We start from the raw sequence: 230686 nt of genomic DNA, 5'->3' as shown, positions 1-230686 counted from the left end.
GTACTGCCGCCGCTCTCCCAGGTCGCGGTCGGGGACAGCGGGGTGGCGCTGTAGTCGCTGCCGCCGCCGCTGCCCGAGCCGTCAGTGGCCGCCGCGAGCAGCATCGCGGTGCGGGGGGCGACGGTGCCCGTGACGGTCTGGGACGCGGCGTCGTTGCGCGCGCCCGGCACCGGGGTCCGGGTGCGGCAGGACGCCTTCTGCGGGGTGGTCAGCGCGCACGCCGGGAGGGTGACCAGGCGCAGCCGGGGGCCGAAGTCGCCGCCGGAGGCGTCCTTGAAGGAGGCGTAGCTCAGGGAGACCCGGAGCTTGTCGGTGTCGCCGGCGGACGCGGGGGCGACGCTGAGCAGGACGCCGTTGACGCCCGCCTTCTTCGCGGCCGCCTGGGAGTGGACGTCCAGCGTGACCTTGTCGGCCGGGCCGGAGACCTTGGTCCTGCTCTTCAGCGCTGCGGCGGGCACCTGGGCGAGCTTCACGCCGAGGCCGCCGACGGTGACCGAGGCACCGCCGGCCGCCGGGACGTCGGCGGTCGCCTTCGCGGGCGTCGGCCAGGCGGCCTTCCTCAGCCGCTCACGGGTCCGCTGCGCGGCCGGGGCCGCCTTGTCCTGGGGGGCCTTGGACGTGCCGGGCTTGAGCACGCCCACCTTGTCGATCTTCGCGTGGGGCCGGTCCTCCAGCGGCTTGCGGGCCGCGGAGGTCTGGGCCTGCGCGGCGAAGCCGGAGAGCGAGGGGACGACGACCTGCGGCAGCAGGGCGAGGGAGACGACGAGTCCGCCGCGGCCGAGCCAGCGGCGTACGGCCGCCCCTGGCGGGCGTGGGCGGAACAGTGGTGAGGACACGGTGATTTCCCCGTTCTCGTTGAGGGGGCTGATGGCGCTCGGGCGCGTTCGATGCCCGCCGCGCCGGGTCACGGCGGCGCCTCGGCAAAGACCGGCCGGTGCCGCGAACAGCGCGGGGCGGGACAGGACGGGCGCATCGGCCCGCCCCGTCCCGCCCCGCCGCTCCTACTGCTCGGCGTTGCGCCGGTCGGCGATCGTGGCGGTGGAGGTGGCTCCGGCCCACACACGGACGCTGTCGATCATTCCGGGGAAGTAGCGCGCGGCCGCGCCGTTGATCTTCGCCCGCCCGATCTCGAACGCCCCGCCGCCCTGCCACGGGGCCGAGTACGGCACGCCCTCCTCGTCGCCCATCAGTGCGCTGTCGACGTAGAGCTTCAGCCCGCCGAGCTTGGAGGTGTCGTCGGGGTCGGCGGCCGACTGGGCGTCGTAGACGACCGTCAGCATCACCGGGACGCCCAGCTGGGCCGTGGTGGCCGCGGCGGACGTGCTCGTGGTCCACGCCGCGCCGGTGCCGTCCTTGTCGGGACGGCCGAACGTCCAGCGGCCCTGGGTGCTGCCGGCCGGCTGCTCGTACCAGACGCCCCAGGCGGACTGGCTCGTCCCGGACTGGCCGAACACCTGCACCGCGTACGACTTGGTGGTGTCGGCGAGCTTGGCCGGGTCCAGCGTGACCCAGGCGGTCGCGGTGAACGAACCGGTGTCGTCGACGACCGGGCCGGTGGCGGTGGCGTAGGCGCTGGTGCCGTTCAGGGTCATCGTCTGCGAGGTGGTGACCTCTTCGCCGATGTCCGGGTCACCGGTGGTGATGGTGGTGAGCGCGGCCCCGTTGAGGGTGAGGGTGCGGCCGAAGCCGCTGGTGTCCTTCACCGTGGTGCCGGTCGCGTTGACGGTGTCCTTGGCGTCCCACTTGGCCACGAGGGCGGGGACCGGGTCACCGGCGGTGCCGTCGCTGAGGTCCTCGTCCTCCAGCCACGCCTCGTGGGCGACCTCGGTGTCCGCGAGGGCGCGGGACCAGACCTTCACCTCGTCGATGGTCCCGGAGAAGTTCTCCTTGCCGCCGCCGTCGTACCACAGGCGTCCGATCTGGAGGTTGCCGGACGCCTTCCACGGGGTGGTGAACGCCACCGGCGCGCCCTGCGGGACGCCGTTGACGTAGAGCTGGATGTTCTGGTTCGCCGCGTCGTAGACGCCGGTGAGGTGGGTCCAGGCGTTCAGGACCGGCGGCTTGGTGCTGATCGAGCGGGTGATGCCGGGGTTGACGATGTCCGACTGGTGACGGTTGAAGATCCAGGCCTTGTAGGAGCTGGAGTAGTACAGCTGGAACCCGGAGGCGTTGGTGCCCGCCTGGGACAGGACGGTGTAGTTGACGTCGTTCTTCGTCAGCCGCGCCCAGGCCGAGACGGTGAAGGACTTCGTGGTGTCCAGGACCGCGCCGGTGGTGGAGAGGTAGGCGGTGGTGCCGTTCAGCTTCGCCGCGCCGGAGCCGCTGCGGGCCAGGGTGTCCCAGGTGGCGCCGGAGTTGGTCAGCGGGTGCTGGGTGGCGGTGGTGGCGTCGGTGAGGGCGTTGTCCAGGTGCCAGATGCCGGAGGGCTGTTCGGCTCCCTTCACCAGGAAGCTGTAGTAGCCGGTGAGCGAGCTGTGGCCGGCGGCGTCGTAGCCCCAGACCTGGATGGTGTTCTCACCCGCCTGGTTGGGGGTGATCGTCTGGGTGGTGGCCGTGCCGGTGGGGACCGGGATCGGGTTGGAGAGCGAGCCGCTGTTCAGCTTCCACCGGTAGCTGACGACGTCCGACTGAATGCCGGGGGTGGTGGGGTTGGTGTCCCCGGGGGTGAAGGTGAACTTGCCCGCCGTGCCGACACCGCCGGCGGCCGGGTCGGTCGCGGCCGGCTTGTACACGCCGTCCGCGCTGCTGATGACCGGGGGCGGCGGCGAGTCGGTGTCGACGCGGAAGTAGCACCACGACGACCAGGCGGAGTCCAGGACGCCGGAGTCGCCCCGGTCCGTCATGTAGTACGCCTGTGTCTTGACGCGCATCCGGTAGTTCGTCTGCGCCGTCAGGGTGCTGGTCGACGCGTCGCGTACGGCGTTGTCGGCGACCCAGGCGCTGCTCGGCGAGGCCGCGTACCAGACGCGGCTGGAGCCGTCGGCCTTCCACACCTCGAACAGGGCGCGCAGCTGGGCGTTGGCGCCGTCGACCGACTGCACGGTACCCAGCATCTTCGGCGAGGTGTCACTGGTGGCGAAGGGCAGCGTGGAGGCGTTGCAGGCCCGTCCGGTGGTGCCCTGCTGGACGCCGTACGAGGTGGGCTTGTCCGGGTAGGAGATGTAGGTCACCGACAGCTTCGCGTCGTTGCGGAAGCGCGCCCAGGCGGCCGCGTCGGACTCGTCGTGCGCGGTGAGGGAGAAGGTGATCTGCGGCGACTTGTTCGCGGCGTGGGTGGCGAGGGTCGGGGTGAGGTTCTCGTTGGTCTCCCCGCCGGAGACGTTGTCGCTGAAGCGCACCCAGTTCGCCGGCTGGGAGGGGTCGCACAGGCTGCCCCGCCCGTAGGACACGAAGCGGTCGCCCATCAGGTCGTCCGCGGAGGGGCGGCTGGACCAGGTGGTGCTGTCGGAGATGCCCTTGGTGACGTGGCTGAGGTCGTACCAGTGCCCGTCGCAGGTGAACGACCACACCATGTACACCTCGAACGTCGCGTCCAGGATCTTCTTCCCGTGGATCGACGACAGCGGGTACTCGAAGTACATGCGCTGGGTGTAGGGGCTGTTGGAGCAGAGGTAGCCGGCGTAGTTGGAGCAGTGCCCCACGCCCTTGTCCCCGCTGAACTTCCAGTACTTCGTGCCGTTGGAGGCGAGGGCCGTCCAGTCGCCGAGGGAGATGCCCTTGGTCGGCGGGTCGATGTACAGCGGGAAGACGGTGTCCTTGCCGTGCAGCAGGGCCGGGTCGGGCGTGATCTCCAGGGCGGTGCCGCTGACCTTGAGCGGGAGGTCGGCCGCCGCGTCACCACTGCTGGGAGCCTCCGCCGGGGCGGGCTCGCCCTTGGCGGCGGGCAGCGGGACCGCCGGTGCCGGAGCCGGCGTGCCGTCGGCACCGGTCAGCGGTGCGGTGCGGGCGAGCTGCGGGGTGACGCCCGCGGAGCCGGACTGCGCGCTGTCGCCGGCCGAGTCCCACATCCGCCCGGCCGGGCTCTCGAAGACGGGGGTGCCGTCGCCGTCGCGCGCGACGAAGCCGCCGCCGGACGTCGGGGCGATGTCGAGGTCGCCGCCGACGCTCATCCTGATCCTCGTGAGCGCCGGGTTCTTGGCCGCCTGCGCGGTCTTGACCACGAGGACCGAGGTGTAGCCGGTGCTGAGCGCCGTCAGTTTCAGGTCGACGCCGGGGAGGACGTCGGGGTAGGTGGCGTCGGCGCCGCTGAGCCGGGGCGCGGGGAGCGCGGTGGGCCAGCCGAGCGTCAGCCGGTGGCCCTTGTCCTCCAGCCGGATCAGGTTCTTGCCGTTGCCGCCGCCGGAGAGGACGAGGTCGGCCGTCGTGTTCCTCGACCGCACCGAGCCGTCGGCCGCGCGCACGAGGGTGGTGTCGATGGGGGCCCAGGCTCCGTCGTCCTTCTGGGCGCGGACCGGGGCGGCGTTCATCTCCTGGGTGAACGTGCCGTCCGGGTTGGCGAAAACCTGCGTCGATTCGGTGGTCTCCGCGGCGACCGCCACGCGCTTACCGGTCTTCGCCGCGAGGGCGCTCGCCTCCGATTCCGGTGTGCGGTCGGGCGCCGCCTCGGCGGCCCCGTCCCGCGCGGCCGCGGGCGCGGCGGCCCCCACGGCTGGTATCAGTCCGCCCAGGAGCGCGGCGGCTATCGCCCCGCTCCGCACCGCATGGCGCCAACGGCGCCCTCGTCGCTGGATCAACACGCCCCACCCGTTTCCCAGTTGTTCCTTTGAACTTCCTCGGACCAAGCTGTGATGATCATGTGTAGGGGACATGTCAGTCAAGGGCTTGAGGGGGGTCCTCTCGACCGATCTGATCCGGCCAACCTCCGGACGGGGAAGAGCAGTTGGGAGAAAGCAGGGAAAAGCGGCGGAAGTGACCCCCGGCTCTCCCTGCGCAGTGGCCCGCAACGTGAAGGGGCCCGCGCTCGGATGGTGAGCGCGGGCCCCGGGCGGGACTGACCGTCAGACGTCCAGGGACGTCATCACGTGCTTGATGCGGGTGTAGTCCTCGAAGCCGTAGCCGGAGAGGTCCTTGCCGTAGCCGGACTTCTTGAAGCCACCGTGGGGCATCTCCGCGACCAGCGGGATGTGGGTGTTGATCCACACGCAGCCGAAGTCCAGCTTCTTGGACATCCGCATCGCGCGGCCGTGGTCCTTGGTCCACACCGAGGAGGCGAGGGCGTACTCGACGCCGTTGGCCCACTCGACCGCCTGGTCCTCGTCCGTGAAGGACTGGACGGTGATGACCGGGCCGAAGACCTCGCGCTGGATGATCTCGTCGTCCTGCTGCAGACCCGAGACGACGGTCGGGGCGTAGAAGTAGCCCTTGTCGCCGACCTGGTGACCGCCCGCCTCGACCTTGGCGTGGGCGGGGAGGCGCTCGATGAACCCGGCGACCTGCTTGAGCTGGTTGGGGTTGTTCAGCGGGCCGAAGAGGACGTCCTCGTCGTCCGGCTGCCCGGTCTTGGTCTCGGCCGCGGCCTTGGCGAGGGCGGCGACGAACTCGTCGTGGATGGACTCCTGGACGAGGACGCGGGTGGCGGCCGTACAGTCCTGGCCGGCGTTGAAGAAGCCCGCGACGGAGATGTCCTCGACGGCCTTGGCGATGTCCGTGTCCTCGAAGACGACCACGGGGGCCTTGCCGCCCAGCTCCAGGTGGACCCGCTTGAGGTCCTTGGAGGCCGACTCGGCGACCGACATGCCGGCCCGCACCGAGCCCGTGATGGAGGCCATCGCCGGGGTCGGGTGCTCGACCATCAGCCGGCCGGTGTCCCGGTCGCCGGTGACGACGTTGAAGACGCCCTTGGGCAGGATCGAGCCGATGATGTCGGCGATCAGCACGGTCGAGGCGGGGGTGGTGTCCGAGGGCTTGAGGACCACGGTGTTGCCGGCCGCGATCGCGGGGGCGAACTTCCACACGGCCATCATCATCGGGTAGTTCCACGGCGCGACCTGCGCGCAGACGCCGACCGGCTCACGGCGGATGATCGAGGTCATGCCGTCCATGTACTCGCCGGCCGACCGTCCCTCCAGCATCCGGGCCGCACCCGCGAAGAAGCGGATCTGGTCGACCATCGGCGGGATCTCCTCGGACCGCGTGAGCCCGATCGGCTTGCCCGTGTTCTCCACCTCGGCGGCGATGAGCTCCTCGGCGCGCTCCTCGAAGGCGTCCGCGATCTTGAGCAGGGCCTTCTGACGCTCGGCCGGGGTGGTGTCGCGCCAGCCCGGGAAGGCCTCGGCGGCGGCCGCCATGGCGGCGTCCACGTCCGCCTGGCCGGACAGCGGCGCTGTCGCGTACGCCTCGCCCGTCGCGGGGTTGACCACCTCGGTGGTCCGTCCGTCGGCGGCGTCCCGGAACTCACCGCCGATGTAATTGCGCAGACGACGCAGCTCGGTGCTCACTGCCGGCCTCCTGTCAGGTTCAAACTGTCCGATTGCTGAGACACCCACCCTAGTCTGCGCGCCCACGTTTTCAACACCCCCGATCCGGCAACGGCTGCGAAATCCGCAGGTCTCAGTCCCGTAAACAACGAATTTCATCGATCCGGCCTTGCGGAACTGTCGAGACGTCGTGCACAGTGAGGTCGTGGCCAGTCGAAGCGCAGAGCACAGGGACTCCCGGGACCCCCGCGAGTCCAGGAACGGCACCCCTCACCTGGATGCCGTCAGCCTCGCCATCATCGAACAGCTCCAGCAGGACGGGCGCAGGCCGTACGCCGCCATCGGCAAGGCCGTGGGCCTGTCGGAGGCGGCCGTGCGCCAGCGCGTCCAGAAGCTGCTCGATCAGGGCGTGATGCAGATCGTCGCCGTCACGGACCCGCTCACCGTGGGTTTCCGTCGGCAGGCGATGGTCGGTGTCCACGCCGAGGGCGATGTCGAGTCCATCGCCGACGCGCTCACCGACATGGCGGAGGTCGAGTACGTCGTGATGACCGCGGGCTCGTTCGACATCCTCGCCGAGATCGTCTGCGAGGACGACGACCACCTGCTGGACGTCATCAACAAGCGCATCCGGTCCCTGCCCGGCGTGCGCTCCACCGAGAGCTTCGTCTATCTGAAGCTCAAGAAGCAGACCTACATGTGGGGAACCCGATAACCCGTGAGGACCCGATAACCGTGAGCTCCAAGGACCTCAGCCGCACCGCGTACGACCACCTGTGGATGCACTTCACCCGCATGTCCTCGTACGAGAACGCCCCCGTTCCGACCATCGTCCGGGGTGAAGGCACCTACATCTACGACGACAAGGGCAAGCGCTACCTCGACGGTCTCGCGGGTCTGTTCGTGGTCCAGGCCGGTCACGGCCGCACGGAACTCGCGGAGACCGCCTTCAAGCAGGCGCAGGAGCTGGCGTTCTTCCCCGTGTGGTCGTACGCCCACCCGAAGGCCGTGGAGCTCGCCGAGCGCCTGGCCGACTACGCTCCGGGCGACCTGAACAAGGTCTTCTTCACCACCGGCGGCGGCGAGGCCGTCGAGACCGCCTGGAAGCTCGCCAAGCAGTACTTCAAGCTGGTCGGCAAGCCCACCAAGTACAAGGTCATCTCGCGTGCGGTCGCCTACCACGGCACCCCGCAGGGCGCCCTGTCCATCACCGGTCTGCCGGGCCTGAAGGCCCCCTTCGAGCCGCTCGTCCCGGGCGCCCACAAGGTCCCGAACACCAACATCTACCGCGCGCCGATCTTCGGCGACGACCCGGAGGCCTTCGGCCGCTGGGCCGCCGACCAGATCGAGCAGCAGATCCTCTTCGAGGGCCCCGACACGGTCGCCGCGGTCTTCCTGGAGCCGGTCCAGAACGCGGGCGGCTGCTTCCCGCCCCCGCCCGGCTACTTCCAGCGCGTGCGCGAGATCTGCGACCAGTACGACGTGCTGCTCGTCTCCGACGAGGTCATCTGCGCCTTCGGCCGCCTCGGCACGATGTTCGCCTGCGACAAGTTCGGCTACGTCCCGGACATGATCACCTGCGCCAAGGGCATGACCTCGGGCTACTCCCCGATCGGCGCCTGCATCATCTCCGACCGCCTCGCCGAGCCGTTCTACAAGGGCGACAACACCTTCCTGCACGGCTACACCTTCGGCGGCCACCCGGTCTCCGCGGCCGTCGGCCTCGCCAACCTCGACCTGTTCGAGCGCGAGGGCATCAACCAGCACGTCCTCGACAACGAGCCGGCGTTCCTCGCCACGCTCCAGAAGCTGCACGACCTGCCGATCGTCGGCGACGTCCGCGGCAACGGCTTCTTCTACGGCATCGAACTGGTCAAGGACAAGGCGACGAAGGAGTCCTTCAACGCCGAGGAGACCGAGCGCGTCCTCTACGGCTTCCTCAGCAAGGCCCTCTTCGAGAACGGCCTGTACTGCCGTGCCGACGACCGCGGCGACCCGGTGATCCAGCTCGCCCCGCCGCTGATCTCCAACCAGGAGACCTTCGACGAGATCGAGCAGATCCTGCGCGCCACCCTGACGGAGGCGTGGACCAAGCTCTAGCCTCCGGCGGTTCAGCAGCAGTCGTTGGGCCCGGGGTGCACCCGTACGAGTGAGAAGGGTGCGCCCCGGGCCGCGTGCTGTCCGGCGTCGCCGTCCCGGCTCCTTAGCGTGCCTGGTAACCGATCGGCCCTGCCATCGTTCCGCCGCATGGGGGAAAAGGCACGGGAACTACGGATCTGAACCGAGGTGTACGCCCATGGAGGCCCCGCCGGACAACGACGTGCTGTGGGCACGGTCCCTGCACTACACGCACCGCGACGGCAGCCCCGGTCTGGGCGGCGTCTCGCTCGGGGTGCGCGAGGGCGAGATCCTCGCCGTCAGCGGACCGCGCGGCAGCGGCAAGACGACCCTGCTGCACTGCCTCTCCGGACTGGTGCCCGCCCAGCGCGGCGAGGTCTGGTTCAACAGCGTCCCCGTCCACACCATGGGCACGATGGCCCGCGAACGGCTGCGCCGCGACCGCTTCGGCTGGATCGACCCCGCCCCGGTCCTCGTCCCGGAACTCACCGTCTGGGAGAACGCCGCCCTGCCCCTCATGATGCGCGGCACCGGCCGCAGCCGCGCCAAGGCGGCGGCACTGGAGTGGCTGGAGCGCCTCGACGTCGGCGGCACCTCGCGCAAGCGCCCGCACGAACTGACCCAGGCGGAACGCCAGCGCGTCTGCATCACCCGGGCCCTGGCCCCGGCACCGTCCGTCCTCTTCGCGGACGAACCGACGGCACCCCTGCACCGGGCCGACCGCGCCCACGTCCTGCGCACGCTCACCACGGCGGCCCGCTCCCACGGCATCACGGTGGTGCTGGCCACGCACGACGCGGAGACCGCCGCGCTGGCCGACCGCACGGTGTCGCTGCTGGACGGGCGCCGCGTGAAGACGGTCCACCTCCCGCCGGCCACGGAGACGGAAGGCCGGGCCGCGTGCTCGCTCTCCGTCTGAGCCGCGGCGCCCACCCGGCCGTCCAGCTGCGCCGCCTGCTGGTGGCCGCGGCCTCGGGCGGCACGGGCTTCCTCCTGCTGTGCACCCTGGGCCACGCCCTGAGCCACCCCGACGCGCCGGGCGGCTCCGTGCAGCGCCTGGCCTGGTGCGCGCTCCCGCTCGCCGCGACGGTGTACTTCGCCATGGCGGTGGCCCGTACGGACCCCGGCACCCGCCCCCGCCCCGGCCTCGCGGCGATCGGCCTGGGTCCCACCCGTCTGATGGCCGTCTCGGCGACGACGACAGCCCTCTCGACGCTGGTCGGCTCGATGCTGGCCCTGCTGGTCTTCCTCCATCTGCGCGGCGATCTGACGGGCATGCCCTTCGACGGGGCGGCGGCGGACTTCCTCGCGGCGGACCAGGACCTCCCCCTCCCGGCGGCCCTGACCCTCCTCTCCCTGGTCCCGCTGACGGCGTCCCTGTCGGTGGCGTTGATGCTCCGCCCGAGAGACCTCCAGGTGGCCACGCGCTCAACCGCGAGCACCGCCTTCGGCCGCTTCGGGGCGCGCGCCGGCACGACAAGAAGAGAGACCTTCGGCACCTACGGCAGATTCGGCGCCCGGCGCGGCCGGAACTCCGCTGAGCCTGCGGGCAGTCGTGCCGCTGGGGCGGCACGGGTGGGCGCTGGGGGTCCCCCCTCTGGGGGAGGCACCCCGCCGGCGCGGGCGAGCGAACCCCACCCCCGCCCACCCGCACCCGCACCCGCACCCGACAGCCACCGCACCACCCCCTCCCCCACGGCCCTCCCCTGGGGTGCGGCCCTCCTCGCCGCCGGCCTGGCCGTGGAGGCGTACGCCGGCCGGACCACCCCGCTCACCGATCTCACCACCCCCGGCGGCCTCCCCACCGCTCCCCTCACCGTCCTCCTCGGCTGGGCCCTCACCGCTCTCGGCCTGGCCCTCGCAGGACCCGGCCTCACCCACCTCTGCGGCCGCCTCCTCCAGTCCGCCCGCCCCGGCGCCCTCCGCCTCCTCGCGGGCCGCGGCCTGATGGAGGAGTCCGCCCGCATCGGCCGCCCCCTGGGCGTGGTCTGCGCGGTCGCCTCCGGTGCGTGCACGATGCTCGCGCTGCACGACCCCGCCGCCTCCCCGGACCGCGCCTTCGGCCCCCTCACCGCCCTCGGCGCCCTGGTGGTCACCGGCTGCGCCCTCGCCACGCTCCTCACCGCCGCCGTGGAGGCCCGCCAGTCCCGCGCCGACACCACCGCCGCGCTGCTCCGCCTGGGCGCCCCCGCGACGATGCTCCGCAGCGCGGCCGCCCTGCGCGCCGGCGCCCTGGTGGCCCTGTTCACCCCGCTCACCCTGCTCGTCGCCGAGCTCGCCGCACTCCCCCTGACCGGCTGACGGACCCGCCGGAGAACTCGTACGAGAAAAATCGGCGGCGGCCGATGAGTTCCGCCGCGCCCCCGGGTCTACCCCACCGAACAGCAAGAACACGGCCGCACCAGTGACCGCACGACCGACCGGGAGACCCTGATGACGAACACCGCCTACCAGCAGATGATCTTCGTGAACCTGCCCGTGAGCGACCTCGACGCCTCGAAGAAGTTCTTCACGGAGCTGGGCTACACGATCAACCCGCAGTTCACCGACGAGAACGCGGCCTCCGTCGTGATCAGCGACACCATCGTGGCGATGCTGCTCACCAAGCCGTTCTACTCGACCTTCACCGACAAGGAGATCGCGGACGCCACGAAGACCAGCGAGGTGCTGATCTGTCTGAGCGCCGAGAGCCGCGCGAAGGTCGACGAGCTGGTCGAGAAGGCCGTGGCCGCCGGCGGCACCGCCTCCGCCAAGGTGCAGGACATGGGCTTCATGTACGGCCGCGGCTTCGACGACCTCGACGGCCACACCTGGGAGGTCGTCTGGATGGACCCGGCCGCGATCCAGGGCTGAACCAGGGGCCGGACGACCGCCGGAGAGGCCGTGTCTAGCATGGGCGGGTGCAGACGATGCCCGCCCATGCGGCCCACCACGACGACCGTGAGATCGAATCCCTCGACGAGTTCGACGCGACCGTCTCGGCACGCGGCTCGCTCGCCGGATACCGCGTCCAGGCCGTCGATCTGACCGACCGGACAAGGGAGTTGCTCGGCACGGACACCACGGGTGCCGTCTTCCTCGGCTGTCCGATGCGCGAGAACGCGGCCGCCAAGGTCCGCGCGGACGGCGCGCTGGTCTTCCCACCCGTCCCCGACCTGCCCTTCGACCCGTACCGGGGCCTGGTCTACTCGCCCGACGAGCTGTTCACCGGACTCGACGGGGGCTATGAGCGGACCCCCGACGCCCTCGCGTACGCCTGGTTCCGGCGGACCAGGGCCGACGGCGACATCTTCGCCTCGATGCTGCGCTCCATCCACGACGACGCCGTCTCCGACGCGCTCGACGAACTCCTGCGCGGGACGCGGGTGGTGGGCGTGATGGGCGGTCACGCCATGGCCCGCGGCACGGACGCCTACGCCGGTGCCGCGCGGCTCGGCCGGGAACTGACCCGGTCCGGCCTCACGGTCGCCACCGGTGGCGGCCCCGGCGCGATGGAGGCGGCGAACCTGGGCGCGTACGCCGCCCCGTTCGACGACGCGATGCTCGACGACTCCCTCGAACTCCTCGCCAAGGCGCCGACGTTCACCCCGTCGATCACCGACTGGGCACGGCTCGCCTTCGAGGTGCGCACCCACTGGCCGAGGGGCGGCACGTCCGTCGGCATCCCCACCTGGTTCTACGGCCACGAGCCGCCGAACCCCTTCGCGTCGCACATCGCCAAGTACTTCGCCAACGCCACGCGCGAGGACGGCCTGCTGGCCCGCTCCAGCGCGGGCGTGGTGTTCCTGCCGGGCGCCGCAGGGACCGTACAGGAGATATTCGACAACGCGACGCCCAACTACTACGAGTCGCGCGGGGAGCCGACCCCGATGGTCCTGGTCGACCGGGAGCACTGGACGGAGCGGCTGCCGGCCTGGCCCCTTCTGCGGTCGCTTGCGAAGGACCGGCCGATGGAGGCCAGAATCGCCCTCGTTGACCGGATCGAGGACGCTCCGGCGGCGCTGAAACGTCTCGGCGGTTAATAAGCGGGCAAAGCCAAGCGCCGGGTAGAGTCCGTGCATTGACACTTCTTATGAGGCGCTTATAGACCTGTGAGCCTCAACCCCCCACCGATTGCACTTCCGTAAAGGACAAACGTGTCCATGAACCGCCGCACCACCGTCCGTTCGGCACGCATACTCGGTGTCTCCGCCGCCTCCGCGGCCCTCGTGCTGGGAGTGGCCGGCGGCGCCCTCGCCTGTGACATCAGCGAGTTCTCCGCCGCAGCCGTCTGCGACGGCGGGCAGGGCGTCATCACCGTCACCGACAAGGACCCGACCGGCACCCCCGCCGTCATCACCGTGTACCTGGAGAACAACGGCGGCGATCTCCGTCAGGTCGGCAAGCCCACCAAGGTCAAGGGCTCCAAGGAAGGGGTCACGGTCCGCTTCGCCGAGAACTGGGCGCCCGGCGCCGAGTACCGCGTCCACGTCAAGGCCGGCAACCAGGTCGACAAGGACATCTCGCCGAACGTGACCGCCCCGTCCAAGGCCTGCGCGGCCGAGGAGACCTCCACCCCGACCGCTTCCCCGTCCACCTCCGCGTCGCCCTCGGACTCCACGTCCACGCCGGCGGCCCCGACCCCCTCCGCCTCGACGAGCGAGAGCACGGCGCCGGCGGGCACCGTGAGCAACGCCCCGTCGCCGAACATCGGCGAGTCCAACCTCGCGGAGACCGGCGCCAGCTCCAACACCGGGCTGATCGCCGGCATCGCGGCCGTCCTGGTCGTCCTGGGCGGCGCGGCCGTCTTCTTCGGCATGAAGCGCCGCGGCACCGGCAACGGCCGTTAGAGAACGGTCAGTTCCTCGCGCTCCGAAGGGGGCGCGAGGAACTGCGCGACCGGCCACGGACGGGCCGCACCCGCCGACGGTCCCGCCCGGTCCTCAGCCGAACGTCGCCCGCTCCAGCCAGAACTCCAACAACTCCCGCTCGCCCAGGATCTCCAACCCCGCGCTGTCCAGCGGCAGTCGGCGGTAGAAGGCGAGCAGCACGTCGGTGAGGGGCCCGCGCAGGGCGACCGTCGCCTTCTCGTGGCCGTGCCGCCAGGTCACGCCGTCCTCGGAGAGCTCGATCAGCCACTCGGCGTGCAGCTCGGGAGCCGCGTCCGTGGCGTGCAGATGGATGCTGCGGCTCGGACCGCGCAGTTCCTTCGCCGCCTCGTGCGGGATGGTCCGCTGCACCCATTCGACGATCTCCAGCCACTCGTCGAGCGCGTCCACGGCGATCTCCGGCGCGACCTCGTAGCGCAGTCCCGCGGCGAGGGTCGCGTCCGCGCGGTGGATCGTGATCTCGTGCGCCATGCGGCGGGCCCAGAAGCCCGACGTGTGGACCCCGGCCCACGCCCACACCTTGGCGTCGGGACCGGCCTCGCGCAGCGCCTCGACGACGATCCGGCCCGTCTCGGCGAGCCAGGCGTCCAGCGCCGCCGCGTCGCCCCGCTCCTCCGGCCCGTCGCCGAGCGGGACGTCCTCGTCCCGGACGTTCTCCTCGGCGCGGGTCCGCACCAGCGTCTCCACCCAGCGCAGGGCGCCGCCCGTGTGCCGGACAAGCTGCTCCAGCGTCCAGTCCGGGCACGTCGGCACGGTCGCGCCCAGATCGGCCCCGGACCGCACCACGCCCCTCAACCGCTCGACCTGATCCGCGATTTCGGCGCAGTACCTCTCATGTGCGAGTAGCGTCATGCGCCTCACCCTAAGACGCATGCGATCACCCGAGGACGACGATTTCGGCCGGGTCGAACTCCACCCCGACCGTGTCCCCGACCTCCGGTGCCTCCCGCAGCGCGCACGCCGCTTCCAGGCGCGGGCCGTCCTCCGGGGCGAGGTGCACGGCGACATGCGTGCCGCGGAAGGTGCGGGCGGTCACCGTGCAGCGCAGGCCCTGATGGGCGTCCACCAGACGCACCCCGGCCGGGCGGACGAGCAGAGCGTGCTCGCCCTGCGCCGAGCCGGCCGGCACCGGCACCTTGCCCCACGGGGTGTCGGCGGCCTCGCCGGCGACGGTCGCGTCGATCACATTGTCGAAGCCGAGGAAGCGGGCCACGAAGGCGTCCGCCGGCCGCTGCCACACCTCCAGGGGCGTCCCGGACTGGGCGATGCGCCCGTCCCGCATCACCACGACCCGGTCGGCCAGTGCGAACGCCTCGCCCTGGTCGTGGGTGACCGCGAGCACGGTCGTGCCCAACCGGCCGAACAGCTCCCGCAGTTCGACGACCAGCCGCTCCCGCAGCGACCGGTCGAGCTGCCCCAGCGGCTCGTCGAGCATCAGCAGCCGGGGGCTCGGCGCCAGCGCCCGGGCCAGCGCGACGCGCTGCTGCTCACCGCCGGACAGCGCGGCCACGGCCCGACGAGCCGCCCCGGGCAGTCCGACCAGGTCCAGCAACTCCCCCACCCGCGCGGCCTGTTCGGCACGGGAGGCGCCGCGCATGCGCAGCCCGAACGCCACATTGCCGCCGACGTCGCGCTGCGGGAACAGCTGATGGTCCTGGAACATGAGGCCGATCCCCCGGCGGTGGGCGGGCACGCCGTTCTGCTCCCGCCCGTCGAGCACCACCCGTCCGGAGTCCAGCGGCTGCAGCCCGGCCACCACCCGCAGCAGCGTCGACTTGCCGCTGCCGCTGGGCCCGAGCACACACACCACCTCGTGCTCGGCTACCGCCAGGTCGACCGAGTCGAGCACGGCCCGCCCGCCGAACCGCACGGTCGCGCCCTCCAGGCTCAGCAGCATCAGAACTCCCCCGTCCGATCGGCCACCCGCAGCGACTCAAGAACCAGCAGGGCCACCGCGCACACCACCATCAGAATCGTCGAAAGGGCCATCGCCTGCCCGTAGTTGAGTTCCCCGGCCCGGCCCAGCAGCCGCGCCACGGCGACCGGCAGCGTCGGGTTGTCGGGCCGTGCGATGAACACCGTCGCCCCGAACTCGCCCAGCGACACCGCGAAGGCGAACCCGGCCGCCACCAGCAGCGCCCGTCGCACCATCGGCAGATCGACCTCCCGCCACACCCGCCACGGCGACGCCCCGAGCACGGCCGCGGCCTCCCGCAGCCGCTCGTCGACCGCCCGCAGCACGGGCAGCATGGTCCGTACGACGAAGGGCACGCCGACCAGCGCCTGCGCGAGCGGCACCAGGATCCAGCTGGCCCGCAGATCCAGCGGGGGCTCGTCCAGCGCGATCAGGAAGCCGAAGCCCACGGTCACCGCGGAGACGCCGAGCGGCAGCATCAGCAGCGCGTCGAAGCCCCGGACCAGCCGTCCCGCGTCCCTGCGGGTGAGCGCGGCGGCGGCGAGAGCACCGATCACCAGGGCGATCGCGGTGGCGGCGAGGGCGTACTCCAGTGAATTGCCGATCGCGTCGATCGGCGGGACCAGGAAGACGGTGCCCTCGTCGGAGGTCAGCGCCCGGTAGTAGGCGAAGTCGGGGGCGTCAAAGGAGCGTTGCACGAGCACGGCGAGCGGCAGCACCAGCAGGAGGGCGATCGTGGCGAGCACCCCGGCCAGCAGCGCCCACTGCCCGGCGCCGCGCGGGCGCCGTGCCGTCACCGACGCGTCCACCAGCCTGAGCGCGCTCTCCCGCCGTCGTACGGTCCAGGCGTGCACGGCGAGGATCGCGCCGACCGCGGCGAACTGGACGAGGGTCAGCACGGCCGCCGTGGACAGGTCGAAGATCTCGGAGGTCTGCCGGTAGATCTCCACTTCGAGGGTGGAGAAGGTCGGCCCGCCGAGGATCTGCACCACACCGAAGGAGGTGAAGGTGAACAGGAAGACCATCAGCGCGGCCGCCGCGACGGCGGGCCCGAGGGCGGGCAGGGTGACCTTGCGCCAGGCCCGGAAGGGCGACGCGCCGAGCATCCGCGCCGCCTCCTCCTGCCGGGGGTCGAGTTGCGCCCACAGCCCGCCCACGGTCCGTACGACGACGGCGTAGTTGAAGAAGACGTGCGCGAGCAGGATCGCCCACACGGTGGTGTCCAGCCGTACGCCCCACAGCTCGTCGAGGAGTCCGCCGCGGCCGACGAGCGCCAGGAACGCCGTGCCGACGACGACGGTCGGCAGCACGAACGGGACGGTCACCACCGCCCGCAGCACCTGCTTGCCGGGGAAGTCCAGCCGCGCGAAGACGTACGCGCCGGGCAGCGCGACCAGCAGGGTGAGCGCGGTGGAGGCGAGCGCCTGCCAGGTGGTGAACCACAGGACGTGCCGGATGTCGGACTGCGCGAGGACGTCCGCCACGCGCCCGAGCTTCCAGCTCCCGTCGACCTTCAGTCCGCGCGCGACGATCGCGGCGACGGGGTAGGCGAAGAACACGCCGAAGAAGGCGACGGGCAGGACCATGAGCCCCAGCCGCGCCGCACTCCGCCGGCGACCGGCCTCTACTTCAGTACGAGCGAGGTCCACGACTTGACCCAGTCGTCACGGTGGGCGGCGATCTTCGCCGGGCTCATCGTCTCGGGGTTCTCGGCGGCGGGGCCGTACTGAGTGAACTCAGCGGGTACGTCCGCGCCCTGGAGCACCGGGTAGACGAACATGTTGAGCGGCATGTCCTCCTGGAACTCCTTGCCGATCAGGAAGTCGATCAGCGCCTTGCCGCCCTCGGTGTTCCTGGCGTTGCTCAGCAGCCCCGCGAACTCGATCTGGCGGAAGCAGGTGCCGGTCGCCACGCCGGTCGGCGCCGACGTCGGCTTCGGCTCGCCGTAGATCACCTCGGCGGGCGGGGAAGAGGCGTAGGAGACGACGAGCGGCCGGTCCGCGCCCGCCTTCTTGCCGCCGGCCGAGCCGGAGAACTCCTCGTTGTACGCCTGCTCCCAGCCGTCGACCACCTTCACGCCGTTGGCCTTGAGCTTCTTCCAGTAGCCCTGCCACCCGTCGTCCCCGTACTCCGCGGCGGAGCCGAGCAGGAAGCCGAGACCCGGCGAGGACGTGGAGGCGTTCTCGGTGACGAGGAGGTCCTTGTACGCGGGCTTGATCAGATCGTCGTACGAGGTCGGCGGGGTCAGATGGTGGTCGGCGAAGTACTTCTTGTCGTAGTTGACGCAGATGTCGCCGAAGTCGATCGGTGTGACGCGGTGCTTGCCGGCGTCGAGCTGGTACTCGGTGCCGACCTGGGCGAGCCCCTCGGCCTTGTACGGCTGGAAGAGGCCGTTGTCGAGGGCGCGGGAGAGCAGGGTGTTGTCGACGCCGTAGAAGACGTCGCCCTGCGGGTTGTCCTTGGTCAGGATCGCCTTGTTGACGGCCTGGCCCGCGTCCCCGGCGGTGAGGACCTTGACCTTGTAGCCGGAGAGCTTCTCGAAGTCGGCGATCACCGTCTTGGAGACGGCCCATGAGTCGTGGCTGACGAGGGTGACGGTCTTCGAACCGGCGCTGTCGTGGCCGCCGGAATCGGACGATCCGCAGGCGGACAGCGTGACGAGACCGAGGCCGACGGCCGCGGCCACGAACGTCTTGGTGTGCACTGGATTCCTCCTGGAGGTGACCAGGAAGAGACGCGGCCCTGCCCGGGACCCGTGGAGGGGTGCCCGGGCAGGGCGCAACAGCTCGAGTGATGACCGAACTTCCTACCCAGAATGACCTGGGCGAGGTTCAGAGGGTCTGCGGCCGGTTGCCGCACTCTCAGCGCTGTGGCGCTCCCCTGTCGGAATATGCAGATGTATGGCTGATATGAAGTTGTCCTGGCGGGATCAGATTACCGCTCGGTGGCCGCGAGCTGACCACAGGCTCCGTCGATCTCCTGGCCCCGGGTGTCCCGGATGGTGACCGGTACACCATGGGCGGCGATGGCCTCGACGAACGCCTTCTCGTCCTCGGGCCGGGAGGCGGTCCACTTCGACCCGGGCGTCGGGTTCAGCGGAATCAGATTCACATGCACGGGCTTGCCCTTGAGCAGCCGCCCGAGCCGGTCACCGCGCCAGGCCTGGTCGTTGATGTCCCGGATGAGCGCGTACTCGATGGACAGCCGGCGGCCCGACTTCTCGACGTACTCGAACCCGGCGTCCAGTACCTCGCGCACCTTCCAGCGCGTGTTGACGGGCACGAGGGTGTCGCGCAGCTCGTCGTCGGGGGCGTGCAGGGAGATGGCGAGCCGGCACTTGAAGCCCTCGTCGGCGAACCGGTGGATGGCCGGCACCAGCCCCACGGTCGACACGGTGATCCCGCGCTGCGACAGGCCGAGCCCGTCCGGGGCGGGGTCGGTCAGCGCACGGATCGCCGTCACGACCCGGTTGTAGTTGGCGAGGGGCTCGCCCATGCCCATGAAGACGATGTTGGACAGCCGCGCCGGCCCGCCGGGAACCTCACCGTCCCTGAGCGCCCGCATCCCGTCGACGATCTGGTGCACGATCTCGGCGCTGGACAGATTCCGGTCCAGGCCCGCCTGCCCGGTGGCGCAGAAGGGACAGTTCATCCCGCAGCCCGCCTGGGAGCTGATGCACATGGTCACCCGGTCCGGGTAGCGCATGAGCACCGACTCGACGAGGGTCCCGTCGAACAGCCGCCACAGCGTCTTGCGGGTGGTCCCCTCGTCCGTCGACAGATGCCGTACGACGGTCATCAGCTCGGGGAACAGCGCCTCCCGCAGCTTCTCGCGCGCACCGGCGGGGATGTCGGTCCACTCGGCCGGGTCGTGCGCGTACCGCGCGAAGTAGTGCTGCGAGAGCTGCTTGGCACGAAACGGCTTCTCACCGATCTCGGCAACAGCCGCCTTCCGCTCCGCAGGCGAAAGATCAGCGAGATGCCGCGGCGGCTTCTTGGCTCCGCGCGGCGCGACAAACGTAAGTTCTCCGGGTGCAGGCATAACACGTCCAGTGTGGCAGATCATCACCGGGACCCCGGTCCGGAGCGGGGTGGGGGTGGTCACCCGCGGGCCCCGACTGCCGGCACCGACTGCCGGCGTCGTTCCCGGAGCCCGTTGACAACTGCCGTCACCCCCTCCCATCATCATTCCACTAATCAAGTAGTGAAATAGTGTTGTGAGGGGGATGAGGACGTGGCCGCCCTGGTCGCGTCGGCACTGGAGAAGCAGTACACCCCCGGGACCACGCCGGTCACGGGGGCCACGACAACGAGGAGCACGGGTGAGTGACGTCATGTACGCCGGGGAGCCGGCGCTCGAAGCGCACGGACTGGGGATGCGCCACCGGCGGGGCTGGGCCTTGCGGGACTGCACCTTCCGGCTTCCGGCAGGCCGGATCTGCGGGTTGGTCGGCCCCAACGGCGCGGGCAAGACCACGCTGCTGAACATGGCGGCCAACGTCCTGAAGCCGACACAGGGCTCGCTCCGTCTGTTCGGCGCGGCGCCGGGCTCGGCGGAGTCCGTCCGGCGTACGGCCTTCCTCGCACAGGAGAAGCCGCTGTTCCGTCGCTTCACCGTGGCGGAGACCCTGCGGCTGGGGCGGGAGCTGAACCCCGGCTGGGACCAGCGCGCCGCCGAGGACATCGTCCGCGCGGGCAACGTGCCCTTCGACGCGAGGATCGGCACCCTCTCCGGCGGCCAGCGCACCCGCGTCGCCGTCGCCCTCGCCTTCGGCAAGCGCCCCGACCTGCTGCTGCTCGACGAGCCCATGTCGGACCTCGACCCGGTTGTGCGCCACGAGATCATGGGCACCCTCCTCGCCGAGGCCGGCGAGCGCGGCACCACCGTGGTGATGTCCACCCATGTCCTCGCGGAACTGGACGACGTGTGCGACTTCCTCGTCGTCGTCTCCGGCGGCGGAGTGCTGCTCGCCGGTGATGTGGACGAGCTGATGGCCGTGCACACCGTGGTCACGGGGGCCAGGGAGGGCGAGGGCCTGCCCGCCGATCTCGGACACCACACCGTCGTCGAGGCCCGGACCAGGGGACGGCAGTTCACCGCGCTCATCCGCCCGGCGGGCCCGGTCACCGGCCCCTGGGAGGTGGCCGCCCCGAGCATGGAGGAACTCCTGCTCGCCCATCTCCGCTCCCCCGACGCCCCGCCGCTGATCACCCACACCGCCCAGGTCCAGGGTCTGGCCTTCGGCACCGGGACGGTGGCGGCATGAGCACCTTCACCGGAACCAGGAACGGACCCCGGCACGGGGCCGGCGACGCGATTGTCACGGAGGCCACCCGGCGCCCCCGCCTCAGCGGTGTGACCTGGCTGGTCTGGCGCCAGCACCGGGCCGCGTTCTGGACGATGATCGCCGCCACCGTGCTCTGCGCGGCCTGGATGGTCTACCAACGCGCCCAGTTGATGGACTTCCTGAACGCCTACGGCTTTCCCGCCAAGAACCTCGACAAGGCGCAGGAGCAGCTCAAGCCGTACATCGGCGCGTTCGATTTCGTCACCACCGGTCTCACGGCGGTCCCCGTCATGCTCGGCGTCCTCCTCGGCGCCCCCCTGCTCGCGGGTGACCTGGAGAGCGGCACGGCCAAGCTGATCGCCGCCCAGTCCGTGAGCCGCGACCGCTGGCTCGCCACGAAGCTGGCGCTGACCGGGCTGGTGGTCGTGGTGACCACGGTCACGCTGTCGGCCGTGTTCGCCTGGTGGTGGAGCCCCATCAAGTCCCAGGACACGGGCCTCGACTGGACCTCCGGCGAGTTCTTCGACACCACGGGGCCGGCGCCCGTCGCCCTCGGCCTTCTGAGCGTGTTCGGCGGGGTGCTGATCGGTGTGGTCCTGCGCCGCACGCTGGTGGCCATGGCCGTGACCCTCGGTTTCACCGTCGCCCTCCAGGCCGTCTGGGGCCACTTCACGCTGTCACTTGGCAACGTTGTCACGGCCACCAGCAAGCCCGTCAGCCCCGGCGGCATCATCCTCTTTCCCAAGGTGCCCCGCACCGCGGCCGAGCTCGACATCTCGTATGTCACCGGCAGCGGGAAACTGCTCGACGCGACCACGTGTACGGAATGGCCGACGGACGAGGCGACTCGGCTGTGCATGAAGAAGGCGGACATCGTCGGTATCTCGATTGATTACATCCCGATGTCGCAGATGAGCGGGATGCAATGGTTCGGGGCGTCGATTCTGTTGGCCCTGACCGCCGGCGTCGTGGCGTTCCTCTTCGTCTGGGGCCGCAAGCGGCTCGTCTGAGCAGCCTCCCCGGTCACTGTTCCAGGCGCTGCTTCAGTCGCCGTTCGTTGACCGGGAGTTCCTTGCGGACCTGGGGGCGGATGACGAGGGGGAGGAGGACCTTGCCGATGCCGTGGCCGTCGAAGTAGAGGTCCATCGTGACGCGGGAGCGGCGTCCCTCGTCGAGCGGGATGATCTCGCCGCGGAAATGACCCCGGACCGGGCCGTCGATGCCGGTCAGGCTCCAGCTGTGCGGCGGGTTGTACTCGGTGAACTCCATGGTCATCGGCATGTCCCGGCGGCCGACGTGCCGCATGACCCGCACCCGCGAGCCCACATGCAGCGGCCCCTCGTCGAGCTGCTCCGCCGACACCGCGCTCGCCTGCCACTCCGGCAGATGCGCCGGGTCGACGACGTACGTCCAGACATCTTCGGGAGTGCGGTCGACCTCGATCGACTCATGGAAGCTGGACATGGCGCCCGCCCCCTTCCGGACATTCCGATGCGGACTTTTCGGACCTTTCCCCAGAATCGTCCCACCGGTACGCCCCCGAGGCCATCCGTACCCCGCCGCTACGCCGAAGAGCCCCCGCCCTGCTGACAGGACGGGGGCTCACGCGCACAGCCAGAGGCGCCGACGGATCAGCCGGACCCGACGAACAGCACCAGCAACAGCCACACCACCGGCGCCGTCGGCAGCAGCGAGTCCAGTCGGTCCATGATGCCGCCGTGGCCCGGGAGCAAGGTGCCCATGTCCTTGATGCCCAGGTCCCGCTTGATCATGGACTCGCCGAGGTCGCCGAGCGTGGCGCTGGCCGCGACCGCGAGGCCGAGCAGCAGACCCTGCCACCACACCCCGTCGTCGATCAGGAACTGCATGCACAGCGCGCCCGCGACCATCGCGAAGGACACCGCGCCGAACAGCCCCTCACGGGTCTTCCCGGGGCTGATGCGCGGCGCGAGCTTGTGCGTACCGAAGCGCCAGCCGACCGCGTACGCCCCCGTGTCGCTGACCACGGTCAGCAGCAGGAAGGTCAGCACCCGCCAGGGCCCGTCGTCGGCCGCGAGCAGCAGGGCGACGAAGGTGGCCAGGAACGGGACGTAGAACGCGGCGAAGACGCCGGCCGTGACGTCCTTCAGATAGCCCTCGGGCGGTTCCGTCATCCGCCACACCAGCACCGCCAGCGCGGTGAGGGCCATGGCGACCCACGCGCCCTCGGCCCCCCGGACGTACCCGGCGACGACCATCGCCGCACCGCCCACCGCGAGCGGCACGAGCGGCGCCTTGATCTGCTTGCGCTCCTGAAGCCTGCTGGTCAGCTCCCACAGCCCGACGACCACGGCGACCGCGACCACACCGACGAACACGGCCTTGTAGACGAACAGGGACGCGACGATCACCGCGCCGAGCCCGACGCCGACCCCTATGGCCGCGCCCAGGTCGCGCCCCGCGCTCTTCTTCTGCGGCGCGGATGCCGGCTGCTGGGAGTCGGGCATGGGCTCCGGATTCTCCGGCACCACCGGGAGGGGCTGTGCCGACGGGGTCTGGGGCTGGCTGGCGTGGGTCTCGTCGCGGAACAAGGGGCCACTCAGCCGAGCGGCCCCCTGGTCGTCATCCTGGTCTCCGCCATACGAGGGCATGTCGGGCACGATGGGCATGGGGCGAGTCTGCTGGGCCTCAGGCGCATCGTACGCGGGACCCGCTGGAGCAGCCCCCTGAACAGGCCCGCCGTCGATGGGACCCCAGTACCCGGCCTGCCCGGCCGGTGGCGGCGCCCCCCAGGAAGAGTCGTTCATCAGACCTCGAGCAGCTCAGCTTCCTTGTGCTTGAGAAGCTCGTCCACCTGGGCGACGTACTTCGCCGTCAGGTCGTCGAGGTCCTTCTCCGCACGGCGGCCCTCGTCCTCACCGATGTCGCCGTCCTTGATCGCCTTGTCGATGGCGTCCTTGGCCTTGCGACGGACGGAGCGGATGGACACCTTGGCGTCCTCGGCCTTGGCCTTGGCGACCTTGATGTACTCGCGGCGGCGCTCCTCGGTGAGCTCGGGGAAGACCACCCGGATGATGTTGCCGTCGTTGCTGGGGTTGACGCCCAGGTCGGAGTCGCGGATCGCCTGCTCGATGTTGCGCAGCGCGGTCTTGTCGAACGGGGTCACCACGGCCATGCGCGGCTCCGGCACGGAGAACGAGGCCAGCTGGTTGATCGGCGTCAGAGCGCCGTAGTAGTCGGCCACGATCTTGTTGAACATCGCCGGGTGCGCACGGCCGGTGCGGATCGCGGCGAAGTCGTCCTTGGCGACGACGACGGCCTTCTCCATCTTCTCCTCGGCCTCAAGGAGGGTCTCTTCGATCACCACTTGCTCCTGCGTGTCTTGAGTAGGCCCGGCTGCGGTTCCTTGCGGGGGGCGGCGGCCGGCTGCGTCGCGTCTTCTTCCTGCACGGTTCCCGACCGGCAGGACATTGTCCATCCCCCGGCGGGGGTCATCAGCCCTGGCTGGCTTGGTCACCCACAAGCGTGCCGATCTTCTCACCCTTGACCGCGCGGGCGATATTGCCCTCGGCCAGAAGCTCGAAGACGAGGATCGGGAGCTTGTTGTCGCGGCACAGCGTGATGGCCGTGGCGTCGGCGACCTTCAGGTCGCGGGTGATGACCTCGCCGTAGCCGAGGGCGTCGAACTTGACCGCGTCCGGGTTGGTCTTCGGGTCGGAGTCGTAGACCCCGTCCACCCCGTTCTTGCCCATGAGGAGCGCCTCGGCGTCGATCTCCAGGGCGCGCTGGGCGGCGGTGGTGTCGGTGGAGAAGTACGGCATGCCCATACCGGCGCCGAAGATGACCACGCGGCCCTTCTCCAGGTGCCGCACGGCGCGCAGCGGGATGTACGGCTCGGCGACCTGGCCCATGGTGATGGCGGTCTGGACCCGGCTGTCGATGCCCTCCTTCTCCAGGAAGTCCTGGAGGGCGAGGCAGTTCATCACGGTGCCGAGCATGCCCATGTAGTCCGAGCGGGCGCGGTCCATGCCGCGGACCTGGAGCTCGGCGCCGCGGAAGAAGTTGCCGCCGCCGATGACGACCGCGATCTGCGCTCCGTCGCGTACGACGGCCGCGATCTCGCGGGCGATCTTGTGCACCACGTCCGGATCCACGCCCAGGCCGCCGCCACCGGAGAATGCCTCTCCGGACAGCTTCAGCAGAAACCGGCCGCGCACTTTGCCGTCGTCGCTCTTCTGGGCCTTGGTGGTCATGGAGATCCCGCCTCTTTCACGTGGTGCACATACGAAGAAGGCCATTGCCGGTGGGGTGTCGTTCGCAACCCATGCGCGGCAATGGCCTCCTCGTCAGATCTGCTGTCGTCCGTCACGCACGCGTGGGTGACGGCGTACCCGGACGACTGCTGTCGACCCTACCGGGGTCGGACGTCCGTCGCGGGACGGACTCAGATGCCGACCTTGATGCGCGCGAAGCGCTTCAGGGTGACACCCGCCTCGTCCAGGACCTTCTGCACGGACTTCTTGTTGTCCAGGGCGTACGGCTGACCGAGCAGCGTGGCGTCCTTGAAGAAGCCGCCCAGACGACCCTCGACGATCTTGGCGATCGCGGCCTCGGGCTTGCCCTCGGCGCGGGTGGTCTCCTCGGCGATGCGGCGCTCGGACTCGATGACCTCGGCCGGGACGTCCTCCTTGGAGAGGTACTTCGGCGCGAAGGCGGCGATGTGCTGGGCGACGCCCTTGGCGACCTCGGCGTTCGGCTTGTCGAGCTCGACGAGGACACCGATCTGCGGGGGCAGGTCGGGCATCGTGCGGTGCATGTAGGCGAGCACGAAACCGCCGGAGAACTGCGCGAAGCGGTCCAGGACGATCTTCTCGCCGAGGTTGGCGTTGGCCTCGTCCACGAACGCCTGGACGGTCTTGCCGGGCTCGATCTCGGAGGCGAGCAGGGCCTCCAGGTCGGCCGGGGAGGTCGCGGCGACGTGCTCGGCGATCTTGTTGGCGACGCTCTGGAACTTCTCGCCCTTGGCGACGAAGTCCGTCTCGCACTTCAGCTCGACGATGACACCGGAGGAGTTGTCGTCGGCGATGAGCGAGACCACGGCGCCGTTCTCGGCGGAGCGGCCCTCGCGCTTGGCGACGCCCTTCTGGCCCTTGATGCGCAGCGCCTCGACAGCCTTGTCGACGTTGCCCTCGGCCTCGTCCAGCGCCTTCTTGCAGTCCATCATGCCGGCGCCGGTGAGCTCGCGGAGCTTCTTGACGTCGGCGGCGGTGTAGTTCGCCATGAGTCTGTGAGTCTTTCTCGAAGTCGGAAGATCTACCCGATCCACGATCTACACGGAGATGTAGATCCCGAACCTATGGGTGAACGGCGGGGGCGACACGGATGTCGCCGCCCCCGCCGTCAACGCTGGCGGGTCAGGCCTGCTCGCCCTCGGCGGCCGGGGCCTCGGCGGCGGGCGCCTCGGCAGCGGGGGCCTCGGCAGCGGGGGCCTCGGCGGCGGCCGGGGCCTCGTCGGCCTTCTTCTCACCCTCGAGCAGGTCGCGCTCCCACTCGGCGAGCGGCTCGCCCGCGGCCTTCTCGCCCTTCTCACCGGTGGCGACGCCGGAACGGGCGATGAGGCCCTCGGCGACGGCGTCGGCGATCACACGGGTGAGCAGGGTGACGGAGCGGATCGCGTCGTCGTTGCCCGGGATCTTGTAGTCGACCTCGTCGGGGTCGCAGTTGGTGTCGAGGATGGCGACGACCGGGATGTTGAGCTTCCGGGCCTCGCCGACCGCGATGTGCTCCTTCTTGGTGTCCACGATCCAGACGGCGCTGGGCACCTTCTGCATCTCGCGGATACCGCCGAGGGTCTTCTCCAGCTTGGCCTTCTCGCGGGAGAGGACCAGGAGCTCCTTCTTGGTCAGACCGGAGGCCGCGACGTCCTCGAAGTCGATCTGCTCGAGCTCCTTGAGGCGCTGCAGACGCTTGTAGACGGTCGAGAAGTTGGTGAGCATGCCGCCCAGCCAGCGCTGGTTGACGAAGGGCATGCCGACGCGGGTGGCCTGCTCGGCGATGGCCTCCTGCGCCTGCTTCTTCGTGCCGACGAACATGACCGTGCCGCCGTGGGCGACGGTCTCCTTGACGAACTCGTAGGCGCGGTCGATGTACGACAGCGACTGGAGCAGGTCGATGATGTAGATGCCGTTGCGCTCGGTGAAGATGAAGCGCTTCATCTTCGGGTTCCAGCGACGGGTCTGGTGACCGAAGTGGACGCCGCTCTCCAGCAGCTCCCGCATCGTGACGACGGCCATGGCCGTTTCTCCTTGGTTTCTCGGTTGTGCCGCGTCCGCCGGACGGCGGTCGCGCCTGACGCCCGCGATGCGCCGTTGCCACAGAGGACCGAGGGGCGCTGACACCGGTCGGATACCGGCCCGGTGTCGGGGCGTGCGAAGTCGACCCGGTGACCCGGATCGCCATGAGAAGTGTACGGGACCGACGGAGTCCCGGGTGACGCCGCTCTCCACAACGGCCGAGTTGTCCACAGACCCGGGCCGGGATCGGCGGGGTGCGGGACGGTCTCCCCATGCACCCGGTTCCGTATCTCCTCGCCCTGCTGCTCCCCGTCGCCCTCAGCGCCCCGGCCCCGCCGATCGCCCGGACCTGGCCGGTGGCACCACGCCCCGCCGTACTCCGGAGCTATGAACCCCCGCCGACGCCGTACGCCCGGGGCCACCGCGGAGTCGACCTCGCGGCCGCCCCCGGCACCCCGGTCCGGGCGGTGGCCGCCGGACGGGTGTCCTTCGCCGGCCGGGTGGCCGGAAAGGGCGTCATCGCGGTCGAACTGACCGGGACGGGCACCCCGCCCCTTCGCACGACCTACGAGCCCGTACGACCGCTGGTGCCGGCGGGAGCGGAGGTGACCGCGGGCGAGGTGATCGCCGCGACGGAGGCGACGGGCTCCCACTGCCCGAGCTCCTGCCTCCACTGGGGCCTGCGCCGGGCCGAGACCTATCTGAACCCCTTGTCCCTGCTCCCGCCCGCCCTGCTCAGGCGCCCCCCGTCGAGACTGCTTCCGGTGACGGGGGTGCCGCTGCCGCGGACGCGATAGCCCTGCCGTGACGGCGAAGCCGGCCGGAAACCCTCAGCCGCGAACGCCCCGCAACGCCATCCCCACGGCCGCCTCGGTGATCACGCCGGGCTCCTCCGCGGCCCCCAGTTCGATCCTCCGCACCGCCGCGTCCACGACCCCCTGCACCAGCATCGCCGCCAGCCGCGGCTCCTCGTGCCCCATCTCCGCCAGCGCCTCGACGACCATCGCCACCAAGGTGCCGTGCGCGGCCCGGATCTTCTCCCGCGCCCCCGCGTCCAGCTCGCTCGCCGAGATCGCCACCACGGCCCGGTGCCGCCGGTCCCCCACCAGCTCCAGTTGCTTGCGCACGTACACCTCGACCTTGGCCTCGGCCCCGTCCACCGCCGCCATCGCCGTCTCGACCTCCGCCGCCCATACGGGGAAGTCGACCGCGCACAGCTCCTCCACCACCGCGGCCCGTGACCGGAAGTACTCGTACACGGACGACCGCGCGAGGCCCGTCCGCTCGGCGAGGGCCGGGAAGGTCAGCGCCTCCGTACCCCCCTCGGACAACAGGGACCGCGCCGCGTCCAGCAGGGCGGCTCGCTGCATCGACCGGTGCTCGGCCACGGAGGCCGCTCGAATCCTTGGCACGTCAACCACTTTACGGACGCGTCACCCGGGACGGGAGTCACCCGCACTCACCGCCCGAAGCTCGCCAGCTTCGCCCTCAACTGCAGCACGGACTTGGTGTGGATCTGGCTGACCCGGCTCTCGGTCACCCCGAGCACATGGCCGATCTCGGCGAGCGTGAGCCCCTCGTAGTAGTACAGCGTGACGACGGTCTTCTCCCGGTCCGGCAGCGTGTTGATCGCCCGCGCCAGGAATCTCCGCAGCTCACGGTCCTCGGCCACCTCCACGGGGTCGTCCGCGGCCGTGTCCTCCAGCGTGTCCATGAAGCTGAGCCCGTCGCCGCCCTCACCCCCGACGTGCAGCAGCTCCTCCAGCGCCACCACGTTCGCCAGCGACAACTGGCTGAACACGGCGTGCAGTTCGTCGACCGCGATGCCCAGCTCGGCGGCCACCTCGGCCTCGCTCGGGGTCCGCCGCAGCCGTGCTTCGAGCGTCGCGTACGCCCGCTCCACATTGCGCGCCTTCTGCCGCACGGACCGCGGGATCCAGTCCAGCGCCCGCAGTTCGTCGATCATCGCGCCCCGGATCCGGGTGATCGCGTACGTCTCGAACTTGATCTCCCGGTCGATGTCGAACTTCTCGATCGCGTCGATCAGCCCGAAGACCCCCGAGGACACGAAGTCGGCCTGCTCCACATTGGGCGGCAGACCGACGCTCACCCGCCCCGCCACGTACTTCACGAGCGGCGAGTAGTGGAGGATCAGCTGCTCCCGCAGCCGCTCGTCCCCCGTCGCCTTGTACGACCGCCACAGCTCGTCGAGCGTCGAGGGAGCGGGCGGCCGCGCGCCGCCGCCGTCGCGGGCGGCCGGTGTGATCGCCGCCCGGTCGGACCCGGAGGTGTGCTGGGGCATTCGTCGCCTTGTGCCGTTCTGCCGTGAAGTACGTGGAGTACGTGAGGTCGGGGTGCCTGCGGCCGGTCTGTGCCGGAATTCACGTGAGCGTAGCGTGACTGACGTGTCGCGGTGCGCGAACAGCGTGGCTCGAACCATGCGCAGATACGTTCCGCTGGGCGTCCTCCCGGGGGCGCGGGTCACTTGCGGCGACCCGGCCCCGGCGTCAACTGCGGGAATTCCCAAGGGGTTCCGCGTCCCCCGGACGGCCGAACGGGCGAGGTCAGCACTGACGGCGACCCCCTCGAACGGAGACCATCGCCTGGCGTGTCAACTTCCAGCCGTCGCCGTGTCGTTCGACATAGCCGAGCGCTCCGAGTTCGTACAGCCTCGCGATCGCGTCGTCCTCGGTGGTCTGCGCGCCGCGGGCGATCTCGTCGAGCGAACCGGCCCGGCGTGCGGGCAGCGCGGCCAGGACGTGCCGGGCGGCGGGCTCCAGCAGGTCGCGCGGCAGGACGGGGCCGCGCCGGTCGGGGGCCAGCTCGCCCATGGCGCCGACCAGCTCGATCACGTCCGCGGCGTCGGTGACCAGCACGGCCTCGCCGCGCAGCAGTTCGTGCACGCCGGCGGAGAGGGCGCTGGTGGCCGGCCCCGGCACGCCCATCGTGTGCCGGCCCAGCCGCTGTGCCGCCCGGGCGGTGACGAGCGAGCCGCTGCGGTGGGCGGCCTCGACGACGACGGTGCCCCGGGTGAGGGCGGCGATCACCCGGTTGCGCAGCACGAAACGGCTGGGCGTCGGATGGTCGCCGGGCGCCAACTCGCCGATCACCAGGCCCTGTTCGGCGATCCGGTTGATCAACTCGGTGTGGCCGCGCGGATAGGGCCGGTCGACACCGCAGGCGAGGACGGCGACGGTGGCACCGCCGGCGGCGAGCGCGCCGCGGTGGGCGGCGCCGTCGATGCCGTAGGCGCCGCCGGAGACGACGACCCAGCCCCGTTCGGCGAGGCCGGCGGAGAGGGTGGCGGCGACGTGGGCGCCGTACTCGGTGCAGGCGCGGGCGCCGACGACGGCGACCGACCGGAGCGCCCACATCCGCAGGCTGGGGCGGCCGCGCACCCACAGGCCGAGCGGACGCGCGTCCCCGAGGTCGTCCAAGGGGCCGGGCCAATCGGGGTCGCCGGGGCACAGGAACCGTACGCCGGCGGCGTGGGCGAGCTCCAGGTCCCGCCGGGGCGCGGCGCGTGCGGCGCGCGCCACCAGACCACCCCACCGTGTCTCGCTGACGCCCGGCAGGGCGGGTCCGTCCCCCGTCAGCCGCCGCACCACTTCCCGAGCCCCCACCTCCCGCACCCACCGCCCCCCGACGTCGTCCCCGGGCTCGACGACCCGCGAGAGAAACACCCGGGCGAGGCGTTCGTCGTCCGGCTCACCGGTGCGGTTCACCCCAGGGCCCCGATGGCCATCGGCACGCCCCGCGGCACTCCGGTGCGCAGTTGCAGGGCCAGGGCGACGTCCGTGGCGTCGGGCCGGTCATGGCCCACGAGGTCGGCGATGGTCCAGGCGACACGCAGGACCCGGTCGAGACCGCGCACGGTGAGCACGCCGCGCTCCAGATTCCGCTCCGCCTCGTCCATCGCGCCGCTCATGGCGTGCCAGCGGGAGCGCAGCTCCCGTCCGGGCACCTCGCTGTTGGTGCGCCACGGGGTGCCCGCGAGCCTCGCCGCCGCCCGCTCCCTGGCGGCCAGCACCCGAGCGGCGACCGTCGCGGTGGACTCGCCGCCCGGGCCCCGGTGCGTGAGTTCGGACCGGCTCACCGGATCCACCTCGACCCGCAGGTCGACGCGGTCGAGCAGGGGCCCGGAGAGCCGTGCCTGGTACCGGCGGATCGTCGAGGGCGGGCATTCGCACAGGGTGTCCCGCTGGGAGAACCGCCCGCAGGGACAGGGGTTGGCGGCGAGCACCATGAGGAAGCGGGCGGGGAAGCGCACCACCCCCGCGCTGCGGGCGATCACGACGTGCCCCGACTCCAGCGGTTGGCGGAGGGCGTCGAGCGTCTGGCTGTTGAATTCCGGGCTCTCGTCCAGAAAGAGCACGCCTCGATGTGCCAGGGACACGGCACCGGGGCGGGCGATGCCGGGGCCGCCGCCGACCAGGGCCTGCATGGTGGCCGAGTGGTGCGGGGCGCAGTAGGGGGCGACGTCGATCAGCGGCTTGCCCGGGGGCAGGAGTCCGGCGACCGAGTGCACGGCCGTGACCTCCAGCGACTCCTCCCGGGTCAGCCGCGGGAGCACGGCCGGCAGGCGCTCCGCGAGCATGGTCTTGCCCGCTCCGGGTGGCCCTTCCAGGAAGAGATGGTGTCCCCCGGCCGCGGACACCTCCACCGCTGTCCGCGCCGAGATCTGGCCCACGACGTCGGCCAGGTCGTGCCCCGGGTCCTGCTGGGCCGCGCCGAGGCTGTGCATGCCGGTGGCCGCGCCGGTGCCGGGCACGCGCAGGCCGGCCAGCAGCGGGTCGGGGCGCCCCTGCTCCCGGGGTTCTTCCTCGGGCACGGGCTCGTCGGCGAGGACGGCGATCAGCTGGCGGAGGCTGCGCACCCCGAGGACGGACACGCCGGGGACCAGTGAGGCCTCGGCGGCCGCGCACTCCGGGACGACGACCTGTTCGTATCCGGCGTCGGCGGCGGCCAGCACCGCGGGCAGGATGCCCCGGACCGGGCGCACCCGTCCGTCGAGCCCCAGTTCGCCGATCATCACGATGTCGGCGAGCACCCTCGGGTCGATCCGCTCGGCGGCGCCGAGGACGGCGCAGGCGACGGCGAGATCGAAGCCGGAGCCGGCCTTGGGCACGGATGCCGGGCTGAGTCCCACGGTGAGTTTCTTCTGCGGCCACTCGCCGCCCGAGTTCACCACCGCCGCCCGAACCCGGTCCCTGCTCTCCGTCAGGCTCTTGTCGGGGAGGCCCACCAGGGTGAACGCCGCGACTCCGGGCTCCAGGTCCGCCTGGACCTCGACGACCACGCCCTCCACGCCGACCAGTGCCACCGAGCACGTACGCGCGAAGCCCATGTCAGGCCACCCCCCGTACATGCTCGACGACGGGTGCGCCGCGGGACGGGAGCAGGACGCCCACGAGGTCGATGCGGACGCCGCCGGGCGGGGCGCCGCCGTGGGACTGGATCCAGCGTTCGGCGAGGCCGCGCAGCCGCTGGGCCTTCTCCTCGGTCACCGCCGCCATCGGGTGCTGGAAGCATCCGTCCCGGCGGGTCTTCACCTCGCAGACCACGAGGACGTCCCCGTCCCGCGCCACGATGTCGATCTCACCGGTCCTGCCGCAGCGCCAGTTGCGCTCCAGGACCGTCATCCCGGCCACAGCCAGCCGCCGCGCGGCCAGCTCCTCGCCGTACCTGCCGAGTGCACTGCGTGCCTGATGGGTGTTCATGTCGGCACCACCTCCGGCACCGACGATCACGCATCCGCCACCATTGAAATGATCTTGGTGGACGACTCAGCGGTTGTGGACAACCCCGTCACCCGCCCGGGTGATCATCACCCGCCCGGCAGCTCCAGATCGCTCTTGTTCAGCTCCTCGATGTTCACGTCCTTGAAGGTGAGCACCCGGACCTGCTTCACGAACCGCGCCGGCCGGTACATGTCCCACACCCAGGCGTCCGCCATGGACACCTCGAAGAACACCTCACCCTGGACCGAGTGCACCTGCATCTCGTAGTCGTTGGTCAGATAGAAGCGCCGCTCGGTCTCGATCACGTACTTGAACAGACCGACGACATCGCGGTACTCCCGATAGAGCTTCAGCTCCATCTCGGTCTCGTACTTCTCGAGGTCCTCGGCGCTCATGGCATGTTCCCCTTCAGCCGTGCGGTCCACCCATTGTGCGCCAGTCCCGTGCGCCGCTAGACGATTTCCGTGTCAAGGACCACGGGCCTGGCCGGGGGACCATCGTCGAGCAGTGCCCGGAGCAGCTCGGCGAGTCTGGTCGGATACACCGTCTCATGCGACCCGGTCAGTTCCGCACAGGTCCACCACCTCGCTCCGGCGACACTGCGCCGCTCCAGCTCGGTGAGGCCCGTGGCGCGGGTCGCGGTGGTCGCCGTACGGGCCAGGTAGTACCACTCGTCCTGGTCCCAGCGGCGGCCCGCGAACGGGAACGAGCAGCGCCGCCGCCACAGCACCGGGCCCAGTTCGACGTCGGTGATGCCCGTCTCCTCGACGAGTTCCCGCAGCGCGGCCTCCTCACGACTCTCCGCGCCCTCCACCCCGCCGCCGGGGGTGAACCACCAGTCGTCGGATGGATCGTCCGGCTCGTGGCCGTGCAGCAGCAGGATGCGGTCCTCGGGATCGAGCAGCACCACGCGGGCGACCTTGCGCGGATCGCCACCGAGCCCGCCCGGGATCCGGCCCGGGTCGCCACCGAGCCCGCCCGGGACCGCGCCCGGATCGGCGCCCGCGCCCCTGGTCTCAGCGGGCACCGGCGGTCTCCGTCCGCCGGCCCCGGCCGGACAGCAGCTTCGCGACCGGCCCGTACGCGGCTCCGCCGAGGATCAGCAGCGTTCCCCCGACGATCATCGCGACGATCGTGCGCAGCGGGCCGGGATCGGACAGGGCGCCGAGTTCCGCGAAGCCGGTGGGGCGCTTGAGCATGCCGTTCAGGGGCCAGACGACGGCGTCGACGCGGGCGCTGACGGCCCCGCGCGCGATCGTGCCGCTGGCCGCGTCGGTGATGTGGGCGGTGGAGTCCAGGGAGCCGGAGCGCTCGTCACCGAGCAGGAAGAGCCGGCCCTCGGGGACCGTCACGGTCGGGAAGCCGGTGAGCTCGGCCGTGCTGCCCGCCGGCAGATACGGTTCGTCGATCGCCTTGCCGTTGACGGTCAGCTTGCCGTTCGTGCAGCACGAGACGGTGTCCCCGCCGACCGCGACGACCCGCTTGACCACGGGGGCGTTGTCCACCCAGGTCTTGTCGGTGAAGACGACGACGTCACCGCGGCGCACCTGGTCGCCGTCGATGCGCTGGGCGAGGACCCGGTCGCCGCCGTTGATCGTCGGGTTCATCGAGTTGGTGGGCACGGTGTACGGCCGGTAGACGACCGCTCCCCAGGCGAAACCGCCGAGGAACAGCACAAGGCCCAGTGCGACCGCCAGACCGGACAGGCGCTGTCCGATCCGGCCGCCCACCGGGCCGTTCCTGGTGCCGCCGCTGCGCGGGGCCGTACGCGTCGTGCTCTCGCCACCCATGGGTCCGCACCCTACCCGGCGGTACCGAGCCGGGGCAGCCCCTCTCCCGCGGCCTGGGTCACACACCGGGAGGCAGGGTCCGCGCCGCACTCGGGCGGCCGGTCCCGGGGGCGGACCCGGCGACCGGCGGCCCGGCCGGAGCGGCTGACCGCGCCGATCGACCCGGTCAGCGGGTCTCGGCGGCCTCCCGGCGCCGACGGCGCCACAGGACCACCGGGACGGCGCCGACGAGCGCGAGACCCTCCGGTGCGACGGTGAGCGCGGTGGACGCCGCGGACTGCGTGTCCAGGCCGTCCTGCCCGAAGGTGTCCGGCACGGGCAGCGTGCCCCAGCGGGTGAGGGGCCAGGCCTTGAACACGGCGCGCCCGACGACCTCGTCGACCGGGACCATGCCGTGGTGCCGGTCGGACTGGTTGTAGCGGGAGTCGCGCGAGTTCTGGCGGTGGTCGCCCATGACCCAGATGGAGCCCTTGGGCACGGTCACCTTGAACTGGCCGCCCGTGTCGTCGACGCTGCACGGCGTGTTGCCCGGGTAGATGTACGACGACTCGTCCAGCGGCTTGCCGTTGACCTTCAGCGGGCCGGTGCCCTTGCACTCGATGGTGTCGCCGCCGACGCCGATGACCCGCTTGATCAGGTCCTTCTCCTCCGCGGACGGCATCAGGCCGATCCAGCTGAGGAAGGTCTGCAGGGCGTTCGGGTCGTTGGTGGGCTCGCCGGCGAGCCAGTTGTCCGGGTCGTGGAAGACGACGACCTCGCCGCGCTCGGGCTCGGAGCCGAACCACGGCGTCAGCTTGTCGACGAGGACGCGGTCACCCTTCTGCAGGGTGTTCTGCATCGACTCCGAGGGGATCGAGAACGCCTGCACCAGGAACGTCTTGATCAGCAGCGCCAGCACCAGAGCGATGCCGATCAGGATCGGCAGCTCCTTCCAGAAGGAGCGCGGCTTCCTCGCCTGGGGCGCCGACCCGCCCGAGCCCACCACGTCCGCGCCCGGACCGCTCGGGCCGCCCGGGCCACCCGGCCCGTCCGGACCCTGTCCCGCGGACCCGCCCGGCCCGTCCGCCGTCGTCCCGTCCTCGGTCGCCCCGGGGTCGTTCCCTGATGTCACGGCGCTGTCCGCAGCCCGGTCGGCCGCTTCCACGGGGCGTCCGCGGTGCTCCTCGCCGTCGTGTCCGGACCGTGCGCCAACCGCCACATCCCCCACGCCAACTCCTAACTCTGTGCCGCTGCCTGCCCCATCCACGACGCAGGCCCACCACTCCCATAACGAGCGGGAGTTCCGCAGGGCTCGGGAGTCGGATCGTTCCGTTCGGATCGTCGGAGGCAACCCTATGCGACGGCTGGGGAGCGGCGGCCGCTCCGGACGCCGAGTCGGTCACCGAGGAAAAGGTTTGCGGTTCCTTGAGACTGTTCCAGTGGCCGAGCGGCCAGGCGATGACCATGGCGCGGCCCACCACCTCGTCCTCGGAGACGGTGCCGCCGTAGTCGGTGTTCTGGTGGGAGCGGGAGTCCGCGGAGTTGGCGCGGTGGTCGCCCATCACCCACAGCCGGCCCTGCGGCACGGTGATGTCGAAGGGCGTGCTGGAGGGGGCGTTCCCGGGGTACAGATAATCACTCTCGCTGAGGGGAACGCCGTTGACGGTGACCCGTCCCTGGGGGTCACAGCACTTGACGTGGTCGCCGCCGACGCCGACGACCCGCTTGATGAGGTCCTTCTCGTTGTCGGACGGCAGCAGGCCGATGAAGGTGAGGGCCTCCTTGACCTGCTTGACGACGACGGGGTCGCTCTTCTTGGCGGTGGTCTGTTCGTCCTGGAGCCAGCCGCCGGGGTCCTTGAACACGACGACGTCCCCGCGCTCGGGCTTGGAGCCGAACCACGGGGTGAACTTGTCGACCAGGACGCGGTCGCCGATCCGGATCGTCTGCTCCATGGAGCCGGACGGAATGACGAACGCCTGCACGAGGAAGGTCTTCAGCACGAGCGCTATGAGGACGGCGACGCCGACCAGGAGCGGTATCTCCCGGACGGCCGAGCGCCTGCGCTTGCGCTTGACCTTGCGCTGGAGCTTGCGCCGCTCCGCGCGCGTGCGCCCGCCGGCCGGACTGGCGGCGCGCCGGGCGCCGGTGGGCAGGAGGTTGTCCGCGGCGCTGCTGGACACGCCGCGGGGTTTGCCGCGGTTACCCATGCGCACCACCCGCGGCGGGCACCCGCGCGTAGGCGCCCGGACGGTCCAGACGGGTGAGGTGACCGAACGGCCATACGATCAAGTCGGCGCGGCCGATCACATCGGTCACCGGGATCATGCCGCCGCCGGGCGAGCCCAGGTGGTCGCGGGAGTCGCTGGAGCGGGCGCGGTGGTCGCCGAGGACGAACAGGGTGCCCTCGGGAACGACCACGTCGAAGGGCACCGAGGACGGGCTGTCGCCGGGGTACAGGAAGGTCGACTCGTCGACCGACCGGCCGTTCACCTGGATCCTCCCCTCCTTGTCGCAGCAGACCACACGGTCGCCGCCGACCCCCACCACGCGCTTGATGTAGTCGGCGTTCCCGAAATACCCGGTTCCGTCGAACACGACCACATCGCCCCGCCGCGGCTCGGCACCGAAACGGTACGCCAACTTATTTACGAGAACGCGGTCCCCGATCCTCAAACTGTTTTCCATGGATCCGCTGGGAATCTGGAAGGGCTGCGCCACAAAGGTGTTGAGGAGCAGCAGGAGGGCCAGGCAGATCAGTAGGGCGAGGCTGATCCGGCCGCCGGGGAGCCAGTTGGTGATCCTCGCCACCAACGCGAAACGCGACCGTCCCTCCGCACCCGGGGAAGGGCGGGAGGAGCGATCGCGCTCCGTGGGCTGTGCTTCGGTGTCCATCGGGGCCAGATGCTATCCGGCCCCGCTGTGACCCCGGGAAAGCGCTCAGCTCTCGCGCTTCTCCTTGATCTTCGCGGCCTTGCCGCGCAGCTCGCGCAGGTAGTACAGCTTGGCGCGACGGACGTCACCGCGGGTGACGAGCTCGATCTTCTCGACGATCGGGGTGTGCACCGGGAAGGTGCGCTCGACGCCGACGGAGAACGAGACCTTGCGGACCGTGAAGGTCTCACGGACACCGGAGCCCTGGCGACGGATCACAACGCCCTTGAACTGCTGCACACGGGAGCGGTTGCCCTCGATGACGCGGACGTGGACGTTGACGGTGTCACCCGGGCGGAAGGCCGGGATGTCGCTGCGCAGCGACGCGGAGTCGACGGAGTCGAGCAGGTGAGACATTTCGTCTGCTTTCTTCGCCGATGCCACAGGTCATCAGCGGTAGCTAGGTGTGGGTGCTGAGCCGTGTGCGGGTCGGGGCGGGCGTCGTGTCCCCCTGCGGCAGGGGCGCACGCCGGACGGCGCACAACAGCGGCCTATTCTTCCACGCCCTCGACCCTGCGCCAAAATCGGCCGTAGGGCTCGCCCTCGGGGTCGGGGGCCCAGCCCAGGATGGAGAGCATCTCGCGGTCCTTCTTGTCGAAGGCCTTGGGCTCGCAGCGCTCGATGAGGTCGGGCCGGTGGGTGGTGGTCCGGCGCAGGGCCTCGTCGCGACGCCAGCGGGCGATCTTCCCGTGGTGGCCGCTGAGCAGCACCTCGGGGATGTCCCGGCCACGCCACTCGGGCGGCTTGGTGTACACGGGGCCCTCCAGCAGGCCGGCCATCGCGCCGGGTGCGAAGGAGTCGTCCCGGTGGGACTCGGCGTTGCCCAGGACCCCGGGCAGCAGCCGGGCCACGGCCTCGGTGACGACCAGCACGGCCGCCTCGCCGCCGGCGAGGACGTAGTCGCCGATGGAGACCTCGTACACGGGCATCCGGGTGGCGTACTCGTCGACGACCCGCCGGTCGATGCCCTCGTAACGGGCGGGCGTGAAGACCAGCCAGGGGCGCTCCGAGAGCTCCACGGCGAGTTCCTGGGTGAAGGGGCGGCCGCTGGGCGTCGGGACGATGAGGGCGGGCGTGTGGGCGCCGGTCTCGTAGCCGTCGGCGAGCACGGAGTCCAGGGCGTCGCCCCAGGGGTCGGTCTTCATGACCATGCCGGGGCCGCCGCCGTACGGGGTGTCGTCGACGGTGTTGTGGCGGTCGTACGTCCACGAGCGCAGGTCGTGGACGTGCACGTTCAGCTGTCCACGCGCGCGTGCCTTGCCGACCAGGGAGACGTTCAGCGGCTCCAGGTACTCGGGGAAGATGGTGACGACGTCGAGCCTCATGCGCTGTCGTCCCTCGTGGAGTCGATCTCCGCCCGGTCGTCGATCAGGCCCGGGGGCGGCGCGATGACGGCTTTCTGCTCCGCCAGGTCGATCTCGGTGACGATCTCCTCGACGAACGGGATCATCACCTCGGTGCCGTCGGGCCGCTCCACGATGAACAGGTCCTGCGAGGGCAGATGCGAGATCTCGGTGATCCGGCCGACCTCCGCACCGTCCTCGGTCACCACGTCGAGGTCGATCAGCTGGTGGTCGTAGTACTCGTCCTCTTCCTCGGGCAGCTCGTCGGGGTCGATGTCGGCGATCAGGAGGGTGTTGCGCAGCGCCTCGGCGCCGTTGCGGTCGCGTACGCCCTCGAAGCGCAGCAGGAGGCGGCCGCTGTGGACGCGACCGGTCTCGATGGTGAGCGGGCCCGCGGAGGCGGGATCGGTGGTGAGGATGGCGCCGGGGGCGAGCCTGAGTTCCGGCTCGTCCGTGCGGACCTCCACGGTGACCTCGCCCTTGATGCCATGGGCGCGACCGATCCGGGCGACTACCAGCTGCACTTTCGAAGATCTCCTGTCGTCACGACTGGTCCCGACGACTACGGGCCGGGGACGGCCCTGAGGCCCTCCCCGGCCCGAGCCGGTACTGCGATGCGAAGCGTCAGCGGACGTGGTCCACGTCGACGAGGTCGACACGGACACCGCGGCCGCCGATGGCGCCCACGACGGTACGCAGAGCGCGCGCGGTGCGGCCGTTGCGGCCGATCACCTTGCCGAGGTCGTCGGGGTGGACCCGGACCTCCAGCACGCGCCCGCGGCGCAGGTTGCGCGAGGCGACCTGCACATCGTCAGGGTTGTCGACGATGCCCTTCACGAGGTGCTCAAGCGCCTCTTCGAGCATGCTGCTCAGGCCTCGGTCGACTCGGACTCGGCAGCGGCCTCGTCCTTCTTCTCAGCCTTCTTCTTCTGGGTGATCGCCTCACCCTTGCCCTCGTCGTCGCCACCGAGGGCCTCGAACGACGGGCGCGCCTTCTTCGGCTCGGCGACGAGCAGCGGAGCCGGGGCGGGCTCGCCCTTGAACTTCTGCCAGTCGCCGGTCTTCTTCAGGATGGCGAGGACGGGCTCGGTCGGCTGCGCGCCGACACCCAGCCAGTACGCCACGCGCTCGGCGTCCACCTCGATGACCGACGGGTGGTAGGTCGGGTGGTACTTGCCGATCTCCTCGATCGCACGGCCGTCACGGCGGGTGCGGGAGTCGGCGACGACGATGCGGTAGTGAGGCGAACGGATCTTGCCCAGACGCTTCAGCTTGATCTTGACTGCCACGGGAGTGGATTCTCCTGGATTGACGTGGTTGGGCACGGCGAGATTGCCGCGTGGGGTTGCGGTACCCGAGTGCCCGATGGACGCGTCAGCCGGAGGAGAGAGGGGTCCTGTGCGGCTGTCGAGTACAGCTAGCCATTCTGCCACACCCTGCGGGTCGCTTTCGGCCGAGGGTCGGGGGGAGCGGCTCGGGGAGGTGTTCGGGGAGTGGTCGCGGTGGTGTTCGGGGCGCGCTTGAGCATGGGGTGCCGCTGCGCCGGCGGCGCAGGAGCACCCCATGTCGTCCGTCTCGCTCGACGGCACCGGCAGCCACGAGATGCCGGTACCCGACGGTCCGGTACTACGCCGCGCCCGCGATCTCCGGAATGCGGAACGGCTTCCCGCAGCCGCCGCAGACGATCGGGGCCTGGGCCAGGACCGACGGGACCACGCGCACATTGCGGCCGCAGTCGCAGACGGCCTTGACGCGGACGCCACCGCCCGAGGACCCGTGCCGGGCGGCCGGGCCGCGGAAGGCGCGGGTGGTCTCGGCGGAGGTGGCGGCCGTATGGGCCTTGAGGGCCCGCTGAAGGCGCTCGATCGTCGGGCGGTAGCGCCGCTTGGCCTCGGGGCTGAGCGTGACCAGGGAGAAACCGCTGCTGGGGTGCGGCTCCTCGGGGTGGTCCAGGCCCAGCTCCTCGGCGATCGCGAGGAATCTCCGGTTGTGGTACCGGCCGGCGCGGGACGTGTCACGCACGCCGCGCGCGGCGGCGATGCCATGGACTGCCTCATGGAGCAGTCGCTCGAAGGAGAGTTCGTGACCGCACGCGGACGACGACTCCCCGATCAGGGACTCTGGCGCGGCAAGGTCCGGCAGCTCGGGGTGGTACCGCTGAATGTCGGCCCACGCCTGCGCCAGCTCTGCGGCGAGAACAGGTGGTGTCTGTGTCGTGCTCACGTAATGACAACGAGCGGGGGTGCCGCTGTGTTCCTATTCCGGGGCATCCCAAATAATTTGCACGTACCCGTCAGTTGCCGCTGATGCCCCCTGACGAGGGCGGGTGCGCTGATCTGCGGAGAAGCCGCACAGCTCATCCCAAGCTGGTGCGTAGTCCTCATACGCACCGGCGCGTACGCGATCTGCGCGCGCCGGGGTATGAGTCTTCCTCAGGGGCGCAAGAGGCGTTTCGGCCGCTCTCCCGTCACCCGGGCGCCGTCTCAGTAAGCGCGTGCCACGAGGGCGACGTTACCGGGTGCGTCACCGTCGTCCGGCACCGACCCGTCCTCCGCGACCAGACACCGTACGGTCACCGAGTGCTCGGCCAGCCGGGCCTCGCCGTCCGGGCCGAGCTTCGACCACGGAATCCGCGCCCAGCCGTCACTGGCGGCCTCCACGGCCTCCTCGATCGTCGACACCTCGGCCGTACGGGACTCACGGCGCTCACGGGACTGCCGCAGCAGCAGCGCCTGGTCCTCCTCCAGGATCCCCGGCAGCAGCGCGGCCAGGGCGTCCAGGGCCACCGGCTCCTTGCCTCCCGGGATACGGCGGACCAGCATCGCCGTGCCGTTCTCCAGGTCGCGCGGTCCGATCTCGACGCGCACCGGCACGCCCTTGAGCTCCCAGTCGACCGCGCGGCGCCCGAACGGCACGTCCGTGCGGTCGTCCACCCGCACCCGGACGCCGGCCGCCCGCAACCGCTCACCGACCTCGCGGACCTTGGCCAGAACCGCGTCGTCGCCCTTGATCGCCAGAACCACGGCCTGGGTCTGCGCCAGCCTCGGCGGGACCCGCAGTCCGGCGTCGTCGCCGTGCATCATCACCAGCGCGCCGATCATGCGGGTCGTCGAACCCCACGAGGTCTGCCAGACCAGCTCCTGCGTGCCGTCCTTCGACAGGTACGAGGTGTTGAACGCCCGGGCGAAGTTCTGGCCCAGCTCATGGCTGGTGGCCATCTGGAGGGCCTTGCCGTCGCCCATCATCCCTTCCAGGGTCAGGGTGTTGACGGCCCCCGCGAACCGCTCCCTGACCGTCTTGCGGCCCGGTACGACGTCCATCGCGAGGACGTTCACCATGAAGTCCTCGTACACCTCGCGATGGATGTGCGCGGCGAAGTCACGCGCGTCCTCGTACGTCGCGTGCGCCGTGTGTCCCTCCTGCCACAGGAACTCCGTCGTGCGCAGGAAGAGACGCGGCCGCAGCTCCCAACGCACCACGTTCGCCCACTGGTTGATCAGCAGCGGCAGATCGCGGTAGCTCTGCACCCACTTCGCGAAGTAGTCGTTGACGATCATCTCCGAGGTGGGCCGGACCACCGCCGGCTCCTCCAGCTCCTTGCCGCCGCCATGCGTCACGACCGCCAGTTCGGGCGCGAAACCCTCGACGTGATCCGCCTCGCGCGTCAGATACGACTGCGGGATCAGCAGCGGGAAGTAGGCGTTCTGGGTGCCGGTCGCCTTGATGCGGGCGTCCATCTCCGCCTGCATCCGCTCCCACAGCCCGTACCCGTACGGTCGGATCACCATGGTGCCGCGCACCGGGCCGTTGTCGGCCAGCTCCGCCTTGGCGATCAGATCCTGGTACCAGCGCGGGAAATCCTCCGCGCGGGGCGTGAGAATGGGTGCCTTTGCCATGGCGCGATGGTACGGGCCCGTGTTGCCGGGAGGTGAATTCTCGCCACCAGCGCCCGGACACCCCAAGCTGGGCCCCGCGACCTCTGGACGCCACCGCGACCGGGGAGTTACCTGGCATAGGGGGAGCGCGAGCGGACCGCACGGGGGCCGGCACCTCCGCTGGCGAACTCTCTCCCTCTCTCGGCGGATTGGGGCGCTTATCCATGACACCTACGCTCGTGCGTCAGCATCCGGCACACGCGGGACCGCATCCCCGCGTGGACCACGGTGCACGCGCGCGTGACTGGTCCGAGATCCAGGAGCGGATGCTGGTCCCGCTCTACGAGGCCGTCTACGAGCGACTGGAAGTGGGCCGCGGCACCCGGCTGCTCGGCCTCGGCTGCGGTTCCGGGCTCGCTCTGCTCCTGGCGGCCACCAGAGGCGCGGCGGCCCTCACCGGCGTCGAGCCCGCCCACCCGGCGCGGCTCGCCCTCGCCCGTGAGCGGCTGCTGCCCGAACCGCACGATCCTCACACGGGGACGCGGACCCGGCTCCTGGGCGGCCCGCCCGAGGACACGGCCGACGCCGACCGTCCCCCGTACAACCTGGTGACCGCCTTCGAACCCGTCGGCTGCCGTGCCGGGGACGCGGACCGGCTGGCCGAGCAGCTCACGGCCGTCGGCCCGCGCGCCGAGCGCGGCTCGCCCGTCGTCCTCGTCGGCTGGGGGCCGCCGGAGCGCTGCGCCACCGTGTCCGTGCTGCGCGTGGCCACGAGGCTCGCCGACCCCCTGCGCACCCCGGGCTCCTGGCGGCCGGCCCTGCGCGACGACCTGGAGGACGTCGCCCAGCGGGCCGGGCTGCGGCCGGACGGCTCCGGACGGGTCGCCTGTCCCTTCGGCTACGTCGGCACCGACAGCGCGGTACGCGGGCTGCTGTCGACCGGACTGTTCGACGCGGCCGCCGCCGCGACCGACCAGGCCCAGGTGGACAAGGAACTCACCGAGGCGCTCCACCCCTACCAACGGCCCGACGGCACGGTGTGGATGCCCAATGTGTTCCGCTACCTCATCGCGCGCGTGCCGTAGCCTCCGTCAGCCGTCAGCCGTCCGTGTCCTTGGCCGGTCGGTGGACTCCCGCGATCCGGTACGCCTCCGCCTCCTCCAGCGTCTCGTTCTCCAGCAACGCGTGGGCGAGGGCGTCCAGTTGGTCGCGGTGGTCGCGCAGCTTGCGGCACGCCTCCTCGTAGCACTCGTCGACGATCCGCCGCATCTCGCCGTCGATCACGTCGAGCGTCTGCGGGGCGGCCGCGAGCCCGTACGCCTGCTGGGCGTCGGTGGGCAGCGCGGAGAGCCGGCCGACGCGCTCGCTCATGCCCCACCGGGCCACCATCCCGCGCGCGATGCCGGTGACCTGCTCCAGGTCGTTCTCCGCGCCGGTCGTGACCACGCCGTAGACGACCTGCTCCGCCGCCATCCCGCCGAGCGCGCCGATGATCCGGCCCCGCAGGTACTCCTCGGTGTACGCGTACCGATCCGACTCGGGCGTCGACAGCGTCACGCCGAGCGCCCGTCCGCGCGGCACGATGGTGATCTTGCGGACCGGGTCGGCGCCCGGCTGGAGCATCCCCAGCAGGGCGTGCCCGCTCTCGTGGTACGCCGTCCTGCGCCGCTCCTCCCGCGGCATCACCAGCGGCCGTTCCGCACCCAGCTGGACCTTCTCCAACGCCTCCGACAGATCCGACTGCGTGACCCGCTCCTGGCCGCGCTTCACCGCGAGCAGGGCCGCCTCGTTCGCGAGATTGGCCAGTTCCGCACCCGTCATCCCCGGGGTCGTCCGCGCCACCTGGGCCAGGTCGACGCCCGCGGCGAGCGGGATGTCGCGGGTGTGGATCGCCAGGATCGCCTCCCGGCCGCCACGGTCGGGCGGCGAGACGTTCACCACCCGGTCGAAGCGGCCGGGACGGGTCAGCGCCGGGTCGAGGATGTCCGCGCGGTTGGTCGCGGCCAGCACGATCACGCCCTCCGCGCCGGAGAAGCCGTCCATCTCGGTCAGGATCTGGTTGAGCGTCTGCTCGCGCTCGTCGTGGCCGCCCACGCCCGAGCCGCCGGCCCGCGCCCGGCCGATGGTGTCGATCTCGTCGATGAAGATGATCGACGGAGCCACCTTGCGGGCCTCCGCGAACAGCTCACGCACGCGTGACGCGCCGACCCCGACGATCATCTCGATGAACTCCGACGCGGACGCCGAGAAGAACGGCACCCCCGCCTCCCCCGCCACCGCCCGCGCGAGCAGCGTCTTCCCGGTGCCGGGCGGGCCCGCCAGCAGCACGCCCCGGGGCATCTTGGCGCCCATCCTGCGATAGGCGTCCGGGTTCTTCAGGAAGTCGACCACGTCGTTCAGCTCGCCCTCGACCTCGTCGATGCCGGCGACGTCCTCGAACGTGGTGCGCTTCTCCCCCGGCACCAGCTCGACCGGCTTCGGCGGCTCCTTGCGGCCGAGCATCCCACCGGCGCCGCCCATCCCCGCCCGCATCCGGCGCGCGATGAACACCCAGACCGCGATCAGCAGCAGCATCGGCGCCAGGGAGATCAGCAGATTGGCGAGAAAACTGCGGTGCTGGACGACCGGCTCCGCCGTCACGGTGACGTCGTGCCTGGTCAGATCCGCCCACAGCTGGTCGTCCGCGAAGGCCGGGCGCTGCGTCTTGAACTTCGTGTAGGTGCCGTCGCCCCCGGGCTTGTCCTGCTTCTTCTTCAGCTCGCCCTGGATCGCGTCGCCCTTGGAGTAGATCTTCGTGACGTTGCCGGCGTCGACCTGCTTGCTGAACTCCGTGTACGAGATCGTCGGCTCGTCGCCCTCGTTGAAGAACGACAGCACCAGATTGGCGATCAGGAACACGATCAGCGCGGTCAGGATCAGGCTCCACCAGCCACCGCGCATCCGCCGTCCGCCGGGTGGCGGCTTGGGCGGTTCCTCGGGCGTGCCCTCGGTGCGCCAGGGCTGGTCCGGCGACTTGCGCGGCGGCGCGGGGTTGGTCATATCGGGACGTTACGACACGGACCAGTCACCGGCACCCGCACCGACGCCAAGGGCGCCCCTCCAGAGCGGAAGGGCGCCCTCACCGACGTCTTCAGGAACGTGCCGCGGCACGCGGCCCATGAACTTTCTTGGACTCAGCCCATGAACTTCTTGAACTCGTCCGGCAGCTCGAAGTCCTGGCCGCCCTGCTGCGGCAGACCCAGGGCACCGCCCTGAGCGGCCGCCTCGCGGCGCCGCGCCTCCTCCAGCTCCTGCTGCTTGCGCTTCATCGGGTTGCCGGAGCGCTGCTTGCCCTTGGCCTGCTTGGGCTGCTTCTTCTGCCGGCCGGGGCCGCCGCCCATGCCCGGGATCCCCGGCATGCCGGGCATACCGCCGCCCTGGGCCATGCGCGACATCATCTTGCGGGCCTCGAAGAACCGCTCGACCAGGCCCTTGACCGCGCTGACCTCGACACCGGAACCTCGGGCGATACGGGCGCGGCGCGAGCCGTTGATGATCGTCGGGTCCTGGCGCTCGGCCGGGGTCATCGACTTGATGATCGCGGCGGTGCGGTCGACGTCCCGCTCGTCGAGGTTGTTGATCTGGTCCTTGATCTGCCCCATGCCGGGCAGCATGCCGAGCAGCTTGCTGATGCTGCCCATCTTCCTGACCTGTTCCATCTGGGACAGGAAGTCGTCCAGGGTGAAGTCCTGGCCCTTCTTCGACGCCAGCTTGGAGGCCATCTTCTGGGCCTCTTCCTGGCTGAACGTCTTCTCCGCCTGCTCGATCAGGGTGAGCAGGTCACCCATGTCGAGGATGCGGGAGGCCATCCGGTCCGGGTGGAACGCGTCGAAGTCGTCGAGCTTCTCGCCGTTCGACGCGAACATGATCGGCTTGCCGGTGATCTGCCGGATCGACAGGGCGGCACCACCGCGCGCGTCGCCGTCGAGCTTGGACAGCACCACGCCGTCGAAGCCGACGCCGTCACGGAAGGCCTCGGCCGTGTTGACGGCGTCCTGGCCGATCATGGCGTCGACGACGAAGAGGATCTCGTCGGGGCGGACCGCGTCCCTGATGTCCGCGGCCTGCTGCATCATCTCCTGGTCGATGCCGAGGCGGCCGGCGGTGTCGACGATGACGATGTCGTGGACCTTGGACTTCGCGAAGTCGATGGAGTCCTTGGCGACCTGGACGGGGTCACCGACGCCGTTGCCCGGCTGCGGCGCGAAGACGGCCACGCCGGCGCGCTCGGCGACGACGCTCAGCTGGTTGACGGCGTTGGGGCGCTGGAGGTCGGCGGCGACGAGCAGCGGCGAGTGGCCCTGCTCCTTCAGCCAGCGGCCCAGCTTGCCCGCGAGGGTGGTCTTACCGGCACCCTGGAGACCGGCCAGCATGATCACGGTGGGCGGCTGCTTGGCGAAGCGCAGGCGCCGCGTCTCACCGCCGAGGATGGTGACCAGCTCGTCGTTGACGATCTTGAGCACCTGCTGGGCGGGGTTCAGCGCCTTGGACACGTCGGCACCGAGGGCACGCTCCTTGACGTTCTTGATGAACGTCCGGACGACGGGCAGCGCCACGTCGGCTTCGAGGAGTGCGATACGGATCTCGCGCGCCGTGGCGTCGATGTCCGCCTCGGACAACCTGCCCTTGCCGCGGAGGTTTTTGAATGTCGCGCTGAGGCGGTCGGAGAGGGTATCGAACACGGTGGCGTCGGTCCTCGGAGTCGGGGTCGTTTTGGGCTGCCCTCCAGGGTATCCGGCCGCGCAAGCAAATCGTCCCCGCCCGCTGCAGTCAGCGGACGGGGACGAACACCCGCAGACACGACCGCGCGGTCACGCCCGCAGGGTCTCCTCCAGTTTGCGGGCCACGGTCGTCGCCTCGTCGCTCGCCAGAGGGGTGCCCTGGGGCTGGGTCACGTAGAAGGCGTCGACCGCGTTGGCGCCGAGGGTGCTGACATGGGCGCTGCGCACCCGTACCCCCGCGTCCTCCAGCGCCCGGCCGATGCGGAAGAGCAGCCCGGGGGCGTCCTGGGCGCGTACCTCGATCACCGTCGCGTGCCGGGAGGCCGCCGGGGCCACCGTCACCCGTGCGGGAGGGGCGACCCAGCCGCGCCGTCGCGGGTACGCCGCGTCCCGCTCCGCCAGGCGGCTCGCGATGTCCAGCGAGCCGTCGAGGGCCCGTACGAGGTCGGCGCGCAGGCGGGTCGCCTGGGGCAGGGAGCCGTACTCCGCCGCGACCCGCCACTCCAGCAGCAGCACGGAGCCCTGGTCGACGTCGTGGGGCAGGCGCAGGGCGCGCAGCTCCGCCGTACGGACGGTGAGGCGGTGCATGGCGAGGACACCGGCCACGGCGGGCAGCACCCCGGGCTGGTCGGGGACGGCGATGAGCAGTTCCACGCCGAGCGGCTCGGGTTCCCCGGCGGGCTCGCCCTCCGCCCCGGCGGGCGGTTCGGTCTGGGCGCGCAGCGCGAGCACCGGCCCGCCCGTGCGGAACGCCTCGATGGCGAGCCGCTCCTGTTCGGCGGTGGGTGCGGTGTCCTCGGGTGCGTCGAGGCCGTCGCCGGCGAGGACCGCGGCGACGCGGCGGACGAGGTCGGCCACGAGGGAGCCGCGCCACGACGACCAGGCGGCCGGGCCGGTGGCCAGCGCGTCCGCCTCGGTCAGCGCGTGCAGCAGTTCCAGTGTGCTCTGGGTGCCGACCGCCTCGGCGACCGACCGCACGGTGGCGGGGTCCTCCAGGTCGCGCCGGGTGGCGGTGTCGACGAGGAGCAGGTGGTGCCGTACGAGGGTGGACAGCACGGCCACGTCCGCGCGGTCGAAGCCGATGCGGGCGGCCACGTCCTTGGCGATGATCTCGCCGGCCACGGAGTGGTCGCCGGGCCAGCCCTTGCCGATGTCGTGCAGGAGGGCGGCGACCAGCAGCAGGTCGGGGCGGCTGACGCGGCGGGTGAACTCGGAGGCCCGCACGGCGGTCTCGATGAGGTGCCGGTCGACGGTCCAGACGTGCACGGCGTTGCGCTGGGGGCGGCAGCGGACCCGCTCCCAGTCGGGCAGCAGACGGGTGATCAGGCCCTCGGCCTCCAGCGCCTCCCAGACCTCGATGGTGGGCCGGCCGGAGCCGAGCAGGGTGACGAGCTGTTCGCGGGCCTCGGCGGGCCAGGGCGCGGGCAGGGGGCGCGCGGTGGCGGCGAGGTGCCGTACGGCGTGCAGGGAGAGCGGGAGGCCGGCCTGTGCTGCGGCAGCCGCGGCGCGCAGGGGGAGTACGGGGTCGCGGTCGGGGCGTGCGGCGCGGGCGAGCACCACCTCGCCGTCCATCTCGACGACGCCTTCGGCCAGCGGGGACCGTTCCGCGACGGGCTTGCCGCCGCCCAGCATGGCGCGCAGACGTGGCCGCACGGCGCGCGAACGCAGCACGCGCCCCACTTCGCGCCAAGTGACATCGCTGGCGTACGAGATGACCCGCGCGGCCTCGTAGACCTGCCGCAGGAGCGTGTCGGCGTCCAGCAGGCCCAGCTCGGCGGCGACCTGGTCCTGTTCCTGGAGCGCGAGCCGGTCGGTGGCCCGCCCCGTCGCCAGGTGCAGGGCGTCACGGACGTCGAGGAGGCGGCGGCGGGCGTCGGCGAGGCCCTCGCGGGGCGCGTCGGCCAGCCAGGAGGCGGCGACGGCGCGCAGTGCGGTGGCGTCCCTGAGTCCGCCCCGGGCCTCCTTGAGGTCCGGTTCCAGCAGGTACTGCAATTCGCCCTGGCGCTCGGCGCGTTCGGCGCAGAGCTCCTGGAGTTCGGGCAGGCGTTTGGGGGCCTGGTTGCGCCAGTCGGCGAGGACGGCGGTGCGCAGGCCGGCCGTCAGTCCCAGGTCGCCGGCCAGATGGCGGGCGTCCAGCAGGCCGAGGTGGACCTTGAGGTCCTCCCCCGCCGTCCGGCGGGCCTCCGCCGGGGTGCGCACGGAGTGGTCGAGGGCCAGGCCCAGGTCCCAGACGGGGTACCAGAGGCGGTCGGCGAGGGCGGCGACGGCCTTGGGGTCGCTGCCGTCGTGCAGCAGCAGGAGGTCGAGGTCGCTGCGCGGGGACAGTTCGCCGCGGCCGTAGCCGCCGACGGCGACGAGTGAGACGCCCCGCAGTTCCTCGCTGCCCGCGGTGAACAGGCCCGCGAGCCAGTCGTCGGTGAGCTCGGAGAGGGCGGTACGGCGCGGCGGCCCGGACCGCGCCCCCTCGGTGAGGAGGCGCAGCCGGGCCGCCGCGTAGCCGCTGGGTCCCGAGTCCTCTGCTTCGTTCCGCACGTCCGTACTCGTCACCCAGCGACTCCTGTTCTTCTGTGCCGTCAGAGCGCGTCCGGGCCGCGCTCGCCGGTGCGGACCCGTACGGCCGTCTCGACCGGGAGGGACCAGACCTTGCCGTCACCGATCTTGCCGGTTCGGGCCGCCTTGACGATGACGTCGATCAGCTGCTCGGCGTCGTCGTCCTCGGCCAGTACCTCTATGCGGATCTTGGGGACGAGGTCGACGGTGTACTCGGCGCCGCGGTAGACCTCGGTGTGTCCCCGCTGACGACCGTAACCGCTGGCCTCGGTGACCGTCAGGCCGTGGACGCCGAAGGCCTGAAGGGCTTCCTTGATCTCGTCCAGGCGGTGGGGCTTGACCACTGCGGTGATGAGCTTCATGCGTCCACCTTCTTGGCTGCGGTGTCGGCCACCGGGGCCGGGACGGCGGTCGTACGGGCGGCGCCGCCGCCGGCACCGCTGAAGTCGTAGGCGGTCTCGGCGTGCTCGGCCTGGTCGATGCCGGAGATCTCCTCGTCCTCGGTGACGCGCATACCGATGGTCTTGTCGAGGAGGAAGGCGAGGACCGCGGAGGCGACCAGGGAGTAGCCGAGGACCGCGCCGACACCGGCGAACTGCTTCCACAGCTGGGTCCACGAGTGGTCGCCGTAGAAGACGCCCGTCGCGGTCGACTGGCCCTTGCCGGTGGCGAAGAAGCCGATGAGCAGGGAGCCGATGATGCCGCCGACCATGTGGACGCCGACGACGTCGAGGGAGTCGTCGTAGCCGAACTTGTACTTCAGGCCCACGGCCGCGGCGCAGGCGACACCGGCGATGGCGCCGACGGCGATCGCGCCGAGCGGGGAGACCGCGCCGCCGGACGGGGTGATCGCGACCAGACCGGCGACCGCGCCGGAGGCGGCGCCCAGCGTGGTGAACGCGCCGTGGCGGATCTTCTCGTAGGCGAGCCAGGCCAGCATGGCGGCGGCGGTGGCGACCTGCGTGTTGACGAACATCAGCGCGCCGACGCCGTCGTCGTTGCCGAGCCACGAGCCGGCGTTGAAGCCGAACCAGCCGAACCACAGCAGACCGGCGCCGAGCATGACCAGCGGGAGGCTGTGCGGGCGCATCGGGTCCTTCTTGAAGCCGACGCGCTTGCCGATGACCAGGATCACGCCGAGGGCGCCGGCACCGGCGTTGATGTGGACCGCGGTACCACCGGCGAAGTCGATCACACCGAGCTTGAAGGCCCAGCCGTCGGCGCCCCAGACCCAGTGGGCGACCGGGACGTAGACGATCGTCAGCCACAGGGCGACGAAGAGCGCCCACGCCGAGAACTTGACGCGGTCGGCGATGGCACCGCTTATCAGGGCCGGGGTGATGATGGCGAACATCATCTGGAAGACCATGAAGACGAAGATCGGGATGGTGTAACCGTCCCAGAGCTCCGTCAGCCCGACGTTGCTGAGGCCGAACCAGTCGGAGTTCCAGCCGATGAGGCTGTTTTTCGTACCGAAGGCGAGGGAGAAGCCGTAGAGCACCCAGAGAATGGTGACGATGCCCATGCTGATGAAGCTCATCATCAGCATGTTGAGAGTGCTCTTGACCCGGACCATGCCTCCGTAGAAGAAGGCCAGACCCGGGGTCATGATCAGCACCAGGGCGGAACAGATGAGCATGAAGCCTGTGTTGGCGGCAGACAGCTTGGGTGCCTCCGCGGCAAGCGTGATGGCTGGTGCCATCGGCGTCTCCTCGTCGTTGGTACGGCCCCGTGCGGGCAGAGCCTGAGCGGTGTTTGAGGGGTGGGCCGGTTATGCGCCATGAGATTGACGCAGCGCGGTTTCGATGGAAGCCCCTCGTTGTTTCGCGGCGGTGACGAAGGCGCCTTGCGTGTTACGCGTCGGTGAATCGCCGGATCTGCGGCGGCACGATCGTTATCGTGGCGCAACCTTCGATGAAGGGAAAAAACCGGCCGCGGGCGGCCTTCCGATGACCTGGCATGGGGGAGCCGAGTCGGGCAGTTCGGGAGGGCCGGCCGCGGCCGGGGCTGTGTGCTTTCGCCGGGCCGTCAGACCGCTTCGGCGGTCTCGGGCAGTTCCACGGCGAGCCGGTCGGTGAGGTCGACGATCTCGGTGAGGTCGCCGAAATCGCGTACGGCGGTGTCGACGGTCTTTCGGATACGAGTGTTGACGCGTTCGGAACGGACCTTCTTGGCCGCGCGCATGGCCTCGGTGGCGAGCAGGGCGCCCTGTTCGGGTTCGCGGCGCAGCAGGTGGACGGTGGCCATGCCGATCAGATTGAGGGCGTAGGACCGCTGGTAGTCGCCGCCCTCCTGGGCGAACAGCTGGACGGCCTTGCGCATGAGGGGTTCGGCGAGGGACGCGTAGGTGGGGCTGCGGCCGGCGACATAGGCGAGGTCGCGGTAGGAGTGGGAGTTCTCACCGTAGAGCTCGGCCTCGGAGAAGAAGCGGATCCAGTCGGGGTCCGGCTCGTCCCAGTCCTCGGCGTCGGCGAAGGTGTCCTCGGCCATCCGCACGGCTCGCTTGCAGCGGCTGGGCTGGCCCATGTTGGCGTAGGCGCGGGCCTCCATCGCATACAGCATGGACTGGGTGCGCGGGCTCGCGCAGTCCCGGCTGCCGTACTGCGCGAGGTGGATCAGCTCCAGGGCGTCCTCGGGCCGCCCGAGGTGGATCATCTGGCGGCTCATGTTGGAGAGGATGTACGAGCCGAGCGGGCGGTCGCCTGCCTCCTTGGCGGCGTGCAGGGCGAGGACGAAGTACTTCTGGGCGGTGGGCTGGAGTCCCACGTCGTACGACATCCAGCCGGCCAGTTCGGCGAGCTCGGCGGCGACCTTGAAGAGCCTCCTGGCGGTGGCCTCGGGCTGGGGCTCCTGGAGGAGGTCGGTGACCTCGTGCAGCTGGCCGACGACGGCCTTGCGGCGCAGGCCGCCGCCGCACTGGGCGTCCCACTGCCGGAACATCACGGTGGTGGACTCCAGCAGGTCCAGCTCGGGCCGGGAGAGGCGGCCGCGGGCGCGGCTGGTGGGCAGCGGGCGCTCGGGCTCCTGGTGCGGGTTGGGCGGGGTGGGGACGAGCCAGCGCTGCATGGGCTCGATCAGGGCCGGGCCCGCGGACAGGGCCAGCGAGCTCCCGAGGAAGCCGCGCCGCGCCAGCATGAGGTCACTGCGCGAGAACTCGCTGAGCAGGGCCACCGTCTGGGGGCCCGTCCAGGGCAGGTCGACACCGGTGGCGGAGGGCGACTGCCGTGCGGTGCGCAGACCGAGGTCCTCGACGGAGACGACACAGCCGAACCGCTCGGAGAACAGCTCGGACAGGATCCTGGGGATGGGTTCTCGGGGGTTCTCGCCGTCCAGCCAGCGGCGGACGCGGGAGGTGTCGGTGGAGATGTGGTTGGCGCCCAGCTGGCGGGCGCGGCGGTTGACCTGGCGGGCCAGTTCGCCCTTCGACCAGCCGCTGCGCACGAACCACGACGTGAGGAGTTCGTTGAGGCGCTTGTCGGCGCTCGCAGCGTTCGTCCCGCTACCGTCGTTGCCGCTCACTGGAACGCCCCCATCCCTGAGACCACTCGACGCTGAGTGCGCCGAGTCTTGAGTGGGCCAAGCCTTACCAGAATGCCGCTGACGGCCGCTTCCCGTCCCGCGGTTCTCACCCTTCGAACGGGAAGCCGAGTTGCCTCCGGCATACCCACGAGCGGCATGTGCACTCAGGACTCGTGCACCCAAAGTAATCCCACGATCACGGGTCCAGCCATGGCGATCCCGGAAACGCCACCATTCGCCACCCCTTCGAATGAACTCACGACGGCCTTCACGCGATTCACTTGACATTGACCGGCCGGGAATGGATGGAGCGATGCACCCAGGGGCGCGCATCGCGGACCGCACCACCCGGAGCGCTTCAGGGCGCCGTCCTTCTGGGACGCCCCCCGAGGCATAAATACAGAGAGTCACGTTCCGCGTCCGCTACGTAACCACCGGTGCGTCGGACCCGTTGGAGGGGGCATGGGCTTCACGATCGGCGGCATTCGCGAGATCCGCTCCGGCGCGCGCAGGCGTGGCCGTCCGTCCGAGTGCACGGTCGTAGCGGAGTGCACCGCGCTGTGGGGGTGGGACGTCGTGCCGGGCGCCCGCGCCGCGGCGGGCGCCTGCTCCTGCGGCCGTTCCGACTGCCGGGCGCCCGGGGCGCATCCGCTCGACTTCGCGCCGCAGCTGTCGGCGGGCGCCACGCTCGACGAGGTGACCAAGGTGTGGGGGGACTTCCCCGGCGCGTCGGTGATGCTGCCCGTGGGGCGCGCCTTCGACGTCATCGAGGTCGCCGAGTCCGCCGGGCGCCGCGCCCTGGTCCGGCTGGAGCGGATGGGGCTGCCCCTCGGACCGGTCTCGGCGACCCCGGAGGGCCGCGCCCAGTTCTTCGTGGCGCACGGCGCCGCCGCCGAGCTGACCGACCTGCTCTACCGCATGGGCTGGGACGATCCCGCCGCCCTCGACCTGCGCGGCCTCGGCCCCGGTGGGTACGTCACCGCCCCGCCGTCCGACCGGGGCGGGCTCGGCCCCGTGCGCTGGCTGAGGCCGCCCGAGCTGGACACGGCGACGCGACCGCCGGCGGCCCGCCTGCTGCTGGGGACGCTGGCGTACGTGGCGCACCGGTCGCGGGCCTAGCGCCGCCCCTCCCCGGGCGCCGGCGTCGTCACGGCGTCGGCGCCGCGCACAGCGAAGCGCCCGCTCCCCGACTGCACCTCGGGGGGCGGGCGCTTCTTCGCTGTCACTTCCGGATTCTCGGAGGTGGTGCTACTCGCCGATAAGGGCGTCAACGAACGCCTCCGGCTCGAACGGCGCCAGGTCGTCCGCGCCCTCGCCGAGCCCGACGAGCTTGACGGGAACACCCAGCTCCCGCTGCACGGCGATGACGATGCCGCCCTTGGCGGTGCCGTCCAGCTTGGTCAGCACGATGCCGGTGATGTCGACGACCTCGGCGAAGACCCGGGCCTGGACGAGGCCGTTCTGGCCGGTGGTGGCGTCGAGGACGAGCAGCACCTCGTCGAGCGGGGCGTGCTTCTCGACGACGCGCTTGACCTTGCCGAGTTCGTCCATGAGGCCGGTCTTGGTGTGCAGACGCCCGGCGGTGTCGATGAGCACCACGTCGACGCCCATCTCCTTGCCCTCCTTCACCGCGTCGAAGGCGACGGAGGCGGGGTCCCCGGCCTCCGGCCCGCGCACGGTGTGGGCGCCCACGCGCTCGCCCCAGGTCTGGAGCTGGTCGGCGGCGGCGGCGCGGAAGGTGTCGGCGGCGCCGAGGACGACCGTACGGCCGTCGGCCACGAGGACGCGCGCGAGCTTGCCGGTGGTGGTGGTCTTGCCGGTGCCGTTGACGCCGACGACCATCACGATGCCGGGCTTGCGGTCCTCGGGCTCGGTCCGCACCGTGCGGTCGACATCGGTGCCGACGAGCTTGAGCAGCTCCTCGCGCAGCAGCCCGCGCAGTTCGTCGGGGGTGCGGGTGCCGAGCACCTTGACGCGCTCGCGCAGCCCGTCGACCAGCTCCTGGGTGGGCTGCACGCCGACGTCGGCGGTGAGCAGGGTGTCCTCGATCTCCTCCCAGGTCTCCTCGTCGAGGTGCTCGCGCGACAGCAGGGTGAGCAGGCCCTTGCCGAGGGCGTTCTGGGAGCGGGAGAGGCGGGCGCGCAGGCGGACCAGGCGGCCGGCGGAGGGCTCCGGGATCTCGATCGGGGGCGCCTCGACCAGGTCGGCGGGCGGCTCCTCGACCTCGACCGGGGCGGAGCCCGGGAGATCCACTTCCTCGATCGTGCGGCGTGGTTCGTCGCGGGGTGTCTCGGCCTCGTCGCCGACGTGCGGCTCGGCCGGAGGGGCGGTGATGTCGGGCGCGGCGGGCGGCGGCGGGGGCAGCGACTTCTTCCGTCGGCTGCCGATCACGAGCCCGCCGAGCGCGCCGAGCACGACCACGGCGATGACTACAGCAAGGATGACGGTTTCCATAACCTGTCCAGTATCAGTCATGGAGTGCCGCGACACCGCTCTGGATGTCTGACACACCGTCAGCTAACGTCCCCCTCCACACCCGCCCGGTGAAGGGGGCCCCATGCCCGTCTCGGTCGTCCGTTTCAACCTCGTCGAACCCGGCGCCACCCCGTCCTCGCTCTCCGCCCGCTACCGGGCGGCGCTGGAGATGGCCGCGTACGCCGACCGGCACGGGATCACCACCGTCCAGACGGAGGAGCACCACGGGGCCGCCAACAACTGGCTGCCCTCCCCGTTCGCCTTCGCCGGCGCGGTGTTCGGGGCGACGAGGAACATCGCGGTCACCGTCTCGGCGGTGATCGGCCCGCTGCACGACCCGCTGCGGCTGGCGGAGGACATCGCCGTACTGGATCTGCTGAGCGGCGGGCGTCTGGTGACGGTCGCCGGGATCGGATACCGGCCGGAGGAGTACGCGCTGTTCGGCGTGGACTGGAAGCGGCGCGGCAGGCTCCAGGACGAGCTGCTGGAGACGGTGCTCAGGGCGTGGACCGGCGAGGAGTTCACCTACCGGGGCCGTACGGTACGGGTCACCCCGCGCCCGTACACCCGGCCGCACCCCCTGCTCCTGGTCGGCGGCTCCTCCCGGGCCGCCGCGCGCCGGGCCGCCCGCCTCGGCCTCCCCTTCTTCCCGAGCGCCCACCTCCCGGAGCTGGAGGCGTACTACAAGGAACAGCTGACCGCGTACGGCACGGAGGGCTGGACGATGATGCCCACCGCCGAGACCCCGCTCCTGCACATCGCCGAGGACCCGGACCGGGCCTGGGCCGAGTACGGCGCCCACTTCCTCCACGAGGCCCGCACCTACGCCTCCTGGCAGTCCGGGGACATACGGTCGGCGGTGAAGTCGGCGGCCACGACGGTGGAGGAACTGCGCACGGAGGGCGTGTACCGGATCCTGACCCCGCAGGAGTGCGTGGACCAGGGCCTCGACAACCTCGTCCTGCACCCTCTGGCCGGCGGAATGCCGGTGGACGAGGGATGGCGGAGCCTGCGGTTGTTCGCGGAGCGGGTCCTTCCGGCGCTGGGGGCTGAGCCGGGGCGATAACCGGTGGTCGTCTCGACGAGTGAGCCGCCGCACCCGCCCGGGCGGGTGCCGGGCGGGGGCGGCGGACGGTACGAGGAGAGGGGCAGCGGGGACTTGGCCCTTCTCCCCGAGTGCGCGGGGCTGCTCAGCCCATCTCCTCCAGCGCCTTGCCCTTCGTCTCCTTGACGAACTTCAGGACGAACGGGATGGAGAGTGCCGCGAAGACCGTGTAGATCACGTAGGTGAAGGAGAGGTTCCAGTCGGCCAGCGACGGGAAGCTCGCGGTGATCGCCCAGTTGGCGATCCACTGTGCGGCGGCGGCCACGCCCAGCGCGGCCGCGCGGATCTTGTTCGGGAACATCTCGCCGAGCATGACCCAGACGACCACACCCCAGGACAGGGCGAAGAAGAGGACGAAGATGTGGGCCGCGATCAGGGCGGTCCAGCCCTGGGCGCTGGGCAGCTTGCCGTCGACGAGGTCGTAGGAGAAGGCCCAGGCCTCCAGGGCGAGGCCGATCACCATGCCGACCGAGCCGATGATGGAGAGCGGGCGGCGGCCGACGCGGTCCACGAAGATCATGGCGATCACGGTGCCGACGATGTTGATGATCGACGTCGTGAAGGAGTAGAAGAACGAGTCCGTCGGGTCGACGCCGACCGACTGCCACAGCGTCGAGGAGTAGTAGAACGCGACGTTGATGCCGACGAACTGCTGGAAGACGGACAGACCGATGCCGATCCAGACGATCGGCTTGAAGAAGAAGCCGCCGCCCAGCAGATCGCGGAAGGTGGACTTGTGCTCGCTCTTCATCGCGTGCTCGATCTCGGTGACGCGGGCGTCCAGGTCGATGCGCTCGCCCTCGACCTCGGCGAGGATCTCGCGGGCGCGCTCGCGCTTGCCGACGGAGATCAGGAAGCGGGGGGACTCGGGGATGGCGAAGGAGAGCAGGCCGTAGAGGACGGCCGGGACCACCATGACGCCGAGCATGACCTGCCAGGCCTCCAGGCCCATCAGGGTGCCGCGCTGGTCGCCGCCGGCGGCGTTCAGCAGACCCCAGTTGACCAGCTGGGAGATGGCGATGCCGATGACGATGGCGGCCTGCTGGAAGGAGCCGAGCCGGCCGCGGTAGGCGGGCGGGGCGACCTCGGCGATGTAGGCGGGGCCGATGACGGACGCCATGCCGATGGCGAAGCCGCCGACGACGCGCCAGAGGGCGAAGTCCCACAGGGAGAAGGGCAGCGCCGAGCCGACGGCGCTGACCGTGAACAGCACGGCGGCGATCTGCATGACCCGGATGCGGCCGATGCGGTCGGCGATCCGGCCGGCGGTCGCGGCGCCGATGGCGCAGCCGATCAGGGCGATGGCGATGACCTGCGCGAGGGCGGCGGAGCCGATGTCGTAGCGGTCGCGGATGGCCTCGACGGCGCCGTTGATCACGGAGCTGTCGTAGCCGAAGAGGAAGCCGCCCATCGCGGCCGCCGCCGCGATGAAGATGACGTGCCCGAGATGATCGGGGTGAGCCGTCCCGGCTCCTGACTGCTGTGCCTGCGCTGTGCTGGTCACGTTCAACTCCTAAGGCCACCGGCAACGCTGCCTGAAGGCAAAAACAACAATGGAGACCCTATGCCTTCAAGTTTCGAAACCACTAGACAGAGTGGTGTGAGAAAACAGGCACGCCTCAGGAGGTTGTGTTCAAAGGTTGAAGGACGTGAAGCCGAGGTGCTGAGCTAGCGCAGCCGCTGGCTGATGACCTTCGACACCCCGTCGCCCTGCATCGAGACGCCGTACAGCGCGTCGGCGACCTCCATCGTGCGCTTCTGATGCGTGATCACGATCAGCTGCGAGGACTCCTGGAGCTCCTGCATGATGCGGATGAGCCGCTGGAGATTGGTGTCGTCGAGGGCGGCCTCGACCTCGTCCATGACGTAGAAGGGGCTCGGCCGGGCCTTGAAGATCGACACCAGCAACGCCACGGCGGTGAGCGAGCGCTCGCCACCGGAGAGCAGGCTCAGCCGCTTGACCTTCTTGCCCGGCGGACGGGCCTCGACGTCGACACCCGTGGTGAGCATGTTGTCGGGGTCGGTCAGCACGAGCCGGCCCTCACCGCCCGGGAACAGCCTGCTGAACACGCCCTCGAACTCCCGGGCGGTGTCCCGGTACGCCTCGGTGAAGACCTGCTCGACGCGCTCGTCGACCTCCTTCACCACCTGAAGCAGGTCGGCGCGGGTCTTCCTCAGGTCCTCCAGCTGCTCACTGAGGAACTTGTGGCGCTCCTCCAGCGCGGCGAACTCCTCCAGGGCGAGCGGATTCACCTTGCCGAGCTGCTGGTACGCCCGTTCGGCGGCCTTGAGGCGCCGCTCCTGCTCGGCCCGGTGGAACTGCTTCGGCTGGTTGCGGGGGTGCTCCGGGTCCTCGGGCAGCTCCTCGCCCTCGGCGGGCGGGGACGGCGGTACGAGCTGATGCGGGCCGTACTCGGAGACGAGCCCGGCCGGCTCCACGCCCAGCTCCTCCAGCGCCTTGGTCTCCAGCTGCTCGATCCGCAGCCGCTTCTCGGCGCCGAGCACCTCGCCGCGGTGCACCGAGTCGGTGAGCTTGTCGAGTTCGGCCTTGAGGTCCCGGCCGGTGGTGCGGGCGGCGGCCAGCTCCTGCTCCCGCCGGGCCTTCGCCGCGTCGGCGGCGACCCGCTCCGCCTCGGCGCGGCCGAGGGACACCTCGACGTGCGCCAGCAGCTGCCGGGCGCCGGCCGCGACGGCCTCGGCGACGGCGGCCTCGTGGCGCAGCCGTGCCCGACGCTGCTCGGCACGCGCGCGTGCCTCGCGCTCGGCGCGGGCGGCCCGGTCGAGGGAGTCAGCCCGGCCGGCGAGGCCCTTGACGCGCTCCTCGTGCGTACGGACCTGGAGGCGGGCCTCCATCTCGGTCTGCCGCGCGTTGGCGCCGTCGGCGGCGAGCCGGTCCCGCACGGAGGTGTCGGGCTCCTCCTCGACCGGCATCTCCTCGGCGACGGCGAGGCGTTCGGCGAGCTCCTCGACGTCCTGGAGCGCCTTGTCGAGCGCCTCCTGTGCGCGGGCGGCCGCGGCGACGGAGCGCTCGGCCTCTCCTGCCGCGCCTCGTGCCTGCCCTGCGAGGCGGCCGAGCTGCTGGGCCACGGCCGACTTCTCGCGGTCGGCGGCGCGGCGGCGCTCCGCCAGTTCCTCGACGAGGGCGGCACATTCCTTGCGGCGCTCCCCCGCCGCCTGCTGCGCCGCGGTGAGTTCCTCGCACCGGACGGCCAGCTCCTCCAGCTCCGCGGCCGCCTCGTCCACGGAGGCCTGTACTTCCAGCAGGCTCGGGGCGCCCGCGGAGCCGCCGTGGGCGAAGTGGGCGCCCAGGAGGTCGCCTTCGGCGGTGACCGCGGTGAGGTGGGGGTGGGCGTAGACGAGCTCTTCGGCGGCCTCAAGGGTGTCGACCACGACGATGCCGTGCAGGAGGCGGCGGATGGAGGGCATGAGGTGGGAGGGGGCGCGGACGAAAGACGCGGCGTGAGGCTGTTGGGCGTCCGCGGGTTCGTCGTGGCTTGTCGCGCGGTTCCCCGCGCCCCTTTCAGGTGCGTCGTCTCCCGCTACCAGGAGAGATGCTCGGCCCCCGTCCTGCTTGCGCAGCCATCGGATCGCTTCCGCTGCCGCCGTCGGTGACGTGACCGCCAGCGCGTCCGCCGCCGCGCCGAACGCTGCCGCCAAGGGGATCTCGTATCCCGGCGTCACCGTGAGCAGTTCCGCCGCCGGGCCCAGCAGGCCGGTCAAGCGGTCCTTCGCGGCGAGCAGTGCGCCGCTGCCGTCCTTGCGGCGCAGGCCCAGGGCCAGGGCCTCGTGGCGGGCCTGGGTCGCCGCGCGGGTGCGTTCCGCGGCTGTGGCCGCGTCTCGGGCAGCCGAGAGCGCCGCCTCCGCCTCGGTCAGCTCGCGCCTCGCCGCCTCGTGCTGTTCGGCCAGGTCCTCGTCGCCCGCGTCCAGGGCGTCCACCTCGGCCTTCAGGGCCTCGTACTCCTCCTGGGCCGCGACGGCACGTTCCTGCGCCTCGTCGCGGGCCGCCGCCAGGCGGTCGATCTCGGCCTGGGCGGAGGCGGCACGGGAACGGGCCGCGTTCACCTGGCCGTTGAGGCGGGCCAGGCCCTCGCGGCGGTCGGCGATGGCGCGGGCCACGTCCTTGAGGCGGCGTTCCTCCTGGGCGAGCTCGCGCTCCAGCTCGGCCCGGTGCGCGACCGTGTCCTCCAGGGCGTGCTGGGCCGCGTCGAGGGCGGCCTCCAGCTCGGCCTCCTGTTCGCGGATGCGGGCGGCCTCGCGTTCCATGTCCTCGGGGTCGCGGCCCCGGCGTTCCTCCGGCGGCGCCGAGGTCGCGCTCTTCACGCGCGCGTCGGCGAGGGAGATCGTGCCGCGGACCCGTTCGGCGAGCTGGGAGAGCTCGTACCAGGTCTGCTGGGCGCGCTGGAGGCGCGGGGTGAGCCGGCGTACCTCGTCCTCCAGGAGCGACTCCCGCTGGAGAGCCTTGCGCAGCTCCTGCTCGGCCGCCTCCTTGCGCTCCTTCAGGGCGGCCTCGTCGGCGACCTCGGCGCGCAGCGCCTCCCGCAGCCGTACGAGATCGTCGGCGAGCAGGCGCAGGCGCGCGTCGCGCAGGTCGGCCTGGATGACGGCGGCCCGGCGGGCGACGGCGGCCTGGCGGCCCAGGGGCTTGAGCTGGCGGCGCAGTTCGTCGGTCAGGTCCTGCACGCGCGCGAGGTTGGCCTGCATCGCGTCCAGCTTGCGCAGGGCCTTCTCCTTGCGCTTGCGGTGCTTGAGGACGCCGGCGGCCTCCTCGATGAAGGCGCGGCGGCCCATGGGGTCGGCGTGCAGCACGGAGTCCAGCTGGCCCTGGCCGACGATGACGTGCATCTCACGGCCGATGCCGGAGTCGGAGAGGAGCTCCTGGATGTCGAGGAGACGGCAGGTGTCGCCGTTGATCTGGTACTCGCTGCCGCCGTTGCGGAACATGATCCGCGTGATGGTGACCTCGGCGTACTCGATGGGCAGGGCGCCGTCGGAGTTGTCGATGGTGAGGGACACCTCGGCGCGGCCGAGCGGGGGGCGCCCGGTGGTGCCGGCGAAGATGACGTCCTCCATCTTGCCGCCGCGCAGCGACTTGGCGCTGTGCTCGCCCATGACCCAGGTGAGCGCGTCCACGACGTTGGACTTGCCCGAGCCGTTCGGGCCGACGACGCACGTGATCCCCGGTTCGAACCGGAGCGTGGTCGCCGAGGCGAACGACTTGAACCCACGGAGGGTCAGGGCCTTGAGGTGCACGCCGCCGGACTCTACCTTCCGGGGGTGTCTCACTGCATGAACCGGCGGTTTCACCCATGAACGTCCAGGGCACACCATTCGTTAAAGAGACTGAAAGGTGCGCGGGGCAACGACCGGGGCCGGCGGACGGGGGAGGCAAGAAAGAAGGGACGCCGAAGCGTCCCTTGCAACTCTGTACAACATTGCGGTTCGACGCGGTTGAACGGACAACCCAACCGCTGCGAGGGTTGTTGTGGAGCGGTGCAGCGATCAGGTGAGCGCAGGCTCCGCCTGGTGTGCGTCGATGCTCTCCATGATCTCGTGAGAAGCGGCAGCCTGCAGTGCGTCGTTCTCCGCCTGGATCCGTACGAGCTCGGATTCCAGGTCCTGGACACGCTGCTGGAGCCGTCGCATCTCGGCGAGGAGTCGCGGGTCGGAGCCGCCGACGTAACCGAGAAGCGCCTTTGCCATGATGGATGGTCCTCCACACTGAGTGACCGACCGAAGCGGTGTGGGTCGTGAGGGATTCGCACCCGCGGTGCTTGGCAGGATCGAGTTCGTGCTGCCGTTCATCCATGCCAAACAGCTAAGGTGCGCGGGGCTTTCAGCGTCTCACCAAAAAGTTTGACGGTCAACACGATCACGCCCCGTATCGGTGGGCATCCCGGTGCGCTCGGCCGGAAACGGCGGCGCGGCATGGTCCTCGGGGCCCTCGGGGCGTGGCGATCATCCTTGCGTGCGGAGCCTGCCATCGCAAGCCCTTCTTGGCAACCACCTGGCCCTTTCCCCGGGCGGCGGATGCCGGGGGCATGCTCCCGGGGTCTCGCGGGGGCCGTCGGCGCGGGTGGATCAGCGGATCGCGAAGCCGTCGTAGCCGCCGCGGGGTGTGTCCCAGATCTCGGTGACGCCGTCCACCCGCCCGGGCGTGTCGTCGCCCTGGAGCCAGTCGAGCAGCCCCTCGCAGCCCGCGCGGGGGCCTTCCGCGACGACCTGGACCCGCCCGTCGGCCAAATTGAGAGCAAAACCACTCAGGCCGCCGATCTCAAGCGCTTTCGCCCGCGTGAACCAGCGGAAACCCACGCCTTGGACCCGTCCGCGCACCCAGGCGACCAGCCGTACATCCTCGCTCATGGGTGCAACCTAACTGGCCAATGTCACTCGGGACACTTGCTCCCCCAGTGGCATGGGGTACCGTCCCCACCCAATGAATCTCATATGAAACTCACCCGATCGGGTGAGTCTGGTTGACCATGAGGAGTCATTGACCACAGGTCACGGGTCGACCACAGGGACGCCGAAGGACGAGGAAGGCCAGGACATGGGACGCCACCGACGCTCCGCCGCCGGCCGCGCCGCCACGGGCCGCGCCACGGGGGTCACGCAGCCGGACGGTTCGCACACGCGGAGCCACGCCCCCGGGGACTCGTACCGGGACGGGGGCGAGCCCACGCTGGGGATCGCGCCCTATCTGAACCCGGAGGCGTACGCCGACGCCTACGCCAAGAGCCACGAGTATCTGTACTCGACGGACGACGAGTACGCCCCCGGTGACCGCACGGCGGTCTTCACCGCCGACGGCTTCTCCCCCGACGGCGGTCCGCGCCGTCCGGGCGGGCGGCGCCGCCGCAGGAAGGCCGTGACGCCGGTCAAGACCGGTCTGCTCGGGGTCTCCGCCGCGATGGCCCTCGGCACGGTCGCCGTGGCCACCGGCGTGGTGCCCGGCCTCGACAGCTACAAGCTCGGCGGCACCAGCAGCACCGGGGACAAGGTGCGGGCCGCCGACTCACCGACGAACTCGGCCTCCGAGCAGGGCGGCACGTCCGGCTCCGCCGAGAGCCGCGGCTCCACGTCGACCAGCCGCCACGCCGGCCGTACGACGACCCCGCCGGCCTCGACGTCCCCGTCGGCGTCCCCCTCGGTGTCGGCGTCGCCGACCGAGACGGCCACGAAGACGCCGTCGGCGACCCCGACGAAGAAGAGGACGCCGCAGAGCACGCCCTCGAAGCGGGCCTCCAAGGCGCCCCAGCGAAGCAGCGCGCCGATCACCGTCTCGGCCGAGGCCCAGGCGGCGGCCGAGGTGCTCAGGCTCGTCAACGAGGAGCGGGCGAAGGTCGGCTGCAGCGCGGTCGCCGCGAACAGTTCGCTGGCCCAGCTGGCGGAGGCCTTCAGCGACGACATGGCCGCGCGCGGCTTCTTCGACCACACCGACCCCGACGGCAAGACCCCGTGGGACCGCGCGGCGAAGGCCGGCATCTCCGGCCTGGGCGGCGAGAACATCGCCCGGGGCCAGGCGGACGCGGCCGCGGTGATGGACGCCTGGATGAACAGCCCCGGCCACCGGGCCAACATCCTGAACTGCGACTTCAAGACCCTCGGCGTCGGCGTCCACTTCGGTCCGGGCGGCCCTTGGTGGACGCAGGACTTCGGCTACTGAGCCGTCCGCCCGGAAGGTCGGGCGGTCAGGCGGCCACGCGACCCTGGGCGAAGACGCGGGCCGTCTGCGTCACCCGGCGGCCCAGGTGCTCGGCCGTGGCGATGTCCGCCTTGTGGACGGCGTCCGGGCCCTCGTCGACGTTGGTCTGGGCGGCCGCGCCGGCGAAGACGCCGAGGCGGTTGAGGTCGTGCTCGGAGCCCTCGCTGTTGTTCCAGCCGGGGTGCAGGCCGAGGTTGACCCAGTGCATGCCGTGCTGTCCGGCGAGGATCTGGAAGAACTGCAGGGTGTGCAGCTTGTCGCCGCTCTTGGAGCCGGAGTTGGTGAAGCCGGCCGCCAGCTTGTCCTTCCAGTCCTGGCCGAACCAGCGCTTGGAGGACGCCTCGGCGAAGACATGGAAGGCGCCGGACGCGGTGCCCATGTAGGTCGGCGAGCCGAAGACGATCGCGTCCGAGCGGTCCAGGGTCTGCCACTGCTCGTCGGTGATCTCGTCGACCTTGATCAGGTGCACTTCGGCACCCGCTTCGACGGCACCGGCGCGGACGGCTTCGGCGAGCACGGCGGTGTGGCCGTAACCGGAGTGGTAGGCGATGGAAACGACAGGGGTGGTCATGGGTGTCTCCTCGAATGGGGCAGCTCGGAAGCAGTAACCACAGGAAAGCACTAACTTCTGGTTAGTGCAATCTCGCGGTTAGCGCTGCCCTGGAGTAGGCTTGCCGTATGGACAGCACCCGGCAGCGCACCCCCGAGGACGACCTCGCGTACAACGTGTTCGCCAAGGCCTGCCCGTCGCGGGGCACGCTGGAGCACGTCACGGGCCGCTGGGGCGGACTGACGCTCGGCGCGCTGTACGAGGGCTCGCTGCGCTTCAACGAGCTGCGCCGCCGCGTCGACGGCGTGAGCGAGAAGATGCTGTCCCAGACCCTGCACGCGCTGGAGCGCGACGGCCTGGTGCATCGCGAGGCACAGCCGACCAACCCTCCCCGCGTGGACTACGAACTGACGCCCCTGGGCCGCCGGGTCGCCGAGCGGCTGCTCGCCCTCATCGACTGCGTGGAGGGCGCGATGGACGACGTCCTCGCGTCCCGCGCGCGCTACGACGAGACGCGCGGCGCCCTCTGACACCTCGGGCAGAAGTAGCTGGACCGGTTCATCCAGGGGCGGCGGCCCATGGGTGTGCCGCAGCGCTTGCAGGGCAGGCCCTCCCGTCCGTACGCGTCGAGCGAGCGGTCGAAATAGCCCGACTCGCCGTTCACATTGACGTAGAGGCTGTCGAAGCTGGTGCCGCCGACCGCGAGGGCCGCGTTCATCACATCCCGTATGTGGCCGAGGAGTTCGGCCGTGCGGGGGCGGGTGAAGGTGGCGGTGGGGCGGTCGTAGTGCAGACGGGAGCGCCACAGGGCCTCGTCCGCGTAGATGTTGCCGACGCCGCTGATCAGCGACTGGTCCAACAATGACCGTTTGATGGTGGTGCGTCTGCGGCGCAGTGCCTGATGGAACGCCTCGTCGTCGAACAGGGGGTCGAGGGGGTCACGCGCGATGTGGGCGATGACGTCGGGCAGCCCGTCGAGGGTGGTGTCGTGCAACGACAGTCCGCCGAAGGTGCGCTGGTCGACGAAGCGCAGTTCGGTGCCGAGGGCGTCGGTGAAGCGCACCCGGATGCGCAGATGCCTCTCGTCGGGCGCCTCGTGCGGCTGCACCAGCAGCTGGCCGCTCATGCCGAGGTGGGCCAGCACCGACTGGCCGGTGTCCTCCAGCGGCAGCCACAGATATTTGCCGCGCCGGCTGGGCGTACCCACGCGATGGCCCTTGAGCCGGTGCGCGAAGTCGTCCGCGCCGGCCGTGTGCCGCCGTACCGCGCGCGGGTGCAGCACCTCGGCGTCGGCGACCGTGCGATGGGCGACCCACCGCTCCAGACCGCGCCGGACGACCTCGACCTCGGGCAATTCGGGCATGCGCTCCCCCGTGACTACGGTGGTGCACGAGCCGAGCGCCCGCCCCGAGTCTGTCGTCAGGGGGCGGGCGCTCGGTCGCGCTGTACTGCTGTGGGTGATGTGGTCAGGCGGAGGCCGGAGCCGCGTCCGCGTCGCCCTCGGCGGCGTGGGCGGCCGCCGTCCTGGCGCGCTCGTCGGCGGCGGCCCGGATGGCCCGCCAGGCGGACTCGGCGGCCTGCTGCTCCGCCTCCTTCTTGCTGCGGCCGGTGCCGGTGCCGTACGAGACGCCTCCGACGCGGGCGGCAGCAGTGAAGGTCTTCTCGTGGTCGGGGCCGGTCTCCGTGACCTGGTACTCGGGCACGCCGAGCCCCTCGGTCGCAGTGAGCTCCTGGAGGGAGGTCTTCCAGTCCAGGCCGGCACCGAGGTTCGAGGACTTCTCGATCAGCGGGTCGAACAGGCGGTGCACCAGTTCGGAGGCCGCGTCGAGGCCCTGGTCGAGATAGACCGCGCCGATCACCGCTTCGAGGGTGTCGGCGAGGATGGATGCCTTGTCCCGGCCGCCCGTGCCCTCTTCACCGCGGCCGAGCCGGATGAAGGAACCCAGGTCGAGGCCGCGACCGACCTCCGCCAGCGCACGCGAGTTGACCACCGCGGCCCGCAGCTTGGCCAGCTGGCCCTCGGGCAGGTCGGGGTGGGTGCGATACAGCGTGTCCGTGACCACGAGGCCCAGCACGGAGTCCCCGAGGAACTCCAGGCGCTCATTGGTCGGCAGACCGCCGTTCTCGTACGCGTAGGACCGGTGGGTCAGCGCACGCACCAGAAGGGCGGACTCGAGCTTGTACCCGAGCCGCCCTTCCAACAGCGTGTGGGACGAGGCCTGATTGTCGCCCGAGTTCTTCTTCGGCGTGGACACAGTGCCTCTCACCAGCCGCTCAGACCTCGAGGACCTGGCGCTTGTTGTAGGTGCCGCAAGACGGGCACGCGATGTGCTGCTGCTTGGGCTCGTGGCAGCGCTCGCACGCAACCAGGGTGGGGACCGCAGCCTTCCACTGCGACCGGCGGTGGCGCGTGTTGCTGCGCGACATCTTCCGCTTCGGAACAGCCACGGCTACTTCTCCTGCTTCTCGTCGACGCCAGCTTCGGCGCCGCTCATCTCGTCCTTCTCGCCGGGTTCGATCGAACCGGCGAGTCCCTGCAATGCCGCCCAACGGATGTCGACGGCGTCGTGGTGGTGGTCCGGGTCGTCCACGAGCCGCGCTCCGCACTCGGAGCACAGGCCCGGGCAGTCTTCCTGGCACACCGGCTGCATCGGCAGTGCGAGCACCACCGCATCGCGCAGCAGAGGTTCGAGGTCGAAGAGTCCGTCCTCGAGGAAGTACCTGTCCTCGTCGTCCTCGGCGTCGTCGCCGGGTTCCGCGATCACACGGCCCCGGTCGTCGGCGTCAGGGTACGAGAACAGTTCCTGGAAGTCCGCTTCGACGTCGAGCTGAAGCGGCTCCAGACACATTACGCACTCCCCCTCGGCCTGTGCACGGGCGGTGCCTGTGACAAGCACCCCTTCCATGACCGACTCAAGGCGGAGTTCGAGCTCCACCGGGGCGCCTTCCGGCACTCCGATGACGTCCTTGATCCCGAGATCCTTCGGAGCGTCGACCGCGCGGGTCAGGCGCTGGAGCGCACCAGGACGCCGTCCCAGCTCGTGCGTGTCGAACACGAGGGGGTTGCGGTGGTCGAGGCGGGCGTTCAGGGCCATTCCTGCTTTCGGTCTTCCGAGTGGAGGGGACGCCGCCCAGCGGTGTGCGGGGGCAGCGCTGATCGCGGACGTACACGCGACCGAAGAGCCAGGATACTGGAGCTTTCGCTCACAGCCCAATCCGGTCTCCCGGGCCGGCGGTGACGGGCGAGGGGGGGCCGTCGGCTACAGGCCGCGTTCCTGCTCGTAGGCGCGCAACTGCTCGGCGCTGATCATGCTGGTGTCGAAGAGACTGGTCTCGTCGAGCGCGTTCGCCTGGTGCTGCTGCGGCTGCTGGTAGCCCTGGTTCGGGTCGTACGCGGCCTGCTGGGCGTCGTAGCCCTGATAGGCGTACGGGTCGGCCTGCTGGTAGCCGTAGGCGTCCTGCTGGCCGGCGTAGGTCTGCTGCTGGTAGCCGCCGGCGTACGGATCCGGCTGCTGCTGATAGCCGTAGGCCGGCTGCGGCTCGTACTGCGGGGGCTGCGGCTGCTCGGCCGGGGCGTCCTGTTCCGCGAGGGCGGCGAGGTCGGCGAGGTAGTCCGCGTCGGAGGAGTGCTGGAAGGTCGTGGTGTCGTCGGCGAGGGCGCCGAGGTCGTCGGTGGCGATCCGGCCGTGCAGCTTCTGCCGGCCGCGGCCGACGGCCTCCAGGGTCTTGGCGAGCACCGCCTCGAAGGCGCCCAGCTTGGCGTCCACGTACGCGTCGGCGTCGCGGCGCAGGGTCTCCGGGTCGTGGCTGCGCTCGGGGGCGTCCTCGTCCTCGTAGCCGTTCTCGTCGGTGCCGGGGCCGGTGCCGAGGAGCTTCTCGCGGCCGCGGCCGACGGAGCCGAGGGTCTTGGTGAGGACGACCTCGAAGTTGGCGAGCTTGGAGTCGACGTAGTCGTCGGCCTCGGCGCGGATGTCCTCGGCCTCCTTGCGGGCCTCGGCGAGGATGCGGTCGCCCTCGGCCTGGGAGCGGCGGGCGACCTCGGTGTCGGAGATCAGGGAGCCGCGTTCGGCGTGCGCGTGGGAGATGATCCGGTCGGCTTCCTGGCGGGCCTGCTCGACCATCTGCTCGCGGTCGCCGATCAGCTCCTGCGCCTGGGCGAGGGAGTCGGGCAGGGCGGCCCGTACCTCCTCCAGCATCGCGAGCAGTTCGGCGCGGTTGACCATCACCGAGGCCGACATGGGCATCGACCGGGCGTTGGAGACCGCGGTGACGATCTCGTCGAGCTTCTTCTGCACGTCCACCGTGTGCTCGCCACTCTCTACAGCTGTGATGGAGACGGACGGGACGACTGTAGCCCCATCAGCCCTCGCGCAGGCGCTTGTTCAGGGCCTGGAGAACCACCGGCGGGACCAGGTGGGAGACGTCGCCGCCCCAGGTCGCGACCTCCTTGACGAGCGAGGAGGACAGGAAGCTGTAGGTGGGGTTGGTGGGCACGAACAGGGTCTCCACACCGGAGAGCCCGTTGTTCATCTGGGCCATCTGCAGCTCGTAGTCGAAGTCGCTGACGGCGCGCAGGCCCTTGACGATCGCGGGGATGTCGCGCTGCTTGCAGAAGTCGACGAGGAGGCCGTGGAAGGCCTCGACGCGGACGTTGCCGTACTCGGCGGTGACCTGGCGGATCAGGTCGAGCCGCTCGTCGACGTCGAACAGGCCCTTCTTGGACTTGTTGATCATGACCGCGACATAGACCTCGTCGTACAGCCTGGAGGCGCGGGAAATGATGTCGAGATGTCCGTTGGTGATCGGGTCGAACGACCCGGGACAGACGGCGCGGCGCACTAGTGATCCCTCGCTCTCCGGTCCGGTCATCGTGCGTCTTCGCACGTAGAGGCGGCGCGACCGTACCAAAACGTTCCCTCGCCGTAGCGACGGGACCGGAGTGCTTCAAAACCCTCCGGCCACCCGAATTCACCGCCTCTGGTGCTGCGCTCCACGGTGACGAGCGCGTCCGTCGCGAGCCAGCCCCCCGAGCGGAGTGTGAGGAGAATCTCCCGAAGATCGTGATCTGTGACTCGGTACGGCGGGTCCAGGAAGACGATGTCGTACGGCTCGGTCGGCGCCGGTTGCTGGATGATCTGCTCCGCTTTGCCCGCCCGGACCTCGGCGCCGGGGAGGCCGAGGCTCTTGACGTTCTCGCGGATGGTGCGGGCGGCGCGGGCGTCGGCCTCGACGAGGAGGGTGTGGCTCGCGCCGCGGGAGAGGGCTTCGAGGCCTACGGCGCCGGAGCCGGCGTAGAGGTCGAGGACGCGTTCGCCGTCCAGGGGGCCGCCCAGGAGGGACTGCCAGGTGGAGAGGAGACCTTCGCGTGCGCGGTCGGAGGTGGGGCGAGTGCCGGTCCCTGGCGGGACGGCGAGGCGGCGACCGCCGGCTGCGCCGGCGATTACGCGGGTCATTTTTCGTCCTCGGTCAGGGGTGGTTACGGATTCAGTGTGGCAGCAGGTCCGTGGTGGTTGCTCGCGCAGTTCCCCGCGCCCCTTACGGGACGCTCTCCCTCAGCCCTTTTCCAAGTACTGCTCCCTCTCCTCGTCCAAGAGGGCGTCCAAGGCCGTCCGTAGGCCGGGAAGTCCGGTCAGCTCCGGGTCTGCCGCCACCACAGCGGCCGCCTCCTCGCGCGCCTCCGCGATGACCTCCTCGTCCTCGATGACGGCGAGGACCTTCAGGGAGGTGCGGGCGCCTGACTGGGCCTGGCCGAGGACGTCGCCCTCCCGGCGTTGTTCCAGGTCGATGCGGGAGAGCTCGAAGCCGTCCAGGGTCGACGCCACCGCGTTCAGACGCTGGCGGGCGGGGCTGGCCTCGGGCATCTCGGTGACCAGGAGGCACAGGCCCGGCGCCGAGCCCCGGCCGACGCGGCCGCGCAGCTGGTGGAGCTGGGAGACGCCGAAGCGGTCGGCGTCCATGATGACCATCGCGGTGGCGTTCGGGACGTTGACGCCGACCTCGATGACCGTGGTGGCGACCAGGACATGGGTCTCGCCGGCGGCGAAGCGGCGCATGACCGCGTCCTTGTCGTCGGGGTGCATCCTGCCGTGCAGGACCTCGACGCGCAGGCCCTGGAGGGGGCCCTTGGCGAGCTGGTCGGCGACGTCCAGGACGGCGAGGGGCGGGCGCTTCTCGGCCTCGTCCTCGGCGGACTTCTTCTGCGGGGCCACCTCCTCGTCGCCGATGCGGGGGCAGACGACGTAGGCCTGGTGGCCCTTCTCGACCTCCTCGCGGACCCGCTCCCAGGCGCGGGCCAGGAAGTGCGGCTTGTCGGCGGCCGGGACGACATGGCTGGCGATGGGCGAGCGGCCGGCCGGGAGCTGGTCGAGGACGGAGGTCTCCAGGTCGCCGAAGACGGTCATGGCGACGGTGCGCGGGATGGGCGTGGCCGTCATGACGAGCAGATGGGGCGGCTTCTTGCCCTTGCCGCGCAGGGCGTCGCGCTGCTCGACGCCGAAGCGGTGCTGTTCGTCGACGACGACCAGACCGAGGTCGTGGAACTGCACCTTGTCCTCGATCAGCGCGTGCGTGCCGATGACGATGCCGGCCTCGCCGGTGACCAGGTCGAGCAGCGCCTGACGGCGGGCGGCCGCTCCCATCGACCCGGTGAGCAGCACGACCTTGGTGCCGTGCTCGGCCCCGCCCAGCATGCCGCCCTCGGCGAGCTCGCCCATCATCTCGACGACGGACCGGTGATGCTGCTGGGCGAGGACCTCGGTGGGCGCGAGCATGGCGGCCTGCCCGCCGGCGTCGACCACGGCGAGCATGGCGCGCAGGGCCACCATGGTCTTGCCGCTTCCGACCTCGCCCTGGAGCAGCCGGTGCATCGGGTGTTCGGTGGCGAGGTCGTCGAAGATCTCCTTGGAGACCTTCTGCTGGCCCTCGGTGAGGGTGAAGGGGAGGCGGTCGTCGAAGGCCGCGAGGAGGCCGTCGGGGCGGGGCCTGCGGGCGACGGCGGGGAGCTGGGCGTCGGTGTGGCGGCGGCGGGCGAGGGCGACCTGGAGGACGAAGGCCTCGTCCCACTTGAGGCGGGCGCGGGCGTCCTCGATGTCGGCCTTGGTGTGCGGGCGGTGGATCTTGAGGAGGGCTTCCGGGAGGGTGACGAGCCCTCGGCCGGCCCGCAGGGTCTCCGGGAGGGGGTCCACGGCCTCCTGGGCGCTCGGCAGGACCGTCTGGACGGCCTTGCCGATCTTCCAGGACTCCAGCTTGGCCGTGGCGGGGTAGATCGGGATGAGGGCGCCGGCCCAGGTCTCGACCGTCTCGTCCGCGTCACCGCGGAGCAATTCGTAGGCCGGATGGGCCAGTTGGAGTCGGCGGTTGAAGACGGAGACCTTGCCCGCGAACATCGCGCGTGTGCCCGGCAGGAGCTCCTTGTGGGGCTTGTGGACGCCGTTGCCGAAGAAGACCAGCTGGAGGCGGCCGCTGCCGTCGGTGATCGTGACCTCCAGGCGCTGGCCCTTGCCGCGGGGCGCCTTGGCGGAGGCGAAGGCGTGCAGGCGGGCGTCGGCGACCATGGCGACCACCGTGACGTGCTCGTCCATGGGGAGGTCGGCGAGGTGGGTGAGCTGTCCGCGCTCCTCGTATCTGCGCGGGTAGTGGTGGAGGAGGTCGCCGATGGTGTGCAGGCCGAGGTGCTCGGCCATCACCTTCGCGGTGGGGGCACCGAGCACGTTCTTCAGGGGTTGTTCCAGTGCGGGCACGAGATCCATTGCACACCACGGCACTGACAATGCCGTATACGTCTGTCGAAACCCCTGGTCAGGCGCGTCGTTTGGGACTTAGGATGACGCGCTCCGGCCATCCTTCGCGGTCACTGCCTCACGTGGGACCGCCCGACCCCGCGCCGCGCGCAGTCCCCCCACCGGCGCAGCCACGATGGACTCCCAGACCTCACAGTCATCCCAGGCAACACCGTCACCTCATACGTTCCAGGTCGACCTGCGTGGTCTGGTGGACCTGCTGTCCCATCACCTCTATTCGAGCCCCAAGGTCTATCTGCGCGAGCTGCTGCAGAACGCCGTGGACGCGATCACCGCCCGGCGGGCCGCGGAGCCCGACGCTCCGGCGCGGGTGCGGCTGTACGCCGGAGGGGGCGCCCTGCGGATCGAGGACTCCGGCGTCGGACTCACCGAGTCGGACGTGCACGACCTCCTCGCGACGATCGGCCGCAGCTCCAAGCGGGCGGAGGGGCTCCAGGAGGCCCGCTCCGACTTCCTCGGGCAGTTCGGCATCGGGCTGCTGGCCTGCTTCGTGGTGGCCGAGCGGATCCGGGTGGTCAGCCGCAGCGCCCGTACGCCGGACGCGCCGCCCGTGGAGTGGACGGCGTGCGACGACGGGTCGTACACCGTGCGGACCCTGCCGCGGGACGCCCGCCCCGAACCCGGCACGACCGTGCACCTGACGGCGCGGGCGGGCGCCGGGGAGTGGCTCGCGCCCGCGCGCGTACTGACGCTGGCGCGGGACTTCGGCTCGCTCCTGCCGTACGACGTGCGGGTGGACGGGGAGGCGGTCACCGATCTGCCGGCGCCCTGGGACCGCCCCTACCCCTCCCCGGCCAACCGCCGGGTCGCGCTGGCCCGGCACTGCCACGAGCTGTTCGGCTTCACACCGTTGGACACGATCGACCTGTCGGTGCCGCTGGCGGGGATCCGCGGGGTGGCCCATGTGCTGCCGTCGGCGGTGAGCCCGGCGCAGCGGGCGGGGCACCGGGTGCATCTCAAGGGCATGCTGCTGACCGACCGGGCCGAACAGCTGCTGCCGGACTGGGCGTTCTTCGTGCGCTGCGTCCTGGACACCGACAGCCTGCGGCCCACCGCGTCGCGCGAGTCGCTGTACGAGGACGAGACGCTGGCCGCCGTACGGGAGGCGCTGGGCGAGCGGATCAGGTCCTGGCTGACCGGGCTCGCCGCGGGTGATCCGGAGCGGCTGGCGGCCTTCCTGTCGGTGCACTACCTGGGCGTGAAGTCGCTGGCGCGGCACGACGCGGAGATGCTGCGCACGATGCTGCCGTGGCTGCCGTTCGAGACGACCGACGGGCGGCTGTCGCTGGAGGAGTTCGCGCAGCGGCACCCGGTGGTGCACTTCACGCGCACGGTGGAGGAGTACCGGCAGGTCGCGCCCATCGCGTCCGCGCAGGGCATCGGTGTCGTCAACGGCGGTTACACCTACGACAGCGAGCTGGTCGAAGCCCTGCCGTCGGTGCGCCCGGGGACGGTGGTCGCCGAGCTCGACGCGGACACCGTGACCGCGCATCTGGACGCCGTCGATCCGGCGGAGGAGCTGGCCCTGTCGGGCTTTCTGGCGGCCGCGCGGGCGAAGCTGGACGCGCTGGGCTGCGATGTGGTGCTGCGCGCCTTCCATCCGCTGTCGGTGCCCGCGCTGCACCTGGACGACCGGTCGGCCCGGCACGAGCAGGCGCGGGCGGAGGCCGAGGCGCGGGCGGACGACCTGTGGGCGGGCATCCTCGGCTCGCTGCGCGGCGGCGCGCCCCGCGCGCGTCTGGTGCTCAACCATCTCAACCCGCTGATCCGGCGCATCAGTTCGCTGAAGGACCCGGAGCTGATCGGCACCGCGACGGAGTCGCTGTACGGGCAGGCGCTGCTGATGGCGCAGCGGCCGCTCCGGCCGGCGGACTCGGCGCTGCTGAACCGCGCGTTCATCGGCCTGCTGGAGTGGGCCACCCACGGTGAGGAGGGGCAGTGATGGGTGAGATCGCCGACTTCGACTCCCTGCGCCGGGCGATGGCGGAGAACTCCGAGCAGCCGGAGGGTCCGGCCCGCAACGCGCGCGCGGAGCAGCTGCTGGCGGCGGCCGAGAAGCTGAACGTCCCGCTCGCGGTGATCGAGGCGCTCGGGCACCAGCTGAAGGTCTACAACTACAGCTCCGAGAAGGACAAGATGTTCGTCCCGTTCGCGCGGCTGTTGCGCATGTGGGACGAACGACCGGAGGACTTCGACGAGTTCGAGACGCACTCGCTGCACTGGGTGTTCAAGTGGATGTCGGCCGGGATGCTCGACCAGCCGCATGTGCCGCTGGCGTCCATCGAGAAGTGGCTCGGCGAGATGGAGCACCGCTACCGGCTGGCCGGGCACTCCGAACGGGCGGTGCGGAGCGCCGAGTTGAGTGTGGCCGCGCATGTGGGCGATGTGGCGCGGGCCGAGCGGGCGTTCGCGGCCTGGCTGGCGGCGGACCGGGACAGCATGGCCGACTGCCACGCGTGCGAGCTGCACGGGCAGGGCTGGTGGCGTGCCGAGCGCGGACAGGACGAGGAGGCGCTGGCGCTGTGGCGGCCGGTGCTGGAGGGCGCGTACACGTGCGCGCACGAGCCGCACACGGTGCTCGCGTCGTCGCTGCTGCCGCTGCTGCGGCTGGGCCGCACGGAGGAGGCCCGCGCGAACCATCTGCGCGGCTTCCGGCTGGTACGGGCCATGGAGAGCATGCGCGGCGCGTACGCCGACCACGTGGAGTTCTGCGCGCTGTCCGGCAATGAGGCGCGCGGTCTCGAACTGCTGGCGGAGCGGCCGGCGTACTTCACGGACGACGGGCATCCGCGCAGCAAGCTGGAGTTCCTGTGCGTGGTGACGCTGCTCATGGACCGGCTGTGCGAGCTGGGACTGGACGGGCAGCGGGTGCCGGGTCCGGCCGGGCGGGCGTGGACGGCGGCCGAGCTCTCCGCGCACGCGCGCGCGGAGGCCCTGGCGCTGGCGGCCCGCTTCGACGCGCGCAACGGCACGGCGTACGTCAGCGAGCAGGCACGCGCGCGGATGGCGCAGCGTCCGCTGGTGGAGCGGCTGCCCCTGGGGGTGCGCGCGGCGCGCCCGCCGGCCGCCGCGCCGGTGCGGCCGGCTCCGGCCGCGGAGCCCGCCGGGGAACGGGATCTGGCCGCGCTGCTCGCCGAGGCCCGGGAGCTGTCCGACTCCCTGCGGCCGAACGCCATGGAGGCGTGGGCGGCCGTGGCCCGGGCCGCCGAGGGCGTCGACCTGGACGCGCGGGACCGGGCCGAGATCGCCGACCACGAGGCGATGGGGAGGGGCCCGGAGGGTGCCGAAACGTTCGAGCGGGCCGCCGGGCTGTACGAGGAGGCCGGCGACCCCGGGGAGGCCCTCGCGGCACGCGCGCGTGCGGCGTACGTGCGCGCTCTGGCGGGCGACGTCGAGGGCGCCCTCGACGCGATCGCCGGGCCGTACGACGCGGTCCTCGCCCTGTACGCCGAGGACGGCACCGGGGTGCGGCAGGCGGCGGGCGTGCTGATCGGGCGGGCGCGGATCCTGATGCGCCGGGTCAACGAGGCCGACGGGCCCGTCGGGGACGACGCCCTGACGGACGCCGAGTCGGCCGTACGGGAACTGCTCGCGCTCGTCGAGGGGCGGGCCGGGGACGACGTGCGGCTGGCCGCGCGGGTCGCCGAGGGGCACGCCATGCTGGCGGAGCTCGCGGCGCACGCCGGGGACGTGGAGCGGGGCGCGCGGCTGTTCGCGCGCGCGGCGGCGGAGTTCGTCGGGGCCGGGCTGCCCTGGTTCGCGGTCGAGTACGAGGCCCGGCTGGCGGCTCTTGCGCACCATCTCGGCGATGTCGTCGAGGCGGAGCGGGCGCTGCGGGCGGCGCTGGAGCACGGCGGGCCGTATCTGGAGCCGGTCGGACGGGCCCAGCTGAACCTTCAGCTCGCCGAGGTCGTCGGTGGCCTGGGCCGGACCGCGGAGGCCGCCGAGCACGCCCTGGAGGCGGCGCACTGGGCCGACGAGGCCGGCGAGGGCCCCACGTTCGGCGCGTGGGCCCGCCACCAGCTCGGCGGGTTCCTGGTCCGGCAGGGCCGGTGGGCGGAGGCCGCGGAGGTCCTGGAGTCGGCGCTGGCCGACGTGAGCGCCGAGACCCACGGCGACGGGGCCGTCGTACAGACGCAGTGGTGGCTGGCGGACTGTCTGAGCGAGCTCGGGGAGCACCGGGCCAGCGCCGAACGCCGGCTTCAGGCCGCGGAGATCGCCCGGCACTGGCCCGAGCAGCACGACCACGCCACGCTCGCGCATCTGGCCGCCGAGTCCCTGGGCCAGGCGGGACTGCACGCCGAGGCGGACCAGGCGTACGAGCGCGCGGGTGAGCTGTGGCGCTCCCTCGGCAACCCGCACGGCCTGGTGCGCTCCCTGCGCGCCCGCGCGTGGCTGGCGCTGCGCTCCCCCGACGGGGCGCGGGGCGCACGGGAGCTGATGGCGAGCGCGATCGGTGCGTGCGCGGACGCGCTGGGCGAGATGGAGGACGCTGACGAGGAGGCCCGGGTGCGGCTCGTCGTCGAACTCGGGCACACCCACCGCCAGTTCGGCGACCTGCTGGCCCGCTCCGCGTCGGAGGACGCCGACGACGAGTCCATCCAGGCCGGCCTGGAGGAGGCGCTGACGCAGATGGCCGAGGCGGTCGCCGTGTTCGCGCCGCTGGGCGAGGAGGCGCTGCACGCGCGCACGGGCGCGGAGCTGGCCGCCGGGTGGCTGGAGACCGACCTCGGCCGGCCCGCGCGGGCCGCGGCACGCGCGCGTGCGGTGCTGGCGGCGTACGGCGGCGAGGACGACGGAGCGGCCGAGGACGGCGAGGACGCCGACGACGACACGGTCCAGGCGCGCCGGGCGGAGGCGGAACAGCTGTTGCAGACGGCGAGGGAGCAGGAGGGGCAGGGGGCGCAGTAGGGGCGGGCAGGACGGGTCCCTGTCGGCTCGCCGTCTACTCGACGCCGATCAGGAGGAGCGCTCCCTGGCGGCCGCCCCGGTACACCACCGTGTCGACGGCGAGGTACGTCTCCCGTACCCGTGCCTCAAGGTGTTCGGCGATGCTCTCGGGCGCCTCGTCGCCGAGGACCAGGGTGACCAGTTCGCCGCCCGCCGCGAGCATGCGGTCCAGGACGGTCTCGGCGGCCGCGGTGACGTCCGCGCCGATCACCGCGACATCGCCGTCGATGAGGCCGAGGACGTCACCGGCCTGGCAGATGCCGGCCATGGTCCACGACTGGCGTTCGGCGACGGCGACCTCGGCGTAGCGGGTGGCGCCGGCCGCCGAGGTCATGGAGACGACGTCCTCGTCGAAACGGCGTTCGGGCTCGTGCACGGCGAGCGCGGCGATGCCCTGCACCGCGGAGCGCGTCGGGATGAGGGCCACGCGGATGCCCTCGGTGCGGGCCTGCTCGGCGGCCGCCGCGGCGGTGTGACGCAGTTCGGCGTCGTTGGGCAGCAGCACGACCTCGCGCGCGTGGGCCCGCCGTACGGCCTCGACGAGCTCCCCGCTGGCGGGCGGCTCCCCGGGGCGCGCGAGCACGGTGGTCGCGCCGGCCTCGGCGTACAGCCCGGCCAGGCCCTCGCCGGGCACGACGGCGACGACGGCGCGCTGGACGCGCTCCCGGGGCGGCCGCTCCCCGCGCGCGGCGTGCACGTCGTCCGCGGCGAAGTGTGTGATGCGGATCCGGTAGGGCCGCCCGGCCTCGACGCCGGCCTCCACGGCGGCGCCGGCGTCGTCGACGTGCACATGGACGTTCCACAGACCGTCGCCGCCCACCACGACGAGGGAGTCGCCCAGGGCGTCCAGCCGCCGCCGCAATCGCTCGACCGCGGCGTCCTCGGCCTCCAGCAGGTAGATCACCTCGAACGCGGGACCGCCGGCCTCCGCGCAGCCGCCCGGCACGGCCGCGGGACCGATCGCCTCCATCAGGCCCAGCGGCTCCACGCGCGCGTGCGTCGAGGAGAACGCCGGGGAACCGACCGCCGCCGCTCCCGGCACCTCCCCGGTGAACGTCTCCACCAGGGCCCCGAGGACCGCCACCAGACCGCGCCCGCCCGCGTCGACCACCCCGGACCGCTCCAGGACGGCCAGCTGGGCCGGGGTCGCGGCCAGGGCGGCGCACGCTCCCCGGTAGGCGGCCCGGGCGACGGTCCCGCAGTCGCCCTCCGCTCCCCCGGCCGCGTCGGCGGCGGCGGAGGCCACCGACAGGACCGTGCCCTCCACGGGATGGGCCACGGCCCGGCGGGCGGAGTCGGCGGCATGCCGCAGGGCGAGGCCGAGACCCCGGCCGTCGGTGTGCGGGGTCGCGTCGTCGGCGGCGAGCACCTGGGCCATGCCACGCAGCAGCTGCGCCAGGATCGTCCCGGAGTTCCCCCGTGCCCCGATCAGCGCCCCGTGCGCCATCGCCCGCACGGCATCGGCGAGCGAGGGGATCCCCACGTGAGCGTCGTGCTCGGGTGCAGCGCCCCCGCGCTCCACGCCCCCGCGATCGGCGCCCCCGCCCCGCCCCGCCCCCGTCTCGTACCCGGCGAAGACGGCCTCGACCGCCGTCGCGGCGGACTCGACCGTCAGATACAGGTTCGTGCCGGTGTCGCCGTCCGCGACCGGGTAGACGTTGATCGCGTCTATCTCCTCGCGGGCCCGGCCGAGCGCGCCGAGCGCGAGACCGCACCAGGTGCGCACCGCGAGAGCATCGAAGAATGTCTGCGGCACCTGCGCCACCTGCGCCTCCTTGAGATCCTGAACTGGACGCAGCGTAGACCCAGGGCGGGCAGGCCCCGGATCGACCATGGTAGTTTCGTTGTACGGACGCAGCCGTTGTATGCTGCTCCGGTTGCCCGATCCAGATCGGGCTCTCCCCCTGGCACCGCCACTCAGATCCTAGATCTCGATCCCGGCATGCCGGGGTTATCCGTAAGTGCATCTGAAGTCTTTGGAGTGACCCGTGGCTGCCAACTGCGACGTCTGCGGCAAGGGCCCGGGCTTCGGCAACAACATCTCGCACTCGCACCGCCGTACGTCCCGTCGCTGGAACCCCAACATCCAGCGCGTCCGTACCGTGGTCGGCGGGACGCCGAAGCGCGTGAACGCTTGCACCTCGTGCATCAAGGCCGGCAAGGTCTCGCGCTGACGATCGTCTAAGCGCGCGGCCACGCTGGTTCGCTGCACGGGAGCCGGTCCACCTCTGGTGGGCCGGCTTTCTGCTGTCTCCGGGCGGGCGCCGGTCACGCGCGCGTGCCGAGGGCCCAGCCGTGGTCCACCGGACCGATCCCCCCGCCGAGCGCGAAGCCCGCCGCGATCGCCCCGGTGACATACTCCTTGGCCGCCGTCACCGCCTCCGGCACGGACCGGCCCCGGGCGAGATGTGACGCGATCGCCGACGCGAGGGTGCAGCCCGTGCCGTGGGTGTGCCGGTTGTCGTGCCGGGGCGCGCGCAGCCAGTGCTCCTCGCTGCCGTCGGTGAGCAGGTCCACGGCGTCACCGGGCAGATGGCCGCCCTTGATCAGCACCCAGCGCGGCCCGTACGACAGCACCGCCGCCGCGGCCTCCCGCAGATCGGCCTCCTCCTCGACGCGTACGCCGGTGAGCTGCGCCACTTCGTCGAGGTTCGGCGTGGCGACCGTGGCGGCCGGCAGGAGTCGCTCGCGGACCGAGTCCAGCGCGGCGGCCGCCAGCAGGGAGTCGCCGTGCTTGGAGACGCCGACGGGGTCCACGACCGCCGGCGCGTCCGTGGCGCCGATCAACTCGGCGACGGCCTCGACGAGTTCGGCCGAGGACAGCATCCCGGTCTTCACGGCCTGGACGCCGATGTCGTCCACGACACTGCGGTACTGGGCCCGCACCGCCTCCACCGGGAGCTCCCAAGCCCCCTGCACGCCCGTCGAGTTCTGCGCGGTGACCGCGGTGATCACGCTCATGCCGTGCACACCGAGCGCGAGCATCGTCTTGAGGTCGGCCTGGATCCCGGCGCCGCCGCCGGAGTCGGAGCCCGCCACGGTGAGCACGCGGGGGATCATGACTCGATGTCGCCGAAGTGGTCCCAGCCGCCCTTGCTGGTCCACGGCGCCCCGTCGACGGTCACCTGGGGCAGCGCGGACGGGTTGAGGACCTCGCCGATCACCTTCCAGCGGGCGGGCAGCTTCACGTCCGGCGGGAAGGTCGCCACGATGGCGTGGTCCTCGCCCCCGCTGAGCACCCACTGCATGGGGTCGACGCCGACGGCCTGTCCGATGTCGTTCATCTGGGACGGGATGTCGATCGCGCCGGAGCGGATGTCGATCCGGACCTTGCTGGCCTCGGCGATGTGCCCGAGGTCGGCGATCAGTCCGTCGCTGACGTCGCACATCGCGGTCGCGCCGAGCGCGGCGGCCGCCGGGCCCGCGTGGTACGGCGGTTCGGGGCGGCGGTGGGCCTCGACGAAGGCGCGCGGCGAGCGGAAGCCCCGGGAGAGCACCGCGTACCCGGCCGCGGACCAGCCCAGCCAGCCGGTGACCGCGACGAGGTCGCCGGGCTGGGCGCCGGCCCGGGTGACGGGCTCCTGGTTGCGCAGATCGCCGAGGGCGGTGATCGACACCATGATCGAGTCGCCGCGTACGACGTCGCCGCCGACCACGGAGGCGCCCGCGACCTGGCACTCGTCGCGCAGGCCGTCCATCAGCTCGGTGGGCCAGGTCACCGGCAGTTCGGCGGGCACCACGAGCCCGAGCAGCAGCGCGGTCGGTACGGCGCCCATGGCGGCGATGTCGGCGAGGTTCTGGGCGGCGGCCTTGCGGCCCACGTCGTAGGCCGTGGACCAGTCGCGGCGGAAGTGCCGGCCCTCCAGGAGGATGTCCGTGCTGGCCACGACCCGGCGGTCGGGCGCGGCCACCACCGCGGCGTCGTCGCCGGGGCCGACCCGCACCGCCGGGGTGGTGGTGAGCCGGGAGGTGAGCTCCCTGATGAGCCCGAACTCGCCGAGCTCACCAACAGTGCCCTTCATTGCCCTTACGCCCCTTCTGTCCCAGTTCGTGCCCGGTCGCGCAGGACCAGTGTCCTCGATACGGTCGATGTGACCGTCAACTTCAGTCGTGCCTGCACTCCGGCACGTGAGCCGTGGTCCGCGCAGGTCTCCCCGCGGCGAGCGGCGACGCGATACCGTGGCGTTCCTTTTCCCCACATGATCCTCGTGGCCGCCCTGGAGGTTCCGTGGTACAGGCGTACATCCTGATCCAGACGGAGGTCGGCAAGGCGTCGACCGTCGCCGAGACGATCAGCAAGATTCCCGGTGTCGTCCAGGCAGAGGACGTGACCGGGCCCTATGACGTGATCGTGCGGGCCCAGGCCGACACGGTCGACGACCTCGGCCGACTGGTGGTCGCCAAGGTCCAGCAGGTGGACGGGATCACCCGTACCCTGACCTGCCCGGTCGTGCATCTGTAGCCCCCGTCTACCCTTGGCCGGTGACCACATCGCGCCACCGGCTTCTCGGTCTGCCCGCGCTCGCCCTGCCGCTGCTCGCCGCCGCGGGCTGCTCCTCAGGTGACGGCAGCGTCCGGGCCGCGGTTCCCGACCCGGGCGCGAACGTCACCAGGATCTGCGAGAACCTGGACAAGGAGCTGCCGTCCGAGGTCGACGGTCTCGATCACCGTGATCCCTCACCCGCGTCCGCGCTGACCGCGGGCTGGGGGAACCCGGCGATCATACTGCGCTGCGGTGTCGAGCGGCCCGAGAAGATGTCCGATCCGGAGGCCGACGGCGTCGAGGTGGACGGGGTGGGCTGGCTGCTGGAGAAGCGGGGCGACGGGTCGTTCCGGTTCACGTCGACGCTGCGGAAGGCGTACGTCGAGGTGACGATTCCCTCGAAGCGGACCGGGGACGGCCTGGCGCCGTTGGTGGATCTGGCGCCGGCCGTCAAGAAAGCGGTGCCGGAGGGAATCGCCGACTAGAGGCCGTGGGCGACGCGCTACCTGAGGCCCGTGGACCTGCGCAGTGCCGCCTGGATCAGGCGGTCCACCAGCTCGGGGTAGTCGACGCCCGTCGCCTGCCACATCTGGGGGTACATCGAGATGGGGGTGAAGCCGGGCATCGTGTTGATCTCGTTGATCACGAACTCGCCGTCCTCCGTGAGGAAGAAGTCCGCGCGGACCAGGCCCTCGCAGCTCGCCGCCTCGAAGGCGTCCACCGCGAGACGCTGGACCTCCGCCGTCTCCTCGGGGGTCAGCGGGGCCGGGACGAGACCGGGCGTGGAGTCGATGTACTTCGCCTCGAAGTCGTAGTACGCGTGCGCGTCCGGCGGCGGGATCTCCGCGGGCACCGAGGCGCGCGGGCCGTCCTCGAACTCCAGCACGCCGCACTCGATCTCGCGACCGCGCAGCGCGGCCTCGACGAGGATCTTCGGGTCGTGCCGCTGGGCCTCGGCGATGGCCTCGTCCAGGCCGGACAGGTCGTCGACCTTGGTGATGCCGATCGACGAACCCGCGCGCGCGGGCTTCACGAAGAGCGGCCAGCCGTGCTCGCCGGCGAAGTCGACGATCTTCTTGCGGGCGGCCGACTCGTCCTGCTGCCACTCGCGCGGCCGGATCACCACGTACGGGCCGACCTTGAGCCCGAAGGAGGTGAACACCCGCTTCATGTACTCCTTGTCCTGGCCGACGGCCGAGGCGAGCACGCCGGAGCCCACGTACGGGACGCCGGAGAGCTCCAGGAGGCCCTGCAGGGTGCCGTCCTCGCCGTAGGGGCCGTGGAGCACCGGGAAGACGACGTCGACCTCGCCGAGCGCCTTGGGGACCGATCCCGGCTCGCTGTAGACGACTTCGCGGTTGGCGGGGTCGACGGGGAGCACCACGCCGCCCTCGCCGTTCTCGGCCAGTTCGTCGACGCTGGGCGTGCGGCGGTCGGTGATCGCCATGCGCTCCGGCTCGTCGGCGGTGAGCGCCCACCGGCCGTCCTGGGTGATGCCGATCGGCAGGACCTCGTACCGCGTCCGGTCGATGGCCTTGAGGACGGCGCCGGCGGTGACCACGGAGATCCCGTGTTCGGAGCTGCGCCCGCCGAACACGACGGCCACCCGCGGCTTGCGGGCGGCCCGCTCGGGGCTCTGGGGGAGGTTCTCGGTGCTCATATCGCGTTGAGAGTACCCGCTGGTACTGCCCGGTCCTAGCTTCCCCCGGGGCCGTCGCTCAGCGTCGTTCGGGCTTGGCGCTGCGCGACATCAGTTCCTTGAGGGCGACCACCGGGGGCTTGCCCTCGTGCACGATGCCGACGACCGTCTCGGTGATGGGCATGTCGACACCGTGCCGGCGGGCCAGATCCAGCACGGACTCACACGACTTGACGCCCTCGGCGGTCTGCTTGGTGACCGCGATGGTCTCCTGGAGCGTCATGCCCCTGCCGAGGTTGGTGCCGAAGGTGTGGTTCCGCGACAACGGCGAGGAGCAGGTCGCCACCAGGTCGCCGAGGCCGGCGAGTCCGGAGAAGGTCAGCGGGTCGGCGCCCATGGCGAGGCCGAGCCGGGTGGTCTCCGCGAGTCCGCGGGTGATGAGCGAGCCCTTGGCGTTGTCGCCGAGGCCCATGCCGTCCGCGATGCCGACGGCGAGACCGATGACGTTCTTGACCGCGCCGCCCAGTTCGCAGCCGACCACGTCCGTGTTGGTGTACGGGCGGAAGTACGGCGTGTGGCAGGCGGCCTGGAGCCGCTGGGCGACGCTCTCGTCGGTGCACGCGACGACGGCCGCGGCCGGCATGCGGGAGGCGATCTCGCGGGCGAGGTTGGGGCCCGTGACGACGGCGATGCGGTCGTGGCCGACCTTGGCGACGTCCTCGATGACCTCGCTCATCCGCATGGCGGAGCCGAGTTCGACGCCCTTCATCAGGGAGACGAGGATCGTGTCGGGCGCCAGCAGCGGCACCCAGGCGGCGAGGTTGTCGCGCAGGGTCTGGGACGGCACCGACAGGACCGTGAAGTCGGCGCCCGCGGTGGCCTCGGCGGGATCGGTGGTGGCCCGCACGTTCGCCGGGAGCTCCACGCCGGGCAGGTAGTCGGGGTTCGTCCGGCCGGAGTTGATGGCCTCGACCACCTCCGCGCGCCGCCCCCACAGGGTGACCTCGCACCCGGCGTCGGCCAGCACCATGGCGAACGCCGTGCCCCACGAACCGGCGCTGAGGACCGCCGCCTTGACAGGCTTGCTCACTTGCCGTTCTCCCCTTCCCGGCCCGACTGCGCCTCGGTCCTGCGCCGCTGCTCGATCCGCTCGCGGCGCGGGTCGTAGGGCGTCTCGGGCGCCTTCTCGCCGCGGATCTCCTCCAGCTGGCGGGTGATCGCCGCCATGATGACCTCGGTGGCCTCCTTGAGGACCTCCGCGGTCATCTCCCTGCCGTAGAAGCGCGAGAGGTCCACGGGCGGGCCGGCGAGGACGTGGTGGGTCTTGCGCGGCAGGAGGTTCGGCTTCTTGGCGTAGGGCGGCAGCAGTTCGTTGCAGCCCCACTGGGCGACCGGGATGACGGGGCACTTGGTCTGCAGGGCGACGCGCGCGGCACCGGTCTTGGCGGTCATCGGCCAGCCGTCCGGGTCGCGGGTGAGGGTGCCCTCGGGGTAGAAGGCGACGCATTCGCCGCGCTCCACGGCGTCGATCGCGGCGCGGAAGGCGCTGAGCGCGTCGGTGGACTCGCGGTAGACGGGGATCTGCCCGGTGCCGCGCATGGCGGCGCCGACGAATCCCTTCTTGAAAAGCCCGCTCTTCGCCAGGAATCGCGGCACACGTCCGGTGTTGTACTGGTAGTGCGCGTAAGCGAAGGGGTCGATGTGGGAATTGTGGTTGACCGCGGTGATAAATCCGCCCTCGGCCGGAATGTGCTCCATTCCGCGCCAGTCCCGCTTGATCAGAGCCACCAGCGGCGGTTTGCAGATCACCGCGGCGAAGCGGTACCAGAAGCCGATTCTGCGGCGGGGCACGCGGACACCTTCCTCTAGTTCCTCTGGGCCTTCCCGGGACTCCGGTGCCTGGGGGGCCGCACAAGTGTCGCCCGGGGCCGCCGGTCTGTCGAGGACACCGTACGCCCGCCCGTCTCGCGTCACCGCCCCCGCCGGCGGCCCGGCCTCGTCCGCCGCCGCCGGGCGGGCGGTTCGGGCGGGTGACAATGGCCGCGAGGAGAGAGGGGCGGTACGCCGGTGCACTGGACCTTGGTCATACCCCTGAAGCCCTTGGCGCAGGCCAAGAGCAGGCTGGCGGACGCCGCGGGCGACACGCTGCGGCCGGGGCTCGCGCTGGCGTTCGCCCAGGACACGGTGGCGGCCGCGCTGGCCTCGCCGGCGGTGCGGGATGTGGCGGTCGTCACGGACGACGCGCTGGCCGCGCGGGAGCTCACGGCGCTGGGTGCCCGGATCGTCCCCGACGCCCCGCGCGCGGGCCTGAACGCCGCTCTGACGCACGCGGCGGCCGCCGTACGGGCTTCGCGCCCCCAAAGCCCCGTGGCGGCACTGAACGCCGATCTTCCGGCGTTGCGCCCGGCGGAATTGGCGCGGGTCCTGGACGCGGCCGCGGAATTCCCGCGCGCTTTTCTCGCGGACGCGGCGGAGATCGGTACGACGTTGTTGGCGGCGGCCCCCGGGCAGGAATTGCTGCCCGCGTTCGGGGTGGATTCCCGGGCCCGGCACCGGGCCTCGGGAGCGCGGGAACTCGATCTCGCGGCGGTGGACTCCGTGCGCCAGGACGTGGACACGGGCGGGGATCTGCGCGTGGCGCTGGCGCTCGGGGTGGGTCCCCGGACGGCCGCGGCGAGCGCGCGGCTGCTGATCGCGGGGCAGTAGGCTGCCTGTCATGCAGGCCACCGCATACACGTACGACCCCGACACCCGCAGCGGGCAGGTGCTGCTCGACGACGGCACGCCGGTGCCGTTCGACGCCCCGGCGTTCGACGCGGGCGGGCTGCGGCTGCTGCGGCCCGGGCAGCGGGTGCGGATCGAGACGGAGGGCGAGGGCGCCTCCCGCCGCGTCACTCTGGTCACTCTGCACACCTTCTGACCCGGGCGGACCCCCATCTCCCGGAAAACGCCGCGGGCCGGACTCCGTCTGGGAGTCCGGCCCGGCGTGTGAGTGCCCTGGGTGCCGTGGTGCCTCAGTCGTGCCTCAGCGAGCGGCGGTCTTCTTGGCGGTGGTCTTGCGCGCGGTCGACTTCTTGGCCGGGGCCTTCTTGGCGGTCGCCTTCTTCGCCGGGGCCTTCTTCGCCGTGGTCTTCTTGGCGGCGGCGGTGGTCTTGGCCGTCGTCGTCTTCTTGGCGGTCGCCGTGGTCTTCTTGGCGGTCGTCTTCTTCGCCGTGGTCTTCTTGGCGGCGGCCGTGGTCTTCTTGGCCGGAGCCGCCTTCTTCGCGGTGGTCTTCTTCGCGGTGGCCTTGGTGGCCTTCTTCGCGGCGGCCTTCTTGACCGTCGCGGACGCGCCGCCGGTCAGGCTGCCCTTGGGCGCCTTCTTGACGGCGACCTCGCCGCCGCGCGGGAGCTTCTTCGTGCCGCTGACCAGGTCCTTGAAGCCCTGGCCTGCGCGGAAGCGCGGAACGGAGGTCTTCTTGACCCGAACCCGCTCGCCCGTCTGGGGGTTGCGGGCGTAGCGCGCCGGGCGGTCGACCTTCTCGAACGAACCGAAGCCGGTGACCGAGACCCGGTCTCCCGCGACGGTCGCGCGGACGATGGCGTCCAGGACCGCGTCGACAGCGTCGGCGGCCTGCTGGCGGCCTCCCAGCTTGTCGGCAATCGCTTCTACGAGCTGCGCCTTGTTCACGTCTTCCCCTTCGGAGACATCGCCAGAACGAAAGTGTTCAAGCTTTTTCGCACGTTAGGCAGATATATACCGCAAATCAAACACGAAACGGGCTTATCACCCTTGTGCCGCAACCGACTCGGCCGCAGTGGCGTGTTCAGCGTTCCTCGCCGGGGACGCGCCCCTCGTCCAGGTCCGCCATGAACCGCTCCAGCCGCCTTGTCGCATCGGCGAGATCGTGCTTGGCCGCGGCCGTAATGACCAGCAGCTTCCGGGTCAGCGCCATCCGTACGCCCTCCGGGACTTGCAGTGCGCGCACTCTTGCGTGCGCTTCCTTGAGCTGGTTCGCGACCGCCGTATAGAGCTCGAGTTGGCCGTCGTGTTCCATGCACAGATTGTGCCATCTGGGGCGAGTTGTCGCCCGCCCAGGGTGCAACTGCCGCCTCGAACGGCCCTCCTGGGCCCCGCGGGGGCCCTGCCCTCAGCAGCCGCGTACCCCGGCAAACACCGCTCTAACGTGGGAAGTTGGGGAGATTCCGTGCGGTGACGGGGGCCGCGCGGGCGCGAAAACGGCCGTACCCCCGATCGGTCCGATCGGGGGTACGGCGGGAGGGTCGCGGTGGCCGAAACTCGACCCGGCGGCAGCGGATCCGGGGATCCGCCGCGCCCGGCGCTCAGACCTTGAGCGTCCGCGGCTTGTACGACGGGCGCTTCGCCTCGTAGGCGGCGATGTCGGCCTCGTTCTGGAGGGTGATGGAGATGTCGTCCAGCCCGTTCAGCAGCCGCCAGCGGGAGTTCTCGTCCAGCTCGAAGGAGGCCGTGATGCCCTTGGCGCGCACCTCGCGGGCCTGGAGGTCGACGGTGATCTCGGCCTCGGGGTCCTCCTCCGTGAGCGCCCACAGCGCGTCCACGGTCTTCTGGTCCAGAACCACTGTGAGCAGGCCGTTCTTCAGCGAGTTGCCCCGGAAGATGTCGGCGAAGCGGGAGGAGATCACGGCCTTGAAGCCGTAGTTCTGCAGCGCCCAGACGGCGTGCTCGCGGGAGGAGCCGGTGCCGAAGTCGGGGCCGGCGACCAGCACCGTGGCGCCCTGGCGCTCCGGGCGGTTGAGGATGAAGGTCTCGTCCTTGCGCCAGGCCTCGAACAGCCCGTCCTCGAAGCCGTCCCGGGTCACCTTCTTGAGCCAGTGAGCGGGGATGATCTGGTCGGTGTCGACGTTCGAGCGGCGCAGCGGGACCGCCCGGCCGGTGTGCGTGGTGAAGGCTTCCATGATTCTCAGACTCCAGCGGGCGTACGGGTCTCGGCGTCGGACAGGTCGGCCGGGGAGGCCAGGTGGCCCAGGACGGCCGTGGCGGCCGCGACCTGCGGCGACACCAGGTGCGTACGGCCGCCCTTGCCCTGCCGGCCCTCGAAGTTGCGGTTGGAGGTGGAGGCGGAGCGCTCACCCGGGGCCAGCTGGTCGGGGTTCATGCCGAGGCACATCGAGCAGCCCGCGTGCCGCCATTCGGCGCCGGCGTCCTTGAAGACCACGTCCAGGCCCTCGGAGACGGCCTGCAGACCCACGCGCGCCGAGCCGGGGACGACCAGCATCCGTACGCCGTCGGCGACTTTGCGGCCCTTGAGCAGATCGGCGGCGGCGCGCAGGTCCTCGATGCGGCCGTTGGTGCAGGAGCCTACGAAGACGGTGTCCACCTTGATGGAGCGCAGCGGCTGTCCGGCCTCCAACCCCATGTATTCCAGGGCCTTTTCGGCCGCGAGGCGCTCCGAAGCGTCTTCGTACGAAGCCGGATCGGGGACGGACGCCGAAAGCGGCGCGCCCTGGCCGGGGTTGGTGCCCCAGGTGACGAACGGCGACAGCGACGCGGCGTCGATGACGACCTCGGCGTCGAACTCGGCGTCGTCGTCCGTCTTCAGCGTCTTCCAGTACGCGACGGCGGCGTCCCAGTCCTCGCCCTCGGGGGCGTGCGGGCGGCCCTTGAGGTACGCGAAGGTGGTCTCGTCGGGGGCGATCATGCCCGCGCGGGCGCCGGCCTCGATCGACATGTTGCAGATGGTCATCCGGGCCTCCATCGAGAGCTTCTCGATGGCGGAGCCGCGGTACTCCAGGATGTAGCCCTGGCCGCCGCCGGTGCCGATCTTGGCGATGATCGCCAGGATCAGGTCCTTGGCGGTGACGCCCTCGGGCAGCTCGCCGTCGACCGTGATGGCCATGGTCTTGGGGCGGGCCAGCGGCAGCGTCTGGGTGGCCAGCACGTGCTCGACCTGCGAGGTGCCGATGCCGAACGCCAGCGCGCCGAAGGCGCCGTGCGTGGAGGTGTGCGAGTCGCCGCAGACCACGGTGGTGCCGGGCTGGGTCAGACCGAGCTGCGGGCCGACCACGTGCACGACGCCCTGCTCGACGTCGCCGAGCGGGTGCAGCCGGACGCCGAACTCCGCGCAGTTCTTGCGCAGGGTCTCCAGCTGGGCGCGGGAGACGGGGTCGGCGATGGGCTTGTCGATGTCGAGGGTCGGGGTGTTGTGGTCCTCGGTCGCGATGGTGAGGTCGAGGCGGCGCACCGGGCGACCGTTCTGCCGCAGTCCGTCGAAGGCCTGCGGGCTGGTCACCTCGTGCAGCAGGTGCAGATCGATGAAGAGGAGGTCGGGCTCGCCCTCGGCGCGCCGGACGACGTGGTCGTCCCAGACCTTCTCCGCGAGTGTCCTACCCATCGCTTTCCCTCCGGCCGGCAGAGGTGCGCCGGCCCAACTAGAGATCGTGAGGAGGCGGCGTAGCCGCGCGGCCTCCATGGCGGGGCTCCCTGTTTCCGGGGCAGCCGCCGCCGGGCCCGTTGGTCTGCGGGCCGCTGTGCATCCAAGGGTTGCGCGTCTCACGGAAAAATGAACTTGCGTTTCACAGAGTGAGACGGGAATATCGTTTCATGGACAACAGTAGCGGCGTCGGCGTTCTGGACAAGGCAGCCCTTGTCCTGGGCGCCCTGGAGTCCGGTCCGGCCACCCTCGCGGGCCTGGTCACGGCCACCGGACTTGCTCGACCCACGGCCCATCGTCTGGCCGTGGCCCTGGAACACCACCGTATGGTGGCGCGCGACATGCAGGGTCGTTTCATTCTCGGCCCCCGCCTCGCGGAGCTGGCCGCGGCCGCCGGCGAGGACCGCCTCCTCGCGACCGCCGGCCCGGTGCTCACGCACCTCCGTGACGTCACCGGCGAGAGCGCGCAGCTCTACCGGCGCCAGGGCGACATGCGCATCTGTGTCGCCGCGGCGGAACGCCTGTCCGGCCTTCGGGACACCGTCCCGGTCGGCTCGACGCTCACGATGAAGGCCGGCTCCTCGGCGCAGATCCTGATGGCCTGGGAGGAGCCCGAGCGTCTGCACCGCGGTCTCCAGGGTGCCCGCTTCACGGCGACGGCCCTGTCGGGCGTACGGCGCCGCGGCTGGGCCCAGTCCATCGGCGAGCGCGAGCCGGGCGTCGCGTCCGTCTCGGCGCCCGTGCGCGGCCCGTCGAACCGCGTGGTCGCCGCCGTCTCCGTCTCCGGACCCATCGAGCGCCTGACCCGCCACCCGGGCCGGATGCACGCCCAGGCCGTCATCGACGCGGCCGCCCGCCTCTCCGAGGCCCTGCGCCGCTCCGGCTGACCCGCGCCTCTGCTCCGGGACGTCACCGGGGAGGGCCCGCCTCAACGCCGCGGCAGGCCCTCCCCGGTCCCCCGTATCCCCCTGGTCAGTTCGCTCGCTGCCCGGCCCCGGCCGTCCGGTGGGCGAAGCGCTCCTCGGCCGAGCGCCCCCGCCGCTCCAGCGGCACCTGCCCGTACGCCCGCGCGAGCCCGAAGGCGGGCATGTCGAAGTAGATCGACTCGTACGACCCCTCGGGCACCACGTACGTCTCGTGCCACAGCCCGACGTGCCCGCGCGCCTTGCCCGCGCGCTCCTTGCGGTTGATGATCCCCCAGGCCCGGTGATGGAACATGTCCGGCGAGGCCGCGTACGCGTAGAGCCGCTCCTTGGACTCCCAGTACTGGACGACGTAGTACGTCCGCGGTGAGGCCGTCAGCATCACGCGCCCCAGCAGCCCCCGGTCATGGTTCCGCGCAAGCTCCCCCAGCATGCGGAACATCGCCATCATGACCGGCAGCCACTGGTGCACTGCCCAGAAGTGATTGACCCGCATCCCGATCAGCAGGACCACCACATCGCCCTCGGCGTCCGCGGTCGTACGTCCCCGCACCGGCTTCGCGAACATCGCGGCCCCCTGTCGTCGGATAGCGGCACTATCCTTCTGCTCGATGCTTGGATAGTGGCACTGACCAAGGAAGGGCGCAAGAGATGCGGCTGGCGGAACTCAGCGAGCGCAGTGGGGTGCCCACCGCGACGATCAAGTACTACCTGCGCGAAGGGCTGTTGACGCCGGGCCGCCAGATCAACCGGACGACCGCCGAGTACGACGAGGAGCACCTGCGCCGACTGCGGCTGGTGCGCGCGATGATCCAGGTCGGCGGGGTGCCGGTGGCCAAGGTGCGCGAGGTGCTGGGGCATGTGGACGACGACTCCCTGGGCCGCTCGATGCGCCTGGGCGCCGCACTGTGGGCGCTGCCCCAGGTGCCGGAGCCGGAGGGGGACGACGAGCATGTGCGGGCCGCCCATGAGGAGGTCGAGGCGCTCCTGGACCGGCTCGGCTGGCAGAACGCCAAGGCGCTCGCGACCATCTCCCCGGCGCACCGCTCGCTGGTGGTGGCGGTGGCCGCGTTCCGCCGGCTCGGCTATGTGTGGGGGGCCGAACAGCTCGCGCCGTACGCAGAGTTGATGCATCGGACGGCCGTGCTCGACCTGGACAACATGGAGGCGTATCCGTCGGAGGCGGAGCGGGTGGAGTTCGCGGTGCTGGGCGCGATCCTCAACGAGCCGCTGCTCCAGGCGCTGCACCGGCTGGCGCAGGAGGAGGAGTCGACGCGGCGGTACGGCTTCGCCTAGCCGGACCGGGTACGACGAAGGCCCCCCACCGAGGTGGAGGGCCTTCGTCCGATGTACCCCCGACCGGATTCGAACCGGCGCTACCGCCTTGAGAGGGCGGCGTGCTAGGCCGCTACACAACGGGGGCGTGGACACTGCGTTTCCGCAGGTCCGAGCTGGTCTACCTGGACTCGAACCAAGACTAACTGAACCAGAATCAGTCGTGCTGCCAATTACACCATAGACCAATGTGGTTTAGACCAGTCAGTACCCCCGACCGGATTCGAACCGGCGCTACCGCCTTGAGAGGGCGGCGTGCTAGGCCGCTACACAACGGGGGCCCTAGCGATCCCGAGTTGATCGAGATCAGTACCCCCGACCGGATTCGAACCGGCGCTACTGCCTTGAGAGGGCAGCGTGCTAGGCCGCTACACAACGGGGGCTTTGCAGATGAGCTCTGCGAGCTGGCCTACCTGGACTCGAACCAAGACTAACTGAACCAGAATCAGTCGTGCTGCCAATTACACCATAGGCCACTGGAACGCAAGCCCCGGAGGGGATCTTGTTCTAGTTCGCTCCCCCGGGTCCCGGCCTTTCGGCCCGCTCCCCGGCGGCGCAGAAAGAACATTACCCGAAGGTGGACGGGGCTCCAAAACGGGTATCCGCGCCGAGGATCGCGGGCAGTTCGGCGAGGGTCGCGATCCGGTGCCGTCCGGACGGGGCGGCGGGGACCTCCGCGGCTCCACAGCGGTCGATCCACACCGACAGCAGACCGGCGTCCGCGGCGCCCCGCCCGTCGATCTCCGGGTGGTCACCGACGTAGGCCACCTCGTGCGGGGGCAGGTCCAGCGCGGCGCAGGCGGCGAGGAAGGCGGCGGCCTCGGGCTTGGAGACGCCGAGCTCGGCGGCGCACAGGATCGACTCGAAGCGGTGGTGGACGCCGAGCACGCGCAGCTTGCGGTCCTGCACGGTGAGGCTGGAGTTGGAGAGCACGCCGTGCCGGTAGCCGGCCGCGAGGGCGTCGAGGACCGGCAGTACGTCGGGGAAGAGGGCCCAGGCGGCCTCGTAGTGCCCGATGTAGCGCTGGAACCAGTCGTCGGCCTCGGCGTCGGTCAGTTCGGCGCCCAGGAAGACCCGTACGCGGTCCCTGCGCTGCCCCTCGAAGCTGATCTCCCCCGCCGCGAACCGCGCCCACTGCTGATCGGTGACCTCCCGCCACCGCTCCAGGGCCCGCTCCGCGCTCTCGTACCCCTCGATCAGCCCCTCGGCGGTCAGATGGGAACGCATCCCCTCACGATCGGCGGTCGTGTAGTCGAACAGCGTGTCGTCCACGTCCCAGACCACGGCTCTGATCGTCATGGCACCGACGGTACCGCCGAACGGCCGGTCCGCCCGCGAACGGATGAGGGGCGACACCCGGGAGATCCGGGTGCCGCCCCTCACAGGCGCGGGCGCGGTCAGGCCGTCAGCTTGGCCAGGGCCGCGTCGATGCGGGTCAGGGCCTTCTCCTTGCCCAGGATCTCCAGGGACTCGAAGAGGGGCAGGCCGACCGTGCGGCCGGTGACGGCCACGCGGACCGGGGCCTGGGCCTTGCCGAGCTTGAGGCCGTGGGCCTCGCCGGCGGCCAGGACGGCCTCCTTGAGGGACTCGGGGGACGTCCAGTCGGCCGCCTCCAGCTTCTCCCTCGCCGTGCGCAGCAGGGCGTCGCTGCCCTCCTTCATCGCCTTCGCCCAGCTCGCCTCGTCGACGACCGGCTCGGCGAGGAAGAGGAAGTCGACGTTGTCGGTGATCTCCGACAGGACCCTCAGACGGGTCTGCGCGTGCGGGGCGATGAGCTGCCACTTCGCCTCGTCGAAGTCCTCCGGCGCCCAGGGGGCGAACGGGGCCTTCAGCCACGGGCGGCAGCGCTCCGTGAAGTCCTTCACATCGAGCAGCCGGATGTGGTCGCCGTTGATCGCCTCGCACTTCTTGAGGTCGAAGCGCGCCGGGTTGGGGTTGACGTCCTTGATGTCGAAGGCCGCGACCATCTCGTCGATGGAGAAGATGTCCTGGTCGGCGGAGAGCGACCAGCCCAGCAGCGAGAGGTAGTTGAGCAGACCCTCGGGCAGGAAGCCCTGCTCGCGGTAGAGGTTCAGCGACGACTGCGGGTCGCGCTTGGAGAGCTTCTTGTTGCCCTCGCCCATGACGTAGGGCAGGTGGCCGAACCGCGGGACGCTCTTGGCGACGCCCAGCTCGATCAGCGCCTTGTACAGGGCGATCTGGCGGGGGGTGGAGGAGAGCAGGTCCTCGCCGCGCAGGACGTGGGTGATCTCCATCAGGGCGTCGTCGACCGGGTTGACCAGCGTGTACAGCGGGGCGCCGTTCGCGCGGACGATGCCGTAGTCGGGCACGTTCTCCGGGGTGAAGGTGAGCTCGCCGCGGACCAGGTCCGTGAAGGTGATCGTCTCGTCGGGCATGCGGAAGCGGACGATCGGGGTGCGGCCCTGGGCCTTGTACTCGGCGACCTGCGCGTCCGTGAGGTCGCGGCAGTGGCCGTCGTAGCCGGACGGCTTGCCGGCGGCGCGGGCGGCCTCGCGGCGGGTGTCCAGCTCCTCCTGGGAGCAGTAGCAGTGGTACGCGTGGCCGGCGGCGAGGAGCTTCTGCGCGACATCGGCGTAGAGGTCCATGCGCTGCGACTGGCGGTACGGCGCGTGCGGGCCGCCGACCTCGGGGCCCTCGTCCCAGTCGAAGCCGAGCCAGCGCATCGCGTCGAGCAGCTGGTTGTACGACTCCTCGGAGTCGCGGGCCGCGTCGGTGTCCTCGATGCGGAAGACCAGCGTCCCCTGGTGGTGCCGGGCGAACGCCCAGTTGAACAGGGCGGTGCGGACCAGGCCCACATGGGGGTTACCGGTGGGCGAGGGGCAGAAACGGACGCGTACGGGGGAGCCGGGTGCGCTAGCCACGCTTGACAACCTTGTTGGTGAGAGTGCCGATGCCTTCGATGGTGACGGCGACCTCGTCGCCGACAGCCAGGGGGCCGACCCCAGCGGGGGTGCCCGTGAGGATCACGTCGCCGGGGAGCAGCGTCATGGCCTCGGTGATGTTGACGATCAGATCCTCGATGGAGTGGATCATCTCGCTCGTGCGGCCCAGTTGGCGCTGCTGGCCGTTGACGGTGAGCTGGACGGTGAGATCGCCCGCCGCGGCGAGGTCCAGGTCCGTCTCCACCCAGGGCCCGAGGGGGCACGCGGTGTCGAAGCCCTTGGCCCGCGCCCACTGCTTCTCGCGCCGCTGGACGTCGCGCGCGGTGACGTCGATCGCGCAGGTGTATCCGAAGATCACGTCCTTGACGCGCTCGCGCGGGACCTCGCGGCACATGCGGCCGATGACCACGGCCAGTTCGGCCTCGTGGTGCAGTTCGGAGGAGAAGGACGGGTACTGGATGTCGTCGCCCGGGCCGATCACCGAGGTGGACGGCTTGAGGAAGGCGAACGGGGCGTCCGGCACCTCGTTGCCGAGCTCCTTCGCGTGCTCGGCGTAGTTGCGGCCGAAGGCCACGACCTTGCTGGGCAGCACGGGCGGGAGGAGTCGGACCTTGCTCAGCGGCACCTTCGTGCCGGAGAGCTCGTGGTCCGCGAACGGGATGCCCTTGATGATGTCGAGGACGAGCTCGTCCGGCTTGTCGCCCTCGACCGCGCCGAAGGCGACGTTCCCGTCGATGGAGAACCTGGCGATGCGCACGGGTTGGTTGGCCCCTTGACTGAAGCGGCTGGAGTCTGACGCTCCAGGCTAACGCGGAAGGGCGTCCCCGGCCGGGGACGCCCTTGACATCCGTGGCGGGCCGCCGTGAACATGCGGCGGCCGCGCCGCGTACTACTGCGCGGAGGCCGTGGCGGGGAGCTCCATGAGGACGGTGCGCCGGGGGTTGGCGGTCTGGGTCGGCAGGTCGACGGAGTGCTCCGGCTGCTGCGGGATCTTCAGGGCGTCGGCGTCCTGAAGGTGGGCCAGCGTGGTGCGCCGCGGGTTGGCGATCTTGCGGAACATCGGAGTCGTCTTCACTGTTGTAGTGACCTGTTCGTCTCGGGGGTCGGCGGAAGCTTCCTTTTTGTAAAGCGTCAGGCTAAACAGCCGATTCCCCGAAGAGGGCACGGGGTGCCACCCCGACCATGTGAGTTTGCTCACGGATCGCCACTCAAACCGGTCAATTCCGGCCCGCGATTGACCCCCACAAAACGGACATCAGCCACCTGAAGCGACCATTCCGCTCCTGATCATGGCGACTGGGACACCGGGCACCCTCTGTGGGTAGCTCCCCTTATGCCCGTTATCTCCCAGATCACTTTCTACGTCCCGTAACGCGGCCCTCACATGCTGTCACGGATGTCACAACCTGACTAACCAGCCTTGTTGGAGATCCTGCACTGTGCTGGAATTCCACGGACCGCCGCGGGATCGAGCCGGCGCGCAGGGCGCACACCAGCGCTGAGTGGCGGCGAGAAGGGGGACCAGCGCCGGGTCATCACGACCACCCAGGGGGGCGTATTCAGGGCGCCCCTCCACACGCCGACACCGTGTCCTTCCGTTCATCCGGAAGGGCGCCTGGTCCAGAGGTTGCGACGCTAGTGCAGGGACGTTTCAAGAGGGATAACGGCGCTTCGGCGGAGCCGGAGCCGCGCGGCGGGACTGGCCCGACGGCCGGCAGCTCCTCGCCCCAGCACGCCCAGAACCCGGGCCCGGCAGCGTCCGGTGACGGCGCGTCCTCCGGGCCCGCGGGTCCGGCACCGGCCGTCCCCCCGGCCAAGCCGGCCAAGGGCGCGGAAGGCCCCGGCCCGCGCGTGGCCCTGCGCAACTGGCGCATCTCCACGCGCCTCGTGGCGCTGCTGACGCTGCCGGTGGTCGCGGCCACCACGCTGGGCGCGGTCCGTATCAACCAGTCCATGGACGACATCCAGCAGCTCGACAACATGAAGCTGCTGACGGAGATGACGAAGCAGGCCACCGAGCTGGCCGCCCGTCTCCAGGAGGAGCGCGACGAGTCCGCCGGCACGCTGGCGCACAGCACGCGCACCGCCGACATCAAGGGCCAGCGCGACGCCACCGACCGGGCCCTGACGACCTTCGTCGACGCCTCCGAGGACATCGACGCCTCCAGCAAGGACGGCAACCTCCAGGGCGTCCGCGACAACCTCGTCGGCCTCGTCAGCGACCTCGGCACCCTCGCCAAGATCCGCAAGTCGGCCTACACCGCCGACGGCAACTCCATGCAGACGGTCGAGGGCTACCACCGTCTGATCAGCCGGCTGGTCGACCTCTCCCAGGACATGGCCGAGGCCACCAGCAACCCGGAGATGATCCAGCGCACCCGCGCCCTGGCGGCCTTCTCCTCCGCCAAGGAGTACGCGTCGATGCAGCGCGCGATCCTCGCGGCGGCGCTGCCCGTCAACACCGCCACCTACGGCAACCTCTCCGACAACGACCGGACCTACGGCGAGATGGCCCTGGAGAGCCAGGACTCCGAGCTCGCCATCTTCCGCAGCATCTACGGCGACGAGGGTGCCGAGGAGCTCCTGCGCCCCATCGAGCAGGGCAACACCACGATCGAGCAGGCCGACACCTACGCCGGCCGTGCCTTCGCCTCCGCCAGCGGTCTGCGCGGCCTCGACAAGCGCTCGTACCGCGACTGGCTGGACGCCAGCACCACCAAGATCCAGCAGATGGGCAACATCGAGCGCACGCTGCTGGAGGACATGGAGCAGAAGGCGCGCGAGCTGCGCGCCGAGTCCGAGCGCGACGCGATCATCTCCGGTGCGCTGATCCTGCTCGTCCTCGGTATCTCGCTGGTCGGCGCGTTCGTCGTGGCCCGGTCCATGATCCGCTCGCTGCGCCGGCTCCAGGAGACCGCCACCAAGGTCGCCCAGGACCGCCTGCCCGAGCTGGTCAAGCAGCTGTCCGAGTCCGACCCCCAGGACGTCGACACGTCCGTGGAGTCGGTCGGTGTGCACTCCCGGGACGAGATCGGCCAGGTGGCCGCGGCCTTCGACGACGTGCACCGCGAGGCGGTCCGCCTCGCCGCCGAGCAGGCCCTGCTGCGGGGCAACGTCAACGCGATGTTCACCAACCTCTCGCGCCGCTCCCAGGGTCTGATCCAGCGCCAGCTCTCGCTCATCTCCGAGCTGGAGTCCCGCGAGGCCGACCCGGACCAGCTGTCCTCGCTGTTCAAGCTCGACCACCTCGCGACGCGTATGCGCCGTAACGGTGAGAACCTCCTCGTCCTCGCCGGTGAAGAGCCCGGCCGCCGCTGGACCCGCCCGGTCCCGCTGGTCGACGTGCTCCGCGCCGCCGCCTCCGAGGTGGAGCAGTACGAGCGCATCGAGCTGGCCTCCGTGCCGACCACCGAAGTGGCCGGCCGAGTGGTCAACGACCTCGTGCACCTCCTCGCCGAGCTGCTGGAGAACGCGACCTCCTTCTCGTCGCCGCAGACCAAGGTCAAGGTCACCGGTCACGCGCTGCCCGACGGCCGCGTCCTGATCGAGATCCACGACACCGGTATCGGCCTCTCCCCCGAGGACCTCGCGGCGATCAACGAGCGGCTCGCCTCGCCGCCCACCGTGGACGTCTCCGTCTCCCGCCGCATGGGTCTGTTCGTGGTCGGTCGTCTGTCGCAGCGCCACGGCATCCGCATCCAGCTGCGCCCCTCCGACTCCGGTGGCACGACCGCGCTGGTCATGCTCCCCGTCGATGTCGCCCAGGGCGGCAAGAAGCCCACGGGCAAGCCCGGTCAGGGCGCCGGTGGCTCCGGTCCCGCCGCCGCGCAGGCCGCCGCCGGTGCCGCCGCGGCCCGCCGTCAGGGCGCTGCCCTCGGCGGCGGCGCGCCGGGCGGTGCCCTCGGCGGTGCCCCGGCCGGTGGCGGCGGTGGCCGTCTCGGCGCCGGGCAGGGCCCGCGGGCCGCGCTGCCCGGGGTGGGCCAGGACGGACGTCCCGGTACGCCGGGCGGAGCGCGTGGACCGCAGGGTCCGTCGGCGCCGCAGCAGGGCCGGACCCCGGCTGGCGCCGGTGCCGGTGCCTTCGGCGGTCAGGCGCCCGGTGCCCCGCAGGGTGCCGGCGCGGGCGGCTTCGACGGCCAGGGACGGGACGCCTTCGGCTCCGCCCCCCGTGGTCCGGTTCCGCCGCAGGGTTCCGGTGCCGAGGCCGAGCAGCCGCAGCGCGGCCGCGGCCGGCGTCGTCCGCAGCTTCCGGGCCGGGGCGGCGCGCGCGCCGAGCTGCCCGGCGGCAACCAGCAGCCGCGGGTGCCCAGTTGGGGTGACGAGAACGCGCAGCCGCAGGTGGGTCGCGCCCCGCAGGACGCCCCGCGCGGCCACGACGAGCCGGATGTCGCCCGCACCTCCCAGATGCCGCGCTTCGACGAGCGCCAGGGTCCCGGCTCCACCGCCGAGATGCCGGCGATCCCGCGGGCCGACGAACACCAGGCTCCCCCGGCCGACTTCGCCCAGCAGGGCATGAACGGCACGCAGAACACGGGCCAGTACCCCCGTCCGCAGGACACCGGGCAGTTCGCCCGCCCGCAGGACACCGGCCAGTTCGCGCGGCCCCAGGACACCGGCCAGTTCCCGGCGCAGGGACGTCAGCAGGACAACGGGTACGCCCGCTCCGACGTCTACGGCACCCCGGGCGGCCAGAACGCCCCGGCGGGTCCGGGCCGGTTCACCGCTCCCGCGGCCCCGCAGGCGTACGACGCCGGTTCCACCGGTCAGTTCGCCCTGCCGGGCCAGGACGGCTCCACCACCGGCCAGCACGCGCTGCCCGGCCGCCAGGAGCCCAACGGCTACGCCGCTCCGGCCGCTCCGCAGCGTCCGGTCCGTCCCGAGCCGGAGGCGCTGCCGCCGGCCCCGGGTGCGGGCGACGGCCGTACGCCGCTGTACGACACGCTCGAAACGAACTGGTTCCACGGTGGTCCGCAGGGCAGGGGCCCGGCACCGCAGGCGCAGCCGCAGGCTCCGGCCGCTCCCGCGACGCCCCCGGCTCCCGCTCCGCAGCAGCGGTCCACCAACGCCGCCTCGTGGCGCACCTCGCCGAACGACGAACTCGTCCGCCAGGCCGAGCGCGTACGGCAGCCCGCCGCGGGCGGTATCACCACCTCCGGCCTGCCGCGCCGGGTGCCCCGGGCGAACCTCGTCCCGGGCACGGCTCAGCAGCAACAGCACCAAGCCGGTCCGCAGGTCTCGCGTGCGCCTGACGACGTACGCGGACGGCTGACCAATCTTCGTCGGGGCATCGCCCAGGGTCGTCAGGCCGGTACCGGTACCGGTCAGACGGGCAGCTTCCCGAGCCCCACTCACCAGCAGGAGCGTTAGTTGAGCCAGATGAGCCAGGCGGCACAGAACCTGAACTGGTTGATCACGAATTTCGTGGACAACACACCGGGTGTGTCCCACACCGTCGTGGTCTCCGCCGACGGACTCCTGCTCGCGATGTCCGAGGGATTCCCGCGCGACCGTGCCGACCAGCTGGCGGCGGTCGCCTCCGGGCTGACCTCGCTCACGGCGGGCGCCTCCCGGATCTTCGAGGGCGGCAGCGTGGCACAGACGGTCGTCGAGATGGAGCGAGGTTTCCTCTTCCTCATGTCCGTCTCGGACGGCTCGTCGCTCGCCGTCCTCGCGCACCCCGAATGCGACATCGGCCTCGTCGGCTACGAGATGGCGCTGCTGGTCGACCGTGCGGGCGCGGTGCTCACGCCCGACCTGCGCGCCGAACTACAAGGCAGTCTGCTCCACTGACCGCCCCGGATCCACCCGCCTCACAACATCACCGTCCGGCCGCCACAATCCCCCCACCGGCCCCGTCAGACGGCACGACTGACCGAGACTTGCTGTCCCGCCCGGAGGATTCATGACCCCGCCCACCGCCCATCATGATCCGTACGCCGAGCCGTACGGGGACGAGGGCGACCAGCCGCTGGTGCGTCCGTACGCGATGACCGGTGGCCGGACCCGGCCGCGCTACCAGCTCGCCATCGAGGCGCTGATCAGCACCACGGCCGACCCGGCAGCGCTCATGGGGCTGCTTCCCGAGCACCAGCGCATCTGCCACCTGTGCCGTGAGGTCAAGTCGGTGGCCGAGGTGTCGGCGCTGCTCGCCATGCCGCTCGGTGTGGCCCGGATCCTGGTCGCGGACCTCGCGGAGGCCGGCCTGGTCGCCATCCACCAGCCGGGTGGCGACGAGAACAACGGCGGCGCACCGGACGTGACGCTGCTCGAAAGGGTGCTCAGTGGACTTCGCAAGCTCTGACGGGGGCCGGGCGACCACCTCCGCGAAGATCGTGGTGGCGGGCGGCTTCGGTGTCGGCAAGACCACGTTCGTGGGTGCCGTCTCGGAGATCAACCCGCTGCGCACCGAGGCCGTGATGACGTCCGCGTCCGCGGGCATCGACGACCTCACCCACACCGGGGACAAGACCACCACCACGGTGGCCATGGACTTCGGCCGTATCACGCTCGACCAGGACCTGATCCTGTACCTCTTCGGTACGCCGGGTCAGGACCGCTTCTGGTTCATGTGGGACGACCTGGTGCGCGGTGCCATCGGCGCGGTGGTGCTGGTGGACACCCGGCGTCTCGCCGACTGCTTCCCGGCCGTGGACTACTTCGAGAACAGCGGTCTGCCGTTCGTGATCGCCCTCAACGGCTTCGACGGGCAGCAGCCCTACTCGCCGGACGAGGTGCGCGAGGCGCTGCAGATCGGACCGGACACCCCGATCATCACGACCGACGCCCGCCACCGCGCGGACGCCAAGTCGGCGCTGATCACGCTGGTGGAGCACGCGTTGATGGCCCGGCTGAGGTAGCGCTCAAGTGGTCCCTGCCATACGGCAGTTGTCGTAGACGCTGAAGGAGCCGACTGTGGCCTTTGACACGGTCGGCTCCGGTGTTCATAACGTTTCGGCAGAGGAATCCGGTGGTACCGCCACACCGCGCGGTCGGTTGGTCTCGCTGCGCGTACGAAGGCCCCGTCTTTTGACGGGGCTCGCTCTTTATGACCGTTTTATCTAGGGCTTACATCACACGGAATCGGCTCATCCCACTGTTTGGAGGAGCACTGGTTGACGTGCTGGAATGCCTGAACTGCCCAATAGTCAATGACGTACTCATGGTCGATGGCTGACCGGGCTCTGAGAGACTGCGGCACGATGAAGGTGCCGACCGCCGAGAGGTTGTTGGTCGAGTGAGGCGAAGCAAGAAAAGTCCCGAGCCCGCGGCCCGGGGCAACTTCACCCCGCCGCCGCGCGGAGCGGCGCCCGCCCCTGTGCCCGGCTCGGAGCCTGCGCCCGCGCCCGCGAAGAGCGGCGGCAGACTCTCCCCGCGCAACTGGCGGGTGCCCACCCGGCTGAACGCGATCCTGCTCATACCCGTGCTGGTCGGCCTCGTCATGGGCGGCTTCCAGGTGAAGAGCTCGATCGACACCTGGCAGGAGGCCGAGGACGCCGAGGCCACCGCGCGCCTGGTGCGGGCCTCCCTCACCTACGCCGACGCCCTCTACACGGAGCGCGACGTCACGGCCGCCCCCCTGCTGACCGGCAAGGGCGCCAACGACGACACCGTGAAGGCCGCCCGCGAGGCGACCAACAAGGCCGCCGACGAGTTCAACTCCGCCGCCCAGGACATGCCCGCCAAGTCGGGCCTGGAGCGCCGGCTGAAGCTGTTCCGCGAGACCGAGCCCAAGCTCGACGCGCTGCGCACCGCCGCGTACACGGCCGCCCTCAAGGGCGTGCAGACCGAAGAGGGCTACGTCCAGATCGCCCACCCGCTGATGGAGTTCGCCAACGAGCTCGGTCTGGGCACCGGAAACATCACCTCCTACGGCCGTACCGTCTACGCCATCGCGCTGACCAAGGCATCGCTCTCCCTGGAGCGGTCGATCGGCACGCATCTGCTGGTCAACCCGGGCCCCACCAAGACCGACCTGGCCAAGCAGCGCGTCGCGCTCTCCTCGTACGCGTATCTGGAGGGCATCGCCGTCGAGGAGTACATCGGCGGTGGCACCGAGGCCGACGCGCAGAAGCTCGACAACGCGACGGCGGAGATCAAGACGCAGGCCGCGGCCCAGGCCAAGGAGGCCAAGGCCAAGGACCCCGACTATGTGGCCCCGCCGTCCGACCCGACCGTCATGGTCGCCGCCATCTCCGGCCTGACCAGCACCGACTCCTCCGAGCGCGCCGCGCTCAAGCAGCAGGGCATCACCGCCGAGAACTGGTGGGGGATGACCACGCTGAAGTACAACGCGTACCGCCAGATCGAGTCGGACCTGACCGACAAGGCGGTGAGCGAGGCCTCCGACATCGCCGCCTCGGCCAAGACCGACGCCATCATCACCGGTGCCGCCGTCGTGGTCGCCCTGCTCCTGGCGTTCATCCTGGCCGGCGCGGTCGCCCGCCAGATGTCCCGCTCGATGCGCCAGCTGCGCAACGCCGCCTTCGGCATCGCCGAGCAGCGGCTGCCGATGCTGGTCGACCAGCTCTCGCGCACCGACCCCGGCCGCGTCGACACGCGGGTCGCGCCGATCCCGATCACCACCACCGACGAGATCGGCGAGGTCGCCCGCGCCTTCGACCAGGTCCACCGCGAGGCCGTCCGGCTCGCCGCCGAACAGGCCCTGCTGCGGGGCAACATCAACGCGATCTTCACCAACCTCTCGCGCCGCAACCAGTCGCTGATCGAGGGCCAGCTGACCCTGATCACCGACCTGGAGAACAACGAGGCCGACCCGGACCAGCTGGAGAACCTCTTCCGCCTGGACCACCTGGCGACCCGTATGCGCCGCAACGGCGAGAACCTCCTCGTCCTCGCCGGCGAGGAGCCCGGCCGCCGCTGGGACCAGCCGGTCCCGCTGGTCGACGTGCTGCGCGCCGCCTCCTCCGAGGTGGAGCAGTACGAGCGCATCGAGCTGTCCGGCGTCCCGGAGGCCGAGATCCACGGCCGCGCCGTGACCGACCTCGTGCACCTGCTCGCCGAGCTGCTGGAGAACGCCACCACGTTCTCCTCCCCCCAGACCAAGGTCCGCGTCACCGCGACCCGTCTGCCCGACGGCCGCGTCATGATCGAGATCCACGACAAGGGCATCGGCCTGACCGCCGAGGACTTCGCGGACATCAACCACAAGCTGGCCAACCCGCCGACCGTGGACGCCGCGATCTCGCAGCGCATGGGCCTGTTCGTGGTCGGCCGGCTGTCCGACCGGCACGGCATCCGCGTCCAGCTGCGCCCCTCCGGCGAGCAGGCCGGCACCACCTCGCTGGTCATGCTCCCGGACGCCATCACCCACGGTGGCGGCGGCGAGCAGCACCAGCCGGACCGCGACGAGTTCACCGTCTCGCAGATCATCCCGGAGCAGCAGTTCCAGGGCGGCGAGGACTTCAACCAGCAGCCGCTGCGCACCGCGGCCGAGCTCGGCTTCGACGACAGCCGCTACACCGAGGTCCCGGACGACATCCGTGACCTGGACCCGGTGGGCCGCTCCCTGATGCGCGAGGAGCGCCGCGCGGCCCTGGAGGCCCAGACGCACGGCCCGCAGACGCCCGGCCGGCCCGACGAGGCACCGGCGGGCTACGCCGAGGGCTTCGAGGGCGGCCGCCCCGCCTACGAGGGCGCGCAGAACGGCTACGACAACGGCGCCACCGGCTATGCCGAGCAGCCCGGGGCCTACAACGGACAGACGGCGTACGAGGAGCAGCAGCAGCCCGCGTACGACGAGCAGTACTACGCGCCGAACGGCGGTCTGCCGCAGCGCGAGAACTACTCCGAGTCGTTCCCCGAGTCCTTCTCCGGCAACGGGACGGCGCCGGCCGACGCCTTCGCGGCGAACGGCGGCTACCCGGAGCCGGCGTATGCGGAACCGGGCCAGGACGACCAGGCGGCCCGTTCGGCGGCCCCCGCCGCGGCGTCGGAGGGCTTCCCGCCGTACGAGGAGCCGTCCTACCAGGACGACTGGCCGCAGCAGGACGGCTACCGCAACGGCTACCCGGACCAGTACGCTCCGGAAGCGGAATCGGCGCAGGTCGCTGACGGGAGTGAGCGGGACCGCGTAGGCTTCGACCGTCCGGGACCGGCCTCCTCCGCCGCCCACGAGCTGACCGACGCCGGGCTTCCCCGCCGCGGAGCCTTCGCGGCGAACGGTTCGAACGGCACCCAGCGGCCCGTGAAGCGGGAAGAGCCGACCCCCGCTGCCGCCGAGCGCGGCAGCAGCAGTGGCAACAGCGAGAGCGGCTGGCGTTCGGCGAACGACGAGCGCTGGCAGCAGGCCTCGCAGCTGCGCAAGCCCAAGGCGGGCGGAGTCACCTCCTCCGGCCTGCCGCGGCGGGTGCCCAAGGCCAACCTGGTCGAGGGAGCCGCCGAGACCACCCCCCAGGGAGGCCCACAGGTCTCCCGCGCCCCGGAGGACGTCCGGGGCAGGCTGAGCAACCTGCGGCGCGGCGTCCAACGAGGCCGCAACGCAGGCAGTGAAACGAACGGCCAGGGCTTCGGTCCTGACAGCACCTACAACCAGGAGCGTTAGTGTGAGCCCGATGAGCCAGGCGGCACAGAACCTGAACTGGTTGATCACCAACTTCGTGGACAACACCCCGGGGGTGTCCCACACGGTGGTGGTCTCCGCCGACGGACTCCTTCTGGCGATGTCCGAAGGCTTCCCCCGCGACCGCGCCGACCAGCTCGCGGCCGTCGCCTCCGGTCTGACCTCGCTGACCGCCGGTGCCTCGCGCATCTTCGAGGGCGGCAGCGTGAACCAGACGGTTGTGGAGATGGAGCGGGGATTCCTGTTCATCATGTCCATCTCCGACGGTTCGTCGCTCGCGGTTCTCGCACACCCCGAAGCGGACATCGGCCTCATTGGGTACGAGATGGCCCTTCTGGTGGACCGTGCCGGTACGGTCCTCACGCCCGACCTTCGAGCAGAGCTCCAAGGGAGCCTTCTCAACTAACAGATGGACGGTGCGTATTGGCGTCCCGAGGCCGTAGGGTTTCGGGACGCGGCTTCCCCAGGGATGGGTGCCAGGCACAGTCGGAGGAGGAGAGAACGTGGCAACACCCCCAGGCGGTTCGTCGGGCAATTGGTCGTACGGTCCTGCACAGGGCCAGGGCGACGGTCCCGCGAACCCGTACAACTTCCCCTCCGCACCGAGCCATCGGCAGCCGTACGCGCCCCAGGCCCCCCAGGGTCCCGGGCCGTCGCCGTACGACCAGCCGCAGGCGCCGCGCATCCAGCCCGTGCAGCCGCAGCGTCGCACCCCCGAGCCGGCGCCCGCCGGGGCGTCGAACAACCCCCTGGTGCGTCCGTACGCCATGACCGGCGGACGGACCCGCCCGCGGTACCAGCTCGCCATCGAGGCACTGGTGCACACCACCGCGGCTCCGCACCAGATGCAGGGCCAGCTGCCCGAGCATCAGCGGATCTGCAACCTGTGCCGTGAGATCAAGTCGGTGGCCGAAATCTCGGCACTGCTCACGATCCCCCTCGGCGTGGCCAGGATCCTCGTCGCCGACTTGGCGGAGGCGGGACTGGTCGCCATCCATCAGCCCGGCGGCGACGAGAACGCCGGCGGCCAGCCAGACGTGACACTGCTCGAAAGGGTGCTCAGTGGACTTCGCAAGCTCTAGCGGCGGTCCTTCCCGCTCCACCACCTCGGCGAAGATCGTGGTGGCGGGTGGCTTCGGCGTGGGCAAGACCACGTTCGTCGGGGCCGTTTCGGAGATCAACCCGCTGCGCACAGAGGCCGTGATGACATCCGCTTCGGCGGGCATCGACGACCTCACCCACACCGGAGACAAGACGACCACCACGGTCGCCATGGACTTCGGCCGTATCACCCTGGACCAGGACCTGATCCTGTACCTCTTCGGTACGCCCGGTCAGGACCGCTTCTGGTTCATGTGGGACGACCTGGTGCGCGGCGCGATCGGCGCGATCGTGCTCGTGGACACCCGCCGCCTCGCCGACTGCTTCCCCGCGGTCGACTACTTCGAGAACTCGGGTCTCCCCTTCGTCATCGCCCTCAACGGCTTCGACGGCAATCAGCCGTACAACCCCGACGAGGTGCGCGAGGCCCTGCAGATCGGCCCGGACACCCCGATCATCACGACCGACGCCCGCCACCGCGCGGACGCCAAGTCGGCGCTGATCACGCTCGTGGAACACGCCCTGATGGCCCGCCTGCGCTAGCGGCTACCGGGCTGCCACGGACGGTTGTGTGCCGTCTGCGGCAGCCCGGGGGCTTGTCGCGCAGTTCCCCGCGCCCCCCAAAAGACACCAACGCTGCAGGGCCCCTCTCCTGAGGAGAGGGGCCCTGCAGCGTTGGTTGTACGAGCTCAGCGCCAGCTGTGCGGGGCGCGGAAGCCCGGCTCGCGTTCCAGACGGCGCCAGCCGGCCTTGACGCGGCCGCGGTGGGCCGGGGTCTCGGAGGAGCGGGCGGCGGCGCGAGCCAGCAGGATCGCCGTGATGGCCGCGACTTCCTCGGGCTCGGCGTGGCCCTTCTCGACGCGAATATCAGGGAGGTTCATGGGTGTCAGTCTCCGTGGCTGAGGTTTCCGCGGGGGTACCGCGGAGGATCCGCTGGGTTACTGCGGGGGGTTGCCGTGCTTGCGGGAGGGCAGGTCGGCGTGCTTGGTCTGGAGCATCGCCAGGGACCTGATCAGCACCTCGCGGGTCTCCGCGGGGTCGATCACGTCGTCCACGAGGCCGCGCTCCGCCGCGTAGTACGGGTGCATCAGCTCGGCCTTGTACTCCTTGACCATCTTCTGGCGCATGGCCTCGGGGTCCTCGGCGTCGGCGATCTGACGGCGGAAGATGACGTTGGCTGCGCCTTCGGCGCCCATCACGGCGATCTCGTTCGTCGGCCACGCGTAGGTGAGGTCGGCGCCGATGGACTGGCTGTCCATGACGATGTAGGCACCTCCGTACGCCTTGCGCAGGATCAGGGAGATCCGGGGCACGGTCGCGTTGCAGTAGGCGTAGAGGAGCTTCGCGCCGTGGCGGATGATTCCACCGTGCTCCTGGTCTACACCAGGGAGAAAGCCGGGTACGTCCAAAAGGGTGACGATCGGGATGTTGAAGGCGTCGCACATCTGCACGAAGCGGGCGGCCTTCTCGCTGGCCTCGATGTCCAGGACACCGGCGAGGGTCTGCGGCTGGTTGGCGATGATGCCGACGACCTGACCGTCCAGCCGGGCCAGCGCGCAGATGATGTTGCGCGCCCAGCGCTCGTGGACCTCCAGGTAGTCGCCGTCGTCGACGATCTCCTCGATCACCTTGACCATGTCGTACGGCCGGTTGCCGTCCGCCGGGACCAGGTCCAGCAGCACGTCCGAGCGCCGGTCGGCGGGGTCGGTGGACTCCACCCGCGGCGGGTTCTCCCGGTTGTTCTGCGGCAGCAGGGACAGGAGGTAGCGCACCTCGGCGATGCACGTCTCCTCGTCGTCGTAGGCGAAGTGGCACACGCCCGACGTCTCGGCGTGCACGTCCGCGCCGCCCAGCCCGTTCTGGGTGATCTCCTCGCCGGTGACCGCCTTGACCACGTCCGGGCCGGTGATGAACATCTGCGAGGTCTCACGGACCATGAAGACGAAGTCGGTCAGCGCCGGGCTGTAGGCCGCACCGCCCGCGCACGGGCCCAGCATCACGCTGATCTGCGGGATGACGCCGGATGCCTTGGTGTTGCGCTGGAAGATGCCGCCGTAGCCGGCGAGCGCCGAGACGCCCTCCTGGATCCGGGCGCCCGCGCCGTCGTTCAGCGACACCAGCGGAGCACCGGCCGCGATGGCCATGTCCATGATCTTGTGGATCTTCGCGGCGTGGGCCTCACCCAGCGCGCCGCCGAAGATACGGAAGTCGTGGGCGTAGACGAAGACCGTCCGGCCCTCCACCGTGCCCCAGCCGGTGATCACACCGTCCGTGTACGGCTTCTTCGCCTCCAGACCGAAGCCCTGCGCACGATGCCGGCGCAGCTGCTCGACCTCCTGGAAGGAACCGGCGTCCAGCAGCAGCTCGATCCGCTCCCGGGCGGTCAGCTTGCCCTTCGCGTGCTGCGCCGCGGTCGCCTTCTCACCCGGCCCGGCCAGCGCCCGCGCACGAATCTCGTGCAGCTCGGCCACTCGTCCGCGCGCGTCCGTCGGCTCCCCGGTCGGCTCGCCCGTCGTCTCTTCCAAAACGGTCATGTAGTGACCTTACGAAGACCACCCAGGAAAGCGAGCCGTCGACTCCGTACAGTCTCCGACGCGTTTTCCTGGTACCACCGAACAGAACGGGAGCAGGATGCAGGCTTTCCGACTGCTCAGAGGGCGTGCCGCTTGTACGACTCCCACAAAGTGCAGCCATGAGACGCGGTTCACATGCCACGCCCGGAGGGTTCGCCCGGTCGGGTAACGAGCGTGAGCCCAACCGGCCCCGAGCGGCGCGCGAGCGAGACACCAACGGCCACCGAGCGTAGCTCAAGGAACACACCCCCAAGATGTTGAATGTTGAACGGAATAGGTCTAAGGTCGATCCCGTTGAGCTCGTTGAACATTCAACGGACTTGCACCCCCCGTCCCCCTTAGGAGCACGTCATGGGCATCTTCGGCCGCAAGAACAGCAACGACACCGCGACGATCCAGGCCCCCGCCGCCACCGCCGTCAACCCCGACCTCGCCGCACTGACCGGCGACTACTCGATCGACGCCGCCCACTCCACGATCGGCTTCACGGCCCGGCACGCGATGGTCACCAACGTCAAGGGCAAGTTCCTCGACTTCACCGGCACACTGCACCTCGACGGCACGGACCCGTCGAAGTCCACCGCCTCCATCGACGTCAAGATGGACAGCATCGACACCGGTTCGGCGGACCGTGACGGGCACCTGAAGAGCGCGGACTTCTTCAAGACCGAGGAGCACCCGGCGATGACCTTCCGCTCCACGCGGGCGGAGGCCCTCGGCGGCGACGACTACCGGATCGTCGGCGAGCTGACCATCCTCGGCGTGACCAAGCCCCTCACCATCGACCTGGAGTTCAACGGCTCCGCCAAGGACCCGTTCGGCAACGAGCGCGTCGGCTTCGAGGGCAAGGCGGAGATCCTGCGCTCCGAGTGGGGCCTGACCTGGAACGCCGCGCTGGAGACGGGCGGTGTGCTGGTCTCCGACAAGATCAAGCTGAACTTCGACATCTCGGCGATCAAGAACGCCTGACCCGCCGGCCATCGAGCCGTCGCCCCGAGCGCGCCCGCCCTCCACTCCCCCGTCGGGAGGGCGGGCGCTCGGCGTTTTCCCGGGCCTCCCTCTTCCTGCGTGACCCTTCTCCGTGGCCGGAATGCGGGCCTTGTGCACGGGTCACAGGATTCCCATAATCCACTCACAGCTTGACCCGTTCATGCCATTGCAAGCTTCTCGTTCGCATGCCCAACCCCCCACGGAAGGCAGCACGTTGAAGAAGCTCATCACCGCGCTCAAGAGATGCGTCGTCCTCGGCGCCGCGGCCCTCGCGATCACCAGTCTCCAGCCCGTCTCGGCCGCCCAGGCCGCCCCCTCCCCCGTCATCGGCGGAACCCGCGCCGCGCAGGGCGAGTTCCCGTTCATGGTCCGGCTCTCGATGGGCTGCGGCGGCGCGCTCTACACCCAGCAGATCGTCCTCACCGCCGCGCACTGCGTCGACGGCTCCGGCGCGAATACGAGCATCACGGCGACCGCGGGCGTCGTCGACCTCAACTCGACCAGCGGACGCGTCCGGGTCCGCTCCACCAAGGTCCTCCAGGCGCCCGGGTACAACGGCACCGGCAAGGACTGGGCGCTCATCAAGCTCGCCCAGCCGATCAATCTGCCGACGCTGAAGATCGCCACCACGACCGCCTACAACAACGGCGACTTCACGGTCGCGGGCTGGGGTGCGGCCCGTGAGGGCGGGGCCCAGCAGCGCTATCTCCTCAAGGCCACCGTGCCGTTCATCAACGACGCCACCTGTAAGGCGTACGGCGGTCTGTACAACGACCTGGTCGCGAGCGACGAGATCTGCGCCGGGTTCGACCAGGGCGGCGTGGACACCTGCCAGGGCGACTCCGGCGGGCCCATGTTCCGCAAGGACAACGCCGGTGCCTGGATCCAGGTCGGCATCGTCAGCTGGGGCGACGGCTGTGCCCGCGCGAAGGCGCCCGGTGTGTACACCGAGGTCTCGACCTTCGCCTCGGCGATAGCCTCGGCGGCCGCCACACTCTGAACCACCGCGGGGATCCACGGGCCCGGCACCGTCAGAGGTGCCGGGCCCGTGCCATGCCCATGCCGTGTCGGTGCCGGGCCCGTGCCGTGCCCTCAGAATCCGCCCCCGAAGTCCCCTCCCCCGCCCCCGCCTCCGTCGAAGCCGCCCCCGCCGCCGAAGTCGCCGAAGTCGCCCGGGTCGAAGTCCGCGCCGGAGACGTCGCCGCCCTGGTAGCCGCCGGCGCCGAAGTCGCCGTAGCCGGTGCCGTAGTCGGCGGCGTACGACGGGGTGGCCATCATGCTGCCGAGCATGGTGCCGATGAGCAGGCCGGGCAGGATGCCGCCGCCGAAGTAGCCGCCCGCCCAGGGGCCGTAGGCCGGACCGGCCTCCCAGTAGGGGCGGCGGCCGTAGTCGCTGTCGACCTCGCGGACGACCGGGTCGCGGCCGTCGGCGAGCCGGGTGCGGTCGGCGGCGCAGACCGGCACCTCGCGCGGTGCGCCGGCGGGCGGGGACCAGGTGGCGTCGGTGACCGAGGGGCCGTGGCGCGGGTCGAAGAAGCAGGGCGGGCGCCGCTCGGGCAGCGGCCGGCCCTCGCGGCGCGCGGCCAGCTGGGCGAGGCTGAAGCGGCCGTCCTCCAGGGCCTGGGTGACGGCGCGGACGTCCTCCGGTTTCGTGGCGGCCGCCATCGCCGACTTGGCCTGCTCGTAGGCGTCCAGGGCGCGCTCGTAGTCCGCGCGCATCGCGTCGTCGGCGCCGGCCTCGGCGGGGTGGAAGTCCAGGCGGTCCAGCTCCTCGCCGAAGGCGGTGATGTCCTCGTCCACGACGACCCGCAGCCTCTCCAGGGCGGCCCGCTGTTCCTCCGCGTGCCGCCGGCGGCCCCGCCGGACCAGCGCGTACGCGCCCGCCCCGCCCGCGACCAGGACCGCGCCGGCGGTGATCAGGGCGGTGGAGGAGATGCCGCCGCTGTCGGAGGTGCCCCAGGAGGAGGGGGCGGAGCCGCCCATGTGGGCGAGGGCCTGCTCGGTGAAGTCGGTGAGCTGGGCGTTGGCGTCGGGCTCCGAGGCGACGCTGGTGACGAGGTTGCGCACGGCCTGGTGGGACAGGACGGACGAGTCCGCGCGGGCGTCGAAGCGGTCGCCCAGGCGGATCGCGTAGAGGCCGGTGATGCCGGTGGCGGTGCGCAGGTCGCTGAAGAGGTTCTCGGTGGGGTAGCCCGCCGGGAGGACGGCGATGAAGAGAGGCTTGTCGGCGTCCTTGATGCGCTGTTGAAGGGTGTGCGCCTCGGCCTGTGAGAGCTGGTCGGAGGCGGCGGGGTCGACGTAGACGGGGCTCTCGCGGAGGGCCTCGGCGACGGCGGAGACGCTGGTGGCCGCCGTGGCGGAGGGGGCCGGCGCGAGGACGAACACGCAGGCGAGGGCGGCCAGCAGCGCTGCGGGGAGGCTTCGGGTCCGAAGGACGGCCTTCATCCTTCGAAGCTACCCGAAGCCTCCCATAATGGGCAGATCAGACGACTGAGGGGCCGCACCACGGGGCCACCTCCCCGTCTCACGTGGCCCGGTACGCCTCCGTCAGCTTCTCCACCGCCTGGCCGTACCGGCCCATGAGCAGCAGGTGGTCCGCCTCGGCGAAGGGCTTCGCCACGGCCTGCGTCATCCCCTGCCCCGCCTTCTGCTGGACGATCAGCCGCGCCTGGGTGACCAGCGCGTGTCCGGTCCGGTCGGCGCCCGCCCGTTCGGCCGCGGTCGCCGCGAGGGAGAGCCCGCGCAGGGTCGAGGCACCGCCCCGGGGGATCCGGGTGAGCGTGGTCAGCCCCCAGCCGTAGGGGAACTGCGGGTCGTACGCCGTGTCGCCGACGTTGATCGGCAGCTGTGCCTCGGACTTCGGCCAGGTCACGGGCAGCTGCCCGGTGAAGGGGCGCCTGCCGTAGAGCACGTCGGCGACGCCGTCGCCCTCGGTGCCCGGCAGCCAGGAGGCGACGAGCGCGTCGATCGCCCCTAGCCGGTCGCCGATGAGCTGCGGCCGCCCGGAGACGATCAGCACCGCGCACTTCATGGCCCCGCACACCCGGTCGACGGCGGCCCGGTCGGCGGTGGAGAGCATCAGGTCGTGGCCGTTGCCGACATCGCCGACGCCCTCGGCGTACGGGGTCTCGCCGACGACGACCACGCCGGCGTCGTAGCCGTTCAGGGGTGCGGAGGCGTCCTTGGAGTAGGTGACGTTCCCGCCCGCCGCACGCATGCCCTGGAGGATGGTCGTGCCGGTGGTGATGTTCCCGGAGGAGCCCTGCCAGGTGAGGGTCCAGCCGCCGGTCTGGTTGCCGAGGTCGTCGGCGTTGGACCCGGCGACGTAGACCTTCTGGCCCTTCTTGAGCGGGAGCAGGCCGCCGGAGTTCTTCAGCAGCACCTGCGACGCGGCGGCGGCCTGCCGGGCGACGGCCCGGTGTGCGGCCGAGCCGATGCCGGCGGCGCCGCTGGGGTCGGCGTACGGGTGCTCGAAGAGCCCGAGCCGGAACTTCTGGGTCAGGATGCGGGACACGGCGTCGTCGACGCGCGCCTCGCTGATCCGGCCCGCCGTCACCTCGGCGGTGAGCGCGGCGGTGAACTCCTTGTAGGAGTAGGGCACCATCATCATGTCCAGGCCCGCGTTCACGGAGGTGCGCACGTGGGAGGCGTAGTCGCCGGGGAGCTGGTCGATGGCGTTCCAGTCGCTGATGACGAAGCCGTGGAAGCCCATGCGGCCCTTGAGCACGCCGTTGATCATGTCGGCGCGGGCGTGCATCTTCACCGGGCCCTGTCCGTCGCCCACGACGTCGAGGGACGAGTAGGACGGCATGACGGTGCCGATGCCGCGGTCGACGGCGTCCTGGTACGGGGCGAGGTGGACGGCCTCCAGCTGCTGCCGGGTGACCGTGGTGACGCCCTGGTCGATGGTGTAGGAGCCGGTGGTGGAGGAGCCGTAGGCCGTGCCGCCGTCGCCGACGAAGTGCTTGGCGGTGGCGAGGACCTTGTCGGGGCGCTTCAGGTCCCTGCCGTCGGCGGCGCCCTGAAGGCCCTGGATAACGGTCTCCATGGACCGGACGAGGGCCGGGTCCTCGCCGAAGGACTCGTAGGAGCGGCCCCAGCGTTCGTCGCGGGTGACGCACAGGCAGGGGGCGAAGTCCCAGGGGATACCGGTGGCCCGGACCTCGGCGGCCGTGACCGCGCCCGTCCGCTGCGCGAGCCCGGGGTCGCGGGTGGCGCCGATGCCGATGTTGTGCGGCATGACGGTCGCGCCGGCGAGGTTGTTGTGGCCGTGCACGGCGTCGACGCCGTAGAGGAGGGGGATCTGGAACCGGGTGGCCCGGGCGCGGAGCTGGAAGCCGTCGATCATCCGCGCCCAGGCGGCGGGGGTGTTGGGGGTCGGGGTGGAGCCGCCGCCGGAGAGGAGTGAGCCAAGTCCGTAGGCCGCGATGTCGGCGCCGGCGGAGACCGCGCCGCGCTCGGCCTGGGTCATCTGGCCGGCCTTCTCCGCCAGGGACATGCGCCCCACGAGGTCGGCCACGCGCCGCTGTACGGGCAACGCGCTGTTCAGGTACGGCAGTCCGTGGGCGTCGATGACGACCTGGGGTGTCTCGGCGGGGGCCCTGGCGCCGGTGACGGTGAGCTTCAGGGGGATGGTCTCGGCGGGTTCGGCGGTCCTGTCCTTCAGGGTCGGGACCGCGATGACCCGGGTGGCGCCGGAGGGGGTACCGGCGGGGAAGGTGAGGGTGCCGGAGAGCGGGGGGTAGTCGGTGCCGGCCTCGGCGGTGCCGCCGCCGGCCGTGTAGGCGACGGTGACCGGCTCGTCGAGGGGCGCGGAGCCGGTGGTGCCGACGGCGACGGTCACCTCGGCCGTACCGCCCTCGGTGACGGTGTGGACGGCGGAGTCGGTGGTGACGGAGGCGCGCAGGGACTGGTCCGGCGTGCCGTACAACTCGACGCCGTCCATGGCGAATCGCCCGGGGCGGCCGACGGGGAGCGTGACGGCGTAGCCCCACATCCGGGTGAGTCCGAGGATGTGGTCGATGCCGCCGACGGGCTGGTAGTCGGTGCGGTAGGCGAAGTCGGTGAAGGGGATCTCGATCCGCTTCCACCCGGTGAAGTCGTCGGTGAAGGAGGTGGTCCACAGCTCGGAGGCCTCGCCGTGGGCGCCGCCGTCCTTGATCTCGAAGGAGATCTTCCCGCCGTCGCCCTGGCCGTCCCACCAGAAGCGGATGCCGCGGTGGGCGGACCAGTCGTGGGCGGGCCCGGCCGCGGCGTAGTCGTGGGTGAAGCCGCCCCAGCCGCTGATGTCGTACGTGCCGGAGAGGACCTTGGCGCCCTCGGGGGCGTCGGCGCGGTCGGCGAGTTGGAGGGTGGGCGGGTCGTCGGTGTCGCTGCCCCAGGTGAACAGGCCCTCGGCGGGCTGGGCGGCGAAGGGGACCTCGCCCTCGAAGCGGTCGACGGCGACCGGGGCGGGGTCGTCGGCGGCGCGGGCGGACGACAGTGGCACAAGTGCGGCCAGCAGAGCGGTGGAGACGAGCAGGGCGGTTCTTGGCATGGACCTTCCCTCGACTCTCTGGTTCACTCTGGCTCCCAGAGTTCACTCACGTCTTAGATCACGACGTGAGTTAACTAGCGCGTCCGACACCCGTCAAGACGTCCCGTCAGGAAGGGCGACGCCCATGAGGAGAACCCCCCGCACGGTCCGGTTGCTGCTGGCCGGGCTGCTCTCCACCACCGGCCTCACCGCGGCCGTGACCCCCGCGCACGCGGCGGGCGAACAGATCACCGCCTACCTCACGACCACCGACGACACGGCGGGCCGCCATGTGACCCGCGGTCTGCAACCCCAGGCGCCCTTCTCCTTCCAGTCCGGGACGGGCGGCGCCGGCGAGAACATCACGGTCGACGAGAACACCCGCTACCAGACGTTCACCGGCGGCGGCGCGTCGTTCACGGACACCGCGGCGTGGCTGATGAACAGCAGCGGCGCGCTGTCCGCGGCCACCCGGGACGCCACGATGCGCAAGCTGTTCTCGCCGACGGAGGGCATCGGCCTCTCCTTCCTGCGCAACCCGATGGGCGCCTCCGACCTGGCCCGCTACGGCTATACCTACGACGACGTGCCGGCCGGTCAGACCGACCCCTCTCTGGCCCGGTTCTCGATCGCGCACGACCTGGCGGACGTGGTCCCGCTGACGCGGCAGGCCCTCCAGCTCAACCCCTCCCTGACGGTCATGGCCTCGCCCTGGACGGCGCCCGCCTGGATGAAGGACAGCGGCTCGCTCAACGGCGGCTGGCTGAAGGCGGAGGACTACGGGGCGTACGCGGCGTACTTCGTGAAGTACCTCCAGGCCTACCAGGCACAGGGTGTGCCGGTCTCGTACGTGACCGCGCAGAACGAGCCGACGTGCTGCTCGGGCTACCCGTCGATGAGCTGGAACGCGAGCGGTCTGGCGTACTTCACCGGGAGCGAGCTGCTGCCGAAGCTCCAGGCGGCGGGCCTGACCACCAAGGTCCTCGCGCACGACTGGAACTGGGACGTCTACGACTCCTACGCCGCCCCGACGGTGGACGACCCCGCGATCCGCACCCACCCGAACTTCGGCGGGATCGCCTGGCATGGCTACGGCGGTGACATCGCCCGGCAGACGTCGGTGCACAACCAGTACCCCTCGCTGGACGCTTTCGGCACCGAGCACTCGGGCGGCACCTGAATCGCGAACCAGCAGCGCGAGGACATGAACAACATCATCGACTACACCCGCAACTGGGCGAAGTCGGTGACCAAGTGGTCCCTCGCGGTCGACCAGAACATGGGCCCGCACAACGGAGGCTGCGGCACCTGCACCGGCCTGATCACCGTGCACAACGGCGACGGCGCGAGCGGCACGGTCGACTACACCGTCGAGTACTACACGATGGGCCATCTGACGAAGTTCGTCCGCCCGGGCGCCCAGCGGATCGCGTCCACGGCGTCGTCCTCGGTGCCGAACGTGGCCTGGCGCAACCCCGACGGCTCGAAGGCGCTGATCGCGTACAACGACGCGACGACCGCGAAGACGGTGACGGTCAACTGGGGCTCGCAGCACGCCACTTACTCGCTGCCGGGCAAGACATCGGCGACCTTCACCTGGGCCGGGACGCAGTCCGGGGACGGCGGACGGACCGGCGCCCTCGTGGGCCTGGCCGGCAAGTGCCTGGACGTCGCGGGCGGTTCGAGCGCGAACGGCACGGCCGTCCAGCTCTACGACTGCAACGGCACGGCGGCCCAGCAGTGGACGGTCGCCTCCGACGGCTCGATCCGCGCCCTGGGCAAGTGCCTCGACGTGACGTCGGGTTCGACGGCGGACGGGGCGAAGGTGCAGCTGTACGACTGCAACGGCACCGGCGCCCAGCAGTGGTCGTACAACGCCTCGACGAACGACGTCGTGAACCTCGCCGCGAACAAGTGCCTGGACGTGACGGACAACTCGTCGGCGAACGGGGCACGGGCCCAGATCTGGTCGTGCACCGGAGCGGCGAACCAGAAGTGGCAGCTGCGGTGAGGGAGCCGGCGGGTGGGGGCCGTCCGGTGGCCGCCACCCGCCGGTGCCGGTCTACTCGGCCGGGTCCACCCCGGCGCGCAGCAGTCCGTACGTGTACGCGTCCTCCAGGGCCTGCCACGACGCGGCGATGACGTTCTCGGCGACGCCCACCGTCGACCACTCCCCCGCCCCGTCCGTGGTGGAGATCAGGACGCGGGTGGTGGACTGGGTGCCGTGCACGCCCTCCAGGATGCGGACCTTGTAGTCCACCAGGTCGAGCTTGGCGAGCTGCGGGTAGATCTTCTCCAGGGCGACGCGCAGCGCGCGGTCGAGGGCGTTCACCGGGCCGTTGCCCTCCGCCGTGGCGACGATGCGCTCGCCCTTGGCCCACAGCTTGACGGTGGCCTCGTTGGCGTGGGTGCCGTCGGGGCGGTCCTCGACGATCGCGCGCCAGGACTCGACCTCGAAGTAGCGCAGCGGGCTCCCCTGCACCTCGGCGCGGAGCAGCAGCTCGAAGGAGGCGTCGGCGGCCTCGTAGGTGTAGCCCTTGAGCTCGCGTTCCTTCACCCGCTCCACGACGCGCCCGACGAGCGCGCGGTCGTCGCCGAGGTCGACGCCGAGCTCCTTGCCCTTGAGCTCGACGGAGGCCCGGCCCGCCATGTCGGAGACCAGCATGCGCATGGTGTTGCCGACCCGCTCGGGGTCGATGTGCTGGTACAGGTCGGGGTCGACCTTGATGGCGGAGGCGTGCAGGCCGGCCTTGTGGGCGAAGGCGGAGACGCCGACGTAGGGCTGGTGGGTGGACGGCGTCAGGTTGACGACCTCGGCGATGGCGTGCGAGATACGGGTCATCTCGCGCAGATGCCCGTCGGGCAGGACCTTCTTGCCGTACTTCAGTTCCAGGGCGGCGACGACCGGGAACAGGTTGGCGTTGCCGACCCGCTCGCCGTACCCGTTGGCCGTGCACTGCACGTGCGTCGCGCCGGCGTCGACGGCGGCCAGGGTGTTCGCCACGGCGCAGCCGGTGTCGTCCTGGGCGTGGATGCCGAGCCGGGCGCCGGTGTCGGCGAGGACGGTGGAGACGACGGCGTGGATCTGCGCGGGCAGCATGCCGCCGTTGGTGTCGCAGAGGATGACGACGTCGGCGCCCGCGTCCGAGGCCGCCCGGACGACGGCCTTGGCGTACTCCGGGTTGGCGCGGTAGCCGTCGAAGAAGTGCTCGCAGTCGACGAAGACCCGGCGGCCCTGCTCGCGCAGGTAGGAGACGGTGTCGCGGACCATCTCCAGGTTCTCGTCGAGGGTGGTGCGCAGGGCCAGCTCGACATGCCGGTCATGGGACTTCGCGACCAGCGTGATCACCGGGGCGCCGGACTCCAGCAGCGCCTTGACCTGCGGATCCTCGGCCGCCGTGCCGCCCGCGCGACGGGTCGCGCCGAAGGCGACGAGCTGCGCGTGCCGGAAGTCGATCTCCGCCTGCGCACGGGCGAAGAACTCGGTGTCGCGCGGGTTCGCGCCGGGCCAGCCGCCCTCGATGAAGCCCACGCCGAAGTCGTCCAGGTGCCGAGCGATCGCGAGCTTGTCGGCGACGGTGAGGTTGATGCCCTCCCGCTGGGCGCCGTCGCGCAGGGTGGTGTCGAAGACGTGGAACGAGTCGTCGAGCTCGCTGGTTACCGTCATGGTCGTAAGGCTCCTGATTCGGATCTCGGTCTACCGGAATGACCGGCTCCACCGTCCCCCCATGGTCCCTCGCGCTCCGCTCCCGGCTGAAGGTGGGCCAGGAAACAGAAAAACCTCTCGCGGGTGCGAGAGGTCTGCGCGCGGGTCGAGGACGACGATGGCCGCCCGTACCTGGTCGTACGTGGCGGTCACTGCGGACCGGCGCGCCTGCTGCCAATAATCATGGCGAACGAGAGCACGGTGGCAGTCTGGCACAAGGGATCCCGTCGCTCACCGTCCGTCTCAGGATGCGAGCAGTGATCCGTCCAGGAACTCGCGGACATGGGCGAGCACCTGTTCCCGTCCGGTGCCCCGCAGCCCGATCGCCACATGGATGGAGAAGCCGTCGAGCAGGGCACGCAGCCGGGCGGCGAACCGGTCGGGGTCCACGGACCGGAACTCCCCCCGCGACACCCCCTCGGCGAGGAGGGCGACGAGGTCGCGGTGCCAGGCGCCCTCGATGGCGGCCTGGCGGTCGCGGGCGTCGGATTCGACGGCAGCGCTCTGCGAGCGGTTCCAGACCTCCAGCCAGAGCGTCCAGTGGGGGTCCCGGTGGCCCTCGGGGACGTACAGGTCGACGTAGGCGTCGAGTCGCTCCCGGGCGCCGGCCGCGCGGGCGAGCAGCCGGCGCCGCTCGTCGCCGAGCCGCCCCTCGCTCCACTCCAGCGTCTGGAGCAGCAGTTCGTCCTTGGAGCGGAAGTAGTAGAGGAGATGCCCGCTGCTCATGCCGACCTCACGGCCGAGCGCGGCCATGGTGAGCTTCTCCAGCCCGCGCTCGGCGATCATCTCCATGGCGGCGGCGAGGATCAGCTCACGCGCGGGGGCCGGGGTGCGCCGGGAGCCGCTCATACGGCGGCGACCTGGACGGCGTCGGGGAGGAAGTGGGTCTCGTAGGGCCCGTAGCACTCGGCGAACAGGGTCGCCACCCGCGCCCCGCAGCCCGGGCACAGCTTGTTCGGCCCCTCCTGCCCGGACAGGCCGCAGCATCCGGCGTCCTGGGCGGCGGGGTCGGCCGTGAGGTGCCCGCGGGTGTCCTCGGGGTGGACCACGAGGGTGTCGCGCGGCCCCGCGGACATCAGACAGCCCGGCCCGTCGGGGTCGTCGACGCACACTCCGGGGACGGCGGCCCCCGCCCACTCCGGGTCCGGATGCGGCACGAAGGGTGCCCCGCTCGGCTCGGGATCCACCGCGTAGGTGCCCCGTGGCACGGTCGACGGAGCGTGCCGCGAGCCGTCGGGGTTCTTCCGCCCGTCGTACTCGGGGCGTTCGGGCAGCTCGGACAGCGGGCGCAGCGGTTCGCTGAGACGGCGGCCGCAGGCCGCGCAGACCAGGACGTTCACCCGTATGTTCTACCTGACCGGCACCCTGGGCTGCTGCTGGGTGATGCAGTGGATGCCTCCGCCGCCCGCGAAGATCGCGCGGGCGTCGACCAGGGTCACGGTCCGCTCGGGGAAGAGGCGGCGGAAGATTCCGGCCGCGAGCTCGTCGTGCGGGTCGTCGAAGGCGCAGAGCACGACGCCGCCGTTGCAGAGGTAGTGGTTGATGTAGGAGTAGTCGACCCAGTGACCGTCCTCGTCCTTGAGGACCGTGGGGGCGGGGACCTCGACGACCTCCAGGCGGCGGCCCTTGGCGTCGGTCCGGCCGCGCAGCAGCTCGATGTACTCCCGCGAGCGGACGTGGTCCGGGTGGGCCGGATCGCGCTGGCTGTGGACCAGTACGGTGCCGGGCCGGGCGAAGGCCGCGACGATGTCGACATGGCCCTGGGTGCCGTAGGTGCCGTAGTCGCCGGCGAGGCCGTGCGGGAGCCAGATCGCCTTGGTGGTGCCGAGCCTGGCGTGGATCTCCGCCTCGACCTGTGCGCGCGTCCAGCCGGGGTTGCGGCCGGCGCCCAGCTGGACGGTGTCGGTGAGCAGGACCGTGCCCTCGCCGTCGACGTGGATCGCGCCGCCCTCGTTGACCAGCGGTGACGGGAGCACGGGGGTGCCGGTCAGATCGGCCACATGCCGGGCGATCTTGGCGTCGTGCTCCCAGCGGGCCCACTCCTGGGCGCCCCAGCCGTTGAACGTCCAGTCCACGGCGGCCAGTTCCCGGCCGTCGGTGACGAACGTGGGGCCGATGTCCCGCATCCACGCGTCGTCGAGTTCGCGTTCGACCAAGGTGATGTCCGGGCCGAGCAGTTCGCGCGCGGTCGCGCCCTGGCCGGGCCCGTGCACCATCGTCACCGGCTCGAAGCGGCGCACGGCGCGCGCGACGGACGCCCAGGCGGCGCGGGCCTCGGCGAGCTCCCGGTCGTTGGTGAAGGTGGGGTTGGGGCCGGGCCAGGCCATCCAGGTGCGCTCGTGCGGGGCCCATTCGGGGGGCATGCGGTAGGTCATGGGAAGTCCTGGGTGTCCTAGAGGAAGTACAGGCGGTTGAGGGCGACGGAGTCGGCGGGTTGGGAGCGCAGCGGCTCCCCGTCGAGGGTCACGAGCCCGGTGCGCCCGTCGACGTCCACCACCCCCGTACGGGAGTTGAGTCGCAGGTCGGCGGGGCCGATGCCGCGCGTTCCGCGCACGGCCACCCGGCGTCGGCGGGTCGGCATCGAGTCGTGGCCGAGGTCCACGGCGGCCTGTGCCACGAACGCCACCGAGAGGTCGGCCGGGGTGGCGCCGTACGCCCCGAACTGCGGTCCCAGCACGAGCGGTTCGCAGGTGTCGGTGGCCGCGTTGGGGTCGCCGACCACGCCGTACGCCGGGAAGCCGGCCTTGAGCACGAGCTGGGGTTTGGCCCCGAAGTACTCCGGGCGCCACAGCACGATGTCGGCCAGCTTGCCGACCTCGAGGGAGCCGACCTCGTGCGACAGCCCGTGCGCGATGGCGGGGTTGATGGTCAGCTTGGCCAGGTAGCGCAGCACGCGCTCGTTGTCGTGCTCGTCCGGGGCGCCGAACTCGGCCTTCATCTTCGCGGCCATGGCGAGGGTGCGGCGCACGGTCTCGCCGGCCCGGCCCATGCCCTGGGCGTCGGACGAGGTGATGCCGATCGCGCCCAGGTCGTGCAGGACGTCCTCGGCGCCCATGGTCCCGGCGCGGATGCGGTCACGGGCCATGGCCGCGTCGCCGGGCAGGTCGGTCTTGAGGTCGTGGACGGAGACGATCATGCCGTAGTGCTCGGCGACGGCGTCCCGGCCGAAGGGCAGGGTCGGATTCGTCGACGACCCGATGACGTTGGCTACGCCCGCCATCTTCAGCACGTTCGGCACATGTCCGCCGCCGCAGCCCTCGATGTGGAAGGCGTGGATGGTCCGCCCCTCCAGCACCCGCAGGGTGTCCTCGACGGACAGGCACTCGTTCAACCCGTCGCTGTGCAGGGCGACTTGGACGTCGTGCTCCTCGGCGACCCGGAGAGCCGTGTCCAGGGCCCGCGTATGGGCGCCCATGTCCTCGTGCACCTTGAAGCCGGACGCGCCGCCCTCGGCGAGCGCCTCCACGAGGGGCGCCTCGTGGGACGACGAACCCCGGCCCAGGAAGCCGATGTTGACCGGCCAGGCGTCGAAGGCGCTGAACGCGTGCCGCAGCGCCCAGGGCGAGTTGACGCCGACGCCCCACACGGGGCCGAACTCCTGCCCGATGACGGTGGTGACCCCGGAGGCGAGGGACGCCTCCATGATCCGGGGCGAGAGCAGATGGACGTGGGTGTCCACGGCGCCGGCGGTGGCGATGAGTCCCTCGCCGGACACGATGGACGTGCCCGTGCCGACGACGACGTCGACCCCGTCGAGGGTGTCGGGGTTCCCGGCGCGCCCGATGGAGCTGATCCGCCCCTCTCGGATGCCGATGGACACCTTGCGGATCCCCTGCACGGCGTCGATGACGACCACGTTGCTGATCACGACGTCACAGGTGTCCCGCACGGCGGCGGCCTTGAGGTGCAGTCCGTCGCGCGCGGTCTTCCCGAACCCGGCGAGGAACTCGTCCCCGTACCGCTGGGAGTCGGACTCGACGCGCACCACCAGGCCCGAGTCGCCGAGGCGGATGCGGTCACCGGCGCGGGGGCCGTGCGTGGCCGCGTACTCGTAGGGGGTGAGGCGGCGGGCATCGGCGGGGTGGCCTCCGGGGCGGCTCATCGCGCTTCCCCTTCCGTCGTGACTCCGAGGTATCCGCAGGCGGCGGCCCGGCGCAGCGCCTCTTCCCGGGCTCCCGGCGCGTCCAGCGCCCCGTCGACGAGCCCCGCGAACCCGACCGCGACGCGCTCGCCGCCGATCGGCAGGAGTCCGACCTCGGCGCTCTCCCCCGGCCCGAAGCGGACGGACGACCCGGCCGGGACGGCGAGACGCATCCCGTAGGCGTCCTCCCGGGCGAAACGCAGGCGCGGGTTGGCCTCGAAGAAGTGGAAGTGCGAGGTGACGGAGACGGGGACGGTCGCGGTGTTGGTGACCGTGATCCGTACGGCCGCCTCCGGCTCGGTGTGCTCGGGCCCCGGCAGCAGGGCGCCCGGAGCGTTCTCGCCCAGCCCGCGCCCCAGGGGGTCGGTGACGACGGCGAGGCGTGAGCCGTCGTCGAAGACGGCCTCGACATGCACCTCGGTGACGACGTCGGCGACACCCGGCAGGACGTCGTCGGGGCCGAGGACGGACCGGGCGGCCTCGATGGCCTCGGCGAGCCGCCGTCCGTCACGGGCGGCCTCGCAGACGGTGTCCGCGATGAGCGCGGTGGCCTCGGGCACGTTGAGCCGCAGGCCCCGGGCCCGTCTGGCCCGGGCCAGCTCGGCGGCCCCGAAGAGCAGCAGCCGGTCGCGTTCGGTGGGGGTCAGCCTCATCCCGTATCCCTCCTTTAGAGCAGCACTCTAACAATGAAACAGCGATCTGGAAGGGTTGACGGACTCCCATGGCGTGGCCCACATTGAGCGTCACTCCAAGAGAGGGAGGACCCAGCCATGCCGATGGAACAGCGCGGAGTCGACACCATCCCCGAGGAGGAACGCACCAGCGGGCCACGCGATCTCGTCTCGATCCTGCTGGGGTCCAACCTCTGCCTCGGCGTGATCGTCTTCGGCTGGCTCCCGCCGAGCTTCGGGCTCGACTGGTGGTCCTCGCTCACCTCGATCGTCGTCGGCACCCTCGCCGGCACCGCCCTCACCGCGCCGCTCGCGCTGATCTCCCTGCGCACGGCGACGAACCTGTCGACGTCCTCCGGCGCCCAGTTCGGGGTGCGCGGGCGGCTGGTCGGCTCGGTCGTCGGCCTGCTGCTGGCCCTCGGCTACACCGCGCTGACCGTGTGGATCGGCGGCGACGTGATGGTCGGCGTCCTCGGCCGCCTGGTGGGACTGCCCGCCGACGGACTGTCCTACGGCGTGGTCTACGGGGTGCTCGCGGCGGCGACCGTGGCCGGCGCGGTCTACGGCTACCGGGTGCTGCTCGCGATGTCCCGGGTGCTGGCCATCGGCATGACGGCCCTGCTGGCGCTCGGCGTGATCGCGTACGCCCCGCACTTCACGACCGGGGCACTGCCGCAGACGGGCGGCTATCTGCTGGGCGGCTACTGGCCGACGTGGCTGCTGGCGGCGGTGGCCGCGGGACTGTCCGGCCCGATCGCCTTCATCACCCTGCTCGGCGACTACACCCGCTACATCTCACCGGCCCGCCACTCCACGCGCCGCGTCCTGCGCGCGACCTGGCTGGGGCTGATCCTGGGCCTGCTGGTGCCGCAGCTCTTCGGCACCTTCACGGCGTACGCGGCCCGCGCCGCCCTCGACTACGCCGGTCCGCTGGTCGACGCCTCGCCCGTCTGGTACCTGGTCCCGCTGCTGCTGGCCGCCTCGGCCGGGTCGGTCGGCAACGCCGGGCTGATGCTGTACTCGATGGGCCTCGACCTGGACGCCATCCTGCCGCGCGCCTCACGGGCCCGCGCCACCTGCACGGTCGCCGTCGTGGCGACGGCCTGCGTCTTCGTCGGCCACTACGCGTCGAGCGCGCAGGACGCGATGACCTCCTTCGTGCTGCTGCTGACGGCGATCGGCACCCCGTGGGCGGTCATCACCCTCATCGGCTTCGCCCGCTGCGGCGGCCTCTACGACGCGGACGCCCTCCAGGTCTTCAACCGCCGCGCGCGGGGCGGCGTCTACTGGTTCACCGGCGGCTGGCACGTCCCGGCGACGGTGTCCTGGGCGCTGGGCGCGGTGACCGGCGTCCTGGCGGTGTCCCTGCCCGAGTACGAGGGCCCGCTGCTGTCCCTGACGGGCGGGGTGGACTGCAGCTTCGTACTGTCGGGGCTGGTGGGGGGCGTGGCCTACCTGCTGCTGACGCCGGGCCGGAACAGCATCGGGGCCGCCCCGGAGGTGGACTCCGGGGCGGCCCTGGCGAACAGCGAGTTCTAGCCCAGCTTGTGCATCCAGCCGTGCTTGTCCTCCGCGGTGCCCCGCTGGATGTCGAGCAGGGCCTGGCGCAGCCGCACGGTCACCTCGCCCGGCTCACCGCCGCTCTGCTGCCACTGCGCGCCGGTCCGCTTGACCGTGCCGACCGGCGTGATCACGGCCGCGGTACCGCAGGCGAACACCTCGGTCAGCGTCCCGTTCTCGGAGTCCCGCTGCCACTGGTCGACGGAGACCCGCCCCTCCTCGGCCTCGTACCCGAGGTCGCGGGCGACGCTCAGCAGGGAGTCGCGGGTGACGCCCTCCAGGATGGAGCCGGTGAGGGACGGCGTGATGATCTTGTTTCCGTACACGAAGTACAGGTTCATGCCGCCGAGTTCCTCGACCCACTTGCGCTCGACCGCGTCGAGGTAGCAGACCTGGGCGCAGCCCTCCGCCGCGGCCTCGGCCTGGGCGAGCAGCGACGCGGCGTAGTTGCCGCCGGTCTTGGCGTCGCCCATGCCGCCGGGGACGGCGCGGACGTGGTCCTCGGAGACCCAGATGGAGACGGGCTTGACGCCGCCCGGGAAGTAGGCGCCGGCCGGCGAGGCGATGACCAGGAACAGGTACTCGTTGGCGGGCTTGACGCCCAGCCCGACCTCGGTGGCGATCATGAAGGGCCGCAGGTAGAGGGACTCCTCGCCGCCGTGCGCCGGCACCCAGGCCTGGTCCTGCCGCACCAGCGCGTCGCACGCCTCGATGAAGGTCTCGACCGGCAGCTCGGGCATGCCGAGGCGGCGGGCGGACGCCTGGAAGCGCTGGGCGTTCTTCTCCGGGCGGAAGGTGGCGACGGAACCGTCGGGCTGGCGGTACGCCTTGAGGCCCTCAAAGATCTCCTGCGCGTAGTGCAGCACCATCGTGGCCGGGTCGAGGGAGAGCGGCGCGTACGGGACGAGCTGTCCGTCGTGCCAGCCCCGGCCCTCCGTCCACTTGATCGTCACCATGTGGTCGGTGAAGTGGCGGCCGAACCCGGGGTTGGCCAGGATCGCCTCGCGCTCCGCGGCGGACAGCGGGCTGGCGGAGGGCTTGAGCTCGATCGTGGGCGTCGTCATGAGTGGTGTCCTTCACCGGTTGTCGTGAGGGGCCGCGCTCCGGCCCGGCGACGACCGTTTCCGGCCAGTGCTAGGACGTCCGAGCTTTCCCTCATATCGCGGCTCCGCGTTCGATTATCGCGCGGGAGCAGCGGGGGAAGGAATCCGGGTGAATGCGGCCCAGGGTTGATGGTGGCACCCGGCGCCGCATACGAGAAGCCGCCGGGTGCTGATGCGACCCGACGGCTTACGGAGCAGCGCGGGTCAGCCGGCTACGCGTACGGCGAGCGCGTCGCCGATCTCGGAGGTGGAGCGGGCGGGCTTGCCGGTGCGCTCCGCGAGGTCGGCGGAGACGGCGTCCTCGATCCGGGCGGCCTCGGTGTCGTAGCCGAGGTGGCGCAGGAGGAGGGCGACGGACAGGACCGTGGCGGTGGGGTCGGCCTTGCCCTGGCCGGCGATGTCCGGGGCCGAGCCGTGGACGGGCTCGAACATGGACGGGAACTCGCCGCTCGGGTTGATGTTGCCGGAGGCGGCGACGCCGATGCCGCCGGAGACGGCCGCGGCGAGGTCGGTGATGATGTCGCCGAAGAGGTTGTCGGTGACGATCACGTCGAAGCGGCCGGGGTCGGTGACCAGGTAGATGGTCGCGGCGTCGACGTGGATGTAGTCCGTGGTGACCTCGGGGAACTCCTCGGCCACCTTGTTGAAGATGTTCGTCCACAGGTGACCGGCGAAGGTCAGCACGTTGTTCTTGTGGACCAGGGTCAGCTTCTTGCGCGGGCGGGCCTGGGCGCGGGCGAAGGCGTCCCGCACGACGCGCTCGACACCGAAGGCCGTGTTGACGGAGACCTCGGTGGCGACCTCGTGCTCGGTGCCCTTGCGGATGGTGCCGCCGTTGCCCGTGTAGGGGCCTTCGGTGCCCTCGCGGACCACGACGAAGTCGATGCTGGGCTCACCGGCGAGCGGGGTGGCGACACCCGGGAGGAGCTTCGACGGACGCAGGTTGACGTGGTGGTCGAAGGCGAAGCGGAGCTTGAGCAGGAAGCCGCGCTCCAGGACGCCGGAGGGGACCGAGGGGTCGCCGATGGCGCCGAGGAGGATGGCGTCGTGCTGCTTCAGCGCGGCGAGGTCGGCGTCGGTGAGGGTCTCACCGGTGGCGTGGTAGCGCCGGGCGCCGAAGTCGAATTCCTTGGTCTCCAGCTTCACATCCTGCGGGAGGACGGCGGAGAGGACCTTGAGGCCTTCGGCCACGACTTCCTGCCCGATGCCGTCACCGGGGATCACTGCGAGATCGATGCTGCGAGACATGCGGGCGACCCTACTCCTCGTCCCATGGGATGACACGAGTTGTCCGCGATGCGGACAGCTCGTGTCATCCCCCTGGCGGGTTGCGGCTCCCGGGCCGGAGGGCCGAACGGCGGCTCAGTGGCCGGTCTCGCCGCCGTTGTCACGGCGGTCGAGGGCGCGCTGGAGGGCGGCGGCGGCCTGCTTGCGGTCGGACTCGCTCGTACGGGAGACGTGGCGGACTCGGCGGCGGACGGTCGTCTCGGCCATGGGAAATCGACTCCTTCGGCACAACGGGGTGCGGAGACAGAGGGGTTACGAGACGCCGGAGGGGCGGGGAGCTGCGGGCCGCAGGGGTTGCCTGCACGGTGCCCGGCTCACGACCGCCATTCGCTTGATCGAGCGAGACGTTCGGCTCCTACAAAGCTAGAGGAGGAGCACGCTTCTGTCTCCACAATTACTCGGACTTCCTACTATCTGAGACGGCGGACCGGGTCACACCCCGCCGAGCTGCGCTTTCGCCGATGCGCGCAGTTCCCGGACCAGGGCGCGGACCGCCGCCGTGCCGGCCAGTTCGGGGGTGGTGACATAGCCGATCCGCCGGGTCGGCCGCTCCGGTCCGAGATCGGCGATCTCCGTGGTGAGCGGCGCTCCGGTCAGCGACAAGGCCGGCATGATGGCCATCCCCAGACCACTGCTCACCATCGAGAGCACCGCTCCGTCGTCCTCGGCACGCACGGTCGCGGCGGGGATCCACTCCTGGGCGGCCCACCACGCGCGGGTGTAGGAGGAGCAGTTCTCCTGCCAGTCCACGAGCGGCAGGGAGCGCGGGTCCGGGTGCCCGGCGGGGTGGACGAGCGAGTACGGCTCCTCCAGCAGCACGTCCCCGACCAGCCCGGGCGGCACCGGAGCGCTGGTGCCGAGCGTGGCGATCCCGAGGTCGGCCCGCCCCTCGGCGACCTCCCCGGCCGTGCCCGCGCCGATCTCCCGTACGACGGTGACGCTCGCCTCGATCCCCGGATGCCGGGCGGCGAGCCGCTCCAGCACCGGCGGCAGCAGATGCAGCGCCGCACTGCGGAACGCGGCGACGCGCAGCGGCCCGGCGACCACCTCGTCGCCGTCGGCCCGCACCCCGCGCGCCTCCACAGCCAGCACCTGGAGCATCCGCAGCACCCGCCGGGCGTGCCCCACGGCCCGCTCCCCCGCCGGCGTCGGCCGGGCCCCGTACCGTCCGCGCTCGAACAGCACGACCCCCAGCTTGCGTTCGATGCCGCGCACGGAGTGCGAGACGGCGGACTGGGTGGCGCCGAGCCGGACCGCGGCCGCCGAGAAGCCGCCCTCCTCGGCCACGGCCACCAGGGTCCTGAGTTCCTGGGGCGCCAGATCGACCGGGTTCACAAGGGCCTCCCACCTGCTGCCATGAGGACGGCTCATGGAACGTCCGCCGCCATGAACGCAACCCCCTGCCCGGCGCCCGCATTCCTGCCTACGGTCCCCTCCCATGAACGAGACCGCGCTCACCGTGCAGCAGACCGCCCGCCCGACCGGCTTCCCCACGCCCGGCCACTTCCGCTTCGTCGAGTCACCCGTCCCCGCACCGGCGCCGGGCACCGCCCTGGTGGAGAACCTGTACTGGTCCGTCGATCCCTACCACCGCGAAATGATGGACGGACTCTTCGAGTTGAACGCCCCGCTGGAGGGCCGCACGCTCGGCCGGATCGTCGACTCCCGCGATCCGGCGCTCCCGGAGGGCGAGATCGTGCTGCACCGGCACGGCTGGCGCACCCACGCGGTGGTCCGCGCCGACGAGGTGAGACGGCTGCCCCGGCACGAAGGGGTGCCGCTGTCGGCGTACTTGAGCCTGCTCGGCGGCACCGGCCTGACGGCGTACGTCGGCCTCACCCGGATCGCCCGGCTGCGCGAGGGCGACGACGTCTTCGTCTCCGGCGCGGCGGGCGCGGTCGGCACCGCCACCGGCCGCTTCGCCCGGCTCCTCGGCGCCGGCCGGCTGATCGGCAGCGCGGGCACCCCGGAGAAGGTCGCGTACCTGACCGGCCATGTGGGGTACGACGCCGCCTTCGACTACCACGACGGCCCGGTCGCCGACCTGCTCGCGAAGGCGGCCCCGGACGGCTTCGACCTGTTCGTCGACAACGTCGGCGGCGAGCACCTGGGCGCCGCCATCGGCGCGCTGCGCGACTTCGGCCGGGTGGTCCGGGTCGGCACGATCACGCAGTACAACACCCCCGACGCACCACCCGTGGTGTTCAACCACGCGGACGTCGTGGAGAAAAGCCTGCGCCTGGAGGGCTTCCTCGTCCGCGACCACACCGACGTCCAGGAGGAGCTCTACGACTTCGCCGTGCCGCGCCTGCTGAACGGTGACCTCGCCCTGGACGAGACGATCGTGCCCGGATTCGAGCGGATCGTGGAGGCGTTCCTGCTGATGCTGCGCGGCGGCAACACCGGCAAGATCCTGGTGGCACGGGAAACGGGCCGGGAAGCCTGAGCGCAGGTCAGGCTCCCCGGCCCGTACCTCGGGCGGGGCCGATCAGCCCATGTGCGGGTACGTGTAGTCGGTCGGCGGGACCAGGGTCTCCTTGATGGCGCGGGTCAGGGTCCAGCGCAGCAGGTTCTGCGGGGCGCCGGCCTTGTCGTTGGTGCCGGAGGCGCGGCCGCCGCCGAAGGGCTGCTGGCCGACGACGGCGCCGGTCGACTTGTCGTTGATGTAGAAGTTGCCGGCCGCGTAGCGCAGCTTCTCCATCGTGTACGCCGCCGCCGCGCGGTCGTTGGAGACGACCGAGCCGGTGAGGGCGTAGTCGGAGACCGACTCCATCTGCGTCAGCATCTCGTCGTACGTGTCGTCCTCGTAGACGTGTACGGCGAGGAACGGGCCGAAGTACTCGGTGCGGAACACCTCGTTCTCCGGGTCGGAGCACTCGACGACGGTCGGGCGGACGAAGTAGCCGACCGAGTCGTCGTAGCTGCCGCCCGCGACGATCGTGCAGGTCGGGTCCGCCTTGGCGCGGTCGATGGCGGCCTTGTTCTTGGCGAAGGCACGCTCGTCGATGACGGCGCCGATGAAGTTCGACAGGTCGGTGACGTCGCCCATGGTCAGGTAGTCGACCTCGGCGGCGAACTCCTCCTTGAAACCGGAGTTCCAGATGGAGGCCGGGATGTACGCCCGGGAGGTCGCCGAGCACTTCTGGCCCTGGTACTCGAAGGCACCCCGGGTCAGGGCGGTCTTCAGCACGGCGCGGTCGGCCGACGGGTGGGCGACGAGGAAGTCCTTGCCGCCGGTCTCGCCGACCAGGCGCGGGTAGGAGCGGTACTTCTCGATGTTGGCGCCGACCGTCTTCCACAGGTACTGGAAGGTCTTCGTCGAACCGGTGAAGTGGATGCCGGCGAGGTCCCGGTGCTCCAGGGCGACCTCGGAGACCTCGATGCCGTCGCCGGTGACGAGGTTGATGACGCCCTTGGGCAGCCCGGCCTCCTCCAGCAGCCGCATCAGCAGCACGGCGGCGTGGGTCTGGGTCGGGGACGGCTTCCAGACGACGACGTTGCCCATCAGCGCGGGCGCGGTGGGCAGGTTGCCCGCGATCGCCGAGAAGTTGAACGGCGTGATCGCGTAGACGAAGCCCTCAAGCGGGCGGTGGTCGAGGCGGTTCCACACGCCCGGGGAGTTCGCCGGGGGCTGCTCGGCGAGGATCTGGCGGGCGTAGTGCACATTGAAGCGCCAGAAGTCGACCAGCTCGCACGGGGTGTCGATCTCGGCCTGCTGGACGGTCTTGGACTGGCCCAGCATGGTGGAGGCGGCGATGGTCTCGCGCCACGGCCCGGCCAGCAGTTCGGCGGCGCGCAGGATGATCGCGGCGCGGTCGTCGAAGGACATGGCGCGCCAGGCCGGCGCGGCGGCGAGGGCCGCGTCGATGGCGTCCCGCGCGTCCTGGTGGGTGGCGTTGCGCAGGGTGCCGAGGACGGCCTTGTGGTTGTGCGGCTGGACGACCTGGAAGGGTTCACCGCCGCCCATCCGCCGCTCGCCGCCGATGGTCATCGGCAGGTCGATCGGGTTCTCGGCCAGCTCCTTCAGCTTGGCTTCGAGGCGCGCGCGCTCGGGCGAGCCGGGGGCATAGCCGCGCACCGGCTCGTTGACGGGGGTGGGGACCTGGGTCACAGCGTCCATGGGATCCGTAACTCCTTGTACGTGAGCGGGTGTTCGGGTTCAGCCCTTGGTGAGCATGGAGCGCACGAAGAAGCGCAGGTTGGCCGGCTTCTCCGCGAGGCGCCGCATACTGCGCCTTCCCGGGGGACGCCCCCCGGACCCCCGGCAGAAAAGACTCTGTGGATACGTCATCTCTCAACCTCGGGTGAGCATGGAGCGCACGAAGAAGCGCAGGTTGGCCGGCTTCTCCGCGAGGCGCCGCATGAAGTAGCCGTACCAGTCGGTGCCGTAGGCGGTGTAGACGCGCATGCGGTGGCCCTCGGCGGCGAGCCGCAGGTGTTCCTCGGCCCGGATGCCGTACAGCATCTGGAACTCGTACTCGTCGAGCTTGCGGCCGGCCTTGCGGGCGAGTTCCTGCGCGATGGAGATCAGGCGCGGGTCGTGGGAGCCGATCATCGGGTAGCCCTCGCCCTCCATGAGGACGCGCAGGATCCGGACGTACGCCTTGTCGATCTCGTGCTTCTGCTGGTACGCGACCTCGGCGGGCTCCTTGTACGCGCCCTTCACGAGCCGGACGCGGCTGCCGGCGGCGGCGAGGCGGCGGGCGTCGGCCTCGGTGCGGAAGAGGTAGGCCTGGATGACGCAGCCGGTCTGCGGGAAGTCCTTCCGCAGCTCCTCGTGGATGGCGAACATCGAGTCGAGGGTGGTGTGGTCCTCGGCGTCGAGCGTGACCGTCGTACCGATGGCGGCGGCGGCCTCGACGACCGGGCGGACGTTCGCGAGGGCCAGCTCGTGGCCGCCGTCCAGGGCCTGCCCGAACATGGACAGCTTCACGGACATCTCGACGCGCTCGCCGAGGTCGAGGTCCTTCAGGCGCTCGATGAGCTCCAGATAGGCGTCCCGGGCGGCGGTGGCCTGCGCGGGGGTGGTGATGTCCTCGCCGACGACGTCCATCGTCAGCTCCAGGCCCCGGCCCGTGAGCTCCTTGACGATCGGGACGATGTCGTCGACGGTCTCGCCCGGGATGAAGCGGTCGACGACCTGCTTGGTCACCGGGGCCGCCGAGATCAGGCGTCGCATCCGGTCGCTGCGCGACGCGGCGAGAATCACGGGACCCAGCACGGGGCACCTCCACAAACATGCCGTAACGGCCGCTGCCCCACGATTGGGGTACGGCACGGAGAACCACCGTGAAACCTAAGGATCCCTCCGATCGTCGACCATCGACAGCTGTCACGCATCCGTGCCGCAGATCTCAGACAGATGTATGAAGCCCTGCGGAAATGCGGGAGAATGCCCGGGTGGCGGCGGAATACAAAGGTGACTACCAGGAGCTGGTCGATGAGATCTCGGAGCTGCTGGGCGCGCCGGCGACCCTGGAGAACCGGGACTTCGAGCTGATCGCCTTCGGGGCCTACGACAGCGAGGTGGACCTCGACCCGTCGGCACTGGACCCGGTGCGCACCCGGTCGATCCTGACCCGGCGTTCCACGGCGGCGGTCCGGGCGTGGTTCGAGGGCTTCGGCATCACCCGGGCGACGGGCCCGGTGCGCATCCCGCCGACCCCGGAGGCGGGCGTCTACCGGGGACGGATCTGCCTTCCCGTACGCCATCGGAGCGTCGTGCTCGGCTATGTCTGGCTGCTGGAGGGCGAACCCGGACCGTCGCAGGCGCAGCTGACCGCCGCGATGCGGGTCGCGGCCCGGATCGGCGCGCTGCTCGCCGACGAGGTGCAGCACGGCGCCGACCTCACCCGGGAGCTGCGGGCGGTGCTGACGGCGGAGGACGGCTGGCAGCGGGACATGGCGCTGGCGGAGCTGCGCACCGCGCTCGGCCCCCGCGCCGACGGGCCGCACACGGTGGTGTGCGTGGCGCCCTGGCCGTCGGCCGACCCCGCCGACGCGCCGTCCGTACGCACACTGCCCGGCGCGACCGCGCTGTGCACGGCGCCCTGGGGGACGGCGGGACAGTGCCTCGCCGTGCTGGTGCGGCTGCGGTCGGCGGACACGGTGACCCCGGCGGTGACGGCGGCGGGCCGGCTGCTGGAGCGCGCGGGCGAACAGGGAGCGGCGGCCGGGATCTCCGGGGCGCGCACCGGGCTGGCGGAGCTGGGCGCGTCCTGGCGGGAGGCGTCGGCGGCGGCCCGTGCGGCGGGCGCCGAGCCGCGGTTCGGGCCGGTCGCCGAGTGGTCCCGCATCGGCCCGTACCGTCTGCTGACCTCGCTCGGCGCGGTCCACGACCCGGCGGTGGCCCCGCTGCTCGCCCCCGCCCACCGCGAACTGGCCCGCACGGCCGAGGTCTACCTGGACCGCGCGGGCCAGGCGGCGCGCACGGCGGCGGAGCTGGGCATCCACCGCCAGACCCTGTACTACCGGCTCTCGCGCGTGGAACAGCTCACCGGCCTGGACCTGGACGACGGGGAGGACCGCCTGCTGCTGCACATGGCACTGAAGGCGGCGCGGCTCTGAACGCCCGAAAAGAAAAAGGGGGGTTGTCACCCGAGTGTGACGGAATTTCTACCGCGTTTCCGGTGCGTCACGGTGTGTGGGCATCGATACTGGCTCGCACAGCGCGGCGGCGGGGTCGTGCCGTAACAGGGGAAACCGGGGGATGAGCCATGTCCAACGGACGGCTGGCCGCCATTGGCGTCGGCGAGTACACGACGACCGCACACCGGCGCCTCGATCACGCGGTGAGCGATGTGGAGGCCCTGTCGGAGCTGCTGGGCGAGGCGTTCGACGGGGACGTGCTGAGAAATCCCACCGAGGCGGACCTGCGGGCCTTCCTCAAGTCCGTCAAGCGGTCGCTGCCCGACGGCGGCCCCCTGGTCCTCGTCTGGAGCGGCCACGGCTTCCCCTCCCCGGCCGGACTGCGGCTGCCCGCCGCGGACAGCGGCCAGGACGCCGACGACGGGCTCGCCCTGCCGGACGTCATCGGCCCGTGCGCGCTCTCCGGCGCCAACCAGCTGCTGTTCGTCTTCGACACCTGCTTCGCCGGCGAGGCGATATCCGCCGGCGATCTCGCCACCCAGATCATGCGCGCGACCCAGGACGCACGGCAGGTGTGGGTCGGCGTGGTCACCTCGTGCCTGTCCCTGGAGACGGCCCGCGACGGCCTGTTCGGAGAACGGCTGCTCAAGATCCTGCGCTCGGGCCCGGAACTGCCCGAACTCCGAGTGCGGTGGTCCGTCCACAACAAGTACGTGCGCGGCGACGACGTCTGTGATGCCGTACTGAAGGAGTGGGGCAGCGTGGCACAGTCACCGGACTTCCAGTCCCGGGGCAACGCGTACTGGATGTTCCCCAACCCGCTCTACCGTCCCGGGGCGCCCGAGCAGGTGGTCGAGCATCTGCTGCGGGCGGCGCGCAGCGGGGCGCCGCTGAGCGAGCGGTCGTGGTTCACGGGCCGTACGGCGGAGGTGAACCAGGTCGTCGCGTGGGTCGGCGAGCGCCGGCCCGGACTGTACGTGGTCACCGGATCGGCGGGCACCGGGAAGTCGGCGATCGTCGGCCGGGTCGTCAGCCTGTCCAACCCCGACGAACGCCGGCGCCTGCTCACCGACGGACACGCGTGGCGCCACGAACTGCCCGCGGAACGCTCGGTGTCGGCGCATGTGCACGCGCGCGGGCTCACCGCGGACCTCGCGGCCGAGGCGCTGGCCGGCCAGCTGGTGCGGAGCGGGCTGCTCCAGCCGCGCGAGGACCGGCGCAACGCCAGCGAGCTGGCGGGCGAGGTGCAGCACGCCGTGGAGGACGGCGCCGAGCCGCCGGTCCTCGTCGTGGACGGCCTGGACGAGGCCCGCGGCGAGGCGTTCACCATCGCCGACGAACTGCTGACCCGGCTGGCCAAGCACGCGGTGGTGATCGTCGCCACGCGCGAGATGCAGCGCGGCGACGGCATGCTCTCGCTGGTCGCGACGCTCGCTCCGGACGGCCCCGGCGTCGACCTGGACGACGCGGACGTGCGCCGGCGCGGCCTGGCCGACCTCGCGGAGTACGTACAGCTGCGGCTCGGTGACGTGGACGCGCGCATGGACCCCGGCACCATCGCCACCCATCTCTTCGGCGCGGACTCCGCGCAGGAGGCCCAGCACACGTTCCTGCTGGCCCGGCTGGTCGCCGACCAGCTGGTCGCGGCCCCGGTGGACACCTCGGCCGGGCAGTGGTCGGCGGAGGTCAGCCACTCCGTGGAGGAGGCCCTCGACAACGACGTGGCGGCGGTCGTCCCCGCCCCGCACCGCACCGGCCCCGACGACCCGGCCCCCGCCGCACTGGCCCGCACCGTGCTGCACGCCCTGGCCTGGGGGTACGGCGCCGGCTTCCCGGAGGACGAATGGCTCGCCGTGGCGGCCGCCGAGGCACCCGACGGGGTCGAGATCACCCGGGAGGACATCGGCTGGGTGCTGAATCAGCTGGGCCGGCACATCATCCAGGACGGCGAGGGCGGACAGGCCGTCTACCGGATGGCCCACCAGAGCCTCGCCGACCACCTTCGCCCGCCCTACCGCAGCTCGGCCGAGGCGCCGTTCAACCCGGACGCGGCCCCGGTCGCCGAGGCGCTCCTCGGCCGCTACCGGGCCCTCGTCGAGGCGGGCATCCCGGCCGAGGACCCGCGCTATCTGTGGCTGTACGCCTGGCGGCACGCCGCCGAGGCCGGACTGCCCGGCTGCACGATGCTGGCCTCGCTCGTCGAGGAGGCCGAGGTGCTGCGGGCCGACCTGGCGCTCGCCGACATGGTCGTCGCCGACCGCTTCCAGCACTGGGGGCTGTGGAACGACGCCCTGCCGCTCGCCGAGGAGGCCGTCGAGCTGTACCGCGCCCTGGCGGAGGAGAACCCCGCGTACCTCACCGACCTCAGCGGCGCGCTGCACAACCTCGGCAACCGCTACAGCAACGTGGGCCGGCACGCCGAGGCGCTCCCGCCCACCGAGGAGGCGATCCGGCTGCGCCGCCCGCTCGCCGAGGCCAACCCCGCCTACCTCCCCGACCTGGCGGGCGCCCTCAACAGCCTCGGCAACCGCTACAGCGAACTCGGCCGCAACGCCGAGGCCCTGCCGCCCACCGAGGAGTCCACCGACCTCTACCGCGCCCTCGCCGAGGACAACCCGGCCTACGACCCGGACCTCGCCGGCGCCCTGAACAACCTCGGCAACCGCTACAGCGAACTCGGCCGGCACACCGAGGCCCTGGAGGCCACCGAGGAGGCCATGGAGCTGCGCCGCGCCCTGGCCGAGGACAACCCGCTGTACCTGCCCGACCTGGCGAGCGCCCTGAACAACCTCGCGGTCAGCTACAGCGACCTCGGCCGCGACGCCGAGGCGCTGCCGCCCACCGAGGAGGCCGCCGAGCTGTACCGCGTCCTCGCCGAGGACAACCCGGTCCACCTCCCCGACCTGGCCATGGCGCTGAACAACCTCGGCAACCGCTACAGCGACGTGGCCCGGCACGGCGAGGCCCTCGCGCCCGCCCAGGAGGCCGTGGACCTCTACCGCGCCCTCGCCGCCCGCAACCGCGTCCACCTCGCCGACCTCGCCATGGCCCTGAACAACCTCGGCAACCACTACAGCGAGCTCGGCCGGCTCAACGCGGCGCTGGCGCCCACCGAGGAATCCGTCGAGATCCGCCGCACCCTCGCCCAGGAGAACGCCGCCTATCTGCCCGACCTCGCGAGCAGCCTCAGCAACCTGGGCATCACCTACGGCCAGCTCGGCCGCGCCGCCGAGGCGGTCGACCACACCGAGGAGGCGGCCACGCTCTACCGGCAGCTCGCCGCGAAGAACGCCGCCTTCCTGCCCAACCTGGCCAACACCCTCAACAGCCTGGGCGTGCGCTACAGCAACCTCGGCCGCAACGGCGACTCGGTCGCCCCGACGGAGGAGGCCGTCCGGCTGCGGCGCGTCCTGGCCCAGGTCAACCCCGCGTACGTGCCCGACCTGGCCATGGCCCTGAACAACCTCGGCATCCGCTACAGCAACGTGGGCCGGCACGCGGAGGCGCTGCCGGTCGGCGAGGAGTCCGTGCGCATCTACCGGGACCTGGCCGTCGACAACCCCGTCCAGGTCCCCCGTCTGTCCAGCGCCCTCAACAACCTGGGCAATCTCTACAGTCACCTCGGCCGGTACGAGGAGGCGCTGCCGCCCACCGAGGAGTCGGTCCGGCTGCGGCGCACCCTCGCCCACGACAACCCGGTGCACCTCGGCGACCTCGCCATGGCCCTCAACAGCCTGGGCAACCGCTACAGCGACCTCGCCCGCCACGACGAGGCGCTCGACCCCGCCGAGGAGTCCGTGCGGATCTACCGCACGCTCACCGACGACAACCCCGGCCAGCTGCCCAACCTGGCCAATGCCCTCAACAACCTGGGCGTGCGCTACGGCAACGTCGGCCGGTACGCCGACGCGGCGCGGGTCGCCGAGGAGTCCGTCGGGCTCTACCGCGCCCTCACCCGGGTCAACCACGGCTTCCTCGCCAATCTCGCCATGGCCCTGAGCGGACTCGACCTGCACCGCGGCCAACTCGGCGGCTCCGCCGACGAGCTGTGGTCGGAGGTGCTCGACGACTTCCCGGCGCAGGACCGGCTCTTCCTGCTGCTGGCCCGGGCGTCCAACGCGCGGCCCGGTGACCCGCGGGCGATCGGCTGGCTGGCCGACTGCCACCGGTCGCCGGCCCTCGGCGAGTCCGGCCTGGTGACCGTGGAGCGCGCCGAGGTCCGCAGGCACCGGGCCCCCGGCCCCGAGGCGTTCGACGCCGAGTGGAAGCGGCTGACGAACGCGGCCCCGCCCGCCTGGATCGCCGTCGACCCCGCCCTGCTGGCCTCCGTCGAGGCGTGGATCGCGACCATGACCTACGAGGAGGAGAGCGCGTATCTCGCCGGGCGTCCCGAGCTGCTCTCCGCCGCGGCCGACGCCGCCGTCGAGGAGGTGCTGCTCGATGTCGACGCCGGGGAGGCCCAGCGGTACCGGAATCTGCGCGACCTGGCCAAGGAGGTGGGTGTCGAGGCCGCGTACCGCCCGTTCCTGCTCACGCTGCTGGTGCACGAGTTCGCGAACTCCGGGCCGGAGCGCCGGCGCGAACTGCTGGACACGCGGCGCGACGACCTGCTGAGCGAGACCGTCCTGGCCGTCCTGCGCGACCTGGACGCCGACCCCGACACGGAGCTGCCGGTCGAGTACGTCCAGGCGGAGGCCCTGCTGTATCTGGCGTCGGTGGACGCGGACGCGGCGGCGCTGGACGCCCTGGACGACTGGTCCCGGTTCCCCGACACGCTCGCCGCCCTCACCCGCGCGTCCGACGCGGGCGCGCTGCGGGCGATGGCGTACCTGGCCCGCACCACCGCGGCGGACGGCCGGCAGATGGCCCTCGCCGAGTTCCGGCTGGCGATCGCCGCGGCCGTCGACGGCGACGCGGGCTATGCCGAGGAGTACCTCGACATGGCCCTCTCGCACGCCCCGGAGTCCGCCCCCGCCTGGATCAACGAGCTCGCCGCGATCGCCGGCGCGCACCAGGAGGTGCTGCCCCTCATCACCCGGCTGACCGCCCACCTCACCGGCCGCGCCACCCCCGAGGAGAGCCATGGCTCCGACTGACCTGGTCGTCGTCCTGCCCGGTATCACCGGCAGCACCCTGCGCAGCCCGGACGGCCCGGTGTGGTCCCCGTCCGCCGGGGCGCTCCTCGCCGCGATCAGGACGCTGGGCCGTTCCCTCACCCGTCTGCGGCTCCCGGACGGGCTGGGCGACGAGCATCCGGGCGACGGTGTGGTCCCGGTCGGCCTCGCCTCCGACGTGCATGTCGTCCCCGGCGTCTGGACCCCGGTGAAGGGCTACGACCGTCTGCTCGCCAGGCTGCGCTCGCTGGGCTACCGCGACTGCTCCCCCGACCCCGGGGCGCCCCCCGGCAATCTGCTCGCGGTGCCCTACGACTGGCGGTTGTCCAACCGCTACACCGGCCGCCGGCTGGCCGAGGTGGTCGAGCCGGCGCTGGAGCGCTGGCGGGCGCGGGGCGGTCCGTACGCCGAGGCGCAGCTGGTCTTCGTGTGCCACTCCATGGGCGGTCTGCCGGCCCGCTGGTACATCGAGCGGTGCGGCGGCGCCGCGCACACCCGCAAGCTGATCACCTTCGGCACGCCGTACCGCGGCGCGGCCAAGGCGCTGGACCAGCTCGTCAACGGCGTCCGCAAGGGCATCGGGCCGCTGGCGCTGGACCTGACCGAGTTCGCCCGCAGCATGCCCTCGCTGCACCAGCTCCTGCCGGAGTACGCCTGTATCGAGCACGCCGGGTCGCTGGCGAAGACGACGGAGCTGGATGTACCGGGTCTGGACGCCAAGCGGGCCGCCGACGCCATGCGCTTCCACACCGAACTGCGGGACGCCGAGGCGGGCCGTCCGGCCTCCCTCACGTCGACGCACGCGATCGTCGGCATCCAGCAGAACACCTCGACCACCGCGGCCCTCGTCCCGGGCGGCGGTGTCGCCCTGCGGCGCTCCTACGGGGCCGACGTGCTGTTCGGCGACGGCACCGTCCCGATCGTCGGCGCGTGCCGCGGTGACGTCCCGATGGACAGCCCGCTGCTGCGCCGGGTGCCGGACAAGCACGGCAACATCCACCGCAACAAGGCGGCGCTGGACGAGCTGGAGGGCATCCTCACCGCCCGGGACATCTCCGTCCGCGCGCCGGATGTCGTCGCGTTGCGCCTGGACGTGCCCGAACTCCTCACCCAGGGCGAGGACTTGACCGTACGGCTGGCCACGGCCGACGGCTCCCGGGTGTCGGTGCGCGTGACGGTGAGGGACGAGCACGGCCGCCTGGAGGAGGCCCGGGTGGTCACGGCCGTCCCGGACGGGGTCGAGGCCGTCTTCGACGGCCTGCCGCCCGGCGGGCACAGCGTCGAGGCGGCGAGCGCGGCACCCGGTGGAAGCACCGCCCCGGTCGCCGCCGACACCCTGATCTGGGCGTGACCCCGGCTCAGTCGCCCTTGACGCCCTCGATCACCTGGCGCAGCCCCTCGGTGAGCTGACCGGCGCTCGGCGCGCTCTGCGGGTCGAAGGTCCACTGCGCCATGAGGCCCATCATCAGGGTCGTGTAGAAGGCGCCGAGGGTGTCGACGGTCCCGTCCTCGACGTCCTCCTCGCGCCCGCCCATGAAGAGCGGGACCATGCCGCGCGACCCCTCGCGCTGAGCCTTCGCCAAGTGCTCGGCCAGCTCGGGCAGTTGGTCCCGCATCGCCACGATCTCCACGCTGAGCCGCCACAGCGAGTCGGGCCCGCGCATGGTCTCGATGATGTTCGCCCACACCTCCTCGAAGCGTTCCAGGGAACCGGCTTCCGCGCCGATCCCGGCGACCCCGTCGAAGGCCTCGGCCATCCCCTCGACCAGTGCCACATAGGCCTGCGCGAGCAGCGCGTCCTTGGAGCCGTAGTGGTAGCCGATCGAGGCCAGGTTGGTCCCCGACTCCTTGACGATGTCGCGCGCCGTCGTGCGCGCGAAGCCCTTCGCCAGCAGGCAGCGCTTGGCGCCTTCGAGCAGATCCTCACGGTGTCCCATGCCCACCACCCTACCGCCGACCTATACGAGCGTCCTAGACGCATGACTTATACATTCGTTCTAGACAAGCGTTTAAGACGCGCGTACATTTCTCTGCATGACGAACTCGACGAGCACCACCGCCCGTGCCGGGCGCCGCGCATGGACCGCCCTCGGGGTGCTGATGCTTCCGCTGCTGCTGGTCTCGATGGACGTCTCCGTCCTCTACTTCGCCATCCCGTCGATCAGCGCGGACCTCGAACCGACCGGCACCCAGCAGCTGTGGATCTTCGACATCTACGCGTTCGTGCTGGCCGGCCTGCTGATGACGATGGGGTCGCTCGGCGACCGCATCGGCCACCGCCGACTGCTGCTGATCGGCGCCACCGCCTTCGGCGCGGCCTCACTGCTCGCGGCCTACGCGAACAGCGCCGAGACCCTGATCGCGGCCCGGGCGGTCCTCGGCGTCGGCGGCGCGACCCTGATGCCGTCGACGATGGCCCTGCTGCGCACGATGTTCACCGACCCCGGTCAGCGTGCGAAGGCGATCGGCGTGTGGTCCGGAGTGATGACGGGCGGGATCGCGCTGGGCTCGGTGATGAGCGGCGTGCTGGTCGAGTACTTCTGGTGGGGCTCGGTCTTCCTGGTCAACCTGCCGGCGATGGTCCTGCTGCTGATCCTCGGTCCGATCCTGCTGCCGGAGTCCCGCAACCCCGCCTCCGGCCGCTTCGACTGGCTGAGCGTCCCGCTGTCGATGGCCGCCGTGCTCCCCGTGATCTACGGCCTGAAGGAGATCCCGTCCGAGGGCTGGAACGTCCGGTACGTCGTCGCGATCACGGTCGGTCTGCTCTTCGCGGCCCTCTTCGTCCACCGCCAGCGCACCACGGCCACCCCGATGATCGACCCGGCCCTGTTCCGCGGCCGCGGCTTCGCCCCCTCCGTCGCCCTGAACCTCGTCTCGGCGTTCGGGATCATGGGCTCGGCGTACTTCACCACGCAGTATCTGCAGTCGGTGCTCGACAAGAGCGCGCTGGAGGCGGCCCTGTGGGCGCTGCTGCCGTCGGTGCCGATCGGGGCGGCGGCGCCGGTCGCCACGAGCCTCGTCCAGAAGGGCGTCGCCCGTGCCCGGGTCGTCACCGCGGGCTTCGTGATCGCCTCGGCCGGATTCGTCGTCCTGGCCTTCGCCGGTACGGACTCGCTGTGGCTGGTGCTGACCGCGTGCGCGGTCCTCGCCGTCGGCGGTGTCGTCGTGATGTCCCAGATCATGGACCTGGCGATGGGCGCCGTCCCGGCCGAACGAGCGGGCACCGCGTCCTCCCTGATGGAGACCGGCTCGGAGTTCGGCGGCGCGCTGGGCATGGCGCTGCTCGGCTCCATCGGTACGGCCGTCTACCGCCACGAGATGCCGGGTACGGCCCCGGACGCGGCCCGCGAGACGCTGGGCGGGGCGCTGGCGGTGTCCGATCGGGTGCCCGGCCTCGCGACGGTGGCCCGGGAGGCGTTCACCAGCGGGATGCAGGGGGCGGCGATCGGCGGGGCCGTGTTCCTGGCGGGGGCCGCGGTGCTGGCGGCGGTGATGCTGCGGGGCGTGGAGACGCGCGAGCCGGCTCAGGAGCCGGAGCCGGAGCCGGAGCCGCAGCAGGCGTAAGGCACGAGCAGAACGCCGGGTGGACCGAGAGAAACTCTCGGCCCACCCGGCGTTGTCAGGGTTCCCGCCGGCCTCAGACCAGGTTCACCGCACGAGCGGACGTCGCGCCGATCTCCTCGGCGACCTCCGTCAGCACACCGGCGGCCACCGTGTCGTCCACGGTCAGCACGGCCAGCGCCTCGCCGCCGGCCGCCGCGCGGGCGACCTGCATGCCGGCGATGTTGATGCCGGCCTCGCCGAGGATCCGGCCGACGGTGCCGACGACACCGGGACGGTCCTCGTAGCGCAGGACGACCATGTGGTCGGCGAGGGCCAGGTCGACGTCGTAGTCACCCACGGCCACGATCTTCTGGAGGTGCTTGGGGCCGGCCAGCGTGCCGGAGACCGCGACCTCCTCGCCGTTGGACAGCGTGCCGCGCACGGTGACGACGTTGCGGTGGTCGGCCGACTCCGAGCTGGTGGTCAGCCGGACCTCGACACCGCGCTCCTGGGCGAACAGCGGCGCGTTGACGTAGGACACGGTCTCGTCGACGACGTCCTCGAAGACGCCCTTGAGCGCGGACAGTTCCAGCACCTTCACGTCGTGCTGGGTGATCTCGCCGTAGACCTCGACGTCGAGGCGGACGGCCACCTCGCCGGCGAGGGCGGTGAAGATCCGGCCGAGGCGCTCGGCGAGCGGCAGGCCCGGCTTGACGTCCTCGGCGATGACACCGCCCTGCACGTTCACCGCGTCCGGGACCAGCTCACCGGCGAGCGCGAGGCGCACCGACTTGGCGACGGCGATGCCCGCCTTCTCCTGCGCCTCGTCCGTGGAGGCACCGAGGTGCGGGGTGGCCACGACCTGGTCGAACTCGAACAGCGGGGAGTCGGTGCACGGCTCCTTCGCGTACACGTCGAGGCCGGCGCCGGCGACGCGGCCCTCCTTCAGCGCCGAGTACAGCGCCTCCTCGTCGACGATGCCACCGCGCGCGGCGTTGACGATGCGCACGCTGGGCTTGACCTTGCGCAGCGCCTCGTCGCCGATGAGACCGACGGTCTCGGGCGTCTTGGGCAGGTGGACGGTGATGAAGTCGGAGACCTCCAGGAGCTCGTCCAGGGAGAGCACCTTGACGCCCATCTGGGCCGCGCGCGCGGGCTGCACATAGGGGTCGTAGGCGACGACCTTCATGCCGAAGCCGGACATGCGCTGGGCGACGAGCGCGCCGATGCGGCCGAGGCCGACGACACCGAGGGTCTTCTCGGCCAGCTCCACGCCCGTGTACTTGCTGCGCTTCCACTCGCCGTTCTTCAGCGCGGCGTTGGCCTGCGGGATGTGGCGGGCGGTGGCGAGAAGCAGACCGCAGGCCAGCTCGGCGGCGGTCACGATGTTGGAGGTGGGGGCGTTGACGACCATCACGCCGGCCTTGGTGGCGGCGGAGACGTCGACGTTGTCCAGGCCGACGCCGGCTCGCGCGACGACCTTCAGCTTGTTCGCGGCGGCGATGGCCTCGGCGTCGACCTTGGTGGCCGAGCGGATCAGGATCGCGTCGACGTCGGCGATGGCGGGCAGCAGTTCGGCGCGGTCCGCGCCGTTGCAGTGCCGGATCTCGAAGTCCGGGCCAAGCGCGTCCACGGTCGCGGGCGACAGCTCTTCAGCGATGAGTACGACAGGTTTCGAGCTCACGTGAGGTCCTCACAAGTCCAAAGCATGCGGACGGCCGTCCCGACGGCCGCAGGCGGAGGAGGGGCTAGCCGCGGTAGACGCACGACGCTGTGGGCCTGACGCGTGTTGTTGTGCGCCAGTGTAGTGGCGCGACGGGGCGCGTCCTGCGCCCCTTCGGAAGGATCACCCTTCCGTGGTCCTACAGGTTGGACAAAGGGGCCGGAGCAGTCCGCCCCGGCCCCTCGCCCGGAGGCTCACGCCTCCTCGTCGACCCAGCTCATCAGCTTGCGCAGCTGCTTGCCGGTGGTCTCCAGCAGGTGCTCGGAGTCCTGCTGCTTGTACTCGTTGTACTTCTTCAGACCGCCGTGGTACTCGGCCATCCACTCACGGGCGAAGGTGCCGTCCTGGATCTCGGCGAGGACCTTCTTCATCTCGGCCTTGGTGGCGTCGGTGATGATGCGCGGGCCGGTGACGTAGTCGCCCCACTCGGCGGTCTCGGAGACGGACCAGCGCATCTTCTCCAGGCCGCCCTCGTACATGAGGTCCACGATCAGCTTCAGCTCGTGCAGGCACTCGAAGTAGGCGATCTCCGGCTGGTAGCCCGCCTCGACCAGGGTCTCGAAGCCGGCCTTGACCAGGGCGGCGGTGCCACCGCACAGGACGGCCTGCTCACCGAACAGGTCGGTCTCGGTCTCCTCGGTGAAGGTCGTCTTGATGACGCCGGCGCGGGTGCCGCCGATGCCCTTGGCGTACGACAGGGCGAGCGCGAAGGCGTTGCCCGTGGCGTCCTGCTCGACGGCGGCGATGCAGGGAACGCCGCGGCCCTCCTCGTACTGGCGGCGGACCAGGTGGCCCGGGCCCTTGGGGGCGACCATGCAGACGTCGACGCCTACCGGCGGCTTGATGAAGTCGAAGCGGATGTTCAGGCCGTGGCCGAAGAACAGCGCGTCGCCGTCCTTGAGGTTGTCCTTGATGGACTCCTCGTAGACCTGGGCCTGGATCGGGTCCGGGACGAGGATCATGATGACGTCGGCCTCGGCGGCCGCCTCGGCCGGGGTCACCACGCGCAGGCCCTGCTCCTCGGCCTTGGCCTTGGACTTGGAGCCCTCGTGCAGACCGACGCGGACGTCGACACCCGAGTCGCGGAGCGACAGCGCGTGGGCGTGGCCCTGGCTGCCGTACCCGATGACCGCGACCTTGCGGCCCTGGATGATGGACAGGTCGGCGTCGGCGTCGTAGAACAGCTCGGCCACTTTGGGTTCTCTCCTTGAGTGCAGGTGTTGCGTCCCACCGTATGACGGCGGGGTGAGGTGACGTTTCGGGGTCTCGCCATACGGGCGGCCGGGACCGCCCGTATGCCGGGTCAGGCGCTTCGGTCGAGCGCGCGCAGCGAGCGGTCCGTGATCGAACGGGCGCCGCGGCCGATCGCGATCGTGCCGGACTGGACCAGCTCCTTGATGCCGTACGGCTCCAGCATCTTGAGCATGGCGGACAGCTTGTCGCTGCTGCCGGTGGCCTCGATGGTCACGGCCTCCGGGGAGACGTCCACGGTCTTGGCACGGAACAGCTGGACGATCTCGACGATCTGGGAGCGGGTCTCGTTGTCGGCCCGCACCTTCACCAGAACGAGTTCACGCTGGACGGCCTGTGACGGCTCCAGTTCGACGATCTTCAGCACGTTGACGAGCTTGTTGAGCTGCTTGGTGACCTGTTCGAGGGGCAGGTCCTCGACGTTCACCACGATGGTGATGCGGGAGATGTCGGGGTGCTCGGTGACACCGACCGCGAGCGAGTCGATGTTGAAGCCGCGGCGGGAGAACAGCGCGGCGATCCGGGCCAGGATGCCCGGCGTGTTCTCCACCAGGACCGAGAGCGTGTGCTTGGACATTTTCTTCTACGTCTCTCTCGCTCAGTCGTCTTCGTTGTCGCCGAAGTCGGGGCGGACGTCCCGGGCGGCCATGATCTCGTCGTTGGAGGTGCCGGCGGCGACCATCGGCCACACCATGGCGTCCTCGTGGACGATGAAGTCGACGACGACGGGGCGGTCGTTGATGGAGTTCGCCTCCTCGATGACCTTGTCCAGGTCGTCGGGGGACTCGCAGCGGATCGCGTAGCAGCCCATGGCCTCGGACAGCTTCACGAAGTCGGGGACGCGGGTGCCCCTGGCCTCCGGGTTGACGTCGTTCGGGCCGGAGTGCAGCACGGTGTTGGAGTAACGCTGGTTGTAGAACAGCGTCTGCCACTGGCGGACCATGCCGAGGGCGCCGTTGTTGATGACCGCGACCTTGATCGGGATGCCGTTCAGGGCGCAGGTGGTGAGTTCCTGATTGGTCATCTGGAAGCAGCCGTCGCCGTCGATCGCCCAGACCGTCCGGTCCGGCGCGCCGGCCTTGGCGCCCATCGCGGCCGGGACCGCGTAGCCCATGGTGCCCGCGCCGCCGGAGTTGAGCCAGGTGGCGGGCCGGTCGTACCGGATGAAGTGGGCGGCCCACATCTGGTGCTGGCCGACGCCGGCCGCGAAGATCGTGCCCTCCGGGGCGAGTTGGCCGATGCGCTCGATGACCGCTTGCGGGGAGAGCGAGCCGTCCTCGGGCTGGTCGTAGCCCAGCGGGTAAGTCTCGCGCCACCGCTTGAGGTCGTTCCACCAGGCGCTGTAGTCACCCTGGTGACCCTCGCTGTGCTCCTTCTGCACCGCCTGGATCAGATCGGCGATGACCTCGCGGGCGTCGCCGACGATCGGCACGTCGGCCTCGCGGTTCTTGCCGATCTCCGCCGGGTCGATGTCCGCGTGGACGATCTTGGCGTACGGCGCGAAGCTGTCGAGCTTGCCGGTGACGCGGTCGTCGAAGCGGGCGCCGAGGGCGACGATCAGGTCGGCCTTCTGCAGGGCGGTGACGGCGGCCACCGAGCCGTGCATCCCGGGCATGCCCAGGTGCTGCGGGTGGCTGTCGGGGAACGCGCCGAGCGCCATCAGGGTGGTGGTGACCGGCGCGCCGGTCAGCTCGGCCAGGACCTTCAGCTCGGCGGTCGCCTTCGCCTTCAGGACACCGCCGCCGACGTAGAGCACGGGCCGCTTGGCGGAGGTGATCAGCTTGGCGGCCTCGCGGATCTGCTTGGCGTGCGGCTTGGTCACCGGGCGGTAGCCGGGCAGGTCCATGACGGGCGGCCAGGAGAAGGTGGTCCTCGCCTGGAGCGCGTCCTTGGCGATGTCGACCAGGACCGGGCCGGGGCGGCCGGTGGAGGCGATGTGGAACGCCTGCGCGATGGTCCGCGGGATGTCCTCGGCCTTGGTGACCAGGAAGTTGTGCTTGGTGATCGGCATGGTGATGCCGACGATGTCCGCCTCCTGGAAGGCGTCCGTACCGATCGCCTTGGAGGCCACCTGCCCGGTGATCGCCACGAGCGGCACCGAGTCCATGTGGGCGTCCGCGATCGGGGTGACCAGGTTGGTCGCGCCCGGTCCGGAGGTCGCCATGCAGACGCCGACCCGGCCGGTGGCCTGCGCGTAACCGGTGGCCGCGTGGCCGGCGCCCTGCTCGTGGCGGACCAGGACGTGGCGCACCCGGGTCGAGTCCATCAGCGGGTCGTAGGCGGGAAGGATGGCACCACCGGGGATACCGAATACCGTGTCGGCGCCGACCTCCTCGAGAGAGCGGATGAGGGACTGCGCGCCCGTGACGTGCTCGACGGGAGCGGAGTGCTGTCCTCCGGATCGGGGCCGCGGCTGCGGATGAGCCCCGGGGGCCTGCTCGGTCATCGGCATTCTCTTCTCGATGCTGAGGGTCTGTGCGAGGGTTTTTCTCAGGTTTTATACGAACTGCGGCTGTTGTACAGATGGCGCCTGTGCAACAAAAAACCCCCCGTGCCAAAAGGCAAGCGAGGGGAGCGCGCCGGGAGTGGTCGCTGGGAGTTCCGGGTCCGTCCGGATGTCACCAGCTTCAGCCGACGCGCTTTCCAAGTACGAGAATTCGGGTGCGCATGGCACTGACCCTCCCCCCGGCACGCACCCACTGTCAAGTGGGTGGGACGGGGGTCTCATTATGTGAGCGAAGGGTCGTCGCGCCACCAAGGGTTCCGCCTCCCAGCACTGCGGTCACACCCCCTGTGTACACCCCGGAACCCCCGCCCGCGAACGCCGGTTCGGCCGGTCCGTGGGGCACCGGATAATGACCGGAAGTGAGCGCCCGGCGCAGCCGGTACTCGTCCAGCGGACCGGAGAAGGCCATGCCCTGCCCATGGGTGCAGCCCATCGCGCGCAGGGCGACGACCTGCTCGGGCAGATCCACCCCCTCGGCCACGGACTGCAGCCCGAGGTCGGTGGCGATCCTGAGCAGCCCACTGGTGATCTTGTGCAGCCGGGCGGACTCGACGACCCCCTCGACCAGACCGCGGTCGAGCTTGAGGACGTCGACGGGAAGCCTTCTGAGCGCGGTGACGGCCGCGTACCCGCTGCCGAAGCCGTCGAGCGCGATCCGTACGCCGAGGCGGCGCAGGGCGGCCAGGCGGCGCTCCAGCTCGTCCAGCGAGACGCGCGGTTCGATGTCCGACAGCTCGACGAGCAGCGATCCTGACGGCAGCCCGTGCCGGGTGAGCAGGGCCTCGATCGAGCCGAGCGGCATCGACCGGTCCAGCAGCCGGCGCGCGCTCATCCGGACGGACACCGGCACGGCGAGCCCGGTCGCGGTGCGCTCGGCGGCCCGCTCGACGGCCTCCTCCAGGACCCAGCGGCCCAGTTCCTGCGTTCTGTCGCTGTCCTCGGCGACCCGCAGGAACTCGGCCGGGGTGAACAGCACGCCCTGGGAGGAGCGCCAGCGGGCCTGGGCGGCGACCGACGCGATCCGGCCGTCCGCCAGCCGCACCACGGGCTGGTGCAGCAGCGTGAACTCTCCGTCGTGCAGCGCGGCACGCAGCCGGGTGGCCAGTTCCGCCTTGCGGACGACGTCCTGCTGCATGTGCGGCTTGTACAGCTCGACCCGGCCCTTGCCGGCCGCCTTGGCCCGGTACATCGCGAGGTCGGCGTTGCGCAGGAGCTCGCCCGCGCCGAGGCCGGGCTCGGCGAAGGCCACACCGATGGACGCGGCGACCCGGACCTCGTTGCCATCGATGTCGTAGGGCTGCGAGAGGGTGACCCTGAGGCGGTCGGCGAGCTCCAGGATGTGCCCCTCACGGGCGGCGCGGTCACGGGTGGTGTCGCCGACGATCAGGGCCGCGAACTCGTCGCCGCCCAGCCGGGAGGCGGTGTCGCCCTTGCGGACCGCGTCGTGGAGCCGGCGCGCGGCCTGGACGAGCAGTTCGTCCCCGGCCTGGTGCCCGATCGTGTCGTTGACGGCCTTGAAGCCGTCGAGGTCGATGAAGAGGACGGCGGTGTTCCGCAGGGCGGTGCCCCGGTCGGAGCTGCGCCGCCCGGACAGGGCCTGCTGGACGCGCCGGGTGAACAGGGCGCGGTTGGGCAGGTCGGTGAGCGGGTCGTGTTCGGCGTTGTGCTGGAGCTGCGCCTGGAGGCGCACGCGCTCGGTCACGTCCCGGCTGTTGAAGATGAGGCCGCCGTGATGGCGGTTCACGGTCGACTCGACGTTCAGCCAGCCGCCGTCGCCCGAGCGGAAGCGGCACTCGATGCGCGTAGTGGGTTCGTCGAGGGGGCTGGCGGCGAGAAAGCGGCGCACCTCGTGCACGACGCAGCCCAGGTCCTCCGGGTGGATGATGGCGGCCAGTTCCTTGCCCACCAGCTCCTCCGCCGGGCAGCCGTAGACACCGGCGGCGGCCGGGGAGACGTAGCGCAGGACGCCGCTGGGGGCGGCGATCATGATGACGTCGCTGGAGCCCTGCACCAGGGAGCGGAAGTGGTTCTCCTGCTGGGCCAGCTCCTGGGTGAGGGTGATGTTGTCGAGCAGCATGATGCCCTGGCGCATGACGAGGGCGAGGACGACAGTGCCGGCCGTCAGGAGCACCACGCGGTCGACGTCGCGTCCGTTGAGGACGTTGTAGAGGATGCCCAGGGTGCAGACGGCGGCGGCGAGATACGGGGTCAGGGCGGCGAGGGAGCCGGTGATCGGGCGGGTGGCCGCGTACCGGGTGTGGTCGCCGGCCTGTGCGGCGGCGCTGTGCGCGGTGTGCGCGGCGGTCGGGTGCGCGGCGGAGCCGGGTGCCGCCGGGACAGGCGGGACCGGTGGGTGGTGGTGCGGGCCGGAGCGCTGGCCCGGCAGGTGCTCGTGCACCACGCGCGTGTGCACCTCGGGTTCGCCCGGCCCGTGCCGGCGGGGCGCGGCCCAGGGGGCGTAGGCGAGGAGCAGCGAGCCGGCGAACCAGCCCGCGTCGAGCAGCTGGCCGGAGCGGTAGTTGTTGTGCAGCAGCGGCGAGGTGAACAGGGCGTCGCACATCACCGTGAGGGCGAGGGCGCCGATCGCGGTGTTGACGGCGGACCGGTTGACCGACGACCGGCGGAAGTGCAGCACCAGCACCATGCTCACCAGGGCGATGTCCAGCAGCGGGTACGCCAGGGAGAGCGCGGCGTGCGCGACGCTCGGCCCGTCGAACTTGGCGGCCTGGGCGAGCGCCAGGCTCCACGACAGGGTGAGCAGCGAGCCGGCGATCAGCCAGGCGTCCAGCGCGAGACAGACCCAGCCCGCCTTGGTCACCGGCCGGGTGGCGAGCACCAGCAGGCCGACGATGGCGGGCGGCGCGAAGCACAGGAAGAACAGGTCGGCGTAGGAGGGGCTGGGCACGGGCCGCTGGAGCACGACCTCGTACCACCCCCAGACGCCGTTGCCGAGGGCGGCCATCGCCGAGGAGAGGGCGAACAGCAGCCAGGCGGGACGGAAGCGGACGCGGCGGGTGCGCGCGTAGAGGAAGCACGAGACGGCCGCGGTGCCCGCCGCGGCGCTCAATCCGAAGTCGCCCATGATCAGGGCGAGTTCGTCCGTACCCCAGCCGAGCGCGGAACCGACGGCGTATCCCGCGCACACCAGGGCCAGCAGCAGTTGGCGGACCAGGCCCGAGCCGGCGGCCCCGGAGGGCTGCGGTCCGGCCGGGGCCGGCCCCGTCGGAGGCTGCGCCCGCAGCGCTCCGTCGAGGACGGTCGTGGAGGTCGTCGGCGAGGTCACCGGGGCCTCCCGGTCCGCACCGGCCCCGGCTCCCGCCGGTCCTGGTGCGCTGGGTGGACGTGCCTTCTGCGGCCGCCGTGCCTGCGGTGGTGATGGCTGTGATGAGCGCTGTGGCCGCGTCTGCGCGCGGCAGTGCGCCAGGGTCGCCGCCGGCGGCTCCGCCGCGTCGGATCGTTCGTCCATAGGCCGTGCATCGCCCGTCGCCCCCCTCACAAGTCTGAGATGTCCATCCCCGGCGCCGAACGGTGCGCGGCGCAGCCCCTGTCGGGACGATACACCAGTCTCGTCACTCAGGGACATAGGTTCTCTACGCTCCGTGACGATCATCGGCATATGCGCACGGACCGCGTACGGGGAACTGCGGAGGGTGCCCGAAACGGATTACACGCCTGCCGCCCCCGTCGTAAGGATCACGTGGCGCAGCGGCTCGCGGTTCACGAAACGCCCCAACTGGTCGGCCAGGAGCCGCTTGGCGCGCGGCAGGAACGCGGACGTGGGGCCGCCGACGTGCGGGCTGATGAGCACTCCCGGCGCGTGCCACAACGGGTGTCCCGGGGGCAGCGGTTCGGGGTCCACGACGTCCAACGCGGCGATGATGCGGCCGCTTTCCAGCTCGGTGACCAGGGCGCTCGTGTCGACGACCGCGCCCCGGGCGACGTTGACGAGGAGGGCGCCGTCCTTCATGCGGGCGAGGAAGTCCTTGTCCACCAGACCGCGCGTGCTGTCGCTGAGCGGGGTGGAGAGGATCACGACGTCCGCCTGGGGCAGCAGGGCGGGCAGATCGGCGATCGGGTGCACAAGGCCGCGCTCCGTTGTGCGCTGGGAGCGCGCCACGCGCACCACCCGCGCGAGCTCGAAGGGCGCGAGCCGGTCTTCGATGGCGGCGCCGATGGCTCCGTATCCGATGATCATCACGGTTCGGTCGGCGAGCGCGGGATGGAATCCGCCCTGCCACCGCTCCTCCCGCTGGGCGTGCACGAAGCCCGGGATGCCGCGCAGGGAGGCGAGGGTGAGGGTGAGCGCGAGCTCGGCGGTGCTGGCCTCGTGCACCCCGCGCGCGTTGCACAGGGTCACGCCCGGGGCCAGGTCGCCGAGATGGGCGGTGACGTCGTCGACGCCGGCGGTTAGCGTCTGCACGAGCCGCAGGTTCACCATGTCCTTGAGCGGCCCGACCCGCACCGACTGCCGCTTCATGTACGGCACGACGTAGACGGCGACCGCCGCGGGGTCCCCCGGGTAGGGCTGGTCACCGTCCTCGCCGCCGTCCCAGAAACGGTAGTGGAGCCCGTCGGGCAGCCCGGTGATCTCGTCGGGCGGAATGGGCAGCCATACGTCGCGCACCGTGTCGTTCGTCATGGTCAGGAGGCTATGTCAGGCACGCGCGCGTGGGCGGGTTAGGTTGGGGGGTCGGCACAGGGAGGGTCACGGGCAGGTGGAGCGCAGGACGATCGGCGCGGGGGCGCTCGCGGTGGGGGCCGTCGGACTCGGGTGCATGCCGATGAGCTGGGCCTACAGCGGCTCGCGGCAGCGGGGGGACGAATCACTGAGGGCGGTGCACCGGGCGCTGGACCTGGGCTCGTCCCTGCTCGACACCGCCGACATGTACGGCCCGTTCACCAACGAGCTGCTGGTGGGGCGGGTGTTGAAGGAGCGGCGCGAGGACGCGTTCGTGTCGACCAAGGTCGGCCTGCTGGTCGGCGAGCAGCACATCGTGGCCAACGGCCGCCCGGGATACGTGAAGCGGGCGTGCGACGCCTCTCTGCGGCGGCTGCAGACCGATGTCATCGACCTCTACCAGCTGCACCGCGCCGACCCCGAGGTTCCCGTCGAGGAGACCTGGGGCGCGATGGCGGAGCTGGTCCGGGCGGGCAAGGTGCGGGCGCTCGGCCTGTGCGCGGTGGGCGTGCGCGGCGGCCGGCGCTCGGGCGGCACCCGGCTGTACGACGCCACGCTGCGTCAGCTCGCGCGCGTGCAGCAGGTGTTCCCGGTGAGCGCGGTGGAGGCCGAGCTGTCGGTGTGGTCGCCGGAGGCGCTGTCCGGGCTGCTGCCGTGGTGCGAGGCGCGCGGGGTGGGCCTGCTCGCGGCGATGCCTCTGGGGAATGGTTTCCTCACGGGCGCTCTCACCCCGGGCGAGGGCTTCGAGCCGGACGACATGCGGGCCCGCCACCCCCGTTTCACGGCCGAGATGATGGCCGCCAACCAGCCGATCGTCGCCGGTCTGCGCCGGATCGCCCGCCGCCACGGCGAGGACGTCACCCCGGCCCAGGTGGCCCTGGCGTGGGTGCTGTCCCGGGGGCGGCACGTGGTGCCGGTGCCGGGGGCCAAGCAGGAGCGCTGGGTGGCCGAGAACGCGGGCGCGGCGGAGCTGCGGCTGACGGAACAGGACCTCGCCGAGGTGGCGGCGCTGCCGGGGCCACAGGGATCCTGGGAGTGAGGGCGGCGGCTTCCGGATTCCGTGATCGGGAACTCCGGGGGGCGTGGCCGGTGTATGACAAGGGGGGCCCGTCGCAGGGGGTCCCGCCGCATCGAGGGAGCTGGTTGATCGTGCAACGTCGAGCCGTGACGGCCGTGTTGGCCGCGAGCGCGCTGCTGCTGGCGGCCGGCTGCTCCTCCGGCGACGGCGGTCCGTCCGCCGCGGGCACCCCGTCATCGGGCGGTACGTCCGCGTCGGCCACGCCCTCGGCGCCGGCCGAGTCCACCCCGCCCGCGAAGGGCACGGTGAAGGTGGTGCGCACGGTCGCCGAGGGCCTGAAGACCCCCTGGGGCCTCGCCCAGATCGGCGACGGCGATCTGCTGGTCTCCTCCCGCGACGAGGGGACGATCACCCGCATCGACGCGAAGACCGGCAAGAAGACCGAGCTGGGCGAGGTGTCCGGGGTCGAGCCGGACGGCGAGGGCGGCCTGCTGGGCATCGCCCTGTCCGCCGACTACGCCTCGGACCACATGATCTACGCGTACTTCACGTCCGCCTCGGACAACCGGGTCGTCCGCATGATCTACGATGAGCGGCGGCCGGCCGGTGAGCAGCTGGGCGCGCCGGACACGGTGTTCAAGGGCATCCCCAAGGGCGTGATCCACAACGGCGGGCGGATCGCCTTCGGGCCCGACGGGATGCTGTACGTGGGCACGGGCGAGACCGGCGACCGGGGGCTGGCCCAGGACAAGGAGTCCCTGGGTGGCAAGATCCTGCGCATCACCCCCGAGGGCGAGCCGGCGCCCGGCAACCCCTTCCCCGACTCCCCCGTGTACTCGTACGGCCACCGCAATGTGCAGGGGCTGGCCTGGGACGCCAAACAGCGGCTGTTCGCCTCGGAGTTCGGGCAGGACACCTGGGACGAGCTGAACGCGATCGAGCCGGGCGGCAACTACGGCTGGCCGGAGGCGGAGGGCAAGTCGGGCGACGCGAAGTACCACGACCCGATCGCCCAGTGGGCGACCGACGAGGCGTCCCCCAGCGGCATCGCGTACGCCGAGGGCTCGATCTGGATGGCGGGCCTGAAGGGCAACCGTCTGTGGCGCATCCCCCTGAAGGGCACGCAGACGTCGGCGGCCCCGCAGTCCTTCCTGAAGGGCGAGTACGGCCGGCTGCGCACGGTGGTCCCGGCGGGCGGCGGCAAGCTGTGGCTGACGACGAGCAACACGGACGGCCGGGGCACCCCGAAGAAGGGCGACGACCGGATCCTGGAGGTGGAGGTGAGCTAGGGCGGGCCCTCGCGGCTAGCCCTTGTCGTCCCCGTCCCCGTCCCCGTCCCCGTCGCCGGGCTCGGGAGCAGGCCGTCGTACGACCACCTTGCCGGACGCGAGGTCTATCGGGCCCCGGCCGGGGTCCTGGTCCCCCACGTCCACCCGGGTCAGCTCCAGCCGTTTCTGTTCGTCTCGGGTGTGTTTGCGACCGGGTGTGAACAGTTCTTCCAGGGCGTTGAACATGGAGCGTCCCTTCCCGTGCCGGGTGTGTCGCCGTCCTCCATCATCGCGCGCCCACCCGCTCCCCGTCCCCCGCGGGGAACAGTCCCAGCCGGTGGGCCACCGCCGCCGCCTCGCCGCGGCCGCCGACGCCCAGCTTGGACAGGATGTTCGACACGTGGACACTGGCCGTCTTCGGGGAGATGAACAGCTCCTCGGCTATCTGACGGTTGGTGCGGCCGGCCGAGACCAGCCGGAGCACGTCCCGCTCCCGGTTGGTCAGGCCGAGGGAGTCGGCGGGGGCGAGCGCGGGGCGCGGGGTGTGGGTCAGGGCGAGCCGGGCGCGCTGCGCGAGGTCGGTGACGGCGTCGGCCAGCGGGCGGGCGCCGAGGTGGTCGGCCACGGCGGCGGACAGCCTCAGCAGTTCCGTGGCGCGGGCCCGTTCGTCCTCGCCCGGGGCGTGGTTCAGCAGCGCCTCGGCCAGGCGGTAGCGGACGCGGGCGACGTCGTGGGGCCGTCCCACCCGTTCCACGGCGGTGACCGCCGCGCACCACTCGTCCGGGGCGAACACGCCTTGGGCGCGCAGGAGTTCGGCCCGCAGCCACTGGTCGTACGCCTCCCAGACGGGAACGCCGGTGGCCAGGGTCTTCGCCGTCGCGCGGATCCGGTCGAGGATCCGCGCGCGTCCCGCCTCGGCGGCCGGGTCGCCGTGGGCCTCGGCCTCGGCGGTGGCGCCGGCCAGTAGCAGCGGCCAGCCGTAGCGCTGGGTGCCGGGCGGGAAGCCGGTGTCCAGGACCCACTCCAGCTCGGCGCGCGCGTCCTCCAGCCGGCCTTCGGCCGCCGCGATGTTCACGGCGACCCAGCTCATCGGCAGGGAGTACTGCGGCATGGGGTCGTGGGTGCCGAAGTAGGCGCGGGCGTTGGCGAGATGGCGGGCGGCCCGGGCCGTCTCGCCCCGGACGAAGGCCAGATGGGCGAGGCGCACCGAACCGCCCGCGCGGGGCTTGGAACTCTGCTCCACGCGCTGGGCGTTGGCCGCCGCCTCGGCGGCCTCGGTCCAGCGGCCCAGGGAGTGCAGCGACTCGGCGAGATTGCCCCACACCCAGGCCTCGGCGTCCACCAGGCCGAGTCTGCGGGTGATCCGGACGCCCTCCTGGAGGATGCCGACGGCCTCCTCGGAGCGGCCGACGGCCTCCAGCGAGGACGGCAGGTTCACCAGGCTGCGGCCGAGTTCGTGGTCCATGCCGAGCTGTGCCGCACGGTCCTTGACCTCGTACATCTCGGCGAGCCCGGCCTCGGTGTCGCCCGCGTCGACCCGCAGGCCGCCGAGGGTGAGGCGGGCGTTGAGCTCGATGGCGTCGGCGCCGACCATGCGCGCGTACTCCACGGCCCGCTCGGCGGCGAGCACGGCCTCCGGGCCCGGTTGGTGCAGCATGGACCAGCCGGCGACCATGGCCAGCACCTCGGCGTGCACCCCGGAGGGCGGCAGTCCGCGCACCAGCTCCTGGGCGGTGGCCAGCTCCGCCCAGCCGTCGCCGCGGGCCAGATGCTGGCTGAGCCGGGAGCGCTGCACCCAGAACCAGGCGGCCCGCAGCGGGTCCTCCTCGTCCTCCAGCAGCCGCAGGGCCCGCTTGGTGATCTTCAGCGCCCGTTCCCGCTCACCGCAGAAGCGGCCCGCGACGGCCGCCTCGGCCATCAGGTCGAGATAGCGCAGCGGTGCGGTGGCCGGGTCGCAGCCGCACGGAGGATAGACCCCGGTGTAGTCGGCGGGGCGCAGCCGGGCGCGGACGTCGCGCGGGGCGGCGTCCCACAGCTCCATCGCCCGCTCCAGGAGCCGCAGTTGTTCGCTGTAGGCGTGCCGGGTGCGGGCCTGGACGGAGGCTTCGAGGACGGCGGGCAGGGCCTTGGCCGGGTCGTGGGCGTGGTACCAGTAGGTGGCGAGGCGGGTCACGCGCGCGTCGGCGGGGACCAGCCCGGGGTCGGCCTCCAGGGCTTCGGCGTAGCGCCGGTTGAGGCGGGAGCGCTCGCCGGGCAGCAGGTCGTCGCTCACGGCCTCGCGGACCAGGGAGTGCCGGAAGCGGTAGCCGTCGCCGGAGGGGGCGGCGGTGAGGATGTTGGCGTTGACGGCGGCCCGCAGCGCCTCGATGAGGTCGTCCTCGGTGAGCCGGGCGACGGCGGCGAGCAGCGCGTGCTCGACGGTGGAGCCGCCCTCGGCGACGAGCCGGGCGATCCGCTGGGCGCTCTCGGGCAGCGCCTCGACGCGCACCAGCAGCAGATCGCGCAGGGAGTCGGTCAGTCCGGTGCAGCAGCCCTCGTGGGCGGCGACGGCGAGTTCCTCGACGAAGAAGGCGTTGCCGTCGGAGCGTTCGAAGATGTCGTCGACCTGGGCGGGGTCGGGTTCGGCGGCGAGGATGCCGGCGATCTGGCGGCCGACCTCGTCGCGGTTGAAGCGGGCCAGTTCGACGCGGCGGACCGTGCGCAGCCGGTCCAGTTCGGCGAGGAGGGGGCGCAGGGGGTGGCGGCGGTGGATGTCGTCGGAGCGGTAGGTGGCCAGGACGACCAGGCGGCCGGTGCGCAGGGTGCGGAAGAGATAGGCGAGCAGGTGGCGGGTGGAGGCGTCGGCCCAGTGCAGGTCCTCCAGGGCGAGGACGACCGTGCGGTCGGCGGCGACGCGCTCCAGGAGGCGGGCGGTGAGTTCGAAGAGGCGGGCCATGCCCTCCTCGTCGTGCCGGCCGGTGCCGGTGTCGCCGAACTCCGGGAGCAGCCGGGCGAGTTCCTCCTCCTGGCCGTCCGCGGCGGCGGCCAGTTCGTCCGGCAGGGCGGCGCGCAGGGCGCGCAGCGCGGTGGAGAACGGGGCGAACGGCAGCCCGTCGGCGCCGATCTCGACGCATCCGCCGATCGCGACGACCGCGCCCTCCCGCGCGGCGGCGTCGGCGAACTCCTCGACGAGCCGGGTCTTGCCGACGCCGGCCTCGCCGCCGACCAGCAACGCCTGCGGCTCGCCCGCGTGAGCGCGGGCGAGCGCGTCGTGCAGCGTGTCCAGTTCATCGGTGCGGCCGACGAACACGGGACTGACGGACCTGGTCTCCACGGCCCCGAGCATCGCACAGGGGTCTGACAACGCCCCACTGCTTATCGCGGGCTGGGCCGGGACGCCCGGGGCGCTCACGCGACCCGGGCGAACCGATGCCGGCGCGGGCGGCGGGTATCGGACTCGTGCTCGGCGGTCTCGTGCCGGGCTGCCCGCCGGTCCTCGGCGCGCTGCTCGCGCTGAACCTCGCGGGCGAGCCGTTCCTGGTCGGCCCGGCGGATGAGGTCGGCGGAGCGGTACTGCTGCATCTCGTACTCGTACATGGTGTCCCCTTGAGGAGGTTCCGAAGGTTTCTGCTTCGCTTTCCGCGATGCCTCAACCTTCGTCTCCCAGGGGGGTGCGCCACATCGGGAGAGTTCCGCATCTTCGGCCGCCCCGGCGGGCCTTAGACGCGCGTGAGGGGCCTTAGGCGCGGTGCGTAAGGCGGCACACCGCGTCTGAGGCCCCTCACGGGCGGATGGGTCGGGCTCAGCCGGCGGACGGCAGTCCGAGCATGGCGTCGCTGTACTTGAGGACGGCCAGGAGCAGTCCGATCACGGCGAGCGAGACACCCGCCCAGGCCGCCGACTTGATCCAGGGCGCCTGGGCCCTGCCGGGGGCGCCGAAGGCGGGCCGGATCAGCACGACGACGGCGGTGACCAGGGCGGCCAGCGCGAACAGTCCGGCCCACAGCGCGGTGGTGTGCCAGGCGTCGCCGTAGACCTCCTTGATCTGCCGGGCGACGCTCGCCGTGGAGGAGGTCTCCAGCTGGCCCACGAGGGTCTCGCGGGCGGCGGCGACGGTGCCCATCCAGTTGCCGGTGAGGGACACGACGCCGAGGGCGACGGAGACGATCGCGCCCGCGCCCTGGCCGACGCCGGAGGGTCCCGCCGGGGTGCCCTCCGCGTCGCCGCCGTCCGTCTCGGCGGCGGAAGCCTCGGGGGCCTCCGAGGTCTCAGCGGCCTCCTTCGTCTCAGCGGCCTCCTTCGTCTCAGCGGCTTCCTTGATCTCAGCGGCCTCGGTGGCCTCGGTGGATGCGGTGGCCTCGGCGGCCCCGGTGGTGTTCTCGGCCTCGACGGCCCCGTCAACAGTCCTGGTTCCCATGCCCCGCACCGTACGGACGCTCTCTGAGAAGTCCCTTAATGATCGTTGTGCGCGGCACGCGCGCGTGCCGCACGCCACTCCGGGGCGAGGATCGACCAGACCTCCAGGTCGTGCCGCGTCCCCCCGTAGGGATGTGCCTGGCGCCGTACGCCGTCGCGGGTCATGCCCAGGCGCCGGGCCACGTTCAGGCTGGGTACGTTGCCCGAGGCGGCGACCCATTCGACGCGGTGGATACCGCGCTCCTCGACCGCCCAGTCGATGAGCACCCGCATCGCGCGCGTGATGAGCCCGCGCCCGGTGGCGGCGGGTTCCAGCCAGCAGCCGACCTCGGCGTTGCCGGTCTCCGCGTCGAAGTTCAGCGTGAGGACGCCGCCCACGAGCGTTCCGTCCAGCCAGATGCCGTGGTACGAGGCCGTGTCGGCGGCGCGCAGATCGGCGTACCGCTGGAGCGTGGCCCGCGCGGAGGGCACATCGACGGCCTTGGAGCCGAACGGGATGAACTGCCCGATGAACTCCCGGCCGCGCTCCAGGTGGGCCAGGAACTCCTCGGCGTGCCACACCTCCAGCGGCCGCAGTTCGGCGCCGTCGTCACCCAGGGATATCGCGTACATCCCGTTGCCCCCGTTCCTTGTCCATCTCCTCCACAGCGTCCGTGAGCCTCTCATGGGCGGCGGCACGGCACTCGGGCGGCTCGATGCTGATGCGGGGCAGTCGGCGGTCCAGCCAGGCGGGCAGCCACCAGTTGGCGCCGCCGAGCAGATGCATCAGGGCCGGCACCAGGAGGGTGCGGAGCACGAAGGCGTCGAGGGCGACGGCGGAGGCGAGCGCGATGCCGAACATGGCGATCACGCGGTCGCCGCTGAGGACGAAGGCGAGGAAGACCGAGATCATGATGACCGCGGCGGAGTTGATGACCCGGCTGGTCTCGGCGAGGCCGACGCGGACGGCCCGCCGGTTGTCGCCGGTCTCCAGCCACTCCTCGTACATCCGGCTGACCAGGAAGACCTGGTAGTCCATGGAGAGTCCGAACAGGACGGACACCATGATCACGGGCAGGAAGGGTTCGATCGGGCCCGCGCGGCCGAGGCCGAGCAGCTCGCTCCCCCAGCCCCACTGGAAGATCGCGACGACCACCCCGAACGCGGCGGCGACGGCCGCTATGTTCATGACGGCGGCCTTGAGCGGGATGCCGACGGACCGGAAGGCGAGCAGGAGCAGCAGACAGCCGAGGCCGATGACGACGCCGACGAACAGCGGCAGCTTGCCGACGATGACGTCGGCGAAGTCGTCGTAGCCGGCGGTGACGCCGCCGACCTGCACGTCGAGCGAGGTGCCCGACTCGGCGCGCGGCAGGACGTCCGTGCGCAGCCGGTCGACGAGGTCGCTGGTCGCGCGCGACTGCGGGGCGGAGTCGGGAACGACGCCCAGGTACGCCGTGGTGCCGCCGGAGTCGTAGGTCACCGGGGTCACCGAGGCGACGCCCTCGGTGGTGCGCAGGGTGGCGTCGAGGTTGTCGAGGGCGAGGCGGTCCTCGGCGCCGTCTACGCGCGTCACGAGCGTCAGCGGGCCGTTGACGCCGGCGCCGAAGCCGTCGGCGAGGAGGTCGTACGCCTGGCGGGTGGTGGCGGTCCGCGGGTCGTTGCCCTGGTCGGAGGTGCCCAGCCGCAGCCCGAAGGTGGGCAGCGCGAGGGCGGCGATGACGACGACGGCGAGGGCCCCGAGGGCCTTGGGGTGGCGTTCCACGAACGCGGACCAGCGGGCGGCGAGCCCGGTGGGCACCTCGGGCTGCGGACCGTGTTCGGCGAGCCGGCGCCGCTCGCGGCGGCTGAGGGCGCGCGGCCCGATGAAGGACAGCAGGGCGGGCAGCAGGGTCACCGAGGCGGCGACGGTGAGGACGACGGTCAGGGAAGCCGCTATCGCGACGCCGTTGAGGAAGTTCAGCCGCAGGATCAGCATCCCGAGCAGCGCGATGCACACGGTCGCACCCGCGAACACGACGGCGCGTCCGGTGGTGGCGACGGCGTTGGTGGCGGCTTCCTCCGCGGACAGCCCGCGCTTCAGCCCGCGCCGGTGCCGGGTGACGATGAACAGGGCGTAGTCGATGCCGACGCCGAGCCCGATGAGCATGCCGAGCATCGGCGCGAAGTCGGCGACGGTCATGGCGTGCCCGAGCAGCACGATCCCGGCGTACGCGGTGCCGACGCCGATCAAGGCGGTGGCGATGGGCAGCAGCGAGGCGGCGAGCGAGCCGAAGGCGAGGAAGAGCACGACCGCGGCCACGACCACGCCGACGACCTCTGCGAGGTGTCCGCCGGAGTCCTTGGTGAGGGCGATGGCGCTGCCGCCGAGCTCGACCTGGAGCCCGTCGCCCTCGGCGGCCTTGGCGGTGTCGACGACGGCCCTGGCCTCGGCCACGCCGATGTTCTCGACGCGGTCGTCGAAGGTGACGGTGGCGTACGCCGTATGGCCGTCGGCGCTGATCCGGCCGGCGCCGGCCTGTCCGTCGTAGGGCCCGGCGACCTCGGCCACGCCGGGCAGGTCGGCGATCTTCTCCAGCGTGCGGGACATCGTCTGTTCGACGTCGGCGGCGCGGACGGTGCCGGACGCGGTGTGCCACACGACGGTGTCGCTGTCGCCGCCGAGGCCGGGGAAGCCCTCCTGGAGCAGCTGGGTGGCTCGGCCGGACTCGGTGCCGGGGACGTCGTAGTCGTTGGAGTAGGCGGCCCCCGTGACCGCCGCGGCCGCCGTGACCCCGCCGAAGGCGAGCAGCCACAACAGGACGGCGACGAGGCGGCGCTGGACACACCAGCGTGCGAGGGCTGCCACGAACGTGCTCCCGGGGGACGATGTGTGGATCTTTGACCGGGAACAGTCGGAGACGACCTGAACAGCCCGCAAAGAACGCATGAGCAATGCGGGACCACTCTTCCAGGTGAAAGTGATCCTTTGCCCCGTTCGTGGGCCTTTTCACAGGAGTGGGAGGCAGATCACAGGACAATAACGCCCCGCGTGTCGCACCCGGCCCGTCAGTCGAGCTGGTCTCCCACGGCCATCACCATCACACCCGCGATGAGCAGCCACAGGGCGCGCCGGGTACGGCCCCGGTGGCCGAGAACCGCGGCGAGCGCGCAGACGGCGGCGCCGAGGGCGTAGGCGGCCGGGACGACGGCCGGGGCGGAGCCGGTCAGCCGCAGCAGCGCGGCGGAGAGCCCGGCCAGGGTCAGCAGACCGCCGGTGCCGAGCGCCGTCCAGCGGGCCCGGCGTGCCTCGCTCACCGGGTCCTCGTCTTCCTCTTCCCCGGGGTCGTCGGGGTCGTCGGCGAGGTCCGCGCGCGGGTCGGATATCTCGGAATCCACTCGTCCACTCATGGCGGGGGAGCGTAGCGCGTCCCGCTCTCATTTTCGGATGCGGGGCGGCCCGGCGCCTTGCTAGCGTCGGCGGGTCGTCCGCCCATCGCGGCCCGGTGCCGCCGACCCGAGCAGGTGCATTGTTTGAGCGTCCGACCGAGCTCCGACGTATCCCCTTCCGTTTCCCCGGACTCAAGGAGCCCGTTCACCGATGCCAGAGACGACCCCGAGGACCTCGACTGAGGACCTCACCCAGCGCCTGACCCACCCCGCCTACCCGCGCAGCAACGGCTACGACGTCCGCTGGGTCATCGAGAACCAGATGGGCCCGAACGCGCTGTGGCTGCTGGAGTGGCTCGCGCCCGCGCTCGGCCTGGACACCCTGCGCCCCTGCGCCCGCGTCCTCGACCTCGGCTGCGGCCGGGCGATGACGTCGGTGTTCCTGGCCAGGGAGTACCACGCCCAGGTCACCGCGGCCGACCTGTGGGTCAAGCCGGACGAGAACGCGAAGCGCATCGCCGAGGCCGGTTTCGCCGACCGGGTGCTGCCCGTGCACACCGAGGCGCACGACCTGCCGTTCGCCGAGGGCAGTTTCGACGCGATCGTGAGCATCGACGCGTACCAGTACTTCGGCACGAACGACCTGTATCTGCCCACCCTGACCCGGCTGTTGAAGCCGGGCGGGCGGATCGGGATCGTCGTCCCGGCCCTGCGCGAGGAGATCGACGGCGTGGAGCCGCCGGAGCACCTCGCGCAGTGGTGGGAGCCGGACTTCTGGTGCTTCCACACCGCCGACTGGTGGCGCCGCCACTGGACCCGCAGCGGAGCCGTCGAGGTCGAGACGGCCGACTGGCTGGACGACGGCTGGAAAGACTGGCTGTTGTGGGTCGACGTGGTCGCCGAGGAGAGCCCTCAGGAGTTCCACCGCACGATGGCCCGCTGGGTGCGCGACATGGTGCGCGCCGACGAGGGTCGGACGTTCGGGTTCGTACGACTCGTGGGGCGCCGTAAGTAGCAAGCAGGAGAAGTAGCAAGCAGAAGGCCCCGGAGGCAGCAGCCTCCGGGGCCCTACGCGTCTTACGAGGGTCAGCCCTCGCTGACGCCCAGCTTCTCCAGGATCAGCTCCTTGACGCGGGCCGCGTCGGCCTGACCGCGGGTCGCCTTCATGACCGCGCCGACCAGGGCGCCGGCGGCGGCGACCTTGCCGGAGCGGATCTTGTCGGCGATGCCCGGGTTGCCGGCGATGGCCTCGTCGACGGCGGTGCCGAGGGCACCCTCGTCGGAGACGACCTTCAGGCCGCGCTTCTCGACGACCTCGTCCGGGGTGCCCTCGCCCGCGAGGACGCCCTCGATGACCTGGCGGGCCAGCTTGTCGTTCAGGTCGCCCTTCGCGACGAGCTCGGTGACCCGGGCCACCTGCGCCGGGGTGATGGCGAGTTCGTCGAGGGAGACCCCCGACTCGTTGGCGCTGCGCGCCAGTTCGCCCATCCACCACTTGCGGGCGGAGGCCGCGTCGGCACCGGCGTCGATCGTGGCGACGATCGGGTCCAGCGCGCCGGCGTTGAGGATCGCCTGCATGTCGGTGGCGGAGATGCCCCACTCGGCGAGCAGCCGGGTACGGCGGGCCAGCGGCAGCTCGGGGAGCGCCGCCCGGATCTCCTCGACCCACTCACGGGACGGGGCGACCGGGACGAGGTCGGGCTCCGGGAAGTACCGGTAGTCCTCGGCCTCCTCCTTCACGCGGCCCGAGGTCGTGGACCCGGTGTCCTCGTGGAAGTGGCGGGTCTCCTGGACGATGGTGCCGCCGGACGACAGCACGGCCGCGTGGCGCTGGATCTCGAAGCGCGCCGCGCGCTCCACGGAGCGCAGCGAGTTGACGTTCTTCGTCTCCGAACGGGTGCCGAACTTCTCGGTGCCGTGCGGGCGCAGCGACAGGTTCACGTCGCAGCGCATCTGGCCCATCTCCATGCGGGCCTCGGAGACGCCGAGCGCCCGGATGACCTCGCGCAGCTCACGGACGTACGCCTTGGCGACCTCGGGAGCACGCTCGCCGGCGCCCTCGATCGGCTTGGTGACGATCTCGATGAGCGGGATGCCGGCGCGGTTGTAGTCCAGCAGGGAGTGGGACGCGCCGTGGATACGGCCGGTGGCGCCGCCGACGTGCGTCGACTTGCCGGTGTCCTCCTCCATGTGGGCGCGCTCGATCTCCACGCGGAAGGTCTCGCCGTCCTCCAGCTGTACGTCGAGGTAGCCGTTGAAGGCGATCGGCTCGTCGTACTGGGAGGTCTGGAAGTTCTTCGGCATGTCCGGATAGAAGTAGTTCTTCCGGGCGAAGCGGCACCACTCGGCGATCTCGCAGTTCAGCGCGAGACCGATCTTGATCGCCGACTCGACGCCGGTCGCGTTGACGACCGGGAGCGCGCCGGGCAGGCCGAGGCAGACGGGGCAGGTCTGCGTGTTGGCGTCCTGGCCGAGGGCCGTGGAACAGCCGCAGAACATCTTGGTCTTGGTGCCGAGTTCGACATGGACCTCAAGGCCCATGACGGGGTCGTACGACGCCAGCGCGTCCTCGTACGACACCAGGTCGGTCGTGGTGGTCACGGTGAAACTTCCCTCTCAGCCCAGCAGGACGTCGTCGTCGCCCAGCCGCTTCAGCTCGCGGTACAGGATGGCGAGGCCGGTGACGATCGCGACCGCGGAGACGGTGGCGTCGACCAGCCGCAGCGTGTCCTGCTCGGCCCGGGCCTTCTTGATCTGCTTGGCGACACCGAACGCGCCGAAGGCGGTGGTGGCCATGGACAGGTACGTACCGGACTTGGACTTCTTGAAGCCCTTGGCCTTCGACAGTGCGCTACTCACAGCGACGGAGCCTCCTCCAGGAGCGGGTGCCCCCACTTTTCCACGAAGGCGGCCTCGACGGCGGCGCCGACCTTGTAAAGACGGTCGTCCTTCAGCGCCGGGGCGATGATCTGGAGGCCGACCGGGAGGTTGTCCTCGGGCGCCAGACCGCACGGCAGCGACATCGCCGCGTTGCCCGCGAGGTTCGTCGGGATGGTGCACAGGTCGGCCAGGTACATCGCCATCGGGTCGTCGGCGCGCTCACCGATCGCGAAGGCGGTGGTCGGCGTCGTCGGCGAGACGATGACATCCACCTGCTCGAACGCCTTCTCGAAGTCGCGCGTGATGAGGGTGCGGACCTTCTGGGCGCTGCCGTAGTAGGCGTCGTAGTAGCCGCTCGACAGGGCGTACGTGCCGAGCATGATGCGGCGCTTCACCTCGGGGCCGAAGCCGGCCTCACGGGTGAGGGAGGTGACCTCCTCGGCGGAGTGCGTGCCGTCGTCGCCGGTCCGCAGGCCGTAGCGCAGGCCGTCGAAGCGGGCGAGGTTGCTCGAACACTCGCTCGGCGCGATGAGGTAGTACGCCGACAGCGCGAGGTCGAAGGACGGGCAGTCCAGCTCGACGATCTCGGCGCCCAGGCCCTTGAGCAGCTCGACGGACTCGTCGAAGCGCTGGATGACACCGGCCTGGTAGCCCTCGCCGCGGAACTGCTTGACGACGCCGACGCGCATGCCGGCGACGGAGCCGTTGCGGGCGGCCTCGACGACCGGCGGGACGGGCGCGTCGATCGACGTCGAGTCCAGCGGGTCGTGCCCGGCGATGACCTCGTGCAGGAGGGCCGCGTCCAGGACCGTACGGGCACAGGGGCCGCCCTGGTCGAGGGAGGACGAGAACGCCACCATGCCGTAGCGGGACACGGCGCCGTACGTCGGCTTGACGCCGACCGTGCCAGTGACGGCGGCCGGCTGGCGGATGGAGCCGCCGGTGTCGGTGCCGATGGCGAGCGGGGCCTCGAAGGCGGCGAGGGCCGCGGAGGAACCGCCGCCGGAGCCGCCGGGGATCTTGGTGAGGTCCCAGGGGTTGCCGGTCGGGCCGAACGCGCTGTTCTCGGTGGAGGACCCCATGGCGAACTCGTCCATGTTGGTCTTGCCGAGGATGACCACGTCGGCGGCCTTCAGCCGCTTGGTGAGCGTCGCGTCGTACGGCGGGATCCAGCCTTCGAGGATCTTCGAACCGACGGTCGTCGGGATGCCCTCGGTGGTGAAGATGTCCTTCAGCGCGAGCGGGACGCCGGCCAGCGGGCCGAGCTTCTCGCCACGGGCGCGCTTCTCGTCGACGGCGCGGGCCTGGGCGAGCGCGCCCTCGCGGTCGACGTGCAGGAAGGCGTGCACCTTCTCGTCGACGGCCTCGATACGGGCCAGGTGTGCCTCGGTGACCTCGACGGCCGTGAGCTCGCCGGAGGCGATCTTCCCGGCGATCTCGGCGGCGGTGAGCTTGATGATGTCCGTCATGGTCAGTCCTCCCCCAGGATCTGCGGCACCTTGAAACGCTGCTGCTCCTGGGCCGGGGCGCCGGAGAGCGCCTGCTCGGGGGTGAGCGAGGGACGGACCTCGTCCGCCCGCATGACGTTGGTCAGCGGGAGCGGGTGCGAGGTCGGCGGTACGTCTTGGTCGGCGACCTCGCTGACGCGGGCGACCGCGCCGATGATGTCGTCGAGCTGGCCTGCGAAGTGGTCGAGCTCTTCGGGCTTCAGCTCCAGACGCGCCAGCCGGGCGAGGTGGGCGACCTCCTCGCGCGTGATGCCAGGCATGCAGCGTTCCTCTGGGGTGAGTGTGTGTGGTTTGGGGCCAATCCTAGGGGGCGGGGGCTCGTAGCCGTTAAACGGTTTCGCCCCACGGGACCGGCGGCTCAGTGGCGCCCCTCCCATGCGGGGCTCCGCAGGAAGTGGTTGTCGTACAGCTCCTGCACCTCCAGGAGGCTCTCCGGGGTGGCCTCGCCGAGGCGGATGCGCTGGAGGTGGCGGAAGTACTCGAAGCGCTCGACGCCGGGCGTGATGACGATGAGGAGATCGGCGGTGCTGCCGGGCCGGGCCGCGAAGGCGTGCGGCCGGCCCGGCGGCACGATGACCAGGTCGCCGCGCTCGGCTGTGACGACGTCCTCGCCGGAGAGCACCTCGGCCTCGCCGTCGAGGAAGAAGAACATCTCGGCGGAGTTGCGGTGCAGATGCGGGCGGGCGCCGTCGGCGCCCTCGCCGAGAGTGACCCGCACGGTGGACAGCGCGCCGCCGGAGGCGCTGCTGTCGGCGAGCAGCTTCACGGCGACCGGGTCGCCGCCGACCACTTCGGCGTCGGCGTCCCGGACGATCACGGACTCGTCGAACTGCGGTACGAACAGTGACATGGGCTGGCTCCCTCGGGCGGGTCAGACGGCGAACAGCAGTCCGGCACTGATCAGGACAACGATCGCGGTGGCGAAGTGGATCCCGAAGGCGACGGCCTTCGTGCCGCCGTGGCGCAGCACGATCAGCGTGTCGACGAGCGGGATGACCGCCACGCAGACCATGTACCAGGCCTCGGCGCGCGCCCCCACGAAGGCGAGCAGGGCGAGGCCCACGAGGCCGAAGGTGCCGTCGCGCAGGCCCTTGATCGTGAGATAGGCGCCGGCGTCGCCGCCCGGGTCGGCGGGCACGCCGTAGCCGGCGGCGGAGGGGCGGGGCTGGAGCAGGAAACGGGCCCCGATGAACAGGATGAACAGATCGAGCACGACGGCGAGCGTGTACGCGGTGACGGTCATGCCGCATCTCCATTTGCTAGCAGCGCTAGGGACAAGAGCGAAGCTAGCAGAGCGACGACAGATTGGCTAGCGCTGCTAGAATCCAGGTCATGACCATCCAGACGCGCCGGGAGCGCGAACGTGCGGAGCGGGAGCGGCTGATCGTGACGGCCGCGCGGGAGCTGGCGGAGACCGAGGGCTGGGACGCGGTCACGACCCGCCGTCTGGCGGCGGAGATCGAGTACAGCCAGCCGGTCCTCTACAGCCACTTCAAGGGCAAGGACGCGATCATGGCGGCGGTCGCGGTGGAGGGCTGCGCGGAGCTGGCGGTGGTGCTACGGGCGGCCCGTACGAAGGCGACGGGCCCCCGGGCGGCACTGACTGCGGTGGGCGAGGCGTACTGCGCCTTCGGGCGGGACCGGCCGGCCCTCTACGACGCCATGTTCACGCACCTGGTGGACCTGCCGTTCGCGACGCCCGAGGCACCGGCGCCTCTGCAGGAGGCCTTCGGCGAGCTGCTGGCGGTGGCGGAGCCGATCGCGGCACCGGGTGACGACCCCGGTCTGCTGACGGAGACGTACTGGGCGGCCCTGCACGGCCTGGTCACCCTGATGAGAAGCGGCCGCCTGCCGCAGCCGGCACACGAGCGGCGCCTGGAACTGCTGATCGGGCATTTCGCGGCGGGGGTGAGCTGAGGGCTATTCGGCGGCGGGCAGCGCGGCGCGGGGGCGCTGCCAGCCGCGCGAGCCCCGGGCCCGCAGCCACGCCGTCGTCTCGTCGGCCGGCATCGCCGCGGCGACCAGCCACCCCTGCACCGCGTCGCAGCCCAGGTCCCGCAGCCGCTCCCACGTCTCGTCGTCCTCGACCCCCTCCGCGACGACCAGCAGCCCGAGGGAGTGGGCGAGATCGACCGTGCACCGCACGATCTCCGCGTCCTGCGCGTCCACCGCCAGCCGGGCCACGAAGGAGCGGTCGATCTTCAGCTCGCTCACCGGCAGCCGCCGCAGATGGACCAGCGAGGAGTACCCGGTCCCGAAGTCGTCCAGGGACATCTTCACGCCGTGCCCGGTCAGCCCGTTCAGCGTGTCCGCGGCGCGCTGCGGGTCCTCCAGCAGCACATGCTCCGTTATCTCCAGTTGCAACGCGCCCGCCGGGACCCCGTGCCGGGCGAGCCGCGCCGCCACCGACCCCGCGAAACCGGGGGTGTGCACGTCCCGCGGCGACACGTTCACAGCGACCGGCACGAACAGCCCCTGCGCCCGCCACCGCGCGACCTGCCCGAGGGCGGTCTCCAGCACGTACTCCGTCAGATGCGGCATCAGCCCGGACGACTCGGCGATCGCTATGAACTCGTCCGGCGGCACCTTCCCCCGCTCGGGATGCACCCACCGCACCAGCGCCTCCAGCCCGGCCACCTGCCCGTCGAAGCGCACCTTCGGCTGGTAGTGCAGCTGCACCTCCTGGGCGTCCAGCGCCCGCCGCAGATCCCCCAGCAGTCCGAGCCGGTCCGGCGTGTTGGAGTCCCGCTTGGACTCGTACACCTCTACGCCCGTACGGTCCCGCTTCGCCTGGTACATCGCCACGTCCGCGCGCCGCAGCAGCCCCTCCGCGTCCAGCGCGTGGTCGGGGAAGACGGCGACCCCGGCGCTGGCCTCCAGCACGAGGGTCAGCCCGTCGAGGTCGAGCGGGGAGCCGAGGGCCGACACCAGTCCGCGGGCGATCCGGGTCGCCGAGGTCGTGGAGTCGGCGACGGGCAGTAAGACGGCGAACTCGTCACCGCCGAGCCGGGCGACCTCCGCGCCGCGCGGCAGGGCGAGCCGCAGCCGGTCGGCTATCTGGAGCAGCAGCCGGTCACCGGCGAGATGACCGAGCGTGTCATTGACCGAACGGAACCGGTCGAGGTCGATCAGCATGAGCGCGGCCCGGACGCCGATCCGCTCGGCGTCGTCCAGCGCGGTCCAGATCCGCTCCAGGAGCCACTGGCGGTTGGGCAGCCCGGTCAGCGGATCGCGCAGCTGCTCCTCGGCGCGGGCCCTGGCTATCCACAGGGTGGAGTCGAGGGCGATGAGCGGGATGGAGAACAGCGGCAGCAGGATCGGCTTGGCGACGGCGACCACACAGACGAGCGGGGCGATGCCGAGCAGCGCGACGGCGACCAGGCCCTGTCTGAGCAGGGCGGTGCGGGCGACGGTGGGCAGTCCGCCGGTGCGGGGGGCGTGCAGGTACCAGAGCAGGACCCGGGTGACGGCGAGATAGGCGACCGCCACCAGCATCACCTGGGGGGCGGTGTAGAGCGTCCAGGTGTGCGGGTCCCAGGGGGTCTCGACGGACGGCACCCGTCCGAAGGCGGCCAGCACGAGCGCGCCCGCGCCGATGCCGATGATGTCCGCCGCACCGTGCAGGGCGCCCTGCCGCCAGCGGTGGCGCCGGGCTATGCCGACCAGCACGACGACGGTGAGGCTGACCATCCCGGCGGGCACCCAGCCGTACAGCAGCAGCGCGGCGAGGGTGAGGGCGGCGCCGGAGCCGGTGCCGCCCCACCAGCGGGCGCGGCCGAGCATGACGAGGTGGCCGACGATGATCCCGGTCAGCACGGCCAGCGACCAGCCGACGGTGCCGGACGGGAAGAGGGCGTGGTGGCCGGAGAAGGCGCGGTAGAAGCCGGCTCCGAGGGCGAAGCCGGCGGCGGCCACGGCCGCGGTGGGCAACGGGGGCCAGGACAGGTGCCGTTCGGGCTCGCCGCCGGGGAGTGCCGCGACGGGCACCACGGGCAGGGGGGTGGGACGCGGGTCCAGGGCGGAGTGCGTCGCGTCGGCGGCGCGCGGGGGGCGAGAGGCGCGTGAGGTGAGCGGCGTGCGCGGGGTGCGCTCCCCCGCGTCCGTGCCGGCTCTGCGGGGCGGCCAGGCCGACCACCGGCCCGCCCACCGGGGCCCGGTGACCCGGCGCCGGGGCAGCCGGGAGTCCGGGGCGGCGCTCTCGGTCGGTTCCATTCCCGTCCCTCTCACAGCCGGCGGTGCCCACGCCACGCGGCAGACGCCCGACAGGCATCGACGGCGCCGCGTTGGAAAACCCTTCCCCCCGCTCGCCGGGAGCGCGGGGATGCCCCGACCGCAGCTGGGCACGGCAGGCGCACATCTCAACAGTAGGCCGCGGAAGGCTTCCACGGGCAGCGGTCGTCGACGGTTGCCCGAATGCGCCCCAGGCACCCTTATGGATCCGATTTACTCCATTCGGGTGTTATTTGCGTGCTATTGCTCTGCCGGAAGGGCGACTTCGGCCGCGGCTTCCGGACCCTGTTCCAACAGGACGGTGAAGCCGTCCTCGTTCAGCACCGGAACCTTCAGCTGCATCGCCTTGTCGTACTTCGACCCGGGGTTGTCGCCCACCACGACGAACGAGGTCTTCTTCGAGACCGAACCGGTCACCTTGGCTCCCCGGCTCTGCAGTTCCTCCTTGGCGCCGTCCCTCGTGAACCGCTCCAACGTGCCGGTGACGACGACGGTGAGGCCCTCCAGCGGGCGGGGGCCCTCCTCCTCGCCGGTGCTCTCCTCCTCCATGCGGACGCCGGCGGCTCTCCACTTGCGCAGGATCTCCTGGTGCCAGTCCACCGCGAACCACTCCTTGAGAGAGGCGGCGATGATGGGGCCGACGCCCTCGGTGGCGGCCAGCTCCTCCTCGCTCGCCTGCTCGATGCGGTCGATCGAGCGGAACTCGCGCGCGAGGGCCTCGGCGGCGACCGGGCCGACATGGCGGATCGACAGACCGGTCAGGACGCGCGCGAGGGGGCGCTCCTTGGCGGCCGCGATGTTCTCCAGCATGGACAGCGCGTTCTTCTTCGGCTCGCCCTGCTGGTTGGCGAAGACGGTGACGATCTTCTCCTCGCCGGTCTTCGGATCGCGCTTGGGCAGACCGCTGTCCTGGTCCAGGACATACGCCTTGATGGGCAGCAGCTGCTCGACGGTCAGGTCGAACAGGTCGCCCTCGTCCCGCAGCGGCGGCTCCTCGGGCTCCAGCGGCGAGGTGAGCGCGGCCGCGGCCACATAGCCGAAGTTCTCGATGTCGAGCGCCTTGCGGCCGCCCAGGTAGAACAGCCGCTCGCGCAACTGGGCGGGGCAGCTACGGGCGTTGGGGCAGCGCAGATCGACGTCGCCCTCCTTCATCGGCCGCAGCGCGGTGCCGCACTCGGGGCACTCGGCCGGCATCACGAACTCGCGCTCGCTGCCGTCGCGCAGGTCGACGACGGGGCCGAGGATCTCGGGGATGACGTCCCCGGCCTTGCGCAGCACCACGGTGTCGCCGATGAGGACGCCCTTGGCCTTGACCACGTCCTGGTTGTGCAGGGTGGCGAACTCGACCTCCGAGCCGGCCACCGTCACCGGCTCCACCTGCGCGTACGGCGTGACCCGGCCGGTACGGCCCACCCCCACGCGGATGTTGACGAGCTTGGTGTTGACCTCCTCCGGCGCGTACTTGTACGCGATGGCCCAGCGCGGGGCGCGGGAGGTGGAGCCGAGGCGGCCCTGGAGGGGGATCTCGTCGAGCTTGACGACGACGCCGTCGATCTCGTGCTCCACCGAGTGGCGGTTCTCGCCGTAGTACGCGATGAACTGCCGTACGCCGTCGAGGTCGCCGACCACCTTGTTGTGCGTGGAGGTGGGCAGGCCCCAGGCCTTGAGCAGGTCGTACGCCTCGGACAGCCGGGACAGGCCCTCGAAGCCCTCCAGGGCGCCGATGCCGTGGACCACCATGTGCAGGGGGCGGGTGGCGGTGACGCGCGGATCCTTCTGGCGCAGCGAACCGGCCGCCGCGTTGCGCGGGTTGGCGAACGGCTTGTCGCCGGCCGCGACCAGACGGGCGTTCAGCTCCTCGAACTGCTCCATCGGGAAGTAGACCTCGCCGCGGATCTCGACCAGGGCGGGGATGTCGTGGCCCCGCAGCCGGTCCGGGATCTCCGCGATGGTGCGCACGTTGGGCGTGATGTCCTCGCCCGTGCGGCCGTCGCCGCGGGTCGCCGCGCGCGTGAGACGCCCGTGCTCGTACGTGAGGTTGACGGCGAGTCCGTCGACCTTGAGCTCGCACAGGAAGTGGTACGCGGACGTGCCGACGTCCTTGTGGACGCGCTCGGCCCAGGCGGCCAGCTCCAGGTCGTCGAAGGCGTTGTCCAGCGAGAGCATCCGCCGGCGGTGCTGGACGGCCGTGAAGTCCGTCTCGTACGCCCCCGCGACCTTCTGGGTCGGCGAGTCGGGCGTGCGCAGCTCCGGATACCGCTCCTCCAGCGCCTCCAGGGACCGCAGCAGGCGGTCGAACTCGGCGTCGCTGATGACGGGAGCGTCCTTCACGTAGTACCGGAAGCGGTGCTCCTCGATCTGCTCAGCGAGCTTCGCGTGCTGCTCCCGTGCCTCGGCGGGCACCGTCGTCTCCGCTTGCTTGTCGCCGGCCACCGTGTTGTCCTCCGTCACTCTGGGTTGTCCGCGAGGGATCTCGCCGCCCGGACGCAGTGGGCGAGGGCCTTGCGCGCGTACTGCGGGGAGGCCCCCGCGAGACCGCACGCGGGCGTGACCGTGACCGCCTCCGGGAGAAGGTCCGGTCGCAGCCCCAACCTGCGCCACAGCGTCCTGACACCCATGACGCTACCGGCAGGGTCTGACAATGGGCCGTCCGTGCCCGGGACGACACCGGTGAAGAGCCGGGTACCCGCTTCGACGGCCTCACCGATCGCCTCGTCGTCACGTTCGGTGAGCAAGGAGAAGTCGAACGAGACGCCGGCCGCCCCGGCCCGGCGCAGCAGGGCGAAGGGGACGTCCGGCGCGCAGGAGTGGACCACGACGGGGCCGTCGCCGTGCACGCCGACGACGTCCCGGAGGGTCGCCTCGACGATCTGGCGGTCCACGGCCCGGTGTGTGCGGTATCCGCTGGCGGTCCTGACCTGGCCGCGCAGTACGGCGGTGAGGGAGGGTTCGTCGAGTTGCAGGACGAGCCGGGCGCCGGGGACCCGGCGGTGCACCTCGGCCAGGTGGAGGCGGAGGCCCTCGATGAGGGAGGCGGCGAGGTCGCGGCAGGCGCCGGCGTCCGAGAGGGCGGCCTCGCCGTTCTTGAGCTCCAGGTTGGCGGCGAGGGTCCAGGGGCCGACGGCCTGGATCTTCAGCGGGCCCTCGTAGCCCTGGGTGAACTCCTCCAGCGCGTCGAGGTCCTCGCCCAGCCACGACCGGGCGCGCCGGGTGTCCCTGCCCGGGCGGTCGCCGATCCGCCAGCCGCTGGGCTCCACGCGTGCGTACAGCTCGACGAGGAGGCCCGCTGTGCGGCCGATCATGTCGGCGCCGGGGCCCCGGGCGGGCAGTTCGGCGAGGTGGGGGAAGTCCTCGAAGGACCCGGTGACGGTCTTGGCGGCCTCGCGGGCGTCGCCGCCGGGTAGGGAACCTACGCCGGTGGCCGCGCCGAAGCTGAACTGGTTGTCGCTCACCCCGGAAGCGTACGTAACCCGAACGCCCTGGGGGCTCCGCCCCCGGCCCCCGGGACCTCTGCCCGGAGCCCCGGGGCGGTCACCGGCCCGGCCGCACCGTCAGGTCGTTCACCTCGGCGTCCCGGGGCAGGTCGATCGCCATCAGGATCGTCGTCGCCACCGACTCCGGGTCGATCCAGCGGGCCGCGTCGTACTCCTTGCCCTCCTGCTGATGCACCTTCGCCTGCATGGGGCTCGCCGTGCGCCCGGGATACACCGACGTCACCCGTACGCCGTTGCCGTGCTCCTCGTGCCGCAGCGCGTCCGCCAGCGCCTTCAGCCCGTGCTTCGACGCCGCGTAGGCCGACCAGTCGGCGTGCGCGGAGAGCCCCGCGCCAGAGTTGACGAACACCACATGCCCCCGGCTCGCCCGCAGCTGCGGCAGGAAGTGCCGGGTCAGCTCGGCGGGTGCGACGAGGTTGACGTTCAGCTGGTGGCGCCAGGACTTCGGGGTCAGATCGCCCACCGGGCCCAGGTCGACCACCCCGGCGATGTGCAGCAGGGAGTCCACCCGGTCCGGCAGTGTCTGGTGGGAGAAGGCCCAGCTCAGCCTGTCGGGGTCGGCCAGATCCCCGACCAGCGTCCGGGATCCGGGGAACTCGGCCGCCAGTTCCTTCGCCCGCCCCGCGTCGCGCGCGTGCAGCACGAGTTCGTCGCCGCGCGCGTGCAGCCGGCGGGCGACGGCCGCGCCGATGCCGGATCCGGCTCCGGTGATCACATGAGTAGCCATGCCCGCCATGCTCGCATCATCGGCGGCTCAGCCGACGCCCTGGCTCTCCTCCAGGTAGGCCAGCGCTCCCACCGGCTCCTCGGCGAAGAAGACCAGCTCGGTCAGCGGCCGGGGCAGGAACCCCTCGTCCTCCATCCGGCGGAACTGCTCCTTCAGCCCGTCGTAGAAGCCCGCCGTGTTGAGCAGCACCACGGGCTTGTCGGTGTGCCCGTGCTTCTTCAGCTCCAGGATCTCGGTGGCCTCGTCGAGGGTGCCGGTGCCGCCGACCATCACCACCACCGCGTCGGCCTTCTCCAGCAGCAGCCGCTTGCGTTCGGCCAGGTCGCGCGCGATGACCATCTCGTCGACGCCCGGCCGCGCCGTGGCCGCCAGGAACTCGACCGACACGCCCACCAGCCGTCCGCCCGCCTCCTGCACGCCGTCCGCGACGACCTTCATCAGACCGACGTCGGATCCGCCCCACACCAGGGTGTGCCCGCCCTTGCCCAGCAGCGTGGCGAACTCGCGCCCGGGGCGCGTGTAGCGGTCGTCGAGGTCGGCGGCGGAGAGAAAGACACAGATGCGCATGCGGTCCACCGTACGCGGGAAGAACCGCGGCCCCGGCAGCGCTTGTCCGGGGTATGACGACAGGACACACGATCACCATCGAGCAGGGCGACGTACGCGTACGCGTGGTGCACGGCGGGCAGGTGCTGGCCGACAGCGGCAGGCCGCTGATCCTCCGTGAGACGGGCTGTCCGGTGCGGTACTACATCCCGCGCCAGGACGTCCGCACCGACCTCCTCACCCCTTCCGAGACGCACACCTACTGTCCCTTCAAGGGCACGGCCTCCTACTGGTCGCTGCCGGACGCGCCGGACCTGGTGTGGTCCTACCCCGACCCGAAGCCGGACGTGGCCGCCATCAAGGGCCACCTGTGCTTCTACGAGGTGGAGGTCGTCGAGGCGGACGCGGTCGAGGCGGACGTCGTCGCCGGAGACGTGTCGTAGCGCGATGAGTCGCGTGCCCTGCGGCAGTCTGCGACGGCATGGACGACAAGACTCTTTCCCGTGACGGCACCTCGATCGCCTACCAGCGGGCCGGCCGGGGGCCCGCGGTCATCCTGGTGAGCGGCGCGATGTCGACGGGCGGCACGCTCGCGCCGCTGGCCGCCCGGCTGGCGGACGGTTTCGAGGCCGTGGTGTACGACCGCCGGGGCCGTGGCAGGAGCGGTGACACACCGCCGTACGAGGTGCGGCGCGAGGTCGAGGACCTCGCCGCGCTGATCGAGGTGGTGGGGGGCGAGGCGGCGCTGTTCGGTGTCTCGTCCGGCGGCGCGCTGGTGCTGGAGGCGCTGGCGGCGGGGCTGCCGGCGCGCCGCGCCGCCGTGTACGAGACGCCGTACGCCGACTTCTCCCCCGCCGGCGCCGAGGAGCGCGCGGCGTACACCCGGAACCTGACCGAGGCGCTCGCGCAGGACCGGCGGGGGGACGCGGTGGAGCTGTTCCTGCGGCTGACGGGCATGGCGGAGGCGATGATCCAGGGCGCCCGCCGGTCGCCGATGTGGGAGGGCATGGAGTCCGTCGCGCCCAGCCTCGCCCACGACGACACGGTCATGGGCGACGGCCTGGTGCCCCGGGAGCGGCTGGCGTCGGTGGGCGTACCGGTGCTGGCCCTCGCCGGCGGGGCGAGCCCGGCGTGGCTGCGGGAGGCCGTGCGCGCGGTGGCCGAGGCACTGCCGGAGGGCACGTACCGGGTCCTGGAGGGGCAGACCCACATGGTGGACCCGGACGTGCTGGCCCCGGTGCTGCGGGAGTTCTTCGCCGAGTGACCCGGTGCGCGGATCCGGCCCGGGATCAGGCGGTCGTCGACGCCGTCGCGCGCGTGGTCGAGGCGATCGTCGCCGAACCCACCACGCGCGTGCCGTCGTAGAGCACGATCGCCTGGCCGGGGGCGACTCCGCGCACCGGCTCGGTGAAGGCGACCTCCAGCTGTCCGTCGCGCAGTTCGGCGGTGACCTCGGTCTCGCCGCCGTGGGCGCGCAGCTGGGCGGTGTAGGTGCCGGGGCCGGTGGGGGCGGCGCCGCACCAGCGGGGCTTGATCGCCGTGAGGGCGCTGACGTCCAGGGCGGCCGCGGGGCCGACGGTCACGGTGTTGTTCACCGGCGAGATGTCCAGCACGTAGCGCGGCTTGCCGTCGGCGGCCGGGGTGCCGATGCGCAGGCCCTTGCGCTGGCCGATGGTGAAGCCGTACGCGCCCTCGTGGGTGCCGATGCGCGCGCCCGACTCGTCGACGATGTCGCCCTCCGCCTTGCCGAGGCGCCGGGCCAGGAAGCCCTGGGTGTCGCCGTCGGCGATGAAGCAGATGTCGTGGGAGTCGGGCTTCTTGGCGACCGCGAGGCCGCGGCGCTCGGCCTCCGCGCGGATCTCGTCCTTCGTCGTCACGGTGTCGCCGAGCGGGAAGAGCGCGTGGGCGAGCTGCCGCTCGTCCAGGACGCCGAGGACGTACGACTGGTCCTTGGCCATGTCGGAGGCGCGGTGCAGTTCGCGCGTGCCGTCCTCGTTCACGATCACCTGGGCGTAGTGGCCCGTGCAGACCGCGTCGAAGCCGAGGGCCAGCGCCTTGTCGAGCAGGGCGGCGAACTTGATCTTCTCGTTGCAGCGCAGGCACGGGTTGGGGGTGCGGCCGGCCTCGTACTCGGCGATGAAGTCCTCGACGACGTCCTCGCGGAAGCGGTCGGCGAGGTCCCAGACGTAGAACGGGATGCCGATGACGTCGGCGGCGCGGCGCGCGTCGCGGGAGTCCTCGATCGTGCAACAGCCCCGCGCGCCCGTGCGGAAGGACTGCGGGTTCGCGGAGAGCGCGAGGTGGACGCCGGTCACGTCGTGTCCGGCTTCCGCGGCGCGGGCGGCGGCGACGGCGGAGTCGACCCCGCCGGACATGGCGGCGAGGACGCGGAGGGGGCGCTGCGAGGTCTCAGTCATAACCCTTCCAGGGTACGGGTCGCCGGGAACCGCGGGCCGCGCGTTCGCGTTGAGGATCACGAGGGGGCGAGGAGGGACGGGCATGGGGGAAGCGCGGAAGGACGCGGACCGGCGGATCGGCCGGCGTGCGCTGCTGATCGGCGGCGCGGCGGCCGCCGTGGGCACGGCCGCGCTGGCCCGCGGGACGCTGGCCCGGCTGTGGTGGCGGACGCCGGGGGTGAGCAAGCCGCGGGTGGCGGGCGCGGTCGACTACCGGGGCGCGCGCTGGCTGGCGGCCTCGACGGCGAACTTCCGCTGGGCGGACCGTCCGGACGACTACGCGATCGACATGGTGGTCATCCATGTGACGCAGGGCAGTTTCGCGAGCGCGGTGAAGGTCTTCCAGGATCCGGGGCACCGGGCGGCGGCGCACTACATCGTGGGGCAGGACGGGCGCGTCACGCAGATGATCCGCGAGCTGGACGTGGCGTACCACGCGGGCAACCGGGCGTACAACGAGCGGAGCATCGGCATCGAGCACGAGGGCTTCGTCGAGGAGAGGTCGTCCTTCACGGACGCGATGTACGCGTCGTCGGCGCGCCTGACGGCGGGCATCTGCCTGCGGTACGGCATACCCGTCGACCGGGAGCACATCATCGGGCATGTGGAGGTGCCGGGGACGGACCACACGGATCCGGGGAAGTACTGGGACTGGGACCGGTATCTGCGGCTGGTCCGGGAGGCGAGGAAGGCGGCTGCGGCCACGCCCTCCGCGGCCCCCTCCGCCACACCGGCGTGACGCGGGACGGGCTGCCCGAACCGGACGAAAAAATCAAGAATCCACCCCTTTCACCCGGCCACAGGAGATTTATCCTGAATACAGGCCTACGAGGCGAGTGAGGGAGTTCAACCGGAGTAGCCGACTTCGGCGCGACGCGCAAGGCATCCGCTGGGGCCGACGTCGACGGTCGGGCTGAGAGGCCTGAAGGCAGCGGTAGGGCCGGAAGGCGACCTCCACCACCTGATCCGGACCATGCCGGCGCAGGGAACCCGTCTCGTAGGTCGTTCGCGTGCGCCCGGGCCCGGGCCGGCGGCCTAGGTGAGCCCCGCCGCGCGGGCCCGCTCCACGGCCGGGCCGATCGCCTTGGCCACCGCGTCGATGTCCGCCTCGCCGGAGGTGTGGCCGAGGGAGAAGCGCAGCGTGCCGCGCGCCAGGTCGGGGTCGGTCCCGGTGGCCAGCAGGACATGGCTGGGCTGGGCGACACCGGCGGTGCAGGCGGAGCCGGTGGAGCACTCGATGCCCTGGGCGTCCAGCAGAAGCAGCAGGGAGTCGCCCTCGCAGCCGGGGAAGGTGAAGTGCGCGTTGGCCGGAAGACGGCCCCCGGGCGACGGATCGCCGCCGAGGATCGCGTCGGGCACGGCCGAACGGACCGCGTCGATCAGCCGGTCCCGCAGCGCGCCGATCTCCCGGGCGAACCACTCGCGGCGCTCCGCGGCGAGGCGGCCGGCGACGGCGAAGGAGGCGATCGCGGGCACGTCGAGGGTGCCGGAGCGGACGTGACGCTCCTGGCCGCCCCCGTGCAGAACGGGTACGGGGGTGTACTCGCGGCCCAGGAGCAGGGCGCCGATGCCGTACGGGCCGCCGATCTTGTGGCTGGAGACCGTCATCGCGGCGAGGCCGGACGCGGCGAAGTCGACCTCGACCTGACCGAACGCCTGCACGGCGTCGGCGTGCAGCGGGACGTCGAACTCCTGGGCCACGTCGGCCAGTTCACGGATCGGCATGATGGTGCCGATCTCGTTGTTCGCCCACATCACGGTGGCGAGGGCCACGTCGGCGGGGTTGCGGGCGATCGCCTCGCGCAGGGCGTCCGGGTGGACGCGGCCGTAGGCGTCGACCGGGAGGTACTCGACGGTGGCCCCCTCGTGCTCGCCGAGCCAGTGGACGGCGTCGAGGACGGCGTGGTGCTCGACGGGGCTCGCGAGGATCCGGGTGCGGGCCGGATCGGCGTCGCGGCGGGACCAGTACAGGCCCTTGACCGCGAGGTTGTCGGCCTCGGTGCCGCCGGAGGTGTAGACGATCTCGCTGGGGCGGGCGCGGAGCGCTTCCGCGAGGGTTTCGCGGGACTCCTCGACCGTGCGGCGGGCCTGGCGGCCGGATGCGTGCAGGGAGGACGCGTTGCCGGTGATGCTCAGCTGGGCGGCGAGGGACTCTGCCGCCTCCGGGAGCATCGGGGTGGTCGCGGCGTGGTCGAGGTATGCCATGGTGAGGCCGATTCTACGGCGCGGTGCTCTCCGCTCCGCAGGTGAGACTCGGCCTCGGCGACCCCGCCCGCCCCTGGAAGCTCCACGAGACGGACGAGTCCACCCGTCCCTAGAAGCTCCAGGAGATCGACGAGTCCGCCTGCATGAAGGCGAAGAGCACCACGAGGTCCAGGACGCCCAGGGTCAGGCCCAGGTAGGCGCGGCCCCTGCGGTTCGTGCCGCGCAGCAGCGCGACCAGGGCCAGGACGATCGCCGTGGGGCCCAGGAAGATGTTCAGGACCAGGAAGCCCACCAGGCCGAGGACGAAGGACGCGACGGCCATGCCGTCGGTGTCGCGGACGCCGGTGCGGCGGCTGGCCGGTGCGGTGAGTTGCATGACGGTCTGCTCCTTCAGCGGTTGCTTGCGCTACGGCGGCCGTGGCGCTCGCGGATCGCGAAGATGCCCAGCCAGAGCGCGATCACGGCGGCGGCGGCGAGGGTGAAGCCGAACGGCGCGTGGGCGACGGTGCCCAGGACGACGCCGAGCAGCAGGAGTGCGGCGACGAGGAACAGCATGGGATCGGATCCCCCTCCGAGACGTCTCTCGTGGCGTCTCACGTAAAGTTTCGGTGAACAGTTGTAGTAACAGTTGTTCACTGACTTCGAGTCTAGCGTGCCCGACGGCTTTTCAATTCCGGAGAACAGTTGTTAACTGGATGACATGAGTCACACCCTCGGCATCCGGCAGGCCCAGAAGCAGAAGACCCGGCAGGCGCTCCTGGACGCGGCGCTCGCGTTGTTGGAGGAGCAGAGCCTGAGCAGCCTGGGTCTGCGCGAGGTCACGCGTGCCGTGGGCGTCGCCCCGACCGCCTTCTACCGCCACTTCCGCTCCACCGCCGACCTCGGGGTCGCCCTGGTCGAGGAGGCCCTGGGCAGCCTGCACCCGATGATCCGGACCACGGTCACCGCCGCCGACTCCAGCGAGGAACGCATCCGGCGGGCCGTGGAGCTGATCGCCCGTCACGTGGAGGCGCACCCCTCCCACGTCCGGTTCATCGCCCGCGAGCGGCACGGCGGGGTGCAGCCGGTGCGCGCGGCGATCAGCGAGCAACTCGGGCGGTTCGCCGAGGAGGTGAGGACCGAGCTCGCCAAGGACCCCGAGGCGGAGGGCTGGAGCGACGCGGACCTGCTGATGCTGTCGCACCTCTACGTCGACCAGATGCTCATCACCGCCTCGCTGTTCCTGGAGGCCCTCGACGGAACGGCGGACGACCGGGAGGCCGTCGGCCGGCTCGCGGCCCGCCAGATGCGGCTCATCAGCATCGGCCGCCATCACTGGCTCGACTGACTCCCGCCCGGGACGTCACTCGGCGGGCGGGGCCTCGTTCCGGTACAGCTCCGTGACGGAGGCCGCCGCCCGGCGCAGTTCCTCGCGGGCCTCGGGCGGGTCGAGTACCTCGATCTGGTCGGAGAATGCGAGGAGTTGGCGCACCGCCCGCACGAAGGGGAAGGAGAGCCGCAGCGTCACCCACGCGGCGCCGTCGTCGGCGTCGGGCAGCTCCGTCAGCTGCGAGGCGTTCATCCGCACGAACATGTCCAGCCGTTCCCTGCGCACCCGCACGGTGACCTCGACCCCGCCGGGCCGTTCCTCGACCTGGCGGCGCAACACCTCCCAGGCGTCGGCGAGTTCGACTCCGGGCCGCCGCTTCACGGGGTCGTCGAGGACCGTGGCCGAGCGCACCCGGTCGGCGCGGAAGAGCTGCGGCCGGGCGCGGCGGTCGGCGACCAGGTACCAGACGCCCGCCTTGGAGACGAGGCCGTACGGGTCGACGGTGTAGGTGCGCGGCTCGCTCTCGCCGCTGTGCCGGTAGCGCAGGCGCAGCCGGCGGTCGGTGAAGACGGCGTCCTGGAGGACGTCCAGGTCGACGGCCGCCTGCGGGCCGCCCTTCCAGCGGGTGGCGTCGACCAGGATGCGCCGGCTGGTGACCTCGGCGGCCGGGCGGTACGGCGCCGGCAGCGCGGCCATGACCTTGCGCAGCGCCGAGCCGAGGGCCACGTCCAGGCCCAGGGCGGCGTGGGCGCCCTGGGCGGCCAGGATGAACAGGGCGCGCGACTCGTCGGAGGTCAGCCCGGTGACGTCCGTGCGGAAGCCGGCGAGGAGTTCGATGCCGCCGTGCCGGCCGCGCTCGGCGTAGACGGGGACGCCGGAGGCGGAGAGCGCCTCGACGTCGCGGTAGATGGTGCGCACGGACACCTCCAGCCGGGAGGCGAGTTCGGGCGCGGGCACACGACCGCGGGTCTGCAGGAGCAGCAGGATCGACAGCAGGCGGTCGGACTTCACGGCACCCAGAGTGCGCCGCCGGGGAGCCCGAATCAAATCCTGACGGCGATTGTCAGGTTATGCGGTGACCATCGGCGTACCGACCGAGAGAGAGGTACGACATGAACGCCATCGACCCGCGCCCCGTCTACGCCCGCGCCACCGAGCAGTACGCCGCCCTGGTCCGGACCGTGCGCCCGGAGCAGCTGGACGGTCCCACGCCGTGCACCGAGTTCGACGTACGACGGCTGCTGAGCCATGTGGCCGGCGGCACCCTGCGCATCGCGGTGGTGGGCGAGGGCGGCGACGGCATGGCGGTGCACCCGTTCGTCGAGGGGGTCGCCGACGACGGCTGGGTGGAGGCGTACGACGAGGTCCGGAGGCGGGTCCTGAAGGCGTGGGAGCCGGACGGGCGGATGACGGCGCGGGTCCGGGTGCCCTGGGGCGAGGTCCCGGGAGCGGGCGCCCTGTCCGGCTATGTCATGGAACTGGTCGCCCACACCTGGGACTTGAACGAGTCCCTCGGCCGTCCGCTCGAACTCGCCCCGGACCTGGCCGAGTTCGCCCTCGCCGCCGCCCACCGGGCGCTGCCGGACCCGGAGCGCGACGAGGAGACGCCGTTCGACGCGGCGTACGAGGCCCCCGAGGGGGCCGACGCCTACGGGCGGCTGGCGGCCTGGCTGGGCCGCCGTCCGCTCAGCCGAGTCTGACCCGCGCGAGCTGGCGGGACTGGGCGACCAGCCGGTCCTCGCTGTCCCAGACCTCGGCGTCCTCCTCCAGGAAGCCGCCCGCGAGGTTGCGCGTGGTGATCGCCACGCGGACGGGGCCGGGGGCCGGCCTGGCCCGGACGTGGACGGTGAGTTCGACGGTCGGCACCCAGCCGGAGATGCCGAGGTCGAAGGCGGTGGGCGGCAGGGCGTCCACCGCGAGCAGCAGGGAGAACGGGTCGGCGTCCCGGCCGTCGGCGAGGCCGAACCAGGCCCGCATCTCGCCCTTGCCGGAGGGCTGTCCGAGCGCCCAGCCGACGGTCGCCGGGTCCAGCTTGAGCATCAGCCGCTCGGCGATGGGCTGCTGGTCCTTGGCCGGGGCCGGTCCGTCCTCGGGCCCGAGGCAGGCCTCCAGCGGGGGGAACGCGGGCGGCTTCGCGGTCGTACGGACGTCGTCGGGGAGGGCGTCGAGGTCGCCGTAGGAGGCGAGGACGCGGATGCGTTCGACCTCGCGGCCCTCGTCGTCGTACTGGACCAGGGACGCCTGACCGGTGGAGAGGGTGCGGCCGGTGCGGACCGTCTCCGTGCGCACGACCGCGAGGCCGGGGCGGGAGGCGCTGAGGTAGTGCGCGGAGATGGTGAAGGGGTCGGCGTGCGGCAGGGTCTCGGCGAGGGCGCGGCCGAGGACGGCCAGCAGATAGCCGCCGTTGACGGCGCCGAAGATCGTCCAGCCGGGCGAGAGGTCGATGTCGAAGACGCCGGATTCACGCCGGGTGAGTGCGGTGTCGCGGTCGAACTCGCTGTCGCCGATGACGGCGACCGGGCGGGCGGTGGCTGCTTCTGGCATGGCTGAACCGTACAACATCTAATTACTAAGCGGTAGCTTTTTCCGTTATCATTGTGTGACGCCGGTCAGGTTCTGGCAATTTCTCGGTAAGTGTCCGCACTCGTCCGTCAACCCCAAGCGCCTGTATGCCCTCTCTAGGGACATGAGCCTCACCGGGACGCCGTTCCTCTACACCCTGATCGTGCTGGCGGTCGTCGCCATCGCACTGCCCCTGGCACTGTGGTCACGGTTGCGCGGCCCGAAGATCCTACGGGCCGCGGCACGGCTGATGATGCTGCTGTTCGCCCAGGGCACAGCCGTCGCCCTGGTCTTCGTGCTGGTCAACAACGCCAACAACCTCTACGACACCTGGGACGACCTGCTCGGCACGGGCAGCCACGTCAATCAGGCCGCCGACCTCGGGCCGGACGGCAAGGGCGGGGTTGAGCTCAGCAAGCTGCCGAAGGTCAGACAGGAGTTCTCACCGGCGCAGGGGCCGAACATGGGCGCGGCCGGCGGGGTGCGCGTCACCCAGCTCAAGGGCCGGATCTCCGGCATCGACGGCGAGGTCTACGTCTGGCTGCCCCCGCAGTACGACGACCCCGCGTACCGCACCCGCACGTTCCCCGTGGTCGAACTGCTTCCGGGCTACCCCGGCTCGGCGAAGTCCTGGTTCGGGACGCTGCACGTCCACGAGCAGCTGCTGCCGCTGATGCGCCAGGGCAAGGTGGCCCCCTTCATCCTGGTCGCGCCCCGCACCACCCTGCTGCCCGGCGTGGACACCGGCTGCGCCAACATCCCCGGCACGGTCAACGCCGACACCTGGCTGAGCGTGGACGTACCCAAGATGATCATGGACAACTTCCGGGCCCAGCCCGCGCCCAAGGGCTGGGGCGTCGCCGGGTACTCGGCCGGCGCGCACTGCGCGGCCAAGCTGACCGTCGCCCACCCCGACCGCTACCGCGCGGGGGTGAGCCTGTCCGGCTACAGCGACCCGATCGTCGAGCGGAAGTCGCTCGCCGCGGAGAGCACCGAGCTGCGCGCGCAGAACAACCCCTACGTCCTGCTGCGCCGGGCCACCACCCCGCCGCCGGTCTCGCTGTACATCTCCGGCCAGCCCGGCGACGGCTACGAGGCCGGGCTCGCGCTGGCGAAGGAGTCCAAGGCGCCGACGAGCGTGCACCTGGTCTACATCCCGAAGAGCGCGGGCGGCCACACCATGCAGCTGTGGCGGCCTCAGGTGGTGCCCGTCTTCAAGTGGCTGACCGTGCAGCTGGGGCAGGGACACCTGGCGGCGGACGGCAAGGGCGCTACTCCTCGCGGACCGTCGAACGACGGTTCCAAGCGCGCGGCGCTCGCCAGTGGAGGCGCATCGCGAGAAGGCGCAGCACGAAAGCCGTGACCGCGGCCACGCCGCTGGCCAGCGGGGTGAGCAGGTCGTAGCGGATGAACAGCACGACCATGGTGGCGCCGACGATCGCCGGGACCGCGTACAGATCGCGGTCCCAGCGCAGCAGGGACGGCACCTCGTTGGCCAGGACGTCGCGCAGCACACCGCCGCCGACGGCGGTGGCGAGGCCCAGGGCGGCCGAGGCGGTGAGGCCCAGGCCGTGGTCGTACGCCTTCGTGGTGCCGGTCACGCAGAACAGGCCGAGGCCGGCCGCGTCGAAGACGTTCACCCCGGCCTGGATGCGCTCCACGTGCGGATGGAGGAAGAAGACGAGGAGCGCGGCGAGCAGCGGGGTGATGAAGTAGCCCAGGTCCGTGAAGGCGGCCGGGGGAACCGCGCCGATGATCACGTCCCGGAAGATCCCTCCGCCGAGCGCGGTGACCTCGGCGAGGACGGCGATGCCGAAGATGTCGAAGTTCTTGCGGACGGCCAGCAGCGCACCCGAGATGGCGAACACGAAGATGCCGATGAGATCGAGGGTGTGCTGAACGGAGGGGCTGAAGATCTGCTGGATCACCCTTCTATTCTGACGCAACACAGAGCCCCCGCCTTACATTGCAAGGCGGGGGCTCGGTGTTGCTTACTTCTCCTTGGCGGGAGACTCCTCGGCGGGAGACTCCGCAGCGGGGGCCTCCTCCTCGGAAGCGGCGGCCTCCTCCGTGGCGTCAGCGGCCTCGGCGGGCTCGGCCGACTCGCTCGGCTCGGTGGCCTGGACCTCGGCCGCCACCGCCGCCGACGTCTGGGCCGACTCCGCCAGGACCTCGTCGGCCACCAGCTCCGCCGCCTCCTTCGCGGCGGTCAGCAGGACGGTGTCCTGGGGCTGCTGGTCCTCGAAGTTCTCCGGGTGGTGGCAGGCGACCTGCTGACCGGGACGCAGCTCCAGCAGCGGCGGCTCGGTCGTCTTGCAGATCTGCGTCGCCTTCCAGCACCGGGTGTGGAAGCGGCAGCCGCTCGGCGGCGCGATCGGCGACGGCACGTCACCCTGGAGCAGGATGCGCTCGCTCCTGGCGTTCTTGCGCGCCGGGTCCGGGATCGGCACCGCCGACATGAGCGCCTTGGTGTACGGGTGCATCGGCGCCTTGTACAGCAGGTCGCGGTCGGCCAGCTCCACGATCTTGCCGAGGTACATCACCGCGATCCGGTCCGAGACGTGCCGGACGACCGAGAGGTCGTGCGCGATGATCACATACGTCAGACCCAGCTCCTGCTGGAGGTCGTCGAGCAGGTTGACGACCTGCGCCTGGATCGACACGTCCAGCGCGGACACCGGCTCGTCGGCCACGACCAGCTTCGGGTTGAGCGCGAGCGCGCGGGCGATGCCGATGCGCTGGCGCTGACCGCCGGAGAACTCGTGCGGGTAGCGGTTGTAGTGCTCGGGGTTGAGACCGACCACGGACAGCAGCCGCTGCACTTCCTTCTTGACGCCGCCCTCGGGCGTGACGCCCTGGAGCTTGAAGGGAGCGCCGATGATCGTGCCGATGGTGTGGCGCGGGTTCAGCGAGGAGTACGGGTCCTGGAAGATCATCTGCACATCGCGGCGCAGCGGGCGCATGCCCGCCACCCCGAGGTGCGTGATGTCCTTGCCCTCGAACTCGACGGTGCCGCCGCTCGGTTCGAGCAGCCGGGTGATCAGCCGGCCCATCGTGGACTTGCCGCAGCCGGACTCGCCCACCACGCCCAGCGTCTCGCCGGCCCGGACCTCGAAGTCGATGCCGTCGACCGCGTGCACCGCGCCGACCTGCCGCTGCAGCAGGCCCTTCTTGATCGGGAAGTGCTTCTGCAGGCCGGTGACCTTCAGCAGCACCTCGCCGTCGGCACGGCCGGTGCCCTCGCTCTGCGCGGGAATCGTGCCCGCCTTCTCGTCACTCACAGCTTCGGCGCAATCTCTTCGGTCCAGATACGCTCCCGCTGCTCCTGGCTCAGGTGGCAGGCGGCCCAGTGCTTGCTGCCGACCTCGGTCAGCTCGGGGCGGACCGTGCGGGTGACGTCGTCCTTCGGGAGGTCCGCGTACGGGCAGCGCGGGTTGAAGGCGCACCCGGACGGGAGGTTGATCAGGGAGGGCGGCGCCCCCTTGACCGGGACCAGGCGCTCCTGCTGCTCGCGGTCCAGGCGCGGCATCGAGCCGAGCAGACCCCAGGTGTAGGGGTGGCGGGGCTCGTAGAACACCTTCTCGGCCGGTCCGCGCTCGACGCAGCGGCCGCCGTACATCACCAGGAGGTCGTCAGCCAGTTCGGCGACGACGCCCAGGTCGTGGGTGATGATGATGACCGCGGAGCCGAACTCCTTCTGCAGGTCCCGGATCAGGTCGAGGATCTGCGCCTGGACGGTGACGTCCAGGGCGGTCGTCGGCTCGTCCGCGATCAGCAGCTCGGGGTTGTTGACCAGCGACATCGCGATCATCGCGCGCTGGCGCATACCGCCCGAGAACTCGTGCGAGTAGTTGTCCACCCGCTTGTCCGGCTGCGGGATGCCCACCCGGTCGAGCATCTCGATCGCCCGGCGGCGGGCGGTCTTCTTGTCGACGTCGTGGTGGATGCGGTACGCCTCCACGATCTGCTGGCCGATCGTGTAGTACGGGTGCAGGGCCGACAGCGGATCCTGGAAGATCATCGCCATCTCGCGCCCGCGCATCTTGCGCACGGTGTCCGGGTCGGCGGACAGCAGCTCGGTGCCGTTCAGCCAGATCTCGCCGGAGATCTGCGCCCGGCGCTTGCCGTACTGACCGGTGGTGTGCAGGCCCATGATGCCGAGCGAGGTCACCGACTTGCCGGAGCCGGACTCGCCCACGATGCCGAGGGTCTTGCCCTTCTCCAGCTGGAAGCTGAGCCCGTCGACGGACTTGACCAGGCCGTCGTCGGTCGGGAAGTGCACCTTGAGGTCGCGCACTTCGAGGAAGGCGGAGGGGGCGTTGCCGGGGGTGGGCTCGCCCACCGCGGCTCCGCTCTTGCTGAGGTCGGTCATGAGAGCCTCACTCGGGGGTCGATCACGGCGTACAGGATGTCCACCACGAGGTTGGCGAAGAGCACCGCCAGCGAGGTGATCAGGGTGACGCCCACGATGATGGGCAGGTCCTGGTTCCTGATGGCGAGGAGCACCTCACGGCCGAGGCCGGGGAGGTTGAACGTGGACTCGGTCAGGATCGCGCCGCCGATGAGGGCGCCGAGGTCCATGCCGAGCATGGTGAGGATGGGGGTCATCGTGGAGCGCATGGCGTGCTTGCCGATGACCGTCTGCTCGCGCAGGCCCTTGGCGCGCGCGGTGCGGATGTAGTCCTCACCGAGGATCTCCATCATGGTCGCCCGGGTGATCCGGGCGTACATCGCGGCGTAGAGGAAGGCGAGGGTGACCCACGGCAGGATCATGGAGCTGAACCACTTCGCCGGGTCGTCCGTGAGGGGGACGTAGTCCGACTCGAACCAGCCGAGTCCGAAGACGAAGATCGCCAGGCTGATCATGCCGGTGAAGTAGATCGGCAGGGAGACACCCGCGAGGGCGACGACCATCGCGCCGCGGTCCCAGATCGTGCCGCGCTTGAGGGCGGAGAGCACGCCCGCCGCGACACCGAAGACCAGCCACAGCACGGCGGCACCGAGCGCCAGTCCCAGGGTCACCGGGAAGCGGTCCTTCAGCACCGGCCAGATGGCCTGCTCACTGCGGAACGAGTACCCGAAGCAGGGCGCGGAGCAGTGGATGGTGTCGCCGCCGCCCGAGTAGGTGCGGCCCGCGAAGATCCCCTTGAAGAACTCCCAGACCTGGACGTAGATCGGGTCGCCCAGTCCGAGCTTCTGCCGTACCCCTTCGATGGCCGCGGGGTCGGCCTGCTTGCCCACGAAGCTCAAGGCGACGTCGACGCCCGCCCACTTGGGGACGAGGAAGAAGATGCTGAAGACCACCGTGATGATGACCACCAGCATCACTGCGGCGGCGAACAACCGCCTGATGAGGTAAGCGAGCACAGCTCTCGGCCCGCCGCGGACCGCGGGCCACCGGAGGTCTTCCGGTGGCCCGCCGTCACGCCGCGCCGGCCTTCACCTGCCTTTCGTGCCGTTCGGCGGGTGTGCCGGTTGTCAGGAGGCGGACTTCAGACCGAGGTTGACGAAGTCGTACTGACCGCTGTAGCCGTCGGTCGTGTACACGTTCGCCAGGCGGTCGGAGCGCCAGTTGATGAACTTCTCGAAGACGAAGGGCAGGTAGTAGCCGCCCTCCATGACCTTGTGGTTGATCTGCGTGGCGATCTGTTCCTTGCCCGCGGCGTCCAGCGTGGTGTTGTACTGGTCGAACAGGCCGTCGATCGTCTTGTCCTTGATCAGGGCGTAGTTGTTGTTGCCGCTCTGCAGGATGTACTTGCTGTCCCACAGCGGGAGGCCGTAGCCCTGGACGGACGGGAAGTCCGCGCCCCAGCCCATGATGATGATGCCGTAGCCCTTCTTCACCACGTTGGTGGGGCTGCCGATGATGCCGGCGGTCTGGGAGCCGTCGTACTGGTCGATCTGGGCGTTGATGCCGACCTTCTTCAGCGACGCCTGGAGCGACTGGGCGGTGGCCACCTCGACCGGCTTGTTGTTGCGGACCGCGATGGTGGTGGAGAAGCCGTTGGGCTGGCCGCAGGCCTTGAGCTCTTCCTTCGCCTTGGCGGCGTTGCCGCTCTTGTTGGCGCCGTTGAGCTCGTACGGGTCGTACTTCTGGCCCTCGCCGCCCGGGATGCCCGGAGGCAGCATGTTGGTGCCGATGTCACCACCGGCGACCGGGCCGCCGCGCGCGGTCTGCAGCGACACGTGGTCGGCGCCGTAGATCACGGCCATGCGGCAGTGGATGTTGTCGAACGGCTTGACGCTCTGCGGGAAGACCGCGTAGCGGATGAAGCCGGAGACCGGGTTGTCCAGGTTGGCCTTGTGCTCCTTCAGGGCGGTGGTGCGGCCCTGCGGCGACATGCCGGTCTGGTTGATGTCGAGGTCCAGGCTGCCGTTGAGCAGGCGCTGGTCCAGCTCGTTGGCGTTGGAGAAGATGTCGACGGTGATCTTGTCCGGGTACGCCTTGCGGACCGGGTCCGAGGCCTGCTTCCACTGGTCGTTGCGGACCAGGGAGAGGCTCTTGCCGGGGCTGTAGGACTCGAACTTGTACGGGCCGGAGGAGAAGGGCTTCAGGCCGTACTTGGACTTGGTGTCCTTGTCCTGGCGGACCGGGGAGGCCGAGGTCAGCGCGACCATGTCCTCGAAGTCGGCGTTGACGGACGGCAGCTTGAAGACGATGGTCTTGTCGTCCGGCGTCTCGATGGACTTCAGACCGAGCTTGTCGGTGGTGGTGTCCTTGTAGGGGCCCTTGTACTCGCCCTTGGGGTCGAGGACGTCCTTCAGGTACGTCGGACCGCCGGAGAGGACGTCCTGCGCCCACACGCGCTCGATGCCGTACTTGATGTCCTTGGAGGTGATCGGCTTGCCGTCCTCCCAGGTGATCCCGTCGCGCAGCGTGTACGTGTACGTCTTGCCGCCGTCGGAGACCTTGGCGAGACCCGTGGCGAGGTCCGGGGTGAGGGTCGCGCCCTCCTTGCCGGGCACCGTCTTGAACGTGACGAGCTGACGGCTGTAGTAGCGGGAGAAGTTCCACATGAAGCCGTAGTAGCCGCGCGTGGTGTCCCACGAGTCGGCGTCCTGGGCCGCGCCGAACTTCAGCGTGCCGCCCTTCTTGGCCAGGTCGGCCTGGGCGACCTTGTTGTTCGCGGCGTCGAAGCCGGCGGCGCCGGTCTTCGAACCCCCGCCGTTGTCGTCGCCACCGCCGCACGCCGCCGTGGTCAGCAGCGCGGCGACCCCGACGGCAGCGGCCAAGGCCTGCTTACGCCGCCCTGAGGTGCGTTGGGTAGTCACGATCTCGGATCCTCCGGATTTGATGAGAGACCCCGTGTCAGGTGCCACGGGACGTTGAGGTGCGGCAGCTCAGCGCGAGCCCTTCGGATCCAGCGCGTCCCTGACGCCGTCTCCGAAGAGGTTGAAGGCGAGCACGGTGATGAAGATCGCCATGCCGGGGACCACCATGTACATGGGGTCCGACTCGTAGTAGTCGAGCGCGCTGGAAAGCATCTGTCCCCAGGAGGCCGTGGGCGGCTTGACGCCCACGCCCAGGAAGCTGAGTGCCGCCTCGGTGAGGATGTTGGTGGGGATCATCATCGTCGTGTACACGATGATGGGCGCGACCAGGTTGGGCAGCAGTTCCTTGAAGAGGATGTACAGCTGCCCGGCGCCCAGGGATCGGGCGGCCTCGACGTACTCGCGCTCGCGCAGCGAGAGGGTCTGGCCGCGCACCACGCGACCGATGTAGGGCCAGCCGAAGAAGCCGATGACCATGATCATCACAAAGACGCGCACGCTGGAACCGGTCAGCCCCAGCAGGTTGCTCGGCATCACGGAGACCAGGGCGATGATGAACAGCAGCTGCGGGAAGGCCAGCAGGCCGTCCATGATCCGGCTGATCAGGGAGTCCACCCAGCCGCCGAAGAAGCCGGCGAGGACACCGAGGACGGTGCCGAGGACCACGGCCACGAGGGCCGACATGAAACCGACCAACAGCGAGATCCGGGCGCCGTAGAGGATGCGGGCGAAGATGTCGCGGCCGTTGACCGGCTCGACGCCCAGCAGGTGATCGCCGCTGATGCCGCCCAGGTCGCCCGTGGGCGTGCCGAACAGCGGGTCGATCAGGTTCTCGTGGTACTCGTTCGGGTCCAACCCGAGCAGGTCGGTGATGAACGGGGCGAGCAGGGCGATCACGACGAGGAAGAGCACCACGACGCCGCCGGTGAGGGCGAGCTTGTCCCGCTTGAGGCGCTCCCAGGCGATCCGGCTCAGGGAACGACCCTGGACGGCCTTCGCGCCGGCGCTGGCGATCGCCGCTTCTTCGGCCGCGCTCGGGGCCGCTTCGGCGGTCGGCTCGTGCAATGGTGCCGTCATCTGGCAGGGACCCCTCTCAACCGGCGGTGACCGGCCCGCGCTTGCCGCTGTAGCGGCGTGATCAGTCCGTCGTACGCAGGGGCGAACACCGTGACGAACACCCCTGGAGCGGGAGTCTTCAACGCTTGGGCGAACGGGTGCCAGACTTGTCGATGAATGGATGCGTAACCGTGATCCTGTCTGCGGGTTTCCGTTATCCGGACGGAGCGTCACAGGGGTCGGACACGCGAGGTCAACTGCCCACGGGGCAAAGTACCTTGAGATCTTGGAAAGACAGGGCCACTCGCCTCTTCACCTTCCGATTAATGGGTATGGAGGGCGAAGAGGCCCGGAATTCCCAGGACTTGCCAGATCAATAAGGGCGTGGATAGCCGTATCCGCCGGCCGCCGGGGCCTGCGCGGGGGCCGCGTGGGCCTCACGGTCGTAGAAAGGGCGGGCCGTGGCCCGCATCCACATCACGACCGGGTCGTACTCGTCGGTCATCGCGACCGTCGACACCGGCAGCCCGTCGGGGACGGCCCCGATCGACTGCTGCATCATCGCCCGCACCGCGTCCACGGCCGGAGGGGAGGTGTCGTAGACGTCGAGGCCGATCGCCAGGTACGGCGCGCCGAGCGCCGGCTGCACCCAGGCGCGGCGCAGCGAGCGGACCGCCGGGGTGCGGTGGGCGTTCTGCGCGAGCAGCGCGTAGAACTGCGGAATCTCGATCGCCGGTTCCGACAGGCGCAGCGGGCCGGCGGGCTGGCGGTCCAGGCCGGTCGCGATGCGGCGCAGATCGGGCCAGGGGATGCCGAGGCCGCCGCCGGGGGCGTGCGGGTTGAGCCAGAGGCCGTAGTGGTCCGGGTAGAGGGTGCGGGCCACGTCCAGGCCGTCCACCACCTCGTACGACCGGTTCCAGCCGCTCGCCGAGAGCTCCTGGGCGGAGGTGACGCACGGGGCGTAGCCGTGGCCGTCGACCTCCATGTTTCCGTACTGGGCGTCCGGGGAGCCGGCCTGGCCGTGCCACAGGAGCATCCAGATCTGGCCGGTGGAAGGGGTGGCGAGTGCGCGGAGCAACGCCTCGTAGGCGTCGTAACGCCCGGGCGTGACTTGGCGCAGCATGTGCTCGACCTGGCCGGCCGCGGCAGTGCCGCTCGCGCTCACGTTTTACCGCCCCTTCGCGTAGGACTCCGTCGGTTCAACAGCTTAAGCGCCCCGCAGCCCCGCGCCCCTTCCGTGGTTCAGCGCACGCGGGTGTAGAAGGGCCGTACCTTTTCCCTCATCCACTGGGCCACCGGGTCCTCGGACATGTCCAGCAGGATCAGGTTCACGTCCCAGCCCACGGGCACCTGGCCCAGGGCGCGGCCGAGGGCGTCCAGCGGGACGGTGCGCACGTCGCCCTCCCAGTGGGCGAGTTCCACGCCCACGAACATCACCGGGGGCGCCGTCTCGATCGCGGCCAGGCAGCGGCGGGCCGTGAGGACCACGCCGGTGGCCTCGAACTCGGCCGAGGCGGCCGCGAAGAAGTCCACCGGGTCGTCCTGCCAGTCCGGTTCGAAGAGGCGGACGCGGCCGCCGGTCGCGGGGCCGTCCAGCGGGGTGCGGCCCGACCGGGCCAGCTCGGCGACCGCGGGCGGCGGCAGCGGGATGCCGACCGTGCCGTCGGGGTTGACCGCGATGCCGACCTGTGGGGGCAGCCCGCGCGCGAACTCGACCGCCGGGGCGATCGTGTACGACATGTGCGCGCCGACGACCTGGCGGAACTGCTCCTCGGAGCTGAAGACCGGGACGTACGCCTGCCCGTCGATCTCCAGGGTGGGCAGGTCGAGCGGGGCGCTGTGCGGGCCGCCGCCGTTGGGCAGCGGCACCCAGACGAAGCTGCGGCCGAGGACCTCGACGATCCGCCCGCCGGCACCGGGGACGCCCAGGGACGCGGAGAGCACCTCCTCCAGCTCATTGCCGGGCCAGCCGCCGTGGGCGTGGGGGTGGGCCGGGGCCGGAAAGTCCGCGGGAAGGTTCGTCGGAAAGTCCATGATCTGTCTACCGCCTGCTGGGAACCGCTCTGCTGCTGTGGCTCAGAAGGCTAGCGGGTGAGCGGGTCGCGCGGTCGGGGCGCGACGGCGGCGCGGGCGGGGTCGTGCGGCCGGCCCGTGAAGGCGATGCGGGTGAGGGCGTCCGCCGCGGCGCGGTCCAGCAGGACCGCCGAGCCGCTGCCGTCGGGGAGGCGGCCCGACTCGACCGCGCGCAGCAGGCGTGCGGCGGCCCGGCGGTGGCGCAGGAAGGCGTAGCGGGAGACTCCCCGGCCGCGTTCGCGCTGGCCCTCGCGGGCGGTGTCCGCGCTGACGTCGAGCAGGAGCAGATGGAGCCGGCCGCCCCGGCGGCGGGCCTCGCGGGCCAGCCAGGCGCGGACCCAGCGCTGGGTGCCGCAGTCGTGGACGACGACGCCCTCGCCGGCGCGCAGGGCACGGCGCAGGCCCGCGTAGTGGGCGAGGCGGACCAGGGGGCGGTAGACGGCGTACGGCAGGAGGCGGGGGGCGCGGGCGTCCCAGCGGTCGCGGGTGTCCTGGGAGTCGACGCGCGGGCCGGAGACCGTACGGCGCATGAGGGTGGACTTGCCGCTGCCGGGCAGGCCGGTGACGACGACGAGGTCGTCGGGCCCGAAGAGGAGGGCGTGCGGGCCGCGGCCCGAGCGGTCGCGCAGGTCGCGGACGACCCCGCGGCACTCCAGGGCGGGGGCCGTGGGCTGCTCGGGCAGCGCGATGCCCGAGGTGGTCGCGTACGCCGTGGTCCTGTTCACCGTGATCGTCCTCCCCTGAGGTCAGGTGGGTGACCTCCCCATCGAGCGTAAAGAGAAGGTAATGCCGATCGCCTCGTGTTTTCGTGCGCGTACCGCCACAGGCCGGTCACAAAAAGGGACGGCCGGGCGGGCCTGCCGCGAGGCGGGGGCGGCGTGCAATGATGGGCGCGCCAACTGCATACCGGCCGTTTGAATCCGCGCGGGAGAGTCCCCAGCCACGTTCGCTGGGGCGCCGAAGGAGCAAGTCCCTCCCTTGAATCTCTCAGGCCCCGTTACCGCGCGGGCGAGGCACATCTGAAAAGCGGGCCGCCGTCTGCGGTGGCCCCACCCAAGGTGCAAGCCAGGGCCACGTCTCGTGGTCATGGCGAACCTCTCAGGTTCCGATGACAGATGGGGAGGAACTACCTCGCCCGTGATCCTGGGAGACGACCGTCCGATGAGCAGTACCGAACTCCGTCACACCGCGCTCGATGCCCTGCATCGCTCGCTGGGTGCGACGATGACCGACTTCGCCGGCTGGGACATGCCCCTGCGCTACGGCTCCGAGCGCGACGAGCACAACGCCGTGCGCACGAAGGCCGGGCTCTTCGACCTCTCCCACATGGGCGAGATCACCGTGACCGGCGCCGACGCGGCCGCCTTCCTGAACTTCGCGCTGGTCGGCAACATCGCCTCCGTCGGTGTGGGCCGCGCCCGCTACACCATGATCTGCCGGGCCGACGGCGGCATCCTGGACGACCTGATCGTCTACCGGCTCGCCGAGACCGAGTACATGGTCGTGGCCAACGCCTCCAACGCCCAGGTGGTGCTGGACGCCCTGACCGAGCGGGTCTCCGGCTTCGACGCCGAGGTGCGCGACGACCGGGACGCGTACGCGCTGATCGCCGTCCAGGGCCCGGAGTCCCCCGGCATCCTGAAGTCCCTCACCGACGCCGACCTCGACGGCCTGAAGTACTACGCGGGGCTGCCGGGCACGGTCGCCGGGGTCCCGGCGCTGATCGCCCGCACCGGCTACACCGGCGAGGACGGCTTCGAGCTGTTCGTGAAGCCGGAGCACGCGGTCGAGCTGTGGCAGGCGCTGACCAAGGCGGGCGAGGGCGTCGGCCTGGTGCCCTGCGGCCTGTCCTGCCGTGACACGCTGCGCCTGGAGGCGGGCATGCCGCTGTACGGGCATGAGCTCACGACCGCGCTGACGCCCTTCGACGCCGGGCTCGGCCGGGTGGTGAAGTTCGAGAAGGAGGGCGACTTCGTGGGGCGCGAGGCGCTCCAGGAGGCGGCCGAGCGGGCCGCCGCGGCCGCGCCGCGCGTCCTGGTCGGCCTGGTCGCCGAGGGCCGCCGGGTCCCGCGCGCCGGGTACGCGGTGGTCGCGGGCGGCGAGGTGATCGGCGAGGTCACCTCCGGCGCCCCCTCCCCCACCCTGGGCAAGCCGATCGCGATGGCGTACGTGGACGCCGCCCACGCGGCGCCGGGCACGCCGGGCGTCGGCGTGGACATCCGGGGCAGCCACGAGCCGTACGAGGTCGTGGCGCTGCCCTTCTACAAGCGCCAGAAGTAGACAGTCGAAGCGGCCGGCACGTGACGCTGCGCACATTCGCGCTGCTCACCCCCGCTTCCAGCAGTCCCCCATTCATCAGCACCACCCCGCGTACAGGAGAATTCAGGCCATGAGCAACCCCCAGCAGCTGCGCTACAGCAAGGAGCACGAGTGGCTGTCGGCCGCCGAGAACGGCGTGTCGGCGGTCGGCATCACGGAGCACGCGGCCAACGCGCTCGGCGATGTCGTCTTCGTCCAGCTCCCGGAGGTCGGTGCCACGGTGACCGCGGGCGAGTCCTGCGGCGAGCTGGAGTCGACCAAGTCGGTCAGCGACCTGTACTCCCCGGTGACCGGTGAGGTCACCGAGGTCAACGAGGACGTCGTCAACGACCCGTCGCTGGTGAACTCCGCCCCGTTCGAGGGCGGCTGGCTGTTCAAGGTACGCGTGACGGAGGAGCCGGCCGAGCTGCTCTCCGCCGACGAGTACACCGCCTTTTCCGCCGGCTGAGGAGACGTATGTCCGTCCTGAACACGCCCCTGCACGAGCTCGACCCCGAGGTCGCCGCCGCGGTCGACGCCGAGCTGGTCCGCCAGCAGTCGACCCTGGAGATGATCGCCTCGGAGAACTTCGCTCCGCTGGCGGTCATGGAGGCCCAGGGCTCGGTCCTGACCAACAAGTACGCCGAGGGCTACCCGGGCCGCCGCTACTACGGCGGCTGCGAGCACGTCGACGTCACCGAGCAGATCGCGATCGACCGGATCAAGGAGCTGTTCGGCGCCGAGTACGCCAATGTGCAGCCCCACTCCGGTGCCTCCGCCAACCAGGCGGCCCTGTTCGCGCTGGCCCAGCCCGGCGACACCATCCTGGGCCTGGACCTGGCGCACGGCGGTCATCTGACCCACGGCATGCGGCTGAACTTCTCGGGCAAGCAGTTCGACGTGGTCGCGTACCACGTGGACGACTCGGGTCTCGTGGACATGGCCGAGGTGGAGCGGCTCGCCAAGGAGCACCGCCCGAAGGTGATCATCGCCGGCTGGTCGGCGTACCCGAGGGAGCTGGACTTCGCGGAGTTCCGCCGGATCGCCGACGAGGTCGAGGCGTACCTGTGGGTCGACATGGCGCACTTCGCGGGCCTGGTCGCGGCCGGTCTGCACGCCAACCCGGTCCCGTACGCGGACGTGGTGACCTCCACCACCCACAAGACCCTGGGCGGCCCGCGCGGCGGGATCATCCTCGCGAAGAAGGATTTCGCGAAGAAGCTGAATTCGTCCGTCTTCCCGGGCTTCCAGGGCGGTCCCCTGGAGCACGTGATCGCGGCGAAGGCGGTGTCCTTCAAGGTCGCGGCCTCCGAGGAGTTCAAGGAGCGCCAGCGTCGTACGGTGGAGGGTGCGCGCATCCTCGCCGAGCGGCTCACCGCCCCCGACGCCCGTGAGGCGGGGATCAACGTGCTGTCCGGCGGTACGGACGTGCATCTGATCCTGGTCGACCTGCGCGCGTCCGAGCTGGACGGCCAGCAGGCCGAGGACCGTCTGCACGAGGTCGGCATCACGGTCAACCGCAACGCCGTCCCGAACGACCCGCGTCCCCCGATGGTGACGTCGGGCCTGCGGATCGGTACGCCGGCGCTGGCGACCCGCGGCTTCACGGCCGAGGACTTCGCCGAGGTCGCGGATGTGATCGCGGAGGCGCTGAAGCCGTCGTACGACGTCGAGGCGCTGAAGGCCAGGGTCACGGCGCTGGCCGACAAGCACCCGCTGTACCCCGGCCTGAGCAAGTAGCAGTTACCCGGTGGGGGCACCCGACGACGTGTGCCCCCACCCTTTTTGAAGGAGTTCCCGTGGCCATCTCGGTCTTCGACCTGTTCTCGATCGGCATCGGCCCGTCGAGCTCCCACACGGTCGGCCCGATGCGTGCGGCCCGTATGTTCGCCCGCCGTCTGCGCAACGAGGGCCTGCTGCCCTCCGTCGCCTCGGTCCGCTCCGAGCTCTACGGCTCCCTGGGCGCGACCGGCCACGGCCACGGCACTCCGAAGGCGGTGCTGCTGGGGCTCGAAGGCGCCTCTCCCCGCACGGTCGACGTGGAGGGGGCGGACGACCGGGTCTCGGCGATCAAGGAGCAGGGCCGGCTGCGGCTGCTGGGCGAGCACGAGATCGCGTTCTCCTTCGACGACGACATGGTCCTGCACCGCCGCAAGGCGCTGCCGTACCACGCGAACGGCATGACGCTGTGGGCGTACGACGCGTCGGGCGCGGAGCTGCTGTCGAAGACGTACTACTCGGTGGGCGGCGGGTTCGTCGTCGACGAGGACGCCGTCGGCGCGGACCGGATCAAGCTGGACGACACGGTGCTGAAGTACCCCTTCCGCACGGGCGACGAGCTGCTGCGCCTGACGAAGGAGACCGGCCTGTCGATCTCCTCGCTGATGCTGGAGAACGAGCGGGCCTGGCGCACCGAGGAGGAGATCCGCGCCGGGCTGCTGGAGATCTGGCGGGTGATGCGGGCGTGTGTGGAGCGGGGCATGTCGCGGGAGGGCATCCTGCCGGGCGGTCTGCGCGTGCGCCGCCGCGCTGCGGTGACGGCCCGTCAACTCCGGGCCGAGGGCGACCCGTTGGCCCACTCCATGGAGTGGATCACGCTCTACGCGATGGCGGTGAACGAGGAGAACGCGGCGGGCGGCCGCGTGGTGACCGCCCCGACGAACGGCGCGGCCGGCATCATCCCGGCGGTGCTGCACTACTACATGAACTTCATCCCCGGCGCGGACGAGGACGGGATCGTCCGCTTCCTGCTCGCCGCCGGCGCGATCGGCATGCTCTTCAAGGAGAACGCCTCCATCTCCGGCGCGGAGGTCGGCTGCCAGGGCGAGGTCGGCTCGGCCTGCTCGATGGCGGCGGGCGCGCTGGCGGAGGTGCTGGGCGGCAGCCCGGAGCAGGTGGAGAACGCGGCCGAGATCGGCATGGAACACAACCTCGGCCTCACCTGCGATCCGGTGGGCGGCCTGGTCCAGATCCCCTGCATCGAACGCAACGGCATGGCCGCGGTGAAGGCGGTCACGGCGGCCCGCATGGCGATGCGCGGCGACGGCTCCCACAAGGTGTCCCTGGACAAGGTCATCAAGACCATGAAGGACACGGGCGCGGACATGAGCGTCAAGTACAAGGAGACGGCCCGCGGCGGCCTGGCGGTCAACATCATCGAGTGCTGACCGTAGGCTGACCTGCATGGAAAGCACAGTCACCGCGGTCAGCAGCAGCGGCAGTTATTCCTTCAGCAAGGCCAATCGGGAGAGTGTCACGCTTCTGGTGGGGCTCGGGGTCGAGGGGGACGTGCATGCCGGGGTGACGGTGAAGCACCGGTTCCGGATGGAGCGGGATGCCTCGCAGCCGAATCTTCGCCAGGTGCATCTGATGCACGAGGAGCTGTTCGACGAGGTGCGCGAGGCCGGGTTCGAGGTGGCCGCGGGGCAGCTCGGGGAGAACGTCACCACGCGGGGGATCGATCTGCTGGGGCTGCCCGTCGGGGCCCGGCTGCGGCTGGGCGACGAGGCCGTCGTCGAGGTGACCGGGCTGCGCAATCCCTGTGCGCAGATCGACGGCTTCCAGAAGGGGCTCATGAAGCAGGTCGTCGGCCGGGACGACGAGGGCCGGCCCGCCTTCCGGTCCGGGATCATGAGCGTCGTGGTGAGCGGAGGCGTGGTGCGCCCCGGCGACACGATCACCGTGGACCTGCCGGAGGGACCGCACCGGCCCCTGGAGATCGTCTAAAGGCCGGTGCGGTGGGTTTCAGCCGCGGAAGGCCTCCGGGCGTTCCGGGCTTGCCTCGGCCAGGGCCTTCGTGACCTCGGGGATGCCCGCGCGCAGGCCGTAGACCGGGGTGTCCGGCTGCTGGCGCCAGGAGTCGTCGAGGCCGCCCGCGTCGACCGTGTCGAAGCCGAGCTCGTCGATCAGGGCGCGGACCTTCGCCTTCGCCACCTCGTCGTCCCCGGCGACCGGGAGGGCGATGCGGCCGGGGTCTCCGGCGGGGAGCGGCCGGTCCAGGATGTCCTGGGCGTAGGTCCCGTTGAACGCCTTGATCACCGGGTGGCCGATCTGGCGTTCGGTCCAGCGGCTCTCGGTGAGGCCCTCGTCCTCGATCGCCGCGATACGGCCGTCCCGCTGCTGCGGGTAGTAGTTGCCCGTGTCGATGACGGCCACGCCGTCCGCCGCCCCGTCCAGCAGGCCCTCCGGAAGGTCGGGGACGGCCTTCAGGGGGATCGTGACGACCACGATCTCGGCGCCGCGCGCGGCCTCCTCGACCGTCACCGGGGTCGCACCGGTCTCCTGCGCCAGCTCTGTCAGGGTGTGCGGGCCGCGGGAGTTGGCGACCGCGACGTCGTGACCGAGGGCGGTGAGCCTCCGGGTGAGGTTGCCGCCGATGTTGCCCGCGCCGATGATCCCGATCCTCATGACATTCCCTCCGCGTTTCGCCACGTCGGCCGATCAGGCCGATTACCGCGCATTAGATGCACACGCATGCTCTTGCTCGGCTCAACGGAGGGAGTTCGCGGGCTATTCCCGCGCCGACGACATCGGCCGCGTCACACCCGTACGACGATCTTGCCTGTGTGCGTGTTCGACTCCATCAGGCGATGCGCGTCCGGCATCCGGTGCAGACCGTCGAAGACCTCCGCCACCACCGGCCGCAGCGTGCCGTCCGCCAGCCCCGAGCCGACGTAGGCCGCGCCCCGGCGGCGGCCGTCCGCCGAGCCGGTGAGCACGAGGTTGGCATAGCCGTGCACGGTCATCGGCCACGCCCGGGGCAGCAGGGTGGGCTCCGGGGCCAGCCAGCCGTAGACGATGAGCGTGCCGTCGCGCCGCACGGCCTCACCCAGGGCCGCGAAACCGGCGCCGCCGACCGCGTCGAGGACGATGTCCACACCGTCGCCCCCGGTGAGCCGCCGGGCCTCCTTGACCACGTCCTCGTCGTCGCTGACGATCACATGCTCGGCGCCCAGCTCCAGCAGCCCGGCGCGCTTCCCCTCGGTGCGGGTGGTGACGATCGGGATCGCTCCCGCCCGCCGCGCCACCTGGATCGCCGCCGTGCCGACCCCGCTGGACGCGCCGGTGATCAGCACCCGGTGCCCCGGTTCCAGGCCGGCCCGCTCCACCAGGGCGCCGTAGGCCGTCGTGTACGTGAGCCAGACGGCGGCCGCGTCCACCACGTCGACGCCGGCGGGACGCGGGACCAGGCCGCTCTCGGGGAGCAGGATCCGGTCGCCGTACACGCCGTGCGTGCCGAGGTCGAAGTTGGCCGCCGCCATCACCGGGTCGCCGGGCGCGAACGCGCTCACACCCGCGCCGACCGCCTCGACCTCGCCGGCCGCCTCGTAGCCGTTGCGGGAGGCGGGGAAGGTGGGCTGGTAGAAGTAGCCGCCGGAGCGGAAGAGGGCCTCGGCCCGGTTGAGGCCGACCGCCTCGACCCGGACGAGCACCTCGCCGGGCCCGGGCGCGGGCAGCTCGACCTCCTCGACGCGCAGGACCTCGGGACCGCCGATCTCATGAAAAAGCACTGTCTGTGCGGTAGTTGACATGCCGTCAACGCTAGGTCCCGCACGGCGGGACGATCCATGTCCGCCGGTATCCCTTCCATGTCCGTCCGTCTTCCCGCACCCGACGCGGGTCTACGGTACGGACATGGACGTACTCAGCGACGCGATCGCCGCCATGCGCACCGGGCGGCCGCACTCCGCACGCCGGGACAAGTACGCGCCCTGGGGCTTTCGTTTCGCCTCCTCCGACGGCGCCGGATTCCATGTGCTGCTGCGCGGCTCGGCCTGGCTGATCCCGGCGCACGGCGAACCCGTCGCGCTGGCGGCCGGCGATGTGGTGTTCCTGGCGCACGGCCATGGGCACGCGCTGGCCAGCGGGCTCGATGTGCCGGTGAAGGAGGTCCGCGTCGGCCCGGACGGCCGCTGGCCCGAACCGCCGCCGCCCGACGAGGGGTCGGGGCCCCCGAACACCGTCATGCTGTGCGGCGCCTACCAGTTGGACCGCGACCGCGCGCACCGGCTGCTCGCCGAGCTGCCCGAGGTCGTCCATCTGCCCGCCCGTCTCGGCACGCACCGCTCGCTGCGGGCGGCCGTCGAACTGCTCGGCATGGAACTGGACGAGCAGGGGCCGGGCTCGGACGCGATCGTCACCGCGCTCCTCGACACCCTGCTGCTGTACATCCTGCGCGCCTGGTGGCAGCAGGAGCGGGGCGCCGGACGCGGGGACTCGGGCTGGGCGGCCGCGCTCGCCGACCCGGCCGTCTCGGCGGCCCTGCGCGCCATCCACGGCGACCCGGCCCGGCCGTGGACCGTGGCGGACCTCGGCGCCGAGGCGGGGCTGTCCCGCGCGGCCTTCGCCCGCCGGTTCACCGCGCTGGTGGGCGAGCCGCCGCTGACCTATCTGACGTGGTGGCGCATGACGACGGCGGGCCGGCTGCTGCGCACCGACGATCTCTCCCTGCGTCAGATCGCCCAACGCACCGGCTACACCTCGGAGTTCGCCTTCGCCAAGGCGTTCAAGCGGGAGTACGGGGTGGCCCCGGGCAAGTATCGGGGGCGGGCGGCCTGAGCGGGGCTTGTCCCGGGATCCGGGGAGTCGCTAGCGTCCCCGCATGACGCTCCGCGATCTTCCTTCCCCCGCCGGGCCGGTCCTGGTCGCACGGGACGTGCACGTCGTACGCGACGGACAGCCGATCCTCCAGGAGGTCTCGCTGACCGTGCGGGCGGGCGAGCACTGGGCCCTGCTCGGCGCGAACGGCGCCGGGAAGTCGACCCTGCTCAGCCTGCTCGGCGCGCGCGTCCATCCGACGCTGGGCGCGGTGGAGGTCCTCGGCCGGCGGCTCGGCAGGGTGGACGTGCGGGAGCTGCGCACGTACGTCGGTCATGTCGACCCCCGCCATCCGCTGAACGAGCCGCTGCGGGTGCGGGACGTCGTCCTGACCGGGCTGACCAACTCGGTCGCCCGGCTGCCGCGCTGGCGCCCGACGCCCGAGCAGGAGGCGCGCGCCGACCGGCTGATCGACACCCTGGGTCTGGCCGAGCACCGCGGGGCGCGCTGGCCCACGCTCTCGCACGGGCAGCGCGGCCGCACGCTGATCGCCCGCGCGCTCATGCCCGAGCCCCGGCTGCTGCTCCTGGACGAGCCGGCGACCGGACTGGACCTGCCGGGCCGGGAGCAGCTGATAGAGGCGCTGGAGACGCTGGGCCGGGAGCATCCGGAGCTGGCGACCGTGCTGGTCACCCACCACCTGGAGGAGCTTCCGGCGCGCACCACGCACGCCCTGCTGCTGCGCGACGGACGCGCCCTGGCGCAGGGCCGCGCGGACCGCGTCCTCACCGGCGAGCAGGTCGGCAAGTGCTTCGACCTGCCGCTGGAACTGGAGCGGCACGACGGCGGCCGCTGGAGCGTGCGCGTCCGGCGCCGGCCTTGACGAAGAGCGCGGCATGACGAAGGGGACGGCATGCCGAAGGGGCGCCCCTCGCTCACCGCGCGGGCGCCCCTTCCGCCGTGGCTCACTTGTTCAGGTAGGCCCAGAACTCGTCGAACGAGAGCACCTTGTCCCCGTTGAGGTCGCGGGTCTTGATGATGGCCTCGGCGACCGTCTCGGTGACGTTCCAGTCACCCTCCTGCGCCAGAGCGGACTTGAACTCGGCGGCGGTGATGAAGCCGTCACCGTCCGCGTCGATCCGCTGGAACTGCTTGCGCGCTTCTTCGATGTCGGCCACCGATCCGCCCCTTTTCGTCATGCTTTGCTGAGTTGTGCCGGTCCTGCTGTCGTACTGACGCAGGTCAGATTAACCGGCTGTACGGACTCAAGCGGACGTGGGGAGCACGGTGTGGAGACCTTGCGGGACATTCTCGACGCGGCGGCGCACGGCGTCTTCCCGCCGCCGGACGGCGGTACGACGGTCGTGCCGCAGATGTCACCCCGCGACGCGGGCGTGCTGGCCTTCACCGCGCACTCGGTCGTGTTCACCGACGAGGACCCCTGGTGGGTGCGCGAGGCGCTGGCCGCGACGGACTGCGACGCGCTCGCCGCGCCCATGAACCCCCGCTTCCTCGCCGCGTTCCTGGAGCGGACCGGCCGGACCACCGAGACCATCGACGCCGTCCTGGTCGGCACCCCGCTGCCGGGTGATCCGCCGCTCGCGCTGCGGGAGATCACGGACCGGGACCACCCGCGCATCGCCTACGCCCGCACGCGGCGCGACGACGTGCGCGCGTGGACGGCCGAGGGCGGGGTGCTGGTGACGGGGCGCGGGGTGGCGGGGCGGCTGGAGGTGTCGGTCGAGGTCGACGAGGACGTACGGCACCGGGGGCTGGGGCGGCTGCTGGTGACCGCCGCCCGGCAGCTGGCCGCGGAGCCGCTGTGGGCGCAGGTCGCGCCGGGGAACGCCCGCAGCATGCGGGCGTTCCAGGCGGCGGGCTATGTTCCGGTGGGCGCCGAGGCGCTGCTCAGTGCCACGCCTCGAAGTGCGGGTTGCTCTCGCAGTCGCTCATGATCTCGACCTTGGTGGTCTTGTCCACCGGGCAGACGCCGATGATGTACTTCCGGTCGATCCCGCCGGGGAAGGCGACCTCCAGCTGGTCGGCCCACTTGTGGGTGTCGCCGATGGTCCGGTTCACGTCGATGCCGCCCGGGGCGTCGATGTAGTAGTTGTAGCCGGACTTCCACCACTTCTTGTACAGGTCGTGGTCGTACGTGGTCGACACATACGGGGACGGCTGGTTGACCAGGACGTACTTCTCCACGTCGTACTGGCCGCCGACGACGTCCTTGGGGAGGAAGCCCTCCTGGAAGACGATGTCGGGGCCGCGGCCGTCGGCGCGGTAGAGGGTGCCGCAGGTGGTGCGCCAGACCGGGGTGGGGGTGATCCGGCCGACGTCGACGCGGCGGTCGGCGGCGGCCTTGATCCGGTCCTCGAACTGGACGGGGCAGTCGGGCGTGGTGGGCGCGACGGCCCGGGCGGGGGCCGCCGAGGGAGGCGCGGACTCGGGAACCGTGGCGGCGGCGGTGGTGAAGACGGTGGCGAGGGCGAAGACGGCGGCAGCGGCGCGCCGCCGCAGGCGAGTAGTGATCATGGAAGCACGATCGCGGTTCCGTGATCGTGTCCCTCGGATCTTCACTCGTACGGCGGCGCGTCACCTGACCGGACGTCAATCGGCGTCCGGTCAGCGGAAGATGCCGGTGTGGCCCAGCGAGTAGCGCCCCGGCTGCGGATAGACGGCGAGGCCGTGCGGTCCGCTGCCGACCTTGATGCGGGCGAGCTGGGCGCCGGTGCGGGTGTCGATGGCGTACACCTCGGCGTTGTAGCGTCCGGAGAGCCAGAGCACCTTGCCGTCCGCCGAGACGCCGCCCATGTCGGGGCTGCCGCCGTCGGGCAGGTGCCACTTCTTCGTCAGCTTGTTCTGGGTGAAGTCGAAGACGGAGATACTGCCCTCGCCCCGGTTGGAGATGTACATCTCGCGGGAGTCGCGGCTGATGTAGAGGCCGTGGGTGCCCTTGCCGGTGGGCAGGAACGAGGGCTTGCCGAAGCGGTCGCCGTCGACGATCCACAGGCCGTCGGCCATCATGTCCGCGATGTAGAACCGCTTTCCGTCGGGCGAGACCTTGACGTCCTGCGGCATGGCGCCCTCGAAGGGGAGCTTCTGCTGCGCGACGACCTTCATCTTGGCGGTGTCGACCTTCAGCAGTTCGCCGCTGAACTCGCAGGAGACGATGAAGTACCGCCCGTCGAGGGAGAAGTCGGCGTGGTTGACGCCGTAGCAGCTGACCGGTTCGGTCCTGACCCGCTTCATGGTGTGGGCGTCGCGGAAGACGAGCTCGCGGTCGAGGGAGGCCATGACGACGGCGTACTTGCCGTCGGGCGTGAAGTAGAGGTTGTACGGGTCGTGGACGTCGACCGTCTTGCCGGCCCTGCCGGTGCGCGGGTCGATGGGGGTGAGGGTGTTGCCCTTGTCGTTGTTGACCCACAGCGTCTTCAGGTCCCAGGACGGGACGACGTGCTGCGGCTGCCGGCCGACCGGGATGGTCTCGACGACCTCGTACGTCTTCGGGTCGATGACGGAGACGGTGTCGGACTCGGTGTTGGGGACGTAGACCCGGGAGGGGAAGTCCTTGACGACCGGGGAGAGCCGGCCCGGGCGGTCGGCGGCGTAGACGTCGTGGGGGTCGAGGACCGGCGGCATGCCGGGCAGCCCCTGGAGGACCCGCTTCTTCACGGGGCCGGGGACGGCGGCCCTGGTGGTCGCCTTCTGTTCCGGCCGGGCGCCGGTGTCGGTGCCGCAGGCGGCGAGGGCGAGCAGGCAGGAGCCCGCGACGAGGACGCGCGCGAGGGGGGTGCGCGGGAGAGGGGTGCGGTGCATCAGCTGAGCAGCTCCGTGGTGGTGACCGCGCGCAGTCCGCGGCGGTCGAGTTCTTCCAGTACGGCGGGGAGCGCGGCGACCGTGTCCGCGTACCCGAAGTGCAGGCTCACCACGGACCCGTTGCGGATCTCGCCGAGCACCTTGCGGGTGACGGCGGGGGCGCCGGGGGCGGTGAAGTCGAGGGAGTCGACGTCGTAGGAGAGGACGTGCGGGTAGCCGGCGGCGCGGGCGAGGCGTTCGACGAGCGGGGAGGCGCGGGCGGCGCGCGAGGGGCGGAACCAGGTGCCGATGGAGCCGGTGAGCCGTCGGAGCCGCTCGGCGCAGGCGGTGATCTCCTGGCGGGCCTCGGTCTCGCTCATGGCGTTGACGGCGAGGTGGCGCTGGGTGTGGTTGCCGAGGTCGTGGCCGCCGTCGAGGATGCGGCGGGCGAGGTCCGGGTGGGCGTCGAGCCAGGTGCCGACGGCGAGGACGGTGAGCCGGGCGCCGTGCCGTTCCGCCTCGGCGAGGAGGGCGCGGGCGATGGCCGGGTCGCCCTGCCCGTGGAAGGTGAGGGCGACGCGAGGCCGGTCGCGGGGGCCGTGGTCGATCAGGACGGGCCGGCCCGGGAAGGCGCGGGGGGCGGGGGCGGCGGGCGCCCGCGCGGGGACGGGGGCGCGGGAGGCGGGGCCGGAGCGCTCGCCGCCGCCGGAGGGGGAACACGCACCGGCGAACGCGCCTCCGGCGACGATCCCGGCACCGGCCCGCAGCGCGTCACGACGGTCGGGAGGAGTCACCCGACCCATTTAAAGGGCAATATGGCGGAAATCCGGCGATTCACCCGGTTGGGGGCGGTGGGAAATCGTGATGCCCAGCGCGTTCATGACAGAGCCGTTTCCGGCCATCATGGGGCCGTGACTCCCTCCTCGACCGTCGCCGAAACCGAATACCGACTCGGTGTGCTCCAGCGCGCGCTGCCCGTCCTCATCGGCGCGCTGAGCGCCGGCCTGCTGCTGTGGACCGGCCTGTCCTTCACCGACCAGCCCATGACCGCCGGTGAACTCGGGCGGTTGCTGTCCTGGGCCGTCGTGTCCGCCACCGCCTGCGCGGGCCTCACCCGGCGCAATGGCGCGCTCCTCACCGAGCACGCCCTCGTGGCGCGGACCGGCAGCAAGACCCGGGAGATCCCCTGGGGCGACATCCGCGGAGTGGACATCGAGCGGCGGCTGGGCACCCGCCGGATCGCCGTGCACACCCGGGACGGCCGCCGCACCCTGCTCGCCGCGCCCGTCTCCCTGGGCGACCCGGACTTCGACGCCAAGGCCGCGACGATCACCCGGTGGTGGCAGGAGCGGCGGGAGGTCCGCTAGCCGGTCACCCTCAGCAGCAGCACCGCCCGCTCCGGGACCGTGATCCGGGTGCCCGCGCGGTGGGTGACGCGCGGTGCCTCGGTCTGGTCCTCGCGCGTCGTGTCGACGACCACCTCGTACTCCTCCGCCCACGGCGGCCCGGGCAGTCGGAAGGTCACCGGCCGCTCCCCCGCGTGCAGGACGGCGAGGAAACTGTCGTCGAGGATCGGGGCGCCGCCCTCGTCCCGGCCGGGGATGTCCCGCCCGGAGAGATACATGCCGAGCGTGGCCGCGGGGGCGTACCAGTCGTGCTCGGTCATCTCCGTGCCGCGCGCGGTGAACCAGGCGAGGTCGCGCAGCCCGTCCGCCGAGTGCGCCCGGCCGGAGAAGAAGGCGCGCCGGCGCAGCACGGGATGGCGGTGGCGCAGGGCGATCAGCCGGGAGGTGAGATCGAAGAGGGCACGCCAGCCGGGCTCCGCCAGCAGGCTCCAGTCCACCCAGCCGATCGGGTTGTCCTGGCAGTAGGCGTTGTTGTTGCCTCCCTGGGTACGCCCCAGTTCGTCGCCGGCGACCAGCATCGGCACCCCGGTCGACAGCAGCAGGGTCGTCAGCAGGTTTCTCAACTGCCGCCGCCGCAGGGCCCGTACACCCTCGTCGTCCGTCTCGCCCTCCGCACCGCAGTTCCAGGAGCGGTTGTCGTCGGTACCGTCCCGGTTGCCCTCGCCGTTGGCCTCGTTGTGCTTGCGCTCGTACGACACCAGGTCGCGCAGGGTGTAACCGTCGTGCGCGGTGACGAAGTTGACCGAGGCGTACGGCCGGCGCCCGCCCCACGCGTAGAGGTCGCTGGAGCCGGACAGCCGGTAGCCCATCTCCCGTACGTCGGGCAGCGCGTGGCGCCAGAAGTCGCGCACGGCGTTGCGGTAGCGGTCGTTCCACTCCGTCCACAGGGGTGGGAAGGCGCCCACCTGGTAGCCGCCCGAGCCGACGTCCCACGGCTCGGCGATCAGCTTGACCCTGCGCAGCACCGGGTCCTGGGCGATCACCGCGAGGAAGGGGGAGAGCATGTCGACGTCGTGCATCGAGCGGGCGAGGGCCGCGGCGAGGTCGAAGCGGAAGCCGTCGACGCCCATCTCCGTGACCCAGTAGCGCAGGGAGTCGGTGATGAGCCGGAGCACATGGGGCTGGACGACGTGCAGGGTGTTGCCGCAGCCCGTGTAGTCGGCGTAGCGGCGGGCGTCGGACTGGAGGCGGTAGTAGCCGCGGTTGTCGATGCCCTTCAGGGACAGGGTCGGCCCCAGCTCCCCGGCCTCCGCCGTGTGGTTGTAGACCACGTCGAGGATGACCTCGATACCGGCGGCGTGCAGGGCGCGCACCATCCGCTTGAACTCGCCGACCTGCCCTCCCGTCGTATCGGAGGAGGCGTAGCCGGCGTGCGGGGCGAAGTAGCCGATGGAGTTGTAGCCCCAGTAGTTGACCAGGCCGCGGCGGAGCAGGTGGTCCTCGTGCGCGAACTGGTGGACGGGGAGCAGTTCGACGGCCGTGACGCCCAGGCGCACCATGTGTTCGACGGCCGCCGGGTGGGCCAGCCCGGCGTAGGTGCCGCGCAGTTCCTCCGGGATGTCCGGGTGGAGCTTGGTGAAGCCGCGCACGTGCAGCTCGTAGATCACCGAGTCCGCCCAGGGGGTCTTCGGGCGGCGGTCGTCGGACCAGTCGTCGTCATCGTGGACGACGACCCCCTTCGGGACGTACGGCCCCGAGTCCCGCTCGTCGCGCACGGTGTCCGCGACCTGCTGCTGGGGCCAGTCGCGGACATGGCCGTAGACCTCCGGCGGCAGCCGGAACTCGCCGTCCACCGCGCGGGCGTAGGGGTCGAGGAGCAGTTTCGCCGGGTTCCAGCGGGCGCCGGTCCACGGGTCCCAGCGGCCGTGCACCCGGTAGCCGTAGCGCTGTCCGGGCATGACGCCGGGGACGAAGCCGTGCCAGATCTCATGGGTGAGCTCGGTCAGCGGGGCGCGGGTCTCGCGGCCCTCGGCGTCGAAGAGGCACAGCTCGACCGCCTCCGCGCCGCCCGCCCACAGGGCGAAGTTGGTGCCCGCGACGCCGTCCGGGCCGACCCGGAAGCGGGCGCCCAGCGGTGTGGGCGCGCCGGGGCGCACGGGGACGCCGGGTACCTTGCGCGGCGTGCCGTTCACGGCGGCCGCCGGTGTGGCGTGTTCGGCCGCCACCGCCTCCTGCTCGGCTGCGCTGGACACCTGTCGGCCCCTTTGGTCGGCTCGTCGCACGACGCGGGTGCGGGGACTTGGGCGTCCCGGCCCGCTCGCTCCCTGTCGCGTCGTCCTCCCCCCTGTTCTGCCCAGCGCGTGCCTCGCACTCACGTTTCCCCCGGAGCACGCTGCCGTGGGTGCGTCGCACTCACGTTTCCCGGGAGCACACCTCGTCGTTGGGCAGCGTGTGAGGCACGTACATGGGCGCGCGCGGCGCGCGGGGACCGCGATGGCCGCCGTAGTGGCATGGGCAGGACTGCTGGCCGGGGCCGCCGGCTGCACCGGGGACGGGCACGGCGGGCTGGACCGGATGCTCGGCAAACCCCCCGCGCCCGAGGACGTCATCCACGTCACCCCGGACGACGAGGCCAAGGGCGTGCCGGCCCGGCAGCGGCTGCGGGTGCGGGTGCCGGACGGGCGGCTGGAGTCGGTGCGGGTGACCCGATCCCAGGACGCCCAGGAGACCGAGGTGCCCGGCACCATCGCCGAGGACGGACTGAGCTGGCGGCCGGACGACGACCGGCTCGCGCTCGCCGCCCGCTACTCCGTGGACGCGGTCGCCCTGGACGGCGCCGGCCACCGCTCGGCCCGGCACACGACGTTCACGACGTACGTCCCCGAGGAGCGCTTCATCGGGTACGTCACCCCGGAGAACCGCTCGACCGTCGGCACCGGGATGATCGTCTCGCTGGAGTTCAACCGGGAGATCGAGAACCGTGCCGCGGTCGAGCGGGCCGTCCGGGTCACCGCGAAGCCGGCGGTGGACGTCCGCCCGCACTGGTTCGGCAAGGAGCGCCTCGACTTCCGGCCCCGCGACTACTGGCGGCCCGGCACCGAGGTCACCGTCGAGCTGCGCCTGCGGGACGTCGAGGGCGCGCCCGGGGTGTACGGGCTGCAGTACCGGACGTTCTCCTTCACCGTCGGCCGCGACCAGGTCTCCCGGGTGGACGCGGCCGAGCACACGATGGAGGTGCGGCGCGACGGACAGCTCATCGCCACCGTGCCGATCACCGCGGGCAGCCCGAAGAACACGACGTACAACGGGAAGATGGTCGTCACCGAGATGCTGGAGCTGACCCGGATGAACGGCTCCACGGTCGGCTTCAAGAAGGCCGACGGCAAGAGCGAGTACGACATCCCGGACGTGCCGCACGCCATGCGGCTGACCGACTCCGGGACCTTCCTGCACGGCAACTACTGGGCGCCGGACGCCTTCGGGCGGGTCAACGTCAGCCACGGCTGCATCGGGCTGAGGGACGTCAAGGGCGGCAGCTCCACGACGCCGGCCGGCTGGTTCTTCGACCGCTCGCTCATCGGGGACGTCATCGAGGTCGTGAACAGCAAGGACAAGCAAGTGGCTCCCGACAACGGGCTCGGGGGCTGGAACATGGACTGGAAGGAGTGGGTGGCCGGCGGCGCCGTCGGCTGAATCCCTCCCCCGGTGCAACCTTCCCCGCCGTCGCCGTGGTCCAAGTTGCGACGGAACGGTGACATTGGCCTGACACGGAGCTCAAATCCGTGCAGTTAATATGCGCCAGTGATCGCGCGAGAAGCGCTGGGGTGGGGGGCCTGACCAGGCCCGCTGAGGGGAGAACGAGTTGAACGTGCGACCGATATCGGGGGCGTCGGTTGACGCGCGCCGCAGAGGCCGGCTCGCTGTGGTCGTCGGCGGTCTGCTGCTCGCGGTGACCGCCTGCGGCGGGGGCGACGAACAGGACTCCGGGTCCGCCGCCCAGGACGGCAAGGGCAAGGCCACCGCGCAGGCGCAGAGCGGGCAGTCCGAGGCCGTCGTCACCATCGCGCCGAAGAACGGCGCCACGTCGGTCGACACCAGCGGCGCCCTGAAGGTCAGCGCGGCCAAGGGCAAGCTGACCGAGGTCGTCGTCAAGGACGACAAGGGCACGAAGATCGAGGGCGCCATCACCGCCGACGGCGCCGGCTGGACCCCGGCCACACATCTGGCCGCGGCCACCAAGTACCAGGTGCACGCGGTCGCGAAGGACTCCGCGGGCCGGACCGCCGCCGAGGACTCGGCGTTCACCACGCTGACCCCGGACAACACCTTCATCGGCACGTTCACGCCGGAGGACGGCTCCACGGTCGGCGTCGGCATGCCGTTCTCGGTGCGCTTCACCCGGGGCATCACGCACCCGGACGCCGTGAAGAAGGCCATCGAGATCAAGACCGAGCCGGCCGTGGACGTGCAGGGCCACTGGTTCGGCAACGACCGGCTGGACTTCCGTCCCGAGCAGTACTGGAAGGCCGGCACCAAGGTGACGGTCAAGCTGAACCTCGACGGCGTCGAGGGCCGGGACGGCGTCTACGGCAAGCAGACCAAGACGGTGTCCTTCACCATCGGCCGCAACCAGGTCTCGATCGTGGACGCCAAGAAGCACACCATGCAGATCACCCAGGAGGGCAAGGTCGTCAAGACCATCCCGGTCACCACGGGCAAGGCGGGTTACGCCACCTGGAACGGCAAGATGGTCATCAGCGAGAAGTTCACGGTGACGCGGATGAACGGCGACACCGTGGGCTACGACGGCGAGTACGACATCAAGGACGTCCCGCACGCCATGCGGCTGACCGACTCCGGCACCTTCGTGCACGGCAACTACTGGGGCGGCGACGCCTTCGGCAACTACAACGCCAGCCACGGCTGCGTGGGGCTGCGCGATGTGCGCGGCGGCTACGACAGCGGGGTGCCGGCCGCGTGGTTCTTCAACCACTCGATCGTGGGTGACGTGGTGCAGGTGCGGAACTCCACCGACCCGACGGTGAATCCGTCCAACGGGCTCAACGGCTGGAACATGTCGTGGGCGGAGTGGACCAAGTAGTTTTCCCGATAGCCGGGCCCGGGCGCCGTTACCCACGGCACCGGGCCCGTTGTCGTGAGTGTGACCGACCGCACCGGCCCACCCCCCGTTAGTCCCCGTGCTGCGCCTGCCCGGGGGACAACCCCCGGACCCCCGGCCGAGTGTGACCGACCGCACCGGCCCACCCCCCGTTAGTCCCCGTTAACCTGCTCGCATGACCGTGAAACTCGAAGTCGCCGAGGGTGTCGGGACGATCCTGCTCGACCGGCCGCCCATGAACGCGCTGGACATCGCCACCCAGGACCGCCTCAAGGAGCTCGCCGAGGAGGCCGGCCGCCGCGACGACGTGCGCGCGGTGGTCGTGTACGGCGGGGAGAAGGTGTTCGCGGCCGGCGCGGACATCAAGGAGATGCAGGCGATGGACCACACGGCGATGGTCCTGCGCGGCCGCGCCCTCCAGGACGCCTTCACGGCCGTGGCCCGCATCCCCAAGCCGGTGGTGGCGGCCGTGACGGGGTACGCGCTCGGCGGCGGCTGCGAGCTCGCGCTGTGCGCGGACTACCGCATCGCCGCGGACAACGCCAAGCTGGGCCAGCCGGAGATCCTGCTCGGCCTGATCCCCGGCGCGGGCGGCACCCAGCGGCTGGCCCGGCTGGTCGGCCCGTCCAAGGCGAAGGACCTCATCTTCACCGGCCGGATGGTGAAGGCCGACGAGGCGCTGACCATCGGCCTGGTCGACCGGGTGGTACCGGCCGCCGAGGTGTACGAGCAGGCGCACGCCTGGGCGGCGAAGCTGGCGCAGGGTCCGGCGATCGCGCTGCGCGCGGCGAAGGAGTCGGTCGACACGGGTCTGGAGACGGACCTCGACACCGGTCTCGCGGTGGAGCGGAACTGGTTCGCCGCCCTGTTCGCGACGGAGGACCGGGAGCGGGGGATGCGCAGCTTCGTGGAGGAGGGGCCGGGCAAGGCCAAATTCCTGTGACCCTCGTCTCGCTGAATCCTGCCGGAATCACTTGCAGTTGACGGGATGTCTGATCCGGGTCCCTCGATGGGGCGGTTTATGGGAACCTTAAGGCGACCTTAAGCGTGCCTTGTCGAGGGAGCTTGTCGATTGCCTTCGGACGCGTCGTCATCGCAGGTCAGCGGGGATTTAACGGAGCCAGGAGTGCCGTCGGCATATGCCGGCCGCAGGGCGTGGAACGGGGGCGCCCGGGGGGCGTATTCCCCGGGAACGGCCACGGAGCGACTCCCGGGCGGCCATGATGGGGGCATGGCGGGGCTGGAGGGTATCGAACAGCCGCGGGGGCACGGGCGTGTGGACGCGGCGCGCTGGTCGCCTGCGGTCGAGGACGAACGGGCGCTCAAGGCAGTCGAGTTGTTCGGAAATCCGACGGAGGGCGAGGTTCCGCTCCCTTCCCGCCCGGAGTCGGCCGCCACGGCCCGCCGATTGACCCAGGTCGTCGTCCTGCGCCACTGGGGGCTGTCGCCCAAGTTGACCGAGGACGCGGTCCTCCTCGTCTCCGAACTGGTCGGAAACGCCGTGCGCCACACCGGCGCCCGGTGCTTCGGCCTCCGCCTGCGCCGCCTGCGCGGCCGCATCCGCGTCGAGGTCCGTGACCCCTCACGGGGCCTGCCCTGTCTGCTCCCGGTCCAGGAGATGGACATCAGCGGCCGCGGTCTGTTCCTGGTGGACAAGCTCTCCGACCGCTGGGGAGTGGATCTGCTGCCGCGCGGAAAGACGACGTGGTTCGAGATGCGCGTGGCCGATCGCTGACCCGAAACTCGGTGGGCGTTGTCAGTGGCTGTCCGTAGGCTCGCTCCTGATGTCTGCGACACGTGCAACCACCAAGGACCGGTCCGCCGTACGGACCCTGCTGCGCCTGTGGCCCTATGTGCGGCCCGTGCGGGCACGGCTGTTCACGGCCGCGTTCGTCGCGGTCGTCGCCTCCTGCGTCGGGCTGGTGATCCCGCTCGTCCTGAAGTGGATGGTGGACGGACCGGTCGCCGACCACGACACGGCGGGCGTCTGGCTCGGCGCGTCGTACCTGCTGCTGCTCGGCTTCGCGGAGGCCCTGCTGTTCGGGCTGCGGCGGTGGCTCGTCGCACGGCCGCTGTCGCACGTCGAGGCGGAGATGCGGGCGGAGCTCTACCGGCATCTCCAGCGGCTGCCCGTGGCCTTCCACGACCGCTGGGCCTCGGGGCAGCTGCTCTCCCGGGCCACCACCGATCTCATGCTGCTGCGCATGTTCCTCGCCTTCCCGCTGACCTTCCTGCTGGTCAACGGGGTGACCATCCTCGTCGGCGTGGTCATCATGCTGCTCCAGGACTGGACGCTCGGGCTGGTCATCCTCGGCCCGGCCCTCCCCGTCGTCATCACCTGCGTGATCTTCGAGAACCGCTACGCCGAGGTGGCCCGGCTCGCCCAGGACCAGGTCGGCGATCTGACCACGGTCGTCGAGGAGAGCGTGCTCGGGATCCGCATCATCAAGGGGTTCGGACGGCACCGCAGCCAGGCGCGCGCGTTCCGTAATCTGTCGGCGACCCTGCGCGGCACCGAGCTGCGCAAGGCGCGGCTGCTGGCGGCCATCTGGGGCGTCATCGTGACGCTGCCGGAGGTGGCGATCGGCGCGGCCCTGGTGGTGGGCGCCGTACAGGTGGCGGACGGTTCGCTCTCGGCGGGCACGCTGGTGGCCTTTCTGTCGACGGCGCTCGCGCTGCGGTGGCCGGTGGACTCCATCGGCTTCCTGCTGGCGATGAGCCAGGAGGCGGCCACGGCGACGGAGCGGTACTTCGAGGTGATGGACGAGACGCCGGAGGCCGAAGCGTCCCCCGGCGACGAGAAGCCAAAGACCGAAGCGTCCCCCGGGGACGCGGAGAGCCGCTCGACCGGCCCCCGCCCGCCCGCGGCCGACCACGACGGCATCCGCTTCCACGACGTCCGGTTCCGCTACCCCGACGCCCCCGAGGACTCCCCGCCCGTCCTCGACGGCATCGACCTCCACATCCGCCCGGGCGAGTCCCTGGCCCTGGTCGGCGCCACCGGCAGCGGCAAGACCACCCTCACGGCCCTGGTCCCCCGCCTCCACGAGGTCACGGCCGGGCGGATCACCCTGGACGGCGAGGACATCGGCGCGATGCCCCGCGAGGCGCTGCGCTCCCTCGTCGCCGTCGCCTTCGAGGAGCCCACCCTCTTCTCGGCCAGTGTCGGGGAGAACGTCCTCATGGGCGCCGGCGACACCGCGGGCGCCGTCGAGCTGGACCGGGCTCTGTCCGTCGCGCAGGCCGACTTCGTGCACGCCCTCCCGCAGGGCACCGACACCCAGGTCGGCGAGCAGGGCCTCAGTCTCTCCGGCGGTCAGCGGCAGCGGTTGGCGCTCGCCCGGGCCGTCGTCGGCAAGCCGCGCTTCCTGGTGCTCGACGACCCGCTGTCCGCCCTCGACGTGCACACCGAGGCCGCCGTGGAGGCCGCGCTGCGGGACGTGCTCGCCGACACCACCGCCCTCATCGTGGCGCACCGCCCGTCCACCGTGCTGCTCGCCGACCGCGTCGCGCTGCTCTCCGGCGGCCGGATCACGGCCGTGGGCACCCACCACGAACTGCTGCGCACCAACGCCGAGTACGCCCACCTCATGTCCGGCACCGGGGAAGCGGAGGACGACCGATGACGGCCCCCACCACAGCCGTGCCCACGACCGACGACGATCCGGACCTCCCCCGCCCCGAGGAGCGCACCGACCCCGTCGACCAGGACCGGCTGCCCACTCCGCCGGGCGCCACCGCGGCGCTGCTGCGCTCCCTGCTCGCGCCGATGCGGGCCCGGGTCGCTCTCACCACGCTCCTGCTGCTGCTCCAGCAGGCGGCCGTGCAGGCCGGCCCGCTGCTCGTGGCGTACGCGATCGACCGGGCGGTGCCCGCCTTCCGCGACCACGACGACCGGGGGCCGCTGATCGCGGTCGGCGTCGGCTATCTGGTGTGCGCGCTCGCCTCGGGCCTGCTCCAGTACGCGTTCATCATCGCCTCCACGCGGGTCAACCAGGACGTGCTGCTGGACCTGCGCGGGCGGATCTTCCGGCACGCGCAGGCGCTGAGCCTCGACTTCCACGAGCGCTACACGTCCGGCCGGCTGATCTCCCGCTCCACGACCGACGTCGAGTCGCTGCGCGAGCTGCTGAACGAGGGCCTTCAGGAGCTGGTGACGGTCGTCCTGTCCTTCGTCTACATCTCGGCGCTGCTGCTCTGGCTGGACCTGGGGCTCGGCGCGGTGGCGGTCGCGTCCTTCGGGCCGCTGTACCTCCTCATGCGGATCTACCAGCGGCGTGCCGTACAGGTGTACCGGGCGCGGTCGACGGCGATCGCCGCGGTGATCGTGAAGTTCGTCGAGACGATGAACGGCATCCGGCCGGTGCGCGCCTTCCGCCGGGAGGCGGTGAACGACGCCGAGTTCCGCGCGCTGAACCACCGGCACGAGCGGACCAACGGCGACGCGCTGCTGGAGATGGCCCGCTATGTCGTCGGCTCGCGGCTGATCGCCAACGCGGCCGTCGCGCTGATCGTGCTGTGGGGTGCCTACCGGGTGGCGGACGGCTCGCTGGAGCTCGGGGTGCTGGCGGCGGCCGTGCTGTATCTGCGGCGGCTGTACGACCCGATCGACCGGCTCGCCATGTTCCTCAACTCCTATCAGTCGGCGTCCGCCTCCCTGGAGAAGATCGCGGGCCTGCTCGCGCAGACGCCGTCCGTGCCGGAGCCGTCGGTGCCGCGCGAACTGCCCGCGCGGCAGGGCGGTCTCCCCGGCCGTGAGGTCGTCTTCGACGGGGTGAGCTTCGGCTACCGCACCGGCGGCGAGGTGCTGCCCCGCTTCGACCTGACGCTGCCGGCCGGGCAGACGGTCGCGGTGGTCGGCTCGACCGGCGCCGGCAAGTCCACGCTGGCCAAGCTGCTCGCCCGCTTCTACGATCCCTCGGCCGGCCGGGTCCTGCTCGACGGCGTCGATCTGCGCGAGCTGCCCGTGCCCGAACTGCGGCGCGGGGTGGTGATGGTGACGCAGGAGGCGTTCCTGTTCTCCGGCACGGTCGCCGAGAACATCGCCATCGGGCGGCCGGACGCGACCCGTGAGGAGATCGAGCGGGCCGCGAAGGCGATCGGCGCGCACGAGTTCATCAGCTCCCTGCCCGACGGCTACGACACGGACGTACGCAAGCGGGGCGGTCGTATCTCGGCCGGGCAGCGCCAGCTCGTGGCGTTCGCCCGGGCGTTGCTCGCGGATCCGGCGGTGCTGATCCTCGACGAGGCGACGAGTTCGCTGGACATCCCCGGGGAGCGGGCCGTGCAGCAGGCGATGGCGACGGTGCTGCGGGGCCGTACGGCGGTGGTGATCGCGCACCGGCTGTCGACCGTGGAGATCGCCGACCGGGTGCTGGTGATGGAGCACGGCCGGATCGTCGAGGACGGCACCCCGGCCGAACTCGTCGCGGGCACGGGCCGTTTCGCCGACCTGCACCGGGCCTGGCGGGACAGCCTGGCCTGACGCGGAACGGCCGGCCGGCCACGCCGTTGCCGAAGGACCGGCCGAGCCGTTGTTGAACGGCCGTTCAGGACGTCGCTGAACGGCCGTTCAGCAGATGAACTGTCCGTATATCGGATACCAACTCCCGGACAACGGACCGTTTCCGGCCAACTTCCTGACGCGCTCCTGACAGGAGGCCCGATCTCCTGCCACTCTTCCCACGGCCGCTTCACAGCAACCCCACAGTCACACCACAGAGGCGGCCCTCCGCCGAGCACGGCACCGCACCGCACGGCCCGGCACCTCACAGCACAGCACTGCGTACCGCCCTGTTCTGCCCGGCCGGCCCACCCGCCGACCGGTCTCCCCCGGCCGCGCGACCCGCGGCCCGCAGAAGGAGTCAGTGTTGAGTAGCAGTCCCTCTCGCAGACGCATCCCCCACACCGCGCACCGCAAGGCCGCCGCCGTCGCCCTGGTCGGCGTCTCCGCCCTGATCGCCGCGGCCGTCCAGTCGGGCGCCGCCACCGCCGCCCCGGAGCAGGCGGGCCATGTGCGCCCGGGCGCCGAGTCGGTGAGGCTCACCCCCTCGCAGCGTGCCGAACTGCTCCGCACGGCCGACGCCGGCAAGGCCGAGACGGCCAAGGACCTGGGCCTGGGCGCGAAGGAGGCGCTGGTCGTCCGTGACGTGGTCAAGGACGGCAACGGCACCCTCCACACGCGCTACGAGCGCACCTACGCCGGCCTGCCGGTGCTGGGCGGCGACCTGATCGTCGACACCGCCCCCTCCGGCGCCACCGAGGGCGTGGTGAAGGCCACCCGCGCCACCATCAAGGTGGCCTCGCTGACCCCGGCGGTCGCGGCGGGCAAGGCGGAGAAGCAGGCGCTGTCGCTGGCCGCGGCCGCGGGCGCGGAGAAGGCGGACACCCACCAGGCGCCGCGCAAGGTGATCTGGGCGGCGAACGGCACCCCGGTCCTCGCCTACGAGACGGTGGTCGGCGGCCTCCAGGAGGACGGCACCCCGAACGAGCTGCACGTCATCACCGACGCCACGACCGGCCAGAAGCTCTACCAGTACCAGGGCATCGAGACCGGCACCGGCAACACGATGTACAGCGGCACGGTCACCCTCGGCACCACGCAGTCGGGTTCCACGTACAACCTGACCGACGGCGGGCGCGGCGGCCACAAGACGTACAACCTCAACCGGGGCACCTCGGGCACCGGCACGCTCTTCTCGGGCTCCGACGACGTGTGGGGCAACGGCAGCGCCTCCAACACGGAGACCGCGGGCGCCGACGCCCACTACGGCGCGGCCCTGACCTGGGACTACTACAAGAACGTGCACGGCCGCTCCGGCATCAAGGGCGACGGCAAGGCGGCGTACTCGCGGGTCCACTACGGCAACGCGTACGTGAACGCGTTCTGGGACGACAGCTGCTTCTGCATGACGTACGGCGACGGCTCGGGCAACACCCACCCGCTGACGGCCATCGACGTGGCGGGGCACGAGATGACGCACGGCGTGACCGCCAACACGGCGAAGCTCAACTACAGCAATGAGTCCGGCGGTCTGAACGAGGCCACCTCCGACATCTTCGGCACGGCGGTCGAGTTCTACGCGGCGAACTCCAACGACGTCGGTGACTACCTCATCGGCGAGAAGATCGACATCAACGGCGACGGCACCCCGCTGCGCTACATGGACAAGCCGAGCAAGGACGGCGCGTCGAAGGACAGCTGGTACTCGGGCCTCGGCTCGCTCGACGTGCACTACTCCTCGGGCCCGGCCAACCACTTCTTCTACCTGCTCAGCGAGGGCAGCGGCGCCAAGGTCATCAACGGCGTGAGCTACAACTCGCCGACCGCGGACGGCCTTCCGGTCACCGGTATCGGCCGCGACAAGGCGGAGAAGATCTGGTTCCGGGCGCTCACCACCAAGTTCACCTCGAACACCAACTACGCGGGCGCCCGCACCGGCACCCTCGCGGCGGCCGGTGAGCTGTACGGCACCACGTCCGCCGAGTACAAGGCGGTGCAGGACGCGTGGGCGGGCGTCGCGGTCGGCTCGCGCTCCGGTGGCGGCGGGGGCGGCGGCACCTCCTTCGAGAACACCGCCGACGTGTCGATCCCGGACAACGGCGCCGCGGTGACCTCCCCGATCACCGTCTCCGGCCGTACCGGCAACGCGCCCTCCAACCTCCAGGTCGGCGTGGACATCGTCCACACCTACATCGGTGACCTCCAGGTGCAGTTGGTCGCCCCGGACGGCACGGCGTACACGCTGAAGGCGTACGGCACCGGCGGTAGCTCGGACGACATCCACACCACGTACACGGTGGACGCCTCCTCCGAGGTCGCCAACGGCACGTGGCAGCTGCGAGTTCAGGACAACGCGGCGATCGACACCGGCTACATCGACAGCTGGAAGCTCACCTTCCCGTAGACCGGGGAGCCTTGGAACAGGGCGCCGTCCCGGAGGTTCGACTCCTCCGGGGCGGCGCCCGTTTACATTCATGAAACGTTTACCGGTCAGTTGGTTTTCAGCCAACATCACGTGAGGGTCCTGACATGTACGCGCCCCTGATGTCACTCTTCCTCTCACCCGCCGCACAACCTCACCACCATCCCGACCGGTCGCCCCACATCGGCCGGGCTCCCCCACGAAGGAGCTTGTGTGTCTCCCCTCTACGCGCGTCATCGGCGCAGCACCCTGGCCATCGCCACCGCCGTCGCCGCCGGAGCGCTGCTGACCAGCGGTCTGACCACCGCCAACGCCGCCGAGACCAAGGCGGACACCCCCGCCAAGGCCCCGCTGGCCGCGCCCGCCGCGCTCTCCGCCCCCGCCCGCACCGCCCTGATCCAGGACAAGCAGGCCGACGCCTCCGAGACCGCCCGGAAGATAGGTCTCGGCGCCAAGGAGGCGCTGGTCGTCCGTGACGTGGTGAAGGACGCCGACGGCACGGTCCACACCCGCTACGAGCGCACCTACGCCGGCCTCCCGGTCCTCGGCGGCGACCTCGTCGTCCACGAGTCCGCCACGGGCGCGAGCAAGGGCATCACCAAGGCCACCTCGGCCGCCATCAAGGTCGCCTCGCTCAAGCCGGCCATCACCGCGGCCAAGGCCGAGAAGCAGGCCCTGACCCTCGCCAAGGACGCCGGTTCGGCGAGCACCACCGCCGACAACGCGCCCCGCAAGGTGATCTGGGCGGGCAACGGCGCCAAGCCGACCCTCGCCTTCGAGACGGTCGTCGGCGGCCTCCAGGACGACGGGACGCCGAACCAGCTGCACGTCATCACCGACGCCGCCACCGGCAAGAAGCTCTACGAGTGGCAGGGCATCGAGAACGCGACCGGCACCGGCAAGACCCTGTACTCGGGCAGCGTCAGCCTCACCACCAACCTGTCGGGCTCGACGTACCAGCTGTACGACACCACGCGCGGCGGTCACAAGACCTACAACCTGAAGCACACCACGAGCACCGGCACCGGCACGCTGTTCACCGACGCGGACAACGTCTGGGGCACCGGCGCCGCCTCCAGCTCCACCACCGACCAGACCGCCGCCACCGACGCCGCCTACGGCGCCCAGGAGACCTGGGACTTCTACAAGGCCACCTTCGGCCGCAGCGGCATCAAGAACGACGGTGTCGGCGCCTACTCGCGCGTCCACTACGGCAGCTCGTACGTCAACGCCTTCTGGGACGACGACTGCTTCTGCATGACCTACGGCGACGGCGACGGCAACACGCACCCGCTGACCTCGCTCGACGTGGCCGGCCACGAGATGAGCCACGGCGTCACCGCCAACACCGCGGGCCTGAACTACAGCGGGGAGTCCGGCGGCCTCAACGAGGCCACCTCCGACATCTTCGGCACCGGTGTCGAGTTCTACGCCGGCAACGCCAGCGACAAGGGCGACTACCTCATCGGCGAGAAGATCGACATCAACGGCGACGGCACCCCGCTGCGCTACATGGACAAGCCCAGCAAGGACGGCGGCTCCGCCGACTACTGGTCCTCGTCCGTGGGCACCAAGGACGTCCACTACTCGTCCGGTGTGGCGAACCACTTCTTCTACCTGCTGTCCGAGGGCAGCGGCGCGAAGACGATCAACGGGGTGAGCTACAACTCCCCGACGTCCAACGGCTCCACCGTCACCGGTATCGGCCGCGCCAAGGCGCTGCAGATCTGGTACAAGGCGCTGACCACGTACATGACCTCGACGACGAACTACAAGGGCGCCCGCACCGCGACCCTGAACGCGGCGTCGGCCCTGTACGGCTCCGGCAGCACCGAGTACGCGACGGTCGCGGCCGCCTGGAGCGCGGTCAACGTCAGCTAGCAGCAGGCGGTTCGGACAAGGCGGCACCCGGGACGAGGGGATCCTGGGTGCCGCCGTACTCTTGGGACCCATGTCTTCGGCGCACTACACGTACGACGAGGTCGGCGGGACCCGCACCCCCGGCTTCTGTCCCCCCGGCTTCCACCCCCTGCTGGTGCGCTCGCGGATCGGGGAGGGCGAGGCGGTCTTCCGCCGAGCCGCCGAGGCCGTGCTGACCTGGGAGATGCACCGGGAGCTCGGCGTGGGCATCGACGCGACGGCCGAGCGGGCGGCCCCCGGCGTCGACGTCACGGTCACCCTGGCCGGAATGATCAAGGCGCCGTGCCGGGTGGTCTGGACGGCGGAGGAGCCGCGCCGCGCGGGCTGGGCCTACGGCACGCTGCCGGGCCACCCGGAGTGCGGCGAGGAGTCCTTCGTGGTGGACCGCACCGGCGACGGCACGGTGTGGCTGACGGTCTCCGCCTTCAGCCGCGGCGCCAAGTGGTACGCGCGAGCGGGCGGCCCGGCGGCCCGGGGACTCCAGCACGCCTACGCCCGACGCTGCGGAGCGGTCCTGCGCCGCCTGTGCGCGCCGCAGGACCCCTCCTGACCCCGGCCCGCTACCGCAGCAACACCCCGGCCGTCTCGGCGAGTTCCTCCGAGGGGGTCGCCAGCAGGCCCAGCTCCGCGCCGGACGCGAGCAGCCGGTGCGCGGGCAGGATGCGCACGGTGTAGCCGAACGGGCCCGTGCGGTCCAGGGAGAGCGGACCCTCGTACACCCAGCGGCCCTCCAGATCGGGGCCCGCCGTCGGCTTGAGCGCGACCGTCGTGGCGTCGGTGATGCGGTCCTCGGTGTCCACCCGGCCGGACAGGGCCTGCACCTCCACGTCGTCCGGGGCCAGCTCGCCGAGGCGGACCCGGACCCGCAGGGCGAGCGTGGTACCCAGCTCCGCCGTCGCCGTGGACGCCGAGGTCTCGACATGGTCGACCGCGACATCGTGCCAGGTGCCGCGCACCCTCGCCTTCCAGTCGGCGAGTTCACGGGCGGCGTCCGCGCCCATCGCCCGGTGGGCCAGGGCGGCCGGCATGTACAGGCGCTCGACGTACTCGCGGACCATGCGGCCGGCCAGCACCTTCGGGCCGAGCAGGGTCAGCGTCTGGCGGACCATCTCGATCCAGCGGTCCGGCAACCCCTGCCGGCCCCGCTCGTAGAAGCAGGGCGTCACCCGCTGCTCCAGCAGGTCGTACAGCGCCGCCGCCTCTATGTCGTCGCGCCGGTCCGGGTCGGTGGCGGCGCCGTCGGCCGTCGGGATCGCCCAGCCGAAGTCCGGCCGGAACCACTCGTCCCACCAGCCGTCCAGCACCGAGAGGTTGAGACAGCCGTTGAGCGCCGCCTTCATGCCGGACGTGCCGCACGCCTCCAGCGGGCGCAGCGGGTTGTTCAGCCAGATGTCGCAGCCCGGGTAGAGCTTCTGGGCCATCGCCATGCCGTAGTCGGGCAGGAAGACGATGCGGTGGCGCACGCGCGGATCGTCGGCGAAGCGGACCAGTTCCTGCACCAGCCGCTTGCCGCTGTCGTCGGCCGGGTGGGCCTTGCCCGCGACCACGATCTGGATCGGCCGCTCGGGGTGGAGCAGCAGCTCCATCAGCCGGTCCCGGTCGCGCAGCATCAGCGTCAGCCGCTTGTACGACGGGACGCGCCGCGCGAATCCGATGGTCAGGACATCGGGATCGAGCACCCCGTCGATCCAGCCCAGCTCGGCCGTACCGGCGCCGCGCTGCCGCCAGGACGCCCGCAGCCGCTGCCGTACCTCAAGGACCAGCTGTTCGCGCAGGTCACGCCGGAGTTCCCAGATCTCCGGGTCGGGGATGTCGGCGACGGAGTCCCAGCGGTCGGAGCCGCCGACGCTGAGCGCGTCCTCGGCGCGCTGGGCGCCGATCTGGCGGGCGCCCAGCCGGAGCACCTCCGGGGCGACCCAGGTCGGGGCGTGCACCCCGTTGGTGACGGAGGTGATCGGCACCTCGTCGGGGTCGAAGCCGGGCCAGAGCCCGGAGAACATCTCCCGGCTGACGCGCCCGTGGAGCAGGGAGACCCCGTTGGCGCGCTGGGCGAGCCGGAGGCCCATCACCGCCATGTTGAAGAGGTTGGGCTCGCCGCCGGCGTAGGTCTCCATGCCGAGCCGCAGGATGCGGTCGACGTCGATGTGCGGGAGTTCGGCCTGGGGTCCGAAGTGGCGGGCGACGAGTTCGCGGTCGAAGCGGTCGATGCCGGCCGGGACGGGGGTGTGGGTGGTGAACACGGTGCCCGCTCGGACCGCTTCCAGGGCGGCGTCGAAGTCGAGGCCGCCGCCGTGCGCGCCGCCGCTCAGCTCGGCGATCCGCTCCAGGCCGAGGAAGCCGGCGTGTCCCTCGTTGGTGTGGAAGACCTCGGGCTGCGGATGGCCCGTCAGCCGGCAGTACGTCCGCACCGCCCGCACTCCTCCTATCCCCAGCAGCATCTCCTGGAGCAGCCGGTGCTCGCTGCCGCCGCCGTAGAGCCGGTCGGTCACCCCGCGTTCGCCGAGGCCGTTCTCCTCGACGTCCGAGTCGAGCATCAGCAGCGGGACCCGGCCGACCTGGGCGAGCCAGATACGGGCGCGCAGCCGGCGCTCGCCCGGCAGGGCCAGCGTGACCTGGGCGGGGGTGCCGTCCTCGTCCTTCAGCAGGGCGAGGGGGAGTTCGTTGGGGTCGAGGACGGGATAGTGCTCCTGCTGCCAGCCGTCCCGGGAGAGGGTCTGGCGGAAGTAGCCGTGCCGGTAGAGCAGTCCGACGCCGATGAGCGGCACGCCCAGGTCGCTGGCCGCCTTCAGATGGTCGCCGGCGAGGATGCCGAGGCCGCCGGAGTACTGCGGCAGGGCCGCGGTGACGCCGAACTCGGGGGAGAAGTAGGCGACGGCGGCCGGTGGCTCGCCGTCCTGTGTCTGGTACCAGCGCTCGCCGGTCAGATAGTCCTTCAGATCGTCGGCGGCCGCCGTGAGCCGGCGCAGGAAGCGGCGGTCCTCGGCGAGTTCGGCCAGCCGTTCGGGGCGGACCCCGCCGAGCAGCCGTACCGGATCGCCGTCCGCGGCGGCCCAGTGCTCGGGGTCGACGGACTGGAAGAGATCGCGGGTTTCCGCGTGCCAGGACCAGCGCAGGTTGCGGGCGAGGTCGCTGAGGGGCCGGAGGGGTTCGGGGAGAACGGGTCGGACGGTGAATCGACGGATCGCCTTCACATTCCACCTCGTCGCGCGTGCGGAGGGGGACGCACCGAAGGGGTGCGTCCCGTCGTCACAGTCGACGGTAATGGTTCGCCGGGGGCGGTGGGGGCGTCCCCGCCGGGACACCCCTCATGGCGTAGCCGGCTCGGTGAACTCGATGTCGTCGGGCAGGATGTGCCCGATCTGTTCGAGGCGGCGGGCCACCGCGGTGGGGGTGCGGTCGAGCTCGTGGGCTGTCTCCAGGATCCGGGTGAGATGGACGACCTCGTCCGCGGGAAGCCAGTCGCCGCCGGAGTCGACGCCGATCAGATTCAGATCGTCGCCCGTCGTCCAGTCGCCGTCCGGTGGCTCGGCCGCCACGTCGTAGCCGCACCGGGTCAGTCGGGTGACGACCTCCGACGTGGACACGCGCCGGGAGTACGACACCCGCAGCACGTGATGCCACGGCACGAGACGCTCCGGATCGAGCCAGGGCGTCCCCCCGTCGTCGTGGCGGCTCATCAGCACCAGGTCGAGATAGTCGTGGGCGGCGAGCGGCGGTTCGTCGAGGGCGGCCACCCGGTAGTCGAGCCGGTGCAGCCGTTCGACCACCTCGGCGTCCGTCAGGTCGTGGTCCCGGGCCAGCGTCAGGATGTTCAGGGGTTCGACCGGTTTCGGGAGGTACGAACCCAGGGGCCGGCCGCCCTGGTGATTGCGGAGCAGATCCTCCATGAACCGCCGCAGGCGGCGGCGCTCCCCGGGCTCTGGCAGCGTCGGCGGTACGAACCCCATGACGACGAGCCGCTCCACCAGTTCCTCCTCGGTCCGCTCCAGCTTGCGGGCCTGGCTGAGGACGTGGTGCAGGGGGATGGGGTCCGACTCCCGCAGCCAGGGCTCCTGGCCGTCGCCGTCCTCGCTGATCAGCGAGGCGTCGATGTCGGGGTCGGGCACGAATCCGGCCGGCAGCAGGTATCCGGCGGCGGTCAGCACCTCGCGGATCCGCTCCCACTGCCCGGGGAACAGGGCCAGGGCGCGGACCAGATGGGTCGCCGGCACACCGCGGTCCCGGGCCAGTTCCGGGCTCTCCTCGCTGAGGTCCCGCCGGAGCACGGCGTGCTCCAGGGCCTCCTGCTGCTCGTCGTCGTCCCAGGAGGGCCCCCGCGATTCGGGACGGTCGAACTCGGCGTCGTCGGGGACCACCAGGCCGAGGCCGTCCAGCAGAGGGGCGAGGGAGCGGGCCTCCACTCCCTCCTTACGGGCGATGTCGAGCAGCCGGGACACCCGGACCTCCTCGCCCTCGGCGAGCCACGGCGGGACACCGTCACCGTCGCGGCTGAGCAGCCTGAGCAGCAGGGCGGGCGACACCGTCCCGGTCCGCTCGACGAGCAGCGCCAGGGCCTCCTCGTCGTACGGATCCAGACCGATCGCGCGCATCCGGTCCGCGGTCTCCCGCAGCGAGCGCCCGCTCGCCCGGGAGGCGTACAGCACCGCGCCGAGCTGGAGCCGGGCGCCGGCGGTGCGGCCCTGGGGGACGATCACCTCGTCCGTCGGACGGGCGAGGGGCGGTGTCGAGCGGGGCACCACTCCGCCCTCCGGGTAGGCGGCCGCCCAGGCCCGGGCCCGCCATTCGGAGAAGACGGTCGCGTCGCCCTCGATCACCGCCGCCCGGCCGGTCCGGCCGAGGATGCCGACCAGATCCAGGTCACTCGGGCAGCAGCCCACGGCCGAGGCGTCCACCGTCACCTCGTCCCCGGCGTCGCTGAAGAAGGTGAACCGGTGGCCGCGGGCCACCGCCTGCGCCGCGATCAGGTCGGCCAGCGGCCCTTGACGATCGGTCTGTACGGCGTCGAAGTCACCGATCGACCGGGTGTCCGACGTCCGCCCGTCCACCAGGGAGTTCAGCCACCGCAGGGTCAGGACGTGGCCGGGCTCGTCGAAGAGCACGTCGATCTTGCTCGCCAGCAGTCCCGCCACGTACTCCTCGTGGTC

199 protein-coding genes, 5 tRNA genes, 2 pseudogenes and 2 riboswitches (2 of these 208 cut by a window edge) are annotated in these 230686 nt (G+C 71.4%); of the genes and pseudogenes, 69 read left to right on the top strand and 137 right to left on the bottom strand.

Going from position 1 to position 230686, the window contains the following annotated elements; all coding sequences use genetic code 11:
• From ACZ5NW_RS19290 to ACZ5NW_RS19280, 3 genes are all read right to left on the bottom strand, one after another.
• Positions 1-836 carry the 5' portion of an RHS repeat-associated core domain-containing protein gene (locus tag ACZ5NW_RS19290; RefSeq protein WP_468745023.1) on the bottom strand. The gene continues 5554 nt to the left of window position 1, outside the view, so 836 of the gene's 6390 nt are visible here — the first part of the coding sequence; the start codon lies at positions 834-836; its stop codon lies off the left edge, out of view.
• 165 nt (positions 837-1001) lie between these two features.
• A complete protein-coding gene (locus ACZ5NW_RS19285) occupies positions 1002-4538 on the bottom strand; it encodes a LamG-like jellyroll fold domain-containing protein (protein WP_468745109.1) in 3537 nt (1178 codons plus the stop codon).
• A 459-nt stretch (positions 4539-4997) separates the two neighbouring features.
• Positions 4998-6437 carry a gamma-aminobutyraldehyde dehydrogenase gene (locus ACZ5NW_RS19280; RefSeq protein ID WP_468745022.1) on the bottom strand — a complete coding sequence of 480 codons (1440 nt, stop codon included), beginning with the start codon at positions 6435-6437 and terminating at the stop codon, positions 4998-5000.
• Positions 6438-6606: 169 nt separating this feature from the next.
• Between ACZ5NW_RS19280 and ACZ5NW_RS19275 the strand changes: the two genes are divergently transcribed.
• The 7 genes from ACZ5NW_RS19275 (at position 6607) to ACZ5NW_RS19245 (ending at position 13363) form a co-directional block, all read left to right on the top strand.
• Complete coding sequence (locus tag ACZ5NW_RS19275) at positions 6607-7131, top strand: Lrp/AsnC family transcriptional regulator (protein ID WP_468745021.1); 525 nt, start codon at positions 6607-6609, stop codon at positions 7129-7131.
• 20 nt (positions 7132-7151) lie between these two features.
• Positions 7152-8516: an aspartate aminotransferase family protein gene (locus ACZ5NW_RS19270; RefSeq protein WP_468745020.1), complete on the top strand. Its 1365-nt coding sequence runs from the start codon at positions 7152-7154 to the stop codon at positions 8514-8516.
• A gap of 196 nt (positions 8517-8712) precedes the next feature.
• Positions 8713-9453 (top strand): ABC transporter ATP-binding protein, encoded by a 741-nt coding sequence (locus tag ACZ5NW_RS19265; protein ID WP_468745019.1) that lies wholly within the window; start codon positions 8713-8715, stop codon positions 9451-9453.
• Entirely contained in the window at positions 9435-10835 is a 1401-nt protein-coding gene (locus ACZ5NW_RS19260) for a hypothetical protein (protein ID WP_468745018.1), read from the top strand. The genes ACZ5NW_RS19265 and ACZ5NW_RS19260 overlap by 19 nt, the downstream gene beginning before the upstream one ends.
• A 132-nt stretch (positions 10836-10967) precedes the next feature.
• The gene (locus ACZ5NW_RS19255; RefSeq protein WP_468745017.1) at positions 10968-11387 is read left to right on the top strand and encodes a VOC family protein; all 420 of its coding nucleotides are present in this window, start codon (positions 10968-10970) and stop codon (positions 11385-11387) included.
• 47 nt (positions 11388-11434) lie between these two features.
• Positions 11435-12556 carry an LOG family protein gene (locus tag ACZ5NW_RS19250; RefSeq protein ID WP_468745016.1) on the top strand — a complete coding sequence of 374 codons (1122 nt, stop codon included), beginning with the start codon at positions 11435-11437 and terminating at the stop codon, positions 12554-12556.
• A gap of 120 nt (positions 12557-12676) precedes the next feature.
• On the top strand, positions 12677-13363 hold the full coding sequence (locus ACZ5NW_RS19245) for an LAETG motif-containing sortase-dependent surface protein (protein WP_468745015.1): 687 nt from the start codon (positions 12677-12679) through the stop codon (positions 13361-13363).
• A gap of 93 nt (positions 13364-13456) precedes the next feature.
• On the opposite strand, the gene ACZ5NW_RS19240 is transcribed toward ACZ5NW_RS19245, so the two are convergent.
• From ACZ5NW_RS19240 to rlmN, 5 genes are all read right to left on the bottom strand, one after another.
• A complete protein-coding gene (locus ACZ5NW_RS19240) occupies positions 13457-14254 on the bottom strand; it encodes a maleylpyruvate isomerase family mycothiol-dependent enzyme (RefSeq protein ID WP_468745014.1) in 798 nt (265 codons plus the stop codon).
• Between the two features lie 25 nt (positions 14255-14279).
• The gene (locus ACZ5NW_RS19235; RefSeq protein ID WP_468745013.1) at positions 14280-15299 is read right to left on the bottom strand and encodes an ABC transporter ATP-binding protein; all 1020 of its coding nucleotides are present in this window, start codon (positions 15297-15299) and stop codon (positions 14280-14282) included.
• Positions 15299-16903 carry an ABC transporter permease gene (locus ACZ5NW_RS19230; protein ID WP_468745012.1) on the bottom strand — a complete coding sequence of 535 codons (1605 nt, stop codon included), beginning with the start codon at positions 16901-16903 and terminating at the stop codon, positions 15299-15301. Before ACZ5NW_RS19230 ends, ACZ5NW_RS19235 begins: the two co-directional genes overlap by 1 nt.
• Positions 16904-16941: 38 nt before the next feature.
• Complete coding sequence (locus ACZ5NW_RS19225; RefSeq protein ID WP_468745011.1) at positions 16942-18021, bottom strand: thiamine ABC transporter substrate-binding protein; 1080 nt, start codon at positions 18019-18021, stop codon at positions 16942-16944.
• A gap of 230 nt (positions 18022-18251) precedes the next feature.
• On the bottom strand, positions 18252-19358 hold the full coding sequence (gene rlmN, locus ACZ5NW_RS19220) for a dual-specificity RNA methyltransferase RlmN (RefSeq protein WP_468745010.1): 1107 nt from the start codon (positions 19356-19358) through the stop codon (positions 18252-18254).
• Positions 19359-19650: 292 nt separating this feature from the next.
• On the opposite strand from rlmN, the gene ACZ5NW_RS19215 reads away from it, so the two are divergent.
• Positions 19651-20583: an ABC transporter ATP-binding protein gene (locus ACZ5NW_RS19215; RefSeq protein WP_468745108.1), complete on the top strand. Its 933-nt coding sequence runs from the start codon at positions 19651-19653 to the stop codon at positions 20581-20583.
• Entirely contained in the window at positions 20580-21614 is a 1035-nt protein-coding gene (locus tag ACZ5NW_RS19210; RefSeq protein ID WP_468745009.1) for an ABC transporter permease subunit, read from the top strand. The genes ACZ5NW_RS19215 and ACZ5NW_RS19210 overlap by 4 nt, the downstream gene beginning before the upstream one ends.
• A gap of 13 nt (positions 21615-21627) precedes the next feature.
• On the opposite strand, the gene ACZ5NW_RS19205 is transcribed toward ACZ5NW_RS19210, so the two are convergent.
• The 6 genes from ACZ5NW_RS19205 to rpsB form a co-directional block, all read right to left on the bottom strand.
• Positions 21628-22068, bottom strand: a complete 441-nt coding sequence (locus ACZ5NW_RS19205; RefSeq protein ID WP_468745008.1) for an SRPBCC family protein — start codon at positions 22066-22068, stop codon at positions 21628-21630.
• Positions 22069-22235: 167 nt separating this feature from the next.
• Complete coding sequence (locus ACZ5NW_RS19200) at positions 22236-23390, bottom strand: phosphatidate cytidylyltransferase (RefSeq protein ID WP_468745007.1); 1155 nt, start codon at positions 23388-23390, stop codon at positions 22236-22238.
• Positions 23390-23947 carry a ribosome recycling factor gene (gene frr / locus ACZ5NW_RS19195; RefSeq protein WP_468745006.1) on the bottom strand — a complete coding sequence of 186 codons (558 nt, stop codon included), beginning with the start codon at positions 23945-23947 and terminating at the stop codon, positions 23390-23392. The genes ACZ5NW_RS19200 and frr overlap by 1 nt, the downstream gene beginning before the upstream one ends.
• Before the next feature lie 130 nt (positions 23948-24077).
• Positions 24078-24836, bottom strand: coding sequence for a UMP kinase (gene pyrH, locus ACZ5NW_RS19190; RefSeq protein ID WP_468745005.1), 759 nt, complete (start codon positions 24834-24836; stop codon positions 24078-24080).
• 191 nt (positions 24837-25027) lie between these two features.
• On the bottom strand, positions 25028-25864 hold the full coding sequence (gene tsf, locus ACZ5NW_RS19185) for a translation elongation factor Ts (RefSeq protein ID WP_468745004.1): 837 nt from the start codon (positions 25862-25864) through the stop codon (positions 25028-25030).
• A 133-nt stretch (positions 25865-25997) separates the two neighbouring features.
• A complete protein-coding gene (gene rpsB, locus ACZ5NW_RS19180) occupies positions 25998-26876 on the bottom strand; it encodes a 30S ribosomal protein S2 (RefSeq protein WP_468745003.1) in 879 nt (292 codons plus the stop codon).
• A gap of 272 nt (positions 26877-27148) precedes the next feature.
• On the opposite strand from rpsB, the gene ACZ5NW_RS19175 reads away from it, so the two are divergent.
• Positions 27149-27673: a murein hydrolase activator EnvC family protein gene (locus tag ACZ5NW_RS19175; protein WP_468745002.1), complete on the top strand. Its 525-nt coding sequence runs from the start codon at positions 27149-27151 to the stop codon at positions 27671-27673.
• Between the two features lie 33 nt (positions 27674-27706).
• On the opposite strand, the gene ACZ5NW_RS19170 is transcribed toward ACZ5NW_RS19175, so the two are convergent.
• The 18 genes and pseudogenes from ACZ5NW_RS19170 to proS all read right to left on the bottom strand — a co-directional run bounded on the left by ACZ5NW_RS19170 (position 27707) and on the right by proS (position 42559).
• The gene (locus ACZ5NW_RS19170) at positions 27707-28264 is read right to left on the bottom strand and encodes a TetR/AcrR family transcriptional regulator (protein WP_468745107.1); all 558 of its coding nucleotides are present in this window, start codon (positions 28262-28264) and stop codon (positions 27707-27709) included.
• 71 nt (positions 28265-28335) lie between these two features.
• Positions 28336-29178, bottom strand: coding sequence for an RNA polymerase sigma factor WhiG (gene whiG / locus ACZ5NW_RS19165; protein ID WP_468745001.1), 843 nt, complete (start codon positions 29176-29178; stop codon positions 28336-28338).
• A 262-nt stretch (positions 29179-29440) separates the two neighbouring features.
• Positions 29441-30601, bottom strand: a complete 1161-nt coding sequence (gene dprA, locus ACZ5NW_RS19160; RefSeq protein WP_468745000.1) for a DNA-processing protein DprA — start codon at positions 30599-30601, stop codon at positions 29441-29443.
• Complete coding sequence (locus tag ACZ5NW_RS19155) at positions 30598-32223, bottom strand: YifB family Mg chelatase-like AAA ATPase (RefSeq protein WP_468744999.1); 1626 nt, start codon at positions 32221-32223, stop codon at positions 30598-30600. Before ACZ5NW_RS19155 ends, dprA begins: the two co-directional genes overlap by 4 nt.
• A gap of 1 nt (position 32224) precedes the next feature.
• Positions 32225-32626 (bottom strand): YraN family protein, encoded by a 402-nt coding sequence (locus ACZ5NW_RS19150; protein WP_468744998.1) that lies wholly within the window; start codon positions 32624-32626, stop codon positions 32225-32227.
• Between the two features lie 77 nt (positions 32627-32703).
• On the bottom strand, positions 32704-33012 hold the full coding sequence (locus tag ACZ5NW_RS19145) for a DUF2469 domain-containing protein (protein WP_003965949.1): 309 nt from the start codon (positions 33010-33012) through the stop codon (positions 32704-32706).
• Between the two features lie 56 nt (positions 33013-33068).
• Positions 33069-33644 (bottom strand): NUDIX hydrolase, encoded by a 576-nt coding sequence (locus ACZ5NW_RS19140; RefSeq protein WP_468744997.1) that lies wholly within the window; start codon positions 33642-33644, stop codon positions 33069-33071.
• Complete coding sequence (gene lepB, locus ACZ5NW_RS19135; RefSeq protein WP_468744996.1) at positions 33634-34407, bottom strand: signal peptidase I; 774 nt, start codon at positions 34405-34407, stop codon at positions 33634-33636. The genes ACZ5NW_RS19140 and lepB (ACZ5NW_RS19135) overlap by 11 nt, the downstream gene beginning before the upstream one ends.
• Before the next feature lie 166 nt (positions 34408-34573).
• Entirely contained in the window at positions 34574-35614 is a 1041-nt protein-coding gene (gene lepB / locus ACZ5NW_RS19130; RefSeq protein WP_468744995.1) for a signal peptidase I, read from the bottom strand.
• Positions 35505-36596, bottom strand: a pseudogene (gene lepB, locus ACZ5NW_RS19125) (signal peptidase I); the annotation flags it as partial. The gene lepB (ACZ5NW_RS19130) and the pseudogene lepB (ACZ5NW_RS19125), both read right to left, overlap by 110 nt.
• Positions 36589-37281 (bottom strand): signal peptidase I, encoded by a 693-nt coding sequence (gene lepB, locus ACZ5NW_RS19120; protein WP_468744994.1) that lies wholly within the window; start codon positions 37279-37281, stop codon positions 36589-36591. The gene lepB (ACZ5NW_RS19120) and the pseudogene lepB (ACZ5NW_RS19125), both read right to left, overlap by 8 nt.
• Before the next feature lie 45 nt (positions 37282-37326).
• Positions 37327-37677: a 50S ribosomal protein L19 gene (gene rplS / locus ACZ5NW_RS19115; RefSeq protein WP_030612790.1), complete on the bottom strand. Its 351-nt coding sequence runs from the start codon at positions 37675-37677 to the stop codon at positions 37327-37329.
• Positions 37678-37811: 134 nt separating this feature from the next.
• Positions 37812-38645, bottom strand: coding sequence for a tRNA (guanosine(37)-N1)-methyltransferase TrmD (gene trmD / locus ACZ5NW_RS19110; protein WP_468744993.1), 834 nt, complete (start codon positions 38643-38645; stop codon positions 37812-37814).
• On the bottom strand, positions 38642-39187 hold the full coding sequence (gene rimM / locus ACZ5NW_RS19105; RefSeq protein WP_468744992.1) for a ribosome maturation factor RimM: 546 nt from the start codon (positions 39185-39187) through the stop codon (positions 38642-38644). Before rimM ends, trmD begins: the two co-directional genes overlap by 4 nt.
• Before the next feature lie 100 nt (positions 39188-39287).
• Positions 39288-39527: an RNA-binding protein gene (locus tag ACZ5NW_RS19100; RefSeq protein ID WP_003973401.1), complete on the bottom strand. Its 240-nt coding sequence runs from the start codon at positions 39525-39527 to the stop codon at positions 39288-39290.
• A gap of 5 nt (positions 39528-39532) precedes the next feature.
• Positions 39533-39952: a 30S ribosomal protein S16 gene (gene rpsP / locus ACZ5NW_RS19095; protein WP_468744991.1), complete on the bottom strand. Its 420-nt coding sequence runs from the start codon at positions 39950-39952 to the stop codon at positions 39533-39535.
• A 337-nt stretch (positions 39953-40289) separates the two neighbouring features.
• Positions 40290-40886 (bottom strand): hypothetical protein, encoded by a 597-nt coding sequence (locus ACZ5NW_RS19090; RefSeq protein WP_468744990.1) that lies wholly within the window; start codon positions 40884-40886, stop codon positions 40290-40292.
• Between the two features lie 260 nt (positions 40887-41146).
• Entirely contained in the window at positions 41147-42559 is a 1413-nt protein-coding gene (proS, locus tag ACZ5NW_RS19085; protein ID WP_468744989.1) for a proline--tRNA ligase, read from the bottom strand.
• A 203-nt stretch (positions 42560-42762) separates the two neighbouring features.
• On the opposite strand from proS, the gene ACZ5NW_RS19080 reads away from it, so the two are divergent.
• On the top strand, positions 42763-43623 hold the full coding sequence (locus ACZ5NW_RS19080) for an SAM-dependent methyltransferase (protein ID WP_468744988.1): 861 nt from the start codon (positions 42763-42765) through the stop codon (positions 43621-43623).
• Between the two features lie 13 nt (positions 43624-43636).
• Here ACZ5NW_RS19080 and ftsH read toward each other — a convergent pair whose 3' ends face one another.
• The 6 genes from ftsH to nsdA all read right to left on the bottom strand — a co-directional run bounded on the left by ftsH (position 43637) and on the right by nsdA (position 53367).
• Entirely contained in the window at positions 43637-45577 is a 1941-nt protein-coding gene (gene ftsH, locus ACZ5NW_RS19075; protein WP_468744987.1) for an ATP-dependent zinc metalloprotease FtsH, read from the bottom strand.
• 134 nt (positions 45578-45711) lie between these two features.
• Positions 45712-47259, bottom strand: coding sequence for a signal recognition particle protein (gene ffh, locus ACZ5NW_RS19070; RefSeq protein WP_468744986.1), 1548 nt, complete (start codon positions 47257-47259; stop codon positions 45712-45714).
• Positions 47260-47388: 129 nt separating this feature from the next.
• Positions 47389-49845, bottom strand: a complete 2457-nt coding sequence (locus tag ACZ5NW_RS19065; protein ID WP_468744985.1) for a [protein-PII] uridylyltransferase — start codon at positions 49843-49845, stop codon at positions 47389-47391.
• Positions 49846-49871: 26 nt separating this feature from the next.
• Positions 49872-50210 (bottom strand): P-II family nitrogen regulator, encoded by a 339-nt coding sequence (locus ACZ5NW_RS19060; protein ID WP_003997576.1) that lies wholly within the window; start codon positions 50208-50210, stop codon positions 49872-49874.
• On the bottom strand, positions 50207-51550 hold the full coding sequence (locus ACZ5NW_RS19055) for an ammonium transporter (protein ID WP_468744984.1): 1344 nt from the start codon (positions 51548-51550) through the stop codon (positions 50207-50209). Before ACZ5NW_RS19055 ends, ACZ5NW_RS19060 begins: the two co-directional genes overlap by 4 nt.
• A gap of 326 nt (positions 51551-51876) precedes the next feature.
• Positions 51877-53367, bottom strand: coding sequence for a transcriptional repressor NsdA (gene nsdA / locus ACZ5NW_RS19050; protein ID WP_468744983.1), 1491 nt, complete (start codon positions 53365-53367; stop codon positions 51877-51879).
• A 462-nt stretch (positions 53368-53829) separates the two neighbouring features.
• Between nsdA and ACZ5NW_RS19045 the strand changes: the two genes are divergently transcribed.
• Positions 53830-54486 (top strand): bifunctional DNA primase/polymerase, encoded by a 657-nt coding sequence (locus ACZ5NW_RS19045; RefSeq protein WP_468744982.1) that lies wholly within the window; start codon positions 53830-53832, stop codon positions 54484-54486.
• A gap of 129 nt (positions 54487-54615) precedes the next feature.
• Here the strand turns inward: ACZ5NW_RS19045 and ftsY are convergent, their stop codons facing one another.
• Positions 54616-55821: a signal recognition particle-docking protein FtsY gene (gene ftsY / locus ACZ5NW_RS19040; RefSeq protein WP_468744981.1), complete on the bottom strand. Its 1206-nt coding sequence runs from the start codon at positions 55819-55821 to the stop codon at positions 54616-54618.
• A gap of 103 nt (positions 55822-55924) precedes the next feature.
• On the opposite strand from ftsY, the gene ACZ5NW_RS19035 reads away from it, so the two are divergent.
• A complete protein-coding gene (locus ACZ5NW_RS19035; protein ID WP_468744980.1) occupies positions 55925-56908 on the top strand; it encodes an LLM class flavin-dependent oxidoreductase in 984 nt (327 codons plus the stop codon).
• Between the two features lie 124 nt (positions 56909-57032).
• Here ACZ5NW_RS19035 and ACZ5NW_RS19030 read toward each other — a convergent pair whose 3' ends face one another.
• From ACZ5NW_RS19030 to ACZ5NW_RS19015, 4 genes are all read right to left on the bottom strand, one after another.
• Complete coding sequence (locus ACZ5NW_RS19030) at positions 57033-58451, bottom strand: sugar porter family MFS transporter (RefSeq protein WP_468744979.1); 1419 nt, start codon at positions 58449-58451, stop codon at positions 57033-57035.
• A gap of 164 nt (positions 58452-58615) precedes the next feature.
• Complete coding sequence (gene smc / locus ACZ5NW_RS19025) at positions 58616-62197, bottom strand: chromosome segregation protein SMC (RefSeq protein ID WP_468744978.1); 3582 nt, start codon at positions 62195-62197, stop codon at positions 58616-58618.
• Positions 62198-62446: 249 nt separating this feature from the next.
• Positions 62447-62647, bottom strand: coding sequence for a hypothetical protein (locus tag ACZ5NW_RS19020; protein ID WP_468744977.1), 201 nt, complete (start codon positions 62645-62647; stop codon positions 62447-62449).
• A gap of 378 nt (positions 62648-63025) precedes the next feature.
• Positions 63026-63307 carry an acylphosphatase gene (locus ACZ5NW_RS19015; protein WP_468744976.1) on the bottom strand — a complete coding sequence of 94 codons (282 nt, stop codon included), beginning with the start codon at positions 63305-63307 and terminating at the stop codon, positions 63026-63028.
• A gap of 187 nt (positions 63308-63494) precedes the next feature.
• Here ACZ5NW_RS19015 and ACZ5NW_RS19010 point away from each other — a divergent pair, with 187 nt between their 5' ends.
• Positions 63495-64610 (top strand): CAP domain-containing protein, encoded by a 1116-nt coding sequence (locus ACZ5NW_RS19010; protein WP_468744975.1) that lies wholly within the window; start codon positions 63495-63497, stop codon positions 64608-64610.
• Between the two features lie 25 nt (positions 64611-64635).
• Here the strand turns inward: ACZ5NW_RS19010 and ACZ5NW_RS19005 are convergent, their stop codons facing one another.
• Positions 64636-65220: a flavodoxin family protein gene (locus ACZ5NW_RS19005; RefSeq protein WP_468744974.1), complete on the bottom strand. Its 585-nt coding sequence runs from the start codon at positions 65218-65220 to the stop codon at positions 64636-64638.
• Positions 65221-65327: 107 nt separating this feature from the next.
• On the opposite strand from ACZ5NW_RS19005, the gene ACZ5NW_RS19000 reads away from it, so the two are divergent.
• Positions 65328-65729: a winged helix-turn-helix transcriptional regulator gene (locus tag ACZ5NW_RS19000; protein ID WP_468744973.1), complete on the top strand. Its 402-nt coding sequence runs from the start codon at positions 65328-65330 to the stop codon at positions 65727-65729.
• On the opposite strand, the gene mutM is transcribed toward ACZ5NW_RS19000, so the two are convergent.
• The 8 genes from mutM to recG all read right to left on the bottom strand — a co-directional run bounded on the left by mutM (position 65702) and on the right by recG (position 72947).
• Complete coding sequence (mutM, locus tag ACZ5NW_RS18995; RefSeq protein ID WP_468744972.1) at positions 65702-66562, bottom strand: bifunctional DNA-formamidopyrimidine glycosylase/DNA-(apurinic or apyrimidinic site) lyase; 861 nt, start codon at positions 66560-66562, stop codon at positions 65702-65704. The genes ACZ5NW_RS19000 and mutM overlap by 28 nt on opposite strands.
• 103 nt (positions 66563-66665) lie before the next feature.
• Entirely contained in the window at positions 66666-67454 is a 789-nt protein-coding gene (rnc, locus tag ACZ5NW_RS18990) for a ribonuclease III (protein WP_468745106.1), read from the bottom strand.
• 19 nt (positions 67455-67473) lie between these two features.
• On the bottom strand, positions 67474-67647 hold the full coding sequence (gene rpmF, locus ACZ5NW_RS18985; protein WP_003951102.1) for a 50S ribosomal protein L32: 174 nt from the start codon (positions 67645-67647) through the stop codon (positions 67474-67476).
• 2 nt (positions 67648-67649) lie between these two features.
• A complete protein-coding gene (locus ACZ5NW_RS18980; RefSeq protein ID WP_468744971.1) occupies positions 67650-68294 on the bottom strand; it encodes a YceD family protein in 645 nt (214 codons plus the stop codon).
• A 165-nt stretch (positions 68295-68459) separates the two neighbouring features.
• Positions 68460-69500, bottom strand: coding sequence for an ATP synthase F0 subunit B (locus ACZ5NW_RS18975; RefSeq protein ID WP_468744970.1), 1041 nt, complete (start codon positions 69498-69500; stop codon positions 68460-68462).
• A gap of 58 nt (positions 69501-69558) precedes the next feature.
• Positions 69559-70038 (bottom strand): pantetheine-phosphate adenylyltransferase, encoded by a 480-nt coding sequence (gene coaD, locus ACZ5NW_RS18970; protein WP_468745105.1) that lies wholly within the window; start codon positions 70036-70038, stop codon positions 69559-69561.
• A 26-nt stretch (positions 70039-70064) separates the two neighbouring features.
• Positions 70065-70652, bottom strand: coding sequence for a 16S rRNA (guanine(966)-N(2))-methyltransferase RsmD (rsmD, locus tag ACZ5NW_RS18965; RefSeq protein WP_468744969.1), 588 nt, complete (start codon positions 70650-70652; stop codon positions 70065-70067).
• Between the two features lie 99 nt (positions 70653-70751).
• Positions 70752-72947 (bottom strand): ATP-dependent DNA helicase RecG, encoded by a 2196-nt coding sequence (gene recG / locus ACZ5NW_RS18960; RefSeq protein WP_468744968.1) that lies wholly within the window; start codon positions 72945-72947, stop codon positions 70752-70754.
• A gap of 166 nt (positions 72948-73113) precedes the next feature.
• Here recG and ACZ5NW_RS18955 point away from each other — a divergent pair, with 166 nt between their 5' ends.
• Together ACZ5NW_RS18955 and ACZ5NW_RS18950 are read left to right on the top strand one after the other, a co-directional pair.
• Complete coding sequence (locus ACZ5NW_RS18955; protein WP_468744967.1) at positions 73114-74940, top strand: HSP90 family protein; 1827 nt, start codon at positions 73114-73116, stop codon at positions 74938-74940.
• Positions 74940-77909: a tetratricopeptide repeat protein gene (locus tag ACZ5NW_RS18950; protein ID WP_468744966.1), complete on the top strand. Its 2970-nt coding sequence runs from the start codon at positions 74940-74942 to the stop codon at positions 77907-77909. The genes ACZ5NW_RS18955 and ACZ5NW_RS18950 overlap by 1 nt, the downstream gene beginning before the upstream one ends.
• A gap of 34 nt (positions 77910-77943) precedes the next feature.
• Here ACZ5NW_RS18950 and ACZ5NW_RS18945 read toward each other — a convergent pair whose 3' ends face one another.
• Entirely contained in the window at positions 77944-79713 is a 1770-nt protein-coding gene (locus ACZ5NW_RS18945) for a DAK2 domain-containing protein (protein WP_468744965.1), read from the bottom strand.
• A 223-nt stretch (positions 79714-79936) separates the two neighbouring features.
• Between ACZ5NW_RS18945 and rpmB the strand changes: the two genes are divergently transcribed.
• The gene (gene rpmB / locus ACZ5NW_RS18940) at positions 79937-80122 is read left to right on the top strand and encodes a 50S ribosomal protein L28 (protein ID WP_003993230.1); all 186 of its coding nucleotides are present in this window, start codon (positions 79937-79939) and stop codon (positions 80120-80122) included.
• A 94-nt stretch (positions 80123-80216) separates the two neighbouring features.
• Here the strand turns inward: rpmB and thiD are convergent, their stop codons facing one another.
• Complete coding sequence (thiD, locus tag ACZ5NW_RS18935; RefSeq protein ID WP_468744964.1) at positions 80217-81008, bottom strand: bifunctional hydroxymethylpyrimidine kinase/phosphomethylpyrimidine kinase; 792 nt, start codon at positions 81006-81008, stop codon at positions 80217-80219.
• Positions 81005-81970, bottom strand: a complete 966-nt coding sequence (locus tag ACZ5NW_RS18930; RefSeq protein WP_468744963.1) for a thiamine-phosphate kinase — start codon at positions 81968-81970, stop codon at positions 81005-81007. Before ACZ5NW_RS18930 ends, thiD begins: the two co-directional genes overlap by 4 nt.
• 206 nt (positions 81971-82176) lie before the next feature.
• Between ACZ5NW_RS18930 and ACZ5NW_RS18925 the strand changes: the two genes are divergently transcribed.
• Positions 82177-82410 (top strand): Lrp/AsnC family transcriptional regulator, encoded by a 234-nt coding sequence (locus ACZ5NW_RS18925; RefSeq protein WP_013000441.1) that lies wholly within the window; start codon positions 82177-82179, stop codon positions 82408-82410.
• A 20-nt stretch (positions 82411-82430) separates the two neighbouring features.
• Positions 82431-82916 carry a DUF3515 domain-containing protein gene (locus ACZ5NW_RS18920; protein ID WP_468744962.1) on the top strand — a complete coding sequence of 162 codons (486 nt, stop codon included), beginning with the start codon at positions 82431-82433 and terminating at the stop codon, positions 82914-82916.
• 17 nt (positions 82917-82933) lie between these two features.
• Here ACZ5NW_RS18920 and ACZ5NW_RS18915 read toward each other — a convergent pair whose 3' ends face one another.
• The 3 genes from ACZ5NW_RS18915 to ACZ5NW_RS18905 are packed head-to-tail and all read right to left on the bottom strand — an operon-like array spanning position 82934 to position 85921.
• Positions 82934-84091: a D-alanine--D-alanine ligase family protein gene (locus tag ACZ5NW_RS18915; RefSeq protein ID WP_468744961.1), complete on the bottom strand. Its 1158-nt coding sequence runs from the start codon at positions 84089-84091 to the stop codon at positions 82934-82936.
• Positions 84092-84149: 58 nt separating this feature from the next.
• On the bottom strand, positions 84150-85160 hold the full coding sequence (locus tag ACZ5NW_RS18910) for an NAD(P)H-dependent glycerol-3-phosphate dehydrogenase (RefSeq protein WP_468744960.1): 1011 nt from the start codon (positions 85158-85160) through the stop codon (positions 84150-84152).
• Positions 85157-85921 (bottom strand): lysophospholipid acyltransferase family protein, encoded by a 765-nt coding sequence (locus tag ACZ5NW_RS18905; RefSeq protein ID WP_468744959.1) that lies wholly within the window; start codon positions 85919-85921, stop codon positions 85157-85159. The genes ACZ5NW_RS18910 and ACZ5NW_RS18905 overlap by 4 nt, the downstream gene beginning before the upstream one ends.
• A 216-nt stretch (positions 85922-86137) precedes the next feature.
• Here ACZ5NW_RS18905 and cofC point away from each other — a divergent pair, with 216 nt between their 5' ends.
• Together cofC and ACZ5NW_RS18895 are read left to right on the top strand one after the other, a co-directional pair.
• A complete protein-coding gene (cofC, locus tag ACZ5NW_RS18900) occupies positions 86138-86776 on the top strand; it encodes a 2-phospho-L-lactate guanylyltransferase (RefSeq protein ID WP_468744958.1) in 639 nt (212 codons plus the stop codon).
• Positions 86777-86786: 10 nt separating this feature from the next.
• The gene (locus ACZ5NW_RS18895; protein WP_468744957.1) at positions 86787-86990 is read left to right on the top strand and encodes a hypothetical protein; all 204 of its coding nucleotides are present in this window, start codon (positions 86787-86789) and stop codon (positions 86988-86990) included.
• A 105-nt stretch (positions 86991-87095) separates the two neighbouring features.
• Here ACZ5NW_RS18895 and ACZ5NW_RS18890 read toward each other — a convergent pair whose 3' ends face one another.
• From ACZ5NW_RS18890 to leuC, 4 genes are all read right to left on the bottom strand, one after another.
• The gene (locus ACZ5NW_RS18890; RefSeq protein WP_468744956.1) at positions 87096-87740 is read right to left on the bottom strand and encodes an HU family DNA-binding protein; all 645 of its coding nucleotides are present in this window, start codon (positions 87738-87740) and stop codon (positions 87096-87098) included.
• Between the two features lie 136 nt (positions 87741-87876).
• Entirely contained in the window at positions 87877-88107 is a 231-nt protein-coding gene (locus tag ACZ5NW_RS18885) for an SCO5555 family protein (RefSeq protein ID WP_468744955.1), read from the bottom strand.
• A gap of 286 nt (positions 88108-88393) precedes the next feature.
• Positions 88394-88987, bottom strand: a complete 594-nt coding sequence (gene leuD / locus ACZ5NW_RS18880; RefSeq protein WP_468744954.1) for a 3-isopropylmalate dehydratase small subunit — start codon at positions 88985-88987, stop codon at positions 88394-88396.
• A gap of 5 nt (positions 88988-88992) precedes the next feature.
• Positions 88993-90423, bottom strand: a complete 1431-nt coding sequence (gene leuC / locus ACZ5NW_RS18875; RefSeq protein ID WP_468744953.1) for a 3-isopropylmalate dehydratase large subunit — start codon at positions 90421-90423, stop codon at positions 88993-88995.
• A 209-nt stretch (positions 90424-90632) separates the two neighbouring features.
• Here leuC and ndgR point away from each other — a divergent pair, with 209 nt between their 5' ends.
• Complete coding sequence (ndgR, locus tag ACZ5NW_RS18870; RefSeq protein ID WP_468744952.1) at positions 90633-91349, top strand: IclR family transcriptional regulator NdgR; 717 nt, start codon at positions 90633-90635, stop codon at positions 91347-91349.
• A gap of 85 nt (positions 91350-91434) precedes the next feature.
• On the opposite strand, the gene ACZ5NW_RS18865 is transcribed toward ndgR, so the two are convergent.
• The gene (locus ACZ5NW_RS18865; protein ID WP_468744951.1) at positions 91435-91953 is read right to left on the bottom strand and encodes a DUF4188 domain-containing protein; all 519 of its coding nucleotides are present in this window, start codon (positions 91951-91953) and stop codon (positions 91435-91437) included.
• An 83-nt stretch (positions 91954-92036) separates the two neighbouring features.
• Between ACZ5NW_RS18865 and ACZ5NW_RS18860 the strand changes: the two genes are divergently transcribed.
• Complete coding sequence (locus ACZ5NW_RS18860) at positions 92037-92681, top strand: MerR family transcriptional regulator (RefSeq protein WP_468744950.1); 645 nt, start codon at positions 92037-92039, stop codon at positions 92679-92681.
• Between the two features lie 54 nt (positions 92682-92735).
• Here the strand turns inward: ACZ5NW_RS18860 and ACZ5NW_RS18855 are convergent.
• The 9 genes from ACZ5NW_RS18855 to ACZ5NW_RS18815 form a co-directional block, all read right to left on the bottom strand.
• Positions 92736-92808 (bottom strand) — tRNA-Glu (locus tag ACZ5NW_RS18855).
• A gap of 28 nt (positions 92809-92836) precedes the next feature.
• Positions 92837-92908, bottom strand: a tRNA-Gln gene (locus ACZ5NW_RS18850).
• A gap of 20 nt (positions 92909-92928) precedes the next feature.
• Positions 92929-93001 (bottom strand) — tRNA-Glu (locus tag ACZ5NW_RS18845).
• Between the two features lie 29 nt (positions 93002-93030).
• Positions 93031-93103 (bottom strand) — tRNA-Glu (locus ACZ5NW_RS18840).
• A 21-nt stretch (positions 93104-93124) separates the two neighbouring features.
• Positions 93125-93196 (bottom strand) — tRNA-Gln (locus ACZ5NW_RS18835).
• A gap of 91 nt (positions 93197-93287) precedes the next feature.
• The gene (locus ACZ5NW_RS18830; RefSeq protein WP_468744949.1) at positions 93288-94019 is read right to left on the bottom strand and encodes an HAD family hydrolase; all 732 of its coding nucleotides are present in this window, start codon (positions 94017-94019) and stop codon (positions 93288-93290) included.
• 98 nt (positions 94020-94117) lie between these two features.
• Positions 94118-95602 (bottom strand): glutamate--tRNA ligase, encoded by a 1485-nt coding sequence (gene gltX, locus ACZ5NW_RS18825; RefSeq protein ID WP_468744948.1) that lies wholly within the window; start codon positions 95600-95602, stop codon positions 94118-94120.
• A complete protein-coding gene (locus ACZ5NW_RS18820; protein WP_468744947.1) occupies positions 95595-96380 on the bottom strand; it encodes a fumarylacetoacetate hydrolase family protein in 786 nt (261 codons plus the stop codon). The genes gltX and ACZ5NW_RS18820 overlap by 8 nt, the downstream gene beginning before the upstream one ends.
• Positions 96381-96512: 132 nt before the next feature.
• Entirely contained in the window at positions 96513-96698 is a 186-nt protein-coding gene (locus ACZ5NW_RS18815) for a hypothetical protein (RefSeq protein WP_468744946.1), read from the bottom strand.
• 563 nt (positions 96699-97261) lie between these two features.
• Between ACZ5NW_RS18815 and ACZ5NW_RS18810 the strand changes: the two genes are divergently transcribed.
• From ACZ5NW_RS18810 to ACZ5NW_RS18775, 8 genes are all read left to right on the top strand, one after another.
• Entirely contained in the window at positions 97262-100990 is a 3729-nt protein-coding gene (locus tag ACZ5NW_RS18810) for a sensor histidine kinase (RefSeq protein ID WP_468744945.1), read from the top strand.
• A 9-nt stretch (positions 100991-100999) separates the two neighbouring features.
• Positions 101000-101413 (top strand): roadblock/LC7 domain-containing protein, encoded by a 414-nt coding sequence (locus ACZ5NW_RS18805; protein ID WP_003993189.1) that lies wholly within the window; start codon positions 101000-101002, stop codon positions 101411-101413.
• Positions 101414-101525: 112 nt separating this feature from the next.
• Positions 101526-101924, top strand: coding sequence for a DUF742 domain-containing protein (locus tag ACZ5NW_RS18800; protein ID WP_009190816.1), 399 nt, complete (start codon positions 101526-101528; stop codon positions 101922-101924).
• Positions 101905-102480 (top strand): GTP-binding protein, encoded by a 576-nt coding sequence (locus ACZ5NW_RS18795; RefSeq protein WP_009190815.1) that lies wholly within the window; start codon positions 101905-101907, stop codon positions 102478-102480. The genes ACZ5NW_RS18800 and ACZ5NW_RS18795 overlap by 20 nt, the downstream gene beginning before the upstream one ends.
• Positions 102481-102857: 377 nt before the next feature.
• Positions 102858-106184: a nitrate- and nitrite sensing domain-containing protein gene (locus ACZ5NW_RS18790; RefSeq protein ID WP_468744944.1), complete on the top strand. Its 3327-nt coding sequence runs from the start codon at positions 102858-102860 to the stop codon at positions 106182-106184.
• A gap of 10 nt (positions 106185-106194) precedes the next feature.
• A complete protein-coding gene (locus tag ACZ5NW_RS18785; protein ID WP_004983065.1) occupies positions 106195-106608 on the top strand; it encodes a roadblock/LC7 domain-containing protein in 414 nt (137 codons plus the stop codon).
• A gap of 97 nt (positions 106609-106705) precedes the next feature.
• On the top strand, positions 106706-107284 hold the full coding sequence (locus ACZ5NW_RS18780; RefSeq protein WP_468744943.1) for a DUF742 domain-containing protein: 579 nt from the start codon (positions 106706-106708) through the stop codon (positions 107282-107284).
• On the top strand, positions 107265-107846 hold the full coding sequence (locus ACZ5NW_RS18775) for a GTP-binding protein (RefSeq protein ID WP_026248371.1): 582 nt from the start codon (positions 107265-107267) through the stop codon (positions 107844-107846). The genes ACZ5NW_RS18780 and ACZ5NW_RS18775 overlap by 20 nt, the downstream gene beginning before the upstream one ends.
• Positions 107847-107992: 146 nt before the next feature.
• Here ACZ5NW_RS18775 and ACZ5NW_RS18770 read toward each other — a convergent pair whose 3' ends face one another.
• Both ACZ5NW_RS18770 and ACZ5NW_RS18765 read right to left on the bottom strand, forming a co-directional pair.
• On the bottom strand, positions 107993-108184 hold the full coding sequence (locus tag ACZ5NW_RS18770) for an acyl-CoA carboxylase subunit epsilon (protein WP_468744942.1): 192 nt from the start codon (positions 108182-108184) through the stop codon (positions 107993-107995).
• Positions 108185-108241: 57 nt separating this feature from the next.
• The gene (locus tag ACZ5NW_RS18765) at positions 108242-109837 is read right to left on the bottom strand and encodes an acyl-CoA carboxylase subunit beta (protein WP_468744941.1); all 1596 of its coding nucleotides are present in this window, start codon (positions 109835-109837) and stop codon (positions 108242-108244) included.
• 390 nt (positions 109838-110227) lie between these two features.
• Here ACZ5NW_RS18765 and ACZ5NW_RS18760 point away from each other — a divergent pair, with 390 nt between their 5' ends.
• Together ACZ5NW_RS18760 and ACZ5NW_RS18755 are read left to right on the top strand one after the other, a co-directional pair.
• The gene (locus ACZ5NW_RS18760; protein ID WP_468744940.1) at positions 110228-110845 is read left to right on the top strand and encodes a YceI family protein; all 618 of its coding nucleotides are present in this window, start codon (positions 110228-110230) and stop codon (positions 110843-110845) included.
• Positions 110846-111080: 235 nt separating this feature from the next.
• A complete protein-coding gene (locus tag ACZ5NW_RS18755; RefSeq protein WP_468744939.1) occupies positions 111081-111866 on the top strand; it encodes a S1 family peptidase in 786 nt (261 codons plus the stop codon).
• Positions 111867-111958: 92 nt separating this feature from the next.
• Here the strand turns inward: ACZ5NW_RS18755 and ACZ5NW_RS18750 are convergent, their stop codons facing one another.
• Both ACZ5NW_RS18750 and ACZ5NW_RS18745 read right to left on the bottom strand, forming a co-directional pair.
• Positions 111959-113311: a hypothetical protein gene (locus ACZ5NW_RS18750; RefSeq protein WP_468744938.1), complete on the bottom strand. Its 1353-nt coding sequence runs from the start codon at positions 113309-113311 to the stop codon at positions 111959-111961.
• A 79-nt stretch (positions 113312-113390) separates the two neighbouring features.
• The gene (locus tag ACZ5NW_RS18745) at positions 113391-116402 is read right to left on the bottom strand and encodes a glycoside hydrolase family 3 protein (protein WP_468744937.1); all 3012 of its coding nucleotides are present in this window, start codon (positions 116400-116402) and stop codon (positions 113391-113393) included.
• Between the two features lie 124 nt (positions 116403-116526).
• Here ACZ5NW_RS18745 and ACZ5NW_RS18740 point away from each other — a divergent pair.
• Positions 116527-118392 (top strand): annotated as a pseudogene (locus ACZ5NW_RS18740) (lectin).
• A 51-nt stretch (positions 118393-118443) separates the two neighbouring features.
• On the opposite strand, the gene cimA reads toward ACZ5NW_RS18740, so the two are convergent.
• The 6 genes from cimA to ureA all read right to left on the bottom strand — a co-directional run bounded on the left by cimA (position 118444) and on the right by ureA (position 124881).
• The gene (gene cimA / locus ACZ5NW_RS18735; RefSeq protein ID WP_468744936.1) at positions 118444-120048 is read right to left on the bottom strand and encodes a citramalate synthase; all 1605 of its coding nucleotides are present in this window, start codon (positions 120046-120048) and stop codon (positions 118444-118446) included.
• A gap of 282 nt (positions 120049-120330) precedes the next feature.
• The gene (locus ACZ5NW_RS18730; protein ID WP_468744935.1) at positions 120331-120936 is read right to left on the bottom strand and encodes a TetR/AcrR family transcriptional regulator; all 606 of its coding nucleotides are present in this window, start codon (positions 120934-120936) and stop codon (positions 120331-120333) included.
• Positions 120933-121427, bottom strand: a complete 495-nt coding sequence (locus ACZ5NW_RS18725) for a hypothetical protein (protein ID WP_468744934.1) — start codon at positions 121425-121427, stop codon at positions 120933-120935. The genes ACZ5NW_RS18730 and ACZ5NW_RS18725 overlap by 4 nt, the downstream gene beginning before the upstream one ends.
• Before the next feature lie 9 nt (positions 121428-121436).
• Positions 121437-122462, bottom strand: coding sequence for an agmatine deiminase family protein (locus ACZ5NW_RS18720; RefSeq protein ID WP_468744933.1), 1026 nt, complete (start codon positions 122460-122462; stop codon positions 121437-121439).
• A 17-nt stretch (positions 122463-122479) separates the two neighbouring features.
• Positions 122480-124189 (bottom strand): urease subunit alpha, encoded by a 1710-nt coding sequence (locus ACZ5NW_RS18715; protein WP_468744932.1) that lies wholly within the window; start codon positions 124187-124189, stop codon positions 122480-122482.
• On the bottom strand, positions 124186-124881 hold the full coding sequence (gene ureA / locus ACZ5NW_RS18710; RefSeq protein ID WP_468744931.1) for an urease subunit gamma: 696 nt from the start codon (positions 124879-124881) through the stop codon (positions 124186-124188). The genes ACZ5NW_RS18715 and ureA overlap by 4 nt, the downstream gene beginning before the upstream one ends.
• A 117-nt stretch (positions 124882-124998) precedes the next feature.
• On the opposite strand from ureA, the gene ACZ5NW_RS18705 reads away from it, so the two are divergent.
• Entirely contained in the window at positions 124999-126438 is a 1440-nt protein-coding gene (locus ACZ5NW_RS18705; protein WP_468744930.1) for a cytosine permease, read from the top strand.
• Here the strand turns inward: ACZ5NW_RS18705 and ACZ5NW_RS18700 are convergent.
• The 4 genes from ACZ5NW_RS18700 to ACZ5NW_RS18685 form a co-directional block, all read right to left on the bottom strand.
• Entirely contained in the window at positions 126435-127523 is a 1089-nt protein-coding gene (locus ACZ5NW_RS18700; protein WP_468744929.1) for a branched-chain amino acid aminotransferase, read from the bottom strand. The two genes, ACZ5NW_RS18705 and ACZ5NW_RS18700, sit on opposite strands and share 4 nt — an antisense overlap.
• A 243-nt stretch (positions 127524-127766) precedes the next feature.
• Entirely contained in the window at positions 127767-128810 is a 1044-nt protein-coding gene (locus ACZ5NW_RS18695; RefSeq protein WP_468744928.1) for a 3-isopropylmalate dehydrogenase, read from the bottom strand.
• 114 nt (positions 128811-128924) lie between these two features.
• A complete protein-coding gene (locus ACZ5NW_RS18690) occupies positions 128925-129056 on the bottom strand; it encodes a hypothetical protein (protein ID WP_468744927.1) in 132 nt (43 codons plus the stop codon).
• A 225-nt stretch (positions 129057-129281) separates the two neighbouring features.
• On the bottom strand, positions 129282-130220 hold the full coding sequence (locus tag ACZ5NW_RS18685) for a LysR family transcriptional regulator (RefSeq protein WP_468744926.1): 939 nt from the start codon (positions 130218-130220) through the stop codon (positions 129282-129284).
• Between the two features lie 67 nt (positions 130221-130287).
• Between ACZ5NW_RS18685 and ACZ5NW_RS18680 the strand changes: the two genes are divergently transcribed.
• Positions 130288-131295, top strand: a complete 1008-nt coding sequence (locus ACZ5NW_RS18680) for an NADP-dependent oxidoreductase (RefSeq protein WP_468744925.1) — start codon at positions 130288-130290, stop codon at positions 131293-131295.
• 42 nt (positions 131296-131337) lie between these two features.
• Here ACZ5NW_RS18680 and pruA read toward each other — a convergent pair whose 3' ends face one another.
• The gene (gene pruA / locus ACZ5NW_RS18675; protein WP_468744924.1) at positions 131338-132969 is read right to left on the bottom strand and encodes an L-glutamate gamma-semialdehyde dehydrogenase; all 1632 of its coding nucleotides are present in this window, start codon (positions 132967-132969) and stop codon (positions 131338-131340) included.
• 174 nt (positions 132970-133143) lie between these two features.
• On the bottom strand, positions 133144-134070 hold the full coding sequence (locus ACZ5NW_RS18670; protein WP_468744923.1) for a proline dehydrogenase family protein: 927 nt from the start codon (positions 134068-134070) through the stop codon (positions 133144-133146).
• 161 nt (positions 134071-134231) lie between these two features.
• Here ACZ5NW_RS18670 and ACZ5NW_RS18665 point away from each other — a divergent pair, with 161 nt between their 5' ends.
• From ACZ5NW_RS18665 to ACZ5NW_RS18655, 3 genes are all read left to right on the top strand, one after another.
• Positions 134232-135416 carry a PucR family transcriptional regulator gene (locus ACZ5NW_RS18665; RefSeq protein WP_468744922.1) on the top strand — a complete coding sequence of 395 codons (1185 nt, stop codon included), beginning with the start codon at positions 134232-134234 and terminating at the stop codon, positions 135414-135416.
• Between the two features lie 149 nt (positions 135417-135565).
• A complete protein-coding gene (locus ACZ5NW_RS18660; protein WP_468744921.1) occupies positions 135566-140533 on the top strand; it encodes a tetratricopeptide repeat protein in 4968 nt (1655 codons plus the stop codon).
• Complete coding sequence (locus ACZ5NW_RS18655) at positions 140520-141902, top strand: esterase/lipase family protein (RefSeq protein ID WP_468744920.1); 1383 nt, start codon at positions 140520-140522, stop codon at positions 141900-141902. Before ACZ5NW_RS18660 ends, ACZ5NW_RS18655 begins: the two co-directional genes overlap by 14 nt.
• A gap of 7 nt (positions 141903-141909) precedes the next feature.
• Here ACZ5NW_RS18655 and ACZ5NW_RS18650 read toward each other — a convergent pair whose 3' ends face one another.
• Positions 141910-142488 carry a TetR/AcrR family transcriptional regulator gene (locus ACZ5NW_RS18650; protein ID WP_468744919.1) on the bottom strand — a complete coding sequence of 193 codons (579 nt, stop codon included), beginning with the start codon at positions 142486-142488 and terminating at the stop codon, positions 141910-141912.
• Positions 142489-142585: 97 nt separating this feature from the next.
• Between ACZ5NW_RS18650 and ACZ5NW_RS18645 the strand changes: the two genes are divergently transcribed.
• Complete coding sequence (locus ACZ5NW_RS18645) at positions 142586-144115, top strand: MFS transporter (RefSeq protein ID WP_468744918.1); 1530 nt, start codon at positions 142586-142588, stop codon at positions 144113-144115.
• A gap of 73 nt (positions 144116-144188) precedes the next feature.
• On the opposite strand, the gene serA is transcribed toward ACZ5NW_RS18645, so the two are convergent.
• From serA to ACZ5NW_RS18615, 6 genes are all read right to left on the bottom strand, one after another.
• Entirely contained in the window at positions 144189-145778 is a 1590-nt protein-coding gene (gene serA, locus ACZ5NW_RS18640) for a phosphoglycerate dehydrogenase (protein WP_468744917.1), read from the bottom strand.
• A 233-nt stretch (positions 145779-146011) separates the two neighbouring features.
• Positions 146012-147010 carry a ketol-acid reductoisomerase gene (ilvC, locus tag ACZ5NW_RS18635; RefSeq protein ID WP_468744916.1) on the bottom strand — a complete coding sequence of 333 codons (999 nt, stop codon included), beginning with the start codon at positions 147008-147010 and terminating at the stop codon, positions 146012-146014.
• A gap of 110 nt (positions 147011-147120) precedes the next feature.
• Positions 147121-147645, bottom strand: coding sequence for an acetolactate synthase small subunit (gene ilvN / locus ACZ5NW_RS18630; protein ID WP_166002432.1), 525 nt, complete (start codon positions 147643-147645; stop codon positions 147121-147123).
• Between the two features lie 21 nt (positions 147646-147666).
• Complete coding sequence (locus ACZ5NW_RS18625; protein WP_468744915.1) at positions 147667-149514, bottom strand: acetolactate synthase large subunit; 1848 nt, start codon at positions 149512-149514, stop codon at positions 147667-147669.
• A 256-nt stretch (positions 149515-149770) separates the two neighbouring features.
• Positions 149771-152857 carry a putative bifunctional diguanylate cyclase/phosphodiesterase gene (locus ACZ5NW_RS18620; protein WP_468744914.1) on the bottom strand — a complete coding sequence of 1029 codons (3087 nt, stop codon included), beginning with the start codon at positions 152855-152857 and terminating at the stop codon, positions 149771-149773.
• A gap of 381 nt (positions 152858-153238) precedes the next feature.
• Positions 153239-154213, bottom strand: a complete 975-nt coding sequence (locus ACZ5NW_RS18615; protein WP_468744913.1) for a 2-hydroxyacid dehydrogenase — start codon at positions 154211-154213, stop codon at positions 153239-153241.
• Between the two features lie 76 nt (positions 154214-154289).
• On the opposite strand from ACZ5NW_RS18615, the gene ACZ5NW_RS18610 reads away from it, so the two are divergent.
• Positions 154290-155291, top strand: coding sequence for an aldo/keto reductase (locus tag ACZ5NW_RS18610; protein WP_468744912.1), 1002 nt, complete (start codon positions 154290-154292; stop codon positions 155289-155291).
• 125 nt (positions 155292-155416) lie between these two features.
• Positions 155417-156559 carry a PQQ-dependent sugar dehydrogenase gene (locus tag ACZ5NW_RS18605; RefSeq protein ID WP_468744911.1) on the top strand — a complete coding sequence of 381 codons (1143 nt, stop codon included), beginning with the start codon at positions 155417-155419 and terminating at the stop codon, positions 156557-156559.
• A gap of 15 nt (positions 156560-156574) precedes the next feature.
• Here ACZ5NW_RS18605 and ACZ5NW_RS18600 read toward each other — a convergent pair whose 3' ends face one another.
• The 7 genes from ACZ5NW_RS18600 to ACZ5NW_RS18570 form a co-directional block, all read right to left on the bottom strand.
• Positions 156575-156784 (bottom strand): DUF6191 domain-containing protein, encoded by a 210-nt coding sequence (locus ACZ5NW_RS18600; protein WP_468744910.1) that lies wholly within the window; start codon positions 156782-156784, stop codon positions 156575-156577.
• 40 nt (positions 156785-156824) lie between these two features.
• Positions 156825-159863: a helix-turn-helix transcriptional regulator gene (locus ACZ5NW_RS18595; RefSeq protein ID WP_468745104.1), complete on the bottom strand. Its 3039-nt coding sequence runs from the start codon at positions 159861-159863 to the stop codon at positions 156825-156827.
• Positions 159864-159925: 62 nt separating this feature from the next.
• Positions 159926-160114, bottom strand: coding sequence for a hypothetical protein (locus ACZ5NW_RS18590; RefSeq protein ID WP_468744909.1), 189 nt, complete (start codon positions 160112-160114; stop codon positions 159926-159928).
• 205 nt (positions 160115-160319) lie between these two features.
• The gene (locus ACZ5NW_RS18585; RefSeq protein WP_468744908.1) at positions 160320-160934 is read right to left on the bottom strand and encodes a hypothetical protein; all 615 of its coding nucleotides are present in this window, start codon (positions 160932-160934) and stop codon (positions 160320-160322) included.
• 35 nt (positions 160935-160969) lie between these two features.
• On the bottom strand, positions 160970-161545 hold the full coding sequence (locus ACZ5NW_RS18580; RefSeq protein ID WP_468744907.1) for a GNAT family N-acetyltransferase: 576 nt from the start codon (positions 161543-161545) through the stop codon (positions 160970-160972).
• Complete coding sequence (locus tag ACZ5NW_RS18575) at positions 161523-163760, bottom strand: MMPL family transporter (RefSeq protein WP_468744906.1); 2238 nt, start codon at positions 163758-163760, stop codon at positions 161523-161525. Before ACZ5NW_RS18575 ends, ACZ5NW_RS18580 begins: the two co-directional genes overlap by 23 nt.
• Positions 163761-163960: 200 nt before the next feature.
• Positions 163961-164302 (bottom strand): hypothetical protein, encoded by a 342-nt coding sequence (locus ACZ5NW_RS18570; RefSeq protein WP_468744905.1) that lies wholly within the window; start codon positions 164300-164302, stop codon positions 163961-163963.
• 190 nt (positions 164303-164492) lie between these two features.
• On the opposite strand from ACZ5NW_RS18570, the gene ACZ5NW_RS18565 reads away from it, so the two are divergent.
• Positions 164493-165296, top strand: a complete 804-nt coding sequence (locus ACZ5NW_RS18565) for an SAM-dependent methyltransferase (RefSeq protein ID WP_468744904.1) — start codon at positions 164493-164495, stop codon at positions 165294-165296.
• A gap of 71 nt (positions 165297-165367) precedes the next feature.
• Here ACZ5NW_RS18565 and gatB read toward each other — a convergent pair whose 3' ends face one another.
• The 6 genes from gatB to ACZ5NW_RS18535 all read right to left on the bottom strand — a co-directional run bounded on the left by gatB (position 165368) and on the right by ACZ5NW_RS18535 (position 169912).
• Positions 165368-166882 carry an Asp-tRNA(Asn)/Glu-tRNA(Gln) amidotransferase subunit GatB gene (gatB, locus tag ACZ5NW_RS18560; protein WP_468744903.1) on the bottom strand — a complete coding sequence of 505 codons (1515 nt, stop codon included), beginning with the start codon at positions 166880-166882 and terminating at the stop codon, positions 165368-165370.
• Positions 166883-166897: 15 nt separating this feature from the next.
• Entirely contained in the window at positions 166898-167140 is a 243-nt protein-coding gene (locus ACZ5NW_RS18555) for a hypothetical protein (protein WP_468744902.1), read from the bottom strand.
• A complete protein-coding gene (gene gatA / locus ACZ5NW_RS18550; RefSeq protein ID WP_468744901.1) occupies positions 167137-168630 on the bottom strand; it encodes an Asp-tRNA(Asn)/Glu-tRNA(Gln) amidotransferase subunit GatA in 1494 nt (497 codons plus the stop codon). The genes ACZ5NW_RS18555 and gatA overlap by 4 nt, the downstream gene beginning before the upstream one ends.
• A gap of 2 nt (positions 168631-168632) precedes the next feature.
• Positions 168633-168929, bottom strand: coding sequence for an Asp-tRNA(Asn)/Glu-tRNA(Gln) amidotransferase subunit GatC (gatC, locus tag ACZ5NW_RS18545; protein ID WP_018531282.1), 297 nt, complete (start codon positions 168927-168929; stop codon positions 168633-168635).
• 98 nt (positions 168930-169027) lie between these two features.
• The gene (locus ACZ5NW_RS18540; protein WP_468744900.1) at positions 169028-169519 is read right to left on the bottom strand and encodes a cupin domain-containing protein; all 492 of its coding nucleotides are present in this window, start codon (positions 169517-169519) and stop codon (positions 169028-169030) included.
• Positions 169520-169540: 21 nt separating this feature from the next.
• Positions 169541-169912, bottom strand: coding sequence for a DUF4267 domain-containing protein (locus tag ACZ5NW_RS18535; protein WP_468744899.1), 372 nt, complete (start codon positions 169910-169912; stop codon positions 169541-169543).
• Between the two features lie 89 nt (positions 169913-170001).
• Between ACZ5NW_RS18535 and ACZ5NW_RS18530 the strand changes: the two genes are divergently transcribed.
• Positions 170002-170586 (top strand): TetR/AcrR family transcriptional regulator, encoded by a 585-nt coding sequence (locus ACZ5NW_RS18530; RefSeq protein ID WP_468744898.1) that lies wholly within the window; start codon positions 170002-170004, stop codon positions 170584-170586.
• A gap of 3 nt (positions 170587-170589) precedes the next feature.
• On the opposite strand, the gene ACZ5NW_RS18525 is transcribed toward ACZ5NW_RS18530, so the two are convergent.
• The 5 genes from ACZ5NW_RS18525 to ACZ5NW_RS18505 form a co-directional block, all read right to left on the bottom strand.
• Positions 170590-172881 (bottom strand): putative bifunctional diguanylate cyclase/phosphodiesterase, encoded by a 2292-nt coding sequence (locus ACZ5NW_RS18525; RefSeq protein WP_468744897.1) that lies wholly within the window; start codon positions 172879-172881, stop codon positions 170590-170592.
• Positions 172882-173139: 258 nt separating this feature from the next.
• Positions 173140-175332 (bottom strand): NAD-dependent DNA ligase LigA, encoded by a 2193-nt coding sequence (ligA, locus tag ACZ5NW_RS18520; RefSeq protein ID WP_468745103.1) that lies wholly within the window; start codon positions 175330-175332, stop codon positions 173140-173142.
• 14 nt (positions 175333-175346) lie between these two features.
• Entirely contained in the window at positions 175347-176351 is a 1005-nt protein-coding gene (locus ACZ5NW_RS18515) for a methionine synthase (protein WP_468744896.1), read from the bottom strand.
• A gap of 79 nt (positions 176352-176430) precedes the next feature.
• A complete protein-coding gene (locus tag ACZ5NW_RS18510; protein ID WP_468744895.1) occupies positions 176431-177129 on the bottom strand; it encodes an SDR family oxidoreductase in 699 nt (232 codons plus the stop codon).
• 18 nt (positions 177130-177147) lie between these two features.
• Complete coding sequence (locus ACZ5NW_RS18505) at positions 177148-177687, bottom strand: LOG family protein (RefSeq protein WP_468744894.1); 540 nt, start codon at positions 177685-177687, stop codon at positions 177148-177150.
• 53 nt (positions 177688-177740) lie between these two features.
• Between ACZ5NW_RS18505 and ACZ5NW_RS18500 the strand changes: the two genes are divergently transcribed.
• Together ACZ5NW_RS18500 and ACZ5NW_RS18495 are read left to right on the top strand one after the other, a co-directional pair.
• Positions 177741-178109 (top strand): DUF427 domain-containing protein, encoded by a 369-nt coding sequence (locus tag ACZ5NW_RS18500; RefSeq protein ID WP_468744893.1) that lies wholly within the window; start codon positions 177741-177743, stop codon positions 178107-178109.
• A 38-nt stretch (positions 178110-178147) separates the two neighbouring features.
• Complete coding sequence (locus ACZ5NW_RS18495; RefSeq protein WP_468744892.1) at positions 178148-178930, top strand: alpha/beta fold hydrolase; 783 nt, start codon at positions 178148-178150, stop codon at positions 178928-178930.
• A 25-nt stretch (positions 178931-178955) separates the two neighbouring features.
• On the opposite strand, the gene mnmA is transcribed toward ACZ5NW_RS18495, so the two are convergent.
• Positions 178956-180083: a tRNA 2-thiouridine(34) synthase MnmA gene (gene mnmA, locus ACZ5NW_RS18490; RefSeq protein WP_468744891.1), complete on the bottom strand. Its 1128-nt coding sequence runs from the start codon at positions 180081-180083 to the stop codon at positions 178956-178958.
• Positions 180084-180165: 82 nt separating this feature from the next.
• Between mnmA and ACZ5NW_RS18485 the strand changes: the two genes are divergently transcribed.
• Positions 180166-180861 (top strand): N-acetylmuramoyl-L-alanine amidase, encoded by a 696-nt coding sequence (locus ACZ5NW_RS18485; RefSeq protein WP_468744890.1) that lies wholly within the window; start codon positions 180166-180168, stop codon positions 180859-180861.
• A 296-nt stretch (positions 180862-181157) separates the two neighbouring features.
• Here the strand turns inward: ACZ5NW_RS18485 and ACZ5NW_RS18480 are convergent, their stop codons facing one another.
• The 3 genes from ACZ5NW_RS18480 to ACZ5NW_RS18470 form a co-directional block, all read right to left on the bottom strand.
• Complete coding sequence (locus ACZ5NW_RS18480) at positions 181158-182327, bottom strand: cysteine desulfurase family protein (RefSeq protein ID WP_468744889.1); 1170 nt, start codon at positions 182325-182327, stop codon at positions 181158-181160.
• A gap of 109 nt (positions 182328-182436) precedes the next feature.
• Positions 182437-182703, bottom strand: coding sequence for a DUF4190 domain-containing protein (locus ACZ5NW_RS18475; protein WP_468744888.1), 267 nt, complete (start codon positions 182701-182703; stop codon positions 182437-182439).
• Between the two features lie 14 nt (positions 182704-182717).
• Positions 182718-182882, bottom strand: coding sequence for a hypothetical protein (locus ACZ5NW_RS18470; RefSeq protein WP_468744887.1), 165 nt, complete (start codon positions 182880-182882; stop codon positions 182718-182720).
• Between the two features lie 145 nt (positions 182883-183027).
• On the opposite strand from ACZ5NW_RS18470, the gene ACZ5NW_RS18465 reads away from it, so the two are divergent.
• On the top strand, positions 183028-183654 hold the full coding sequence (locus ACZ5NW_RS18465) for a TetR family transcriptional regulator (protein ID WP_468744886.1): 627 nt from the start codon (positions 183028-183030) through the stop codon (positions 183652-183654).
• A 15-nt stretch (positions 183655-183669) separates the two neighbouring features.
• Here ACZ5NW_RS18465 and ACZ5NW_RS18460 read toward each other — a convergent pair whose 3' ends face one another.
• A complete protein-coding gene (locus ACZ5NW_RS18460) occupies positions 183670-184647 on the bottom strand; it encodes a helix-turn-helix transcriptional regulator (RefSeq protein ID WP_468744885.1) in 978 nt (325 codons plus the stop codon).
• A gap of 101 nt (positions 184648-184748) precedes the next feature.
• On the opposite strand from ACZ5NW_RS18460, the gene ACZ5NW_RS18455 reads away from it, so the two are divergent.
• Positions 184749-185336, top strand: coding sequence for a TIGR03086 family metal-binding protein (locus ACZ5NW_RS18455; protein WP_468744884.1), 588 nt, complete (start codon positions 184749-184751; stop codon positions 185334-185336).
• On the opposite strand, the gene ACZ5NW_RS18450 is transcribed toward ACZ5NW_RS18455, so the two are convergent.
• Entirely contained in the window at positions 185323-186180 is an 858-nt protein-coding gene (locus ACZ5NW_RS18450; protein WP_468744883.1) for a thioesterase family protein, read from the bottom strand. The genes ACZ5NW_RS18455 and ACZ5NW_RS18450 overlap by 14 nt on opposite strands.
• 142 nt (positions 186181-186322) lie before the next feature.
• On the opposite strand from ACZ5NW_RS18450, the gene ACZ5NW_RS18445 reads away from it, so the two are divergent.
• Positions 186323-187561 (top strand): alpha/beta hydrolase, encoded by a 1239-nt coding sequence (locus ACZ5NW_RS18445; protein WP_468744882.1) that lies wholly within the window; start codon positions 186323-186325, stop codon positions 187559-187561.
• Here the strand turns inward: ACZ5NW_RS18445 and ACZ5NW_RS18440 are convergent.
• From ACZ5NW_RS18440 to ACZ5NW_RS18400, 9 genes are all read right to left on the bottom strand, one after another.
• Positions 187470-188126 (bottom strand): trimeric intracellular cation channel family protein, encoded by a 657-nt coding sequence (locus tag ACZ5NW_RS18440; protein ID WP_468744881.1) that lies wholly within the window; start codon positions 188124-188126, stop codon positions 187470-187472. The two genes, ACZ5NW_RS18445 and ACZ5NW_RS18440, sit on opposite strands and share 92 nt — an antisense overlap.
• Before the next feature lie 63 nt (positions 188127-188189).
• Entirely contained in the window at positions 188190-189479 is a 1290-nt protein-coding gene (locus ACZ5NW_RS18435; protein ID WP_468744880.1) for an ABC transporter ATP-binding protein, read from the bottom strand.
• On the bottom strand, positions 189476-190570 hold the full coding sequence (locus tag ACZ5NW_RS18430; protein WP_468744879.1) for an ABC transporter ATP-binding protein: 1095 nt from the start codon (positions 190568-190570) through the stop codon (positions 189476-189478). Before ACZ5NW_RS18430 ends, ACZ5NW_RS18435 begins: the two co-directional genes overlap by 4 nt.
• On the bottom strand, positions 190567-191565 hold the full coding sequence (locus tag ACZ5NW_RS18425; RefSeq protein ID WP_468744878.1) for an ABC transporter permease: 999 nt from the start codon (positions 191563-191565) through the stop codon (positions 190567-190569). The genes ACZ5NW_RS18430 and ACZ5NW_RS18425 overlap by 4 nt, the downstream gene beginning before the upstream one ends.
• Positions 191566-191676: 111 nt before the next feature.
• The gene (locus tag ACZ5NW_RS18420; protein ID WP_468744877.1) at positions 191677-193470 is read right to left on the bottom strand and encodes an ABC transporter substrate-binding protein; all 1794 of its coding nucleotides are present in this window, start codon (positions 193468-193470) and stop codon (positions 191677-191679) included.
• Between the two features lie 69 nt (positions 193471-193539).
• Positions 193540-194547 (bottom strand): ABC transporter permease, encoded by a 1008-nt coding sequence (locus ACZ5NW_RS18415; RefSeq protein WP_468744876.1) that lies wholly within the window; start codon positions 194545-194547, stop codon positions 193540-193542.
• A 352-nt stretch (positions 194548-194899) separates the two neighbouring features.
• Complete coding sequence (locus tag ACZ5NW_RS18410) at positions 194900-195691, bottom strand: enhanced serine sensitivity protein SseB C-terminal domain-containing protein (protein ID WP_468744875.1); 792 nt, start codon at positions 195689-195691, stop codon at positions 194900-194902.
• Between the two features lie 77 nt (positions 195692-195768).
• A complete protein-coding gene (locus ACZ5NW_RS18405) occupies positions 195769-196560 on the bottom strand; it encodes an enhanced serine sensitivity protein SseB (protein WP_468744874.1) in 792 nt (263 codons plus the stop codon).
• 50 nt (positions 196561-196610) lie between these two features.
• Entirely contained in the window at positions 196611-197324 is a 714-nt protein-coding gene (locus tag ACZ5NW_RS18400; RefSeq protein ID WP_468744873.1) for an AAA family ATPase, read from the bottom strand.
• A 190-nt stretch (positions 197325-197514) separates the two neighbouring features.
• Positions 197515-197612: riboswitch (glycine riboswitch) on the top strand.
• Positions 197613-197724, top strand: a riboswitch (glycine riboswitch).
• Positions 197725-197760: 36 nt separating this feature from the next.
• Here ACZ5NW_RS18400 and gcvT point away from each other — a divergent pair.
• The 5 genes from gcvT (at position 197761) to ACZ5NW_RS18375 (ending at position 202623) form a co-directional block, all read left to right on the top strand.
• The gene (gene gcvT / locus ACZ5NW_RS18395) at positions 197761-198879 is read left to right on the top strand and encodes a glycine cleavage system aminomethyltransferase GcvT (protein ID WP_468744872.1); all 1119 of its coding nucleotides are present in this window, start codon (positions 197761-197763) and stop codon (positions 198877-198879) included.
• Between the two features lie 109 nt (positions 198880-198988).
• Positions 198989-199366 (top strand): glycine cleavage system protein GcvH, encoded by a 378-nt coding sequence (gcvH, locus tag ACZ5NW_RS18390; protein WP_468744871.1) that lies wholly within the window; start codon positions 198989-198991, stop codon positions 199364-199366.
• Positions 199367-199374: 8 nt separating this feature from the next.
• Positions 199375-200637 (top strand): serine hydroxymethyltransferase, encoded by a 1263-nt coding sequence (gene glyA, locus ACZ5NW_RS18385; RefSeq protein WP_468744870.1) that lies wholly within the window; start codon positions 199375-199377, stop codon positions 200635-200637.
• A 59-nt stretch (positions 200638-200696) separates the two neighbouring features.
• Positions 200697-202064: an L-serine ammonia-lyase gene (locus ACZ5NW_RS18380; RefSeq protein ID WP_468744869.1), complete on the top strand. Its 1368-nt coding sequence runs from the start codon at positions 200697-200699 to the stop codon at positions 202062-202064.
• A gap of 16 nt (positions 202065-202080) precedes the next feature.
• Positions 202081-202623 (top strand): MOSC domain-containing protein, encoded by a 543-nt coding sequence (locus ACZ5NW_RS18375; protein ID WP_468744868.1) that lies wholly within the window; start codon positions 202081-202083, stop codon positions 202621-202623.
• Positions 202624-202641: 18 nt separating this feature from the next.
• Here the strand turns inward: ACZ5NW_RS18375 and ACZ5NW_RS18370 are convergent, their stop codons facing one another.
• Both ACZ5NW_RS18370 and ACZ5NW_RS18365 read right to left on the bottom strand, forming a co-directional pair.
• Positions 202642-203304 (bottom strand): NADPH-dependent F420 reductase, encoded by a 663-nt coding sequence (locus ACZ5NW_RS18370; RefSeq protein WP_468744867.1) that lies wholly within the window; start codon positions 203302-203304, stop codon positions 202642-202644.
• A gap of 131 nt (positions 203305-203435) precedes the next feature.
• A complete protein-coding gene (locus ACZ5NW_RS18365; RefSeq protein ID WP_468744866.1) occupies positions 203436-204428 on the bottom strand; it encodes a zinc-dependent alcohol dehydrogenase family protein in 993 nt (330 codons plus the stop codon).
• Between the two features lie 103 nt (positions 204429-204531).
• On the opposite strand from ACZ5NW_RS18365, the gene ACZ5NW_RS18360 reads away from it, so the two are divergent.
• A complete protein-coding gene (locus ACZ5NW_RS18360) occupies positions 204532-205455 on the top strand; it encodes an AraC family transcriptional regulator (protein ID WP_468744865.1) in 924 nt (307 codons plus the stop codon).
• Positions 205456-205498: 43 nt separating this feature from the next.
• Positions 205499-206317, top strand: a complete 819-nt coding sequence (locus tag ACZ5NW_RS18355) for an ABC transporter ATP-binding protein (protein WP_468744864.1) — start codon at positions 205499-205501, stop codon at positions 206315-206317.
• An 82-nt stretch (positions 206318-206399) separates the two neighbouring features.
• Here the strand turns inward: ACZ5NW_RS18355 and ACZ5NW_RS18350 are convergent, their stop codons facing one another.
• Complete coding sequence (locus ACZ5NW_RS18350; protein ID WP_316761805.1) at positions 206400-206612, bottom strand: EF-hand domain-containing protein; 213 nt, start codon at positions 206610-206612, stop codon at positions 206400-206402.
• A 111-nt stretch (positions 206613-206723) separates the two neighbouring features.
• Between ACZ5NW_RS18350 and ACZ5NW_RS18345 the strand changes: the two genes are divergently transcribed.
• Complete coding sequence (locus tag ACZ5NW_RS18345; RefSeq protein WP_468744863.1) at positions 206724-207389, top strand: GNAT family N-acetyltransferase; 666 nt, start codon at positions 206724-206726, stop codon at positions 207387-207389.
• On the opposite strand, the gene ACZ5NW_RS18340 is transcribed toward ACZ5NW_RS18345, so the two are convergent.
• From ACZ5NW_RS18340 to ACZ5NW_RS18330, 3 genes are all read right to left on the bottom strand, one after another.
• Positions 207343-207969 carry an ADP-ribosyltransferase gene (locus tag ACZ5NW_RS18340; protein ID WP_468744862.1) on the bottom strand — a complete coding sequence of 209 codons (627 nt, stop codon included), beginning with the start codon at positions 207967-207969 and terminating at the stop codon, positions 207343-207345. The two genes, ACZ5NW_RS18345 and ACZ5NW_RS18340, sit on opposite strands and share 47 nt — an antisense overlap.
• 90 nt (positions 207970-208059) lie before the next feature.
• The gene (locus tag ACZ5NW_RS18335) at positions 208060-209253 is read right to left on the bottom strand and encodes a YVTN family beta-propeller repeat protein (RefSeq protein WP_468744861.1); all 1194 of its coding nucleotides are present in this window, start codon (positions 209251-209253) and stop codon (positions 208060-208062) included.
• A complete protein-coding gene (locus ACZ5NW_RS18330; RefSeq protein WP_468744860.1) occupies positions 209253-210026 on the bottom strand; it encodes a polysaccharide deacetylase family protein in 774 nt (257 codons plus the stop codon). The genes ACZ5NW_RS18335 and ACZ5NW_RS18330 overlap by 1 nt, the downstream gene beginning before the upstream one ends.
• A gap of 117 nt (positions 210027-210143) precedes the next feature.
• Between ACZ5NW_RS18330 and ACZ5NW_RS18325 the strand changes: the two genes are divergently transcribed.
• Positions 210144-210599: a hypothetical protein gene (locus ACZ5NW_RS18325; protein WP_468744859.1), complete on the top strand. Its 456-nt coding sequence runs from the start codon at positions 210144-210146 to the stop codon at positions 210597-210599.
• Here ACZ5NW_RS18325 and glgX read toward each other — a convergent pair.
• Positions 210596-212830 carry a glycogen debranching protein GlgX gene (gene glgX / locus ACZ5NW_RS18320; protein WP_468744858.1) on the bottom strand — a complete coding sequence of 745 codons (2235 nt, stop codon included), beginning with the start codon at positions 212828-212830 and terminating at the stop codon, positions 210596-210598. The two genes, ACZ5NW_RS18325 and glgX, sit on opposite strands and share 4 nt — an antisense overlap.
• Before the next feature lie 241 nt (positions 212831-213071).
• Between glgX and ACZ5NW_RS18315 the strand changes: the two genes are divergently transcribed.
• The 9 genes from ACZ5NW_RS18315 to ACZ5NW_RS18275 all read left to right on the top strand — a co-directional run bounded on the left by ACZ5NW_RS18315 (position 213072) and on the right by ACZ5NW_RS18275 (position 226092).
• On the top strand, positions 213072-214271 hold the full coding sequence (locus tag ACZ5NW_RS18315; RefSeq protein WP_468744857.1) for a L,D-transpeptidase: 1200 nt from the start codon (positions 213072-213074) through the stop codon (positions 214269-214271).
• Between the two features lie 169 nt (positions 214272-214440).
• Positions 214441-215679, top strand: a complete 1239-nt coding sequence (locus ACZ5NW_RS18310) for a L,D-transpeptidase (protein WP_468744856.1) — start codon at positions 214441-214443, stop codon at positions 215677-215679.
• 193 nt (positions 215680-215872) lie between these two features.
• The gene (locus ACZ5NW_RS18305; RefSeq protein ID WP_468744855.1) at positions 215873-216640 is read left to right on the top strand and encodes an enoyl-CoA hydratase/isomerase family protein; all 768 of its coding nucleotides are present in this window, start codon (positions 215873-215875) and stop codon (positions 216638-216640) included.
• 288 nt (positions 216641-216928) lie between these two features.
• Positions 216929-217432, top strand: coding sequence for an ATP-binding protein (locus ACZ5NW_RS18300; protein WP_468744854.1), 504 nt, complete (start codon positions 216929-216931; stop codon positions 217430-217432).
• Positions 217433-217481: 49 nt separating this feature from the next.
• Positions 217482-219323, top strand: a complete 1842-nt coding sequence (locus tag ACZ5NW_RS18295) for an ABC transporter ATP-binding protein (RefSeq protein WP_468744853.1) — start codon at positions 217482-217484, stop codon at positions 219321-219323.
• Positions 219320-221182 (top strand): ABC transporter ATP-binding protein, encoded by a 1863-nt coding sequence (locus tag ACZ5NW_RS18290; RefSeq protein ID WP_468744852.1) that lies wholly within the window; start codon positions 219320-219322, stop codon positions 221180-221182. Before ACZ5NW_RS18295 ends, ACZ5NW_RS18290 begins: the two co-directional genes overlap by 4 nt.
• 382 nt (positions 221183-221564) lie before the next feature.
• The gene (locus ACZ5NW_RS18285) at positions 221565-223604 is read left to right on the top strand and encodes a M4 family metallopeptidase (protein ID WP_468744851.1); all 2040 of its coding nucleotides are present in this window, start codon (positions 221565-221567) and stop codon (positions 223602-223604) included.
• 231 nt (positions 223605-223835) lie between these two features.
• On the top strand, positions 223836-225503 hold the full coding sequence (locus tag ACZ5NW_RS18280) for a M4 family metallopeptidase (RefSeq protein ID WP_468744850.1): 1668 nt from the start codon (positions 223836-223838) through the stop codon (positions 225501-225503).
• A gap of 70 nt (positions 225504-225573) precedes the next feature.
• On the top strand, positions 225574-226092 hold the full coding sequence (locus ACZ5NW_RS18275) for a DUF1990 domain-containing protein (RefSeq protein ID WP_468744849.1): 519 nt from the start codon (positions 225574-225576) through the stop codon (positions 226090-226092).
• A 10-nt stretch (positions 226093-226102) separates the two neighbouring features.
• Here the strand turns inward: ACZ5NW_RS18275 and ACZ5NW_RS18270 are convergent, their stop codons facing one another.
• Positions 226103-228733 carry a glycosyltransferase family 1 protein gene (locus ACZ5NW_RS18270; RefSeq protein WP_468744848.1) on the bottom strand — a complete coding sequence of 877 codons (2631 nt, stop codon included), beginning with the start codon at positions 228731-228733 and terminating at the stop codon, positions 226103-226105.
• 114 nt (positions 228734-228847) lie between these two features.
• On the bottom strand, positions 228848-230686 hold the end of the coding sequence (locus ACZ5NW_RS18265; protein ID WP_468744847.1) for a wHTH domain-containing protein. Its footprint extends 2976 nt past the window's final position; only the last 1839 of its 4815 coding nucleotides appear in the window; its start codon lies beyond the right edge, outside the window — the gene reads right to left on this strand; it ends in the stop codon at positions 228848-228850.

Source organism: Streptomyces sp. NPDC032126 (assembly GCF_055580085.1).
The sequence above is the reverse complement of the archived record's forward strand: the minus strand, read 5'-3'. Positions and strand labels throughout refer to the sequence as shown.

Excerpts from the sequence above, each read along its gene's own strand:
- ACZ5NW_RS18340 (WP_468744862.1), bottom strand. The coding sequence starts at position 207,969 with ATGATCACTACTCGCCTGCGGCGGCGCGCCGCTGCCGCCGTCTTCGCC.
- ACZ5NW_RS19045 (WP_468744982.1), top strand. The coding sequence starts at position 53,830 with ATGGGCTTCACGATCGGCGGCATTCGCGAGATCCGCTCCGGCGCGCGC.
- tsf (WP_468745004.1), bottom strand. The coding sequence starts at position 25,864 with ATGGCGAACTACACCGCCGCCGACGTCAAGAAGCTCCGCGAGCTCACC.
- ACZ5NW_RS18500 (WP_468744893.1), top strand. The coding sequence starts at position 177,741 with ATGACGACAGGACACACGATCACCATCGAGCAGGGCGACGTACGCGTA.
- ACZ5NW_RS19010 (WP_468744975.1), top strand. The coding sequence starts at position 63,495 with ATGGGACGCCACCGACGCTCCGCCGCCGGCCGCGCCGCCACGGGCCGC.
- ACZ5NW_RS19155 (WP_468744999.1), bottom strand. The coding sequence starts at position 32,223 with ATGGGCTTCGCGCGTACGTGCTCGGTGGCACTGGTCGGCGTGGAGGGC.
- ACZ5NW_RS18695 (WP_468744928.1), bottom strand. The coding sequence starts at position 128,810 with ATGTCTCGCAGCATCGATCTCGCAGTGATCCCCGGTGACGGCATCGGG.
- lepB (WP_468744994.1), bottom strand. The coding sequence starts at position 37,281 with ATGGACACCGAAGCACAGCCCACGGAGCGCGATCGCTCCTCCCGCCCT.
- ACZ5NW_RS18470 (WP_468744887.1), bottom strand. The coding sequence starts at position 182,882 with ATGCTGTTCCTCGTCGCCGCACTCCTGCTGCTCGGCGTCGTCCTGGGC.
- ACZ5NW_RS18745 (WP_468744937.1), bottom strand. The coding sequence starts at position 116,402 with ATGCCAAGAACCGCCCTGCTCGTCTCCACCGCTCTGCTGGCCGCACTT.
- ACZ5NW_RS18405 (WP_468744874.1), bottom strand. The coding sequence starts at position 196,560 with ATGGACTTTCCGACGAACCTTCCCGCGGACTTTCCGGCCCCGGCCCAC.
- ACZ5NW_RS18765 (WP_468744941.1), bottom strand. The coding sequence starts at position 109,837 with ATGACCGTTTTGGAAGAGACGACGGGCGAGCCGACCGGGGAGCCGACG.
- ACZ5NW_RS19055 (WP_468744984.1), bottom strand. The coding sequence starts at position 51,550 with ATGGCACCAGCCATCACGCTTGCCGCGGAGGCACCCAAGCTGTCTGCC.
- ACZ5NW_RS18585 (WP_468744908.1), bottom strand. The coding sequence starts at position 160,934 with ATGGGAACCAGGACTGTTGACGGGGCCGTCGAGGCCGAGAACACCACC.
- ACZ5NW_RS19240 (WP_468745014.1), bottom strand. The coding sequence starts at position 14,254 with ATGACGCTACTCGCACATGAGAGGTACTGCGCCGAAATCGCGGATCAG.
- ureA (WP_468744931.1), bottom strand. The coding sequence starts at position 124,881 with ATGAGGCTGACCCCCACCGAACGCGACCGGCTGCTGCTCTTCGGGGCC.
- ACZ5NW_RS18370 (WP_468744867.1), bottom strand. The coding sequence starts at position 203,304 with ATGAGGATCGGGATCATCGGCGCGGGCAACATCGGCGGCAACCTCACC.
- pruA (WP_468744924.1), bottom strand. The coding sequence starts at position 132,969 with ATGGACGCTGTGACCCAGGTCCCCACCCCCGTCAACGAGCCGGTGCGC.
- ACZ5NW_RS18980 (WP_468744971.1), bottom strand. The coding sequence starts at position 68,294 with ATGGCCCTGAACGCCCGCCTCGACCACCGCAACCCCCTCGTGTTCGAC.
- ACZ5NW_RS18485 (WP_468744890.1), top strand. The coding sequence starts at position 180,166 with ATGGGGGAAGCGCGGAAGGACGCGGACCGGCGGATCGGCCGGCGTGCG.
- ACZ5NW_RS18955 (WP_468744967.1), top strand. The coding sequence starts at position 73,114 with ATGGACTCCCAGACCTCACAGTCATCCCAGGCAACACCGTCACCTCAT.
- rpsB (WP_468745003.1), bottom strand. The coding sequence starts at position 26,876 with ATGGCCGTCGTCACGATGCGGGAGCTGCTGGAGAGCGGCGTCCACTTC.
- rplS (WP_030612790.1), bottom strand. The coding sequence starts at position 37,677 with ATGTCTCACCTGCTCGACTCCGTCGACTCCGCGTCGCTGCGCAGCGAC.
- ACZ5NW_RS19255 (WP_468745017.1), top strand. The coding sequence starts at position 10,968 with ATGACGAACACCGCCTACCAGCAGATGATCTTCGTGAACCTGCCCGTG.
- gatC (WP_018531282.1), bottom strand. The coding sequence starts at position 168,929 with ATGCCTGGCATCACGCGCGAGGAGGTCGCCCACCTCGCCCGGCTGGCG.
- ACZ5NW_RS18730 (WP_468744935.1), bottom strand. The coding sequence starts at position 120,936 with ATGAGCGGCTCCCGGCGCACCCCGGCCCCCGCGCGTGAGCTGATCCTC.
- ACZ5NW_RS19265 (WP_468745019.1), top strand. The coding sequence starts at position 8,713 with ATGGAGGCCCCGCCGGACAACGACGTGCTGTGGGCACGGTCCCTGCAC.
- pyrH (WP_468745005.1), bottom strand. The coding sequence starts at position 24,836 with ATGACCACCAAGGCCCAGAAGAGCGACGACGGCAAAGTGCGCGGCCGG.
- ftsH (WP_468744987.1), bottom strand. The coding sequence starts at position 45,577 with ATGACCAACCCCGCGCCGCCGCGCAAGTCGCCGGACCAGCCCTGGCGC.
- ACZ5NW_RS19200 (WP_468745007.1), bottom strand. The coding sequence starts at position 23,390 with ATGAACGACTCTTCCTGGGGGGCGCCGCCACCGGCCGGGCAGGCCGGG.
- ilvN (WP_166002432.1), bottom strand. The coding sequence starts at position 147,645 with ATGTCCAAGCACACGCTCTCGGTCCTGGTGGAGAACACGCCGGGCATC.
- ACZ5NW_RS18865 (WP_468744951.1), bottom strand. The coding sequence starts at position 91,953 with ATGTTCGCGAAGCCGGTGCGGGGACGTACGACCGCGGACGCCGAGGGC.
- ACZ5NW_RS18895 (WP_468744957.1), top strand. The coding sequence starts at position 86,787 with ATGCAGGCCACCGCATACACGTACGACCCCGACACCCGCAGCGGGCAG.
- ACZ5NW_RS18760 (WP_468744940.1), top strand. The coding sequence starts at position 110,228 with ATGGGCATCTTCGGCCGCAAGAACAGCAACGACACCGCGACGATCCAG.
- ACZ5NW_RS18860 (WP_468744950.1), top strand. The coding sequence starts at position 92,037 with ATGCGGCTGGCGGAACTCAGCGAGCGCAGTGGGGTGCCCACCGCGACG.
- ACZ5NW_RS19210 (WP_468745009.1), top strand. The coding sequence starts at position 20,580 with ATGAGCACCTTCACCGGAACCAGGAACGGACCCCGGCACGGGGCCGGC.
- gcvH (WP_468744871.1), top strand. The coding sequence starts at position 198,989 with ATGAGCAACCCCCAGCAGCTGCGCTACAGCAAGGAGCACGAGTGGCTG.
- ACZ5NW_RS19005 (WP_468744974.1), bottom strand. The coding sequence starts at position 65,220 with ATGACCACCCCTGTCGTTTCCATCGCCTACCACTCCGGTTACGGCCAC.
- proS (WP_468744989.1), bottom strand. The coding sequence starts at position 42,559 with ATGGCAAAGGCACCCATTCTCACGCCCCGCGCGGAGGATTTCCCGCGC.
- ACZ5NW_RS18530 (WP_468744898.1), top strand. The coding sequence starts at position 170,002 with ATGACCATCCAGACGCGCCGGGAGCGCGAACGTGCGGAGCGGGAGCGG.
- ACZ5NW_RS18930 (WP_468744963.1), bottom strand. The coding sequence starts at position 81,970 with ATGAAGGGCACTGTTGGTGAGCTCGGCGAGTTCGGGCTCATCAGGGAG.
- ACZ5NW_RS19035 (WP_468744980.1), top strand. The coding sequence starts at position 55,925 with ATGCCCGTCTCGGTCGTCCGTTTCAACCTCGTCGAACCCGGCGCCACC.
- ACZ5NW_RS18300 (WP_468744854.1), top strand. The coding sequence starts at position 216,929 with ATGGCGGGGCTGGAGGGTATCGAACAGCCGCGGGGGCACGGGCGTGTG.
- ACZ5NW_RS18570 (WP_468744905.1), bottom strand. The coding sequence starts at position 164,302 with ATGAGTGGACGAGTGGATTCCGAGATATCCGACCCGCGCGCGGACCTC.
- ACZ5NW_RS18715 (WP_468744932.1), bottom strand. The coding sequence starts at position 124,189 with ATGAGCCGCCCCGGAGGCCACCCCGCCGATGCCCGCCGCCTCACCCCC.
- whiG (WP_468745001.1), bottom strand. The coding sequence starts at position 29,178 with ATGCCCCAGCACACCTCCGGGTCCGACCGGGCGGCGATCACACCGGCC.
- ACZ5NW_RS19215 (WP_468745108.1), top strand. The coding sequence starts at position 19,651 with ATGTACGCCGGGGAGCCGGCGCTCGAAGCGCACGGACTGGGGATGCGC.
- ACZ5NW_RS18565 (WP_468744904.1), top strand. The coding sequence starts at position 164,493 with ATGCCAGAGACGACCCCGAGGACCTCGACTGAGGACCTCACCCAGCGC.
- ACZ5NW_RS18590 (WP_468744909.1), bottom strand. The coding sequence starts at position 160,114 with ATGTACGAGTACGAGATGCAGCAGTACCGCTCCGCCGACCTCATCCGC.
- ACZ5NW_RS18375 (WP_468744868.1), top strand. The coding sequence starts at position 202,081 with ATGGAAAGCACAGTCACCGCGGTCAGCAGCAGCGGCAGTTATTCCTTC.
- ACZ5NW_RS18615 (WP_468744913.1), bottom strand. The coding sequence starts at position 154,213 with ATGACGAACGACACGGTGCGCGACGTATGGCTGCCCATTCCGCCCGAC.
- ndgR (WP_468744952.1), top strand. The coding sequence starts at position 90,633 with ATGGACAACAGTAGCGGCGTCGGCGTTCTGGACAAGGCAGCCCTTGTC.
- ACZ5NW_RS19060 (WP_003997576.1), bottom strand. The coding sequence starts at position 50,210 with ATGAAGCTCATCACCGCAGTGGTCAAGCCCCACCGCCTGGACGAGATC.
- recG (WP_468744968.1), bottom strand. The coding sequence starts at position 72,947 with ATGGATCTCGTGCCCGCACTGGAACAACCCCTGAAGAACGTGCTCGGT.
- ACZ5NW_RS19230 (WP_468745012.1), bottom strand. The coding sequence starts at position 16,903 with ATGGTCCTGCCCGTCGCCTTCTTCGGCGTGTTCTTCGCCTACCCCGTC.
- ACZ5NW_RS19235 (WP_468745013.1), bottom strand. The coding sequence starts at position 15,299 with ATGCTGCTGAGCCTGGAGGGCGCGACCGTGCGGTTCGGCGGGCGGGCC.
- ACZ5NW_RS18600 (WP_468744910.1), bottom strand. The coding sequence starts at position 156,784 with ATGTTCAACGCCCTGGAAGAACTGTTCACACCCGGTCGCAAACACACC.
- ACZ5NW_RS19245 (WP_468745015.1), top strand. The coding sequence starts at position 12,677 with ATGAACCGCCGCACCACCGTCCGTTCGGCACGCATACTCGGTGTCTCC.
- trmD (WP_468744993.1), bottom strand. The coding sequence starts at position 38,645 with ATGAGGCTCGACGTCGTCACCATCTTCCCCGAGTACCTGGAGCCGCTG.
- ACZ5NW_RS18295 (WP_468744853.1), top strand. The coding sequence starts at position 217,482 with ATGTCTGCGACACGTGCAACCACCAAGGACCGGTCCGCCGTACGGACC.
- ACZ5NW_RS19015 (WP_468744976.1), bottom strand. The coding sequence starts at position 63,307 with ATGAGCGAGGATGTACGGCTGGTCGCCTGGGTGCGCGGACGGGTCCAA.
- rlmN (WP_468745010.1), bottom strand. The coding sequence starts at position 19,358 with ATGCCTGCACCCGGAGAACTTACGTTTGTCGCGCCGCGCGGAGCCAAG.
- ftsY (WP_468744981.1), bottom strand. The coding sequence starts at position 55,821 with ATGGAAACCGTCATCCTTGCTGTAGTCATCGCCGTGGTCGTGCTCGGC.
- lepB (WP_468744996.1), bottom strand. The coding sequence starts at position 34,407 with ATGGGTGGCGAGAGCACGACGCGTACGGCCCCGCGCAGCGGCGGCACC.
- ACZ5NW_RS18465 (WP_468744886.1), top strand. The coding sequence starts at position 183,028 with ATGAGTCACACCCTCGGCATCCGGCAGGCCCAGAAGCAGAAGACCCGG.
- ACZ5NW_RS18595 (WP_468745104.1), bottom strand. The coding sequence starts at position 159,863 with ATGCTCGGGGCCGTGGAGACCAGGTCCGTCAGTCCCGTGTTCGTCGGC.
- ACZ5NW_RS18660 (WP_468744921.1), top strand. The coding sequence starts at position 135,566 with ATGTCCAACGGACGGCTGGCCGCCATTGGCGTCGGCGAGTACACGACG.
- ACZ5NW_RS18950 (WP_468744966.1), top strand. The coding sequence starts at position 74,940 with ATGGGTGAGATCGCCGACTTCGACTCCCTGCGCCGGGCGATGGCGGAG.
- ACZ5NW_RS18770 (WP_468744942.1), bottom strand. The coding sequence starts at position 108,184 with ATGAACCTCCCTGATATTCGCGTCGAGAAGGGCCACGCCGAGCCCGAG.
- mnmA (WP_468744891.1), bottom strand. The coding sequence starts at position 180,083 with ATGACTGAGACCTCGCAGCGCCCCCTCCGCGTCCTCGCCGCCATGTCC.
- ACZ5NW_RS19020 (WP_468744977.1), bottom strand. The coding sequence starts at position 62,647 with ATGGCAAAGGCGCTTCTCGGTTACGTCGGCGGCTCCGACCCGCGACTC.
- ACZ5NW_RS18450 (WP_468744883.1), bottom strand. The coding sequence starts at position 186,180 with ATGCCAGAAGCAGCCACCGCCCGCCCGGTCGCCGTCATCGGCGACAGC.
- ACZ5NW_RS19100 (WP_003973401.1), bottom strand. The coding sequence starts at position 39,527 with ATGCTCGAAGAGGCGCTTGAGCACCTCGTGAAGGGCATCGTCGACAAC.
- ACZ5NW_RS18645 (WP_468744918.1), top strand. The coding sequence starts at position 142,586 with ATGACGAACTCGACGAGCACCACCGCCCGTGCCGGGCGCCGCGCATGG.
- ACZ5NW_RS18495 (WP_468744892.1), top strand. The coding sequence starts at position 178,148 with ATGGACGACAAGACTCTTTCCCGTGACGGCACCTCGATCGCCTACCAG.
- ACZ5NW_RS18685 (WP_468744926.1), bottom strand. The coding sequence starts at position 130,220 with ATGAGCCGTCCTCATGGCAGCAGGTGGGAGGCCCTTGTGAACCCGGTC.
- ACZ5NW_RS18475 (WP_468744888.1), bottom strand. The coding sequence starts at position 182,703 with ATGCAACTCACCGCACCGGCCAGCCGCCGCACCGGCGTCCGCGACACC.
- ACZ5NW_RS18650 (WP_468744919.1), bottom strand. The coding sequence starts at position 142,488 with ATGGGACACCGTGAGGATCTGCTCGAAGGCGCCAAGCGCTGCCTGCTG.
- ACZ5NW_RS18720 (WP_468744933.1), bottom strand. The coding sequence starts at position 122,462 with ATGACCTACCGCATGCCCCCCGAATGGGCCCCGCACGAGCGCACCTGG.
- ACZ5NW_RS18415 (WP_468744876.1), bottom strand. The coding sequence starts at position 194,547 with ATGACGGCACCATTGCACGAGCCGACCGCCGAAGCGGCCCCGAGCGCG.
- ACZ5NW_RS18680 (WP_468744925.1), top strand. The coding sequence starts at position 130,288 with ATGAACGAGACCGCGCTCACCGTGCAGCAGACCGCCCGCCCGACCGGC.
- ACZ5NW_RS18275 (WP_468744849.1), top strand. The coding sequence starts at position 225,574 with ATGTCTTCGGCGCACTACACGTACGACGAGGTCGGCGGGACCCGCACC.
- ACZ5NW_RS18800 (WP_009190816.1), top strand. The coding sequence starts at position 101,526 with ATGACCCCGCCCACCGCCCATCATGATCCGTACGCCGAGCCGTACGGG.
- ACZ5NW_RS18525 (WP_468744897.1), bottom strand. The coding sequence starts at position 172,881 with ATGGAACCGACCGAGAGCGCCGCCCCGGACTCCCGGCTGCCCCGGCGC.
- ACZ5NW_RS18690 (WP_468744927.1), bottom strand. The coding sequence starts at position 129,056 with ATGGCCGAGACGACCGTCCGCCGCCGAGTCCGCCACGTCTCCCGTACG.
- glyA (WP_468744870.1), top strand. The coding sequence starts at position 199,375 with ATGTCCGTCCTGAACACGCCCCTGCACGAGCTCGACCCCGAGGTCGCC.
- ACZ5NW_RS18805 (WP_003993189.1), top strand. The coding sequence starts at position 101,000 with ATGAGCCAGGCGGCACAGAACCTGAACTGGTTGATCACGAATTTCGTG.
- ACZ5NW_RS18455 (WP_468744884.1), top strand. The coding sequence starts at position 184,749 with ATGAACGCCATCGACCCGCGCCCCGTCTACGCCCGCGCCACCGAGCAG.
- ACZ5NW_RS18335 (WP_468744861.1), bottom strand. The coding sequence starts at position 209,253 with ATGCACCGCACCCCTCTCCCGCGCACCCCCCTCGCGCGCGTCCTCGTC.
- thiD (WP_468744964.1), bottom strand. The coding sequence starts at position 81,008 with ATGATCCCCCGCGTGCTCACCGTGGCGGGCTCCGACTCCGGCGGCGGC.
- rsmD (WP_468744969.1), bottom strand. The coding sequence starts at position 70,652 with ATGACCCGCGTAATCGCCGGCGCAGCCGGCGGTCGCCGCCTCGCCGTC.
- mutM (WP_468744972.1), bottom strand. The coding sequence starts at position 66,562 with ATGCCCGAATTGCCCGAGGTCGAGGTCGTCCGGCGCGGTCTGGAGCGG.
- ACZ5NW_RS18885 (WP_468744955.1), bottom strand. The coding sequence starts at position 88,107 with ATGGAACACGACGGCCAACTCGAGCTCTATACGGCGGTCGCGAACCAG.
- ACZ5NW_RS19145 (WP_003965949.1), bottom strand. The coding sequence starts at position 33,012 with ATGAGCGCCGAGGACCTCGAGAAGTACGAGACCGAGATGGAGCTGAAG.
- ACZ5NW_RS18830 (WP_468744949.1), bottom strand. The coding sequence starts at position 94,019 with ATGACGATCAGAGCCGTGGTCTGGGACGTGGACGACACGCTGTTCGAC.
- cimA (WP_468744936.1), bottom strand. The coding sequence starts at position 120,048 with ATGACGGTAACCAGCGAGCTCGACGACTCGTTCCACGTCTTCGACACC.
- ACZ5NW_RS18580 (WP_468744907.1), bottom strand. The coding sequence starts at position 161,545 with ATGTACGCGATATCCCTGGGTGACGACGGCGCCGAACTGCGGCCGCTG.
- ACZ5NW_RS18445 (WP_468744882.1), top strand. The coding sequence starts at position 186,323 with ATGAGCCTCACCGGGACGCCGTTCCTCTACACCCTGATCGTGCTGGCG.
- ACZ5NW_RS19000 (WP_468744973.1), top strand. The coding sequence starts at position 65,328 with ATGGACAGCACCCGGCAGCGCACCCCCGAGGACGACCTCGCGTACAAC.
- gatA (WP_468744901.1), bottom strand. The coding sequence starts at position 168,630 with ATGACGGACATCATCAAGCTCACCGCCGCCGAGATCGCCGGGAAGATC.
- ACZ5NW_RS19175 (WP_468745002.1), top strand. The coding sequence starts at position 27,149 with ATGCACCCGGTTCCGTATCTCCTCGCCCTGCTGCTCCCCGTCGCCCTC.
- ACZ5NW_RS18540 (WP_468744900.1), bottom strand. The coding sequence starts at position 169,519 with ATGTCACTGTTCGTACCGCAGTTCGACGAGTCCGTGATCGTCCGGGAC.
- leuD (WP_468744954.1), bottom strand. The coding sequence starts at position 88,987 with ATGGAAGCCTTCACCACGCACACCGGCCGGGCGGTCCCGCTGCGCCGC.
- ACZ5NW_RS19080 (WP_468744988.1), top strand. The coding sequence starts at position 42,763 with ATGACACCTACGCTCGTGCGTCAGCATCCGGCACACGCGGGACCGCAT.
- ACZ5NW_RS18510 (WP_468744895.1), bottom strand. The coding sequence starts at position 177,129 with ATGGCGGGCATGGCTACTCATGTGATCACCGGAGCCGGATCCGGCATC.
- ACZ5NW_RS18290 (WP_468744852.1), top strand. The coding sequence starts at position 219,320 with ATGACGGCCCCCACCACAGCCGTGCCCACGACCGACGACGATCCGGAC.
- ACZ5NW_RS18535 (WP_468744899.1), bottom strand. The coding sequence starts at position 169,912 with ATGACCGTCACCGCGTACACGCTCGCCGTCGTGCTCGATCTGTTCATC.
- ACZ5NW_RS19205 (WP_468745008.1), bottom strand. The coding sequence starts at position 22,068 with ATGTCCAGCTTCCATGAGTCGATCGAGGTCGACCGCACTCCCGAAGAT.
- ACZ5NW_RS18305 (WP_468744855.1), top strand. The coding sequence starts at position 215,873 with ATGACCGTGAAACTCGAAGTCGCCGAGGGTGTCGGGACGATCCTGCTC.
- ACZ5NW_RS18480 (WP_468744889.1), bottom strand. The coding sequence starts at position 182,327 with ATGGCATACCTCGACCACGCCGCGACCACCCCGATGCTCCCGGAGGCG.
- ACZ5NW_RS18700 (WP_468744929.1), bottom strand. The coding sequence starts at position 127,523 with ATGACGACGCCCACGATCGAGCTCAAGCCCTCCGCCAGCCCGCTGTCC.
- ACZ5NW_RS18315 (WP_468744857.1), top strand. The coding sequence starts at position 213,072 with ATGGCCGCCGTAGTGGCATGGGCAGGACTGCTGGCCGGGGCCGCCGGC.
- ACZ5NW_RS18705 (WP_468744930.1), top strand. The coding sequence starts at position 124,999 with ATGCCGATGGAACAGCGCGGAGTCGACACCATCCCCGAGGAGGAACGC.
- ACZ5NW_RS18355 (WP_468744864.1), top strand. The coding sequence starts at position 205,499 with ATGACGCTCCGCGATCTTCCTTCCCCCGCCGGGCCGGTCCTGGTCGCA.
- ACZ5NW_RS18625 (WP_468744915.1), bottom strand. The coding sequence starts at position 149,514 with ATGACCGAGCAGGCCCCCGGGGCTCATCCGCAGCCGCGGCCCCGATCC.
- ACZ5NW_RS18430 (WP_468744879.1), bottom strand. The coding sequence starts at position 190,570 with ATGACCGACCTCAGCAAGAGCGGAGCCGCGGTGGGCGAGCCCACCCCC.
- ACZ5NW_RS18505 (WP_468744894.1), bottom strand. The coding sequence starts at position 177,687 with ATGCGCATCTGTGTCTTTCTCTCCGCCGCCGACCTCGACGACCGCTAC.
- ACZ5NW_RS18665 (WP_468744922.1), top strand. The coding sequence starts at position 134,232 with ATGCGGGAGAATGCCCGGGTGGCGGCGGAATACAAAGGTGACTACCAG.
- ACZ5NW_RS18750 (WP_468744938.1), bottom strand. The coding sequence starts at position 113,311 with ATGAAGGCCGTCCTTCGGACCCGAAGCCTCCCCGCAGCGCTGCTGGCC.
- ACZ5NW_RS18915 (WP_468744961.1), bottom strand. The coding sequence starts at position 84,091 with ATGAGCACCGAGAACCTCCCCCAGAGCCCCGAGCGGGCCGCCCGCAAG.
- ACZ5NW_RS18360 (WP_468744865.1), top strand. The coding sequence starts at position 204,532 with ATGGACGTACTCAGCGACGCGATCGCCGCCATGCGCACCGGGCGGCCG.
- ACZ5NW_RS18655 (WP_468744920.1), top strand. The coding sequence starts at position 140,520 with ATGGCTCCGACTGACCTGGTCGTCGTCCTGCCCGGTATCACCGGCAGC.
- ACZ5NW_RS18365 (WP_468744866.1), bottom strand. The coding sequence starts at position 204,428 with ATGTCAACTACCGCACAGACAGTGCTTTTTCATGAGATCGGCGGTCCC.
- leuC (WP_468744953.1), bottom strand. The coding sequence starts at position 90,423 with ATGGGTAGGACACTCGCGGAGAAGGTCTGGGACGACCACGTCGTCCGG.
- ACZ5NW_RS18785 (WP_004983065.1), top strand. The coding sequence starts at position 106,195 with ATGAGCCAGGCGGCACAGAACCTGAACTGGTTGATCACCAACTTCGTG.
- gcvT (WP_468744872.1), top strand. The coding sequence starts at position 197,761 with ATGAGCAGTACCGAACTCCGTCACACCGCGCTCGATGCCCTGCATCGC.